Origin of the sequence: Pigmentiphaga sp. H8 (genome assembly GCF_003854895.1) — a bacterium.
Taxonomy (GTDB): Bacteria; Pseudomonadota; Gammaproteobacteria; order Burkholderiales; family Burkholderiaceae_B; genus Pigmentiphaga.
The window spans coordinates 5,012,562-5,233,598 of the sequence record NZ_CP033966.1 but is presented as its reverse complement, the minus strand read 5'-3'; the positions used below and the strand labels follow the sequence as shown (position 1 = coordinate 5,233,598).

Genomic DNA, 221,037 nt, shown 5'->3' with positions numbered 1-221,037 from the left:
ATGGACGTAAGGTGGCGTCGTACAAATCGCCCTATGTCCGCTTCGCGGTTGTCGAAACAGCGATCGAATAGGTCGCGCCAGTCGTTCCACCCGGCTTTTGATGTTCCCACCACGTGGCTGCTGCTTAGCGTCCTTACAAAAACGTCGCCTATCGCGATCAGCGTGCCGCCGCCGGAGTTTGACAACTGCTTCTTCGCAGCGACCGGGAATTGCACCCCACTCGAGACAGACAGGCCCGTGCAAAGAACCCCGTCGACTTCAACGAAATCTACAGTCACTTCGAACGGCGCTGAAGCGTATCTATTTACGAGTGCACTGACAGCGTCTGCGTTGAATTTAGCACGCACTGAGTCGGCATCCCAACCGGCTGGATAAGGCGCAGGGCGCTTTGTCATGTCATCGATTCCGATGATTAGAGTGCCTCCATTTTGGTTTCGAAGAGCCATGCAGGTTCTGACAATTTTGTCCTGGCCAGAGGGTTCGCTAGGATCGATCCAAGATTTGAATTCGGTGTTGAGCGTCTCGGAAGCGCTTTCAATTAGCACACGAAGTTCATCTGCGGTAGGCATCTCGCTTTCCATTTCTCTCGTAATGGGCGGTAACGTAGGGTGCTATTCGCGCGTAGTCAAGAAAGTCGTTGAATTTAATGATATTGGGAAGGACTGCGCGTGTTTGTGCGGGTGGATGTGGGCTACTCCGTAAGCGCAATCTGCGGTATGTCTGGCGGTAATACAACGCTGCACCTGCAAGAAGGCTCTCTCGCCAATGGCGTGGCGGCTACTGGGTGACGTGCTGCTGACGCCGGCAGGCGCGCGCGGTCGCTCAATCGCTGCTCGCCGCCGAGGACAATGCGGGCGGCCCTGCCATTCGCCTGTACAAGCCTAGGTCGCATCGGTACAAGCCTTCCTGACTAGCGTCTGTAACTGCTCTACGTACCCCGGGTTGTCCGACTACGCGCGCTCTGCTCGTTCGTAGCATCGTGGTGCGAGTGCATGTTAATAGTGAGCAACCGCGCCGCATGATGGTCGACACTGCGCACGGTATTGATGTGGTGGACGAGACAGACGTAGAGGGCAAACTGGCGCTGACCGCCAATCGGAGTACCATGCAGCGCAAGCAGCTCAGGCTCCTGGGCCTCAACGTGGTGTCCCATGCCGCGGCTTAATACTTGGCGCGTCGTTCGGCTCGACACTGCATTGCAGCGCCCCGCAACGTTAGGGCCGGATCTTGATGCACTAGCAACCAGCGTAGGGCGGTCCTCGGTTGACGGCGCATGCAAGAAAGCTTGCCAGCCAGCCGACAGCGGGCTTTTTCGTCACGTGGCCTTTGCGTTTCGAGCAGTCTTTTCGTACTTCTGGCGCAGCTCTTCATATTCATCTGGGCTGATTTGGACGCCATCTGGAGTTTGATTTCTGACGAAGTAGCCCCGAGCTTCCGTTTCACTGTAGCGCGGCACGTCGAATATTTGATATGGCGTTATCCTGACATCATGGACCCATCGCCCGTTACTAAGGCGATTGTCAGCTCGGGTGATTTCGATTTCCGTTGAAAAATACCAGCCGGTGGTTCGTTGCGCCTTTCCTCGTCCATGGATTTGGGCGTGGCAGCGCGGCTCGGACAACATTCGGTAGACTGTTTGCCGGGCTTCGTCGTGAAAGTACAAATAGTTCAAATTTTTCTCCCTTGGTGGCGTAAGTGCTGCTCAGACGCTAGTCAATAGAGGCGGGTCTTTCTATTCAAGTGGCGATTTTCCATGCGCATATCACCGTAGCGAAGAAGGCCATCATGTAGGGGAAAAGCACCTCTAAAGCGCCTTCGGAGTATAGGCATGCTTCGAGGTGGCTCGGCGCCCTTATTCGCACTGAGTCGATTGAGGTAGATGAAACTGGTGCTGCTTCACTTCACTGATTGGGATGCCTTCATCCTCCGCAGCGCGGGCGGCGTAGAGCTCGGCAAATGTTCCTTCTAGATATTCGATGTCGAAGTCGCTAGGTGCGAATTGCCACGTTTCGTCCGTGAATGAGTCATTTCTTTTGGATTTCGTCCGGGCAATGGCGGCTTGCCTGCATTGGTTACGACGACCTGCCCCAATCTCCTGAACGCCGCGCTTAACGCGGCGATCCATCCTTAGGCTGTGGTCCTCGAGTGCGCGCGCACCTGCTGTTCGCCGGGGCTCGCTGAAGTGGTCCCGAAGCGTGCTTTAGAGAAAAACAACGAGAGTAGCTATCTAGGCGCGCGGCAGCGAGGACGCTGGCACTTTTACAATGCCCCATAGAGCCGGATTTCCTACCTCGATATTCAGCCACCATACGGCGACTATCGCAGTGGAGAGTACGACGACGTTGCGGCACAGCTTTTCTGGTGTGTCATCTACCGAGGTGACCATTGCCGTCTCCAAATGAGATTTGCAGCAAGGTACATCAACTTTCCGTGTTGGGGGATAGCAAGGCCGTTAACTTCGAGCTTGTCTCACGGCTTCAACAGATCACATTCTTTCGTTGCGTCTCTTAATAGAGGTGCTCCGGGCAGGGCCAGCCCCATGGCGCAGCCCCGATGCTGTCCGGGGCCGGTGTGGCGCCGTCACTCTCTGGCTGGAAGGCATCATGAACTAACCAACGAATCCCGTGTTGCTGCGGAGCGTAGCGTACATCTGCGCGCGAATCGACGGCCATGCAGTACCATCCGCCATGCGCAATCCTCCGATGTGACGTTGCACTTGCACAGCGAGGAAGTCACGCCGTTAGCCGCTGGGGGTTATGGTGTGATGTCGGTGTCGCTAGGTATCGTCCCTCACGCCCGGCCAAGCGCGAGCGATGGCGCAGTCGTTGTTGGCCGCTGCCGATAGTGCGGGCGGTGCGCCGGTTGCGGAACCGCCCCTGCAACCTAGTTCCACGAAGTCGGAGCCTGGGCGCTCGAAGCGAGCTAGGAGCGCGGCGGCGTGAGGTGCCTATGACCTGCCAGGCTACGTTCCTTGCGCTTCCTGTATTAGTTTGCGTAAGCCATGCAGGGCGTAGCTGAGTTCGGATTGAACGTCGTCAATGCCGCGTTGCCATTCTGATGATTTTGGGTTGGCGTCTACGCGCAAGCGAAAGCTTGCCGACGCAGAACGGATTGCGGGGCCATAGAAGCAACGCTCAAGCTCCGTTGGCTCTTGCCTGCTCCCCGAGAGTGTTCCATGTTTCGCGGCTTGTTTGATAGCTCCCTTGGTAAGACGAAGCCGTTCTTGAAGCGAGGTGGCATCGTCCCGAGTTATGCCCGGTCTGGCTGAAGTATCCGCAATAGATTCAAGTTCATCATGGAATGCTTGCAATGCGCGTTCAATTGCAAGGGCTTCGATGATATCAACGGTGTGCACCGGCTCTCCATTCGATGTTGGGTGTGTTACGAACACGGCTTACACGGTGTAAGACTTATACCGTGTAAGCGCAAAAGCGCCGCACAAGTATGGCCGAAAAAAAGTTGATACGGCGAGGGCTTAAGCTGGGGGCCCCTGGAAGAAGCGGCCGGATAGGGGGAGTTCGAATCCCGCACTGTCTCTAGTCACGAGGCCCCCTATGGGGGGTGATAATAATTCCCCCGTTGAAACCCGCATGGTTGCTGGATTTCGTCTGTTTTGAGACTGCTCCGTGGCTACGTGGGAGGGGCAGCTGTGAACGGAAGAAGGGGGTTATAGGTTCGGTTCGCTTCAGAGGCGATGTTACAAATCAGCGACATCAGGCCCCTCGGCATTGGCTGATTGTCGGGTGAAGCCATGAGCGTGAAACGTGCGATGCACCGTATCCAGCGTCGCCGCGTCTCGACAAATTTCGGCAAGGCCGATTGCCGCGGTATAGGAAAGGGCCGTTGACCATCGGAGGATCTGCCGCGCCCGAACCGGGTGTGGATCTCTTCCAACGTGCTCGTACGCCAAGCGTAAATGTATCTGGCGCGAGCCTCCGTGCGTGAAGTCGTGGAGTGCGCCTATGATCGCTACAGCGTTCTGCAGCAATACGCTGATAGGGCTCTCAGGCATTGAGAGCACGAAGTTTTTCACTTTCCCAATCGCAGGCAGTTCTTCCTTGCCTTTCAGGACCTTCTGTAGCGCCGGGGTGTCCGGTGCATGGAGAAGCCAAACTGCGCGTAAGCATGCCTCCAACTGTGGGCGGAGCAAGGCCGTCGCTGAAGCGAGTTGCGCCGCCGAGATCAACACGTGGACCGACTGGCTATGTTCGAGAGATAGATCAAAGAGTGCTGCTGCCCTTCGGGTGCGTGCGTTGCTCTCACGCAATATCTGCCCGTCCAACAGCCTGGTGCAATCTTTCATCCAGGCAAGGGTCTGCTCTAAGGTCTCTGAGAGCCGTTCGTCAGCATCTCGTGTCACATGGCCTCCGCTCGTGAGTGCCGCAGATCGGAGCATGGTAGGGGCAAAGCTTGGCAGGGTGTTCACCAGCTCTGGGTGAGTGACGGCATTCTTGACGGTATGTGGTGCATCCTCCAATGGGAGGTGCCAATAGTGGCGCGGCCAAGCGGCGTTAGTTCGATTCCTTTCACCCACCAACCACCAGATTAGTCGTCTACACATATCCGGGCCCGCATCGCTTTCTGCGCTGCGAGCTTCTTGCCGGCCGTGGCGTTCCATTGCACGCTCCACCCAGCACGATTCGTGTTCCCCCTCTCGGATTTCGAACCAGCGGGGCTGCGCCGCGAAACAGCCTTCCTTGCTAGTGTTGACCCAGGGTCAGGTGCTTGATGCCGGGCGCGGTAACAAGCGGACCCAAGGGGTTTCCCGGTCATAGCAAAAAAGAGATAAAATTCATGGTGTGGAAGGTGGTGCTATTACCCCAAGCGGCCGTTGAATTGACGGCCTTACCTGTACGGAAAGAAGCCCCGCGATGAGCGACCTCGAAAAACTCAAGCGCCGCCTGCTTGCAGATCCGGACGTGAAAGCGGAATACGAAGCTCAGGCGCCGGAGTTCGCCTTGGCGCGAGAATTGATCGCGGCCCGGGTACGCGCCGGCTTGACCCAAGACGAGGTGGCAGAGCGCATGCATACCACGCAGTCCACGGTTGCTCGTCTGGAAAGTGGCCGGTCCATGCCATCCATGCGTACGTTGACCCGCTATGCCGCGGCCACGGGTACGCGCGTCGCCGTGCGTTTGGAGTCTCCAGACCCGAAGCGCGGCAGGAGGCCCACCGTTGTCTGAGTCAGATGGAAAGCTTCCTGATACAGCCGATTTGACATCTCGAGCTTTCCAGTCCATAGTCCGCCAGCCACGGCCTTCAAGAGTCGTAATCCAGGTCAGTCAAAGTCCACGATAGCGGTCTTCGTCGTTCCCATTTCTTCCTTGAGTGTCGTGTGTTGACGGGAAATCCGTTTTTTTTATCACCAAGGAAATGACATGGAACAAACAGGCATCGTCAAGTGGTTCAACTCCGAGAAGGGCTTCGGCTTCATCGTGCCGGACGCGGGCGGCAAGGATCTGTTCGCGCACTTTTCGGAAATCCAGGGCAGCGGCCACCGCTCCCTCGAAGAGAACCAGCGCGTGAGCTTCATTCCCGGCCAGGGCGCGAAAGGCCCGGCCGCGACCAAGATCAAGGTGCTCTAAGCTTGCGCAAGCAGGCTGACTGAAAGCCAACAGCTCCCTCGGGAGCTGTTTTCATTTGGACGACCGCTTTACCTTTTCCGGGGCTTGGGGCCGGGGGCGGCGGCGGGACGTCCCGCGATATGGCGGAACGTGATGCGGCCCTTGGTCATGTCGTAGGGGGACATCTCTAGCGTGACGTCGTCGCCCGCCAGGACGCGGATGTTGAATTTACGCATCTTTCCGCCGGAATACGCCGTGATTTCAAAGCCGTTTTCCAGCGTGACCCGGAACCGTGAGTCAGGCAAGACCTCGTTGACCACGCCACGCATTTCGATCAAATCTTCCTTGGGCAAACTGCTCGCTCCTAAATGGGTCTGGCGAAAGCCTGTGACCCGGTGGTGGGCCATGTTGCCCTGTTTGCCGCAATTGGGCAACCGCCGCGATCCACGCAGATCGTCAGGAACCTTAGCGGTATCATGAAAGGCAAACCCCCGGATCACCGGGCGGGACGCCGCTTTCCCCTGGCATCCCCGACAAGCGCGACGCAAGAGACTCGATGACAAGCACCGCACCGGCTTGGCTGATGCCTGTAGTGGCCATTTGCATTTTGCAGACAATTTCGTCGTTTTTGACCCGACTCATTCCCATTATCGCGCCGGCCATGTCCGCGGAGTTCGGCTGGAGCGGCAGTTCCATCGGTTACCTGACCGCCAGCAATTCGATGGGGGGACTGGCCATCCTGCTGGCGGGCTCCGCCCTGCTCAAGCAGGTTGGCGGGATGCGCACCCTGCAACTGACGCTGTCGCTGGGGGCCGTCTGCCTGGCGTTCCTGCTGTATCCCAGCCTGGGCGTCGCGCTGGCCGCGTGTTTTGCCATGGGATTGAGCAATGGCGCCGCCAACCCGGCCGGCAGCGAGGTCCTGCAAAGATTCTCCCCGCCGGGCAAGCGCAACCTGATGTTTTCGATCAAGCAGGCCGGGGTGCCGCTGGGCGGCGTGATGGCGGGGCTGCTGGTGCCCGCCGTGGTGGCGCTGGCGGGCTGGCGCATCGCGCTGCTGGCCTGCGCGGTGGTCGTATTGCTGCCCATCGCGCTGACCTGGCGGCTGAGCGCCGGCCTGGACGAGATCCCCGAGCGCACGGGCCGCTCCTTCCCCGTGCCGACGTGGCGGTCGCTGCGGACCCTGGGCGTGCCCCTGGCCTCGCTGATGCACAACCGCGGCCTGCTGAAGATTTCCGTCGTCGGCAGCCTGTTCGCCGTATCCCAGAGCTGCTGGTTCACGTTCACCGTGGTCTATCTGGTGGACGGGCTGGGTTATTCCCTGGGGCGGGCCGGCATGGTCTTCGCGGTCATGCAGGCGGGCGGGGTGATCGGCCGTATCGCGCTGGGCTGGCTGTCCGATTATCTGCGGTCGGCCACCGCGGTGCTGTCGATCGCGGCCGTGCTGTCGGCGGTGACGACGGCGCTGCTGGGTCTTACCAGTCCGGCGTGGCCGCTATGGGCGGCGCTTCTGCTGGCGTTCGTGGCGGGATGCTCGGCCGCGAGCTGGAACGGCGTGCAGATCGCCGAAGTGGCGCGCCGTTCGCCGCCGCACATGATTTCGGAAACCGCCGCGGGGTCCAGCATCCTGGTCAACCTGACCAACATGGTCGCGCCCACGCTGTTCGCGATATTCGTCTCGGCCGGTGGGGGCTATGGCGTTGCCTTCATCTGCGCCGGGGCGTGTTCGCTGCTGGTGCTGGCTTGCCTGCCGCGTGACCGGGGCGAGGCCGGCGCACAGGAAGGTCGGGCGCGCTAAGGGACGTCCCCGCCGCCGTAGCGGTCAACCCAAGGTACCCCGCCGTGTTCGCCGGGCACGTGGCTGGGGCGCAACGCCTAGGCGCGGGTCGCGCGCCCTGGCGAGTTCTGCCAGTCTGGCCGCGGTGGTTTCGAACTCCGCGTGGTCCTGGGGCAGGTACAGCCACTTGCCCAGCACCGCGTGGGGCCGCAGCGCCGGCTCGTCGTCGATCAACGCCGCGTGCCGGTCCTTGGACGTGCACACCAGCAGGCCGCTCCAGGGATCGCCCCGGTCCGCCACCACCAGGCACAGCAGGTCGTCCAGGTAGGCGGCGAGGCAGCCGAACATGCGCTTGCTGGAATAGCCGGCATCCCGTTCCAGCGGCTCGAATATCCATAGCAGCGAGTTGCGCGGCGCGGCGGCTTGCCGGCGGGGTGGCGCGAAAGGGACGGGGCGGTCCTTGGGCATGGGTGGGGCTAACTCGTCAGCAGTCCCGGCAGCCTTCCTGCCGCCGTCTGTCCAGGATACAGCGTTTGCAGCGTACGCCCCGGGTCCAGCGCGAAGCACTCGGCGGCCGTGGCGGCGATCAGCGTGGGCAGGCCGAGGGTGGGCCGCAGGTCGCGCGCTTCCAGAAGCTGGGACGGACCCAGCCCCGGCCAATCGGCGATGACGCGGCCGCCCCGGACCGCGCCGCCGACCAGCATGGCGGCGGAGCCCGTACCGTGGTCGGTGCCGCCGGTGCCGTTGACGGCGGCGGTGCGGCCGAACTCGGTGGCGACCAGGACGACGGTCCGGGTCCAGGCATCGCCCAGGTGTTCCTTCAACGCGGCCAGCAGCGCGTCGAGGTTCTTCAACTGCGCGGCCAGCCGGGCGTTCTGGCCGGCATGGGTATCCCAGCCCCCTGTCTCCACCATGGCGATGCGCGGACCGTCGGGGCGCTTCAGGAACGTGGCGGCCAGCTTGCCCAGTTCGGCGGGATTCTGCCGGGTCCGGCCGGGGCCCGCCATGTCGCGCGCTTCCAGGGCGGCGTCCCACAGCGTGTGCAACTGGGCATCGGGTTCATACAGTTGCTGGACGCGCAGCAGCAGGTCGTCCGGCGGCGCGGGCAGGGCGGACGGCGCGTACGACGCAACCCGCCCCTGGCCGCGCAGCGCCAGCGGAACGGTGGGGGCCAGGGCGATCGCCTCGGCATCTTTAAGGCCGGGCAGCATGCCCAGCAACCGGTTCAGCCATCCGTCCTTGCGCTGGTAGGGGCGGGTGCCGCCGGTCTCCAGCACGTTCTGGCCGTCGAAGTGCGAACGTTCCCGGTAAGGCGACGCGACGGCATGCAGGAACAGCGCCTGTCCGGCGCGGTAGAGTTCGCCGGTGGCCGCCAGCGCGGGATGCAGGGCGAAGCTGCCGTCCAGCCGTATCGCCTGCGCGGGATCGATGGCCAGTTCGCGCCGAAGCCCGGCATAGGCGGGGTCCGCGTAAGGAATCACGGTGTTCAGGCCGTCCGCCGCCCCGCGCTGGATGATGAAGACGAAGCGCCGGTCGGTCTCGGCCCGCGCGAACAGCACGCGCGGCGCGAATGCCGTGGCGGCCGCGGCAAGCGCGGTCTGCTGGAGCCAGCGGCGCCGGGGATGGGCGATGGTCATGGCTTCATCTCCTCAGGAACTCGGGCGACACCAACAGCAGCGCCATCGCGGTGCGTCCGGATTCGGCGCGCGACAGCGCCGTGGCGGTGGCCTCGCCCAGTTGTCCGGGCAACAGCCGGGGCGCCAGCTGGCGCGCATCCATGCCGGCGTCCGGCAGGCTGGCCAGGCGGCCCGCCAGTTCCACGCGCCGCATCAGGGCGTCGGGGGCGGCCCAACTGCCCGCCACGTCGTCGTAGCCGGCGGGCGAACCGGGGCGCCACAGCGGCTGGCCCAACTGCTGCATCAGGGCCGCCACCCGCACGCCTTGCAGGTCGGTGCGGCCCAGCCCGCGCAGCGCGGACACCAGCCATTCCCAGGGCGTCTTGAACTTGGCGGGCGCGGGGCGCCAGGCCTCCGGGGACGCGATCAGCGCCTGGTAGACCGGCTTCAGTTCACCGTCGTGATCGCGGTAGGCGCGGGCCAGCCGCTCGACCACCGCGGGCGGCGGGTTGTCGGCCACGAAGTGGCGGGCGAGCTTGGTCGCCACGTGGCGCGCGGTGGCATCGGCGCGCGCGAAATCGCGGATGATGGCGGCGGCCTGCTGCTGCCCGGCCTGGCCGTAGCGGCGGCCGAGCACCGTGCGCGGGCCGGGCTCGTGGCGTTCGGCCTGGAACGCGTAGCCCGTGCCTTGGTCCAGTTCGACGCCGCGCCGGGGCGTGTCGGGCGCGCCCAGGCCGGCCACCGACCAGCCCGTCAGGGCGCGCGCGAACTCCGTCACGTCTTCCTGGCCGTAGCCGCTGCGCACGCCCAGTGTGTGCAGTTCCATGATCTCGCGCGCCAGGTTTTCGTTCAGCCCGCGCTGCTGTGCCGGATTGCGCCGCGTGGCGCGGGTCGCGGCCACGCTGCCGGGGCCGATCGACGCATTCTGGTTCAGGAACAGCAGCATCGCCGGATGGCGCTCCACCGCCAGCACCATGTTCTCGAAACGGCCGAGCACGTGCGGGCGGATGGCGTCGGCCTCGAAGCTGCCCGCCAGCATCGCGACGGCGGGATTCTCGGCCGAGATGGCGAAGTGATTGGCCCAGAAATGCACCAGCCGTTCGACGAAGGGCGTGGGCGCATCCAATGCCGACAGCGTGCGCATGTCGATGGCATCCAGGTAATGCTGGCGCTGCGCCTTGCGCAGGGCCTCGCGGGCGGGAGCCTGCTGGTCCGAGGGCGTGTCGCGTATTTCGCGCTGGCGGGCGACGGTGTCCCGGACCAGGTCGCCGGAGGCCGGCAGGGGGTCCCAGGCGGCCGGGCGAGGCTCGTAGCGGCCAAGCTGTTCCAGCAGCCACCGCCTGCCGTCGGCGGGCGCCGTGTCGTCGGGTCGCGTGCCCAGTCCGAAGCGGTTGAGGGCGATGCCGGGCATCGCGGGTTCGTGTACGGCCATGCCTGCTCCCAGGGGTCCTGCCGTTGGACCCGCCGTTTCACGATTCTTTCGCGGCGCGGGGTGTGGGGGTGTAAGCGCGTGTAAGGCCGGCTGGCTTCTCGCGGCCAAGCGGGGTCACGCTGGTTCGTGCGTCTCCAGCCATTCTTTCAGCGCGGTATCGACGCGTGTCTGCCAACCCGTGCCAGATGCCTTGAAGCGTTCCACGACCTCGCGCGAAAGCCGGATGGTGACCGGAACCTTGGTCGGGGTTTTTTGAGGACCACGCCGCCGGGTGCCGATTCTCTCCCGCAGGGATTCGGGAAGAACTTCGTGTGGGGAACCGAAGTGCTTCAGATCTTCCGCGCCAAGCTCCCGGGCTTCTCCGGAGTCATCGGTCAACGGCCGTTTGTTTCTGCTCATAGGCTCGGACCTCGCGAGAGTTGGCCTTGCGCAGGCTGATGATGCGCACGCCCGTTGGGATTTCCATCAACACTGCAACGTGCAGCCGATGGCGACGTATCGGATTTCTTCATAGTCCCGGCGAATATCGCGGGCGATCAGAGCCGTAAAGTCTGGCTAAGTGCGGGTAAAGCTCGCCGTGGACAGAAATGTCTCGACGGGTCAGTCTTGCTGCTGGTCGCACACCGCCTGCGCATCGGCATAGGGAACGACGGTTTCCGGGGCGGCCATCATGGTCGAGCCGCCCGCTGCGTGCCACTGTCGCACGGATTGGCCTTCCTGGTAGGACACGGCATAGACCCGGCCCTGGCACAGTTCGTCCAGGCGCTGGTCGAGACGGGCGCGCAGCGCCGAGGGGGAATCGCCGGGCTGGCCTACCACCCGGACGGCGCGCGCGCCCGGGCCCAGTTCCGTTTCGATCGCCTGCGGTTCGGCGGCGGCCGCGCTGGCGGCCAGGCAGCCGCCCCAGGCCAGCATGCGCCATGTCGTTCGTATCGTCATCCCGCGTCTCCTTGCCTGCGATGCGGAGCAACGATACGTGGGCTTGCCGCGGGCAGCAAGCCTGCCTGGTGTCGGTCAGGCGGAGCCGAACGCTCCGAGGCGATCGTAGTTGCGGATATCCTCGTCGGACATGCGAAGCATGTTCGTCAGCACGCTGGCGTTGTGCTCTCCCAGCGCGGGATTCGGCGATAGCGGCAACTGGTGTTGCCGGACGAAGCGCAGCGGCGAATGCGGCAGCGCGATCCGTCCCAGCACCGGATGGTCCATGTAATGCAGTGCGCCTCGCTGGTGCAGGTGCGGATCTTCGCTCAGTTCACGCAGGTCTCGGACGGGCGCCGCCGGGAAACGGTTACGCTGGGAGAGCCGGAAAATTTCTTCCTTGCCGTGCTGGCGGGACCACGACGAGATGAGTTCGTCGACTTCGTCGATGGCCTCGGCGCGTGCGCGGTTGCTGGCATAGCGGGAATCGTCCGCCAGTTCCGGACGGTCCATGGTGCGGGCCAGATTCCGCCAGTGCGCGTCCTTGACGCAAATGATGGCGACGTGGCCGTCCCGGGCCGGATAGACGTTGTAGGGGACCACCGACAGTCCGCCGTGCCGGTTGCCCGTTCGAGGCGCGGGCCGCCCCTGTTTGTGCATCATGCTCAGATTGGAAGCCAGCGTGTGGTAGCACATGTCGAACATGGCGGTCTCGACCGCGCAGCCTTCGCCCGTGCGCTCGCGCTGCAACAGGGCAGTCACGACGGCGCCGTACAGGTGCGCTCCGCCCAGGAAGTCGCTGACGGCGGCGCCGGCCTTCACCGGCGGGCCATCGGCGAAACCGGTCACCGACATCATGCCTCCGATCGCCTGGATGGTGAGGTCCATGGCCAGGACGTCGCGATAGGGGCCGGTCGATCCGTAGCCGCTGCCCGAGGCGTAGATCAGCCGGCGGTTGCGCGCGCACAGAGCGTCCGCGCCCAGGCCCAGCCTGTCCATCACGCCAGGCGCGAAGTTTTCCAGCAGCACGTCCGCCCGATCCACCATGCGCAGCAGCAGGTCCCTGCCGGCCTGGGTCTTCAGGTCCAGGGTCATGCCTTCCTTGTTGGCGTTCAGCATGGCGAAGGCCAGCGAGTTGCCTCCGGGCGCGTCGGCGCGGCTGCGCACGGAATCACCGCCGGGCGGCTCGATCTTGATGACTCTCGCGCCGCCAGTGGCAAGCAGAAAGCCACAATAGGGCCCTTGGTACACCTGTCCGAGGTCGAGGACGGTGATGCCTTCGAGAGGAAGATTGGCCGTCGTCACGTTGCCGTGCTCCGGGTGGCGGCCCGTTGCACGAGCTCGTGGTGATCGGGGGTGAAATGCGCCAGCGCCTGGAATGCCGCGGACATTTCCAGTATCGATTCGAGCCGGGCATGCTGTGATTCGCGCAGCAGGCGCTTGGCCATGCGCAGCGCGTGCGGAGGGTTGGCGGCGATGCGGCGGGCCAGGTCCCAGGCTGCCTCCATCAGGCCGTCAGCCGGGAGTACCTGGGAAACCAGTCCGCAGGCCAGGGCCTGGGTGGGATCGATGGTGTCGCCGGTGAAGATCATCTCGGCCGCGCGCGAGGGGCCGACGATCCGCTGCAGCAGCCATGCTCCGCCATCGCCCGGAATGATGCCCAGCTTAACGAAGCTCTCGGCGAACCGGGCGCGATCGCTGGCCAGGCGGATGTCGCACATGCACGCCAGGTCCAGCCCGGCACCCATGGCCGGGCCGTTGATCGCCGCGATGGTGGGGACCTCGAGTCCGTACAGGGCCTGGACGATGCGGTGGATGCCCTCCTTGTACCGGTAGCGTTCGTCGGCGGCAACGGCGCCGGGCGCGCAGATGCGCTGCCACATGTTCTTGACGTTGCCGCCGGCGCAGAAGGCGCTGCCGGCGCCGGTCAGGATCACGGCGCGGATTTCGCGGTCGGCGCCGACGCGTGCGCATGCGGCTTCGACCGCGGCATAGTGTTCCGGCCCGCTCAGCGCGTTGCGGGTGGCTGGCGCGTTCAGCGTCAGGACCGCCACGCCGTCGCGCGTCGCGATATCGATGAAGTCCATCTGGATCAATCTCCGGTGAAGGCGGGAGGACGGCGGTCGCGCCGGGCCGCGCGGGCCTCGGCGTAGTCGGACGATTGCCTGGCGGCATCGAGTTCGCGGTTCGCGCGATGCAGCGACTCGATGAATGTCTGCTGGGCGGCGTCGCGCAGCTGGTTCTTGATGACGGCCATCGAGCGAGGCGAGCAGTTGCGCGCCAGGTCTTCGGCGTACTCGCGCACCAGTGCGTCGAAGGCGTCGGCATCGGCGACGTGGCTGGCCAGTCCCATGTCGAGTGCCTGGGTGCCGCTGAACAGGCGACCCGACAGCAGGAGTTCGCGCGCGATGCCGCTGCCCAGCAAGGCGGGAAGCAGGTGGGCGATGCCGTATTCCCCGACCAGCCCCAGCCGCGAATACGGGAAGCCCAGCTTGGCGTCGCAAGTCGCCAGCCTGATGTCGCAGCACGCGGCAAGGACGAGCCCCACGCCTATCGCCGCGCCATGGATGGCGGCGATCACGGGTTTGGGCGACTCGAGCAGGTAGCCGAAGCGGAACTCCGCGAGACGAGCCGGACACGGCTGCCAGGAAAGCGGTGATTGCGTGCCTCCAGCAGTGTCGCGATCGGCGCCCGAGCAGAATCCCCGGCCCGCGCCTCGTATGATGATGACCCGGCATTGGGGCGAGTCGCTCGCGATGTCGAAGGCGGCCCGCAATTGCCGGTCCATCTCGACGGTCATCGCGTTGAGCCGGTCGGGCCGGTTCAGGGTCAGTGTGGCGACGGGTCCGGACAGATCGGCCTGCACGCAGGAGGAAGTTTCCATGTCAGTCGAAGGCAATGCCGATTTCCTTGACGACCTTTGCATAGGCAGGCACTTCCTCGTCGATCTGTTCCCGCAGCGCGATGCCGGGTAGAAAGCCGGGCGAGACGCCGATGGCGGTCAGTTCCTGGCGGGTCTTCGGGTCTTGCAGCGCGGCCTGCAGCAAGGCCTGGAGCCGGTCGATGACGGCATCTGGCGTGCCGGCCGGCGCGGACAGCCCCAGCCAGGTCGAAAACTGGTATTGGCGGGGTGCTTGATAGTCTTTCAAGGCCTGCTGGATGGTCGGGGCGTCCACCAGGTCGGGGGATGGTTCAGGATTCGTCACCGCCAGGACCTTGACCAGCTTGCCCTTGATGGCACCCTCGATGGTCGAGAGGCCGCCTATCATGAGATCGATGTGGCCGCCCGAGATATTGGTCAGGGCCTGGGCGGAGCCCTTGAACGGGATGTGGGTGATGCGGATGCCGGCATAGCGGTTCAGCACTTCCCCCGACATGTGGGCGCCGGTCCCCGTGCCCGGCGAGCCGTACGTCAGCTTGCCCGGATTCTGTTTCGCCAGATCGACGACTTCCTGCAGGGTGTTCGCCGGCAGGTCCTTGCGCGCGACGATCACGGTGGGAAGGGTGCAGAAGCGGCCCACGTGGCGAAAATCCTTCGTCGGTTCGAACGGGAGGTTCTTGAACAAGGCGCCGGAGGACGAGAGGGAGGATGAGCTGAGCAGCAGGGTATAGCCATCGGCCGGCGCCTTGGCGACGATTTCCGCGGAGATGTTGGCGCTCGCGCCGGGGCGGTTCTCGACGACGAACGACTGGCCCGCCAGGCGCGACATGGTCTGGGTGACGATGCGCGCGGGACCGTCGAGCGTGCCGCCGGCGGGGTAGCCGACGATGACCTTGATGGGGCGGTTCGGGTAGGGCTGCTGGGCGTGGGCCGGCAGGGTGGGGCCCAGGGCAAGCAACACCAGGGCCGTCAGGTACGGGCGTTTCATCGTGGTCTCCGTCCGGTTGCGAGGTTCGACCTTGTTTGCTCGGTCGATGTTTTGGGCGGAGTATAGGCAGCGCTGGAAAGGCCTCTCAATGACCCGATTCCACTTGCCGGAACGGTGCGCGGGCTGGCCTCGTGCTGGGAAGCCGCGCTTGGGGCTCAATGGCACGGTGCAACGAAGGGGAGCTATCCATGGAGAGTCGGCGGGCCGCGATGCGGGCCACGCGTAGCCACACCGAAGCGGCCGCGCAGGAGAAAACGAGCGCGTCGATGAACCGCTCGCTCGAGCGGGGACTGTGCATTCTGCGTTGCTTCCGGCCTGGTCTGGGCGCCTTGGGGAATGCCGAGGTCGCCGAGCGAACGGGCCTGCCCAAGGCCACGGTAAGCCGCCTGATGCAGACGCTCGCGCACGGCGGCTTTCTGAAGAAGGATCCGGTCCTGCAGACCTACAGGCTGTCGTTCTCGGTGCTTAGCCTTGCGCATGCGGTCATGCTCGACTCGCAGGTCGTGCACGAAGCGGTGCCCCTCATGCAGGCGCTGAGTGCCAGGCAGCACATCAACGTCGGCCTGTCCGTGCCGGACGAACTGGACATGGTCTATCTTCACGTGGCGCACGGCGATCGTTCGCGCCTTTCCCGGCGCATCGAACCCGGGCACCGCCGGCCGATGGAAACGAATGCCGTCGGCCGGGCGTATCTGGCCAGCCTGTCTCGTCGCCAGCGAGCCGGGCAACTGCTGCGCCTGAAGGCGCGCCATGAGCGCAACTGGCCTGCCGTCGCGGCCGAGATCGAGGCGAGCCTGAGGCGCTTCGAGGCCGAAGGCCATTGCTCCGTGGTCTGGGGCCACGGCACGGAATCGACCGCGATGCCGCTGATCATGGACGAGGGCACCTTCGTGCTCAACGTCAGCTACAGCATCGAGGAGTTCTCGAACCGGCACATACGGAGCGTATTGCTGCCAGCCCTGCACGAACTGGCCGAGGCGCTGCGTGCAAGGCTGGCCGGCTGCGTCAGGACTGCCGCAGCGGCAAGTTCAATGCGGCCTACTCGTCGGCCTTGATCCCTTCCGCCCGGATCAGGTCGCCCCACTTCTTGGCATCCTTGCGGCTCAGGTCGTCGAACTCCTTGGGCGTGGTGGGCGAGAGCTCGACCCCGCTCGATTCGGCATAGGCCTTCAGCTCGGGCGAGGCCAGCACCTTGCGGACTGCGGCGTTCAATGCGGCGACCTTGTCGGCCGGGGTTTTCTTGGGCGCGTACAGGCCGTACCAGTTGTTGGCGTAGACGTTGGGCACGCCCAGTTCGTCGAAGGTCGGGACGTCGGGCAGGAGCGGCGAGCGCTTGGGTGCGGCGATGGCGAGCGCCTTGACCTTGTTCGCCTTGATGTTGGACATCAGGCCCGAGATGTCGCCAATGAAACCGTCGACCTGTCCGCCTATGGTGTCGGTGATGGCGGGCGCCGCGCCCTTGTAGGGCACGTGCAGGATGTTGGCCTTGGTCGAGAGCTTGAGCTGCACGATGGCCATGTGGGGCATGCTGCCCACGCCGGACGAGGCCATGGTGGCTCCCTTGGCCGACTTGGCGTGGGCGACGAAGTCCTTGGCGGTCTTGCTGGCGCTGTCCGGGCCGACAACCAGTACCTCGGGCGTGGAAACCAGCAGGGAGACCGGCGCGAAGTCCTTGGCGGGATCGTAGATCAGCTTGGGGTACAGGGCGGGGTTGATCGAGATCGCGCCCACCGAGCTCAGGAACAGCGTCTGGCCGTCGGGCCGTGCGCGGGCCACCTGGCTGGCGGCGATGGCGCCGTTGCCGCCCGGCTTGTTCTCGATGACGACGGTCTGCTTGAGCTCTTTCTCGAGCTGGGTGGCGACGACGCGCGCGAGCGAGTCGGCGGGGCCCCCGGGCGGGAAGGCGACGACGATGCTGGTGACGGACTGGGCCTGCGCGCCGAAGGCGGCCAGTCCCAGCAGGGCCGCGGCGAGCGGCGCGAGGGCGTGGAAACGGGTCGGATGGAACATGGTGTTCTCCTTTATCGTTTTGGAGATCAGGGCGCGGGCGTTCAGCCGCCGGGGGCGCCCTGGGTATTGACGAACAACGAGTAGATCGACGTGCTGGACGCCATGAACAGGCGGTTGCGATGCTTGCCGCCAAAACACAGATTCGCGCAGCGCTCGGGCAGGGCGATGCGGCCCAGGAGTTCCCCCCGGGGCGAATAGACGCGGACCCCGTCGAGCTCGGGCGTGCCCATGCCCCAGCCGCACCAGAGATTGCCTTCGACGTCGACGCGAAAGCCGTCGGGCGTGCCGTCGGCGGCGTCGAACAGCACGCGCTGCGGGCCCAGCCGGCGGCCGTCGTCCGACGCATCGAACACCAGGACGTTGCGGGGGCGGGCGCGCGATTCGATCACGTACAACTGCTTCTCGTCGGGCGAGAAGGCCAGCCCGTTGGGGCCGTTGACCGTATCGCAGACCAGGTCGACCGCGCCGCTGTACGGGTCGATGCGATAGATGGCGGCGGGGATTTCCTGTTCGGCCTTCTCGCCCTGGTAGTAGCCGATGATGCCGAAGGGCGGGTCGGTGAACCAGATCGAGCCGTCGGATTTCACGACGACGTCGTTGGGCGAGTTCAGGCGCTTGCCCTGGTAGCGGTCGGCCAGCACGGTGATGCGGCCGTCGTGTTCGGTTCGGGTGACGCGGCGCCCCTGGTGCTCGCAGGTGACCAGGCGCCCCTGGCGGTCGCGCGTGTTGCCGTTCGCATGGCCGGACACGGGCCGCCAGACATGTGCCTGCCCGGTGATTTCGTCCCAGCGCATGATGCGGTCGTTGGGCACGTCGCTCCACAGCAGGTAGCGGGCATCGCCGAACCAGACCGGCCCTTCGGCCCAGCGGCATCCCGTGGCCAGGCGCTCGACCGCCGCCAGCGGCAGCGTGAGTTTCTCGAAGCGCGGATCCAGCGCGATGACGGCCGGATCGGGATAGCGCACGGGGGCGTCAGTCGCAGCGCGCACTCATGCCTCCGTCGACCACGATCTCGGTGGCGGTGATGAAGCGGGCTTCGCTGGACGCCAGGAACAGCGCGGCGTTGGCGGTGTCCAGGCCGTCGCCCATGAAGGGCAGCGGGATGCGCGACTGCCGCTGCGCCAGCAACTGCTCCACGTCGCCGCCCGCGCGCTGCCCGGCCAGCCGGACTTCGACCATGGGGGTGTGCATCTGGCCCGGAATGACGGTGTTGCAGCGGATGTTCTTCTTGGCATATTCCAGCGCCACGACGCGCGACAGCTGGATGACGCCGGCCTTCGCGCTGGAATAGCCGACCTGGGCCGAGCCGGTCCAGCGCGTGCCCGAGGTCGAGGCGATGTTGACGATGGCGCCGCCGCCCTGCTCCTCCATCAGCGGCAGCACATGGCGGCAGCCCAGATAGACGCTTTTCAGGTTGAAGTCGATCTGCGCGTCCCACGCCGCTTCGTCCAGGTCCACCGGGCCGCCCTTGCGCGAGCCGCCCACGTTGTTGACCAGGATGTCCACGCCGCCCCAGGTGTCGACGCAGGCGCGCACCATGTCGCGGACCTCGTCCGACGAGGTGACGTCGCAGCGCCAGATGGCGATCTCGCCGCCGATTTCGCGCACGCGGGCCACGGTTTCTTCCATGGCCGCGGGATCGCGGTCGACGGCGAAGACGCGTGCGCCTTCCTGCGCGAAACGGTATGCGATGGCGCGGCCGTTGCCCCAGCCGGGGCCGACGCTGCCCGCGCCGGTGACGATCGCTATCTTGCCTTGCAGGCGGCCAGTCATGATGGGTATCTCGTTCGTGATGATGATGATCGGAAAGGCATCAGCGCCCGAATTCGACGGTGCTGCCGTCGGGCGTGGGGATGTCGAAGACGCTCAGCGTCATCGAGATCAGGGTGTAGTAGCCGGCCATGCCGACCAGGTCGACGACGCCGTCCTTGCCCAGGACCTCCAGGGCCTCCTGGTAGAGCGCGTCCGGGACTTGCCGCGTTTCCACCAGTTCGCGCACGAAGCGGTAGACGACCGACTCGTCGCGCTGGGCGAACACGGGCGTGGCGCCGGCGCGGATCTGCTCGGCCACGTCCGCGTCCAGCCCTGCCTTCAGGGCGATGGGATGGTGCGCCCACCATTCGAAGGGGGCGCGCCACAGCGCGGCCATGGTCAGGATGGCCAGTTCGGACAGGCGCGGCGGCAGGCTGGAGTCGTAGCGGCAATACTGGCCCAGGGCCTGCGCGTGTTCGGCCAGGCCGGGGCGGTGCAGCCAGATCGCCAGCGGCCCGCGCACCTTGCCGCGCGGGCCCGAGGCGATGGCGTCGTAGACGCGGCGCTGGTGTTCGGACATCTGTTCGACGTCGGGGGGATTCAGTCTAGGCATGGTCGGGTCTCCTGGAGTTCTGGGCGCAGTGGAACATGCGCCGCGTCATGGCGCGAACCGGAACAGCGCGTGCGGGTTGTCCGCCAGGATGCGCTGGCGCGTGGCCGCATCGGGGCACAGCCGCAGGAAGGTGTTCAGCAGTTCGCCGTCGTCGGGCATGTCGCCGTGCACGTTCGGATGCGGCCAGTCGGTGCCCCATAGCAGGCGCTCGGGCATGGCGTCCAGCAGCGCCGACACCAGCGGTTCGGCATCCTGGAACGGCCGCTTGCCGCTGCTGGACGTGCGGTCCAGCCCGGAGATCTTCACCCAGGCGCCGGGATGGTCGCGCAGCGCGAGCAAGGCCCGGAAGGCCGAACCCTGGGTGCCTTCGGCGGCGGCCACGCGTCCCATGTGATCGATCACGAATGGAACGGGCAGCGTCCTGAGCCTGGGCAGCAAGCCTTCGAGCGAGGCCTGGTCCGAATGGATGCAGACGTGCCAGCCGAAGGGCGCGATGCGGGGCACGATCCGCGCCAGTTCGTCCCAGCCGGCGTTGGCCAGGTGAGCCACGAAATTGAAGCGCACGCCGCGCACGCCGCGCCGGTCGAGTTCGGCGATGCGGGCCTCGTCGGTGGCCGGATCCAGCAGGGCGATCGCCCGGTACTGGCCCGCGCCGCGATCCAGTGCATCGAGCGTGACCGACAGGTCGTAGCCGTGGCAGCCCGGATGCACGATGATGCCGCGCTCGAAGCCCAGCCGCCGGTGCAGATCGCGCAGCCGTTCGAAGGGCGCGTCGGGCGGCGTATAGGGACGGTCGTCGGCGTAGGGGAAGACGCCGGCGGGGCCGAAGACGTGGAAATGGGTGTCGCAGGCGTGCTTGGGCAGGGGCTCGGCAGGAGGCGTGATCTCGGCCAGGGGAGGTGCGCAGTCGGGCATGGTGGGGGTGCGATAAACGTCAACCCCGCATCATGCGCAAGCCCCCGGGGCCGAGCAATGCGCCCAGCCTGACTTCTGATATAGGAAAAACGTATACCATTGCATCCATGGACCTCCGGCAACTCCGCTACTTCATCGTCGTCTGCGAAATGCGCAGCCTTTCCCGCGCGGGCGAGGTGCTGGGCGTCTCGCAGCCCTCGCTCAGCCGGCAGATCCAGTTGCTGGAAGCCGAGCTGCGCCACCATCTGCTGGTGCGCACCGGCCGGGGCGTCGAACCCACCGAGGCCGGGCTGCGGTTCCTGGAGCATGCCAAGACGCTCGATGCCATGGCCCAGCATGCCCGCCAGGACATGCGCGCCTTCCGCGCCGCCGCGCAGGACAAGGTCCGGCTGGGCATGCCGCACCGCGTGGCGCGCCGGATGGCGCCGGACATCGTGCAGTCGTTCCGGCGCCTGCATCCCGATGCCGCGCTGACGCTGGCCGAAGGCCTGAGTTCCGAGATGAATGAATGGCTGGTCAAGGGCAGGGTGGACCTGGCGCTGCTGTACGACCCGCCGTCCTCGTCCCTGCTGCGGTTCGAATCCATCTACCGGGAGGACCTGGTGCTGGCCTACGGCAAGGCCTGCCGGCCCGTGCCCCCGCCGCGCGTGCGCGCGAGGGACCTGGGCCGCTATCCGCTGGTGCTGCCCAGCGCGCCCAATACCATCCGCGCGCTGGTGGACCGCACCTGCCGCGAATTGAACGTGACGCTGGACGTCGTGGCCGAGGTGGACGTGGTGCATACCATCCTCGAGACCATGGCCAAGGAAGGCATGTTCACCATCATCCCGCGCTCGGCGCTGAGCGACATGGCGGGCCAGGATTTCCTGGCCTTCTCGTCCATTGCCGAGCCGGTCATCATGAACAACCTGACCCTGGCCACGCCGTCCAGCGGCCCGCTGCCTCCGTTGGCGGAGGCGACCGCGCAAATCATCCGCGGGCTGGAGATGAAACGGTTCTTCGAGTAGCGCGGGCTCTTACGCCATCGCTTCCGGCCCGAAGAACTCATACCGCGTCTGCGTCTCCGGCACGCCCAGTTCCTTCAGGTAGCGCTGGACGTTGCGCATGAACGGCTTGGGACCCAGGAAGTAGACGTCGACGTCGCGGTCCTGCGGCAGCCACTGCGCCAGTTGCTCCTTGGTCAGCAGGCCGACCGCATCGGGGCGCTGCGCCGTCTCGCCGGGTTCGTCGTAGCAGTAGAAACGCTTGAGCTGCGGGAACTTGCCCGCCGCGGCATCCACGTAGTCGCGGAAGGCGTGGACCGCCTGGTTGCGGGCGCAGTGGATGAAGTGGATCGCGCGCGAACCGCCCAGGGCCGCCTGCAGCATGGCCAGGGTGGGCGTGATGCCGACGCCGCCGCTGATCAGCACCAGCGGCTTGTCGCTGGCCTGCAGCGTGAAGTTGCCCGAGGGCGGGAAGAGTTCCAGCGTGTCGCCTTCGCCGATCCGGTCGTGCAGGTGGTTGGAGACGACGCCGTCGCCCTGGCGCTTGACGCTGATGCGGTACTCGCGGCCGTTGGGGGGCGCGGACAGCGAATAGTTGCGGCGCACTTCCTCGCCGTCGACGACCAGCTTCAGGCCGATGTACTGGCCGGGCTGGAAGTCCAGCAGCGAACCGCCGTCGGCGGGCACCAGGTAGAACGAGGTGATCTCCTCGCTTTCCTGTTCCTTGCGGGCGACGCGGAAGGCGCGCGAACCGCGCCAGCCGCCGGCCGCCTTCTCCTGGGTCGCGTAGCACTGTTCCTCGGCGCCGATCAGCAGCGTGGCCAGTTGCTGGTAGGCCGCGCCCCAGGCTTCGATGACTTCGTCGGTGGCGACGTCGGGGCCGAGCACTTCGCGGATGGCGCGCAGCAGGCACGTGCCGACGATGGGATAGTGTTCGGGCAGGATCTGCAGCCCGACGTGCTTGTTGACGATGCGGCCGACCATCCCGCCCAGGGGCGTGAGGTCGTCGATGTGGCGCGCATAGGCCAGCACGCCGTTGGCCAGCGCGCGCGGCTGGTCGCCGCTGGCCTGGTGGGCCTGGTTGAACAGGGGCCGGACCTCCGGGTACTCGGCCAGCATCAGGCGATAGAAATGGGTGGTCAGGGCTTCGCCGCCGGTTTCCAGCAGCGGGACGGTGGCCTTGACGATGGCTCGTTGTTGAGCGGACAGCATGGTATCTCCTGCAAGAGCGGCCGGCCGGGAAAGGGGACAGCCTTCGTTTTCCCTTATTCAAGATGCGTGCCAGGCCGATTCTCGCGGCGCTGCGCCATTTTCCATGCCTGGGAGTCATAATGACCTATAATCTTCATGTGTCTTTATGACCTCAAATTAGTCAAAATGACTGCAAATGCCCTGCTGCACGCTCTTGTTCCACTGGTGGACGATCTGGCGCGGGATCTCGCCGAAGGGGAACGCTACCGCCGCCTGCTGGAGGCTGTCCGTACCCTAGTTCCTTGCGATGCAACAGCCCTGCTGCGGCTGGATGGAGAATGGCTCGTGCCGCTGGCCGTGGACGGCCTGAGCAGCGATACGCTGGGCCGCCGTTTCAAGGTGGACGAGCATCCCCGCTTCCAGCTGCTGCTCCAGTCCGACGGCCCCACGCGCTTCCCGGCCGGGAGCCGCCTGCCCGATCCCTACGACGGCCTGGTCGAAGGAATGGAAGGCGAGCAACTGGAGGTCCACGATTGCCTGGGCTGCGTCCTGCGGGTGGGCGAGCGCCCCTGGGGCCTGCTGACGCTGGATGCGATGGAGGCCGAGCGTTTTTCCGCGCAGGACCTGGATGCCTTGCAGACCTTCGCCAGCCTGGCCGCGGCGACGGTCAGCGTGGCCGATCGGTTGCAGCTACTGGCCTCGCGCGCCAGCGACGAGCACCAGCGCGCGGAAATCTATCGCGCGGCGGCGGGCGAAACCGCACCGCGTCCGCTGCTGGGGCACAGCGCCGTCATCCGGCGGCTGCTGGACGAGGTTCGCACCGTGGGCGCCAGCGACCTGACCGTGCTGGTGACGGGCGAGACCGGGGTCGGCAAGGAACTGGTGGCCCAGGCGCTGCACGCGGCCTCGCCGCGCGCGACGCGGCCGCTGGTCAGCATCAACTGCGCGGCCTTGCCCGAGGCCCTGGTGGAAAGCGAGCTGTTCGGCCACGTCAAGGGCGCGTTCTCGGGAGCGGTGGGCGATCGGCGCGGCAAGTTCGAGCTCGCCGACGGCGGCACCCTGCTGCTGGACGAGGTCGGCGAGCTGCCGCTGGCGGTACAGGCCAAGCTGCTGCGTGTGCTGCAAAGCGGGCAATTGCAGCGCCTGGGCTCCGATCGCGAGCATCACGTGGACGTACGGCTGATCGCGGCCACCAACCGTGACCTGGCCGAGGAGGTCCGCAAGGGGCGTTTCCGCGCCGACCTCTACCACCGCCTGAGCGTGTACCCGCTGCGGGTGCCGCCCCTGCGCGAACGAGGCCGCGACGTGCTGCTGCTTAGCGGCGCCTTCCTGGACGAAAACCGCTCGCGCCTGGGGCTGCGCAACCTGCGCCTGGCCGCCGAGGCGCAGGCGGCCCTGCTGGCCTACGATTGGCCGGGCAACGTGCGCGAGCTCGAACACCTGATCAGCCGCAGCGCGCTGAAGGCGCTGTCCCGGCAAACCCCGCGTCCGGCCATCCTGACGCTGACGGTGGCGGACCTGGGGCTGGAGGAAGGGGAGGCCGGGTCGCCCGCTTCCGCGCGCGAGAACCCGGCGGCGGCCCGCGCGCGCGTTCCCGCGCAGCCGCTGAAGCAGGCGGTCGAGGGCTACCAGCGCGGCCTGATCGTCGCGGCGCTGCGCCGCCATGGAGACAACTGGTCGGCCGCCGCGCGCGAACTGGGCGTGGACCGGGCCAACCTGGCGCGGCTGGCCGCGAGGCTGGGGCTCAAGTCGGCGGCTGCCGAGCCCTGACGAAGCTTGCGGCGCAAGCGGAAAAGGAAAGGACATGGACCTGCAAAGCCTGAAGACCTTCGTCGCATGCGTCGAGGAAAAAAGCCTGAGCCGTTGCGCCGACCGGCTGAACGTCGTGGCCTCGGCGGTAAGCAAGCGGCTGGCGGAGCTCGAGCGCGAGCACGGCGTATCGCTGCTGCGGCGGACCGGCCGGGGCGTCGAGCCCACGGCCGCGGGCGAGGCGCTGTACCGCCATGCGACCTCGCTGCTGTCGGCGGCCCGCCAGTTGGAGCGGACCCTGGCGAGCTTCCGCGACGACGGCGAGTCCCACATCCGGATCGCCGCCTGCCGGTCGGTCGTGCTGCAGTACCTGCCGCGCGCCATCAGCCTGCTGCGCCGCGTGTGTCCAGGCCATCGCGTCGACATCGTCGAGGCGTCCAGCGTTGAGATCCCGGCGCTGGTCACCCAGGGGGAGGCGGAGATCGGAATCTATCACGCGCCGTTTCCGCCTCCGGGCCTGCACTTCGTGGAGTACCGCCGCGAACGGGTCGCCCTGGTCGTCCCGATGGGGCACGCGCTGGCACGGAGTGGTCCGGTGCGTTTCTTCGACACGCTGGATCATGACTACGTCGGCTATTTCCCGCGCCACGACCTGGCCAACTTCCAGCGATTGATCGGCGAAAACCTGCCCCGGCCCATCAACGTCAGCGCGCAGGTCTCCAATCCCGAGGCACGCTGCATGCTGGTGCGCGAGGGGCTGGGCCTGGCCCTGATGGCCGAGGGCCTGGCGCGGACCTATGCCGAGCGGACGGGAGTGGAGGTCGTCGCGCTGGCGGACGAATGGGCGGGCCGACAGATCTGGATGGCATGCGTCGATCCCGCGGCCCTGCCCGAAGGCGCGCGCGAACTGTTCGCCCGCCCCCAGGCCTGAGGTCTGCGCTCAGCCCCGCTTGAGCAGCAGGCCGCCATCGACCGGAAACAGTACGCCGGTCACGTAGCGCGCCTCGTCCGAGGCCAGGAAAAGCGCCGCGTTCGCGACGTCGGCGGCTTCGCCCATGTAGCCCATCGGCACCAGCGCATCGCGTTCGCGGCGGATCACTTCGCGGGGGACCCCGGTTTCCTCCGCGCGCCGCTCGATGGCCATGGGCGTGTCGATCAGGCCCGGCAGGATCGCATTGGCGCGCACGCCGTGCTTCGCGTTCTCGAACGCGATGTGCTGGGTGAGCGTGTTGACCGCGCCCTTGCTGGTCTTGTAGGTGACCGTGGGCCGGCCCGACAGCGAGGACGTGGACGATACATTGATGATGCAGCCGGACCGCTGGGCGACCATCTGCGGCAGGGCGTGCTTGCACATCAGGAACATGCCGGTCAGGTTGGCGTCGATGATGCGCTGCCAGGAGTTCAGCGACAGTTCGGCGGTGCGGGCATCGCCCTTGGAGAAGCCGACGTTGTTGTGCAGGATGTCCACGCGTCCCCATCGTTCGACGCAGGACGCCACCACCTGACGGCAGTCGTCCTCGCGGGTGATGTCGGCAATCGCCACCTCCGCCGGGGCGCCCAGCGCGCGCACCGCCGCCAGCGTGTCCTGCGCCCACTCGCCGTTGATGTCCACCAGCAGAAGCCTGGCGCCTTCCCGCGCGAAGCACTCCGCGGTCGCGCGCCCATTGCCCATCGTCGTGCCGGGGCGCTGGCCCGCGCCCACGATGATGGCCGTCTTGCCAGCCAGCCGTTGGCCGTTCGTCGTCATGTTCAGTCCTTCAAGTGGTGGTGATCTTGCCGTCGTGGATGACCTGGCGCCAGCGCGCCTGCTCGGACTGGCGGAAGGCGCGCATCTCCTGCGGCGTGCCGGCCGCCACCTTCATGCCGTCGGCCGAGACCCGCGACTTGTAGCCGGGATCGTTGGCGGCCTTGTTCAAGGCGCCGTTCAGCGCGGCGACGATGTCGGGCGGCGTGCCCGCCGGGGCCAGGATCGCGTACCAGACCTCGGCCGAATAGCCGGGCACCCGTTCGGCGATGGTGGGAATGCCGGGATAGGCCGGCGTGCGTTCGCGCGAGGTCAGCGCGACGGCTTGCAGCGTGCCTTCCTCGACGTATTTCGCCACGCCGCCCGCGGTGGCGAAAACGAAGTCCAGGCGGCCGCCGACCAGATCGGTGTAGGCCTGCGCCGCGCCCTTATAGGGGATGTGGGTCAGGTCGACGCCGGCCTTCATCTTGAACAGTTCGGCGGCCAGGTGGACGGCCGAGCCGTTGCCCGAGGAACCGTAGGTCAACTTGCCCGGATTGGCCTTGGCGTAGCGGATGACGGCGTCCAGCGTCTTGAAGCGGCTTTTCGGATGGGTGACCAGCACGTTCGGCCCGACGCAGATCAGGCCGATGTCGCTGAAGTCGCGGTCGGTGTCGTAGGGCAGGTCCTTGACCAGCGTGTCGTTGATGGCCAGGGCGGTGGTCGTCAGCAGCAGCGTGTAGCCGTCGGGCTTGGCCTTGGCCACGATGTTCGAGCCGATGACGGTGCCGCCCCCCGGCCGGTTGTCGACCACGATGGACTGCCCCAGCGCCTCGGACATGGCGGCGGCCAGGGAGCGTCCGACGACGTCCGTGCCGCCGCCCGGGGTGAAGGGAACGACCAGGCGCAGGGCGCGAGTGGGGAAGTCCTGGGTGCCGGCGTCGGATGCCAGGGCGGGGATGCCGGGCAGCGCGCCGGACGCGGCGGTGGCGCCCAGCAGGCCCAGCATGCGGCGCCGGCCGGTCGAGGTGTGGCTCATGACGTGTCTCCTATGTGCTGTTCTGATCAGGGCATCATAGGAAGCGGCGCTGCCGCCGGCGTGAAATTCAGGAACGGAAGCGGTTCCCGGATTTCACGTTGGGCCGGGTCAGTCCGTCCGGTACCGCTCGATGAACTCCGGATCGAAGTCCACGCCCCAGCCCGGCCCCTGCGGCAGGGCGTAATGGCCGTTCTCGATCGCACCGCGGCCGATCAGCATCTGGTGGAAGATCGGGTCGCGGTCGGGGTGGTGGGTTTCGACGTAGGTGCCGTTTTCCACCGCGGCCAGCAGGTGCGAGCCCACCATGGGTTCGCCGTGGTGGCCCATCTGCACGCCGAAGCAGGCCGCCATGCGGGCCACCCGCAGCCAGGCGGTGGGGCCGCCGCCCCAGCTCGCGTCCAGGTTGCAGACGTCGATGGCGGCGTCCAGCATCAGGTCGCGGCAGTCCTGGGTGGTGATCTCCGATTGGCCGGCGGCGATGGGCATGCCCGTCTGCGCGCGCAGCAGCGCGAGGTCGCGCCGGTCGTCGTCCCAATGGCAGGGTTCCTCGAACCAGCGCAGGTCCAGGTCCGCCGCCTGCCGGCAGAAGGCCAGGGCCTGGGTGCGGCTCCAGGCGCGGTTGGCATCGGCGAACAGCACGAAATCGTCGCCGCCCGCGCGCCGCGCGGCGCGGGTGCGCGCCAGGTCTTCCTCGACCCCGCGCCCGCCTACCTTGAACTTGCAGCCGGCCAGGCCCAGCGCGCGGTATTCCTCCATCTCGGCGCCGTAGTCCTGCGGCGCGTAGCCGTCCCGGTACTGGCCGCCGATGGCGACGATGGGCAGCGTGTGGCGCGCGCCGCCCCACAATTGGTACAGGGGCAGCCCGGCGCGCTTGCCCAGCAGGTCCCACAGCGCGCTGTCGGCGCACGCCACGGCGCGCACGGCCGCCCACTTGTCGCGGCCGCCGCGATGGGTGGCCGCCCACATGCGCGACCACAGGGTCTCGATGGCGGTGGGGTCCTGGCCGATCAGCAGCGGCGCCAGTTCCTGGTCGACGATGTCGCGCGCCTGCCGGTGGACCTCGAAGTTGCCTTCGCCGTTCACGCAGTGGCCAACCAGCCCCTCGTCGGTGTGGATGCGGGTGATGATGGCGTTCTTGCGCGGCACGCTGTAGACGCTGCCGCCATAGTCGCGATTGAGCGCGATGGTCAGCAGGATGGTTTCGACGCGGACGATTTTCATGCGGGGTTCCTGCGTGGAGCGGCCGGAGCCGCGATCATTGCCTGGGGATGCCGGCGCGCTCGACCAGCTCGATGTAGGTGCGGGCTTCGGTCGGAATCATCCGCGCGAGCTGCTCGCCGTCCAGGACCTGGGCTTCGCCGAAGGTCTCGGTCAGCTTGGCGACGTTGTCGGGCGTGGCCATGACGGATTTCGTCGTCTGGCGCAGCGCGCGCAGCACGTCGGCGGGCGTGCCGGCCGGCGCGAACAGGCTGATCCAGTTGACGACCTCCACGCCTTGCACGCCGGCCTCGGCGGCGGTGGGCACGTCGGGCAGCTTGCCGTCGCGCCGCGAGCGCAGGATGGCCAGCGGCCGGACCTTGCCCGACTCGATGTTGCGCAACTGGTTGGTGAGCGAATCGAACATGACCTGAACGTGGCCGCCGGCCAGGTCGGTGGCGGCCGGAGCCCCGCCCCGGTAGGGGACGTGGACCAGCTTGGTGCCGGTGCGGGCCTGGAACAGTTCGCCGCCGAAGTGCTGCACGGTGCCGATGCCCGACGAGGCGTACGACAGCTTGCCGGGGTTGGCCTTGGCGTAGGCCACGAGTTCGGCCAGCGTGCGAATGGGAAGCTGGCTGTTGACCACCACGACCTGGCCGGGGGTGACGATGCCCCAGACGGGCGCGAGGTCCTTGACCGGGTCGTAGGGCAGCTTCTCGTATAGCGCGGCGGCGAAGGAAATGGGCGAGGCCGTGGTGACCAGCAGCGTGTGGCCGTCGGGCGCCGCCTTGGCCACGTAGTTGGCGCCCACGGTGCCGCCGGCGCCGGAGCGGCTTTCGACGACGACGTACTTGCCCCAGGCCTGCTCCAGGTTCTGCGCGACGAGCCGGCCGACGTATTCGACGGGCGATCCGGGCGGGAAAGGGTTGATGACGTGCACGCCCTTGGACGGAAAGTCGGGGCGGGGCTGGGCGTGGGGCGCTCCCCAGGCCAGCAGTGCCGCCAGGGCCAGCGCGGGAGCCAGCAAGCGTTTCATGGAAGTCTCCTGTCATCGTGGGGCGCCGCGGGTGGCGCCCTGGAAGCCAGGCAGTATCATCGTCCGGGGTGGCCCGGGGCAACGGGCCGGTAGCCTATATGAGATATAGGTAATGACCTATCGGAGGATGCATGATCAGCCTGTCCCCGCGCGGACTCGAGGTGCTGGTGGCGGTGGCCGAGACCGGCAGCTTCGCCGGCGCCGCCCAGCAGCTGGACATTGCCCAGCCGTCGGTCAGCCAGCATATCCAGGCCCTGGAGCGCCGGGCGGGCACGGCCCTGTTCCTGCGCCAGCGCGGCCGGCGCGCCACGCTGACCGAGGCGGGCGAGCGCGTGCTGGCGCATGCCCGCGCGGTACTGGACGATGCGGCGCGATTGTCCGAGGACCTTGGCGGCGACCGCCGGGCCGGGGAACGGCGCATCGTCTTGGCCTGCCAGCGGCCGGTGGCCAACTCGGTGCTGCCGTCCGCGCTGGCTGGTTTCGCCCGCGAGCATCCCGAGTATGAGCTGGCCATGGTGGCCGGGACGCTGGACGAAGTCCTCGCGCAACTGCGCGACGGCAGCGCCGACCTGGGCTGCTTCCTGAGCCGGTGGCCGCCGGAGGGCGTGGCGGGCCGGGCCATAGGCGTCGAGCGTTTCGCGCTGGTGGCGGCGCCTTCCCATCCGCTGGCGGGGCGGGGCGCGGTGCCGCCGCGCGAACTGGCCCGGCACAAGTTCGTGCGGGCGGCGCATCGTTCGGGCTTCGCGATCCACATGGCCGACATGCTGCGCGCCGCCGGCATCGCCGGCACGCCGGTGGCCTCGCGGGCCACCGAGTCGGGCATGGTGCGGGAACTGACGGCGGCGGGCGTGGGCATCTGGTGCGTGCTGGCCAGGACGGTCCGGCAGGATATCGAGTCGGGCCTCCTGGCCGAGCTGTCGCCCGGCGGGCCGCCCATGACCATGGGGTTGTGGCTGGCCCATGACGACAGGCGGCCGCTGTCGGCGGCGGCGCGGCGGCTGGAGGACTACATCGCCGCCTGCGCCATGGTCGAGCGCGAGGCCCCCCGCGCGTCGTCGTGATTGGCAGGGTCGCCTTCCGTTGGTATCGTAGGTCCGACGGGAGCGCCGTGCGATCCGCGGTTTTCCCGTTCCGCCTCCGGATCCTCGCCCGCCCAGCGGGCCGCCCCACGCGCGCCGCCGCGTCCGCCACACCAGGGAGATCAGCATGGAAGGACCCTCCACCGAAAACCTGCGCTGCATCCTGCTTGCCACCGACCTGAGCGCACGCTGCGACCGTGCCCAGGACCGGGCCGTACAACTGGCGCGCGAGCATGGCACCAAGCTGGTCGCGGTGTGCGTGAACGAGACGTCGCTGGGCGACGTGCTGACCGCCCGGCGCGGCCAGGTGGTCGACCGCAATGCCGCCGAACGGCGCTTCCGGGCCGGGCTGGGCAGCGTCGACGTCCAGGCCGAGCTGGTGCTGGAAACGGGGCACGCGGTCGAGATCATCCGCAAGACGGCCGAGGCGCGCCATTGTGACCTCATCGTCACCGGCGTGGCCCGTGACGAGACCCTGGGCCGCCTGTTGCTGGGCACCACGGTCGAGAAGCTGGCGCGCGAGGCCGTCCAGCCCATCCTGGTCGTGCGCGAACGCCCGCATCACGACTATCGCGACTTCGTCGCCGCCGTCGACTTCTCGGAAGGATCGCGCCAGGCCCTGCAAGCGGCGCTGACTTTGTTCCCGGCTGCGCGCCCGCTGTTGTTCCATGCCTTCTCCACTCACCAGGCCCATGCCGAGGCGGCCGTGGTGGAACAGGCAAGGGCGCGGGCCGACAACGAGGTGGCCGAATTCATGAAGCGCAACGCGGCGCTGTTGAACCGGCCCGACATCGAATGGAAGATCGAGCACGGCCTGCCCGAGGACGTGGTGCCCGACTACGTGGCGCGCCATCCCACCGAGCTGCTGGTGGTGGGCACCCACGGCCGCACGGGGATATTGCGCACGGCCATAGGCAGCGTGGCGGAACAGCTGATCCAGCACACGCCCTGCGACGTGCTGATCGTGCGCCAGCGGCAGCCCTGACCTAGCCGGCGCGCCGCCCGTATTCGCCGGGCGGCACGCCCGCCCAGCGGCGGAAGGCGCGGGCGAATATCTTCTCCGAGCCGTAGCCGACCAGTTCGGCCACGTCGGCCAGGCGCACCGATCCCAGCCGCAGCCGTTCGGCGGCCCGCTCCATGCGGCGCGCCGTCAGGTAGGAGATCGGCGACACCCCCACCAGCTCTCGGAAGCGCGCGCTGAAACGCGAGCGCGACATGCAGACTTCGTCGGCCAGCGCGGGCAGGGTCCAGGGTTTCTCGGGCCAGCGGTGCATCAGCATGATGGCCTGGGCGATCTTGGGGTCGGCCAGGCCGCGCAGCCAGTTCGGCTCGGTGTCGCGGTGCCGCAGCAGGTAGGCGCGCAGCACGTGCACCATCAGCAGGTCGCCCATGCGCGCGGCCGACAGTTTCCAGCCCGGCTCGCGGTTCAGGCTTTCCTCGATGAACAGCCGCATCGTCGGCGCCAGGCACGAGGCCAGGTTCACGTCGTCCTCGCGCAGGTGGATCAGGCCGGGCAGGAAGCGCAGCACGGTGTTCTGGCCGACGGGGCCATAGTCGACGATGGTGGTGAAGAGTTCGGTGGGCGTGCCGCCTTCGCCGTGCGTGAACACCAGCGGCTTTTCCCCGCGTTCGCGCATGCCGTGCGCCGCCAGCACCTCGGCGAAGGGAACGGGCGCGAGCCCCGGCTCGGACGAAATGGTGTGCCGGCCGCCGCGCGGCAGCACGACGAGGTCGCCCGCGGGCACCCGCACGGGCGCCATGCCTTCGGGCTGTATCCAGTAGGGCGCGCCCCGGGCGATGCGGAACATCGCGCCCTGCAGGCCCGTCGATTCCAGCGACCACGGGGCATGCAGCGTGAAGCGGCCGGTCGTGGCGCTGTCGGCCCGGCAGCCGGACAGAACCTCGCTCAATACATCCACTTCTTCCTCCGTCGATCGCGCAGCGTCGATTTTATCGGCAGGCGGGACGAATTGCGCCCTAATGAGGCGTTATTGGGGTGGAGGCGGGCCGATTTTCAGGGAAGAATCTGCCCTTCTCCGCGTTCGGAGGCGCCGGCCGCGCCCCGCGCGGCGTCGTCCGCCCCGCATTCTCATAGGTGCCTCCATGTACGCATTGCTTCGCAAATTCGCCCTGGCCCTGGGCTGTCTGCCGTTTGCCGCGCTGACCGCGCATGCGCAAGGGAACGACTTCCCCGCCAAGCCCATCACCATCATCGTCGGCTACCCCGCCGGCGGCGGGCCGGACATCGGCGCGCGCATGCTGGGCGAGAAGCTGGCCGCGCGCCTGCACCAGTCCGTCATCGTCGAGAACCGCCCGGGCGTCAGCGGCATGATGGGCGCCTCCGCCGTCGCGCGGGCGCCGGCCGACGGCTATACGCTGCTGTTCGCGCCCAACACTTTCCTGATCGCTCCCCACGTACTGTCCAAGGGCACGAACGTCAATCTGGATGTGTTGAACGACTTCGTGCCGGTCGTGGCGCCGTCCAAGGGCGCGATGATGATGGTGGCCCACCCGTCGCTGGGCGTGAAGAACGCCAAGGAACTGGTCGCGCTGCTGAAGAAGCAGCCCGGACTGGCCTACGCCACCCCGGGCAGCGGCTCGCCCATGCACATCGCCGGCGAACTGTTCAAGAAATCGGCGGGCGTGGACATGCTGCACGTGCCCTACAAGGGCGTGGCGCCCGCGATCGCCGACGTGCTGGGCGGCCACGTGAAGATCACGTACGCCAGCATCGGCGTGGTGGCGCAGCACATCGCCGCCGGCCGCCTGGTGGCGTTGGGCATGGCCGAGAAGGAGCGTTCGCCCTTGATGCCCGAGCTGCCCACGCTGGCCGAACAGGGCTACCCCAACACCGCGACCGGCGCCTGGTACGGCGTGTTCGCGCCCAAGGGCACGCCGCCCGCTGTGGTCGAGAAGCTGAACCAGGAGTTCAACACCGTGCTGCGCCAACCGGACACCGCCGCCAAGCTCAAGCAGCAGTGGGAAGTGCCGCTGGGCGGCTCGTCCGAGGACCTTGCCCGCATGGCCAGGGCCGAGTACGAAAGCTACGGCAGGATCGTCAAGGAATTCAACATCTCGGCCGATTGATCGCATGGACCCGCGCGTTTCCAAGCGGCCCAACATCCTGCTGGTCATGACCGACCAGCAGCGGGCCGACCACCTGGGGTGCTACGGCAATCCCATCGTGCGCACGCCCCATCTCGACGCGCTGGCGCGCGACGGGGTGCGGGCCTCGCAGTTCTACGTGGCCAGCCCCACCTGCATGTCCAACCGGGCCACGCTGATGACCGGCCGCATGCCCTCGCTGCACGGGGTGCTGCATAACGGTATCCCGCTGTCGCGCGAGGACGTCACCTTCGTCGAGCTGCTGCGCGACGCCGGCTACGCGACGGCGCTGATCGGCAAGTCGCACCTGCAGAACTTCGGCTACAACAACCCGCCCATACGCGGCTGGGAAAACCTGAACGGCGGCACGCCGCCTTCGGACGCGATGAAAGACGCGCACCGGCATCACCGGCGCGGCCGCGACTACGACAACGAGTGGACGCCCTACTGGAAGGCCGATCCGTCCTTCCACGTGCAGACGCCGTTCTATGGCTTCGACGACGTGCGCCTGTGCACCATGCATGGCGACCGCGTGCAGGGCGACTACGCGCGCTGGCTGGCCGAGCGCCATCCCGACCCCGACAGCCTGCGCGGCCGCGAGAACGCCATTCCCGACGACCGCTACGATTCGCCGCAGGCCTGGCGCACGCGCATGCCGGTGGAACTGTATCCCTCGACCTACGTGGCCGAACAGACCTGCGAATGGCTGGCCCGGCATGCGCAGCGGGACGATGATGCGCCGTTCTTCATCCAGTGCTCGTTCCCCGACCCGCACCATCCGTTCACGCCTCCCGGCAAGTACTGGGACATGTACGACCCCGCGGATATTCCGCTGCCGCCCTCTTTCCACCAGGAGAACATGCCGGCGCTGCTGCGGGCCGTGCACGAGCGCACCCGCGCGGGCGCCTCGCGCGAGGCCTACGTGCCGTTCGCGCTGAACGAGCGCGAGTGCCGCGAGGTGACGGCGCTGACCTACGGCTCGATCAGCCTGGTCGACGATTCGGTCGGCCGGGTGCTGGCCAGGCTGGATGAACTGGGGCTGCGCGAGGACACCGTGGTCATCTTCACCTCCGACCATGGCGAGATGATGGGCGACCACGGCATCGCGCTCAAGGGCGTCATGCACTATCGCAGCGTGACCCAGGTCCCGTTCATCTGGCACGACCCGCAACTGCCCGGGCAGCGGCGCGGCGCGGTGGTGGACGGCGTGGCGGGCACGCTAGACATTGCGCAGACCATCCTGGCGCGCGCGGGCCTGGCGCCCTTCAACGGTATCCAGGGCGCGAACCTGCTGCCGGCCATCCGTGGCGACGCCGCGCCGGCGCCGGAACGCGCCGGCATCGTGGTCGAAAGCGAGCCCCTGCAATACGCGTTCGGACGGCCGCGCCGCTTCAAGGTGCGTACGCTGTTCGACGGCCGCTACCGGCTGACGCTGTCGGACGATCCGGCGGTGTGCGAGTTCTACGACCTGGAAACCGATCCGCACGAGGTCGAGGACCTGTGGAACGAGCCGTCGGCCCGCGGCCAGCGGGATCGCCTGGTGGCCGCGCTGGCGGTGGAGATGATCCGCCTGTCGGAAAGTTCGCCCCTGCCCAGCGCGCAGGCCTGAGGCCGGCGCTCAGGCCAGGTCGAACCTGAACAGCGCGGCATAGCGCCATTCCGATCCGGCCGGCGCCGAGGCATACAGTCCCAGCGTGCCGAAGCGCGCCGGCGGAATCGCCGGCATCGGCCGGGGCAGGTCCGGCATGGACTGGCCCGCCTTGAAGCGTGCCAGTGTCACATGCGGCCGGAAGGGGCGGCCCTCCACCGGCAGCCCCATGCCGCGCACGATGCCTTGCGTGTCCTCGACCAGCCGGCGCAGCGGCGCGGGCAGCGAGAAGCTGGCCACCGCCACGCGCGGCCGGGCCGGCTGTGGCCACAGTTCCAGCGATTCTCCGTCCAGCACGGGCAGGGCGCGCGCCAGAGGTGCCAGCGCCGCGCGCAGCCGGGTCTCGTGATCGGCCGTCAGGCTGCCCAGGAAAGCGATGGTCAGATGCAGGTCGGCGGGCAGCAGGCGTGCCGGCGGCAGGCTGGCGCCCAGCGCGGCCAGGCGGGCTCGCGTGTCGTCGTCGGGGCCAAGGGCGATGAAGCAGCGGGAACGGTCGGAGGCGGTGGCGGGCATGCCTTAGGATACCCCGGCCGGTTCAGTGTGCCCGGATCAGGCCGCCCATGGTTTCTATCCGGTTCGTCCAGACGTGGCCGGGAAAGCGGGCCGGCACGCGTGCCAGGTCCGCCGGCGTGTCGATGCCCGAGCTGAAGCCGCCGCCCGAATAGGGGCCCATCACGATGACCTCGCTGCCCGCTTCGCGCAAACGAGCGGAGAAACGATAGGGCCAGCCCCACAGGGCCCACCCGTAGTTGACCGGCACGATCACCAGCGTATTGCGGCAGGCATCGGGCACGATGCCGCTCCAGCCCTGGAGTTCATAGCGCAGCAGGCACGACAGCGTGGAGGCGCGGTCGTAGCCGCGCAGGCCGGGGACGCGGGCAATGCTGGCGCGGGTGGGCTCGGCGCCGCCGTAGACGCCCATGACCGCGTCGCGCCAGGCGGGACGGGCCGCGAGCATGTCCGCCAGGGCCCGGCCTTCCTCTTCCCGCCGGCTCTTGAAGTTGACCAGGAAACGGCCGCCGGGAAACGCGTCCAGCACCTCGTCCAGCGTGGGCATCTGGCCCACGCCGCGGCCCCGCAGCGGCCAGGTCCCGCCGCCGTCGGCGGTATAGCCATGGCCGATGTCCAGGGTTCGCAGCACCGTCATGGGGGTGTCCTGGGTGACGCCGTGGCCGTCGGTGCGGCAGTCCAGCGTCCAGTCGTGGAAGACCGCGAATTTCCCGTCCGGGGTCAGGTGCACGTCCAGTTCGACGGCCTGGGCACCGGCGTCGTAGGCGGCACGCATCGAGGCGAGCGTGTTTTCCATATAGCCGTGCACGGGCGGCCGGATCCTGGCGGCGGTGCAGGTGTCGGCGTCCAGGTCCTGCACGGCATAGGCCTGGTGCACGCCGCGGTGCGCCAGGGGAAACGGGTGGCCGTCCCGGGGAGCGTGGAACAGCGAGGTATTGCCGGCCCATAGCGCCACGGCGGCCAGGGCCACGAGCGCGGCGATCGTCTTCATGTCGTCGGTTTCGCAAAAGTGAACGCAGTTTACGCGGGCCTTCCGCCGGAGTGGCCCGGCCCGGGTAAACCCCCGTGGCCCTCATGGTCACTCGCTTGCTAGGATTTGATCAAAGATCGAATATCCAAGATCGAATTCTGGCGCGCACTTCAGAGGACCCATGCCGGCAGACATCGCCCACCTCATCGACGACAGGCCGGGGGACGGCGTATTCCGCGTCCACCGCGACGTATTTCGCCGCGACGACGTCTACGCCCGGGAAATGGACCGCTTCTTCCACGGCGGCTGGGTGTTCGTCGCCCATGTCTCCCAGGTGCCCGATCCGCAGGACTACCTCACGACCAGCATCGGCCGCCAGCCGCTGGTCGTCATGCGGGGGCAGGACGGCGCGCTGCGCTGCTTCCACAATTCCTGTCGCCACAAGGGCGCCCTGGTCTGCCACCAACGGCGCGGCAATCGCCGCACCCATGTCTGCCACTACCATGGCTGGGCCTACGGCAGCGACGGGCGCAACCTGGGCGTCAAGGGCAAGGCCCAGGGCGACTATCCCGCCGCCTTCGACGACGACAGCCACGACCTCCAGCCCGTGGCCCGTTTCGCGGAATACCGCGGCTTCCTGTTCGCCAGCCTGACGGCGGAGGTGCCACCGCTCGAAGAACACCTGGGCGACATCCGGCGCTTCATCGACATGGCGGTCGACCAGAGCGAAGCGGGCCTGGAGATCGTGCCCGGCGCGGTCACGTACACCTATCGCGCCAACTGGAAGCTGCAGCTGGAGAATTCCACCGACGCCTACCACTTCACGTCCACGCATCCGTCCTACCTGCGGCTGCTGGACCGACGTTCGGGCATGGCCGGGCGCACCGACGTCGAGGCGGCGATCTGGCAGGCCGGCGGCAAGAAGCGCGAGGAAATGATGGGGTCCTTCGGTTTTCCCAACGGACACGCGCTGGTGTGGACCACCTCGCCAGTGGAGAACCATCCCCTGTATGCGCGCCTGCCCGAGTTGCGCGCGCGCATGGGCGATACGCGCGCGGAGTGGATGCTGCGTACGCGCCAGTGCAATGTCTTCCCCAATCTGCAACTGGCTTCCAATGCGGCCCTGCAGATGCGCGTCATCCGCCCGCTGGCGGTGGACCTGACCGAGATCACCTCCTATTGCCTGGCGCCGGTGGGCGAGGGGGCCGAGCAACGGCGCCAGCGCCTGCGCCAGTACGAGGATTTCTTCAATCCCAGCGGCCTGGCCACGCCGGACGACACGGTCACCTTCGAGGACTGCCAGCGCGGTTTCGAAAGCGGCGAGATCGAATGGCAGCAAGGCTATGCGCGCGGCATGGGGCGGGTGGTGCGGGGGGCTGACGCCCATGCGGCGGAACTGGACATCGCGCCCGATACGTCGATCTCGGGGCCGTTCGAGATGAGCGACGAGACCGTGTTCCACGCGCTCTATCGCAACTGGTCGAGGAAGTTGAAATGAGCAGACTGGCGCTGGAAGTGCGGGCCGATGCGCAGGCCGTCGTGTTCCAGGAGGCCGCCCATCTGGACGCGCAGCGCTGGGACGACTGGCTGTCGCTGTATGCCGAGGACGCGAGTTTCTGGCTGCCCGCCTGGACCGACGAGCATCGCCTGTCGGTGTCGCCGGACAGCGAACTGTCGCTGATGTATTGCGCCGCGCGCGCCGGCCTGGAGGATCGCGTCTGGCGGGTGAGGTCGGGGCTGTCGGTGGCGTCCACGCCCTTGCCCCGGACGTGCCATGCCGTGACGGGATGCGTGGCGACGGCGGCCGGCGAAGGCCGGGTGCGGGTCGAGTCGGCCTGGACCTGCCATGTCTACAACGTCAAGCATCGCGACCAGCACACGTTCTTCGGCCGCTACGAGCACCTGCTCCGGCCCGAGGGCGACGGCTGGCGCATCGCCGCCAAGAAGATCGTATTGATGAACGACGTCATTCCCACCATGCTCGATTTCTATTGCGTCTAGGATGGCTGCCATGCTCCCTGCCCTGGGCGACATCAAGCCCGTCGTGCGGTCCTCGGTGTCCGACGCGGTCTATCAGACCCTGCGCAACAAGCTGATGCACGGGGAATATCCCGCCGGCCAGCTGCTGGGCATCCAGGACCTGGCCAATGCGCTGGAGACCAGCACCATGCCGGTGCGGGAAGCGCTGCGGCAGCTGGTGGCGCAGCAGGGGCTGGAACCCATGCGCAGCGGCACCGTGCGCGTGCCGCTGATCACGCGCGAGCGGCTGGACGACATCCGCCGCTCGCGCGTGCTGGTCGAGGGCACCGTTACCGAGTGGGCGGGGCCGCGGCTGACCGTCCGCCAGCTGGACGACTTGGAGCAGCTGGCCGCCGAGATCACCGTGGCGCGCCGTTCGCGCGAAGGGCTGATCGACAGCCTGGAGAAGAACCGCATCTTCCACTACACCATCTACCAGGCCGCGCAGTCGCCCGTCATGCTGGCCATGATAGACAGTCTCTGGCTGCAATCGGGCGCCTACCTGCGCGCCACGCGCGAGTTCCTGCACACCGACACCATCGCCGCCGACCGCCTGCACGAATCGGCCGTGATGGCCCTGCGCGCGGGGGACTACGCGCAGGCACGAAAATTCATCGAGACCGACGTGAGCTGGGTGTTCGACCGGCTCAGCGCCGTGCCCGATGCCATGAGCCGATAAGGCCGGCAACGAAGACCCAGAATCCGGAGTAGAAGAGAATGAAAACCAAGCGCCTGAGATCCGACATCACCCGCGAGGGCCTGGACCGGACGCCGCACCGCGCCTTCATGCGCGCCACGGGCCTGGACGACGAGGACATCGCCAAGCCCATGGTCGGCATCGTCAGCATGCGCGGCGACCTGAGCCCCTGCAACATGACCCACGCGCCGCAGGTCGAGGCCGCGCGCATGGGCGTCGCCTCGGCCGGCGGCACGCCGCGGGAGTTCTCGACCATCTCGGTGTCCGACGGCATAGGCATGAACCACGAGGGAATGAAGTTCTCGCTGGTCAGCCGCGAACTGATCGCCGATTCCATCGAGGCCGTGGTGCACGGTCATGCGCACGACGGCCTGGTGGCGTTCGGCGGCTGCGACAAGACCCTGCCCGGCGCGATGATGGGCCTGGTCCGCTGCAACGTGCCGGGGGTGTTCGTCTACGGCGGCAGCGCGCTGCCGGGGCGTTTCGAGGGGCGCGACATCACGGTGCTGGATGCGTACGAAGCGGTGGGCGCGGCGCAGACCGGCAAGATGACCGAAGAAAAGGTCATGATGCTCGAGCGCGCCTGCAAACCCACCATCGGCGCCTGCGCCGGCCAGTTCACGGCCAACACCATGGCCATGGTGGCCGAGGCGCTGGGCCTGACCGTGCCGAATTCGGCCATGGTGCCGGGCGTGTATTCCGAGCGCCTGGACATCGCTCGCCGCGCCGGCCAGATCGTGATGAAGCTGATCGAGAACGGCGGTCCGCTGCCGCGCGACATCGTCACGCGCAAGGCGCTGGAAAACGCCTGTGCGCTGGTGGCGGCCACCGGCGGCTCGACCAACGCGGCCCTGCACATCCCCGCGATCGCCAACGAGGCCGGCATCGCCTTCGACGTGGACGACGTGGCGGCGGTATTCGCGCGCACGCCGCTCATCGGCGACCTGCGGCCAGGCGGCAAGTACGTGGCCAAGGACGTCTACGACATCGGCGGCGTGTCGGTGCTGATACGCGAGCTGATACGCAGCGGGCACATCGACGGCAGCTGCATCACCGTGACCGGCCGCACGCTGGCCGAGGAGCATGGCGCGGCGCCGGCGCCCGACGAGAAGGTCGTGCGCCGGGCCGACCAGCCCATCCTGGTCGACGGCGGCCTGGCGGTACTCAAGGGCAACCTCGCGCCCAGCGGCGCGCTGCTGAAGGTCGCGGGCCTGGCCAAGCGCGTGCACGAGGGCCCCGCGCGCGTCTTCGACGGTGAGGACGCCTGCGCCGAGGCCGTCAGCCAGCGGCGCTACGCCGAGGGCGACGTGCTCATCATCCGCTACGAGGGCCCGGCCGGCGGCCCCGGCATGCGCGAGATGCTGGGCGTGACGGCGCTGATCTACGGCCAGCAGATGGGCGAGAAGGTGGCCCTGCTGACTGACGGCCGGTTCTCGGGCGCCACGCGCGGCATCTGCGTCGGGCACATCGCGCCCGAGGCGGCCGCGGGCGGCACCCTGGCGCTGGTGCGCGACGGCGACCGCATCCGCGTCGATGGCGACGCGCGCACCCTGGAACTGCTGGTGGACGACGCCGAGCTGGCGCGCCGCCGCGCCGCCTGGCAGCCGCCGGCGCCCAACCACAAGGCGGGACTGCTGTCCAAGTACGCCAAGACCGTGGGACAGGCCGACACCGGCGCCGTCACCCATGACGGCGGCGCGCAGTGGCCCGAACCGGCGGCCCCCTCCGCTTGAACCGACACGGCATTCGAAGAAAAGGAAGCATCATGAGTAGTACGGCACGATTGGGATATCTGGGCATGGGCCTGATGGGCCTGCCCATGTCGCTGCGGTTGCGGGCGGCGGGTTGCGAGCTGGCTGTCTGGAACCGGTCGGCGGCCAAGGCCGAGCCGGCCCGGGCGGCTGGCGCGCGCGTGGCGGCCAGCCCCGCCGACGTGGCGCGCGAGGCCGATATCGTCTTCATGTGCCTGACCGACGCCGCCGCGGTCGAGGACGTGGTGTTCGGCGCGAACGGGCTGGCATCCGTGCCCGGCCAGGGCAAGGTGGTGGTCGATTTCTCGTCCATCACGCCGGCCGCCACGCGCGACATCGGGGCCCGGCTGGCCGCCGCCAACGGCATGCGCTGGATGGACGCGCCGGTGTCGGGCGGAACCAAGGGCGCCGAGGAAGGTTCGCTGGCCATCATGGCGGGCGGCAGCCAGGAAGACTACGACCGCGTGCGGCCCTACGTGGCGCAAATGGCCCAGCGCTTCACGCTGATGGGGCCGCTGGGGGCGGGGCAGACCACCAAGCTGTGCAACCAGATCATCGTCGGCGGCACGATGGCCATCCTGGCCGAGGCCACCCGGCTGGCGGCGAACTCCGGCATCGACCCGATGCTGCTGCCGCAGGCCCTGGCCGGCGGCTTCGCCGACTCCAAGCCATTGCAGCTGTTCCTGCCGCGCATGGCGCAGGGCATTCATAATCCCCCCATCGGCCACACCTATACGATGCTCAAGGACCTGGACAGCGTGGTCGAACTGGCCCGCCAGACCGGCACGCCGGTGCCGATGACCGCGGTCGCCTCGCAGATGTTCCGGCTGGTCAACGCCACGCGTGGCCCCGAGTCCGAAGCGCTCGAAATCTACAAGCTCAGTGAAAGTCGATGACCCCCCGAGCATCGTGGAACTGAAATCCGATCGTCAATCTGCCAGGAGTCATTCATGAAGAAAATCGCAGCGCTTGCCCTGACCGGCCTCATCGCCGCATGGTCCGTTCCCGCTTCCGCGCAGCAGGTGATCCGCGTGGGTTGGCTGATTCCGGCCGAGGAAGCCAAGTACTGGATGATGAAGCGGCCCGCCGAGTTCCCGCAGCTGGGTTCGAAGTACAAGATCGAGTGGGTGCAGTTCCAGGGCACCTCGCCCGTCATGCAGGCCTTCGCCGCCAAGGCGGTGGACTGCGGCACGCAGACGCCGCTGTCCGTGGGGCAGGGCCTGATCGAGGCCAAGGTGCAGACCTCGATCATCGCCCAGCACGTGTTCGAGACGCCTACCAGCTTCTCGGTGTACTGGGCCGTCAAGGACGATTCGCCCATCAAGTCCGTCAAGGACCTGAAAGGCAAGCGCATCGGCGTGTCGGTGCTGGGGGCGGGCGTCTATGCGCCGCTGGTGCAGATGCTGGAGAAGAACGGCCTCGACCCCAAGACCGACGTGAAGCTGATCGAGACCGGCTTCGCGCCGTCCGAGGACGCCATTCGTTCGGGCCGCGTGGACGCCGGCGTGCTGAACCAGCCCTTCGCGGCGCGCGCCGAGGCCAAGGGCGGCCTGCGCAAGCTGTTCTCGGTGGCCGACCAGCAACCGAATTTCGTGCACATCCTGGAAGCGTGCCGCAAGGACTTCGTGGACCAGAACCCCGAGCTGGTGAAGGCCTACATCCGTGACCTGACCTCCGCCATGGGCAAGGTGCTGGCCAACCGTCCCGAGACGCTGAAGGTCGTGTCCGAAGTGACCCGGGCGCCCGTATCCGTGCTGGACACCTACCTCCTCAAGGGCAACGACTTCGCCCGCGATCCCGGCATGGCCCCCAACTTCCCGGCCATCCAGAGCCTGCTCGACAGCTTCACGCAGGCGGGCCTGATGTCGCAGAAAGTGGACGTGGCCTCGTTCAAGAACGGCGACATCCACGCCCCGATCAAGTAGCGCCCCCGGCGCCGATGCAAGGACAGGCCCCGCGCAGGCGGGGCCGCGCTCTGGAACCTTTCCATGATTGCCATCAAGCACGTTTCCCAGGTCTTCGCCGTCGGCAAGGGCGAGCGGCATGTCGCGCTGTCCGACATTTCCCTGGACCTTCGCGACGGCGAGTTCATTTCCATCCTCGGTCCTTCGGGCTGCGGCAAGTCCACGCTGCTGTACATCGTGGGCGGATTCGTCAAGCAGACCTCGGGCTCGGTCGAGATCGACGGCCGGCCGGTCACCGGTCCCGGCCCGGACCGCGGGCCGGTGTTCCAGGAGTTCGCGCTCTATCCATGGAAGACGGTGCTGGGCAACGTGGCCTACGGCCTGCGCCAGCAGGGTGTGGCCCGGGCGCCGGCCGAGGCCCGGGCGCGCGAGCTGCTGGCCATGGTGGGCCTGTCGGGCTACGAGAATTTCTACGCCAAGCAGTTGTCGGGCGGCATGAAGCAGCGGGTGGCCATCGCCCGCACGCTGGCCTACAACCCCGCCGTCCTCCTGATGGACGAGCCGTTCGGCGCGCTGGATGCGCATACCCGCAACCGCCTGCAGAACGACCTGCTCAAGATCTGGGAGCGCGACCGCAAAAGCGTCCTGTTCGTCACCCACAGCGTGGAAGAGGCGGTCTATCTGTCGGACCGCGTCGTGGTGCTGACCAAGTCGCCGGGCCGCATCAAGGAAATCGTCGACATCGACCTGCCCCGGCCGCGCGTGCGCGCCGAACTGCTGCTCAATCCGCGCTATCAGCAATACGTCATCGACATCGAGGCGATGATCGACAACCAGCCCGAGCAGGAGGAAGCGGCGTGAAGAAGGTGCTGCGAGCGCCGGGCGTTTCCGCGCTGCTGGTATGCCTGGGGCTGCTGGTGGCGTGGGAGCTTGCCGCGCGCCTGTACGACAACCCCGGCCTGCCGACGGCCGCGCAGGCGCTGGCCGAACTGCCGCGCATCTTCGCCGATCCGCAGGCGGCCTTCGACATCCTGGATTCGCTGCGGCGCATGCTGATCGGCTTCGTGCTTGCCTTGATGGTGGCGGGCCCCATCGGCCTCCTGATGGGCCGCTCGCCGCTGGTCGAGACGCTGATGAATCCGCTCTTGATGGTGGTCTATCCCATTCCCAAGGCGGCGCTGATGCCGCTCATCATGCTGTGGCTGGGTGTGGGCGATGCTTCCAAGATCCTGGTCGTGTTCCTGGGGGTCAGCCTGCCCCTGCTGTACCACAGCTACCAGGGCGCGCGCGCGGTCGAGGAAAAGATGCTGTGGTCCGCCGCCGCCATGGGGATGAACGGCGCGCAGCGCATGTTCCGGATCGTGTTGCCGGCCGCGCTGCCGGAAATCCTGACCGGCTGCCGCACCGGCATCGTGATGGGCCTGATCACCATGATCACCAGCGAAATGATCGCGCGCCAGACCGGCGCGGGCAACATCCTGTTCAACGCCATGGACATGGCCCAGTACGAGACCGTGTACGCCATGATCATCGTCATCGGCGTCCTGGGCATCGTGCTCGACATGTGCTTCGAGGCCGTGCGCGCGCGGCTGACCCGCTGGGCCGACCGGCAGTCCGATGCCACCGTGGAGGCGCTATGAAGCCGGCCCGCCGCATTTCCCCGCTCATCGGCATCCTGCCCCTCATCCTGATCCTGGCCGCGTGGCAAGGGCTGGCCATGTCGGGCCGGGTCACGGAAAACCAGCTGCCCAGCCTGTACGTCGTCGTCATGCGGCTGTTCGAGCAACTGGCCTCGCCGGCCTACCTGTCCGACGTCGGCATCACCTTGTTCCGGCTGTTCGTGGGCTTCTTCATCGCCCTGGTGCTGGGCGTGGGCCTGGGCATGGCGGCGGCCCGGTCGCGCGTCGGCGCCGCGGTCGTGGTGCCCGTCGTCCGGGTGCTGGGCCCGATTCCCAAGGTGGCGCTTTATCCGGCCTTCATCCTGTTGCTGGGCTTCGACCATTCGTCCAAGATCGCGCTGGTCGTGGCCGACGCCGCCTTTCCCATCCTGCTGGCGACGCTGCACGGAGCACGGTCGGTGGAACCCAAGCTGATCTGGTCGGCGCTGGCCGCCGGCACGCCGCGTTCGCGCATCGTGACCTCCATCGTCCTGCCGGCGGCCATGCCGTCCATCCTGACCGGCTGCCGCATCGGCCTCGTCATTTCCTGCGTGGTGGTGTTCCTGGCGGAGATGATCACGTCCACCGACGGTCTCGGCCACCAGCTCGTGATCGCCTCGCGCAGCTTCCTGACCGTCGACATGTTCGTCGCGCTGATCGCGATCTCGCTGCTGGGCCTGGTGCTGAACTTCCTGCTGGGGCGCGCCCGCCGGTTCTTCCTGCGCGGCTTTCCCGAAGAATCCTGAAACCGTGCCCGCCCTTGTATCGAACCTGACCTGATCCCGCCATGATCCGATTCTCGGCCAACCTGTCCATGCTGTTCCTCGAGGTGCCCGAACTCGAACGGCCGGCCGCCGCCCGCCGGGCCGGCTTCGATGCCGTCGAGGTCCAGTTTCCCTATGGCCACGAGGCCGGACAGTGGCGCGACGCGCTCCAGGCCGCGGGGGTCGACCTGGCGCTGTGCAACGTGCCCGCGGGCGACCTGATGTCGGGCGGACAGGGCCTGGCGGGGGTGCCGGGAAGGCAGGCCGCCTTCCGCGAGGCGGTGGCGCAGGCCGCACAGGTGGCGCAGGTGCTGCGGCCCCGCCACATCAACGTGCTGGCCGGCTGCCCCGGGCCCGAGCACGAACGCGAGCGCTGCCTGGACACGCTGGCCGGCAACCTGGCCCATGCCGCGCAGGTCCTGGGCGACCTGGGCATAGGCGTGGTGACCGAAGCGGTCAACACCGTGGACCGCCCCCGCTACCTGATCGACACCACGCGGGCCGCGCTCGAGGTCATCGACCGCGCGGGGCATCCCAACCTGCGCATCCAGTACGACCTCTATCACATGCAGATCATGGAGGGCGACCTGATCCGCAGCCTGCGCACCCACTGCGCGCGCATCGGCCACATCCAGTTCGCCGACACGCCGGGGCGCCATGAACCGGGCACGGGCGAGATCCATTTCGCGAACGTGTTCGCCGCGCTGGATGAACTGCCTTATGACGGCTTCGTCGGCGCCGAGTACGTGCCTTCGGGGCGGACCGAGGACACGCTGGGCTGGATGCAGGGGCGCCGCCGCTGAGGCGGTTATGAAAGTCGATGCCTTTTATCGGCTTATGGCGGGATGACGGTATGCTAGGATTCGAGCCCTGTGCCGCCTAGCGCCAGGGGGGAGCAGCGCGGCACGCTACCGGGGGGAACCGGGTGGTTTTCAAGCAGACTGCGCCGCGAGCCAGGAGCCGGCGATGACCGTTCCGGCAAGCGTGCGCGCATCGATCATCGTGCCGGTCAGGAACGGGCAACGCTTTCTGGCGCAGGCCCTGGCCAGCATCGTCGGCAATGCGTCGGCCGTCGACGAACTGATCGTCATCGACGACGGCTCGACGGATGGCACGGCCGGGATCCTGGATGCCTTCTTGCAGGACCACGCCTGCCTGTGCCTGAGGTCGGACGGCGTCGGGCCGGCCGCTGCCCGCAATCTGGGGCTGGAGGTGGCGGCGGGACGCTTCGTCGCGTTCCTCGATCATGACGACCAATGGCCCGCGGGCCGTCTCGATGCGCATTGCCAGGAACTGGAACGGCATGATGCCGCCGTGATCATGGGCAGGACGCAATACCTGATCGAGGATGCGGCGCAAGCGTCGCGCTTCCGGTTTCCCGACGGCCAGCAAGCCGGCCATTTGCATCACCTGGGCGCCAGTACCTTTCGGCGGGAGGTCTTCGCGCGGCACGGCCGGTTCGATCCGGCCCTGCGTTTCAGCGAGGACCAGGATTTCTTCCTGCGCCTGATGGACGCCGGCTGCGATATCCGCCGGGTGCCGGAAATTGGCCTGCTGTACCGGGTCCACGAAACGAATATGACCCGTGGCGTTCCGACGCGCAACCTGGGCCTGTTCCAGGTACTGCATGCCTCGATCCAGAGGCGGCGCGCGGCGGGATCCCGGGCAGTTTGATCCTTCACGTATTTGGAAAGCGCAGCATCATGGATTTCTCCAGCTCGTACACGCTACAGTCGCCGCCGTGCATCGCCGAGGTGGTCGGCAATGAAACCATCGTGATCAACCTGGACGTCGGCAATTACTACAACCTCCAGGGTACGGCGGTCGAGGTCTGGCAGGCCCTGATGAACGGCGTCACGCCGGAGCAGCTGGCCAGCGCCAACGGCTGGAGCGACGCCGCGCGCGACGCGTTGGGCAAGCTGGTGCGGCAGGCGCTGGACGAACAGATACTGGTCGCGGCGCCGAGTCCGGCCGATGTCGCCGTGCCCGCCATCCAGATCGCCGATCCCGCCGAACTGACCATGGCGGTCTACGCCGACATGCAGGAAATCCTGGGGCTGGACCCGATCCACGAGACCGACGTGGTGGCGGGCTGGCCGCAAAAACCCGCCTGAGGTCATGGCGTACCGGCAATGGTTCGATGAACTGGCTGACCGGCTGACGCCGTTCGGCCGGGCGCAGGGGGACTGGGTAGTCCATGCCGTGCGTGCCGGTCCGGTTCGTTTCGACGTGATCGCGGATGCCCGGTCGGGCTTTGCCGACATCGTCCGCGCGTTCTACGCGGCAACGAAGCTGGATCGCCCCGAGCCCGGTGTCTTCCAGGTCTGGTGCCTGGACGGACGCCATGAGCGCACCCTGCCCAGGCTGCGCCTGTCGGGCGCCGAGACCCGTGCCTGTTTCGAAGCGGCCAGGCAGGGGGCGACGCAGCAGTTGCTGTTGCCGGATCCCGAGCGGGGATTGATCACGGCTTTCGACGCCTCGCGCGGCCTGGGCGTGTTCCATGCCCCGGATTGCGCGCGGCTGCCGCCCTGGGAACGCTATTCGCCGCTCAAGTGTTTCGTCCATCTTCTGGCCTTGCAGGCGGGTGCGTGGCTGGCGCATGGCGGCAGCGTGGCGGATGCCCGGGGGCGGGGCGTGCTGCTGGCGGGGCCGGGCGGCTCGGGCAAGTCCACCACGACGCTGGACCTGCTGAGGCAGGGCATGCGTTCGGCGGGCGACGACTATGCCGTGCTCGCGCCTGGCGGGGACGCCTGCCAGGTCCATACGGTGTATCGCACGCTCAAGCTGCATCCGAGCGCGCCGCTGGCAAGCGGTTCCGGCCTGGGAGGCGAACCCTGGGAAGTGGACGCCATGACCGGCAAGCAGGTGCTGCTGGCCAACCGCGCGGGCGAGGGCGGCAGGCTGGTTCCGAACTTTCGCCTGGCCGCCATCGCCGGGCTGCGATTGGCGCCGGAAGCGGGCGCGGCACCGGCCCGCGCGGCGCCCGGGTTCATGCATTTCGCGCTGAGCAGCGTGCAGCAGGCGCCCTACTGGGCGGACCGCTCGCTGGCCATGGCCAAGCGGGTCTACGAGGTGGCGCCCTATGTCGACGTGCCCATCGCCCGCGGGGCGGCGGGCCTGTCGGGGGCCGGCCGTCGCATTTTGGAAATCTTGGAGAGGTGATGGTCGTTTCCGGTCTTTCGGTCGTGATCCCGGTGTTCAACGGTGCCTGTTTCGTGGAGGAAGCGGTCGACAGCGTGCTGGCGCAGTCGGCGCCGCCGCGCGCGTTGCAGGTCTGCCTGATCAACGATGCGTCCACCGACGGCAGCGATGCCGTGTGCCGCCAATTGGCGCAACGCCACCGCGCCGTCGAATATGTCGCGCTGCCACGCAACCTGGGCGTGGCCGGGGCGCGCAACGAAGGCATACGCCGCGCCCGCCATGAGTACCTGGCATTCCTGGACCAGGACGACCGCTGGATGGCCGACAAGCTGGCCTTGCAGGGAGCGGTGTTCGCCGAACGTCCGGACACGAGCCATGTGCTGGGCATGCAGAGGTTCTTCCTGGATGGCGTGAGCGACTATCCGTCCTGGTGCCGTGGCCATTGGAAGGAGGGCCCGCAGCCGGGCTATCTGCTCAGCGCCTTGCTGATCAGAACGGAGCGCTTCCGGCAGATCGGGATGCTGGACGAGGCCTACCTCTACAGCGACGACGTGGACTGGTTCGCCCGCGCGCGGCAGGCCGGCGGCACCGAGGTCATGCTGCCCGACATCGTGCTGGACCGGCGCCTGCATGCCCATAACGCTTCCGCCCTGGCCGCGCGCGCCAGCCACGAACTGCTGCACGTGATCAAGGCCAAATTGGAGCGCCACCGATGAAGACCAGCGTGATCATGCCCGCCTACAGGGCTTCCGCCTACATCGCCCAGGCGCTGCGCTCGGCGCTGGATGAACTGGCGCCCGGCGACGAAGTGATCGTGGTCGACGATGCCTCTCCCGACGACATTCGGGCCATCGTGGAACAGGTGGACGACCCGCGCATCCGCTACCGCCGCCTGCCGCGCAACGGTGGCGCGGCCGCCGCCCGCAACGCAGGACTGGCGATGGCCGGGGGCGACCTGATCCAGTTCCTGGACGATGACGACCTGTGGGTGCCGGGCCGGCAGGCCGTGGTGCTGGACTTGATGGCGGCGCCGTCGGTCGGGGTCGTGTCCGGTTGGGTCGAACACTTCCTGAGTCCCGACATGCCGCCGGAGGCGCGTCAGCGCTACGTGCTGCCGCCGCCCCAGGCCGCGGTCCTGGGCGGCTCCACCGCGATACGCCGCGAACTGCTCGAACGGGTGGGGGATTTCGACACCGGTCTGGTCAGCGGCGAATTCATCGACCTGGCTTCGCGCCTGATGGCGACGCAGGCCGGCTGGGCGCGCTCCGACGCGCTGTTCCTGCGCCGGCGCATACATGGCGGGAACCACACGCTTTCCAAGGCCGGGCACGGCGCCGCCTATCTGGCGGTGGTGCGCGCCCATCTGCAGCGGCAGCGGGGGCTGGCATGATCTCCCTGTTCGGGGTCGCCGATCCGACCGTCCAGCGAGCGCTTCTGGAGTTGTCATTCGCGGCCCGGCCAGCCGAACGCGACCTGGCCGTGCTGGAACAGGCCATCCAGGCGGATGCGCTGACCGATGGGCAGCGCCGCATGCTGCCTTTGGTGGCCAAGCGCCTGCCCGATGGCGGCTTGAGTCCGTTCGCCGAATCGCGCGTGCGGGGGACCTACAAGCACACCTTGTATCGCAATCACCTGCTGCTGGATCGTGCCCAGCGGCTGCGCCAGGCATTGTTGCAGGCCGGGTGGGGAGAGTGCGTGTTCTTGAAAGGCGTGGCGACGGCGCTGACGAACCCCCACGGGCTGGGGGCTCGGCCGATGGCGGATATCGATCTGCTGTTGACCGGTGTCCAGCGCCGGCCACAGGAGATCCTGGAGTTCTTTGGTGCGCAAGGCATGCTCAAGAAGGGAGCCTCGTTGCGCTCCATTACCTGGGTCAGTCCGGAGGGCTTCGAGTTCGATGTGCACTGGTATCTGCACAACTGGGCGCTTCGGCAATCCAGCGTCGATCGCATGTATGCCGAGGCGCATGTCATCGAGCATGGCAAGGGCCGTTTTACGATTCCTTGTCCCGAGCACAATCTGGCGCACATCCTGGCACACGGACTCTTGACTCCATCTGTGCACTATGACGCGCGTTGGTCGGTCGATGCGCTGTCCATGCTGGTCCAGCGTCCGGTGCTCGACCCAGCTCGCTTCCACTCCTTTGTCAATGAGTTCACGGTTCCTGATGCGGTCCGGGTTGCGATGCGGATGCTGGTGGAGCAGACACCCGAGTCCATAAATTTCGACCGCGACGCCGTGAAGGAACTGGCCTCGGGAGTCCGGCGCGGCCGGCCTGGTTCGTTCGGGCTGTACTACCGTCAGCCCGGCCCGGGGGATGTTCCGGGTCAGGTAGCGAGAACGTCCCTGCGATACTATCTGAAGGCGATGGTTCGCTTGCGGCTGCTAGAGCCGATGCAGTTGGCTCGCTACAACGGCGAATCATTCTGGACCGGTGTGCGGGCCATCGATTTTCCCCCTGTCAGTACACCGGAGTTCGGCCGCTGGGTATTGCGTGGCATCCGTCGAGTGTTGAAGTCACGTTGGTCCGAGCGTGCCAGTGTCAGGCTCAAGTCATGAGCCGAAATCGGTCACTTTCGGAGCCGGCAGCGCTGCAACTGGTGCAGCGCCTGTGGCATTGGATGCCTGGCCGGGATCGTCGTCAGTTGATAAATCTGTTGCCGCTTGCCCTTCTGGTCTCGGCAACTGAGATCCTGACCATCGGTTCGGTCGTCCCGGTACTGATCATGCTGGTCGACCCCGCCGGCCTGTCCATGTGGGACCGGCTGACCACGTGGGTGCCCGCGCTGGCTTCCATGGACCCGGCACAGGTGCTGGGCGCCGGCATGGCCACGCTGGCGCTGGCCGCCCTGGCCACGGGGGTGCTGCGGGTATGCCTGGTGGCGCGCCTGCAGCATGCGGCCCAGCGTATCGGGCAAGATCTGGCGCGGGCTTGCCTGGACCGCACGCTGCACCTGCCATTCCCGGCGCATACCGAGCGCCATTCCAGCGATACCCTCAGCATCCTGTCGTACAAGGTGACCGTCGTGGCATCGCAGGTCGTGGTGCCCTGCATCCTGATCTGCACGTCCTCGATCATCGCGCTGGCCATCGTCGCTTTCCTGCTGATGGTCAGCGCGCCCATCGCGGGCGGGCTGGCGCTTGCCTTCGGGCTGATCTACGGCGGCATCGCGGTCCTGTCCAGACGCCGCCTGCTGGACTCGGGCCGGCGCATCGCCGTCAACCATGGCCGCGCCCTGCAGGCGGCGCAGGAAAGCCTGGGGGCGATCCGCGACGTGCTGCTGTCGGGCCAGCAGCGCAGCTACGTGCAGGCCTACGGCCAGCACGAGGCCGAGTTCAGGAAGGCGCAGGCCGAGAACAATACGCTGGTGCAGTCCCGTCGCTACGTGGTCGAGACCATCGGGCTGCTGCTGGTGATCGCGTTGACGTATGGGCTGACGCGCACGGCGATGCCCTCGGGCATGATCATCCCGGTGCTGGGCGTGTTCGTGCTGGCCACCCAGCGGCTGTTGCCGGTGCTGCACCAGATCTATTCGGGCTGGGCCACCCTTAACGGCGCGGCGCCCGTGCTGCGGGACGTGCTGGATGCGCTGCCCGCCGTGCCAGGCGATCGTTTGCCGGATCACCGGCAACTGAGCCTGCACGACAGCTTCGGGCTGGTCGAGGCCAGCTATTGCCATCCGGGGCGCGTCGAACCCGTGATCGAGCGGCAGACGCTGCTGATCCGCCGGGGCGAGCGCGTGGGCGTGGTGGGAAGCAGCGGCGCCGGCAAGAGCACGCTGCTGGACCTGCTGTCGGGCTTGCGGGCGCCGCAGTCGGGTGCGCTGTGGGTCGACGGACGGGCATTGGCGCCCGCGGATATGCCGCTGTGGCAGCGCAAGATCGCCTATGTGCCGCAAAGCATCTTCTTGTCCAGTGCCAGCATCCGCCAGAACATCGCCTTCGGCGTCGATCCGGCCGCCATCGACGAGGACTTGGTGCGATGGGCGGCGCGACGGGCGTGCCTGGACGGCATGATCGACCAATTGCCGCGAGCTTATGAAACGCCCTGTGGCGAAGGCGGCGTCCGGCTGTCGGGCGGCCAGCGCCAGCGGCTGGGCATCGCGCGGGCGCTTTATCAGCGCAAGGAGGTGCTGATCCTGGACGAGCCGACCAGTGCCCTGGATGCCGCCGTCGAGGCAGAACTGCTGGGAGTCATCCGCGGGCTGCCTTCCGAGACCACGGTCATCGTGGTCTCACATCGCCCCAGCACGCTGGATTTCTGCGACCGCATCCTGCGAGTCGAAGCGGGACGGATCCGGACCGTCGATTGACCGGACGCCCGCCTCGCGCCGACGATCGCCGGTGCGAGCCAACCCGATCGCATCCCCGACGAGGATTATCGCCGGACTGCCCAAGCCTGCTTCGCGCGCATCGTCCGCGAGCCGGCCCAGCCGGGTAACCAGCCTGGTCTCGCGTGGCGTCGAGGCCCACTGCACCACCGCTGCCGGCGTGCTTGGCGGCAGGTGCGCCAGCAGGCTGGCCGTTACTTCCTCGATGCGCCGCATGCCCATGTAGATGACCAGCGTGGTCCGGCTGCGCGCCAATGCCTGCCAGTCCGGCGGCAAGCCGTCCTGCGTGTGGGCGGTGACGAAGCTCACGCCGTGGCAGTGGTCCCGGTGCGTGAGCGAGATGCCCAGCGCCGCGGCGGCCGCCATGCCGGAACTGATGCCGTTCACCAGTTCGACCTCGATGCCGGCGGCTTCCAGGAAGGCGATTTCCTCGCCCGCGCGCCCGAACATCAGGGCTTCGCCACCCTTGACGCGGACCACCGTCCGGCCTTGCAGCGCGTAGCGGCGCATCAGCCGCTGGATGAAGGGCTGGGGCGTGGAGCGGCAGCCGCCGCGCTTGCCCACGCGCAGCACGCGTGCCCGCGGCGCGAGTTCGGCGATGTCGGGCGGCACCAGTTCGTCCAGCAGCAGCACCTCGGCCGACAGCAGGGCGCGCACCGCCTTGCGGGTCAACAGGTCGGGGTCGCCGGGGCCGGCGCCCATCAGGATCACTCGTCCTGGCTTCATGTCATCGTCCTCGTCGATGCGGAGTCATGCCGACATCCGCGAGGTCCCGCACAGGCGGGACAGTTCCGGCACGCAGGATCCGCACACGGTCCCGCAGCCCAGCGTGGTTTTCAGCGCCGCGACGTCGGCGCCGCGCGCGATGGCGGCGGCAATGGCCGATTCCGGCACGCCCTTGCATTGGCAGATCGTGCGGTCACGCGCGGGGGCGCTGCCGTCCGGGGTGAACACCCGCAGGCGCGAGCCGCTCCACGGCGCGTCGGACAGCAGGCGCTCGATCAGCGGTTCCGCGTGACTGGCGTCGCCGGCCAACAGGAAGGCGCGCAGCCGGCCGGTTTCCCAGCGCGCGCATTTGCGCACGCCCTGGCCACGGTCGCGGTACTCCAGGACGTCGGGACTCGCGCCCATACCTAGCGCGCCGGCCAGCGCGTTCAGCCAGGCTTCGTCCGGAGCCGCCATCGCGGCGGTCAGCGCGAGTACGGAGCGCGCGGCGTCGCCGCGCAAACCCAGCGCCGCATAGCCGCACGGCGCCAGCAGGGGCTGCAGGGCGGCGCGCAGCCGCAGCGCGTCTTCCTGGTCCGTGGCCTCGATCGCGGCGCGTATCCTCCATCCCAGGTCCGCCTTCTCGACCCGGACCGCGCTGTGCTTGAGCTCGGGCTGGAAGGATTTGTCGTCCACGGCGGCATTGCAGACTTCGTTGATGCCGCCGCTGTTCAGGAACTGTGCGTTCCAATGCATGGCCGCGAACAGGCTGCCCGGCGGCAGGTCGTCCGTCAGCCGCAGCGGCAGCACCATCGCGCCGTCGCGGCTGGCCACGCGCACCAGGTCGCCGTCGGACAGCCCGCGCCGGACGGCGTCGGCCGGATGCATGTCCAGCGTGGGGTCGGGCGCGTGCGAGAACGCCTGGGCCAGGCGGCCGGTGCGGCTCATGCCGTGCCATTGGTCGCGCAGCCGGCCCGTCGTCAGGTGGAAAGGATGGCGCGCGCTGGTCGCCACCGCCACGGGCCGGTAGGAAACCGGTTGGAAGCGCGCGCGGCCGGATCCGGTCGCATAGCGGCCATCGGTGTAGCGGCGCGCGAGGCCCGCTTGCCGGCCGGGAAGGAAGGGCCATTGCTGGGGGCCGCACGCCTCGAGCAGATCGTAGTCCAGGCCGCCGATGTCCAGGTCGCGGCCGCGGGTCAGTGCCCGGTGTTCGTCGAAGATCTCGCGCGGCGCCTGGTAGGGGAACAGGTCCGGCGCGTCTGGGCGGAGCAGCGCCTGCATGCGCCGCCCGACCTCGGCCGCGATGCGCCAGTCGGCAAGGGCTTCGCCCGGAGGCGCCACGGCGGGCCGCACGCGCGAGATGCGACGTTCCGAATTGGTCACGGTGCCATCCTTCTCGCCCCAGCTGGAGGCCGGTAGCAGCACGTCGGCGTAGGCCACGGTGTCGGTGTCGGCATAAGCTTCCTGCACCACCACCAGCTCGGCCTGGCGCAGCGCGCGGCGCACGGCGGCGAGATCCGGCAGGGAATGGGCCGGGTTGGTGCAGGCTATCCATATCGCCTTGACCTTGCCGGTCTCCAGGGCCTGGAACATGTCCACGGCGGCCAGGCCCGGCCGGTCGGAAACGGCGTCCACGCCCCAGAAGGCGGCCACTTCGGCCCGGTCCGTCTTGCTGGCGATGTCCCGATGGGCGGCCAGCATGGTGGCCATGCCCCCGACCTCGCGGCCGCCCATGGCGTTGGGCTGGCCGGTCAGCGAAAAGGGGCCCGCGCCCGCGCGGCCGATCTGGCCGGTGGCCAGATGCAGGTTGATCAGGGCCAGGTTCTTGTCCGTGCCATGGCTGGACTGGTTCAGGCCCATGCAGTACAGCGACAGCGTGGCCGGACTGCGGGCGAACCACTCCGCCGCCTGGCACAGGTCGCGTTCGCGGATGCCGCACAAGGCCGCGGCCACCGACGGGGGCGTGTCGCGCACCAGGCGCTTGACGGCGTCGAAGCCTTCGGTGCTGTCCGCGATGTGCGCGGCGTCCAGCCAGCCTTCCCAGATCAGGTGGTGCAGCATGCCGTTGAACAGCGCGACGTCGGTGCCCGGCTGGATCGGCAGGTGCAGGTCGGCCATCGCCGCGGTGTCGGTGCGCCGCGGGTCCACGACGATCCAGCGCGTGCCGGGCCGCGCCTCGCGCGCGGCTTCCAGCCGGCGATACAGCACGGGATGCGCATAGGCCATGTTGCTGCCGGCGATCAGCACCGTGTGCGCGTGATCCAGGTCCTCGTAGCAGGTGGGCGGCCCGTCCGCGCCCAGCGACAGCTTGTACCCGGTCACGGCGCTGGACATGCACAGGCGCGAGTTGGTGTCGATGTTGTTGGTGCCGACCAATCCCTTGGCCAGCTTGTTGAAGACGTAGTAGTCCTCGGTCAGCAACTGCCCGGATACATAGAAGGCCACGGCATCGGGGCCGTACCGCCGCACGACGTCGGCCAGCCGGGTGGCCACGTGGTCCAGCGCGGTATCCCAATCGACCGGCGCGAGCGGCGCATCGCGCCGCGGCCGCCAGGCCGGACGCAGCGCGCGGCCGGCATCGCTGTGCGCGGTCTGCGCCAGCGACAAGCCCTTCGAGCACAGCCTGCCGGCATTGGCGGGGTGATCGGGGTCGCCGCGCACGCCCGTGATGCGGCCGCCCTCGCTGTCGATCAGGACGCCGCAGCCCACGCCGCAGTAGCAGCAGGTCGATGCGGTGGTTCGTGGCTCGTCCATGACGTCCTCCCGTCCTCAATCCAGGCCCAGGTACACCACGCCCTCGTCCACGCGCACGGGGAAGCGCCGCGCGCATCCCTCGTCGGGAGCCCGGGCGCGGCCGTCTTCCAGCCCGAGCTGCCAGCCGTGCAGCGGGCAGGTCACCGATTCGCCGTGCACGATGCCTTGCGACAGCGGCCCGGCCTTGTGGGGACAGCGGTCCAGCAGCGCGAAGACCTTGTCCTGGGCGGTGCGGAACACCGCCAGGTTGCCCTCCGCGCGCTCGACGACGCGGCTGCCCAGGCGCGGGATGTCGTCGACCCGGCACAGGCGTATCCAGGGGGGGGCGGCGTTGGCGTTCATCATGCGATTTCCTCGGAGACCAGTTTCAGGGGGATGTATTCGCGGGCGGCCTTGCCGTCCACCCGTTCGGCCCAGGGGTCGCGCAGGCCCTGCAAGGCATGCAGCAAGCGCTCGTGCAGCGCGCGCCGGCCCTCGGCGTCCTCGACGATCCGGCGCTTGATGTAGTCCAGGCCCACGCGCTCGATGTAGTGCACGGTCCGGTCCAGGTACCAGGCCTCCTCCCGGTAGAGCTGCAGGAAGGCGCCGGCATATTCCTTGACCTCCTCCGGCGTCCGGACCTTGGCCAGGAACTGCGCCACCTCGGTCTTGATGCCGCCGTTGCCGCCCACGTAGATCTCCCAGCCGCTGTCGACCGCGATCACGCCCACGTCCTTGATGCCCGATTCGGCGCAGTTGCGCGGGCAGCCCGAAACCGCCAGCTTGACCTTGTGGGGGCTCCACATGTTGGCCAGCATGGTCTCCAGTTCGATGCCCATCTGCGTGCTGTTCTGCGTGCCGAAGCGGCAGAACTCCATGCCCACGCAGGTCTTCACGGTACGGATGGACTTGCCGTAGGCATGGCCGGAGTTCATGCCCAGGTCGCGCCAGACGGACACCAGGTCTTCCTTCTTCACGCCCAGCAGGTCGATGCGCTGTCCGCCCGTGACCTTGACCATGGGAATGGCGTACTTGTCCGCCACGTCGGCGATGCGGCGCAGCTCGGCGGCGTTGGTCACGCCGCCTTTCATCTGCGGCACCACCGAGAACGTGCCGTCCTTCTGGATGTTGGCGTGCGCGCGTTCGTTGATGAAGCGGCTTTGCGGGTCGTCCACCGCCTCGTGCGGCCAGGTCGAAACCAGGTAGTAGTTGATCGCGGGCCGGCAGGTGCTGCAGCCGTTGGGCGTGCGCCAGTCCATGAAGTCGTGGACCTGGGCGTGGCTCAGCAGCCGGTGTTCGCGTATGGCCTGGCGCAGCGCCGCGTGGCTGTGGTCGGTACAGCCGCACACGGCCTTGGTCTTGGGCGCTTCCTGGAAATTGGAGCCCAGCGTGTTCATCAGGATCTGTTCCACCAGGCCGGTGCACGAGCCGCAGGAACTGGCGGCCTTGGTGTGTTTCTTGACGTCGTCCACGGTGAACAGGCCCTGGTCCTGGATGGCGCGCACGATGGTGCCCTTGCAGACGCCGTTGCAGCCGCACACCTCGTCGGCGTCCTGCATGGCGGCCGCGCGGCTCTGCCCCTGCACGCCGGCGTCGCCCACGCTCGATTCGCCGAACATCAGGCGATCGCGCAGTTCGCCGATGGCCCGGCCGTCCCGCAAGAGCTTGAAGTACCATGCGCCGTCCACCGTATCGCCGTACAGGCAGGCGCCCACCAGCTTGTCGTCCTTGATGACCAGCCGCTTGTAGACGCCGCCGGCCGGGTCGGACAGCACGATGTCCTCGGTGTCGGTGCCGCCGGTGAAGTCGCCGGCCGAGAACAGGTCTATGCCCGTGACCTTGAGCTTGGTCGACAGCACCGAGCCCTTGTACGCGCCGTAGCCCAGCTCGGCCAGGTGGTTGGCGGCCACCTTGGCCATCTCGAACAGCGGCGCCACCAGGCCATAGGCGGTGCCGCGATGATTGACGCATTCGCCCACGGCGTAGATGCGCGGATCGAAGGTCTGCAGCACGTCGTTGACGACGACGCCGTGGCGGCAGTGCAGGCCGGCGGCCTCGGCCAGCGCCGTGTTGGGCCGGATGCCCACGGCCATCACCACCAGGTCGGTGTCGATTTCCGAGCCGTCCTTGAAACGCACGCCGCGCACGCGGCCGGCCTCGTCGCCCAGGATCTCGCTGGTCGAGCGGCCCAGCAGGAAATCCAGTCCGCGATCGGCCAGCGAGGCCTCCAGCATCTTGCCCGCCGTGCGGTCGAGCTGGCGCTCCAGCAGCCACTCGCCCAGATGCACCACGCTTACGTCCATGCCGCGCAGCTTCAGGCCGTTGGCCGCCTCCAGGCCCAGCAGGCCGCCGCCGATGACGACCGCGCGTCGCTGGGTGCGGGCCGCCGCGATCATCTTCTGCGTGTCGTGGATGTCGCGATAGGTGATGACCCCGTCCAGGTCCTTGCCCGGGATCGGCAGGATGAAGGGGGTGGATCCGGTGGCCAGCAGCAGGCGGTCATAGGGTGCCTCGGTGCCGTCGGCCGCCACCACCACGCGGCGCCGCCTGTCGATGCGCGCGACCGGTGTGCCGGTGCGCAGGGCGATGCCGTGCTGCTCGTACCAGGACAAGGGGTTGAGCACGATGTCCTGGAAATCCTGCTCGCCGGCCAGGACCGGCGACAGCAGGATGCGGTTGTAGTTCGGGTGCGGCTCGGCGCCGAAGACCGTGATGTTGTAGCGGTCGGGCGCCAGCGCCAGCAGCTCTTCCAGCGTGCGTATGCCCGCCATGCCGTTGCCCACCACAACCAGTTTCGCTCTGTTCATCATGTTCGACTCGGTCAGACTGTTCCGGAAGCGACAACGGCGTCCCGCCGCAGCGGGGCTGCGAGGGGACGCCGTTGTCCGGGTTCGGGCCGCGCAAGCGGCCGTATCCGGTATTAAGCAAGGGGCGTGCCGGCCCGGCGCAAGAGCAGGGATGCCCGGTGTATGCGGGCGGGATGCAGGATGGATGGGGGAAGCGGGCCTGGCGCGGTGCACCGGCCTTGTGCATGCCGGGCATGGGCCGCACCCTGGCGGGGCGGCCCATGCCCGATCCCGCGCGCGGGGTCGGCGGCGTCAGGCCCGGATATCGAAGCCGCGCGCGTAGCCCGCGGCATGGCCCCCGTCCCAGGTCCGGCCGTCGATGAGCCGGCTCGAACGCATGGTGGAGACGGGTACCGCCACGCCCAGTTGCGCGGCCGCCTCGCGATACAGGTCCAGGCGGTTGATGGACTGCGCGACGCGCAGGTAGTCCGGGTCCTCGCGCAGCATGCCCCACCGCCGGTACTGGGTGGCCATCCACATGCCGTCCGACAGATACGGAAAATTCGCTTCGCCGTCGGCGAAGAAGCGTATGCCCGGCGCGCTGCTGTCCATGGCCTTCTCCGGCAGCAGGCGCGAAGCGATCACGTCGCGCGGCGCGTCGACGAAATCGGGCAGCGCCAGCCACGAGGCCGCTTCCTCCCGGTGGGCGGGCACGTCCAGGTAGCGGCACGCTTCGAGCAGCGCCATGATCAGGGCCCGCGCCGTGTTCGGATGGCGATCGGCGAAGTCCCGGGTGCAGGCCAGCACCTTCTCGGGATGGTTGGGCCACACTTCGGAAGTCAGCGCGACGGTGATGCCCTTGCCCTCGCTCTGCGCCAGTGCGTTCCAGGGCTCGCCCACGCAATAGCCGTCCACGTCGCCGCGCCGCAGCGCCTCGGCCATCTGGGGCGGCGGGATGACGGTGCTGCGCACGTCATGCAGCGGATGGATGCCGTGCGCGGCCAGCCAGTAGTACAGCAGCATGGCGTGGGAACCGGTCGGAAAGGTATGGGCGAAGGTCGGACGCTCGGGCGACCCATGGATGACGCGGGCCAGCGCCGCGCCGCTGCGCGCCTGGGAACCCAGCGCACGCGACAGCGTGATGGCCTGTCCGCCCTGGTTCAGCGACATCAGCATCGCCATGTCGCGCTGCGGACCGCCCAATCCCAGCTGGATGCCATATCCCAGTCCGTACAGCGCGTGCGAGGCGTCCAGGTCGCCCGACAGCAGCCTGTCGCGCACTGCCGCCCACGAAGGCTGCCGTTGCAGGACGATCTCCAGCCCGTACTTGCGGTCGTAGCCTCGCGCCACCGCGATGACCAGCGGCGCGCAATCGGTCAGCGCGATGAAGCCCACGCGTAGCTGGGGTTTCTCGGGCGCGTCGGACCCCGCGATCACGTGGCCCGCCTGCGGCGTTGGAGGAGAGGACATGGTGGTAGCTCCGTTCATGGGCCCGCCTGGCCCGGCATCGACAGCAGCTGCCGCGCGACGTCGCCCAGCCTGACGCCTTGTTTCATGGCCTGGCCGCGCAGCAGCTCGAACGCCTCGGCTTCGCTCAGCCCGTGCCTGTCCATCAGCCACCCCTTGGCGCGGTCGATGTCCTTGCGGTCGGCCAGTTGCTGCTCGACCTCGGCCAGGCGCCGCCGCAGCTTGTCTTCCTCGTCGAAGCGGGCACAGGCCACTTCCAGGATGGGCGCCAGCTTCGCGGGCGCCATCCCGTCGACCACGTAGGTCGTGACCCCGGCGCGCACCGCGGCCCGGATGACGGACTGGTCGGCGGTGTCCGAGAACATGACCACCGGCCGTGGCGCCGCGGCGTTCATGACCGCCAGTTGTTCCAGCGTGTCGCGGGTGGGCGACTCGGTATCGATCAGGATCACGTCCGGCCGCTGGGTCTCGACCGCGTGCAGCAGCGCGCGGGCATGCGCGACGTCGGCCAGGATCTCGTAGCCGGCCCGCTGCAAGGCCTCGCGCAGTTCGGCGATGGGCTTGTCGGTGTCGTTGACCAGCAGGACTCGGGGCATGGGAAGACGGTCAGGCCGCCTCGCGCGCGGGATGGCTCTGCTTGCGGTACAGGAAGTCGATGACGGCCGTGCGGCAGGCATGGTAATGCTCGTCGTCGGCCAGTTCGACCCGGCTGCGCGGCCGGGGCAGGCGCACGTCCAGGATCTCGCCCACGGTGGCGGCCGGACCGTTGGTCAGCATCACGATGCGGTCCGACAGCAGCACCGCCTCGTCCACGTCGTGGGTGACCATGATCACCGTGCTGCCCGTCTTGGCCACGATCTCCAGCAGCTCGTCCTGCAGGTGCGCGCGGGTCAGCGCATCCAGCGCGCCGAAGGGCTCGTCCATCAGCAGCACGTCGGGTTCGATCGCCAGCGCGCGGGCGATGCCCACGCGCTGTTTCATGCCGCCCGAGATCTCGTGCGGCAGTTTGTGCTCGGCGTGCGCCAGGCCGACCAGCTGCAGCGCGGCCAGCGTGCGTTCGCGCAGCCGGGCCTTGCTTTCGGTGGCGCCGAACACCCGTTCCACGCCCAGGTGGATGTTCTTGTAGCAGCTCAGCCAGGGCAGCAGCGAATGGTTCTGGAACACCACCGCGCGCTCGGGGCCGGGGCCGTCGATCTCTCGCCCCGCGCAGATCAGCGCGCCGGAGGTCGGCCGCGTCAGGCCCGCCACCAGATTGAGCAGCGTCGACTTGCCGCAGCCCGAATGGCCGATCAGGGAAATGAACTCGCCCTTGGCGACGGTCAGGTCGATGTCGCGCAGGGCCACGAAGCTGCCCTTGCGGGTCTTGAAGACCTGGCCCACGTTTTCGATGCTGAGGAACTTGTCCATGGCGATTTCCTTGGGATGTCAGTCGGCGTAGGTGAAGCGCTTGACCAGTTGCGTCAGCAGGGCTTCCAGCACCAGGCCGACGATGCCGATCACGAAGATGGCGATCACGATGTGCTCGACCTTGAGGTTGTTCCATTCGTCCCACAGCCAGAAGCCGATGCCCACGCCGCCGGTCAGCATTTCCGCGGCGACGATCACCAGCCAGGCGGTGCTGATGGACAGCCGCACGCCCGTCAGCATGTAGGGCAGCACGGCGGGAAGCAGCACGCGGGTCATCACCTTCCATTCCGACAGCTTCAGCACCCGCGCCACGTTCATGTAGTCCTGCGGCACGCGCGTCACGCCGACGGCGGTGTTGATGATCATCGGCCAGATGGAGCAGATGAAGATGGCCCAGATGGCGGCCAGGTTGGCCGCCTTGAACAGCAGCAGGCCCAGCGGCAGCCACGCCAGCGGCGATACCGGGCGCAGCAGGCTGACCAGGGGCGAGACCACGGCGCTGACCGCGGCGAAGCGGCCGATGATGAAGCCGGCGGGGATGCCGACCAGCGCCGCCAGGCCGAAGCCGATGGCCACGCGGCGCAGCGACGACAGCAGGTTCCAGCCTATGCCCTGGTCGTTCGGGCCGTTGTCGTAGAACGGATCGGAGAACAGCGCCAGCGCCGCCTTGCCCGTCACGGCGGGGGTGGGGATCTCGGGGATGGCGTTGGACACCAGTTGCCAGACCAGGATCAGCAGGGCGAAGCCCAGGCAGGGGCCGGCCACCGTCCTGACCAGGGTTTCCCAGACGCTGCGCCAGTCGACGCGGGCGAGCAGGGGCGGGCGGGGTGGCATCGCGGCGGCCGGCGGCACCGCCGCATGCAGGTCGATGACCTCGGCGACGGGCGGGGCGGCGGCGGGGTCGGGGGAAAGGGTACGTGCCGTGGCGGTCATGGCGGGGCTCCCGGGGCGGCGCTCAGGCCGCGTTGATCTTGAAGCCGTCGGCATAGGCGGCGGGATTCTTCCCGTCCCAGACGACCCCGTCGACCAGCTTGGACGAACGCATTTCGGACTTGGGCAGCGAGACGCCGGCCGCGCTCGCCGCCTGTTTGTAGACGTCGATGCGATTGACTTGCCGCGCCGTCGCGAGATAGTCGGGATGGCTCTTGAGCAGGCCCCAGCGCTTGTGCTGGGTCAGGAACCACATGCCGTCCGACAGGTAGGGGAAGTTGGCGGCGCCGTCGTTGAAGAATTTCATGGCGTCGGGGTCGTCCCAGGTCTTGCCCAGCCCGTCCGAGTAGCGTCCCAGCATGCGGTCCAGGATCACGTCCACGTCGGTGTTCACATAGGATTTGGCGGCGATGGTCTCGGCCGTCTTGCGGCGGTTGGAGGCCGAGGCGTCGATGAACTTGCCCGCCTCCAGCACCGCCGCCGTCACGGCGCGCGCGGTGTTCGGATAGCGCTGCACGAACTCCGCGGTCGTGCCCAGGACTTTCTCGGGATGGTCGGTCCAGATGCCCTGCGTGGTGGTGGCGGTGAAGCCGATCCTGTCGATGATGGCCCGCGCATTCCAGGGTTCGCCCACGCAGAAGCCGTCCATGTTGCCCACCCGCATGTTCGCCACCATTTGCGGCGGCGGCACGGTGATCACCTTGGCGTCGCGCATGGGGTTGATGCCGTAGGCGGCCAGCCAGTAGTAGATCCACATCGCATGCGTGCCGGTCGGAAAAGTCTGCGCGAAGGTGTATTCGGCCTTCTCGCTCTTCATCAGCTTCGCCAGCGAGGCGCCGTCGCGGGCGCCCTTGTCCCGAAGCTTGTTCGAGATGGTGATGGCCTGGCCGTTGTTGTTCAGGCTCATCAGCACGGCCATGTCCTTGCGCGGGCCGCCTATGCCCAGCTGCACGCCGTAGACCAGGCCGTACAGCACGTGGGCCAGGTCCAGTTCGCCGTTGATCAGCTTGTCCCGCACGCCGGGCCACGATGCTTCCTTCACCGGCGTGATCTTCACGCCGTACTTCTTGTCCAGGCCCAGCGTCGACGCCATCACCACCGAGGCGCAGTCGGTCAGCGGGATGAAGCCGATCCTGACCTCGGCCTTCTCCGGCGCGTCCGAGCCCGCCGCCCAGGCGCCGGCGCGTACCAGCGGATCGACCAGGCTCATGAGGCCCGTGGTGGCTCCGGCGGCCAGCAGCCTGCGCCGCCCGCCATCGGGCGTGGCGGCTACGGGGGAAGGGTCATGCGTAGGGGTGGGTTTCATCCGGCGCTCCAGGCAAAAAAGCGTTCCGCGCGAACAAGGCCGTGCCTGGTCGCTGCGGAACGCCGTTGTTCCTACCGCTGAGTTGTCTGCCGGCCCTCATTGGCCGGTACATCGATCAAGCAATAGGCGTGCCACCACTCGTACGCCAGGGAAATCCGCGAATGGCGCCCGGTGCGCACCCCAATCTTGTGCGATGCACCACAGAAGTGCCCAGAAACGAGGCGGGGCCTCGATTCGACAAATGATGATAAGAATGATTACTATTCGTGTGTTTCAGCTTGTTGTAAGTCAGCTTTTTGTCAGGTTCGTCCAAGGCGTTCTGCGGCGCCTGGGTCGGATCTCCCCCTTCACCTGGAGAATTTCAAGAATGGCTTTAGCCAACCGGGGCGTTCCTTTCCTGCTTTCCACGTCCCATCTTGCCGTCCTTGCCGCGCTCGCCTCCGGCAAGGTCCTGGCGCAGGAACCCACGACCGAACTCGCGCCCATCGTCGTGACCGCGACGGGATATGAACAGGAAATCAAGAACGCTCCCGCCAGCATCACCGTGATCGGGCAGGAAGCCCTGCAGGAGAAGCGCTACAACAACCTGGCGGAGGCCCTGAGCGAGGTCGAAGGGGTGGACGTGCGGGGCAACACCGGCAAGACCGGCGGCCTGAACATCAGTATCCGCGGCCTGCCCAGCGACTACACGCTGATCCTGATCGATGGCCGGCGCCAGAATGCCGCCGGCGACGTCACACCCAACGGCTTCGGCGAGACCAGCACCAGCTTCATGCCGCCGCTCTCGGCCATCGAGCGCATCGAGGTCATCCGCGGGCCCATGTCCACGCTTTACGGCTCGGACGCCATGGGCGGGGTGGTCAACATCATCACCAAGAAGGTCGCCACGGCCTGGGGCGGTTCGGTCACCTTCGACAAGGGCATCCCGCAGAACAGCGACTTCGGCGATACCTCCAACGCGAACTTCTACCTGAGCGGCCCGCTGGTGCCTGAAGTGCTGGGCCTGGCCGTGCGCGGCGGCATCTTCAACCGCGGCGCGACCGACATCGACCTGCCCGAGGGCACCGGCAGCATCAGCAAGCGCGGTCCGGCGCCGGTGGAGTCGCGGATCTACACGGCCGGCGCCAAGCTCACGCTAACGCCGAACAAGCAGCACGACTTCTGGCTGGACGTCGACCGTTCCCGCCAGTGGTACAACAACGACGAGAGCCAGCTCGGCACGCTGGACGACCCGTCCACCAACACCTACAACGGCTATAGCCGCGACCTGCGCTTCAACCGCGACCAGGTGGCCGTCGGCCACATCAGCCGGTTCGAGTTCGGCACCGTGCAATCGAGCCTCATGGTCAACAACACCGAGACGCTGGGCCGCACGGTGCCCAACATCGCGGCCAATTCGCCGCTGGCGGCGGTGCTGGTGCCGGGGGCGCCCCGCAAGCTGGAAACCACCAACATCGTGCTGGACACCAAGCTGGTCAAGGCCATCGGCGACTCGCACATGCTGACCGTGGGCGGCCAGTACTGGGACGCCGAGATGACGGACGGCCTGGCCACCAAGCGCTACAAGCAGGCCACCAAGTCGCTGTTCGCCGAAGACGAATGGCGCCTGCGCGAGGACCTGGCGCTGACCACCGGCGTGCGCTACGACCACCACGACGCCTTCGGCGGCCATTTCAGCCCGCGCGGCTACCTGGTGTGGAACACCACGCCCAACTGGACGGTCAAGGGCGGCGTCAGCCGCGGCTACCGCACGCCGCGCCTGAACCAGCTGCATGACGGCATCAACGGCATCAGCGGCCAGGGCCGCACGCTCACCATCGGCAACCCCAACCTCAAGCCCGAGGTCAGCACCAGCACGGAATTCGGCGTCAACTACGACAACCTGGCCGGCCTGACCGCCAACGCGACGCTGTTCCACAACCGCTTCAAGGACAAGATCTCCGCCGCGGCCAAGGGCATACCCAACTGCGACTACGCGGCCAACCCCAACCAGCCGGGCTGCATCTCGATCGGCGCGCTGCCGACCCAGGCCGAGTTCGGCCAGCAGGTCAACCTGGAGCAGGCCACCACGCGCGGCCTGGAACTGGGCACCCGCGTGCCGCTGGCCCCGCGCTGGACGCTGGCGCTGAACTACACCTTCACCGACAGCGAGGTGAAGAATGGCGGTGTCTACGGCGGCAAGCTGGCCGACACGCCCAAGCACATGGCCAACGCCAACCTGCGCTGGCAGGCCACCGACAAGTTCGCCATGTGGCTGCGCGCCGAGTTCCGCGGCAAGAGCCGCCGTTTCGACGGCGATCCGGGTTCGCTTACCGGCGACAACCTGCGGGCCCAGCAGGCGGTGGGTGACCTGAAGGCCTATTCGCTGCTGCACCTGGGCGGGTCCTACAAGGTCTCGAAAACGGTGACCCTGACCGGCACCGTCTACAACCTGCTGGACAAGGACTTCATGAAGTTCAAGTCCTACGTGAACGGCGCGGGCGACACGGTGTACCTGAACGAGTACATCCATTCCTCGCAATCGACCCGGGGCACCATCCAGCCGGGCCGCACGTTCTGGCTGGCCGCCAACATCACGTTCTGATGCGGGCCACGGTCCGGCTCCAGCCAGGGGCCGGGCCGGCCGGGGCAAAGGCGGTAAACTGCCGGCCATGCGCATACGTCCCGACTCCGCGGCATTCGTCCTGCTTCTGGCCTCATTGTCCGCGTTGCCGGCGCTCTCCACCGACATGGCACTGCCCGCCCTGGCGGCCATCGGCCTGGACCTGCACGTTCCTCCCTCCAGCGCCGCCCTGACCCTGAGCCTGTTCCTGGCCGGCTTCGCCATCGCGCCGCTGGCCTATGGTCCGTTGGCCGACCGCTACGGCCGGCGTCCCATCGTGCTGTTCGGCGGCGTGCTGTTCTCGCTGGCCAGCGCGGCGTGTGCGCTGGCGCCCAGCCTGGCTTCGCTGCTGGTGTTCCGCGTGCTGCAAGGGGTGGGGGCGGGCGCCGGCTCGGTCATGGCGCTGACCATCGTGCGCGACCTGTTCCAGGGCCACGTCGCGCGCGCCCGGCTGTCGTACGTCGCCAGCATGCGCATCGTTGCGCCCATGATCGCGCCTACCTTGGGCAGCTGGGTCATGTACTTCGCCGGCTGGCGTTCGATCTACTGGGTGATGGCCCTGGCGGGCGTGGCGACGACCCTGGCGGTGTACCTGGGCATGGCCGAGACCCGGCCCGCCGGCGCCGAGCCCGTGCGCATCTCGGTGGGCGCGCTGCTGCGCACCTATGCGCGGGTGCTGGGCAATCCCATCCTGCTGGGCAACACCCTGGTCAACGCGCTGACCTTCGGCTGCCAGTTCGCCTACATCACCGGGTCGCCGCTGTTGATGATGCAGTTGCTGGGCATGTCGCCGCAGGCCTTCGGCGTCGTGTTCGCGATGACGGCCTTCGGCATCATGGCGGCCTCGCTCATCAACGGCCGCCTGAACGCGCGCGGCATCGCGCCCCACAAGCTCTTGTGGACCGGACTGGTCCTGTCGAGTTCGACCAGCGTGGCGCTGGCGGTGCTGGGGTTCGCCGATGCCTTGTCGGCGTGGTCGCTGGTGCCGCTCCTGATGCTGAACACCTTCTCGTTCGGCATGATCGCGCCGAATGCCTCGCACGCGGCGGTGGAGCCCCTGCCCGAGGTGGCCGGCATGGCCTCGGCCGTGGTCAGTTGCGTGATGATGGCGGTGGGCGCGCTGTCGGGGTCGCTCGTGACCCTGCTCTATGACGGCCACAGCGCGCGGGCCATTACCGGCATCATGGCCGTGTGCACGCTGTCGGCCCTGTCCCTGTATGCGTTCTGGGTGCGGCGGCTGCCCGCGGCCGCGCCCAGGCGGGCCTGATCAGCGCAGCACGAAGCCGCCGACCTTGCCGCCCTGCAGGTTGAGCGTGCCGACCAGGTCGTCGCCGCCGTCCTTGAACGTGATCTTCCACAGCGAGAACTCGTAGGACTGCTGCCGGTAGTCGCCCAGGCGCTGCACCTGGTAGCCGGCGTGCAGGCGCGGTCCCAGCTGCGTGGCCACGGCGTCGAACTGGGCCCGGTCCAGCTTGGCGAAATCGGTGCTGCCCGAGGCGACGAACTGCTGGTAGTTGCCGCCCTCGATGGCGGTCAGCAGCGTCTTGAGCATCTGCGTCTCGGTCTCGATGGCGGCCGCGTCGGCGGCATGGCCCGGAGCATGGAGCGCGGCGGTCAGCGCCACGGCCGCGAGCGCGTTGCGCGTGAGATTCATGATGACTCCTGGTGGGAGGGAGAGGCCGCGTGCGCCGCGGCGATGGCTTGCAGGCAGTCGTCGGGGCCGCCCTGGACCAGGGTGACGCTGCAGGCCAGCATCAGGTTCAGGCCCAGTTCGAAATTCTCGACCAGATGGCCTTGGCCGTCCACCGGGTTGCCTGCGGCGTCCGTGCCGGTGGCGATGCGCCGCGCCATCGGCCGCGTATCGTCGGCGTAGCCCCAGACGGGCTTGCCCCGCGCGGCGGCATAGCCGATCTCGAACGCGGTGCCCGAGTCCGGCTCCTGCCCGCGGAAGGGCGCCAGGTTGGCCATGACCACGTCGGCCCGCTCCAGCAGCGCCAGGTTGGCCTGGTAGATGCTTCGCGCGATGTCCTGGGGCGCGGCGTGCGGCGCCGGCTCATCCAGGGGGAACAGGCCCTCGTAGCCGTGCCGGGCGCAGGAAGCCTTCAGCCGTTGGCCATGGGCGCGGGCGTCGGGCCGGAACACGTCCGGCCCGGCAAGATAGATCCGCATGGCCCGGCCGGTTCCTGCTCAGGCCACGACGCCGGCGTCCGCCAGCAACTGCTTGAGCTCGCCGCTTTCGTGCAGCTCGGCCAGGATGTCCGAGCCGCCGATGAACTCGCCCTTGATGTAGAGCTGCGGGATGGTGGGCCAGTTGGAATATTCCTTGATGCCCTGGCGCACCGCGTCGTCTTCCAGCACGTTCACGGTGGCCAGCTGGCGCACGCCGTTGGCCTTGAGCAGCTGGATGGCGCGCCCCGAGAAGCCGCATTGCGGGAACTGGGCGGTGCCCTTCATGAACAGCACGACAGGGTTGTCGGTAACGGTCTGCCGGATGAAATCTTGCACGTCGCTCATGGCGATCCTCGTACAGAGTGAAAGGTGATGATGTCGATTATAGGTATCCGCCGGAAATCCGCTCGATGCCGGCCAGGTCGCGGCGGCTTTCGACGCGGACGAATCCGGCGGCGTCCAGCAAGTCCCGCACCTGGCCGGCCTGGTCCCAGCCATGCTCCATCCACAGCGCGCCGCCCGGTTTGAGCCAGGCCGGGGCGCCGCGGACGATGGCGCGCAGCGCCTCCAGCCCATCGGCCCGGTCCGTCAGGGCCAGCGGCGGTTCATGGCGCAGGTCGCCTTGCGACAGGTGCGGATCGGCGGCGGCGATGTAGGGCGGATTGGAAACGATCGCGTCATAGGTGGGGGCGGGCGCGGCACCGTTCAAGGCCCCGTACCAGTCGCCCGGCAGAAACGCGACGGCCGCGCCCAGCCGCCGGGCGTTGGCGGCGGCCACCGCCAGCGCGTCGGCGCTCAGGTCCGTGGCCTCGACCACCGCGTCGGGGCGGGCCAGCGCGATCGAGACGGCGATGGCGCCGCTGCCGGTACCCAGGTCCAGCACACGCGGGGTGGCCCGGCCGCGCAGGTGCTCCAGCGCGGTTTCCACCAGCAGCTCGGTTTCGGGGCGGGGAATCAGCACCGCCGGCGACACCTGGAAATCGTGGCCCATGAACTCGCGCTCGCCCACGAGATAAGCCATGGGCTCGCCATTGCCGCGCCGCCGCGCCCAGTCCCGGAAACGCGTGACCGGATCCTCGGGCAGGGCCTCGTCGTCGTGGGCGATCAGCCAGGCGCGGCCGACGCCCAGGGCCCGCTCCAGCAGCATGCGGGCCTCCAGCAGCGGCAGGCCGCAGCCGGCGATCAGCTCGCGCGCGGTGGCCATGGCGCTCAGTCGTCGCCCAGCGCGGCCAGCAACTCGGCCTGGTGTTCCGAGGCCAGCGCGGAGATCAGCTCTTCCAGGTCGCCGTCCAGCACGTTCTGCAGCTTGTACAGCGTCAGGTTGATGCGGTGGTCGGTCACCCGGCCCTGCGGGAAGTTGTAGGTGCGGATGCGCTCGGAACGGTCGCCCGAGCCGACCAGGCTCTTGCGGTGCGCGGCTTCCTTGGCATGGCGCTCGCGTTGTTCCTTGTCCTTGATCCGGGCCGCCAGCACCTTCATCGCCTTGTCGCGGTTGCGGTGCTGCGAACGGTCGTCCTGGCATTCGACCACGATGCCCGTGGGCAGGTGGGTGATGCGCACCGCCGAATCGGTCTTGTTGATGTGCTGCCCGCCCGCGCCGCTGGCGCGGAAGGTATCGATGCGCAGGTCGGCGGGATTGATCTGCACCTCGGCCACTTCGTCCGCTTCCGGCATGATCGCCACCGTGCACGCCGACGTGTGGATGCGGCCCTGCGTTTCCGTGGCCGGGACCCGCTGCACGCGGTGCCCGCCCGATTCGAACTTCAGCTTGCCGTAGGCGCCGTCCCCCGCGATGCGCGCGATCACTTCCTTGTAGCCGCCCAGCTCCGACTCGCTCATCGACATGATTTCCACCTGCCAGCGATTGCGCTCGGCATAGCGGGTGTACATGCGCAGCAGGTCGCCCGCGAACAGCGCGCTCTCGTCGCCGCCGGTGCCGGCGCGCACTTCCAGGAACAGGCTGCGGCTGTCGTCGGGATCGCGCGGCAGCAGCAGGATGCGCAGCTCGCCCTCAAGCGCTTCCAGCCGTTCCCTGCCCGCGCGCAGCTCTTCCTCGGCCATGGCCTTCATGTCGGGATCGCCCAGCATCTCCTGGGCCGTCTCGATGTCCGCCTCGGTGCCTTCGTACTGCTTGAAGCCATTGGCGACCGGCTCGATCTCCGCGCGCTCGCGCGACAGCTTGCGAAAGGTGTCCATGTCGCTGGCGGTTTCAGGCGCCGCGAGCAACGCGTCCAGTTCGGCAAGGCGTCGAGACAACTGCTCGAGCCGGGCCCGCATCGATGCTTTCATGAAAGGCTAATGGTTGCGCTCGGAACGCGACGAGAACAGGCGCGGCAACCAGGCCAGCAGCTGCTGGCGGTCGGCGCCTTCGCTATGGTTGAGGGCGGACAGCGGGCCGTGCAGGTACTTCTGCGTCAGGCCGTGCGCCAATTGTTCCAGGACTTGCTCGGGCGCATCGCCTCGGGCCAGCGCCTTGCGGGCGCGATCCAGCTCGGCCTGCCGCATCGCGTCGGCCGCCTGGTGCAGGTCGCGGATGACCGGCACCACCGTGCGCGTATCCATCCAGTGCATGAAATTCTGCACCCGCGTCTCGATGATGGCTTCGGCCTGCACCACCGCCGCCTTGCGCGCGTCGGACGCGTTCTGCACCAGCCGGCCCAGATCGTCCACCGAATACAGATACACGTCGTCCAGCCGGCCGACCTCGGGTTCGATGTCGCGCGGCACCGCCAGGTCTATCATCACCATCGGCCGGTGGCGACGCGTCTTGGTGGCGCGTTCCACCATGCCCAGCCCCAGGATGGGCAGCGAACTGGCCGTACTCGACACCACCACGTCGAAATCCGCCAGCTTCTCGGGCAGTTCCGACAGCCGCATCGCGCCGGCCGAGAACTTCGAGGCCAGCGTCTCGGCACGTTCCACCGTGCGATTGGCCACCACCATCTTCTTCGGATGATGCGCGGCCAGGTGCGTCGCACAGAGCTCGATCATCTCGCCCGCGCCGATCAGCAGCACATTGACCTCGGCCAGATCGCCGAACACCCGCTCGGCCAGCCGCGCCGCGGCCGCGGCCATCGACACCGACTGCGCGCCGATCGCGGTTTGCGAACGGACTTCCTTGGCCACCGAGAACGTGCGCTGGAACAACTGGTGCAACAGCGTGCCCATCGCCCCGGCTTCCTCGGCGGCGCGCACGGCGTCCTTCATCTGCCCGAGAATTTGCGGCTCGCCCAGCACCATCGAATCCAGCCCGCTGGCCACGCGGAACGCGTGCCGGACGGCGTCGTGCTGGATGTGGCGATAAAGATGGGGTTGCAGCGACCGGTCGTCGAACTGCCGATAGCTCGCCAGCCAGGCCGGCAGGTGCTCGGCCACGCCCGGTTCGGCCGCACAGTAGATCTCGGTGCGATTACAGGTGGACAGGATGGCCGCCTCGCGCACCGCGCCGCCGAACGCCGACCGCAGCCCCGCCAGCGCCGGGCTGACCAGCTCCAGCGGCAGCGACACCCGTTCCCGCACCGAGACCGGGGCGGAGACGTGATTCAGGCCGAATGTAAGGACGTCGACGGACATGAGACAGGAGGGAAAAAGGCCACGGATGAGGAGGGCCACCCGCCATTATAAAGGGTAGGGAGGGGGGAGGGGTGCGACGTGGGGTCGCCAGGGGGTGCACCGGGGGATTGGGCGGGGTGTTTTGCCAACGGTCCAAAAAGTGTGTAATATCCTGCGTTCTTTACGGGACGCGCGTAATTCAAGCGCCGCCGGTGAAGCTTCGTTGCAGCGTTCGTTGCGACACGGCCTGGTAGCTCAGTTGGTAGAGCAGCGGATTGAAAATCCGCGTGTCGGTGGTTCGATTCCGCCCCAGGCCACCAAGAATATGCCAAGCAATGCCCAGCGTTGCCCCGAAACCCGCAAAGCCTAGCTCTGCGGGTTTTTTTGTGTCCACTGAGCAGCGCCAAGTGAATCAGTCGATTGAGCCAAGCAGCGAGGCGTTCTGCTTCAGCAGGCTTTGGATGCGCTGAAGCGAGAGGGCCAGTTCTTCGGCGGTGTTGACTGCGCCGGTGGCAATGCGTATCGCATTGGGGGCCTGTGCCGGATCTACTGCGAACATCTTTCCTGGCGCCACCAGGACGCCTTCCTGCCGTAATCGATCCGCGAATTCGGACGCGTCCCACTGGCCGGGAAGAGGCAGCCAGAGAAAGAGGCCTTCCTCTGGAATGGCCGCTGCTTGTCCGGCCAGCAGCCGCTGCGCCAGTGTCTGGCGCACCTGCGCTTCGGTGCGGACCTGGGCTATGAGTTCAACCAGCGTCCCTTGGTTAATCAAACGCGTGGCCAGTGCGGCTTCCAAGGGGGGCGCCGTTTGCATCGTGGCGCGCAACACGTCGGTCAGGCGTCCCGCCTTCTGTGGGTCGGGCGCCACGACGTAGGAGATCCGCAAGCTGGGCGAGATCAGCTTGGCCAAGCCGAACAGGCTGTAAGTGATATCGGGAGCCAGCGCCCCCAGCAGCGGTGGTGGCGCTGTTTGCAGGCCGCCATAAGCATCGTCTTCGATGATGGTCAGGCCGCGCCGCTTGGCGACCGCGAGGATTTCGCGCCGCCTCTCCAGGCCCATCACGGCGCCGGTCGGATTCTGTACGGTGGGAACGCAGTACAAGGCGGTCGCCTGGGATGCGTCTGCCGCCTTTTCCAGTGCCTGCGGCACCAATCCTTGCTCATCCAGTTGCACCGGTACGAGCTTGATGCCCAGGAGCGCCGCCACTGTACGGATGGTGGGCCAAATCATCGCTTCCACCAGCAGACTGCCGCCGGTGCCCACCAGGCTGGACAACAAGGCTATCAGCGCGTTGCGCGTGCCGGCAGCCATTGCCACGCGTCCAGCAAGCGGCGCGTCGAAACGGGGCTGGAGCCAGGCTTCGCCCGCGGCAAGATCCAGGGCGGGCACCGTGCCTCCTCGGCGCGCCAAAAAGTCAAAAGTCCGCTCTTGGGCAAGGAGCCGTACTTCCGTGGCCAAAGTCGCCGCGATTTCAAGGTTGGGTGGCCAGGTTGAAGTGAGATCGATGGCCTCTTGAGCCTTGCCGGGCGCTCGAGGTTCCACGCCGGTCTGCGCGATTTCCTTCTCGCCCGCCACGAACGTGCCCTGGCCATGACGGGACTGAATCAGGCCCAAGCGCTTGGCCTCGTCATAGGCGCGAGTGACCGTCGTGAAATTGATCCCCAGCTGTCTTGCCAACTCCCGCTGCGAGGGCAGCGGGTCGCCGGTCTTCAAGCGGCCTTCCCGCACATCCTGCAGCAGCAGTTCGACGATGCGCAGGTAGGTTGGGCCGCCCAGATCGTCGATGGATGCGCGCCAATGGGTTGTCCCTTTTTTGCTGTAGGGTTGTTGTTTGCGTACAGATGGCATACACTTTAATCGTAAATGTAGAACTGTATGGTATCTCATGCATACAGTTAAGTCAACCCACAAGCAAGAAAGAGAGAGGCATATGAAAGACGGATCCGCGGTTGTGGTTGGCGGCGGCATCATGGGGCGAGACATCGCCGCCATTTTTCTGAGGGCCGGTTGGGCTACTCAGGTAGTGTCGCCCGCCACACACGAATGGCCCTCGGTGTCTGCGCACGTCGCGCAGTCCGTTGCACAGTTGGACGGACAGCTTTCCGGCGAGTTGTTGCACCTGCGTCCCTCGCTCGCGCAAGTCGACTGGTCCAGCGTCGATGTCGTGATTGAAACCGTTACCGAAAACCTGCAAGTCAAGCAGGAGGTGTTTCGTCAGCTTGATGCATGCGTGCCCAGCCATGTGCCTATTGGGTCCAACAGCAGCGGCATGCGCATCACGGATATCGCCGCGTCATGCGGCAGCAAGGCCCGAATGGCCAATGCCCACTTCTTTCTGCCGGCCCATCTGGTGCCCCTGGTGGAGGTCGCCAAGGGGGAGTTCACGAGCGATGAAACGGTGCATCAACTGATCCGGATCTTTGCCGCCGTGGGCCGTATTCCCGTGCGTGTCAATCGCGACGTACCGGGTTTTCTGGCGAACCGCATCCAGCATGCGCTCATGCGAGAGGCTTTCGCAGTGATCGACGACGGACTGGCTTCGCCCGAAGACGTGGATGCGGCCGTACGTTTCGGGTTCGGGTTTCGCTATGTGGCGGCGGGGCCGATCCTGCAGAAGGAGTTCGCGGGACTGGACACGCAACTCGCGGCGGCTTCCTCGATCTACCCGAGCCTGTGCAACACCGCCGTGCCCAGCCGGACGCTACGCGAGAAAGTTGCGGCGGGCCGTTATGGCACCAAGAGCAACCATGGCTTCTGGGAGTGGACCGACGAACAGATCGTGGCCGAGCGCGCGCGCTATGAGCGAGCGCTGCAGCAGGCCGCGCAACTGCTCACGCCCACGCTGGTACCTCGCGCGGCCGTGACGACCCCGGTGGAAGGTGTGCAATGACATCGGCAATGTTCGTCGATACGCCGCTGAAGTCGGCGGCTGACGTGGATGCCGTGTTCCGCGCTGCTGAAAGGATTCGTGACCATGTCGTCACGACACCATTACTGCGCTCCGGAGAATTGGATGCGCATTCCGGTGGGCGAATCTTCCTCAAGGCCGAGAATCTTCAGCGAAGTGGTTCCTTCAAGTTCCGCGGGGCTTGCAACCGCATGCTGGCGATGTCCGCCGCAGAACGGGCTCGCGGTGTGGTGGCCTACTCATCGGGAAACCATGCCTTGGCAGTCTCGGAAGCCGGGCGTCTCTTGGGCGTGCCGGCCGTGGTCATCATGCCGGCGGATGCGCCAGCCATCAAGATCGAGGGCTGCCGCCAGCGCGGTGCGACCGTGTTGCTCTATGACCGCGAGCACGACGACCGCGAAGCCATAGGCCGCCAACTCGTCGAAACCCAAGGGCTGACGCTGGTGCCGCCATTCGACGATGCGCTCGTCATGGCCGGCGCGGGAACGGGTGCGCTGGAAGCCCTCGGGCAGATACCGGACGTGCCGATCGACACGGTGCTGGTCTGCTGCAGCGGAGGGGGCTTGGCCGCTGGCTGGAGCCTGGCGGTGCGCGCTTCCTGCCCGCGTGCGCGGATCGTGGTGGTCGAGCCGGAGGGCTTCGACGATACCGGGCGTTCGCTTCAGGCGCGCCAGCCATTGTCCAATCAACGTCGAACCGGCTCGGTTCTTGATGCGCTGCTCGCTCCCGCGCCCGGCCGGCTCACCTTGCCTGTTCTCCTGGCGCAGGATGCCTCCGGGGTGACCGTGTCGGACGCAGACGCGCTGGCGGCGATGTACTTCGCCTTCAGCACGCTCAAGCTTGTTCTCGAGCCAGGCGGCGCGGCGGCGCTTGCGGCCGTTCTGGCGCGCAAGACGCCACTTGAGGGCCGCAATGCGCTGGTGGTCTGTTCGGGCGGCAACGTCGATCCGCAGCTTTTCGCGCGGTGTCTGGAGTCTGGAATCTCCAAGGGGGAAGGGCCGCCATGAGTGCATCGACGGCAGAATCGCGCGCGCGCCAGCTTGGTTTGGACATTCCCGAGACTCTGGCGCCGGCGGCCAACTACGACTTGCTGACTTCACACGGAGGTTTGCTGTACGTGAGTGGGCAACTGCCCCGCGTGGGTGACCAGGTGGCTGTGACCGGTCGGGTCGGCAGCGACATTCCCCTGGCGCAGGCTCGCCATGCCGCGCAGCTTTGCGCTCTCCGGGCGCTGGGCGTCTTGCGGCAGGCCCTGGGTTCGCTGGACCTCGTGGAGCGCATACTCAAGCTCCAGGTCTTCGTGCAGTGCACGCCGGAGTTCGACCAGCACAGCGAAGTGGCCGACGCGGCCACCGACCTGCTGATCCAGGTGTTCGGGGCGCTCGGAAAGCCGGCCCGCACCGCCGTGGGCGTATATCAGCTTCCCAAGGGCGCGAGCGTCGAGTTGGATCTGATCGCCGTGGGGCCGGCTGGCCTTCGTTTCAGGGAGTTCCATCATGCAGCAAGCCGCTAGCGCCTTTTCACCCCCAGCGCCGGCCCTGACCCCGGCCCCCAGTGAACGCCGGGGTTGGCAGGCACGCTTCGACGCCTTCAAGGCACGCCGCGTCGTCATCGACATGACGCGCGGGAAACCGTGCACCGAGCAGGTCGCGCTGTCGGACGCCATGCTCGAATGGCCCGGACTCGGTGGCTATCGCACCCAGGAGGGAGGCGATGCCCGCAACTACTATGGCAGTCCTCAGGGCCTGCTCGAGGCACGCACCCTGTTCGCGGCGATGCTGGACGCGCCCCCCGAGCAGGTCGCGGTGGCCAACAACTCCAGCCTTTCGCTGATGCACGACATGATCGTGTATGCGCTGCTGCATGGGGTGCCCGGCGGCGATGCCCCGTGGCAGGCGAAGCGAACGAAGTTCCTCTGTCCTGTGCCGGGCTATGACCGGCACTTCGCCATCTGCGAGGCCTTCGGCATCGAGATGGTGCCGGTACCAATGACGGGGCGCGGGCCTGACATGGCCGCGGTCGAGACTCTGGTGCGCGACCCGCAAGTCAAGGGCATGTGGTGCGTACCGGTCTATAGCAACCCCACTGGCGAGACCTATGCGCCCGAGGTCGTTGAGCACCTGGCGCGCATGGCGACGGCAGCGCCCGACTTCCGGATCTTCTGGGACAACGCCTACGCCGCGCACCACATCACCGACCAGGAAGAATCGGTACCCGGCATCCTTGCGCTGGCCGCGCAGGCTGGCCATCCGGACCGGCCCCTGGTCTTCGGCTCGACCTCCAAGATCACCTTCGCGGGCGGCGGCCTGGGCCTCATGGCCGCCTCGCCGGCCAACATGGCCTGGTACGTTCGTCACGCAGGCATTCGCTCGATCGGGCCGGACAAGCTTAATCAACTGCGCCACGTGCGGCTGCTACGCGACCGCGACGGGCTGCGTGCGCACATGGCCCGGCACCGTGCCATCCTCGCGCCCAAGTTTGCGCTGGTCGAGGCCGTTCTGCAGCGCGAGCTGGCTGGCCGCGGCCTCGCGAACTGGACCACGCCGCGCGGCGGGTACTTCGTGAGCCTGCAGGTGCGCGAGGGCTGCGCGCGCCGCGTCGTGGCGCTGGCCCGCGACCTAGGCATCGCGCTGGTGCCGGCCGGCAAGGCCTTTCCTCTTGGGAACGACCCGCACGACAGCCATCTGCGCCTGGCGCCAAGCTTTCCCACGCTGCAGGAACTGGAGCGCGCGATGGAGGGTATTTGTCTGAGCATTCTGCTCGCCACGACCGAGGAGCCACTGCCATGAAGGGTCATTTCATCGCCTTTTCTCACTACTTGGAGCGTACTGCCCAGCCCGTGGGCCAGCCAGCGATCTGGCGCAAGCTCGATGTGGAGGCCGCGCTAACGGCCCAGCCTCTGAGCAGCCAGCGGCTCACACGGGCCATGGCGCTCACGCGCAGCGACGAGTCCGAGGCCTTCGCCCTGAATGGAAGCATCTCGCTGATCGTCCAGGCCCTGGGACCGGGCGAACGGGGGCGCATGCACAGCCACTCGTTCTGGCACCTGTATTTCGTGCTCAAGGGGCAGGGCGCTTCCCTGATCGGCGGCGAGCGTATCACCTGGTCGGACGGCGACAGCTTCTATGTGCCAGCCTGGGTGGAGCACGACCTGCAGAATCTTAGCGATACGCAGGATGCCATCGTCTATTCCGTGCAGAACCTGCCGGAGCAGGCCTCCAACGGATCGCTCATGCGCAAGGAGCCAGGTGGTGGCTACGTGCATATTGCATCGGATCTTGCGGAGGACGTCGCCGCTGATGTTCCCAAGGGCTGAACGGGCCTGCGCCTCTCGTTCACGCTTTTCCACGTCTTTCAACGTTCTTCAGGAGTTCCCATGCACCCCGCCAGATTCCTGCGCGCGGCCGCAGCCGCCCTCGGCTTGCTCGCGTCTCTTGCTGCACATGCCCAATCACTCGGTGACCGACCCGTTCGCATCATCGTTCCGTTCGCCGCCGGAGGCGCCACCGACATCGTGGCCCGCGCCGTTTCCGACGCGCTTGCCAGGGAACTAGGCCAGCCGGTCATCGTCGAGAACCGCCCAGGCGCGGGCGGTGCGGTCGGCGCCAACTTCGTCTCCAAGGCGCCACCGGACGGTAACGTGCTGGGCTTGGCCACCGTCTCCACGATGGCGACCAACCCGGCCATCAATCCCAAGAATCCCTATGACCCGGTCACCGGGTTCACGCCGATCATCACGCTGGCCACGGTGCCCGTGGTGCTCGCGGTCAATGCGACACGGCTGCCGGTGAACACCTTTGACGAGCTGGTCGCGCAAGTCAAGCGCTGTCCGGTGCCTTGTACCTTTGCCTCCGCAGGCATGGGTGGCGTGGGCCATCTGGACGGTGAGCTGTTCAAGGCGCTTACCCGCACCGAACTGGTCCATGTCCCCTACAAGGGCGCCGGACCTGCAATCGCGGACCTGCTTGCCGGCCAAGTCGACATGATGTTCGACAACCTGCCGTCCATGCTGCCGCACATCCAGTCGGGCGCCTTGCGCGGCATTGCCGTCATGAGCCCTCAGCGCAGCCCCAGCCTGCCGCAGGTGCCGACGTTCACCGAGGTTGGCATGCCGGAGATGGACAACACGGCGTGGATGGGGCTGGTGGCACCGCCGCGTCTGCCGCATGTGATCCGCGACAAGCTTCATGCCGCTGCGGCGCGCGCGCTGGAGGACCCCGCCGTGCGGCAGCGCTTCGAGAAGGCCGGTATCCAGCCCGTCGGTGGTGCCTCGTCCGCGTTCGCAACACTGATCGAACGTGAGCTCGCGGTGCGTCGCAAGATCGTCGCCGAACGCCAGCTCAAGCTCGAACCGTGAGGGCCGGTGTGATGCGCACGAAACCCGCGCCTCCCTATCCGTTGTCGCGCGACTTCCGGATCCAGGTGACTGAGCTGAGGCCGGCCTTTGACGGTCTCAAGAGTCCCGAGTGCATCCTGTCGAACCAGGAGGGTACGTTCCTGATGTCGGACCGGCGCGGGGGCTTCACGGTGATCGGGCCGGACGGCCGCGCCCAACTGGTTCGCGGTGTTACGTCGACCGGCGGCGCGCTGCATGCCAACGGGATTGCGCTGCGCGGCAACGGCAGGGTGCTGGTCGCCCACCTGGGCGACACGGATGGCGGTGTCTACGAACTGGGCGTCCGCGGGCCGGCCGTGCCCATCGTTACGCAGTTGGAAGGCCGGCCGCTGCCGCCGACCAATTTCGTGCTGGAGGATGCCTCCGGCACCGTGTGGTTCACGGTCAGCACCCGCCTGATTCCGCGCATGCAGGCCTGGTACCCGGACGTCGCGGACGGCTATATCGCGGTGCATGATGCCAGAGGCACCCGGATCGTGGCTGACCGCCTGGGCTACGCGAACGAGTTGGCGTTCTCGCCGGACGGGCAGTTCGTATACATCAACGAAACCCACGCACGGCGCCTGACGCGGTTTCGCCTGCTGCCCGGTCCGGAGCTTGCCGATCGCGAGACGGTATGCAGCTTTGCCCCTGGCGACCAGCCCGATGGCGTGTGCTTCGATGCGTTCGGCGGCGTTTGGGTCACATGCATCGTCAGCAACAAGGTCTATGTCGTGCGTCCCGATGGTGAATGCCAACTCGTACTTGCCGACACGGACGACGCTCACGTGCGGCGCTACGTGCGCGATTTGCAGGAGCGGCGCTTGCAGCGCGACAGCATCTGGACCTGTGGCGAGAGCGCGCTCGGAAATGTGTCCAGCCTGTGTTTCGCAGGACCCGATCGCAAGACTGTCTACCTCGGCTCTCTGCTGGGCGAGCGCGTCCTGCGCTTCGACAGTCCCGTGCCTGGAATGGTGCCGCTGCACTGGAGCCGGCGCTTCGCGTCGGGTCCCGCTCCCGACCTGCGGTAGGTCTGGTAAGCGAAGTAGGCCGTGCGCGCCCCGATCTTTTTTTGGAGAAATCCGATGCCACGTCTTTCTCAGTTTTTTCTTGCATTCCTTACGGCCGTCGGCGCGTTGATCCCAGGTGCCAGCCGAGCCGAGCAGGCCTGGCCCCAAGGCACCATCCGCGTTATCGTGCCCTTCGCGCCCGGCGGGTTGACCGATGTGATCGGGCGTACGCTGGCCAACGAGTTGGGGCAGTCGCTGAAGGTGCCAGTGATCGTCGAGAACAAGTCTGGCGCGTTCGGCCTGGTCGGCACCGAGTATGTGGCGCTTGCCAAACCGGACGGCAACACGCTGCTCGTCGGTGGCGGCATCGTCGCGCTGGCGGATGCCCTGTACCCGAAGCTGCGCTTTGATCCACGCAAAGACCTGACGCCGGTCTCCATGATCGAGCGCAACGGGCTGTTGCTGGTCGCGACGAACGCCGACGAACAAATGCGAAACGCCAAGCTGGCGGATCTGCTTACCGCAGCGCGAGAGCGTCCGGCGAGTCTCGCGGTGGCCAGCTTCGGTTCGGGCAGCATCAGCCACATGGCGCTCGAAGCACTCGAGTCCAGTCAGCGCGTGGACTTGCTGCACGTTCCCTATCGCGGTACGGCGCCGGCCATGCCGCACTTGATCGGCGGCCAGGTTCCGCTGATGTTCGACAACAGCGTGACGGCGCTCCCCCAGGTCCGGGCGGGTAAGATCCGCGCGCTCGCGTACACAGGCAGTCAGCGGCTGCCCCAGTTGCCGGACGTGCCGACGTTCCTGGAGCTTGGGATGCCCGAGATGAATGTCTACAACTTCTTTGGCTTGTATGTGCCGTCGGGCACTCCGGCGGCCATCGTCGAACGCCTGAATGCCGAGGCCAACCGGATCTTCAGCGCGCCGCAGGTGATCGCCAAGTTCGCCGAGATGGGCGCCGAACTGCATCCTGGTTCGGCGGCGGATTTCGCGCGGTTCCTGGAGGGAGAGCGTTCCCGCTGGGGAAGCCTGATCCGGACGCGGGGGATCCGGCCCGAATGATGACGAGGGTGCCGGCGTCGGTAGGGCGGTCTACACGCTGAAGCCTGGAGCAAGACATCACGCCCCAAGCCGCAGCAGCCGCCTGGCGTTCCCGCTTTCGATCGCCGTGCGGTCCTCCGGCGGCAATGCGAGCCTGTCCATCTGCTCTGCCGCATGCCGCAACGGGAACCGATCGTAGTCGCTGCCGAACAGGATCTGGCTGACGGGAACCCGACTCATGAGCAGCGCCATCTGTTCCGGCGAATAGGCCTGCGCGCACTCGAAATACAAGCGGCGGAACTCGGCGGTGATGCCTTCGGGAAACAGTTCGGCCATGCGCTCCGGTCCCACCTTGACCCAGCCCGAGAAGCCTTCCAGGCGCGCGATCAACGGAGTGAAGGCGCCTCCACCGTGGCAGAACACGAACTTGATGCGCGGGTGCTTGCGTAGTGTTCCGGTCACCATCAGGTGCAGGATCGTCCGGGCCGTGTCGAAGGGATATTCCAGCCAGGCATCGCTCAGGTGCGGCGCCTGGTAGTCGAGGATGCCGCAGTCGCAGGCGCCCGCCCATCCTTGCGGATGCACGAACACCACGGCCTCGCGGCGATCCAGCTCGTTCCAGACAGGTTCGAAGGCGGCGTCTCCCAACCACGAGCGCGCGTAATGGGTGATCAGGCCGATGCCGTTCGCTTTCAACACGTCGAGTGAGTATTCGATCTCGCGCAGCGCGCCGTCCACATCCGTCAGCGGGGGCGGCGATGCGAACAGGCCGAAACGCTTGTGCCGTCCCTGGACGATCTTCGCGCCGAACTCGTTGAGCATGCGGGCGCGATCGCGCGCCGCCTGCACCGTCTCGGCGGCGACCGGCCCGGGCCACCCCATCGCCATTGCCACGCCCGCCGCGTCCATCTCGCCGATCGCCTTCTCGGGTGTCCAGTCAGGCTGGCCGCGCCCGCCCGACGCGTTGAAATGATGGTGCACGTCGATCTTGCCGGACGCGGTCGTGTCCTTCTGCTCAAGTGCGCTCATGATTACTCCTTGGGAATGACCCCACTGGCCACGAGCGCCTTGTTGCTCTCGGATTCCGCACGGATCAATTTCGCCATCGCATCCGCGGTCCCGACGCGCACCTCCATGCCTTGCTCGGAGATACGTTCGCGAACGGCAGGCTTGTCCATCGCCTTCAGCAGATCGGACTCGACGCGGCGCGCCACCGCGGGCGGAATGGCGGCCGGCGCGACGATGCCGAACCAGTTTTTCAGGTCGAACCCCGGATAGCCGAGTTCGGCCGCGGTCGGGACGTCGGGCAGAATGCTGGCGCGCGTGCTGGTGCTGACAGCCAATGGAATCAGCTTGCCTTGCCGGATGAGCGGATAGGCTCCGGAAATGCCGGACCACATCGCGTTCACCTGGTTACCCGCCAGGTCCACCAGCGGCGACTTGTTGCCGTAAGGTACGTGCAGGAGTCGGATGCCCGCCATCTGCTGCAGCCGGAGCATCGACCGGTTGTGCACCGATGCAGGTCCTTGCGACGCATAAGTCAACCCATCCGGAGCCGCCTTGGCCTTCGCGACGAAATCCTTGAGGGTGCGCACACCCAGTTGAGGCGGCACGACAAGAACGACAGCTGCATCGACCGCCTGGGCGATCGGCTTGAGGTCGGCCATCGGCCGGAACGGCAGCTTGTCGTTGACGTAGGGCAGCATGGTCAGCAGGGAGTCGGACGCCAGCAGGAGCGTAGTCCCGTCGGCCGGCGCACGCACGACCTGGCTTGCCCCGACCACGCCATTGGCACCGGGCCGGGATTCGACGATCACCGCCGTGCCACCGCGGACTTCTTCCAGGCTCTGCGCGATGGTGCGCCCCAGGAGATCGGGCACCGATCCCGGAGGGCCGGTCACCACCAGCTTCACGGGCTGGGTCGCGTAGGCATCGTTCGGCGCGGGCTGTGCCACGGCCGCTAATGCGGCCAGCGCGGAACACGCGCCCATGGCCATCTTGAAGATCGGTGTCATCCATGTCTCCGGGGTTTTTTTAGAGGTGATCGGCGGGCCGGACAGGCCGGACGCGTCAAGCGCGCCAGCGCGGAAACAGCTGCGCTGCGTTTCCCGAGCGCAGTTGCTGTTTGCGGTCCTCGGACCAAGGCAGTGCGGCAATGCCGCGCGCCGCGGTGGTCATCTGGTCCTTGGGGCCGAATGGGTAGTCGCTGCCGAACAGCAGACGGTCCATCCCGACCTCGGCGACGAGCGCATCGAGCGTGGTCGGCGACAAGGACAAGGCGCAATCGAAATACAGTTTGCGCAGCTCCGCCGAGAACCCTTGCGGGATTCGCTCCCGCAAGGCGGGCTTGTTGGTGGTGAGCAGCTCGACCCGCCCCGCCAGGTAGGGAATGGCGCCCCCCGCGTGCGAGAAGATCCAGCGGATGCGGGGATAGCGGGTCAAGACGCCGGCAAGCACGATGTCGGCCACCGCGCGGGTGGTGTCGAACGGAAATTCGAGCGTCGACGGCGACAGGCCGGCGACCAGCTGCATGCTGGCCGGCGCCGTGGGATGGACGAACACCACCGCGCCGCGTCGATCCAGTTCCTCGTACAGGGGATCGTAGAGGGCGGATCCGAGGTAGTGCCCGCCGTGATGGGTCAGCACGCACACGCCATCCGCGCCCAGGCGGTCGAAGCCATGCTCCACCTCGCGCAGGCTGGCGTCGATATCCGGCAACGGCAGCGCGGCGAAGAAGCCGAACCGCCCCGGGTGGTCGGCGCCGATCTGCGCGGCCAGCTCGTTGCACCAGCGTGCCAGCGCGGCGGCCGGTGCTGCGGCCAGCGGAGCGAAGCCGGGCGCCGAGATGGAGTTGATGGCCGTGCGGATGCCCGCCGCATCCATGCCCTGGAGGGCGCCTTCCACGCTCCAGGGCGGCAAGCGCGTCGATGAACCTTGCGCGGTGATGTAGGCCTCTCCAACTTCCTGGACGTACCGGGCAGGGAGGATGTGCTGATGGACGTCGATCATGTTGAGGTCTATGCCTGGAGCCGAGTCGGTTCAACTAGGCATCTTTTGAGTTTCTAATTATGAGATTATTGCATCAATAATTTTGATTTTTCAAGAAAAAATATCTAAATTTGATATTTCATTGATTTGGTCGGGGCCGATGCGGTGAGCAGACGCATGGGCTACGGGGTCTCTGGACGAGAGCGCAGGACGAGCCGGGTCCCGCAGGACGGGACGGTCTGCGTGCAGGGCACCTGATCTGGAAAGATGTCGCGGCTCGGCCGGGGCCGGGCGAACCGCCGTTACGCCGGTGTCTCTACCGCGGCGGCCTCGTCCGCTGTCCTCGGCGACTGGGCGAGGCGGCCGGAGATCTCGCGCGCACGCTCCATCACCAGGTTGCCGAGCCGGTCCGTGTCCAGGAATTCGCCGTGCGGGAGTTGCAGGAGAAGAGTCAAGGCGCCCGCCACCCCGCCCTCGGCGTTGAAGAGGGGGGCCGCCACGCCGGCTACGTCGCTGTCGACCTCGCCTTTCGAGACATAGAAGCCGCGCTGGCGGATGGTTCGGAAGTATTTGCTGAATTCGGGCCAGTCCTGCCCCAGCGCCTGCACGTCCGGCTCGTTCCCGTGGTCGTCGAAGAGCCGCTTCAATCTGGCCGACCCCAGGTGCGCGAGAACGACCTTGGACGCGGCGCCGCGAAACGGCGGCAGCGCGCGGCCTCTGCCGAAGCTGGCGGAGACGTGCGCGCGATGTTCGTCCTGATGGATGTTCACCACCTTGTCGCCGAAGACGCCCGACAGCATGGCCGAGCATTGGGTTTCTTCGGTCAGCCGGGCCATGACATCACGTGCGGCAAGCAGCAGCGGGTCCGATCGCCGGCTGCGGTAGTCCAGTTCCATGATCCGGGCACCGATCGCGTAACGGCCCGACAACCGCGATACCAGGCCCGTTTCGGTAAGCCATCTCAGGTAACGAAAGGCGGTGGGTCGAGAAACCGCCAGCAGATCGCTGACCTCCTCGGCACTCAATGTGGTTCGCTCCTCGGTGAAGAGGTCGAGCACGTCGAAGACTTTCTGGAACTGGGACATGGCCGCAGTTTACTTGAGGCTCATGGGCTCAGTCGGACTAAGGGTTAAGTATTGAAATTTGATACTAAAAGTCTTTTTGTTTTAAATTTACAATGATAGTATCTATTTTTGATACTTAATGGCAGTAAGTCTACCCATGACGCAGCCTACCCATGCCGCCCCCGCCACAGGGGATAGCGACCTGCATCGGATCCCGCCGCTCGGAGCCGACCTGTTGGCAACCCATCCTTTCACCCCTCCGCCGGAACTCGGCGGCCGGGGGGCACCGCATCCACACCCCGTCGGGATCGTCGGTGCCGGGCCCGTCGGACTCACGCTGGCGCTGACGCTGGCGCGTGCGGGCGTGCGATCCGTGGTGCTCGAGAACGACGATCGCGTCTGCGGCGGCAGCCGCGCCCTGGGCCTGTCACGGCGGACGCTGGAAATCTGGGACGCCTTGGGGGCGGCTGAGCCGGTGGTGGCGTCCGGCAAGCAGTGGAACGGCGGGCGCAGCTTCTTCGCCGGGCGGACCATCCTGCAGTTCGAGATGCCCGACGACCCCGCGATACGGCATCGTCCGATGCTCAACCTGCAACAGTGCTACTCCGAGCACTTCCTGGTGTCCAGGGCAGCGATGTCGCCACTGATCGATCTGCGCTGGCAGAGCCGCTTCACGGGTCTGCACCAGGAAGGCGACACGGTTCGGCTCGAGGTCGAGACGCCGCAGGGTAGCTACGCGTTGCAGGCGAGCCATGTCGCCGCTTGCGATGGGGCACGCAGCGCCGTGCGAGCGGCCATGGGGCTCAAGCTGGAGGGGACCTCCTACGAAGCGGATTACGTCATCGCCGATATCGAGATGGATACCGATGCCCCGACCGAGCGGCGCTGCTGGTTCGACCCCCCTTCCAATCCGGGGCTGAGCGTGTTGATGCATGGCCAGCCGGGTGGAGTCTGGCGCCTGGACTATCAACTGGGCGCGGGAGAAGATCCGAAGGGTGCCGTCGAGCCCGCACGTGTGCGACGACGCATCCAGGAACACCTGGACTACATCGGAGAGAACGCCGCATGGCGTCTCGAGGATGTGAGTCACTATCGCGTTCACAGCCGTTCGCTGCGCAGCTTCCGTCACGGCCGCGTGCTGTTTGCCGGCGACGCGGCCCATCTCATGCCCATCTTCGGCATCCGCGGCCTGAATTCGGGCGTCGAGGACGCGTGGAATCTCGGTGTCAAACTGGCGCAGGTGGTGCAGGCCACGGCCCCGGAGGCGTTGCTGGACGTGTATTCGCAGGAGCGGCTTGCGGTCTTCGAAGAGAATGCGGCGGCGGCGAACCGCAACGCTGCCTTCATGACGCCGCCTTCGGCGGGCATGCGGCAGGCTCGGGACGCGGCCCTTGTACTGGCGCTTGGCGATACGCCCCTGCAGGACCTGCTCAATCCGCGGCAGGCCGCCTGCGTGCCGCTGCGGCAGTCTCCCCTGTCCACGCCGGATTGCGACGAATGGAAGGGCGGACCCGCTCCGGGCGAAGTGCTTCCCGATCTGCAGTTGCCCACGCTGCCGCAAGGCCATCTGCTGGCGGCGATCTCGACCCGTCCGTGCGCGATATGGTTTCGGGATGCGGCCGGCACTGGTCTGACCGAGGCAGCGCTGCAACGACTCGGCCTGGACGTCATCGTCGTCACGCAGCACGCGCCGCCTGCGGGCGGCGAAGGGGTTCACCCTGACGGAACATTGCGTGACCGGATGGCGGCCGATCCCGGCACCCTGTATCTGGTCCGGCCGGACCACAACATCGCGGCGCGTTGGAAACGGCCGGACCTTCGCAGCGTGCGAGAGGCGGTGAATCGCCTCGTCCTGGCCAAGATACCGAACCAGGAGTCGACATTGCCGCAGCCTGCGCTCAGCGCGGCCGAGCGGGTGTACAACAGCTTGGGCGAGCTGCTGGACCGTGCGTCGAACAAGCTGGAAACACTTGCGGCCCTGGCGCTGCGGCTAGGCGCGGACTTGGGCGACGCCGCGGTCTTCGAGCGGGCGGTGCAGGCGGTCGAGACCGCACAGGATGCGCGCCAGCGCGCGCGGCCTGCGCCGGGCGCGTCACACTGATTCACGCCGCCATCGTGGCCGGCTCACTCACGCCACCGGGCCCTTCCAATTCCAGGAAGCGCTGCGCGTCGAGCGCGGCCATGCAGCCGCTTCCCGCGCTGGTGATGGCTTGGCGGTAGATGTCATCCTGGACGTCGCCGGCCGCGAATACGCCGGCGATGCTCGTCATGGTGGCGAACCCATGCCGGGATGTGCCGGTCACGACATAGCCGTTGCGGGTTTCGAGCTGGCCGCGAACGATGTCGGTGTTGGGATGGTGGCCGATGGCGATGAAGCAGCCTTTCAAGGCCAGTTCCTGTATCTTGCCATTGACGGTGCTTTTGATGCGCACGCCCGTCACGCCGCTCTCGTCTCCCAGGATTTCGTCGACGGTCTGGAAGAGCTGAAGGCGGATCTTTCCGCTCGCCGCTTTCTCAAGCAGCTTGTCGACCAGGATGGGCTCGGCCCTGAATTTGTCCCGGCGATGGATGAGCGTTACCGTGCGGGCGATGCCGGACAGGTAGAGGGCCTCTTCCACGGCGGCATTGCCTCCGCCCACCACGCACACATCCTCGCCCTTGTAGAAGAATCCATCGCAGGTTGCGCAAGCCGATACGCCGCGGCCGGCAAACGCCTGCTCGGAGGGCAAGCCGAGGTATTTCGCCGATGCGCCGGTTGCAAGGATCAGCGCGTCGCAGGTGTAGGCGCCGTTGTCGCCGTGCAGGGTGAAGGGGCGGCTTCCCAGTTCGACGCCATGGATATGGTCGTAGGCCATGGTGGTTCCGAAGCGTTCGGCGTGCGTCAGGAAGCGCTGCATCAGTTCCGGCCCCTGCACGCCGGCGTGGTCGGCCGGCCAATTGTCCACGTCCGTGGTGGTCATTAACTGGCCGCCGGGGGACATGCCGGTAATGACCATCGGCCGAAGGTTCGCGCGGGCCGCGTAGACGGCTGCCGTGTAGCCGGCGGGGCCAGCCCCCAGGATGATGACGGGGGCATGTCTTTTTTCCATGGCGTGTCTCGGTTGGTGAGGGGGCTTCCCGGGTCACTTCAGGGCGTTGGCGGCGCCCGAGATCCGGACGAGTTCCGCGGATTTCCTGATTTCGGAATGGAGGAACTGGTCGAATTTCGTATCCGTCAGAGAGGAGGGCGCTGCGCCCTGGGCGGCAAGCTTCTCCTTCACGTCCTGCGACTGCAGGGCTTTCTGGATATCGGAGGCGAGGCGTTCGATGACCGGTTTCGGGGTTGCCGCGGGCGCGACCAGGCCATACCAGAAGTCGTACTGAAATCCGGGCAATCCCGATTCCGCGACGGTGGGCGTGTTGGGAAGCGCGGGCGAACGTGCCGCGGTGCTGACCGCCAGGGCCTTGACCTTGCCCGTGTTGACCAGCGGCAGGGTGGCGCCCAGCGGAGCGAAAAAGTACTGGACGTTGCCGCCCATGAGATCGGTCAAGGCTTCGGGCGTGCCCTTGTAGGGGACGTGGGTCGCTTCGACCTTGGCATCGAGATTGAAGAGTTCGGTGGCCATGTGGCCGGCACTGCCTACGCCGGGCGAGGCGTAGTTGTATTTGCCCGGATTGGCCTTGAGCAGCGCAATCAGTTCCGACACGTTCGTGGCCGGCACGCCTGGGGAGGTGACCAGCACGCTGGGCACGACCGCGACCAGGCTGACGCCCCGGAAATCCTTGGCGGTGTCGAAGCGCAGCTTGTCATACAGGGCCGGGTTGATGGCGTGCCCATTGGCCGTCATCAGCAGCGTATAGCCGTCGGGCGCGGCGGCGGCCACGAACGCTGCCGCCAGCGTGCCGCCGGCGCCCGGCCGATTTTCCACGATCACCGGCTGCCCCAGGCTCTGGCCCAGCTTCTCGCCGACCAGGCGGGCCAGAATGTCGACCTGGCTTCCGGCGGATAGCGTCACGACGATTCGTACGGGGCGCGACGGATAGGTGTCCTGCGCCGATGCGGTGCCTGCGGACAGGCCTGCAACGGCAAGAAGCGGAATGAAGCTGCGGCGGAACGGCGACATGGTGGCGACCTCTTCAAGGTTGGCTGGGGGATTCCGCTCCTGAAGCCAGTTCAGGGTGGTCCAGCAGGTCGTGCACTCGCTCGACGTGGCGGTGCACTTCTTCGACGGCATCGTCGATCCGTTCGGCCGTCAGCAGGTCGACGATGCGCCGATGTTGGGCAAGTGCGTCATGGACCCGCTGGCGGCGGGCGGGCAGGCGATGGCGCAGCACGCGCACCTGGTCGGAGATTTGCCGATAGGCCGCGACCAGCCGGGAGTTGCCGCACATCGCCACCATCGTTTCGTGGAACTGGGTGTCGAAGGTCTCGATCATGCGGAAGTCGCCCGCTTCGATGGCGAACGCCATGTGCGCGACAGCCTTGTTCAGTTCCATCACCAGGGACGTCAGGCCGGCAGCCGCCGCGACACGCAGGGCGCCGGCTTCGAGCAGCCCGCGCATCTGGCAGATCTCGGCGATGTCTTTCGGCGAGGGATCGAACACATAGGTGCCGCGTTGCGGATAGCTCACGACCAGGCCCGCGGACCGCAACTCCAGAAGCGCCTCGCGCACGGGCGTACGGCTTATCTGATATTCCAGTGCCAGTTCCTTGTCGGACAGCATCTGCCCCAGCCCGAGTTCGCCGCTGACGATGCGGGCGCGTATCAAATCCGCCAATTTTCCCTGTTGAGAGGCCGGCGGAGTGGCGGTGGAAGTCGTGTCGGATATGGTCATGGGGCGGTGCTTGTTGACGTCTGGTGGATGTGAATCTAGTATATCAGTTGGAAGCCGTCAATACGTGATTTTGCGAAACAACAGGTACTGAGCAGGTGCCATCCGAGGAGTCGCCATGTCTGACATATCAGAAGCCAAGCATTTTGCACACGAGGCCGTGGAGGACGGCTACGTTCTTTTCGTCAAGGAGGCCTGCGAGACCTGCGCCATGTTGCGCCCGGTATATCAGCAGCTCCTCTCCGCAGGGTTCAACCTGAAGGTCTTCGTACAGGACGATCCGGCGTTCTACGAAGGGCTTGCGCCCATCGACGACACCCGCCTGGAGTCCTCGTTCCGGTACGACGTGGAAACCGTGCCGACCCTGATCAAGGTCGAAGGCGGCAGGGAGGTCGGACGCGAATTCGGCTGGCAGCGCGATGCGTGGCAGGCGCTGACGGGCCAGCCGGACCTGGGGGGAAGCCTTCCCGCGTGGCAACCGGGGTGCGGCTCCAAGAGCCGCGAGCCGGGCGTGTACGAGCATCTGGTCGAAGCCTTCGGCGATCCCGGGCTGCAGGCGCGCCGCATCGAGGTGGACCACTGGGACGATCCGGTCGAGCGCTGCTACGACCGGGGCTGGAGCGATGGCTTGCCCGTGGTGCCGCCGACCGACGCACGCATCCTGCGCATGTTGTCCGGGACCTCGCGCCGGCCGGATGAAATCGTGGGGCTGGTGCCGCCCAACCTCGCGCCCTGCAGCGTTGAAAAAGTCGCCATCAACGCGGTCCTGGCCGGCTGCAAGCCCGAGTACATGCCCGTGCTCCTGGCCGCGCTGGAGACCGCGCTGGAGCCCGTCTTCACCATGCACGGCCTGCTGTGCACCACGTGCTTCTCCGGCCCCATCGTGGTGGTCAACGGCCCGATCGCCAAGCGCATCGGTATGAACTGGGGCATCAATGCCCTGGGCCAGGGCAATCGCGCCAACGCCACCATCGGCCGGGCCCTGCAACTGATCATCCGCAACGTCGGCGGCGGGATTCCCGGCGAGCTGGACCGCTCCACGCTGGGTGGCCCGGGCAAGTACACGTTCTGCTTCGCGGAAGACGAGACCGATCCCAGCTGGGAACCGCTGTCCGTCGCGCGCGGCATCGCGCCGGGCAAGAGCGCCGTGACCCTGTTCCAGGGCGACGGCATCCAGGGCTTCATCGACCAGCGTTCGCGCACGCCGGAGGAACTGACCCGTTCGTTCGCGTCCGCGCTGGTGGCCGTCGGCCATCCGAAACTGGCCCAGTTCACCAACGCCATGCTGGTGCTGTCGGCCGAGCACTACGAGATCTACAGGAAGGCCGGCTGGGACCGCCAGCGCATCACGGCCGAACTGCACGCCGCCTGCGTGCGTCCCGCCGAAGACCTGGTGCAGGGCGCCCACGGCATCGGCGAAGGCATCCATCCGAGCCGCAAGGACGAAGGCGGCGTACCGAAGTTCTGGGACGACGGCCTGCTCATTGTCCGGGCCGGGGGCCAGGCGGGCCTGTTCTCCGCCATTCTCTGCGGGTGGACCGGCGGCCGTTTCCGCGACGAGTCGCAACCCGTCACCCGTGAAATCAAGGAGTAAATGCCATGTACGAAAGCGTTCTGCGGGACCCTACCCCCGAATTGGCGTCCCTGCTGCGGCCTCGCAAGGCCCCGCCCGCGTCGCTGGAAGGCAAGACCGTCGCCTTGATGGATATCGGCAAGATGCGCGGCGACGAATTCATCGACCGGCTGGAGCAGCTTTTTGCCAGCGTGGGCGTGGCCACCCACCGCTACAAGAAGCCGACCAATACCCGCACCGCGCCGGTGCCGATGATTCAGGATATCGCCCAGAACTGCGACCTCGTGGTCATCGCGCTGTCCGATTGCGGCTCCTGCACCTCGTGCAGCACGCATGACCTGAACGACCTGGATCAGCGGGGGCTGCCGGGGGTAAGCGTGCTGACGACCGAGTTCCGCGATGCCTTTGCCAAGCAATGCGCGGCAATCGGCTTCGAAGGGGCGTCGCTTTATGTGCCGCATCCCATGCAGAACCGCACGACCGCGGAACTGCACGGCCTGGCGGAAGAATCGTTCGAAAGCATTCTTGCCAGCCTGACCGCTAGTGCCTAAAGCCGCATGCTGGCGGGCGCGGAAGCTGACTTTGCCCGCCTGCGCGATATCCGCTTGCGCCGCCAGACCAGGACGCCCGTCACGCTCAGCATGGCGACCACCAGCCCCGCCACCGAAACGAGCGCCTGAAGCGGCCAGCCCCATCTCGCGGCCATGTGCAGGCCGGCCAGCCAACTGGTGATCGTGTCGCCGCCGGCGGCGCCGGTGGGAAGCCAGGCCAGGCGCAGCTCGCCCGTGTTGCCATCGAAGGCGACGAGGGTGCGGCCCACGCGCTCGCGCACGTCCAGGCTGCTGCGCACGTAGTAGCTGAACAGCGCGCGCCGCGGGTCGTAGTACAGCAGATCTTCGCGCAGCACGGAGAATCCCCCTGACGAGGCCTGCTGTTCCATCAGCAGCCGGCCGGTCTCCAGTGCCTGGTGCCAGCTCAGGCCGGGCTGATCCTGCGGCACGGCCCGCATCGGCAATGAGCGCGTGGTGGCCTGGAACGACAGGCCGGCGCGTGCCATGACCGTGTCGTACGCCGGTGCCAGGTTGAACGCCACGCTGCTCCACGCGAGAACGAAGAGCATGGCCCAGATCCAGAGGCCGCCCGACCGATGCAGGTCGAACGTGAGCTTGTAGCTGCCGCCATGCCAGCGTACCCACCAGGAAGGCATCCATCGCCGCAGCCAGGACTTGCCGGCCGTGCCGCCGGTCCGCCGCTGCGAGGCCACGGCGGCGGGCAGGGTCAGCCACAGGCCGATGAAGCAGTCCACCGTCCAGAGCAGCGCCGCGGCGCCCAGCATCAGCGTGCCAGCCAGGTCCAGCGCCAGCGAATGATGCAGGCGATAGATGAAGGGCATGACGTACCGGGCCCCAAGTGCGGCTTGCCCGAGCACACGATCGCCCAGTACCTGCCCGGTATAGGGCTGGACCAGCACCTGCGCCACCGGCGAGGCCGGCTTGCCGGTGTCGCCGGGAGCGGGCGCGACAAAGAACACCGCCGATCGGCCTGGAGGCTGGCTTAGCGGTACATGGTTGACCTGCCGCTGCGGGTAGGCCTGCACCACCCGCGCACGCAAGGCCAGGGCATCCAGCGGCTGCGCGGCGCCAGGAGACGGGGGCGCCGTCAGCAAGCTCGGTGCGAGCAAGGCATCCAGTTCGTCGTACCAGGCCAACAGCGCACCGGTCAGGCCCGCGACCAGCAGGAAGCCCGCGGTCGCCAGTCCGATCCAGCGGTGCAGCCGCCCGATCACCGGCCGTAGACGCACGTCGGGCTCAGAAGTCGATCGTGGCCGAGAGGTAGACCGTGCGCGGCGCCGACAGTACGATGCCGCCGGAGCCCGCGCTGCCTTCCCAATAGCTGCTGTTGGTCAGGTTCAGCACGTTCGCGCGCAGGGTGACGGGGTACCCAAGCGCCCTTGTCCGGTAGCGCGCGCCGGCGTCCCAGCGGGTCCAGCCGGGCAGCCGCAAGGTGTTCGCGGCATTGACGTATTGCTTGCCAGTGGCCAGCACGCGCGTGGTCAGCGTCAGGCCGGGCAGGAAGGGGGCGTCCCACTCCAGGCCGACGTTGGCGATCCAGCGCGGCGCCACGATGGCGTCCTTGCCGTCGTTGGTGCCGCCCTGCGTGCGCATCTGCTTGGCCTGCAGGTATGTCATGCCTCCCAGCAGCCGCACGCCGCGCGCCAGTTCGCCGAAGGCGCTGAATTCCACGCCGCGGTTGCGCTGCTCGCCATCCATCACGTAGCGATAGGCCAGCGGCGTGCTGCCGGGCACGGTGATCGCGTTGGGCTGCCTGAGTTCGAACAGGGACACCGTACCGATCACGCGTCCGAAATCCATTTTGGCGCCCAGTTCCTTCTGCCGGGTCTTCACGGGGGGAAAGATCTCCCCGCTGTTCTCGGCATCGGCCGGTGCCGTGGTGCCGGGACTCAGTCCTTCTATGTAGTTGGCGTACAGCGAGACGTTGTTCCAGGGTTTGACGACCAGACCGACAGCGGGCGAATTGACCGTGCGTTCGTAACCCGACGTGCGCGGATTGACCGGTGCGGTGGCCGCATAGTTGTCCACGGTGATCTTCTGCCGGCGCACGCCCAGAACGAGACGCACCGTGTCGTCGTTCCAGGAAATGCTGTCGGAGATGCCCACCGACGACAATTGCGTCTCGGAGGCCTTGCGGGTGTCGAGAAAGCCTGCGAACGGCGCGCCCGTACGCAGCGGGTCCGGGATCGTGGCGGGCGCGTACAGGTTGGAAGCGACGCCCGCCCACTGCGCAAAGCCATAGCCGGCCGTGGTGTCCAGGGAGGATGCCGCCACATTGAGTTCATGTAGCGCGTTCAGCGCCTCGAACTTCATCCGGGCGCCCGCCAGGAACGATTTGGATTTTGACGTTTCCGGATAATTGACGGGCGACGTGGCGAGATCACCCGCCGGGTTGAGGATGCGCGACTCGGTGCGGTAGTTGCTGTGCCGGTGGTCGCGCGCGCCCACGGCGCCGTAGACCATCAGCGCGGACGACACGTCGAACTCCGCCTGCGCGACCTGGTAGTCGTCCACATACTTGCGGCGTTCCCAGTCCTGGGCGAAGCGCGCCCCGGTCTTCGGTGCGGCGGGCACGGCCGTGAGCGCGGGAGCCAGGCGATAGCCCACGGACGCGGCGCGCGCGTCGTCGGACTGGTACCCGAGATCCAGCGAGGCACGAAGCCGCTCGCCCCGGTAGTCCAGGCCCACCGATGCCGCTCCCAGCTTGACCGATTGTCCCGACGTCGCGGTGTCTCCGCTGCGATAGACCCCATTGGCTCGCACGCCGAACTGGTTCTGTTCGCCGAAGCGCCGGCCCAGGTCCACATGCGTTCCCCAGAGCGAATCGGAGGCATAGCTGGCCGTCAGCCGCGTGATGGGGGCATCGGTCGCCCGCTTGGGCACCACGTTGATGGCCCCGCCCACGCCGCCACTGGGGGCCATGCCCGTCAACAGTGCGCTCGGACCCTTGAGCACCTCCACCCGCTCTATCGTTTCCAGCGACAGCGTGCCATAGGGCAGTACGCCATACAGGCCGTTGAGCGAAATATCGCGGTTGCCCAGCCCAAAGCCGCGCAGGAAGAAGTTGTCGCCGCCGCCGACGCTGGTATTGCGTCCGCGTGAACTCATGCGCACGGCAGGGTCGTTGTCCAGTACATCGGCCAGCGTGGCCGATTGCTGGTTCTGCATCAGCTCGCTGGTATAGCTAGCCACGTTGAAGGGCGTATCCATCACGTCCTGGTTGCCCAACAGGCCCAGTCGGCTGCCGCGCGCGACCTGTCCACCGGCGTAGGGCGGGGGAAGCTCGGCCTCGGACTCGCTGCGGGCCGTCACGGTGATGGTCGGCAGCGTCGTATCGCTGGTCGACGGTTGGAGAGGGGCGGCGCGCAGGACATAGCCACCACCGGCCGTGGCCACCGCCTCCAGCCCCGAGCCGGCCAGCAGGTGCGCCAGGCCGTCACGCACGCCGAAATTGCCCGACAGGCCCCGGCTGGTCTTGCCGGCCGTAAGCGCGCCGTCGATCGACAGCGTGATGCCGGCCGTGGCGGCGAAGCGATTGAGTGTCTGGTCCAGCGTGCCCGCGGGAATCTCGTGCCGCAGTACCGTATCGCCTCGCGCCGCGGCCTGAGCCCGGGTGGCGAGGGGGTGCGCCAGGCTGCCCGCCGCCAGGCAGAGCATCAGCGCGGCGCGTGTCAGCGGCGTACGCGGGAATGGGGACGAAGTATTGGATCGGCTGCGGGTGCGCGAAGGCATGGTCTTCCTTTCCGTGGGTTGCGCGGCGCCTCGTATTTGCGCGAGGGCCTTTCCTGATATCCCGGACGAAAAGGAAAAAGTGCTACGGCAACTGAAAGAAAAATCCGGCCCGGCCCGGAAGGCGCGTGTGCCGGCACGGTCTCTAGCCCGCCCGCGCGCGTACGGTTACCCAGTATCGCGTCACGCTGTCGATACGCACCGGCAGCGCATGGGCCAGGGTTGACAGGGCCAGATCGGTATCGTCGAGCGGGTACACGCCGGAGACGACCAGGTCCTGCACGGCCGGATCACAGCGCAGCACGCCGTTGCGATAGCGGCCCAGCTCGGCCAGGAAGTCCCGCAGCCGCATGCGTTCGGCAACCAGCAGACCACGTGTCCAGGCGGGATCTCCGGGAATGGAGGCCGTCGGCGGTTCCACCGCCGCCTCGGAGAACCAGGTACGCTGCCCCGCTTCAAGCCGTACCGGACCAGCGGAGGCCAGACGCGGCTGGACCCGCACCGCGCCTTCGTCCACCGACACCATCGATTTCCCGTCGGACAGCCGCACCGCGAACCGCGTGCCGATCGCTTGTACGGCGCCATGCCGCGTATGCACGGAGAACGGACGAGGGGGCAGTCCCTGGGCGCCGCGCGGGTCCGGCGCGGTCGCGATGAAGACCTCGCCCGCGCGCAGGAGCACGTCGCGCGCTTGCGCGGTGAATCGCAGGTCGATCGCAGTGTCGGTGTCGAGCACCAGGCGCGTGCCGTCGGGCAGCAGCAAGTTCTGGCGCTCGCCGCGGCGCGTGCGATGTTCGGCCAGCATCGATTGGACCGGCGGTGCGTTTCGAGCCGTGTAAACGGCCACGCCGGCCGCCGTGAACAATCCCATGGCTCGCAGCAGGGTGCGGCGGGTGCCGGTTCGGCGAGCCGCATCCGCCGCGCGCAGCGCCTCGCCTTCCACTGGTCCGGTCAGCGACCGGACGCGCTGGCCGGTGCGTTGCACCTGGTTCCAGGCCCGCGCATGTCCAGGGTCCTGCGCCAGCCAACGGTCGAAGGCGGCGCGTTCGCGCGGCGTGATTTCGCCCGACCAGAATGTCACCTGCCATTCCAGCGCCCGCTGCACCGCGGATTCGGAGACGCCGGAAGACTCCGGGGCCGGTGAAGCATGCGCGGCACTCACCGCCCGTTCACCCCTTCCGAGGCCAGCATGGCCGCGTGCAGCGATTGGGCCGTCCGCAGCATGTATTTGCGCACCGTGGCGAATGAAATGCCCAGGGTTTGGGCGATCTGGGAATAGGTCAGTCCATCGAGTTGCGACAGCAGGAACGCTTGGCGCACCTTGGCCGGCAGGGCACCCAGCACGCGGTCCACCAGCAACAGGTCCTCGATGGTCAGCGCCCGCTGCTCAGCCGACGGCGTCTGCGCCTGGGGCAGGTGCGACAGGGCGTCCAGGTAGGCGGCCTCCACCAGGCGGCGGCGGTGAAGGTCGATCACCAGGCCTTTGGCGACCTGTGTCAGGTGGGCGCGCGACTGCTCGGCTTCCGGTGTCCTCCCCGTCAGCAGAATGCGCAGGAAGGTGTCATGCGCCAGATCGGCCGCATCCCCCGCGTGGCCCACGCGCCGGCGCAGCCAGCCCTGCAGCCAGCCGTGGTGGTCGCTGTACAGGGCGTGGAATTTGAGGGTGGTGTCGCCGGAGGACATGTGGGCCCGCGCGGTTGCGGAGGAAATTGATGAGAACGATTCTCATTATATACGTTGATCAGGTTGTGGCAATGGGGACGTCGAGGCCAGAGGTCCCAGCATGCCATCGGCGAGCCTCTGTGCGGTATTGACCGAGTCGGTCATGCCGAGATGGCCGTGTCCCACGGCCAGCCAGAGGCCGGGCTCGGCGGCTGGGCCGATGACGGGCAGGGAGTTGGGCATGCAGGGACGATGGCCCATCCAATGCGTAGTCGTTGCGGCAGCCAGCCCGTCGAAGGTTTCGCGCACGATGCGTTCGAGCAGGTGCGCGCGGCGCATGTCCGGGGCGCGGTCGAGGCCCGCGATCTCGACCGTGCCGCCTACCCGCAGTCCGTCCTCCATGGGGGCAAGGAATATCTTCCGGTCGGCCAGCACCACCGAGCGCGAGACCAGCCCGGCGCAGCCCGAGAACTGTGCGTGGTAGCCGCGCTGGCTTTCCAGGGGCAGTCGTATGCCGAGCGGACCCAGCAGGCGTGTCGACCACGCGCCGGCGGCCACGACGACCCGGGAAAAGCGTTCGCTGCCGCTCCCGGAAACCAACTCCCACCCTTCGCCGTCGCGCTTGAGCGCCCGCACCTCGTCGCGCCGGACCTCGCCGCCGCGCGCGGCGAATGCCCGTACGATGGCCTGGACATAGCGCAGCGGATTGAGGATGGTTCCGTCCTCGGGCAGGAACACGCCGACGGTGTAGCGCCCGCCTACATGGGGTTCCAGTTCGAGGATGCCTGGGCGGTCGAGAAGGGTGAAGGGCAGGCCGTGCGAGGCACGCAGCCGCCACGCGGCTTCATCCTTGGCTTGGGCGCGGCTGTCGGGGTAAAGGTGCAATTGGCCGCGCTGCAGGATGAGTTCCGGGACGCCGACTTCGCGGGCGAGGGCCTGGTGCGCCGTGATGGCGCCGGCGTGCAGGCGTGCCAGCGTGCGCGACGCTTCCGCGACCTTCGCGGCGCGGGCCGAGGCCAGGAACCTGAGCAGCCAGGGTAGCGCGCGAGGCAGGTAGGCCAGGGGCAGGAAGAGGGGACTTTCGGGATCGCGCAGCATGCCTGGCAGCGAGGCCAGGACGCCGGGCATGGCCAGCGGGGCGACGGAACTCATGCTGATCGCGCCCAGGTTGCCGAAGCTGCAGCCGCGGCCCGGTTCGTCACGGTCGATCAGCACGACGTCGGCGCCACGGCGGCGCAATGCGTGGGCGGTACAAGCGCCGACGATGCCGGCGCCTATCACCGCGATGCGTTGTCCCGGGCCGGGTGATGGGGCAGCAGCCGCTATCCGCATATCTCGCGGAATACCCGCAAGTAGTTCGCGCCGACGATCTTGGCGACGGTGGATTCGGCCATGCCCCGACGCAGCATGGCCGCGGTCAGGTTGGGCCACTTGTCCCAGGTTTCCATGTCCAGGGTCTGCGCGTTCGGGTCGAAGCGGTCCTGCGGGCGCCAGCCCACCCAGTTGAAACTGCCGCTTTCGGGCCGGATCATCGATGGTGTCCACGCCAGCGCGTTGTAGTAGGGCTTGCCCCAGTCGGTGCCGAGGCCGACGTGGTCTTCGCCCATCACGTTCACCAGGTGCTGGAGATGGTCGACGACGGTGTCGAGCGTGGCCCAGTTTCGCGGCTTGCCGTATTTTTCGGCACGGCCGTCGCCCTCGGCGGGCAGGATGAAGGCCGGCAGGATCACCACGCCGGCGTAGCCTCCGCCGTTGGCAATGCCCTTCAGGACATCGTCGGGCAGGCCGCGCGGATGGCCGCTGAGCGCGCGGGCGGCGGTATGGGTGGCCACGACCGGTGCCTTGGACGCGGCAACCGCATCGCGCGCGGTGTTCGCGCTGGCGTGCGAGAGGTCGACCATCATGCGCCGCGCATTCATCCTCTCGACCAGCGCGGCGCCGAAGCGGCTCAGGCCGCCGTCGTTCGTCTCCAGGCAGCCGTCGCCGAAGCGGGTACGCAGGTTGTACGTGAGCTGCATGCTGCGCACGCCGAGTTCGTGCAGGATCTCCACCCGGTCGAGGTCGGCCCCGACGGGCTCGGCGTTCTGCAGGTTGTACATGACCGCGTGCCGGCCATCGCGGTGCGCGGCTTCGATTTGCGCGGCATCGGTGGCCAGCGTCACCTGCCCGCCCAGCGACGCCATGAGTGTTTCGGCGCGCCGCGCGCTGGCGATCGTCGCGTCCAGCGCGGTGTCGGGCGGACCGGATGCGTACAGGGTGTGGTTGCACGCCGTGACACCCGAGCGCCGCCAGTACGACAGATAGGCTTCGCGCGTTTCAGGATCGTGCGCGCACTGGGCGATGAGATGTTCGGCCATGGCCTTCTTGATGGCGGGGCGCGAGCCGCCCTGGGCCTGCAAGGCCTTGCCGATCTCGATCATGGCGGGCGTCAGCGCCCATTCGTCGACGAAGCTGGGCGCGAGCGAATCGATGACGATGTGCTCGGCGTGGATGCGGCGGGCGGTCTCTTCGGCTTGCCCCGCCGTGGGAGTCGGCTTGTTCATGGTTGCCCCCGTGTCATTGCGGCTGGATGCCGGCCAGCGAGACCAGCTCTTTGAGCTTTGCGATGTCCTGCTTGATGATCGCCGCGTACTCTTCCGGCGTGCCTCCCAGCGGGCGGGCGCCCGCCGCCTGCATCTGCCGGATCGTCTCGGGCGACTTCAGGATCGCGTTGATCTCGCGATTGAGCCGGTCCACGATGTTGCGGGGGACGTTGGCCGTCGTGAGCACGCCCTGCCAGCTCCTGACCGCGTAGCCCGGCAGGCCCGTTTCGTCGCAGGTGGGGGCATCGGGCAGCAGCGTGCTGCGCCGGACGTCGCCCAGGCAGACCACCTTGAGGCTGCCGTTCCTCAGGTAGGGCAGGTAGGCGGTGACGGCGTCGACGCTAGCCTTGATCTCTCCGGAAACGATGTCGCGTATGGCTTCGCCCGTGCCTTTGTAGGGTACGTGATTGACCTTGATGCCGGCCATGCTGGTGAACAGGACCTGCGCCATGTGGCTGGACGAGCCGATGCCGGTCGAGGCCATGCTGACGCCGCCAGGGTTCGCCTTCGCGTAGGCGATGAACCCGGCGGCGCCGCGCACGGGCAGGGATGGGTGGGCGATCAGCGCATTGAGGGTGGTGGTCACCGTGGTGATGGGCTGGAAATCGGTTACGGGATCGAAAGGCAGCGACTTGTAGAGCGCGGCGTTGATGGCGTGAGCTGCCGAGGTGTACAGCAGGGTGTAGCCGTCGGCGGGTGCTTTCGCCACGGCGCTGGCCGCGATGCTGCCGCCCGCGCCGGGACGGTTCTCCACGACGACCGATTGTCCGAGCCGCTCGGACAACTGCAGCGCGATCATGCGCGCCGACAGGTCGGTGGCACCGCCCGCGGAGAATCCGACCAGCATGCGGATCGGCCGGTTGGGATAGTCGTCCGCAGCGCGCGCGCCGGGGGCGAAGGCCAGTCCGCCGACCAGGGCGGCAATCGACGCCTCCAGAGAGAACTTCAAGCCCCACGCTGTTGCATGTTTCATGATCTTTCCCCCGATTTTGAGCACTATCATTTCTATGGATGCGCTACGGTCCCCAGCATACCGATGCCGAAATCCTTGATCCAATCCTGTTTTTCTCTGAATCCATAAAAATCACCTATACCCTGTCCCGCCATGTTCAAAGTGCGTCAGCTCGAAGCTTTCCACGCAGTGATGGTCGCGGGAACCGTGACGGGGGCCGCCGTCCGGCTCGGCCTGTCGCAGCCCGCCATCAGCGCCCTGATCGCGGGGCTGGAGTCCGATCTCGGCTTTGGCCTGTTCGTACGCGAAAAGAGCCGTTTGCAGCCTACCGACGAGGCCAAGTATCTCCACGGCGCGGTGGTGGCCGCGCTTCAGGGGCTGGGCAGCATCGAGCAACTGGCTGCCGACATCCGCGACGCGAAGGCGGGCAGTCTGCGGATCGCGGCGCTGCCGATGCTCGCGCTCGAGTTCCTGCCGCGCGTCGCCGCCCACTTCCTGCGGGACTATCCGGGCGTCAACGTCACCTTGCAGGCACGCAGCTCACCCACGGTCGTGACCCTGGTCACCACCCAGCAGTTCGACATCGGGTTTTCGGAGACGGCGTATGACCCAGGCTGGGTCGACGCGGAAAAGCTGCGCCTGCGCTGCGTCTGTGTCCTGCCCGCGCAGCATCCGCTGGCGGGCAACGAGGTCATTCGCCCGGCCGACCTGAGCGGGTTGCCCATCGTGACCGCGCCGCGCGACCACATCCGCACGCAGCGCCTGCAGGAGCTGTTCGCCGAAAACGGCGCCACCTTGTCGATCAAGGTCGAGACGCCGCTGTTCGCGTCGATGTGTGCGTTCGTGGCCGAAGGCGTGGGCTACAGCATCGTCGATCCCGTCACCGCCCACGATTTCTCGGGCCGCGGCCTGGTCGCGCGCCGGTTCGAGCCGGCGTTCTTCAATGATTTCGCGATGCTGTTTCCGGCGGGAAAACCCCGGTCGCTGGTCACGCAGGCGTTCGTGCGCCGGGTTACCGAGTTCCTGGAGGACTACGACTAGGGTGTCGCGCCAACCGGTACACGGACTGGCCCGGTCAGGCAGAGACGCCCGAGGCAGCAAGCACGATCCTGCCCATCATCGACACCCCCAGCACCACGAAGATGCCCGCGACCGTCCGGTTCGCCACCGCCAGCAGCCCGCTCCCCGGCGCCAGCCTCCGCCCCGCCCGCGCCAGCATCGAATAACCCATCAGCGCCGCGAACGAGAAAATCGACAGGACCGAAGTCAGTGCGGCGAACTGAGGCAGCAGGGCCCGGTCGCCCTGGATGAACTGCGGCAGCAGCGCCAGGAAAAAGAGGATGGCCTTGGGATTGGACAGCGCGACGAGCAGGCCCTGGGTGAACAGGCTGGCCGGCGGCGGCATGTCGCCAAGCCTGGCTGCCTCGGGCCGCATGTCGGCCGCACGCCACTTTTTCACGCCCAGGTAGACGAGGTAGGCCGCGCCGGCCAATTGCAGGACCGCGTAGGCGACGCCGGAAGCGGCCAGCACCCCGCCTATGCCGATCAGGGCGGCCACGGCCAGCGTGACCAGGCCGGCAACGTTGCCCAGTGTGGAGAAGACCGAGGCGCGGCAGCCCCAGGCCGCGCCGTTGGACATGGCAAGCAGGACGGCGGGGCCCGGGCTCAGGGTGCTGGCCAGGACGATGGACAGGTACAGTCCCCAGTGCGCGGCGGTCATCGGCGGCCTGGGGATGCGGGGATGGGGGAACAAGGCATCCCCCGGAGTTTACTTGCCCCGGCTGGCCTTGCTCACATACAGCGCCAGGGCTTCGATGTCCGCATCGCTCATCGTGGCCTTGAACGACGGCATGCTGCCGATGCCGTCGCGCAGCGCGCGGGCGACGCGGGGGGCGTCGGGTTGCAGTTCGTCGAGCACGGGGCCGATGGCGCCTTCGGCGCCGGCGTCCTTGAGCGTGTGGCACACGGCGCAGGCCGGGGTGGCGGTGGTGAACAGCTTCTTGCCGCGCGCCATTTGGGCGGCGTCGTCGGCGGCATGCGCCGCGGTGGCGGCCAGGGCCGAGAAGGCCAGCGTACAGAAGGTGAGGACGTTCTTCATTTCGGGAGTGGTTGGCTTGAAGGGAGACGTGCCCGGGGGAAGCCCCCCGGGGCGTACCGTTGCCTAGGCGACGGTGATGGTGACGGCGTGGTCGGCCCAGCTGGTGTTGTTGTAGCCGCTCTGGTTTTCACCGCGCGTCTCGGGCTGGACGTTGCCCCGGTCGTCGGTGGCGCGGCTGGCCAGCACGTGCTTGCCCTTGGGCAGGGTGGCCTGCAGCACGAACTGGCGCCAGGCGTATTTGCCCATGTCGGGGCCCACCAGGCGCGCCGCGCGCCAGGTCTTGCCGCCGTCCAGCGAGACTTCCACGCCCTTGATGCCATTCAGGCCGCCGAAGGCCACGCCGTGGATCTGCACGGTGCCGGCCGCCTGGGTGCCGTCCTCGGGGACGGGGCTGTTGATCCAGGACTTGACGCTCATTTCCTGCACCGACGGCTGGCTGGGGTCGCCCTTGCCGCCGGGGGGCGTCATGCGGTAGCCGTGCGACATGATGCGCGCGTCGCTTTCCTTGGGGGTGAAGGCGAGCTGCTTGACGTACTTGATGTTGTTGACGCCGGTGTAGCCCGGCACGATCAGGCGCAGCGGGCCGCCGTGGGCCAGGGGGATGGGCTCGCCGTTCAGTTCCCAGGCCAGGATCGCATCCTGCATGGCGGCGACGGGCACCGAGCGTTCGACGATGACGGTCTTGGGGTCGATGCCGGCGGGCAGCACTTCGCCGCCGGTGCCGGTCATGTAGGGCACGCCGTCCATCAGGCCGCCCAGGGCCTGGACGACGTCGCGCACGGGCACGCCGCTCCAGGTCACGCAGCCGGCGGCGCCGACGGTCCACGGGGTGCCGCTGGGCTTGCTGGGGAAGAAGCCGCGGCCGTTGCCCGAGCATTGCAGCACCATGGTCACGGTTTCCAGTCCCATGGTCTTGAGTTCGCGCAAGCTGACCGTCCGGGGTTGCTTGACGCCCGAAACCTGCAATTGCCAGGCGTCGCGATCGGCCACGATGGTGTCGGCGGGCGTGGGCAGGTTGTTGCGTACGTAGAGCTGGTTGGTGGGCGTGACCACGCTGGTGCCGAAGGCGCTGCGCTTGGTCTCGATGGTGGTGCCGCTGTGCACGACGACGGCGTCGGCGTTCTTCCAGCCGGCGTAGCCGGGCAGGGGTTTGGCCGCGGCGGGCGCGGCGGCGGCCTGGGCCAGCGCCTGGCCGTGCAGGCCCGCCAGTCCGGCGGTCGCGGCCACGGTGGCGCCGCCCGCGAGCAGGCGGCGGCGGGGCAGGGAGGTGGGGGGGGTGTCGTGCATGGTCTCTCCTTGTTGTTGTGGACGAGAACGGGAAATCAGGAAGCGGGGGCGGCTTCGGGCTGCCCCAGCGCGCGCGAGGCCACGGACAGGGCCTGCTTCTTCTGGGCGATGAGTATCAGCGGACGGCCTTCGTGCGAGCGCACGACCTTCCAGTAGGTGTTGGCCCACCAGCCCTCGCCGTCGGGGATGCGCTGGAACTGCTCGAAGGACAGCACGGTGACGATGCCGCCCTTCTCGAAGAAGGTGGTCAGGTGGTAGGCGCGTTCGCGGTCGATGTCGCAGGGGCGCATCAGCTGGATGTAGCCGGGCAGCGCCTGCTGCGGCGGCAGGTCCAGGTGGCGCGCCATGTCGGTGGCGGAAATGAAGCTGCCGCGCAGCGTGCGCTCGTAGTATTCGTGCTCGATGGCCGAGCGCACCAGTTCGGGCGGGCGCATGGCGAAGACGGCACCCGCCGCCGAGCAGCCGACCAGCAGGGTGGCCAGCATGCCGCGCAGGCCGCGCCGCGCGTGCCAGGGGGTATGGCGCAGCAGGTGCGCCGGCGGATCGCCCGGTTCGAACGCCAGGGCCAGTTCGGCGCGGGCGCGCAGGTCGAATTCCGTATCTTGGGGACTGTCGTCGCGATTCATGGGGTCTGTTTCCGCAGCGGGATGACACTGGCCGCCGTTTCCGGCGCGGCACGGCGCGGGGGAGCTTGGAGGGCGGCCTTCAGGGCATCGCGGGCGCGCGCCAGGCGCGACAGCACGGTGCCGGGCGCGATGTCCAGCGCTTCGGCCATCAGGGCGGTGGGCATGTCGTCGAAGTAATAGAGCACCAGGACTTCGCGGTGGATGGGGGCGATGCGGGACAGGGCCTTGACCACGTCCAGTTGTTCGTCCAGCGCATGGGCGCGGGGATCGGCCTCTTCCTCGACCTGGCCGTCCCCCTGGGCGGCCGTCTGGGCCGGATCGAGATTGCGGTACGCATGGCGCCGCATGATCTGGAACAGCCAGGCGCGTGCCATGGCGGGATCGCGCAGCTGGTCGCGAAAGCGCCAGGCGCTGGTGAAGCAGTCCTGTACCACGTCCTCGGCGATCGCCCGGGAGCCGGTCAGGGCCCAGGCGCTGCGCAGCAGGAAGCGGTAGTGTTCGCGCACCCATTGGTTGTAGCGCGACTCGGCGGAAGAGATCATGTTGTAGAAGAGCGCGTTGGGCGGGGTTTCATTCCATCCGATGTGGAACCAAGGGTATTCCCTGTATTGGCCGTCACGACCCGGGCACCACCATGCGGGCCCCTTTCCAGGTGCCATTGGCCACCAGCGTCTCGCACTGCGTCCGCAGCATCCGCAGGAACTGCCACAGCCCGGGCGTCATCGACCGGTTGTTCGCATAGGCGATGACCAGCCGGCGGGACAGGTCGGGCTTGCGGATGGGCAGCGCCGCGAGCCGGCCGCTCTCGACCTCGTCGTGCACACCGGAGAACGGCAGCACGGTGCAGGCGAGGTCCGTCATCGGCATCTGCTTGGTCAGCGTCAGCGAGGTATCGAACTCGTGGCGCACGTCCAGGCGCACCCGGTGCACGGCCGCCTGGTCTTCCAGCAGTTCGCGCAGGCCGTGGGGGCGGCTGGGCAGGGACAGGGGAAAGTCCCCCAGCTGAGAGAAGCTGACGGATTTCTTGTTGCGGGCGCGCGCGGGCGTCATGACCAGGCACAGTTCCTCGTCCATCAACGGGTCGGCATGCAGGCCCGCGATCGGGATCATCGTGTAGAGCAGCGCGAAATCGAGATGCCCCCGGTGCAGGGAATCGACCAGGGCGCGATGGAAGCCCTCGACGACATGCATGCGCAGCGTCGGCAGCGTGGTCCGCACGGTATCCAGCAGCCGGGGGCCCAGGATGTTGGCGATCGACGGCGGCAGGCCCATGGTGACCTGGCGCAGGCCGGCGTCGTCGACTTCCGCCATGGCAAGCCGGCGGCCGTTCAGGAGCTGCTCGAAGCCCGGCAGCACGGCCTCGTAAAGGCGCCGCCCCGCCACCGTCAGCGTCACGCCCCGGCCCACCCGTTCGAACAGGCGGGCGTGCATCTCGCGTTCCAGCTTCAGGACGTGGCGGCTGAACGTCGGCTGGCTGACGCCGGCGCCCAGGGCGCCGCGCGACAGCGATCCCGCCTGCGCGGCCAGCACGAAGAAGTGCAGCGAGGTGAAGTCGGCATTCTGGAGTTCTCCGAATTTCACGGCCGGCGCTCCTTATTCGATTATGAATAATAAGTATACGAACTTGTATGCATGACTGGAGTGCAGCCCAGTAGAGTGGAGCCACAACACAAAGCACAGGAGACATGCCATGGCTTTCATCCGGGTACTCGTCATGCTTGGCGCATGGGCCGTGATCCACCATCCCGCGCAGGCCCAGGACTACCCGGACCGGGCCTTGCGCCTGATCGTTCCGTTCTCGGCCGGCGGCGTTACCGACCTGGTGGCGCGGATCTATGCCAGCGAGCTGGCCAAGGGGCTGGGGCAGACGGTGGTGGTGGAGAACAAGACGGGCGCGGCCGGCGCGGTGGCGATGGATGCGGTCAAGCAGGCGGCGCCGGACGGCTACACCCTGATGCTGGCGACGATAGGCACCCAGGCCATCAACCCCGCGCTGCTGCCGAACCTGCGCTATGCCCCGGGCGACGTGGACTACGTGACCATGCTGACCACCGTGCCGCAGTTGCTGGTCGTGAACGCGAAGTCGCCGATACGCACGGTGGCCGAACTCGTGGACCACGCGAAGAGGAATCCGGGCAAGCTGTCCTACGGCTCGTCGGGCATCGGTTCGGCGCCGCATCTGGCGGTCGAGATATTCGCCGCGCGGGCCGGGTTCCGGGCGGTGCACGTGCCCTATCGGGGCAGTTCGCAGTCGATCACCGACCTGATCGCCGGGCAGCTCGATTTCATGATCGATCCCGTGACGACCACCCTGCCGTACATCCAGTCCGGGAAGCTGCGCGCCCTGGCGGTGTCGACGCCCCAGCGCCTGCCCGCGCTGCCGGACCTGCCGACCATCGCGGAATCCGGATACGCCGACTACGACGTGGGCGTGTGGAACACGATCGCGGTGCTCAAGGGCACGCCGCGTCCCGTCGTCAAGCGCCTGGCCGCCGAGTCGGCCCGCATCCTGGCCTCCGAGCCGGTGCGCAAGCGGCTGCTGGACGTGGGCGCGGTGCCGGTCCCGGCGTCGCCGGACGAGACCCGCGCGTTCGTGGAGCGGGAGCAGGCCAAGTACCTGCAGATCGTCCGGGATGCCAACCTGAAGGTGGAATAGGCATGGATCTCGGTCTTCAAGGACGCCGCGCCGTCGTGTGCGCGGCCAGCAGCGGCCTCGGACTGGCCTGCGCCGAGGCGCTGGCCGGCGAGGGCGTGGAGGTCACCATCGTGGGGCGCGACCAGGCCCGGCTGGAGGCCGCGGCGCGGCACATCGCCGGCGTGGCCGGCGCGCGGGCGGTGGTGAAGACCGTCGTCGCCGACCTGTCGGATCCGCGGGCGTGCGGCGAGCTGCCGCGCCGCACCGGCGTTCCGGACATCCTCGTCGCCAATGGCGGCGGACCGCCCGTGCGGCACGACGCGACCGGCATCGAAGGCGAGTTGTGGGAAGCGGCCATGAACGGCCTGTTCCATGGTCCGGTGGCCCTGATCGGCGCCTGCGTGGGCGAGATGCGCGCGCGGGGCTTTGGCCGCATCGTCAACATCTCGTCCGCCGCGGTGCTGAGCCCGCGCTCCGGGTTCGCGTTGTCGGTGTCGCCGCGCGCGGCGCTGATCGCCTTCTGCGACCTGCTCGCGCGCGAGGTCGCGCCTCACGGCGTGACGGTGAACCATCTGCTGCCGCACAGCATCGAGACGCAGCGGCTGCGCGAGAACCTGGCGGCCGAGGCCGCCAACCTGGGCATCGGCGCCGACGAATTGCGCGCGCGCCGCGTGGCGTCGATTCCCGTGCGGCGGCCGGGCCGTCCGCAGGAGCTCGGCGCCTTCTGCGCGTTCCTGTGCGGCGCGCAGGCAGGCTATGTGACGGGGCGCAAGCACGTCATCGACGGTGGGACCCATATCTGATGGAGAAGGATGCGATGAACGAATCCGCGACGGCATCGCCGAGCGGCGGCGAGCTGCTGGTGCGCTGCCTGATCGAGCAGCAGGTGGACCTGGCTTTCTGCGTGCCGGGCGAAAGCTATCTGGATGCCCTGGATGCGCTGTTCGAGCAGCGCGAGCGGCTGCGCCTGATCGTGTGCCGCCACGAGGCGGGGGCCGCCAACATGGCCGAGGCCTACGGCAAGCTGACCGGCAAGCCGGGCGTGTGCTTCGTCACGCGCGGGCCCGGCGCGACGCATGCCAGCATCGCCGTGCATACGGCGCACGAGGACGAGACGCCGCTGGTGCTGTTCGTCGGACAGGTCGCGCGCGGGCACATGGGGCGCGGCGCCTTCCAGGAGGTCGATTACCGCGCCATGTTCGGCAGCATGGCGAAATGGGTGGCCCAGGTGGACGACCCGGCCCGGCTGCCCGAGATCGTCGCCCGCGCTTTCCAGGTCGCGGCCGGCGGCCGGCCCGGGCCGGTCGTGGTGGCGCTGCCGGAAGACGTGCTGGAAGCGCGTGTTTCCGGTCCCGTCGCCGCGACGCGGACGTGGTCGCGGTTCGACATCGAACCGACGGCGGCCGCCATCGCCGACGTGTACGGCGAACTGGCGCGCAGCCGCAAGCCCCTGCTGGTCGTCGGCGGCGGCGGGTGGAGCGCGCCGGCCTCGCGGGCGCTGGCCGATTTCGCGCGCGCCTTGCAACTGCCCGTGGTGGCCGAGTTCCGCTGCCAGGACTATCTGGACAACCGCCACGACAGCTATGCCGGGGACCTGGGGCTGTCCACCAACCCGTCGCTGGCGGCCCGCGTGCGCGACAGCGATCTGCTGCTGGTGCTGGGGGGCCGGCTGTCGGAAGCCCTGACCGGCGGCTATCGGCTGGTCGACGTGCCTCGGCCGAAGCAGCGGATGATCCACGTGCATGCCGACGTCGATGAGCTGGGCCGCGTCTACCAGGCCGACGTGCTCGTGCCCGCGACGCCGGAGTCCTTCTTGCGCGCGGCGCTGGCGGCTCGCGAAGCCTCGTTTCCGGATGCTCCGCCCTGGCAGGACTGGACCCGGGGGGCCCGTTCCGACTATCAGCGTTTCCTCGCGCCCACGCGCGAAGGCGGCACGGTGGACATGGCCCAGGTGGTGGCGGCGCTGGATCAGGAACTCGCGCCGGATGCCATCGTGACCAACGGTGCCGGCAACTATACGACGTGGCTGCATCGGCACTATCGGTACAAGCACTTCCGCGGCCAGCTCGCGCCGCTGAACGGCGCCATGGGCTACGGCCTGCCCGCGGCCATCGCCGCCAAGATCCACGAACCGGGGCGTCAGGTGGTGTGCCTGGCGGGCGATGGCTGCTTCCTGATGAACGTCCAGGAACTGGAGACGGCCGTCCGGTACAACGCCGCCATCGTCATCGTGGTCGTGGCGAACGGTTCGTACGGCACGATCCGCGCCCACCAGGAGCGCCGCTTTCCCGGGCGGGTCTACGCGACCGACATCGGCAATCCGGACTTCGTGGCGCTGGCCCGTTCGTTCGGCCTGGCCGCCGAGCGGGTCCCGCGCCACGAGGACTTCGCGCCGGCGCTGCGGCGCGCGCTGGAAGCCGGCGTGCCGAGCCTGATCGAGCTGCCCACGGACATCGAGCACCTCAGCGCCCAGAGCCGGCTGTCCGCCGTCCGCGACCGCGCGCTGGGCGCGGCGCGGCAGCATTCTTCCCAACCCTAGATTCCAAGAGCGTCACCATGATTCCCAATCCTCTCGTCAAGAAACTCGCCGCCTCGCAGACCGTGCTGGGTGTCGCGGTCCGCCAGGCCCGCACCGTGGACATCGCGCGCATCATGAAGACGGCGGGCTACGATTTCCTGTTCATCGATACGGAACACACCCCCGTGCCGGCGGACGTCGTGAGCCAGATCTGCCAGGCCGCCCTGGGCTCGGGCATCGCGCCCATCGTGCGCACGCCCAACCTGGAGCGCGTCCACGCCATCCATGCGCTGGACAGCGGCGCGCAGGGCCTGGTCTTTCCCCACGTGGAGAACGCCGACGAGGCGCGGCACATCGTCGACATCTGCCGCTATGCGCCGGCCGGCCACCGCTCCATGGCCTATGGCCTGCCCCATGTGGAATTCGCCAGCCACGATCCTCGCGAGCTGATGGATTTCGTGAACCGCGAGACGCTGATCGCCGTCATGCTGGAGACGCCCCAGGCCATCGAGCGATGCGAGGAAATCGCCGCCGTGCCCGGCATAGACATCCTGCACGTGGGTACCCAGGATCTGTCCGCCGAGATGGGCATTCCGGGCGAAGTGGGCGCGCCGGCCGTCGCCCAGGCCATCGCGCGCGTGTCGCGCGCCTGCGCCGCCCATGGCAAGGTGCTGGGCGTGGGCGGGTGCTACGAGCCGGAGTTCATCCGGCGCTACGTCACGCAGGAGCAGGCCCGCTTCTTCGTGGTGGGCAGCGACCTCGGCTATCTGCTGGGCGCCGCCCGCGCACAGGCCGCCAAGGTGCGCGCGTCGCTGGAACTTCAGGGCTGAACGACCATGGACGAGGAGAAGAACGCCATGCAGGACATCCATCAGCGCCTCCGGTCCGCCGGCGCCAGCACCGTGTGCGCGGTGCTGGACATGCTGGGCGTGGCCGGCACCATTACCGGGCTGCCCGCCATCCGTCGCGGCGCTTCGTTCGCGGGCCCGGCCTTCACCGTACAGGCTTCGACGGGGCCGCTCGGAACCTATGACCCGGGCGATTTCGACATCGCGCGGTATGCCGATCACGCCGGCGCGGGGCAGGTGATCGCGATCGACGCGGGCGGCGCGCGCGTCTCGGTGGCCGGCGGCATCGCCGCGCTGGCCAGCGCGCGGCGCGGCGTGGCCGCCTGGGTGGTCGACGGCGGCATGCGCGACGTGGACGAACTGGGGGAAGCCGGCATTCCCATCCACGTCCGCCACGGCGTGGCCGTGACCGGCCGCACCCGGGTCCGCATCGAACGGGTCAACGGCCCCATCGCCATCGACGGCGTTGCCGTGGCGCCCATGGACGTGCTCGTCGGCGACGCCAGCGGGATCGCCTGCGTGCCGGCGCACCGGCTCGACCGGGTCGCGGCCATGGCCGACTGGATCGCCGGCCGGGACCGGATCGCGGGCCGGCTGGTCCGGGAAGGACTATCGTTTTCCCGCGCTTTCAAGGAAGCGACCGCGGAGTACACGGCCTTGCACGGGCCGCTGGAAAACTGAGCCCGCTCAAACTTTTCACTCATCGAAAACTTCCAAAACTCGCCTTGATGGCGCGGGACGCCGGGGTGCATCCTCTTTCGCGGAGACGGCATGCATGCCTGCCGCGCCCGGCGACACCGGCAAAGCCTTTCCCGTCTCCAGCGCTGCGCGTCCGACAGGTCGGACACGCAGCGCCTGCATTCATCGAAAAAAGCGGAGCCCGCTTTCCGCGGGCTTCTCGACACGCTGAACACAGCACATGGAGACAACGATGAAGCCGTACCCATCCCCCCGCGCATGCGCCACCCTGGCCGCGCTGATACTTGCCCTGCAGGGGGCCGCCGCGCAGGCGGACGGACCCTGGCCCAGCAAACCCGTCCGCGTGATCATGCCCTTCGCCGCCGGCGGCAGTTCCGACCTGGTGGGGCGGCAGGTGGCACAAAGCCTGAGCGCGCACTACGGCCAGCAGTTCGTGGCCGAGAACCGCTCGGGCGCCGGTGGCAACATCGGCGTCGACGCGGTGGCGAAGTCCGCGCCGGACGGCTACACGCTGGGCATCGGCACGTCCGGCCCGCTGGCCAACAACAAGTCGCTCTACCACCCCATGCCGTTCGACGCCGAGAAGGACCTGACGCCGATCGCGCTGGTCGGGGAAATCCCGGTCGTGATCGCGGTCAACCCGTCGGTGAAAGCGAACACGCTGGCCGAGTTCGTGGCCTTGAGCAAGTCGTCCGCCAACGCGGTGACGGTCTCCAATCCCGGCAACGGCACCATCGGCCACCTCGCCACCGAGTACCTCAGCATCCAGACCGGGGCGAAGCTTCAGCCGGTTCCGTACAAGGGCGATTCGCCGGCGATGGTGGATGCGATGAGCGGCTCGGTTTCGGCGGTCGTGGCGCCGGTGACGTCGCTGATCCCCAATATCCAGGCCAACAAGCTCAGGGCGCTGGCGGTGATGTCCAAGACCCGGTTCCCGGGCCTGCCCGATGTGCCGACGGCCAACGAACAGGGCGTCAAGCTGGAAGCCACGGTATGGAGCGCCATGGTGGGGCCCGCCGGCCTGCCGAAGTCCATCGTGTCGTCGCTGAATGCCGAGATCAACAAGTACACGGCGTCGCCGGAAGGCAAGGCCAAGCTGAACTCGCTGGGCATGGTGCCGCTGTCGGGCACGCCCGAGCAATTGCGCGAACTGATGAGGAACGAGGCGACGAAGTGGCAGGAAGTCGTCAAGTCGGCACGGATCTCGATCGAATGACCATGGATGCGTTGAAGTTCTATATCGACGGCGCCTGGGTGGACCCGCTGGAGCCGAATAGCCTGGAGGTCATCAATCCGGCCACCGAGGAAAGCTTCGCGCGGGTCAGCCTGGGCGCGCCCGGGGATGTGGACCGGGCCGTGCGCGCCGCGCGGCGGGCGTTCCCGGCCTATGCCGCGACCAGCGTGCAGGCGCGCCTGGGCTGGCTGGAGAAGATCGTCGCCGGTTTCCGCGCGCGGCTGCCGGAACTGGCGCGCGCGATGACGCTGGAGATGGGCGCGCCCATCACGTTCTCCACCGAGCGCCAGGCCACCGTCGCGCTGTTCCACTTCGAGGAGGCGTTGCGCGTGCTGGCCGACTACCCGTTCGAGGAACGCATGGGCAGCGGCATCGTGCGGCGCGAGCCCATCGGCGTCTGCGGGCTGATCACGCCCTGGAACTGGCCGCTCAACCAGGTGGCGTCCAAGGTGGCGCCGGCGCTGGCGACCGGCTGCACCGTCGTCCTCAAGCCCAGCGAGATCGCGCCGCTCAGCTCGCTGCTGTTCGCCCGGATCGTGCACGAGGCCGGATTGCCGCCCGGAGTCTTCAACCTGGTCAACGGCGACGGGCCGACCGTGGGCGAGGCGATCGCCAGCCATCCCGAGGTCGACATGGTGTCGTTCACCGGCTCCACGGGCGCGGGCGTGAAGGTGGCCAAGCTGGCGGCCGATACCGTCAAGCGCGTGGCGCAGGAGCTGGGCGGCAAGTCCGCCAACATCATCCTGCCCGACGCCGACATCCGGGCCGCGGTGATCGCGGGCGTGCACGCGTGCAACACGAACGCCGGCCAGAATTGCCAGTCGCCCACACGCATGCTGATTCCGCGCGACCGACAGGGCGAGGCGTTCGCGGCCGCGCGCGAGGCGGTGGAGGCGATACGCCTGGGCGACCCGATGGACCCGGCTTGCACGATGGGCCCGCTGGTCAGCCAGGCGCAGTTCGACAAGGTCCAGCAATTGATCCGGTCGGGCATCGAGGAGGGCGCCACGCTGGTCGCCGGCGGCACCGGCCGCCCGCCGGGGCTCGAGCGCGGCTACTACGTGCTGCCGACGGTATTCGGCGACGTCACGCCCGACATGCGGATCGCGCGCGAGGAGATCTTCGGCCCGGTGCTGTCCATCATGGGCTACGACACCGAGGACGAGGCCATCGCCATCGCCAACGACACGCCGTTCGGGCTGGCGGGGTTCGTGCAATCGCCGGACCTGGAGCGGGCGCGGCGCGTGGCCAATGCGATACGCGCCGGTCGCGTCTATCTGAACGGCGCGCCGTTCGATCGCAGCCTGCCCTTCGGCGGCTACAAGCAGTCCGGCAACGGACGCGAATTCGGGGTCTTCGGATTCGAGGAATATCTCGAGGTGAAGGCCATACTCGGCTACGGAAACTGATACATGACGACTGTTGCAACGCCTGCTTCCCCGTCCGCCGCGAACGGCGGGGAGGCCCGCTGTTTCGAGGATTTCCAGGTGGGCGAGCGCTGGACCAGCGAGCCCACGGTGATCACCGAGGAGGAGATCATCGCGTTCGCCCGCGCCAACGATCCCCAGCCCATGCACCTGGACCCGGAGGCGGCGCGGGCCGGCCCTTTCGGCACGCTGATCGCCAGCGGCTGGCAGATCGCCGCGCTGTCGATGCGCGTCTTCCTGCAAGCCGGTGGCTATGGCAAGACGCCCATGGTGGGCATGGGCCTGGACGAGTTGCGCTGGACGAAGCCCGTGAAGGCCGGCGACACGCTGGTGGTCGAGCGCGAGGTGATCGAGACCGTGCGGTCGAAGTCGCGTCCTGGCATGGGCATGATCCGCACGCGCGTCACGGTGCGCAACCAGGACGGCGATGCGGTGATGTCGCTGGTGTCGCTCGGCAGGGTGCCGGCGCGCGCGCCGGCCTGACGGTTTTTTCACAAGGGAGTCGTCATGGTGGTTCTCGACCGTCCCGCCGATTTGAAGGCGTGGATAGGCAAGGAAATAGGGGTCAGCGAATGGCTGGCCATCGATCAGTCGCGCATCGACGATTTCGCCCGGATCTCGGGCGACGATCATTGGCTGCACGTGGACGTGGAACGCGCGCGGCGCGAGATGCCGGATGGCAAGACCATCGCGCACGGCTTCATGACCTTGTCCCTCATTCCCTATCTGGTCCGCTCGGTCTATGCGATCACGCACCGGGGCCGCGGGCTGAACTACGGCACCAACAAGATCCGCTTCGTCAATCCGGTCCAGGTCGGCGACCGCATACGCCTGCGCCAGCGCATCAAGGCGGTCGAGCGCGGCCAGGGCGGGGGCCAGGAGGGCGCCACGCGGGTGGTGTCGGACTGCACGATAGAGATCGAAGGCAAGGAACGCCCGGCGCTGGTCGCCGAGTTCCTGATGCTGGTCTATGACGAGTGACGCCGCGATGACCCAGAACGTGCGCGACATCCTGGCGCGGCAGGCGCAGCAGCCCTTCGTCGACTTTCCTTCCCTGATCGCCCGGCATGCGGGCGAGCGGCCCGGCGCGCCCGCCTTCGCGTGCGGCCACGAGACGCTCGACTGGGCGGGACTGGCCCGGCAGGCGGACCGCGTCGCCGCCGCATGCGCCGCCATGGGCGTCGGCCCCGATGGCAAGGTCGCCCTGCTGGCGTCGCCCGGCCTGCGCGCGATCCAGGCTTTCTTCGGCGTGGTGCGGGCCGGCGCCTGCGTGGTGCCGCTGGCCATCTCGGCGACCGCGGCGACCCTGATGGGCATGCTGGGCGATTCGGACGCCACGGTGCTGGTGGCCGATGCCGACGCCCGCGAGACCTTGAAGGACGTCGAGACCGAGTTGATGGCCGCCTTTCCCCGGCGCCTCGTCGCCCTGGATTTCCAGGCGCCCGGCTGGCTGGACTGGGCAGACTGGCTGGCCGGGGGCGGCCAGCCGCCTGCTGTCGATTTCCGGGCCGACCAGGCCTTCAACCTGATCTACAGCTCGGGCACCACCGGCAAGCCCAAGGGCATCCTGCATCACCACGGCATGCGGTCGCGGCAGGCCAACCGCCGCAGCTTCGGGCTGGGGCCGGACAGTGTCATGCTGCTGTCCACCCCGCTGTATTCGAACACCACGCTGCAGCCCATGCTGGCTACCGTGGCCAACGGCGGGCTGACGGTGTTGATGCGCAAGTTCGATGCCGCCGCATACCTGCGGCTGTGCGCCGCGCATCGGGTCAGCCACACCATGCTGGTGCCCGTGCAGTACCAGCGCCTGCTCGCGCACGACGATTTCGCGCATACCGACCTGTCGTCCTTCGTGCTCAAGCAATGCACCGGAGCGCCGCTCGACGCCCGGCTCAAGTCGCAGATCCTGGCGCAGTGGCCGGGCGGACTGCGCGAGATCTACGGCATGACCGAGGGCGGATGCAGCTGCGTGCTCGACGCCCACGAATTCCCGGACAAGCTCGGCACGGTCGGCCGCCCGGCGCCGGACCACGACATGCGCATCGTCGACGACGACGGGCGGGTGCTCGCGCAGGGCGAGGTCGGCGAGATCGTCGGCTGGTCGCCGTACATGATGGCCGGCTACTACAAGCAGCCGCAAGCCACCGAGGCCTTCTACTGGCGCGACGAATCGGGTATCGCCTTTCATCGCAGCGGCGACATCGGCCGCTTCGACGAGGAAGGTTTCCTGATTCTGCTGGACCGCAAGAAGGACCTGATCATCTCCGGCGGATTCAACATCTACGCGACCGACCTGGAGTCGGTGACCGCGGCCCATCCCGAGGTGGCCGACGTGGCGGTCATCGGCATCCCCAGCGAGCAATGGGGCGAGACGCCGTTGGCGCTGGTCGTGCTCAAGCCGGGCAGCGCGCTGGATCCGGAGGCGCTACGGTCATGGGTGAACGGGCAGGTCGGACGCACGCAGCGGCTGGCGGCCGTGGAATATCGAAGCGAGTTGCCGCGTTCCGCGCTGGGCAAGCTGCTCAAGCGCGAACTGCGCCAGCCTTACTGGACATGAAAGGGGAAAGCATGGAGCAAGTCTGCCTGGTGACCGGCGCGACCGGCCGCAACGGCGCGGGGTCGGCCACGATCAAGTTCTTCGCCAGGCAGGGCTGGCGTGTCGTCGTCAATTACTCGCGCGACGAGGGAGCGGCGGAGGCGGTCGCGGCCGAGTGCCGGGCGCTGGGCGCGGCCGACGTGCTGGTGGCGCGGGCCGACGTGACCAGCGACGAGGCCTGCCGCGCGATGGCGCGCGACATCGAGCAGCGCTGGGGGCGCCTGGACGCGCTGGTCAACAACGCGGCCGTCACCACCTTCAACGACCACAAGAACCTGGACGGCCTGTCGTTCGACGACTTCCAGCGCGTGTTCGCCATCAACGTCTCGGGGGTCTATGTCGTCACGCGGGCAATGGCCGATCTGCTGCGGCGGACCGGCAATGCCTCGGTGGTCAACATGTCATCGGTGGGTGGACTGCGCGGCACGGGGTCCAGCATGGCCTACGCCGCGTCCAAGAGCGCGCTCAACGCCATGACCTTCTCGTTCGCGCGCGTGCTGGCGCCCGAGGTCCGCGTCAATGCATTGCTGCCGGGCTTCATCGAGGGCGACTGGCTGATCAACGGGATGGGGCGCGAACGCTACGAAACCGTGCGCGCCGCGCTGATCGCCAAGAACCCGCTCAAGTCGGTGCAGACGCCGGACGAAATCGCCGAGGCGGTCTGGTGGCTGGTGCACGGGCCGGCCGCGCTGACCGGCGAGCTGGTGCAGCTGGACGCGGGAGGGCGCCTGGCGGTGTAGCCGTGCGCGATCAGTCCAGCTTCCTGGCAAAGCCGCGCTGCACGGCGGGCCGTCCCATCAGTGCCGCATACCAGCGCGCCACGTTGGGATAGGCCGCCAGGTCGACCTGATGGCGCTCGTGCCGCCAGGCCCAGCCCAGTATGGCGAAGTCGGCGATGGACAATTCGCCCGCCACGTAGTCGGTCGCGGCCAGGCGGGTGTCCAGCACGCCATACAGGCGGTGCGTCTCGACGCTGAACCGCTGCAGGCCGTAGCGGCGGTCGGTCTCGTCGGCCACCGCGCGGAAATGATGGACTTGCCCCGGGATGGGGCCGAAGCCGCCCATCTGCCACATCAGCCATTCCATCACCGCGGTCTGCGCGCGCAGGTCGGCCGGCAGGAACTTGCCGGTCTTGCGCGCGAGGTAGAACAGGATGGCTCCGGATTCGAACACGCTGATCGGCTGGCCGCCGGGTCCGTCGGTGTCGACGATGGCGGGAATCTTGTTGTTGGGACTGATGCGCAGGAAGGACGCCTCGAACTGCTGCCCGTTGCGGATGTCGACGGGCACCACCTCGTAGGGCAGTTCCATTTCTTCCAGGGCCACACTGATCTTGCGGCCGTTGGGCGTGTTCCAGGCATGGAGCTCGATGGTCATGGGCGCGGTAGCGGTTGGTGGAGGTCGGGGCCATTATCCTCCACTGGCGGCCGGCGCTCCATCGTGTCCCGGACCTAGGACGAGAACGCCGCGCCGGCATCGGCCAGCGTCTCGCTCAGCTTCACCGCCTCCGCGTTCATCATGCCCACCACTTCCTCGCGCCTGTCCCCCCGCAGCCGATGGTTCAGCGCCACGATGCTGATCGCGGCGTAGTGGCTGCCCAGCAGCGTCGGCACGACCACGCCCAGGCCCGTTACCTCGGGCAGGATGTCGCCGTCGTTCAGCGCGTAGCCCAACTGGCAGGCGCGCTCGACCATGTGGTCAAGCACGGTCTCGGACAGTTTTCCGTAGCGGTTCAGCCGGTGCCGGTTCCTGCGCATCACGTCGTCGCGCTCGGCCGCGGGCATGGCGGCCAGCAGGGCCAGGCCGCCGGCCGTGCTGCCCAGCGGGCGCCGCTCGCCCACCATCTGCGTCAGGGCCTTGACCGGATAGCTGCCTTCCGCGCGTTCGATCACCACGCTGTCGGTGCCGCTGCGCGTGGTCAGGAAGACGGTATCGCCGGTGTCGCGCGCCAGCCGGTTCAGCACCGGGCCGCACAGTTCGCGCAGGTTGAAGTGGCAGTTGGCCGCCAGTCCCAGCTCATAGGCCAGCATCCCCAGGAAGTATTCGCGCCTGGTTCCCCGCTGCATCAGCAATCCCTGTTCGACCAGGCAAGCCAGGATGCGATGGGCGGTGGGGGACTTGAGCCCGGTCTCGCGCGCCACCTCGGCCAGCGTGATGCCGGCCGTATTGCGCGCGGCCACCTTCTTCAGGACCAGGATGGTCCGCTCTATGCTTTGCGTGCCCGATGAGTTGGCCTGATTTTCCATATTATGGACTCGTATTGACAGTGATTTGCTGGATAAAACACACTGGATTCACTCTAAACGAGTAAATAAGTGGAAATATATTCCATATTGTGGAGTATGGGGTTTATTTCACCCGGACACACCAGCCTGCTATCCAGGGAGACAGGAAGATGGCGCAGCAACTCAATCAGGCGCACTACGACGTCGTCGTGCTGGGCGGAGGCGCCGCGGGCGTCGCGGCCGCCGCGGCAGCGGCCAGGAACGGCCGCAAGACGCTCATCATCGAGGCCAACCCCATTCTGGGCGGGGAGCTGCTTAGCGGCATGTCGCTGGACGGCGTGCTGAACGCGCGCGGCGAGTACGTGGTGGGCGGCATCTCCGACGAACTGTTCGACGAGTGCAAGCGCATGAACGGTTTCATCGGTCCGGTGCACGACCATCGCCTGATCTGCTATGTGTGCGTCGATCCCGAGATCATGAAGATCGCCGTGATGCGCGTGCTCGACCGCCATGGCGTAACGGCCTGGGTCAATTCGTTCGCCGAGGACGTCGTGGTCCGGGACGGCGTGGTCACCGGCCTGGTGGTGGTCAACAAGAGCGGCCGCACGCTGGTGACGGCGGACCATTTCCTGGACTGCTCGGGCGACGGCGACCTGGCTGCCCGCGCCGGCGCGCCGTTCGAAATGAGCGACGACAGCGGCGACCTGCAGCCGGTGTCGCTGATGTTCCGCGTGGGCAACGTGGACAGCGCGACGCTGCTGCGCTTCGCGCGCGAGAATCCCGCGTCGATGGCGGTGGGCGAAAGCGATTACATCCGCGGCGACAAGACCGACGAGCAGTTGCTGGACCTGCTGGTCGAGCAGGGCCAGCCCTCGGTGTTCTTCAAGAGCGAAGGCCCGTTCCTGGGCGATGCGATCCGCCGCGGCGACCTGGCGCCCACCGCGCTGATCATGATCCAGCCGACCTCCGCTGCCCGCAAGGAGGTCTGCGTCAACGCCACCCGGGTAGGGGGCAACATCGACGGGACCGACACGGCGGCGGTCAGCGCCACCGTGGGCACGTTGATGGAGCAGGTCTGGCAGACGTACGAATTCGTCAAGGGCCACCTGCCGGGTTTCGAGAACTCGGTGTTCGCCGGGCTGGCCCCGCGCGTGGGCGTGCGCGAGACGCGCCGCATCATGGGCGACTACCTGCTGACCAGGGACGACGTGGTGTCGGGCCGCAAGCAGCCGGACTCCGCCGTCGCCAAGGGGGCGCAGCACGTCGACATCCACCAGTCCGGCACGACCCAGATACGCATTCCCATCGCCAACGGCGGTTCCTATGACATCCCGTTCGGCTGCCTGCTGCCCAAGGGACTGAAGAACGTCATGGTCGCGGGCCGCTGCCTGTCGGCCACGCGCGAGGGCATGGGCACGGCGCGTACCATGGGCCCCTGCATGGCCATGGGCCAGGCCGTGGGCACCGCGGCGGCGATGTGCGCCGAACGCGGCGATGCCGACGTGCGCGCCCTGCCGGTGAAGGAATTGCAGGCCAGGCTGCGGGCGCAAGGAGGCGTGATCGACGGCGTGTATTGAACGCCACGCCGCCCGGCGCCACCTTCCGGAGACAAGCGAGGGGGCGCCGGGCGTTTTGCCGACAACGAGGAAGGAGACCAACCATGCATCGTTATCTTGCCAAGTTTTCCCTGGCCCTGGCGCTGGGCTGCACGGCTTTCGCGGCCTGGGCGGGAGCCTATCCGGACCGGCCGCTGAAGATGATCGTGCCTTTCGCCGCCGGGGCGTCGAGCGACATGCTGGGGCGTACCGTGGCCGACGGCCTGGCCACGCGCCTGGGGCAGCCCGTGGTGGTCGAGAACCGGGCCGGCGCGGGCGGCAACATCGGCGCCGATCTCGTCGCCAAGGCCGCCCCGGACGGCTACTCGCTGGGCATCGGATCCATCGGCACCCATGCGACCAACAGCCTGATCTACGGCTCCATGCCGTACGACACCGTGAAGGACTTCACGCCGATCACTCTGGTCGCCGCGGTGTCGCTGGTGCTGGTCGTGCATCCCTCGGTGCCCGCGCGCGACGTCAAGGAACTCATCGCCTACCTGAAGGAACGGCCGGGCAAGGTCAGCTATGCGTCCGGCGGGGTCGGCGCGTCCCAGCACCTGGCCGGCGAACTATTCAAGTATCTTGCCAAGGTGGACATGGTCCACGTGCCCTACAAGGGCAGCGCGGGGTCGGTCCCAGACCTGATCAGCGGCCGCGTTCCGGTCATGTTCGCCGACCTGCCGCTGGTGCTGTCCTACATCCAGAACGGCTCGCTGCGCGCCCTGGCGGTGGGCGACCGCGAGCGCAGTCCGGTGCTGCCGTCGGTGCCCACGCTGGCCGAATCGGGCGTACCCGACTACCAGGCCAACGCCTGGTACGGCTTGTTCGCGCCCGCCGGTACGCCGCCGGACATCGCCAACCGCCTGCAGCGCGAGGTCGCCGCCATTCTCCAGCAGTCCGACGTGCGCAAGCGCCTGATCGCGCAGGGCGCCAATCCCAGCGGCATGGCGCCGGATGATTTCAAGGCGTTCCAGCGCAAGGAGATCGATCGCTGGAAGACGGTGGTGCACGCGGCGAACATCAAGATGGATTGATTCCTAGGGTAAACCCTAGGTTTGAGGTAGAATAATTCCTGATCGCGCCTGTGCTTCGCCGCAGGCGCCGACGCGCTGAACGCTCCGCCACGCAGGCGGAGCCGTCCCTTTCGCGGTCCCCCTCTCCTCCGCCGGTCCGGTATCCGCCGTTCCGGCGCGCCCGCGTTGCTCCGGCAGGTCCGGCGTAACGCGCGTTTTTTCAGGATGCCCATGATTGACGAAGACGATCGCCGTCCGACCGCGCCTGCCCGGCCGCGTCGAACGACGCGCGCCACCGCGGCGCGCTACCTGCTGACTCCCGCCCAGTTGGAAGAAAGCCTGGCCATGGCCGCGCCGCCGTCCGTGCGCAACGCCGTGGTGGCCGGGATGCAGGCGACCCTGGCCGTGGTCGCGGCCCTGGCGTGCTTCCACTATTCGCCGTGGCCGCAACTGGTGGGCTTCGGCGCCCTGGGAGCGCTGGCCTCGCTGTTCGGCCGCTACGCTTCGCGTGCCCGCCGCCGCCGCATGGTCTTCCTGAGTGCCTTCCTGCTGGTCGCGGCCACCTTCGTGACGTCGGTGGCGGCCCATGCCGGGGCCTCGCCCACGACGATGGTGCTGGTCCTGGCGCTGGTGGCGGGGGTGTCCACGGTCGCGGTGTCGAGCTGGAGCCTGGGCGGCCCGGGCGCCGTCATCATCGTGTTCGCGGCGGGCGCAGCGCTGGGCGCGGCCGGGTCCTGGGAGGCGGTTTTCGCGCGCGCCGCGGCCACGGCGGCGGGCGGCGCGCTGGCGTGGGTCATCTGCGTGCCGACCGACCGCCTCAGGCACGAAGAGCCCGCGACGGGCGCCTTTCCCAGCGAGCCTCCCCGCCCCATGCGGCACCGGCTGATCGCCGCCGGCCGCATCGCCACGGGCGCCGCCGTGGCCGCGCTGCTGGCGCACGCGGCCGGCTGGCAGCACCCTTCGTGGGCGGCCATAGGCGCGACCGCCGTCATGCAGGGCGGGCACCTGCACATCACGATGAGCCGCGCGCTGCAACGGATGGCCGGCACCGTCGCCGGCGCCTGCGTGGCGGGCGCGATCCTGGCGCAGTCGCCCTCGTTCTGGATCGTGGTGGCCCTGATCGCGCTCTTCCAGTTCGTGACCGAGATCATCATCGGCTACAACTATGCGCTGGGACAGATCACCGTGACACCCATGGCCCTCCTGATGACGCACCTGGCCGCGCCCGCCGTGGCCGGCAACATGGCGCTCGAGCGCGTCTTCGACACCATGGTCGGCGCGGCGGCGGGCATCGTGCTGGCGGTGCTGTTCTCCAGCCTGGACGACCGGGCCTATCTGGCGCGCCACCGCCGCGCGGCCGCGCTGGGCTGACGCGATGCCCGATCCCCTGGACCCGCTGTTCGATCGCCTGTCCCGCTCGGCTTTTCGCCGACGCTTCCGGCTGGGCCGGCAGGACCGGGACTATCTGGAGGACCGGGGCCTGGAGTCGGTGCTGGCGCACGCGGCGGCGTTCATCGCGACGCGGCTGGCCCCGGCCTTGACGGCGGATGAGCAGGCCTATGTCGTACGCGTCATCGGACGATGGCTGCAAGGCCAGGAGCAGGGGCCGGAAGGGGGGGCGCCGCCGCGCCAGGGGCGGTTGTTCTAAGGCCCGGCGGTGCAGGGCGCGCCTGGGGAACGGGCTGGAAATGCTTTATCATCGGGCGGCTCTTACGCGCAGGCGCCCATCGCCGCGCGGATTCCTGCAGCGTGCCATGCTAGACCCCATCAGCGTCATCTTCGTCACGATTTTCTCCGCCATCATGAGCACGGCGGTGCTGGGGTCGCTGCTGCCCACCGCCATCCCCGGCGTCAGGCGCTGGTTCAACGCCAGCGTGATGGCCATCGTGGCGCTGGCCCTGTTCCTGCTCCAGAACATCGGCCCGCGCTGGCTGACCATCCTCGTCTCCAACCTGTTGCTGGCCATGGCCATGCTGGTCATCCTGCAAGGGTGCAGGCAGTTCGTCGGGATGCAGCCCGTGCGCCGCGCGGAATACGCGGGCTGGGCGGCGCTGCTGGCGGCCATGGCCTACTGGACCTATGTGGTGCCCGACATCGGCACCCGCATCGCGCTGGTGTCGGCGTTCTACACCTACGCTTATGTCGTGGTCGCCGTGATCGTGTTCATGGCGCGTCCGCTGTCCCGTCCGCATTACGCCTATTGGTTCGTCAGCATAGGCGCGTGCCTGGGAGCGGTCGGCCATGTGGGCCGGGGGCTCGCCTACGGCGTGGGATGGGTCCGGCAGACCGAGCTGCTGCAATCGACGCCGGCCAACATCGCTTTCCTGGCCCTGGGCGTGCTGGCGCTGCCCTGGCTGTCGATCGGCATGGTGCTGTTGACCCATGACCGCCTGGCCCACCGGCTCGAACGCCTGGCCAACCTGGACGAACTGACCGGCATCCTGGCGCGGCGCGCGTTCCTCGCGCAGGCCGACGCCGCCGCGCGCACCGCGTCGCGCTCCGGACGGCCGCTGGTGTTCGCCATCGTCGACATCGACCATTTCAAGAACATCAACGACACCTATGGGCATGCCGCGGGAGACCGGGTGCTGGCCCATTTCACCGGCGTGGTGGCCAGCAACCTGCGCGCCGGCGATGCGTTCGGCCGGCTGGGCGGCGAGGAGTTCGCCATCCTTTGTCCGGACACGTCCATGCGGGATGCGGTCAAGCTGCTGAACCGGCTGCGCGCCAGGATCGCGCAGGCTGAAAGCGCGCTGCCGGGGCGCAAGCTCAAGGTCACGTTCAGCGCGGGAGTCGACCAGTACCGCCCCGGCGAGGAACTGAGCAGCCTGATGGCGCGGGCGGATGCCGCGCTGTACACGGCCAAGGCCATGGGGCGGGACCGTGTCGTCACGGTGGCCGCCGACGAGGACCCGGTTCCCGCCGAAGGATCGCCCCGCCTGGCGGAGTAACGGGCCGGCCGCGCTCAGTCCGCGGGCGCGCCCGTCTGCTGCATCAGCCAGCCGCGAAACGCCTGCAAGGCCGGCAGCGTGACGTTCGCCGGCGGATAGACCAGGTAGTACGAAGTCGGCGAGCGCACCACCGGCCCGAAGGGCGACACCAGCCGGCCGTTTTCCAGTTCTTCCTCCACCAGCAGGCGCGGCACCACGGCGGCGCCCAGGCCCGCCACGGCCGCCCGCAGCACCAGCGAGAACGATTCGAACCTCATTCCCCCGGCCGTGCCTTCGGCGGGCAGGCCGCTGGCGGTCAGCCAGTCGTGCCAGGCGTGCGGCCGGAACGTCATCTGCAGCATGGGCACGCGCGGCAGGTCGTCCGGCGAGCGCAGGGTGGTGGCCCCCATCTCCGGCGTACAGACCACGATCATGTGCTCGTCCATCAGCCAGTCCGACCGGGCGCCGGGCCAGCGCGTGTTGCCCAGATTGATGGCGGCGTCCAGGCTGTTGTTGTGGAAGTTGAACGGCAGCCGCGTGACCAGGGTGAGCGTGATGCGGGGATGTTCGCGCTGGAAGCGGGGCAGGCGCGGGATCAGCCATTGCGTGGCGATCGCGGGCACCACGCCCAGGCGCAGCACGCTGGAGGCCGGTTCGGTCGACACCGTTTCGATGATGGCCGACTCCAGCGCGTCGAGCGCCGGCGTCAGCCGCAGCAGCAAGATCTCGCCCGCGGACGTCAGTTGCAGGCGCTTGCGCACGCGCTCGAACAGCCGCACGCCCAGAAAGTCCTCCAGCGCCTGGATCTGGTGGCTTATGGCGCTCTGCGTCAGGTTCAGCGAGTCGGCCGCCTGCGTGAAACTCAGCGTGCGCGCCGACAGCTCGAACGCCTGGAGCATGACGGGCGAGGGGATCTTGCGGCGCATGTCATTAATCCTGCTAATGAATTCATGATGAGACGTCGCTTGTGGGCAGGCGGGCGTCTCCGATAACTTAGTCCCGCGTTTTCGTGGTTGCGGCACCGGCATTGTGCAGGAAGTCTGCTTGCATGGGAGTGAGTCGATGAATCGTCGCGATGTACTGCGTCTGGGAATGGCCGCGAGCCTTGGGGTCGCGGGCAAGGCATGGGCGCAAGAAGCGTTTCCGAACCGCCTGATGAAGGTGGTCGTACCGTATCCCCCCGGGGGCATTACCGACCTGCTGGGGCGCGTGCTGGCGGATATCCTGGCCAAGGAGTTTCCCGCCAAGCCCGTGATCGTCGAGAACAAGGGCGGCGGCACCGGCACCGTGGCCCAGCAGTACATCCTGCAGCAGCCGCACGACGGGCACCTGCTGCTGTCCGGCGGCCTGGGCGGCCTGATCCTGCCGACCATCCTGAACCCCAGCCTGCCCATCAACCCGCAGGAGAACTTCGTTCCCGTGGCGCAACTGGCCGAGCTGATGAACGTACTGGTGGTGGGGCGCGACGTCGAGGCCCGCACGCTGCCGGAACTCGTCGCTTACGGCAAGACGCGCGTGGGCAAGCTCAACTACGGCTCCAACGGCGTCGGGACGCTGGCCCATTTCACCTCGGTGTTGTTCAACCAGCGCGCGGGCACGCATTTCGTCCATATCCCGTACCGCTCCAGCGGCGAGATCATCACCGGCCTGAAGAACGGGGACATCCAGGTGTCCTTTGCCAACCTGCCGTCGGTGGCGGCATTGGTGCGCTCCGGTTCGCTGCGCGCGATCGCGGTGACGGGGGCCAGGCGCGCGCAGGCGCTGCCCGACGTGCCGACCCTGGTGGAACTGGGCATGGAGGACTTCGTCGCGACGGGATGGCTGGGCGGCTACGCGCCGGTGGGCACGCCGCAGGCCAACATCGACAAGTTGTCCGATGCCATCGTCAAGGGCGGCAGGCAGCCCGAGAACATCCAGCGGCTGCAAACGGCGGGCTTCGAAGTGACGGTGCGCGGCCATGCGGACTTCGCCGCCTGGAACCGCAGCGAATTCGTCAAATGGAACGAACTGGCCCGCCGGGAAAACATCCGGCCCGAGGCCTGACCGGGAATTGTCAACGAGGACTGCACATGCTGCCCACCGCAAGAAAACTGGTTTTTTCGGAAGTGCCCATCGTCGATCTGGGGCCGGCCTGGCGTGATGACGCCGGCCGCGCCGAGGTGGCGGACGCCATTGCCGCCGCCGCGGGAACCGTGGGCTTTTTCTACGTCAGGAATCACGGCCTGGCCGAGCAGGATGTCCGCGACATCTTCCAGACCGCCGTGGATTTCCACAGCCTGCCGCTGGAAGCCAAGATGGAGGTTTCGCTCAAGCTCAACGACCATGCGCAGGGCTACCTGCACGGCATGACCAAGGGCAACGACGCGAACATCAAGGAGAACCTCCAGGAGGCATTCCAGATCCGCCGCCCGCTGGCCGACGACGATCCCGACCTGCTGGCCGGCAAGCCGCTGCACGGGCGCATTCCCTGGCCGTCGGCCATGCCGGACCTCAAGCCGCGGATGATGGCGTACTACGACAAGATCAACGGCCTGGGCTATCGGCTGCTGGAGCTGTTCGAGCTCAGCCTGGGGCTGGCGGCCGGCACGCTGAAAGCCAGCTTCGCCAAGGACATGAACTCGCTGCGCCTGCTGCACTACCCGCCGCAGCGCCCCGACGAGTCGGGCGAGCACCTGGGTGCCCGCGGACACACCGATACCAACGCCTTCACCATCCTGGCGCAGGATGCGAACGGCGGGCTGGAGGTGCGCAACCGCGACGGCGAATGGGTGGCCGTGCCGCCGGTCGAGGGGACACTGGTAGTCAACGTGGGCGAGGTGCTGAAGGTCTGGACCGACGGCGTGTTCACCTCGGCGGTGCACCGGGTGATCAACCGCTCCGGCAACGAGCGCTATTCCATTCCGTTCTTCATGTATCCCAGCTTCGATGCGTGGATCCAGCCGCTGATCCGCAATCCCGACCCCGCCAACGTCGCGCCCGAGGACCTGCCGACGTCCTTTCCGCGCGACCGGCCCTTCGTCTACGGCGAACTGAAGGCGCGCAACGTCGCGCGCATCATGCCGCAGAAGAGCGTGGCCTGAGAACGGCGATCGATCATCGAAGGACCCGGAGGGAAGGACATGGCCGCCTACGTCATCGGAGAAGTGAAGATTCTCAAGCCTGCGGAAATGGGCGAGTACGGCCGCATGGTGGCCGAGGCGGTGGCCGCGCATGGCGGGCGCTATCTGGCGCGCGGCGCCGAGCCCGTCGTCCTGGAAGGCGGGCCGGCCCACAACGTGCTGTTGATCGAATTCCCGGACAAGGATGCGGCCCTGGCCTGGTATGCCTCGCCCGCCTACCAGGCGGCCAGGAAGCTGCGCGAGGGCAAGAGCAACCTGAGGCTGATCGTGATCTGAGGCGTCAGCGCGTGGACGCGAGCGCCGCGGGATAGAGCTTGCGCAGGATCTGCTGGCAGGCGTCTTCCAGCACCTTCGTCAATTCCTCGATCGCGGGCTGCGGCTCGGCTTCCTGGCGGGCGCGGGCCCAGATGCGCTGCAGCGCGGCGTCCCGGGCCTGGACCACGTCCATGACTTCGTTGCGCCAGAACGCCGGCGCCTCGCCTTCGACGTAGTCGCCCCGGCCCCGGCCGAAGTGGATGATGGCGAGATAGCGCAGCAGGTCGGCCACCACCAGCGCGTGCAGGAATTCATCGGTCAGGCGGGCCGTGGCGTGGTCGGCGCCCTTGGCCTTGTTGATCCCCCATGCCGCGCCGGCGAAAGTAGCCGCGCCGACGACGGCGCCCACCAGCATGCCGCCGCCCAGGGTCAGGCCGCCGGCCAGCAGGTCGGCCGACGCGCCGGTGGCGGCGCCCGACGCGATGGCGCCCAGCAGCCCAGCCTGTTTCACGTCGACCGGCGCGCTGAAGGCGAAGTTCTCGCGCAACCGCTGGTTCAGCGGGGCCGCCGCGCTGCCCTGGAGTCCGTGCAGCGCCAGCAGCCGGGCCGTGGTTTGGGCGCCGGCGCGCGACAGGCGCGTGGTGATGGCGGCCATGGCCGCTTCTCGCGAGCTTTCCGACGCGGACCGGGCCAGGCCCAGGGTGCCCAGCGCCGACCGGATCGCCGAGGCATCGCCCACGGCTTCGGCATCGCGGGCCGCCTCGACGATCTGGCGGGCGATCAGATCCATGGACTGCTGGAAGCGGTCGAGATTGCGCTTGTCCCAGGCCGCCGCCAGCCGGGCGCTGCCGGGCTGCGCGGCCGCCGGCAGGCAGGCGCGGATGGCGTCGAACAGCACGCGTTCGTGCACCCAACTGCGGGCGAAGGCGTCCAGCGGCACGACGTTGCGCACCACGCCATAGGGCCGCAGGTGGTCCGTCCAGCGCGAGACGTCCTGCTGTTCGCGGGCCGCGGGGCGAGGCGGGCCCATCTGGTTGAGCAGCACCACGACGGGCTTGCCCAGCCACTGGAGGATCTGCATCTCGGGTGCGACGTAGCCCGCGTCCTGCGGATCTTCCGAGGCGTTGACCAGATACAGCACCACGTCCGCGTTGTCGCGCGCGGCCTGCAGCGCGCGCTGGCTGAGCCAGAAGGCGCGGTCGCTGACCCGGTCCCACACCTCGGTCAGGAACCAGCCGACCGGGTTGCCCGCCATCTCCAGCCGCTTGGCCAGCCGCGCGGAATCGCCGAAGCCCGGTGTATCCCACAGGTACAGTTCGTCGCCGTCGGCGGTCGCGAGCAGGCGGTAGGCGTCGGCGGTCTGGGTGACGTGGGCCGCGTCGCGGACCTCGCCCACGTCCGCGCCCAGCAGGGTGCGGGCCAGCGTCGTCTTGCCGGCGTTGGTGTGGGAGACCAGGCAGAGCTGTATGCGGACGGGTTTGTCAGGCATCGGGGGGATGGAGCAGATCGACGAAGGTGACCGGCACCTTGTGCAGCGTGCCGAAATCCTGCCACAGGCGCCGGCGTTCTTCCAGACGGAGGCCGGCGCCGGCCTGGCCGTCGAGGCGCGCCGCATAGGCCGACTGGTCGACGGCCAGCACGATCTTGCCGGGCAGGGCGCGCGCCAGGTGATCCAGGAAGGCGCCGTGGTTCTCGGCTTCGGGCGTGGCCGACAGGTTCACCAGCGCGGCGGTGACGGTCGCGCCTTCGTCCGTCGCGTCCGGCGCGGGCATGCCCTGAGGATCGGCACCGTAGTCCCAGCCGGGCATCACCGCCGCCTGGGCGGTGTCGCCCAGCATGGAGCGCGCCACCGCCTGCAATGCCTGGCCGCGCGTTGCGTCGACGGCGAAGCTGTAGGGAATCACGCGCAGGCGCAGCGGCACGGGGCTGAGCGAACCCAGCAGCTTGCGGTAGTAGGGCAGGCCCATGTCCAGGGGAAAGGCCGCGCGCAGGCGGGTTTCCTTCCAGCGGGCCATCGCCGCCAGCACCAGGCGGGGGATCACGACCACGATGGCCAGCAGCGCAGCGTACAGATGGACCCAGCGGGCGCCGCCCGGGACGAAGCCGGCGGCGTCGAAGCGCAGCGCGGCGATCTCCGCGGGCGTGAAGCCCGGCAGGCGGAACAGCCACGTCGCCGGGGCGAACAGCACGCTCAGGATCGCGTGCACCTGGCCGGCATCGAGGAAGGTGCTTTCCCAGCCAACGCGGTATTCGACGGTCAGGCCGCGCGCGTACAGCGACAGGGCCACGCCGGCGCCGAACAGCGCGGCGCACAGATGAAGAACGCGCTTGCCCCGCGCCTGGTGCAGCGGCGCCGCCAGCCGCTGCCAGTCGAGCGCGAAGCGCGCGCCGGCGGCGGCCAACGCGGGCGAGCCCCGGCGCCGGAGCCAGCCTTCCGGCAGCCAGGGCCGCGCGAACAGCGCCGCGCCCCGTCGCCGCAGCGGCGGTACCGCGAGGGAGACGGCCAGGATCGCGTACATCAGCAGATTCCAGCCCAGCACGCCCAGCAGCGGCGGCGACAACAGGTCCATGCGGTGGGGATTGGCGATGCGTTCGGTCAGCGCGCCGGCCAGGAAGGCCGCCAAGGGAAGCAGCCAGCCGGCCAGGGCGGCCAGGCGAGGAGGATGGCGCATGGCCTTGAGCGCCGGCGTGCGCCGTTCCAGCCCATCCAGCAGCAGGGCCGCGCGGGTTTGCAGGAAACTGCCGGCCGGGTCCCGTCCGGCGTCGCGGCCGCCTTGCAATCCGCACAGATTGCGGGCGCTCAGGCTGGCCTCGCGGCGATCCTCGGCGCGCAGCAACTGGTGTTCGTCGTCGGTGGTTTCCAGGGCGTGGGCTAGCACCACGTCCCTGGCCGCTCGTTCGTCCATCGGCGTCCTGATCGGTTCTCCAAGCCGACAGACTATATAGGAATCGGCATCCGGGGGCAGGGCCCTAGTGCGACGTGTCGGCGGCGGACATCGCCTGGGCCTTGCGCCGTGGCGGCCGGTCCAGCGTCGCGCGCAGGGAGGCGTACTCGTGTTCGATGCGCGTCAGCCGCGTCTGCCGCGCGGCTTCGTCGGTCCAACTGCCCTGCAACGCGCTTTGCCGATCGAAGCGGTACACGAGGCTGGCGTTGTCCAGCAGCGCGGCGTCGCCCGCGGGCTCGAATCCGGCAAGATCGTGCCGGGCCAATTGTTCCTGGCCCGGACGCGTCTGTTCCAATGAAGTCAGGTGGGCGGCCAGGCGCGCCCGCACGGATTCCGGCAGCGCGCGCCGGGCCACGACCAGCGGCGCGGGCAGCGGGTCCGATCGCCACAGCACCGCCAGCCGGCCGTATTCCATCGGAAAACGTTCCTTGAAGCGCGCCAGGTCGGAGCCGGTGGTCAGGCCCACGTCGGCTTCGCCGTTGGCGACCGCCAGCGCATTGGTCTGGTGGCTGCCCTGGACCTCGGTCGCGAAGAAGGCCTCCATGCGCAGCCCGCGCGGCAGGAACAACTGGAGCTGCGGCACCAGATAGCCCGAGAAGGACCGCACCTCGCCCCGCGCCAGGCGCCACTTGGTCGACAGGGCCAGCATCTGGTCCAGCGTGGCGGGCGCGGCGCCGCGCCGGGCGATGAGGACGGTGCGATGGCGGTCGGAGTCGGCGGGCAGCCCGCGGGCGATCACCGTCATGCCATAGCGGGTGACGGCGTCGATGGCCAGTTGGCCCGACAGCACCGCGAGGTCGATGTCGCCCCGCCGCAGGGCCGAGGCCATGGCGTCATAGGACGTCGGCGCGAGCAGCCGCGCCGGCTGGCCGAGCGCCCGCGACAGGTCCGTGACCAGGGGCACCCAGTCGTTGCGCGTTTCCAGCGGACCTTCGACCGGCAGCACGCCCAGCCTGAGCGACTGGCCGTGGACGGCGGAGGCGGCGGCCACCAGCCCCAGCGCCGCCAGGCGCAGCAGGGCGGGCGCCACGAACCGGGAAAGGCGCCGCGGCGGACGGCGAAAAACAGGCATGGGCGCGTCCTGATGAATCGGATCTGTGCTTATGGATTTATTTTTGGTATCTTGTTTTGCTGTAATTGGATTCTTTTTTTGTGTCCATTGCAAGGCGCGTCACAATATTCCCCTTCGAGCCCCTCCTGCCCATGCCCCTGCAAGCGCCCGCCCCGGCCGACCCGGTATTGGAGTTGCTGCTTTCGCGGCTGCGCCTGCACGACACCGTCACCACGCCGTACTACATCCAGTTGCAGCGCCAGATCCAGGCGTTGATAGACGGCGGCGACCTGCGCCCCGGCCACGGGCTGCCGTCCGAGCGCGTGCTGGCCCAGGCGCTGAACCTCAGCCGCACGACCATCAAGCGCTGCTATGACGCGCTGCGCGACGCCCAGGCGGTGGCCAGTTCGCAGGGGCGCGGCGGCACCGTGGTCAAGGCGGCTCCGCGCGTGTCGCCGGCCATGCAGCGGCTCAAGGGCTTCACCGAGGAAATGCGGGAACTGGGGTTGGAGCCCTCGGCCCGGGTGCTGGAGCGTGCCGTGGTCCAGGACCGCATGGTGGCGTCGATCTTCGGGCGGCCCTCGAATGCCGAGTTCCTGAAGCTGGTGCGCGTGCGTCTGGCCGACGACGCGCCCATGTCGCGCGAGGTCGCGTGGTACGACCTTGCCGTCGCGCCCGCGCTGGCGGCATGGGACGGCAAGGGCTCGGCGTACGCCTACCTGCGCGAACATTGCGGCATCGAACTGGCCTGGGCCGACCAGTCGGTCGAGGCCGTGCTCAGCTCGCCGCAGGAAGGCGAGGTCTTCGGTTTTTCCCAGCCCGGCCCCTGCCTGCTGCTGAAGCGGCGATCCCATTCGGTCCACAACACGCTGGTCGAATACGTGGAAGGCACGTTTCGCGGCGACGCCTACGTCTACCGGCTCAAGCTCCGGTCCTGAGCATGGCCTGGAGCCCGGCGTGATCGGGCAGCGAGGCCAGGATGCCGGCGTGGGCGACCGACCACGCACCACAGGCGCCGGCTGTTTTCAGCGCGTCCGCCATGTCCCTTCCACCGGCCAGCGCCCAGCAAAGGCCGGCGCTGAAGGCGTCGCCCGCGCCTATGGTCTTGACCGCGCGGGCGGGAATGGGCGCGGCCACGTGGTGCGTGCCGTCGCGATGCCACGCCGCGCTGCCCTGGTCTCCCAGCGTGACGACCAGCCAGCTCCCGGGCCAGCGCCGCCACAGCATGGGCAAGGCCGCCGCGATTCGGCGCAGCCGCTCGTTCCGGCCGGCTGGCAAGGGGCATTCCAGCAAGGACTGCGCTTCGCCGGCGTTCACGACCAGCACGTCGGTGCAGGCCAGGAGGTCGTCTGGCAGGGCCTGCCAGGGAGACGGATTCAGCACGGACAGGATCCCGTGCGCGCGGGCTCGCGCCAGCGCCGCGCACACCGTGTCGAGGGGGACTTCGAGCTGGGCATAGAGCAGCGCGGCCGAAGCGATGTCGCCTTCCGCCGCGGCGACCTGGTCCGTTCCCAGCGCCTCGTTGGCGCCGGGATGCACGACGATCTGGTTGTCGCCGTTGGCGTCGATGAACCCCGCGCCGTGGCCCGAGGGCTGGCCGCAGCGCAGGACCCGCCGGGTGTCCAGTCCTTCGCCGTGCAGCCATGACAGCAGGCGGTCGGCCGGGGCATCGTTGCCGATCGCCATCAGCAGGTCGACCCGGGCGCCCAGCCGATGGCATCCCACCGCCACGGCCAGGCCCTTGCCCGCCGCCTCGGCGACGAAGCCGCGGGCCCGCAGGGTCTCGCCCAACCGGGGCAGCCGGTCCATTTCCCAGCAGCAGGCCTGCATGAAACTGCCCAGGACGACGATGCGCGGCGGCGTGTCCGACAGGCTCGGGACCTGGTGTCGCGGGTGGCCTTTCATGGTCGAGCAAACCCCTCCTGCGCCGGCGAGCGTCTTGCATTACGACTTCGTAATGGTCTTTGGCGCCCGAATCGCGCGCATGGCGGGCGTGAGCGCCAAATGGCCCCTTTCCGGATAGTAACCGTCGCGACGGTTACGGCGGGGGTGCCGCCACTAGACTGGAAGTTCTCAATAGGAGGACTCGCCATGGCAACATTTCTGGTCTTTATCGGCATCATCGCGGCAACGGTGGCCGTCATATACATCCTGGTCAAGCTCCTGATGATGTTCAACGGCTCGGACAAGGATGAAGAGACCCGGCAGGATGCCACCCCCTCCAACCACCATCACGGCAAGGTGGAAACGGCCCGGAAATAGCGCGGGCCGCGCGCGGCCTTACTTGTCCGAGAACTCGTCGAAGATGAGGCCGCGCAGCCACTGGTTGGACGGTTCGCGGTGGAACTTCGCGTGCCAGAATAGATTGATGCCGATCCGGGGCAGCGCCACCGGATGGTTTACCGCGGTCAGGTTGAACGGTTCCAGGCACTCGTCCGCGTAGCGCTCGGGCACGGTGGCGATCATGTCGGTCGACCGCAGGATGTGGCCGACCGCCACGAAGTGCGGCACGGTCAGGCGCACCTTGCGCTGCACGCCTTTCTTCTTCATGAATTCATCGACGATGCCGTGCCCGGTGCCGGCCGATACCGCCACCACGTGGTCGGCCTTGCGGAACGCGTCCAGCGTCAGCTTGCGGCCGTCCAGTTCGTGGCCGCGCCGGAACATGCAGACGTAGTTCTGCGTGAACAGGCGGCGCTGGAAGAACCCGGCATTGAGCTGCGGCAGCAGCCCGATGGCCAGGTCCACGTGGCCGGCTTCCATTTCATCCCTGAGGTTGACCGTGGTGTTGCGCACCGTGTTGATCGACACGCCGGGCGCGATCCGGGCGGTAGCCTCCATCAGCCTGGGCAGGAAATAGATCTCGCCGATGTCCGTCATGCCTACCGTGAAGGTGCGGCTGCTGCTGGCCGGATCGAAGCTGCTGCGGAAGTTCAGCGTGTCCTGGATGGTGCCGAGCGCATAGGCGATCGGCTCGGCCAGTTGCCGCGCATAGGGCGTGGGTTCCATGCCGCGGGTGGTGCGCAGGAACAGGTCGTCGCCCAGCAGCTTGCGCAGCCGGTTGAGCGCGTTGCTGACGGCAGGCTGCGTCAGCCCGAGCTTCTGGGCCGCGCCGGACACCTTGCGTTCCATCAGCATCTGGTTGAAAACGACCAGCAGATTCAGGTCGATGTCTTTCAGTTCCATGAGGCTACCATTCACGCTGGTGATTGAGTCTATTCACGATATTCTATATATAAATAATTGACCCGTTCCTATACTTTCGTCGACGAAACCAACTACTCCAAGACGCGAGACACACATGGAATTGGTCGTTCAGCCCATGGGCCGCTCGCTGGCGGTGGAGCCGGGCGCGAATCTGCTGCAGACCCTGCGCAGCAACGACGTGCCGGTGTCCTACAGCTGCATGGCCGGCCGTTGCGGCACCTGTCGATGCAAGGTGCTGGACGGCGGCGTGCTGGAGTCGGGCCGCGAGGCCAAACTCACCAATCCGCACGATGGCCGCTACGTGCTGGCCTGCATGAGCGTGCTGACGGACAACTGCACCATCGAAATCCCCGAGGTCGACGAACTGGTGGTGCATCCGGCCAAGGTGCTCAAGGCTTCCGTGGCCAGCGTCGAGGCCGTCACCCACGATATCCGCCGCGTGGTCCTGCGATCAGCCAAGACGCTGGAATTCTCGCCCGGCCAGTACGCGACGCTGCAATTCACGCCCGAGCACATCCGGCCGTATTCCATGGCCTGCCTGAGCGGCAACGAACTGGAGTTCCACGTGCGGGTGGTGCCCGGCGGCCGCGTCTCGGGCTACATCGACACCCAATTGAAAGCAGGCGACCAGGTGCGCGTCAGCGGCCCGCTAGGCACGGCCTACCTGCGCCGCAAGCACGCCGGCCCGATGCTGTGCGTGGCCGGCGGGACCGGGCTGGCGCCCGTGCTGTCCATCGTGCGCGGCGCGCTCGAGGCGGGTATGCGCAACGCCATCCACCTGTACTTCGGCGTGCGTTCCGAGCAGGACGTCTATGGCAAATCCTGGCTCGACGAGCTGGCGGCCCGGCATGACAATCTGCACGTGCACGTCGTCGTGGCGGCCGGGGCCGAACTGCCGGGACACCGCAGCGGCCTGGTGACGGACGCGGTCGACGCCGACTGGGCCGGCCTGTCGGGCTGGCGCGCCTACCTGTGCGGGGCGCCGCCCATGGTCGACGCCGCCACGCTGGTGCTGGCGCGCAAGGGGCTGTCCGCCGACCACGTCTACGCCGACGCATTCTACGCAAGCAGCGATTGACCGCGCCCGCGCGCGATCCCAACCATCACGACAAGGAGGCAAGCATGGGCGAAACCACCGTTTTCCCGCGCGAACTCGAATGGAAGGACAGCGGTTCCAGCCGCATCCCGTTCTGGGCCTATACCGACGAGTCGCTCTACAAGAAGGAGCTGGAACGCTTCTTTTATTCGGGCCATTGGAACTACATCGGCCTGGAGGCCGAGATTCCCAATCCGGGCGACTTCAAGCGCACCGTGGTGGGCGAGCGCTCGGTCATCATGACCCGCGCCGAGGACGAGACCATCCATGTGATCGAGAACGTCTGCGCGCACCGGGGCATGCAGTTCTGCCGCGAACGCAGCGGCAACCGCAAGGAACTCGTCTGTCCCTATCACCAGTGGAACTACACGCTGAAAGGCGACCTGCAGGGCGTGCCGTTCCGGCGCGGGGTCAAGCAGGGCGGCAAGGTCAACGGCGGCATGCCGGCCGACTTCAAGACCGCCGACAACAACCTGAACAAGCTCAAGGTCGCCACCCGGGGCGGCGTCGTGTTCGCCTCGTTCGACCATGACGTGCCGTCGCTGGAGGAATTCCTGGGGCCGGTCATCCTGGGCTACTTCGACCGCCTGTTCAACGGCCGCAAGCTCAAGCTGCTGGGCTACAACCGCCAGCGCATCCCGGGCAACTGGAAGCTGATGCAGGAGAACATCAAGGACCCGTACCATCCGGGGCTGCTGCATACCTGGTTCATCACCTACGGTCTCTGGCGCGCCGACAACAAGTCCGAGCTGAAGATGGACGACCGGTTCCGCCACGCCGCCATGATCTCCACGCGCGGCTCGGCGGGCGTGAAGTCCGAGGTCACCGCCGGCGTGACCAGCTTCAAGGAAACGATGGAGATCAATGACAAGCGCCTGCTCGACATCGTCCACGAGCCGTGGTGGGGCGAGCCCACCGCCGTGATGATGACGATCTTCCCCAGCGTGATCTTCCAGCAGCAGGTCAACAGCGTTTCCACGCGGCACATCCAGCCGAACGGGCATGGTTCGTTCGACTTCGTCTGGACGCACTTCGCCTTCGACGACGACACGCCGGAGATGATCCAGCGCCGCCTGGTCCAGGCCAACCTGTTCGGCCCGGCGGGCTTCGTGTCGGCCGACGACGGCGAGGTCATCGAGTTCTCGCAAAGCGGTTTCGAGCAGAAGCCCTACCACCGCGCGCTGGCGGAGCTGGGCGGGACCGGCGTCGAGAACACGGACCACATGGTGACCGAGACGCTGATCCGCGGCATGTACGAATACTGGCGCAAAGTGATGGATGTCTGAGGGGCCTGGAGAAACGAACATGAACGATTTGCAGACCTACCTGGAAGTGGTCCGCCTGCATGCCGACTACGCGGCGGTCGTGGACAGCCGGCAATGGGCGGAGTGGCCCGACTTCTTCCTGGACGAGTGCGAGTACAAGATCCAGCCGCGCGAGAACTTCGACCGCGGGCTGCCGCTGGCCACGCTCTACCTGATCAGCAAGGGCATGCTGAAGGACCGCGTCTACGGCATCAGCGAGACCCTGTTCCACGATCCCTATTACCAGCGGCACGTGTGCGGCCTGCCCCGCATCCTGAAGGACGAGGGCGGCGAGCTGCACGTGGAGGCGAACTACGCCGTGTTCCGCACCAAGCTGACCGGCGAGTCCACGGTGTTCAACGTGGGCCGCTACATCGACCGCATCCGGCGCACCCCCGAGGGACTGAAGTTCGCGTCGCGCGTGTGCGTGTTCGATACCGAGATGATTCCCAATTCCCTGATCTATCCGATTTGAGGTGACCATGGCAGACTGGACCGATGTGGCGGCGACGGATGACGTGCCGGAAGACGACGTGATCGGCGTGCAGGCGGCGGGCAAGGACCTGGCGCTGTACAGCGTGGAAGGAGCGTTCTACGCTACCGACAACATCTGTACGCACGGCCACGCACGTTTGTGCGATGGCTTCCTGGAGGGCGCCGAGATCGAATGCCCGCTGCACCAGGGCCGCTTCGACGTGCGCAACGGCAAGGCGATGTGCGCGCCGTTGACCGAAGACATCAAGACCTACCCTCTCAAGGTCGAGGGCGGACGCATCTGGCTGCAGCTGAGCTAGCCCGATGCGGTACTTGCGACAAGGAGACATGCATGCAGGAGCCTGACCAGGCCGGCCGCCCGCTACGGGCCTATACCGATCCGGCCTATCGCCCGCTGTGCGCGACGCTGGCCGAGGTCCGCGCCAACATCGACCGGCTCGACGACGAGATCGTGGCGCTGCTGGCGCAGCGCGCCATGTACGTGAAGGATGCCGCGCGCTTCAAGAAGGACGCCTTCCAGGTCAGCGCCCCGGCGCGCCAGGCCGAGGTGTTCGCCAAGGTACGCGCGCTGGCCACCCGCCACAACCGGGGGTTCGAGGGCCTGGAGGACGTGGTGGATGCCGGCTACCGGGCGTTGGTGGCCGCGTTCATCGCCGTCGAGCAGAAGTATCATGACAGAATGACCAGTACGGAGGACGGACATGCATAAGGAATGGAAGCGCGCCGCGGCGCGAGGAATGATGGCCGCGCTGGTGGCCTGCGCGCTGCCGCTCGCGGCCCAGGCGCAGGCCTGGCCGGCCCGTCCGCTGAAACTGATCGTGCCGTTCGGACCCGGCTCCAGCCCCGACCAGGTCGCGCGCGTGGTGGGCGATCGCCTGGGCGGCCTCCTGGGCCAGACCGTGGTGGTCGAGAACCGCCCCGGCGCCAGCGGCAACATCGGCACCAACGCCATCGCCAAGGCGCCGCCCGACGGCTACACCTTCGGCGTGTCGATTACCGGCCCGCTGGTCAACAACACGGTGCTGTTCGACTCGCTGCCCTACGATCCCGCCAAGGACATCGCGCCGCTGACGCTGGCGGTGCACCAGCCCAACGTGCTGGTGGTGCCGGCCTCGTCGGGCATCGCCAACGTGGCGCAACTGCTGGATACGCTGAAGAAGAACCCCGACAAGTACAACTTCCCGTCCACCGGCGCCGGCACGGTCTCGCACCTGTCGGTGGAGCTGATGCTGCAGCAGATCGGCGCCAAGGCGGTGCACGCGCCTTATCCTTCGTCTCCGGCCGCGCTGACCTCGCTGCTGTCCGGCGACACCCAGTTCGCCGCGCTGCCGCCCATCGCCGTCATGCCCATGGTGAAGGACGGCCGGCTCAAGGCCCTGGCGGTGACCTCGTCCAAGCGTTCGGCCCTGCTGCCCGACATCCCGACCCTGAGCGAAGCCGGCGTGCCCGGCATCGAGGGGTCGGCCTGGATAGGCTTCGTGATTTCGTCCAAGGTGCCGGCCGACATCCAGAAGAAGCTGTCGGATGCGCTGATCACCGCGCTGAAGGACCCCGAGGTCGGCAAGAAGCTCGAGACGCAGTACATGGAGCCCGCCGCCACGACGCCGCAGGAGTTCCGCCGCTACATGGACGACGAGCTCAAGCGCTGGGCGCCGTTGATCAGGAAGCTGGGGTTGAAGGGGCAATAGCGGTCATGCCGTCGGGCTGGACAAGGTCAGGGGAACATCTGCGCCGTATGCTTGAGCCTCAGGATTTCCGCGATGCGAGCCTTGGCCTGTATACGGTAAAAAACGATGTAGTGCCGATGCACTACCAGTTCCCTCACGAAGCCAGGCAGGCCCGGCCTGCCGGTACGGCCGCTCTTGGGATGCTGCGCGAGCAGCAAGGTCTTATCGCGTAGTTCCCGGCCGAACGCCAACGCTTCGGCCGGACTGTCCTGGGCAATGTAGTCGATGATGCTTTCGAGGTCCGCCTCGGCCAGGGGGCGCCAGAGGATTTGGTAAAGCGGTGTCGTCTTCGACATTGGTTCAGGAGCGTTTTGCTGCTGCCGTCTTGTGGCGGGCGACGCGGGTTTCCATCCTGGTCATGATGTCATCGTGCGGGGTGCTCGGCCGCGGATCGTCGATGGCCGCCTGGATCTCGTCGGCTATCCATGAGTTATAGGCGGCCGCTTCGTGGGCCTTGCGCAGCGCTTGAGCGCGGCCGTCGCTGGAGCGGGCGACCGGTTCGCGAGCTGCTGGATCCCATTCGCTGGCATCGAAGCGGCCCATAGTAATGCCCGCGATGCGCAGGACGTTCAATGCTGCGGCCGGGTTGCTGAAACGCCGGGGTTCGCTGCTGCGCGCCTTGGTCAATACGGCGTCAGATCCGTTGCGTGTCGATATCTGGACAAGGAAGGCGCCGCCTTGTCCTTTCAGTGTCACGTCGGTAACGCCGCCGACCTCGCTGACAGTGCGAAGCTGCTCAAGGGTCATGCTTAGCATGGCGTTCTCCTGAAGTGAAGGAAATCAATAACTATTGTGCAGAGTTTATTGATTTCATGCAATTTCAGGACAAGAAGTATCACCCGTGAACTGGCGGGCATGTTGCAAAATAGGAGCCGGCATCACACAAGCCGGCCCGCCGCGCATGCCGGGGATCATCAGGATGGCTCATCGCATATGAAGAACGAGACTGGAACGAAGCGCAAGCCTCAGGCCGAGCCGGAGAAGGCGGCAAACCCGAAGCCGGGCCGGCGCACGGCGTCGGCGCGAGGCGTCAAGACCGACCTGCAGCGGGCCGATTGGGTGCGCGCAGGCCTGCGCGTGCTGGCTCAATCCGGGGTGGACGCCGTGTTGATCCCACGCCTGGCCACGGATCTGGGAGTGACCAAGGGCAGCTTTTATTGGCATTTCGAATCGCGCGACGACCTGCTGCTCGCGCTGATCGAGGAGTGGAAGCAGCACGCGACCCTGCGCGTGATCGAGATCGTCGAAAGCGCGTCTACGTCCGCTCAGGAAAAAATCCGCCTGATCGCCTTCATCGGCACCAACTCGCCCATCGACGAATTCGGCGGCGCCATCGAACTGGCCGTGCGCAACTGGGCCCGGACGAATCCCGCCGTGCGCAGCGCCGTGGCCGACGTCGACCAGCAGCGGCTGACCTACCTGACCAGCTTGTATGCCGAGATGGGCGCCAAGGTCGATCCGGAACTGCTGGCCTGCCTGCACTATAGTTTTTCGACGGGCCTGCGCCTGATCTTCGCCTACCCCGAGCAGCAGAAACTGGCGATGCGGCAGGCCGCGCTCGACACCATTTTCTTCCCTTCGCCCGTCAAGTAGCCCGCCCGGCCAAGCGTTCGAGATCCGCCAGGGCCTGGGCATATTCGGCCGCCAGTCCATCGACGATGGCGGCGGTGGATGCGATCTCAGCGACCGCGCCCACGCCCTGGCCGGCGCTCCAGACGTCGCGCCATGCCTTGGCCTCGCCGCTGTCCGCCCGCTTGCCGAATGAAAAACTGCGGCGTTCGCGTGACGCCAGCGTGCCGATGTCGACTCCCGCCGCCTCGAAACTGCGGACGAGGTAGTTGGCGGGCAGCCCCGTGACCGCATCGCTGCAGACGATGTCGGCCGCCGTCGCATCCACCACCATGTTCTTGTAAGACGACTGGGCGTTGGCCTCGTGCGAGGCGATGAAGCGCGTGCCGATGTAGGCCAGGTCGGCCCCCATTGCCTGTGCGGCCAGCACCTGGCGGCCTTCGGCGATGCACCCCGACAGCACGATGAGCCCATCGAAGAAACGCCTCGCCTCCGCGGTGAACGCCATCGGATTGATGCTGCCGGTATGTCCGCCGGCCCCCGCGCAAACGAGGATCAGGCCATCGACGCCGGCATCGACGGCCTTGCGCGCATGGCGCAGCGTCGAGACGTCGTGCAGCACGATGCCACCGTAGGCGTGTACGCGCTCGACCACGTTGCCGGGCGGATTCAGGCTCGTGATGACGATGGGGACCGCGTGCCTGCATACGACGTCCAGATCGTGCGCGAGGCGCGGATTGCTGGGGTGGACGATGAGATTGACCGCGTAGGGGGCAGCGGGCCATGGCGGCGAGCCGCGGTTCCATTCATCTATCTGCGCCTGCACATGGGAGAGCCAGAGCGACAGCTCGCTTTCCGGGCGCGCGTTCAAGGATGGGAAGGCTCCGATGATGCCCGCCTTGCATTGCTCCGCCACCAGTTCCTTCGACGAGACGATGAACATGGGTGAGCCCATCGCGGGGATGCGCAGGCGCCATGGATGAGTAACGCGGTGCGATCGCGGAGGAGGCGTGTTCAAGGGTTTCTCCCAGGGTTGACGGTCATGGGGGCGTTCAATAGAGTAGCTTCCATACCGACCAGTATGGAACGGAATCCAGTTCAAGGCAAGAAGCAATGACGAGCTCCGACCACTCCTTTGGCCCAGCATCCGGTCACGCGTCGATCGGCGAACGCAGCGTTGCGCTGCGCTCGCTCTGGTCTCGCGGCGCGCGTCTGGCGCAGGGCCTGCGCGAGGGAGGCGTCAGGGAAGGCGACGCGCTCGCGATACTGATGCGCAACGACCTCTGCTTCCTTGAGTCCATGATCGCCGCCAGCCTGCTCGGGGCCTATGCGGTGCCCATCAACTGGCACCAGAAAGCGGACGAATCGGCATTCATCCTTGCCGATGCGGCGGCGCCGGTACTGCTGGCCCATGCGGATCTGCTGGCGGGGATGGGCGGGGCGATATCACGCGGCGTGCGGGTCATCGCCAGTCCCACGCCGCCCGAGATCCAGCGGGCCTACGGGTTGGACGCCGGATGCTGTGCCGTGCCTTCCGGGGTGGAGAGCCTGGAGCAAGTGATCGCGGCCCATGGCGAGCTGGAGGATCGCTCCGCGGCGGGTACTCGCGGCAGCATCATCTATACCAGCGGAACCACGGGGCGGCCCAAGGGGGTGCGGCGCGCGGCGCTCGAGCCGGACGCGGCCCGCCGCTTCGCGGCGCTGTCGCAGCAATGGTTCGACCTGCGCCCCGGCGTGCGTACCGTCATGGCCGGCCCCATGTATCACAGCGCGCCCAACACCTATACCCGGTCGGTCCTGAACTCGGGAGGCAGCATCGCATTGATGCCGAGATTCGATGCCGAGGAATTGCTGGCGTTGATCGAGCGCGAGCGCATCACCCACCTGCACCTGGTTCCCACCATGTTCGTGCGGCTGCTTCGCCTGCCCGAGGCGGTCAGGGCGCGCCATGACCTGAGTTCGCTGGAGTTCGTCATCCACGGCGCGGCGCCCTGTGCCCGCGAGATCAAGCAGGCCATGATCGATTGGTGGGGGCCGGTCATCCACGAGTACTACGGGGCGACGGAAACCGGCATGGCCAGCCGCAGTTCGTCCGAGGAGTGGCTGGCCCGGCCAGGAACCCTCGGCCGGGCCTGGCCGGGACGGGAACTGCGTGTCTATGGCGAGAATGGCGAGCGCCTTGGCGCCGGGCAGATCGGCGAGATCTACGTGGGACTGCAAGGGGTGCCCAACTTCACCTACCTGAACGCCGACGCGCAGCGGGTCCAGGTCGACCGCGACGGGCTGGTTACCAACGGCGACATCGGCTATCTGGACGAAGACGGCTACCTGTTCCTGGTCGATCGGAAGAAGGACATGGTCATTTCCGGTGGCGTGAACATTTATCCCGCCGAGATCGAATGCGCGCTGGCCGAGCACGAGGGCGTGGCCGACAGCGCGGTGATCGGCGTGCCCGATGCCGAGTACGGGGAAAGGCTGGTGGCCTTCGTGCTGCCGTCCGATGGCCTTGCCCTGTCGGAAGACGCGCTGCGCGGCTTCCTGAAGAGCAAGCTGGCGAATTTCAAGGTTCCCCGGGAGTTCGTCTTCGTCGATGAGCTTCCCCGGGACGACTCCGGCAAGCTGATGAAGCGCAAGTTGCGCGATCCCTATTGGGCCGGGCGGGCGGCGGCCATCTGAACGAGCACGCACCGAGGAGACGACGATGCGAACTATTGCGGTCGCGGCGGCCCTGTCGGCCGCCTTGGCGGGATTCCCCTGCTGGGCGAAGTATCCGGAACGCCCCATACGGCTGATCGTGCCGTATCCGGCGGGCGGCACCACCGACGTGCTGGCGCGCCTGGTGGCCAAGGTCATGGCCGAGGCATTGGGGCAGGAGGTATTCGTCGACAACCGGGCGGGCGCGGCCACCATCGTGGGCGTGGACGCGGCAGCCAGGGCTCCCAACGATGGCTACACCATCCTGCTCGCGACGGCCACGTCGTTCGCGGTCAATCCCCACATCTACAAGAAGCTCCCTTATCGCCTGGACGAGTTCATTCCGATCGGGTTCATCGGCGAAGCGCCCATCCTGCTGGTTTCTCCCGTGTCGTATCCCGCACGCAACCTGCCCGAACTGGTCTCCAGACTGAAGGCCGATACCGCCGGCACGGCCATCGCGACTACCGGCAAGGGCGGCTTCTCGCATTTGACGGCCGCCATGTTCTTCAACGCCATCGGCGCCAAGTACCGCGACGTGCCCTACCGTGGGGAAGCTCCGGCCATCCAGGACGTGGTGGGGGGCCAGGTGAACCTGTACTTCGGCAGCATGCCGGGCACGCTTTCCCATGTCAGCGCCGGACGACTGCGCGCCTATGGCGTGACGTCGGAACAGCGGTCGCCGTCGGCGCCCGCCATCCCCTCATTCGCCGAGCAGGGACTGCCCCAGGTGGTCGCCACGTCCTGGTTCGGGCTGTCGGCGCCCAAGGGAACGTCGTCCGACATCATCGCCACGTTGGGGGCGGCGCTGGCGAAGGCGATGAAGGAACAGAGCATGCGCGACAGGCTGGCGCAGGAAGGCGCGGTCACGCGCGAGATGTCGCCGGCCGGGTTCGCCGATTACATTCGCCGCGACAACGAGCGCTGGGGCGTCATCGTGCGGGCGGCCGGCGTGGAAGCGGAGTAGGCCATGAGCGGATACATGCTGGAGCAGGTGCTGTACGACCTGGGAACGCGCCGCGATGCGCGTGAGGCTTTCGCGGCTGATGCCGCGGGGTTTCTTGCACGCTACCGCCTGGAACCCGCCCAGGCCAGGATGGTCGTGGAATTCGACGTGGCGCAATTGCAGCGCGAGGGCGTCAGCCCATTGCTGACCTATGGCTATTGGATGATGAACGCGCCGTCGCGGACGAGGGCCTCCTATCTGGCGAGGCTGCGCGAAGCGCGGGAGGAGGGGGCATGGCAAGCATCGTAGGCGGCTTCGTCATGCCGCATGAACCCGGCATCTTCTACATGCCCAGGGAGCGCTGGACGGAAGGCCAGCACCGGGTCATGGCGGCCTATGGCGAGATCGCGCGCCGCATAGGCGAACTGGAAGCCACCGCGGTGGTCGTGGTCGGCGCCGACCACTACGTGTTGTTCGGGCCGGGATGCCTGCCGAGCTATCTGATCGGGATAGGCGAGGTCAGCGGACCTTATGAGAGGTTCGCCGGCATCGACCAGGGCGCGATTCCCAACCATGCGCCGCTTGCCGGGCACATCGCGCGCCATGGCCGGGACCATGGATACGACTGGGCCGTGGCCAAGGTGCTGCGCGTGGACCATTCGATCGGCCTGCCCGCGCGCGTGTGCGCGCTCGTCAATCCCTCGGTGCGCGGCGTGATACCGGTCTACCTGGCCAGCGGCGTGGAGCCGGTGATATCGCTGCGGCGGGCCCACCAACTGGGCGGCGCCCTGCGCGCGGCGGTCGAGGCCTGGGACACCGACGACCGCGTCGTGGTGATCGGTTCCGGTGGCATCAGCCATTGGGTCGGCATGCCGCAGATGGGACGGGTGAACGAGGCCTTCGACCATCGCGTGCTCGATTGCGTGGCGCGAGGCGATTCCCATGGCCTGCTGGAGATGAGCGATGCCGAGATCCTGGAGCAGGGTGGCAACGGCGCTTTCGAGATAAGGAATTTTCTTTGCATGATGGGCGCGCTGCCGGGCCGGACCGGACGAGTGCTGTGCTATGAGCACGGCGAAGAATGGGTGACCGGCCTGGGGTTCGCCGAAGTCCTGGAGCCAGCATGACGACTGACGTTATTCAACCCGGTCCGGACGAACTCCGCGCGCTGGTGGATCTGGAACGTGGCGCGATCGACCGCCGCGTGTATTGGGACGAGGCCGTCTACCGGCTGGAGCTCGAACGCATCTTTGCCCGTTGCTGGCTGTTCGTGGCGCACGAGAGCCAGGTCGCGGAACCCGGCGACTTCCTGACCACCTACATGGGCGAGGACGGGGTGATCGTGGCCCGGGACGGCAATGGCGCGATCAACGTCTTCCTGAACTCCTGCACGCACCGCGGCAACCGCATCAGCCTGGCCGAGGTCGGCAATCGCCGGCGCTTCACCTGCAACTATCACGGCTGGACTTTCGGGCTGGACGGCGCGCTGGTGGCGCTGCCCCAGGAGGACGTCTATCGGCAGACCTGCCCTGGCTTCGATCCGGGCGATCTCGGCCTGCACCGGGCCCGGGTCGTGTCCTACAAGGGACTGGTGTTCGCGACCTTCGACGAGGAAGCGCCCGGCCTGGAGGATTACCTGGGCGACTATCGCTGGTACCTGGACGTGCTGCTGGACAACGATGAGGACGGTACGGAATTTCTGGAAGGCAGCATCAAGTCGCGCATGGCATGCAACTGGAAGTTCCCGGCGGAGAACTTCGCCGGCGATTCGTACCACGCCGCCTGGACGCACAACTCGGGCGCGATGGCGATGCTGGGGATGGGCGTGGGCAAGTCGAACCAGGAGAACAGCTACCAGATCAACGTCAACGGACATGGCTGGCAATTCGGCCTCGACATGGTCGGCAACGCGATGGTGCTGGGCGAACAGGACATCGTCGACTACCTGCGCGAGCGCGAGGAGAAAGTAGCCGCCCGCCTGGGCAAGCTGCGATCGCGCATGGTGGGGTCCATCAGTTCGGCCAACCTGTTTCCCCATATGTCCTTCCTGCCCGGCCAGAGCACTTTCCGCACCTGGCATCCCAAGGGGCCGAAGGGAATAGAACTGCATACCTGGGTGCTGGTCAACAAGTCCGCGCCTGAAAGCCTCAAGAGCCTGTACATGAAGGGGGTCATGAGGACTTTCTCGCCGTCGGGCACCTTGGAGATGGACGATGGCGACAACTGGGAGAACTCGACGCAGACCAACGATGGCGTGGTGACCCGGCGCCAGAAGCTGCACTACGCGCTGGGCCTGGACAGCGGCATCCAGCATCCCGAGCTGAAGGGGGCGGTGCATCTGCGCAAGTACAACGATTCGAACCAGCGCGCCTTCTACCGCCAGTGGCTGAAGCTGATGTGCGACGAGCGCGCGCACGCATCCAGGAGCTGAGCATATGCCCGTGAACCTAGGCGAGACCCCCATCCTGCGCAAGCCGGTCGCGCCGCCGCCGCCGATGCTGCCGCCGCGGGACCTGGTGTTCGAAGTGGAGCAGTTCCTGTATCGCGAGGCCCGCCTGCTGGACGACGAACGCTACCAGGAGTGGCTGGGACTGATGACCGAGGATGTCCATTATTGGATGCCTGGTATCCAGTCGCGCCACCGGCGGGACAAGAAGCCCAGGCTCGATCCCCGGCGCATGGCATTCTTCGATGACGACCTGCTGAACATGCGGCGGCGGGTGACCCGTTTTCTCGATCCGACGGCATGGGCCGAGGATCCGCCGACCCGCTCCTGCCACATCATCTCGAATATCGAGGTCGAACTGACCGATGCGCCCGGCCAATGCCGGGTGTACTCCGCCTTCGTCAATTGCCGGGGCAGGGGCGAGGCGGAAGAGTACTGGTTGTCCGGCCGCCGCAACGACGTGCTGCGGCGCGTGGAGGACGGCGGCCTGCGCCTGGCGTCGCGCGAGATCGTCATCACGCAGACCGTCCTGCTGGCCAAGAACCTGAACGTATTCCTATGAATACACGGGCTCTCGAACGCGGCGCTTCTTCCTCGTCCGGCTGGCTGGCGGGGCAGGTCGCGGTCATTACCGGAGCGGCCAGCGGCATCGGCCGCGCGGTGGCCGAACGCTACCTGGAAGAAGGCGCGCTGGGCGTGGTATGCGTGGATGCCGACCGGGCTGGCCTGGACGAGTTGGCCCGGGAGCACGGGAGTCGCGTCGAACCGGTGGTCGGCGACGTACGCGACCATGCGGTCCACGAACGGGCGGTCGAACGCGCGCGGGCAAGCTACGGCGGCCTGGACGTGCTGGTGGGCAACGCGGGGCTGTTCGATTTTCGCCGGCCCTTGAGAGGCTATACCGCCTCGGCCCTGGCGGCGACGATGGACGAGTTGTTCGCGGTCAACCTGCGCGGCTATCTGTACGCGGCCATGGCCGCGCGCGAGGCGCTGGAGGCAGCCGGTGGCTGCATGATCTTTACCGCCTCGGTGGCCAGCTTCCATGCGGGGGGCGGAGGCGTGCTCTACACCATGGGCAAGCACGCCGTGGTCGGCCTGGTGCGTCAGTTGGCCCTGGAGCTGGCACCCAGGGTGAGGGTGAACGGCGTCGGGCCGGGCGGCACGCTGACGGGACTGCGGGGCACGCAGACGCTGGGACATGGTGGCCGCCAGATCGATGCCGATCCGCGCGCCTTTGACGAACGCGTATCGGCGGCGGTGCCGCTGGCGTTCGCGCAGCGGCCGCGCGACCACGCCGGCCTTTATGTGCTGCTGGCCAGCCGCGACAACGCGCGCGCGGTCACCGGCGAAATATTCATGAGCGACGGCGGCGTGGCCGCCCGCTCGATCTGAGGAAACGGGCATGGACATTTCCGCGAGACATCCGGCCGTGGGCAAGACCGTCGAGGCCAACGGATTGCGCACGAACTATCACGAGGCGGGCGACGGGCCGCCGGTCATTTTCCTGCACGGTTCGGGGGCAGGGGTCAGCGGCTGGGAAAACTGGCATGGCGTCATGCCCGCGTTCGCGCGCCGGCACCGGGTGCTGGTCCCGGACATCGTCGGCTTCGGCTTCACCGAGCGGCAGCCGGGTGCGCGGTACAACATCAAGGTATGGGTCCAGCATCTGCTGGGATTCATGGATGCCATGGGCGTGCAGCAGGCCGATCTGGTGGGCAATTCGTTCGGCGGCGCGCTGGCGCTGGCCGTGGCGCTGCGCAATGGGCATCGCGTCCGCCGGATGGTGCTCATGGGCACGCCGGCCGGAGAGTTCGAGCAGCGCGCCTCGTCGGCGCGGTCCTGGTACTACCAGCCGTCGCTGGAGAACATGGCGGAGCTGCTGCGCACGTTCCCCCACGATCCGGCCGTGATCACCGACGAGATGGTAAGGCTGCGCCATGAGGTCAGCCTGCTGGCGGGGGGAATGGACGCCTACCGCAAGCTGTTTCCCGAGCCTGGGCAGCCGGGAGAAATCAGGATGGTCAAGGGCATTCCGGAGCCGGACCTGGCGTCGATCGAGGCCCCCGTCCTGGTGCTGCACGGCCGCGACGACCAGCGGGTGCCCGTGGAATGCGGCCTTCGCATCGCCAGGCGGTGTCCGCGCGCCGATCTGCACATGTTCGGCCAATGCGGCCATTGGGTGCAGATCGAGAGGCAGGAAGCCTTCGTCCAACTGGCCACGTCATTCCTGGCATGAGTGTCATGCCGTTCGCGTGAAACGCATTCACTCTCCGACAAGGAAATCCCGTGCTGGATCCCGATACATCATTGCGGCTCGCGGTGGAGCTGGAGGCGGCTCAGCTCAGCCGCGTGCCGGTGCGGCAGTTTTCGCTGCGCCACCCCGACATGACGGTGGACGACGGCTATGGCATCCAGCGGGCCTGGATGCGCCTGAAGCAGCAGAGTGGCCGGACGCTGCGCGGGCACAAGATCGGACTCACCTCGCGCGCCATGCAGCAGTCCAGCCAGATCGACGAGCCCGACTATGGCGCCCTGCTGGACGACATGTTCCACGAGTCGGGCCATGACATTGCGCATGACCGCTTTCTCGCGCCGCGTGTGGAGGTGGAGCTGGCCTTCGTGCTCGGCCGGCCGCTGCGCGGACCGGGGGTGACTGTCTTCGACGTGCTGCGCGCCGCGGACTACGTGGTGCCCGCGCTCGAGATCATCGATGCGCGCATCGAACAGATGGACAGGGAGTCGGGCCGGCCGCGTAAGGTTTTCGACACCATTTCGGACAATGCCGCCAGCGCCGGCGTGGTGTTGGGAGGCCGGCCGGTACGGCCGGATGCCGTGGACCTGAGGTGGTGCGGCGCCTTGCTGCACAAGAACGGAATCATCGAGGAGTCGGGGCTCGCCGCCGCCGTGCTGGGCCATCCGGCCACCGGCATCGCGTGGCTGGCCAACAAATTGGCGCGGCATGACGAAGCGCTGGCCGAGGGCGAGATCGTCCTGGCGGGATCCTTCACCCGGCCCGTGGCGGGCGCGCGTGGAGACACCTTCCATGCGGACTACGGGCGGCTGGGGTCGATCAGCTTCCGTTTCGCTTGACGAGGGCCACCGCATGAATCTGCCCGAGAATGCCTTCAAGCGCGCGTTGACCGAACGCCGGCGGCTGATCGGCCTGTGGGCCGCGATGGCCGATCCCTACAGCCTCGAGATTTGCGCCCAGGCCGGATTCGACTGGCTGTTGCTGGACGGAGAACACGGCCCCAACGATCTGCGCACCGTCCTGGCTCAGTTGCAGGTATTGGCGGCCTACGCGCCGGCACCGGTCGTCCGCGTGCCGGAAGGCGATGCCGTGCTGTTGAAGCAATACCTGGAGATCGGCGTCCAGAATTTCCTGGTTCCCATGGTCGAGTCCGCCGCGCAGGCGAGCGCGATCGTGGCGGCGACGCGATATCCGCTGCACGGCACGCGTGGCGTGGGCAGTTCCATCGCGCGGTCCTCGCGCTGGGCCCGCTATGCGGACTACCTGCACGCGGCGAATGGGCAGATATGCGTACTGGCCCAGGTCGAGACCGCGGCGGGCGTGGAGCGTGTCGCCGAGATCGCCGGGGTGGAGGGCGTGGACGGCATCTTCATCGGTCCGGCCGATCTGGCCGCCTCCATGGGACGGCTGGGGGATCCGGGCCATCCCGAGGTGCGGGCAGCCATCGACCTGGCGCGGCGACAGGCGCTGTCGCAGGGCAAGGCCGTGGGCACGCTGGCCACCGATCCCGCCGTGATCCGGCAGCATCTGGAGCAGGGCGCCAGCTTCGTCGCGGTGGGCGTGGATGCCGCGTTGCTGGCGCGGGCCACCCGCGATCTGGCCGCCGCCTGGGTCAATCCAGCTTGACCTTGGCCTTGCGCACGACCTCGCCCCACTTGGCGCGGTCGGCCGCGATGAACGCCGCGAATTCCGCCGGCGTGTTCCCTTTCAGTTCTCCGCCATACGAGCGCCATTTCTCGGCCAGCTCCGGCGACTGCGCGGCCTTGCGCATGGCCTCGCTCAGCTTGTCGACGATGGCCTTGGGGGTGCCGGCCGGCGCCAGCAGCCCCTGCCAGGCAATGGGCTCGAAATCGGCGATGCCCGATTCGGCGAAGGTCGGCACGTCGGGGAAGGTGGGATGCCGCTGCTTGCCGGTGATCGCCAGCAGCTTGAGCTTGCCCGCGCGGATGTTGCCCGCCGCGGCCGGGAGTCCGTCGAACATCAATTGCACCTGGCCCGCCAGCAGATCGGCATAGGGGCTGTTGCTGTTGTACGGCACGAAATTCAGCCGGGTGTTCGCGCTGAATCCGAACCATTCGCCCGACAGGTGGGAGTAGCTGCCCGGCCCCTGCGTAGCCACGTTGACCGCGTCGGGCTTGGCCTTCATCAGGGCCAGCAGGGCGCGGACGTCGTTGGCGGGCAGCTTGGGCGTGGCGATCAGGCCGGTGTTCAGGATGCCGAGCAGGCTGACCGGCGTGAGGTCCTTGGCCGCGTCGAAGGGCAGCTTGGAGTACAGGTGCGGCACGACCGACAGCGTGCTGGTGGTGCCGATATACAGGGTGTAGCCGTCGGGCGTGGCGCGCGCGGCCGCCTCGGTGCCGATGATGCCCGAGGCCCCCGGCCGGTTGTCCACGAACACGTTCTGCCCCAGGACCTTGGTCAGCTCGGCCGCGATTTCGCGGGCATTGGCATCGGGCCCGGTGCCGGCGGCGAAAGGGGCGATGATGCGGACCGCCCGGGCGGGGTAGTCCTCGGCCTGGGCGCCGGCCGAAACGAGGGCCGCCAAGGCGATGGCGGGCAGGTCGATGCGGCGTAACAGCGAATTCATGGGTCGTCTCCTGGGATCATCACGTTCCGTGATTTTTGTAAGTCTATTATCAAATTAAGAGAATTCGTATATATTAAAAACACACGACAACCAAAAAATCAACTTTTATTCTCTTTTAAAGAGAACGAAAGGAGGAAAAATGGCAGTGCAACCCTCCCATGCTCCCCAGGCCGGCCTGCCGCTCGCCTTCAGCCATCTGGGGCTGTATGCGCGCGACATCGATGCGATGGCGCAGTTCTACCGGACCGTGCTGCGGTTCACCGAGACGGACCGCGGCAACCTGGGCCATACCCGCCTCATCTTCCTGAGCCGCGACCCGGCCGAGCATCACCAGATCGTCCTGGCCTCGGGGCGTCCCGAGGATCTGCGGTTCAGCGTCGTGAACCAGATCTCGTTCCGGGTCCCCGACCTGTCCACGTTACGGCGTTTCCACGAACGCCTGGTGGCGGCCGGCGTGGACGACATCCAGCCCGTCACCCACGGCAACGCGGTGTCCATCTATTGCCGGGATCCGGAGGGCAACCGGCTGGAACTGTTCATGGACACCGACTGGTACTGCGAGCAGCCGCTGCGCGAACCGGTGGACTTTCACGACAGCGACGAGGAGATCCTGCGCAAGGCAGAGGCCATCGCCCGCCGCTACCCCCGCTTCCAGCCGCGTGCCCAATGGCAGGCCGAGGTCGCCCGTCGCATGGAAGCCGACCAGCATGCGTGAACGTCCATCGATGACGGCCGACGTGGCGATCGTCGGCTACGGGCCGGTGGGGGCCATGCTGGCCAACCTGCTGGGGCAGGCGGGATTGTCGGTGCTGGTGCTGGACAAGGAGCGCCAGGTCTATCCCTTGCCGCGTGCCATTCATTTCGACGGCGAGGTCATGCGCATCTTCCAGAGCGCCGGCCTGCGGGAGGCGGTGCTGGAGGCGGCGCGGCCGGGCAGCCAGGGCATGCATTTCGTCAACGCCGAAGGCCGGACCCTGCTGATCCGGGGGGGCACGGCCGACGACGGGCCGCACGGATGCGCCAACAACTACTACTTCCACCAGCCCGAACTGGAGCGCGTGCTGCGTGAAGGCGTTGCCCGCCACGCCGGCGTGGCGGTCCGGCTGGGCTGCGAAGTGACGGCCTTGTGCGAACGCGGCGACTGGGTCGAACTGGACTTGTCGGACGGCGGCACCGCGCGCGCGCGCTATGCGGTCGGCTGCGACGGCGCCCGGTCGCTGGTCCGCAAGACCATGGACAGCAGGATGGAGGACCTGGGCCTGCACCAGCCGTGGCTGGTCTTCGACGCGATCCTGAAGGACGACGGCTCGTCCTTGCCGGCGCACACCGTGCAGTATTGCGACCCCGCGCGGCCCATGACCTATTGCAACGTGGTCGGACGCCGCCGGCGCTGGGAGATCATGGTCATGCCGGGGGACGACACCGCGGCCCTGGTCCGGCCCGATACGCTGTGGAAGCTCGTGCGCCGCTGGGTCACCCCCGAGCAGGCCGACCTCGAACGCGCCGTGGTCTATACCTTCCACTCCGTGCTGGCGCATGGCTGGCGCAAGGGCCGCATGCTGCTGGCTGGCGATTCCGCGCATCAGACGCCCCCTTTCCTGGGGCAGGGCATGTGCGCCGGCATGCGCGACGCCGCCAATCTGGCCTGGAAGCTCGAGGCGGTGCTGCGCGGGCGTGCCGGCGATGCACTGCTGGATTCCTACGAGTCCGAGCGCGCACCCCATGTGCGGGCCTTCGTGGAACTGGCCGTGCGCCTGGGCGCCATCATCCAGGCCACCGATCCCGATGCGGCTCGGGAACGCGACCGGCGCTTCTCGGCCGGCCAACCGGAGATCTTCGAGTTCCCCTCGCCCGCCCTGGGGCCGGGACTCCAGGGCGATGCGCCCGCGCCCGCGGGGCTGCCATTTCCGCAGCCGCGCCTGGATGACGGCAGGCTGCTGGACGAGGCGCTGGGCAACCGCATGGCGATCATCGGCGAGCCCGGCGTGGTGGGCGGGGTGGGGGAATCCACGCGCGAGCGGTGGCGCGCGATGGACGCGGTGGTGCTCGACCGTCCGGGCCGTACACTAGCGGCCTGGCTCGACGCGCACGGCGCGCGCGCCATCGTGCTGCGTCCCGACCGCTACGTGATGGGCGTGGCGCACACTTCCGACGAACTCGAGCGCATCACGGCCCGCCTGCCGGCGGCCGAGGTGGCTCTGTCCCGATGACCGCATGGAAGAAAAATCCGCCACCAGCCTGGAACGCATGCTGCGGGTGCTGGACCTGTTCGACGACGAGCACCTGGTCCGCACCGCCGAAGAGATCGCGTCGCTGCTGGACGTGTCCCTGCCCACCGGCTATCGCTACGTGAAGACGCTGGGCGACGCGGGGCTGCTGCAGCGCGCCGGCGATTCGCGCTATGCGCTGGGCCCGCGCATCGTGGTGCTGGACTACTACATCCGGCGGGCCGATCCGCTGCTGCAGGTCGCGATTCCCCACATGGCCGAACTGGTGGAGAAAACCAGCTTCGATTGCGTGACCTCGGCCTGGTTCGGTTCGCAGATCCTGGATACGCACCGCGAGATGGGCAAGGCACCCGCGACGCTGTCCTACGGACGCGGGCGGCCCCGCCCCCTGTTCAGCGGCGGCGCGCCCAAGGTCATCCTGGCTTCGTTTCCGCCCGCGCAGCTGCGCAAGCTGTTCGATGCGCATGCGGCCGACATCGCCCGGGCCGGACTGCCCACGGAATGGCCGGCGTTCCGGAAGTACTACGCCGCGATCCGCCGGGCCGGCTACTACGTGTCCCGGGGTGAACTCGAGCCGCAGCTGGCCGCCATCGCCGCGCCCATACCCAAGGCCGAAGGCGTGGTTTGGGGCGCCTTGTCGGTAGTGATAGACATGCCGCGCATCGACGTGGTGGACGTGCCGCGCGTGGTGCAGCTGGTCAGGCAGGCAGCGGGCAGGATCGCCGACGAACTGGCGGCCTGAGGGCCGGCCTCAGGATCGGTCCGCTTGCGTGGCGCGCGCGGTCTTGCTGGCGTGGGCCTCGATTTCCGCGACGAAGGCGAGCAGGTGCGCCTCGGCCAGCCGCCCCGCGGTCGCCCCGTCCCGTTGCGTCAGGGCCTCGATGATCTCGTCGTGCTCGTCCAGCGCGGCTTCCACGCGTTCGCCGAAGCGGACCGTGCCGACGCCGGCGCTGATCAGGAACTCGCCCCGGTCCCACAACGAAAAAGCCAGTTCGTTCAGGTTGGTCGCGCGCGCGATGGTGTGCAGCATCAGGTGGAATTTTCGATTGCCGAGCCGATAGGCCTCGTCCCTTCCCGATGCGGACGAGGCCCGGTTGAAGGCCTTTCTCATCCGGTCGTTGATCGACTGCAGTTCGTCGATTTCCTCGGGCAGCGCCCGCTGCGCGGCCAGCCGGGCGAAATAGCCCTCGATCACCGCGAACAGGCCCAGGAAGTCGGTGACGTCGGACAGCGACGGCGTGGATACGCGGCAGCCCACCTGGGGCGTGATCTCGACGAACTTCTCGATTTCCAGGCGCTTGAGCGCTTCCATGACGGGGAAGCGGCTGCTGCCTATGGCGGCCAGGACGGCGTCGATGTCGACCAGCGCACCCGCCGGCAGCTCGCCGTTGAGCATCTGGGCTTTCAGGTAGTCGTAGGCCTGGTTCGCGAGCGGTTGCTTGCCCCTTGATTCCATGCGTATCTCGTATTCGTGATAGGCCCGGCACTGCAAGCTCCGGAGCAGTGCTGCGCCTTCCTGTGACGCGGCTGGCGGGCATTATAGCCGCGGGGTCATGACGAACGACGCCGCTTGCTCAGGCGTGCGAGGCGGGCGCGTCGCCGGAGAAACGGCCGAAGCGGCCACGATAGTAGACAAGCGGATCGGCATCGCCGCCGGACTCCACCGCCACGACGCGCCCGACCAGGATGACGTGGTCGCCGGCGTCGTACTCGCATGCGGTGTCGCACAGCATGGACGCATGCGTGTCCGGCAGATGCGGCGGTTCCAGGCCGGCTTGCGGCGCCGCCGGCTGGGCGAACTTGGCCACGCCGCGCTTGGCGAAACGCACCGCCATGCCGGCCTGCTCCCGCGCCAGCACATGGACACGGAATTGCCTGCTGCCCGAGAAGGCCTGGCGGGACAGCGCGTGCTTGTCCAGGCAGAACAGGATCAGGGGGGGAGTCAGGGAGACGGAGGTCAGGGAACTGACCGTCACGCCCACGGGCGTGCCGTCCGCCGCGGTGGCGGTGACCACCGCGACCCCCGTGGGAAAGCTGCCGATGCAGCGCTTGAATTCTTCGGACGAGAGCATGTCGCTGGCCTTTCAGAACGTATTGACATGTTAACATGTTAGTCCTACGATGCGGACAAATCAACAAGGCTCAAGGAGAGCGTCGATGGGTGTGCGCAGCGGATCGGAATACCTGGACCATTTGCGGTCCCATCCTCGGGAAGTGTGGGTCGAGGGGCAGCGGGTCGAGGATGTGACGCGGCATCCGGCCTTCGGCCGCACCGCCAGGCAGGTCGCCCGGCTGTACGACCTGCAATCGGATCCGGAGCACGCCAAGGTCCTGGCCGCGGCCGTCGATGCCGGGGGCCGGTCCTGCGCCACGGCCTTTCTCGTGCCCAAGAGCCAGCAAGACCTGCGGGTCAGGCGGGCGGCCTTCGAAACCGTGGCCGAACAGACTTTCGGGCTGCTGGGCCGCTCGCCCGATTTCATGAACACCATGCTGGCCGCCTTCCTTGACGGCCGGGACTATTTCCGCAAGGCGGGCGCTCGGTTCGAGGACAACCTCGTGCGCTACGTCGAGCACGTGCGCGACAACGACCTGTTCCTGACGCACGCCCTCATCACGCCGCAGAACGACCGGTCCAAGGCCTCGCACGAGCAGGCCCAGTCCGACCTGCACCTGGGCGTGGTCCGCGAAACCGACGAAGGCCTGATCGTGCGCGGCGCCCGCATGCTGGCGACCATGGGGCCGGTCGCCGACGAGGTGCTGATCTACAGCCTGCCCATGCTCAAGCCGGGCGACGAGCGCTACGCGGTCGCGTTCGCGCTGCCCCTGTCGACGCCGGGCCTGCGCCAGATCGCCCGGCCGCCGTTCGAGAAGGGGCTGGTCAAGGACCATTACGAGCATCCGCTGGCCAGCCGCTTCGAGGAGCCCGATTCCCTGCTGGTGTTCGACGACGTGCTGGTGCCCTGGGACCGGGTGTTCATCAACCAGGACGTGGAACTGTCCAACGGGATGTACGGCGGGACGGCGGTGCGGCAGTTCACGGCGCAGCAGACTTCGGTGCGAGGCCTGGTCAAGCTGAAGCTGATCACCGGCGCGATGATCGCCGTCGCGCGCGCGATCAAGGCCGACATCCACCTGCACGTGCAGAACATGATCGGCGAATGCCTGGACGCGATCGAGATGGTCGAGTCCTGCATCGTGCGCGCCGAGCTGGAAGCGCAGGCCGCGCCCAACGGCACCTTGCGTCCGAACTTGCGGCCCTATCACGCGATCCGCACCTTCCTGCCCACCATTTATCCGCGCGCCGTCGAGTACCTGCAAAAGGTAGGAGCGGGCGGCCTGCTGATGATGCCGGCCGAGTCCGACTTCGGCAGCCCCGTCGCGCGCGACGTGATCAAGTACTACCAGGGCGCGGCCACCGGGTCGGTCGACCGCATCCGCATCTTCAAGCTGGCGTGGGATCTGTGCGGCGACGCTTTCGCCAGCCGGCAGATGCAGTACGAGCGCTATTACGTGGGGGATCCCGTGCGCCTGCTGGCCAGCTCCTATCACGAGGGCAACCGCTCGGCCTGCACGGCGCTGGTCGATCGCGCCATGGAACTGGCCGGCGAGCCGGCGGGGATGAGCGGCAACTAGCACGAGGCCACAGGCCAACATCCAACCAGAACAAGAGGGGGAGACATGCATTGCAAGAAATCTTTCATGGCCCTGGCCGCGGGGCTCGCCGGCGCGGCCGTCGTCGCGCATGCCGCGCCGGGCGGTGCCAGGCCCGAACTGCCGGCCGCGTATCCCCAGGGGTGGGACGTGACATTCACGCAGCGCGCGCCGCTGAAGGTTGGCGAAGGCTTCTGCCAGCCGGCCGCGTCCGGTGCGTCGGGGCTCTGCTATGGGAAGTACCACGGGTTCGATCCGAAGAAGATCATCTACGCCAAGGGGACGCGTCTCTTCGCTTCCACGCTGCCGCTGGCCTGTGACATCGAGATGGACCAGGACGTCGCCATCACCCTGCGCGACGGGGTGAGGATCTACGCCGACGTGTTCCGCCCCGCCGGCCAGGGCAGGCTGCCCACGATCATGGCCTGGGGGCCGTACACGAAATCCGTGCCCCAGGATCCGGCCTGGGTCTATCCCAAGGGGATGCTGGATCCGGCCTGGATTTCCGGCCTGGCGGCATTCGAGACGCCGGATCCCGGCTACTGGTCCTGCCATGGCTATACCGTGGTCAACGTCGATCCGCGCGGGGTCGACATGTCGGAAGGGAACATGCAGTCCTTCGGCCGGGTGAACGCGGCCGATGGCTACGAGGCCATCGAGTGGGCGGCCGGGCAGCCCTGGAGCAACGGCAAGGTCGCGATGCATGGCAGCTCGTGGCTGGGGATGGTCCAGTACCAGATCGCCGCGCTGAGGCCCCCGCATCTGGCGGCCATCGCCCCGATCGGGGTCCACATCTCGGACCTGTACCGCGACCGTCTCATGAAGGGCGGGATCCCGAACACGCGGCTCAACACGTTCCTGCTCAGGAGCATGCGTGGATCGAACCTGTACGAAGAGCCGTCCGTCACGGCGCAGCGGCATCCGCTCATGAACGCCTACTGGGAGGACAAGATCGCCGACATGTCCCGGATCGAGATCCCGATGTACCTGGTCGGCAGCTATGGCCTGGAGATCGCGGCCGCCGAACTGGACGGATTCCACCGGGTGGCATCGCGCGACAAGTGGCTGCGCATCACCGAGAAGGGGCTGTGGAACGACCAGTACACGCCCGAGAACGTGGAGGACTACCGGCGTTTCCTGGATCGCTACCTGAAAGGGGCGGACAACGGTTGGGAGCAAACCCCCCGGGTCCGCATGACGGTGCTCGATCCCGGCGGCAGGAATCAACGGCATGTGCCCGCGGGCGATTGGCCGCTGCCGAACACGCAATACCGGAAGGTCTACCTGGACGCGGCCAGGGGCTCGCTGTCGCCCGCGCCGGTCGGCACGGCATCGGCGGCGAGCTACGACGCCAGGGCCGGGACGGCCGTGTTCGTTCACCGGTTCGACAAGGATACGCGCCTGATCGGATACCTGAAGCTGCGCCTGTGGGTGGAGGTGGCGGGTGCCGATGACGGGGACTTCTTCGTCACGGTGCAGAAAACCGGTGCCGACGGGAAAGTCCTGGAGACCACCGAGGGATACAAGGAAACGGGTGGCCGTTTGCGGGCCTCGATGCGCGCGCTGGACGCAGGCCGGTCCAAGGACTTCATGCCGGTCCATGCGTTCCGCAAGCCTGAGCGCCTGCGGGCCGGGCAGGTCGTGCCGCTGGACATCGCGATCGCGCCGACGGGCATGGTGTGGCGCGCGGGCCAGGAGCTGCGGCTGACCGTGGCTGGCGACGCGTTGAAAGGTGTCACGGCGCCCAGCAACGCGGGCCGCCATGTGCTTCACACCGGCGGCAAGTACCAGGCCTACCTGCAGCTTCCCGTCATCGACTGAAACGTAGTCTCTTCGTGCCGTGCCTCGCATCCGCGACGCGTGGCCAGCAACGTGTATCCCAGGAGAATTGGATGAACCAGGCTTTCGTGGCAGCACCCGTTTCCTCGTCCCCGCTGCGTCGCCGCCTGTCTGTCGTGGCCGGCGTCCTGCTGCTTGCCGCATCCGGCGCACAGGCCCAGACATGGCCGGCGCAGACGGCGTCCATCGTCGTGCCCTATCCGCCGGGCAGCGCCCCGGACGTGCTGGCCCGCGGCCTGGCCGAGCGGCTGGGCGCCGCGGCGGACAAGACCGTCGTGGTCGAGAACAAGCCCGGCGCCAATGCCATCGTCGGCAGCGACGCCGTTGCCAAGGCCGCGGCCAACGGCAATACCTTGCTGCTGGTCGACCGTCTGACGCTGTCGGTCAACCCGGTGCTCTACGCCAAGCTGCCGTATGCCGCGCGGGACCTGACCGGCGTGTCCGACGTCGCCAGCGTCGACCTGGCGGTCGTCTGCCGTGCCGATGCACCGTTCAAGACCTGGGGCGAGATGATCGAGCACGCGCGCAAGCATCCGGGGGCGCTGATGGTCGCCACGGGCGGCCAGGGCAGCGTGCACCACCTCAGCCTGGAACTGATCGAACGTCACTACGGCGTGCAGATCACCGACGTGCCGTACAAGGGCATGGTGCCGGCGGCGGCCGCCGTGGTGGGCGGCGACGTGCCCTGCGTGGTCACGGGGCCCGAGACCGTGCTCGAACACATCCGCTCGGGCCGGCTGCGCGGGCTGGTCGTGGGCAACGCCAGGCGCTCCCCGCTGATGCCCGACGTGCCGACGCTGGCCGAGGTCGGCGCGCCCGGCGATCTGCTGATCCCTACCCATTTCACCCTGTTCGCTCCCGCGAAGACGCCGCCGCAGGTGATACGCGGCATCAACGCCGCGGTCGCGCGGGCCCAGGCCGATCCAGGCTTCATCTCGACTTTCGCGGCACGCGGGCTGGTGATCGCGCCCAGCACGCCCGAGCAGGTGAACGCGGGCGTCGAGGCCGAGACGGCGCGGCTGGGCAAGCTGATCCGCGACGCGAACATCCGGCTGGAATGAGATGCGGCCCGAAGCGCCTCAGGCCTGCGCGCCCTGCGAGATCCGCCGCGTGATTTCCTCGGCGGCCTCGCGCAGCCGTTTGGCCAGGTATTCCTCGTTGAATGCCTGGAAGCGGTCCACCGATCCCACGGCGGTGATGCTGCCCAGTATCCGCTTGCGTTCGTCGAAGATCGGGGCGGCGATCCCCGCCTTGTCCGGGTCGAGGTCGCCCACGGACAGGCAGTATCCCGCGCGCCGTATCTCCAGCATGGCGCGCGAGAAATCCTTCCAGCTCGCGCCCAGCCGCTGCATGTCCGCTTCCTGCGCGTGCTCGTCGTACAGGCGGCGCAACTGGCGGGGCGGCAGGCTGGCCAGCACCACGCGCGCCGTGGCGCTGCGCAGCAGGGCCATGGGGCGGCCGCGGCCGAAGCGCAGCGGCTCGGCGTCGCGGCCCGGGTGGTGGTGCACGGTGATGACCGTGCTGCCGTACAGCTCGCTCAGCAGCACGTTCAGGCCCGTTTCTTCCCCCAAGGCCTCGATCAGGTCCCGGCTCTCGGTAAGCATCGGGTCGTATTCGCGCATCTGCAGGTCGAGCTGGATCACGCGCGGCCCCAGCGCATATCCCCCCGGAAGCCGCACCAGGAGGCCCACCGCGCAAAGCTCGCGGATGTAGCGATAGGCCGTGGCGGGGGCGTAGCCGAGCTGGTTGCAGATCACGTCGACGTCGACGGCAGGCTGGTCGGGCCTGAAGAGGTCGAGGACGTCGAGCATGCGGCGAAGGCTGTTCATGAGAGGCGGAAGGCAGGGGAAAACGAAGCCCGCCAGGGTGCCGCAATGGCGCCGCTTTGGCAAGCCGGGCCCTTTCGTTGCCTCCTCTGGTTATGCAAATTTATCAAATAAGCAAATTTCTATCGAAATAATGGGGGCAATATTTTTATTGAATTTACGTTTTTATCGAATAGCGATAATACTGAAAAAAAGGAGTTCGACATGACGACTGGAGCGCAAGCCTTGCTGGCGGCCTTGCAGGTGGAAGGCGTGGAGGTATGTTTCGCCAATCCCGGCACGACGGAACTGGATGTCGTGCGAGCGTTCGATGCCGTGCCGGGCATGCGCTGCGTGCTGGGCCTGCAGGAGAACGTCTGCACCGGCGCCGCCGACGGCTACGGCCGCATGCGCGGCATGCCGGCGGCCACGCTGCTGCACCTGGGGCCCGGCTTCGCCAACGGCATCGCCAACCTGCACAACGCCCGGCGCGCGCATACGCCCATCGTCAACCTGATCGGCGACCACATGAGCTGGCACCTGCCTTTCGATGCGCCACTGACCTCCGACATCGAGTCGCTGGCGCGGCCGGTGTCGGGCTGGGTGCATCGGGTGACCAGCGCCGGGGACGCGGCGCGGGCCGGGCGGGACGCCGTGCGCGCCAGCCTGGCGCGAGGCGGGCAGGGCGCGACCGTCATCTTCCCCGCTGATTTCCAGGTGGGCGAGGCTGGCGGCGATGAGGCCGCAAGTGCCGACACCCGCGAGGAACCGGCGCCCGCCCCCGACCTGGCGGCGTGCGCCGCGCGGCTGAAGTCCGCGCGCAAGGTCCTGTTTCTGCTGGGAGGCGGGGGGCCGGCCAGCGGCCTGGGCGCCCGCGGGCAGCGCGCCGCCGCCCGGCTGTGCGCCGCGCTGGGCGCGTCGGCCTATGCCGAGACCTTCCCGTCGCGCGCCGAACGCGGGGGCGGCCTGCCCGATTTCGATCGCCTGCCCTATTTTCCCGAACCCGCCCGCGCGGTGCTGGACGAAGCGGAAGTGGTGGTACTGGCCGGCGCGCTGCCGCCCGTGACCTACTTCGGCTACGAGGGCCATCCCAGCCAGATGGTGGAGCCCGGCCGGCTGCTGCCGTTGGGAGAGCCGGGCGCACCGGTGGCCGACTATCTGGAGGCGCTGGCCGGGATGCTGGATGCCCCCGCCTGGGAAGCCGCCGCGCCGGCGCTCCTGCCGCCGCAGCAGGGCCGGCTGACCCCCGCCGCGATCTCGGCCACGGTCGCGCGCCTGCTGCCCGAGGACGCCATCGTCTCGGTCGAGGGCGGCACTTGCGGCTATCCGTTCTATGCCGCCTCGGCGGCCTCGGCCCGCCACACCGCGCTGACCAACACCGGCGGCGCGATCGGGCAGGGCCTGCCGGTGGCGCTGGGCGCGGCCATCGCCAGCCCCGGACGCCGGGTGGTGGCGCTGTTGTCGGACGGCAGCACGCAATACACGGTGCAGACGCTCTGGTCGCTGGCGCACGAGAACCTGCCGGTGGTGGTGCTGATCGCCGCCAATCACCAGTACGGAATCTTGCGCAAGGAGCTGGCGCGCGGCGAGCAGCCCGGCCCGCAGGCCGAGGCGCTGACCAGCCTGGACCGGCCGCGCATCGACTGGACGCGGCTGGCCGACGGCTACGGCGTGCCGTCCAGCCGGGTCGAGACGGCCGAGGAACTGGCCGAGGCCTTCGCCGCCGCCTGCGCGCGCCCCGGGCCGACCCTGATCGAAATGCAGCTGTAGTGCCGCCGGCCCTGGGGGCCGCGCCGACAACGATTCATTGGAGAAATGATGGACCTAGAACTGAAAGGCCGCGCGGCGGTCGTGACGGGCGGCAGCCTGGGCATAGGACGGGCGACCGCCGAGGCCCTGGCGGCCGAAGGCGTGAACGTGGCGATCGTCTCGCGCAACCAGGCCCAGCTCGATGCGGCCGCGCGCGAGATCCGCGCCGCGCACGGCGTGGACGTGCTGCCGGTGGCGGCCGACGTGTCCGACACCGCGCAGGTGGCGGCGATGATGGACCGCGTGGCCGCGCACTTCGGCCGCCTGGACATCCTGGTCAACGGCGCGGCCCATCCGGGCGGGCTGGTGCGCAGCGAGATCGAACTGGCCGATCCCGAGGGGCTGCTGCAGGACATCAACATCAAGGTCGTGGGCTACATGCGCTGCGCCAAGGAAGCGGCACGGCACATGAAGGCCGGCGGCTATGGCCGCATCGTCAACATCGGCGGCCTGACCGGGCGCGGCAGCAAGCAGCTCTCGGGCATGCGCAACGTGGCGGTCTGCCACATGACCAAGACCCTGTCGGACCAGCTCGGGCCCCATGGCATCACGGTCAACGTGATCCATCCCGGCGTGGTCGACACGCCCCACATCCGCGAGCTGTACGAGAAGGAAGCCGCCAAGCAGGGGTTGAGCGTGGACGAGGTCGAGGCCAACTACATCCGCGCCACGCCCATCCGGCGCACGCTGACGCCGGCCGAGATCGCCGACACCATCCTGTTCCTGGCTTCCCCCCGGGCGGCCGCCATCACCGGCGAGTCGATAGGCGTGGACGGCGGCATCACGCGCGGCATTTTCCTTTGAGCGGGAGAAACACCATGCAAGGCACGCTACTGGTGGGAACGGCCGGACAAGGCATATTGCGCAGCGTCGACGACGGCGCGAGCTGGCACCGGCTGGGTCTGAAGGAAGCCATCGAGTTCGACGGCGTGGTCCGCTGCCTGGCGGTGGATCCGGCCGATCCGAGCCGCGTGTTCGCCGGCGCCGATTGCGGCATCTGCCTGAGCACCGACGGCGGCGCGCATTTCTCGCGCATCGATTCGCCCGCGGACGGCATGACGGTCTGGGCCTTCGCCATCGATCCGCGCGATCCCGCCGTGATGTACGCCGGCACCGGCGCGCCCTCGCGCGCGGCCATGTTCCGGTCGCTGGACGGCGGCGCGAACTGGACCCGGCTGCCGCCGGAGATACCGGAGTTCTGCCGGGGCGTGAACCGGCCCCGCATCCTGGCCATCTGCGTGGATCCGGACGCGGCGGGCGAGGTCTGGTTCGGGGTGGAAGAGGGCGGCGCCTGGCGCAGCGGCGACCGGGGCGACAGCTGGACGCGCGTCGACCAGGAAGGCGCGCGCGAGGGCGCGATCGCCAATCCCGACATCCACGGCGTCACCATTCTTGCGTCCGCCGGCGGACAGCCCAAGAAGACGCTGGTGCTGTCGGTCAACACGGTCTATGCCAGCACCGACGAAGGGCGGACCTGGGCGGGCGAACCCTCGCGCCTGCGCTTCGACGGCATGTACTACACCCGCACCGCCCAGCCTTTGGCCGACGGCAGCGCATTGCTGCTGGCCATCGGCGACGGCACGCCGGGCACGCGCAGCCACATCTACCGCTCGGCCGACCGGGGCGCGACCTGGGAACGGGCACAGCTGCATACCGCGCCCAACTCGACCTTCTGGGCCTTCGGCACGCACGCGGCCGATCCGGGCTTCGTGCTGGCCGGCACCAAGTACGGCCACCTGTTCCGCTCCATGGACGGCGGGCGCAGCTGGTTCAAGGACTGGCGCGATTTCAGCGAGATCACCTCGGTCGCGTGGACGCCCCACGTGGCGCCGGTGCACGCGCATCCGCAATCCATCGCCTGAGGAGACCCGCCATGTCGCACACCGCACAGGACATCAAGCCCCGGATCACGCGCACGCATCTTTCCCTGTTCGTGGCCGACCCGTTCAAGTCGGGCCCCTGGTACGAGGACGTGCTGGGCATGACCGAGACCGCGCGCGGCGAGAAATGGGTGTTTCTCTCGTTCGGCGTCAAGCACCACGACATCGCGCTGATTCGCGCCGAGTCCGCGGACGGCACGCCACTGTCGCGCGGCCAGATCAACATGCAGCACTACGGCCTGGAGATAGACGGCGACGTCGACGAGCTGCGCCGCCTGTACGGGATGCTGCTGCGCAAGGGCGTCGAGGTGGTCAAGACCACCGACCACAAGGTCGGCTACGGTGTCTATTTCCACGATCCCGACGGCCACCGCCTGGAGTTCTTCTGCCACACGGTGCACGACGACGAAGAGGGCAAGCGCATCCTGCACCAGTATCACGCGCCCAGCGATCCCATCGACCTGCAGCCGCTCTGAACCATCATCGAATCATGGAACCCATCATGAAATCCCCCAACTTCGGCCCCTACCATATCCGCAAGTGGTACCTCCAGATCGAGGACACGCTGGCCACCGAGTCGGGCATGCCCGCCGACGGCGCCCCGCTGCGCAAGATCGTCGTGGGCGCGGTGCTGCACAATCCCTACGCCGGCCGCCACGAGGACAACCTGGGCGCCTACATCGAGCCCTCGAACCTGCTGGGCGCGGAGTTCGGCCGCCGCATCCAGGAGGCCGCCGCCGGCACGCCCATCGAGAGCTACGGCAAGGCCTGCCTGGTGGGCGCGGACGGCGAATACGAACACGGCAACGCGCTCCTGACCACGGTGTTCGCCAATCCCGTGCGCGACGCGCTGGGCGGCGGCCAGTCGTGGGTGCCGTCCACCGGCAAGCGCGGCGGCCCCGGCACGGTCATCGACATTCCGCTGGCGCACAAGGACGCGCTGTACGTGCGCTCGCACTACGACACGGTGTCGGCCCTGTTCAACGACGCGCCCAACCGCGACGAGGTATTGATCGCCTTTGCCTTCGCCACGCGCGGCCGGCTGCATGCCCGCCTGGGCGGACTGAAGGCCTCGGAAATCATCGGCGACGGGCTGAACTGACATGGACCGCCGCGACCATACCGTCCGCTGCGGGGACCTCAAGCTGCACGTCGCGGACTGGGGCGATGCAGGTGGTTGGCCGGTGCTGATGCTGCACGGCATACGCAGCTTCGCCGACACCTTCGAGCGACTGGCCGGCGCGTTGCAGCCGGGCTACCGGGTGCTGGCGCTGGACCATCGCGGCCGCGGGCAGAGCGACTGGGACCCGGGGCGCAACTACTACACCGATGCCTATGTCCAGGACGTGCGGGCGGTGGCCGAGCAACTGGGGTTGTCCCGATTCGACCTGCTCGGGCACTCCATGGGCGGCATCAACGCCATCGTCTATGCCGCCGCCCACCCGGACCGGGTGCGCAGGCTGGTGGTCGAGGACGCCGGACCCGGCGCCTTCGACGACAGCGACGGCGCGCGGCGCATACGCGCCGAGCTGTCCCGCACGCCCGAATCCTTCGCCGATTGGAGCGCGGCCGAGGCCTTCATGCGCGAGATCCGGCCGACCGTGACCCCCGAGGCCATCGCGGCCCGGCTGCGCCACATGCTGGAGCCGGACGGCGGCCGCCTGCGCTGGCGCTACGACCATGCGGGCATCAAAGCCGCCCGTCTGGATCCGGACCCGGCACGGGTGGTCGACCTGTGGCCGCCGGTCCAGGCGCTGCGCTGTCCCACGCTGGTCCTGCGCGGCGGCCGGTCGGACTACCTGAGCGTGGCGACCGCCCAGGCCATGGCGGCGCGCAATCCGGCGATCGCCTGGCGGGAGATTCCCGACGCGGGCCACTACGTCCACGATGACCAGCCCGAGCGGGTCGCGCGGGCCGTCACGGAATTCCTGGGTACGGCGCCCACGCCCTGAGGAGATGCACATCATGATGGTGGAAATGCGGACCTATACGCTGGTGCCGGGCGGCGGCGCGGAATACCTGCGCCTCTATAACCCGTCCGCCCGGGCGCTGCAGACGCGCATCCTCGGCAACCTGGCCGGCCTCTACCAGTCCGAGACCGGCGAACTCAACCAGCTCGTCTTCCTGTGGGCCTACGAATCGCTGGACGAACGTGCCAGCCGCCGCGCGGTATTGGCCGCGGACGCCGAGTTCGCCGCCTTTCGCAAATCGGTCCGGCACCTGCTGGTGCGGCAGGAAAGCCGCATCCTCGCGCAGGCCTGAGGCGCATCGGAGAACAGCGATGAACAAGTCTTGCGACGTGCCCGTGCTGGTCGTCGGCGCCGGGCCGGTGGGCGCGACGCTGGCCAATCTGCTGGGGACCTACGGAGTCGGCACGCTGCTGGTCGACCGCAGCCCGGCGATCCTGGAGTATCCGCGCGCGGTGGGCCTGGACGACGAGGCCATGCGCACCTTCCAGGCCGCCGGCCTGGCCGAGGCGATGCTGCGCGACATGATCCAGAACGTGCCCATGCGCATGTATGGCGCGCGCAAGCAATGCTTCGCCGAGATCCTGCCCGCCACCCGCGAGTTCGGCTGGTACCGCCGCAACCTGTTCTCGCAGCCGCTGGGCGAGCAGACCCTGCGCGACGGCCTGTCGCGTTTCCCGCACGTCGCGCTGGAGCTGGGGGTCGAACTGGTGGCGCTGGAGCAGGACGACGGCGGCGTCACCGCGACGCTGCGCCGTGCGGACGGCACCGAACGCCAGGTACGCGCCGCTTACCTGCTGGCCGCCGACGGCGGCCGCAGCACCGTGCGCGAAGGGCTGCTCAAGCTGCCCTTCGGCGGCCAGACCCATGCCCACAAATGGGTGGTGATCGAATGCGACCGGGATCCCCTGGACGCGCCCTATACCGCGCTGCATTGCGAGCCCGCGCGCCCCTATGTCTGCCTGAAGCTTCCGTATGGCCTGCGCCGCTGGGAGTTCATGCTGTTCGACGGCGAGGACGAAAGCCAGATCCTCGATCCGGCCAAGGTACGCGAACTGCTGGCGCCGCACGTGCCGGATCCGGACGCGTTGAACGTGATCCGCGCGCGCGTCTATACCCATCACTCGCGCATTGCCGGATCCTTCGTGGCCGGACGCGTCTGTCTGGCGGGCGACGCGGCGCACCTCACGCCGCCCTGGATCGGGCAGGGGCTCAACGCCGGCCTGCGCGATGCCTGCAATCTTGCCTGGAAGGTCGCCTGGATCGTCGGCGGCCGCCTGCGTCCGGAGGCCTTGCAGTCCTACCATGACGAGCGGCACGCGCACGCCAAGGCGATGACGGACCTGGCCGACCGATTCGGCGCGGTGCTGTCGCTGCGCAACCGCTGGCTGGCCGCGCTCCGCGACGCGTTCTTCGGCGCCATCCGCGGCATACCGGCGGTGCGCGACTACGTCCTGCAGATGAAGTTCAAGCCCATGCCCCGGTATCGCGCCGGGGTCGTGCAGGACAGCGGCCAGGCGGCGCGCGACGAGCGCGTCGGCCGCATGTTCATCCAGCCGCTGGTGGAGAAGGACGGCGGCGGTTTCCAGAAGCTGGACGATGCGCTCGGCCCGGGCTTCGCGCTGCTGGTGCGCGCGCCGGCAGCGCCGCTGCCGGCGGGGCTGGACGAGGGGCTGCGGCGCATGGACTGCCGGCTGGCCGCCGTCGCGCTGCCCCGCAGCGGTCCCGCGCCGGGTGCGCGTCCGCCGTCGCCAGCCGGCATGAGCCTGCTCGAGGACACCGAGAACGCGCTGCACCGCTGGTTCGCGGCGGCGGGCGCCGATTGGGTGTTGCTGCGTCCCGACCGCTACGTGGCGGCGGCCGGCAGGCACGCCGACATGCATGGCGCGCTGGAGCGTTTCGTTGCCCGGTTCGTGCCGGCCCCGGCCGCGCCGGCAGCCGCCACGCCCGTCCTGGAGGCCGCCGCATGAGCGCGCTGAACGACACCCCGACCTCCGCGGCGCGCAACGTGCTGTTCATCATGTGCGACCAGCTGCGGGCGGATGCCTTGTCCTGCTACGGCGGAGGCGGCGCGCTGCGCACGCCCAACATCGACCGGCTGGCGGCGATGGGCGCGCGCTTCGAACGCGCCTACGTCAGCTCGGCGGTGTGCGGGCCGTCGCGCACGTCGTACTACACCGGCCGCTATCCCGGCTCGCACCGCGTGACCTGGAACCGGGTGCCCATGCCGGCGGACGAGTGGAGCCTGGGCGACTACCTGGCCGAGGCGGGCCGCGACTGCTGGCTGCTGGGCAAGACCCATTTCGTGCCCGACCGGCGGGGGCTGGCCGCGCGCGGCCTGTCCGCGGCGGGCGCGGCCGGCGAGCGTCTGATGGAAGGCGGCTTCAAGGTACTGGAACGCTATGACGGCCACTTCGAGATGGATGCGGACAGCGGCTATCGCCGCTACCTGATCGAACATGGCTACGACCGCGACCGGCCCTGGGAGCGCGACGTGATCGGCAGCACGGGCCCGGACGGCGGCTTCGCCACGGGCTGGCTGCTGCGCAACGCGGGCCTGCCGGCGCGGGTGGCCGAGCGCGACTCCGAGACCGCGTATCTGACCGACCGGGCGATCGATTTCATCGCCGGGCAGGGCGAGCAGCCGTGGGTGCTGCACCTGTCCTACATCAAGCCGCACTGGCCCTACAAGGCGCCCGCGCCCTACCACGACATGTACTCGGCGCAGGACGCGGCCGCCCCGGTGCGCGGCCAGGCCGAGCGCGAACGGCCCCATCCGGTGCACGGCGCCTACCAGCGCCACGAGGAATCCCTGTCGTTCGCGCAGGACGAGGTCTGGCGCGCCGTGCGGCCGGTCTACATGGGGCTGGTCAAGCAGATCGACGACCACGTCGGCCGCCTGCTCGATCACCTGGAGCGCGCGGGCCGCCTGCGCGACACGCTGATCGTCTTCTGTTCCGACCATGGCGACCTGCAAGGCGACCACTGGCTGGGAGAGAAGGAGTACTTCTTCGAAGGGGCGGTGCGAGTGCCGCTGATCGTCTACGACCCCTCGTCCGCCGCGGATGCGAGGCGCGGCCGCGCCGTGGCCGAGACGGCCGAGTGCGTGGACGTGGTCCCGACCATCCTGGATGCGCTGGGCCTGGACGTGCCCGCGCACCGCGTCGAGGGACGGTCGCTGCTGCCCTGGGTGCGCGGCCAGTCGGACGAGCCTGTGCGCGAGTTTGCCGTCGGCTTCCTGGATTACGCCTATCGCGAGGCGCGGCTGTTCCTGGATCGCGGCGTGACCGAGTGCAACGGGATGATGCTGGCGGACGGCCGCTACAAGTTCCTGTACTGGCAGGGCTTGCGCCCGCAACTGTTCGACCTGCGGGAGGACCCCGGCGAATTGCGCGACCTGGCCGAAGAGGCCTGGGCCGCCCCGGTCCTGCGCCGCATGGGCGATGCGCTGTGCGACTGGAGCTGGCGCCGCCAGCGCCGCTGCACCGAGACCTTCGAGCAGGTCGCCGCCCGCACGCATGCGCACGAACGCATGATGAACATCGTCATCGGGCGCTGGTAGGCCCGCTTCCTCGTGAGGCCGGGGAGTCCCGGCCCCGTCGTCATCGGAGAGCATCATGGCAAGTCTGAAGTCCCTTTGCGTCTTTCTTGCGCTGGCCTGCACGCTGTGCCTGCCGGTCCGGGCCGAAACACCCTGGGGGCCCGAGCAGGTCCGCATCGTCGTTCCCTATCCCCCCGGCACCGAACCCGACGTGCTGGCCCGCGACCTGGGCAACCAGCTGGCCAAGCGCACCGGCAAGGTTTTCGTGGTGGAGAACAAGCCCGGCGCCAACGCCATCATCGGCGCGGGCAACGTGGCGAAGTCGGCGGGCGACGGCTCGGCGCTCCTGATGGTCGACCGGCTGGCACTGGTCGCCAACCCCTTCCTGTACGCCAACCTGCCCTACGACTGGCGCAAGGAGCTCAAGCCCGTGGCGGACGTCGGCCACATCGACCTGTACGTGGCCGTGCGCAGCAGCCTGGGCGTGAACGACTACAAGGGCTTCATGGAGAAGGCGCGCGCCGGGCGCGGCGGCATCAACGTCGGCACCGGCGGCAACGGCCACGTGACCCACCTGGGCATGGCCATGCTGGCCGCCTCCGAGGGCGTGGACTTCACCTACGTGCCCTTCAAGGGCGTGGCGCCCGCGCTGACGGCACTGCTGGGCGGCGAGGTCGACGCCTTGATGGCCGGCGGCCTGGTGATGAGCCAGCAGGTACAGAGCGGCAAGATCAAGGTGCTGGTGAGCGGGGCGGACAAGCGCAGCGGCTTCATGCCCGAGGTACCGACGCTGGCCGAGGCCGGCGGCAAGCCCGGATCCATTCCGTCGACGGTGTTCTCGGTGTTCGCGCCGGGCACGATGTCCGATGCCCTGGCCGCGCACATCAACAAGGAAATCCGCATGGCGATGGACGATGCGGCGCTGCGCGGCAACTACGGCAAGCGCGGCGTGGAGATCCGCATACCGGCCCCCGAGCAGACCCGCGCCGAGATGGAGCGGGATGCCGCCGTGTACGGACCGCTGATCAAGAAACTGGGCGTGACGGCGCAATGATGGAACTTCGGACCGGGAGCACGGACATGTACCGCAAGCTGGCTTTCTACATCGACGGCGAATTCTTCGAGGACACCGGCGGTCCCGGCGGCGAGGTCGTCAACCCGGCCTCCGGCCAGGTCATCGGCCGCCTGCCGCACGTGGGCGCCGCCGAGCTGGACCGTGCCATCGCCGCCGCCGAGCGCGCGTTTCCAGGCTGGCGCCGCACCTCGCCCCTGGCACGGTCCGACCTGCTGCGGCAGGTGGCGGCCCTGGTCCGCGCGCGCGCCGCGCGGATCGCGCGCGACATCACGATGGACGAAGGCAAGCCTCTGGCCGAGGCCCTGGTCGAGGTAGAGTCCTGCGCCGAGCACGTGGAGTGGCACGCCGAGGAATGCCGGCGCATCTACGGCCGCGTGATCCCGCCGCGCCAGCCCGACGTGCGGCAGTTCGTGGTGCGCGAGCCGATAGGCGTGTGCGCGGCTTTCTCGCCGTGGAATTTCCCGTTCGCGCAGGCCATCCGCAAAGTGGCCGCCGCGTTGGCGGCCGGCTGCACGCTGATACTGAAGGGACCCGAGGAATCGCCCAGCGCGGTGGTCGCGATCGCCGAGTTGTTCCACGATGCCGGCTTCCCACCGGGCGTGCTCAACATCGTCTGGGGCGATCCGGCGGCGATTTCCCGCCATCTGATCACCGCGCCGGCCGTGCGCAAGATTTCCTTCACCGGGTCGGTGCCGGTGGGCAAGCAGCTGGCCGCGCTGGCGGGCGCGCACATGAAGCGGATGACGATGGAGCTGGGCGGCCATTCCCCGGTCCTGGTGTTCGCCGATGCCGACATCGACCGGGCGGCCGCGATGCTGGCGCGCTTCAAGCTGCGCAATGCCGGCCAGGTGTGCGTGTCGCCGACCCGCTTCTACGTCCAGCGGGCCGCCTATCCGCGCTTTCTGGACGCCTTCGCGCAGGTCATGGCCGAGACCCGGCTGGGCGACGGCCTGGATGAGGGCACGCAGATGGGGCCGCTGGCCAACCCCCGCCGCGTGGCCGCCATGGCGGGGCTGGTCGAGGATGCGGTGGGCCGGGGCGGCCGCATCGTGACCGGTGGCGCGCGGCGTGAGGGGCAGGGTTTTTTCTTCGCCCCAACCGTGCTGGCGGACCTGGCCGACGATGCGCGCATCATGCAGGAGGAGCCCTTCGGCCCGGTGGCGCCGGTGGTGCCCTTCGACACCGAGGGCGAGGCCCTGCGGCGCGCCAACGCGCTGCCGTTCGGCCTGGCCTCGTACGTCTTCACCGAGTCGCTGAAAACGGCCGCGCGCGTGGCCGACGGGCTGGAGGCGGGCATGGTGAACATCAACCATTTCGGCATGGGCCCGGCGGAAATCCCCTTCGGCGGGATCAAGGACAGCGGGGTGGGAACCGAGGGCGGCACCGAGACTTTCGACGGCTACCTGGTGACCAAGTTCATCACCCAGGTCTAGGGTTCCCGGTCGCCGGGGCCGGCGCGCAGCATCTGGATGGCGAGTTCGCAGGCCGGGTGCCGCTCGCCCGCGCGCAGCAGGATGGCGCCTATTTGTTGCGGCGGCAGCGCCAGTCCTTCCACGCAGGACACCGTGCCCGCCTCCACCAGCCGCCGCGCCTCGCTGCGCGGCGCCAGCGCCAGCACCGGCTGGGTTTCCACCAGCCGGACATCGCCCGGCCCCAGCGTCGAGACGATGCCGGGCGCGGGCGGGGTCAGGTTCTCGGCCAGGAAAGCCTGTTCCACCAGATGGTGGGCGAAGGTGCCTGGCGGCGGCAGCACCCAGGCCTGGCCCGACAGTTCTTCCAGGCTGGCCGCCTTGCCCGCCAGGGGATGATGGCGGCCGCACACGACCGCATAGCTCTCGGTGTACAGCGGGTGGTATTCGAAGTCGGGCAGGCGGAATCCCGCGTCGCAGCGCCCGAACGCCACGTGGATGGACTTGGCCGCCAGTTCGCTGTGCATCTGTTCGCGCGTGCCGTGGCGCAGGCTGACGCACACGCCGCGCTCGGCCAGGGCATAGGGCAGGGCCGTGGCCACTACCGCTTCGGCGATCCGGGTCAGGCCCAAGCCCAGCGGCGCGTCGCCGGCGCGGCCGCGCCGGGCGGTGTCGCGCTCCAGGTCTTCGACGTTGCGCAGGATCGCGCGCGCCCGTTGCAGGGCGGCCTTGCCGGCCGGCGTCCAGGCCAGTCCGTCGGGCGTGGGCTCGAACAGCGCATCCTGCAGGATGTCGCGCAGGTCGCGGATGGCCTTGGAGACGGCGGGCTGGGTGATGTGCAGCAGTTGGGCCGTGCGGGTGACGCTGCCGAGTTCGCCCAGCATGACGAGCAGGCGCAGGTGACGCAGGGTGAGTCGGCGGATGAGGTCGCTCATGGGCATAAACCGCGGGTTATGGGCGGCACTGCGCTTTTCATTATCCGGGCGGCGGAGGGGTCCCTAGAATGAGTGCTCCATCCCGCTTTGGAGACGACGATGCTCACCCGGCGCCACTTCCTCAGTGCTGCAGCGGCATCCATGATGACTTGCCGCGCGGCACGCAGTCAACCGGCCACGCGGCTCAGGCTGCTGGTGGCGGGACCTGCCGGCGGCGCGGTCGACGTGGCCGCGCGCATGGCCGGCGAACAGTTGCGCGGCGCCGGCTATCTGGCCATCGTCGAGAACCACGCCGGCGCCGCCGGGCAGATCGGCGTCGAGGCCCTGCTGCGATCGCCCGCCGACGGCGGCGCCGTGCTGATCACTCCGCCCGGCGTGTTCACGATCGCGCCGCACGTCAACGCGGGCCTGGGCTACAGGATGGGCGACGTCGCCGGCCTGACCACGCTGTGCGGCTACCAGTTCGGCTTCGCGGTCGGCGCCGCCGCGCCGGCGCGCACCATGGCCGATTTCCTGGCCTGGGCCAAGGCCCACCCGGGCGAGGCGTCCTACGGCACGCCCGGCGCGGGCACCGAACCGCATTTCATCGGCACCGAGATCGAACGCCTGTCGGGCGTGCCGCTGATCCACGTGCCCTACCGCGGCGGGGCGCAGGCCTTGAACGACATCTCCGGCGGCCACCTGCCGGCCGTGATCTCCGCGTTGCCCAACCTGGTCACGCCCTACAGGTCGGGCAAGGCCCGGGTGCTGATGATGACCGGCACGCGGCGCAGCGCCTTCATGCCGGACGTCCCCACGGTGGCGGAATCCGGATTCCCCGATCTGGCCAGCGACCTGTTCTACGGCGCGTACACGCAGGCCGGGGTGCCGGCCCCGGTCCGGCAGGCCCTGGCCCAGGCCCTCGTCAAGGCTTGCCAGGCGCCGGCCTACCGGGAAGGGCTCGAGCGCATGTCGCTCGATCCGCTGTCCTTGTCCAGCCAGGAGCTCGATGCCTCCATGCGCGCGATGGACGCCAAGTGGGCGGCGGTGGTCAAGCGCACCGGCTTCTCGCTGGAGAAATGACGCCATGGCCGAACCCACCAATGTCCTGGTGCTGCTGTCCGACGAGCACAACCCGTGGATAGCGGGCTTCGCCGGCCATCCCTGCGTGCGCACCCCCAACCTGGACCGGCTGGCGCGCCGCGGGACGGTGTTCGAGCGTGCATGGACGCCCAGCCCGCTGTGCGTACCCGCGCGGGCCAGCCTGGCGACGGGAAGATACGTGCACGATCACCGCTATTGGGACAACGCCATCGCCTATGACGGCCGCGCGCGCTCGTGGATGCAGGAGGTGTCCGAGGCCGGCCTGCTGGCCGAGTCCATCGGCAAGCTGCATTTCCGCCGCGCCGAGGATCCCACCGGTTTCCAGCGCCAGTGGCTGCCCATGCACATTCCCGGCGGCATCGGCCAGGTCTGGGGATCGGTGCGCAACCCGCTGCCGGCAAGCTCCATGCCGTCGGGCATGTTCAAGTCCCTGGGCGCGGGCGAGTCCACCTACAACGAATACGATCGCACGGTGGGCGCCACGGCCTGCGAGTGGTTGCGCACGCATGCGGCCGACCCCGCGCCGTGGGCCTTGTTCGTGGGCATGGTCGCGCCGCATTTTCCGCTGGTCGTGCCGGAACGCTACCTGCGCCGGGTGCTGGAGGATCCGCTGTTCGACGGCTGCCTGCCGGAGCCGGCCGCCGCGCGCCACCCCTGGGTCAGGCGGTCGCTGGCCTACATCGACCACGCGGCGGCGCTGGAAGGGCCCGAGCGCGCCCGGCTGGCGGTGGCGGCCTACTTCGCGCTGGTCGAGTTCATGGACGAGCAGATGGGCGCGGTGCTCGACACGCTGGACGACACCGGACTGTCGGCGCGGACCACGGTGATCTACACATCCGACCATGGCGACAACCTGGGCGCCCGCGGCCTGTGGAACAAGGGCACGCTGTATCGCGAGGCCTCGGGCATTCCCCTCGTGCTGGCCGGTCCCGGCGTGCCGGCCGCGCACCGGTGCCGCACCGATGCCAGCCTGGTGGACGTGTATCCCACCGTGCTCCAGGCGATGGGCCTGCCGCCGGCCGCGGCCGAGCTGCCGGGCCGTTCGCTGCGGGACCTGGCCGCGGGCGCGGACGAATCCGATCGCGTCGTCCTGGGCGAATACCACGGCGTCGGATCGCCCAGCGCCGCCTACTACCTCGTGCGCGGCCGCTACAAATACCACCACTACGTGGACTATGGCCCCGAGCTGTTCGACATCGTGGCCGATCCGCACGAACGCACGGATCTCGCCGCCCGTCCCGAAATGGCCGCCACCGTGCATGCCATGCGCACCGCGCTGTGCGCGCGGCTCTATCCCGAAGAGATCGACCGGCTCGCCAAGCGCGACCAGGACGAACTGGTCCGCCGGGCCGGCGGCCGCGAAGCCGCGCTCGGCACCGGGCATCGCGGCGCCACGCCTGTTCCTCAATCCGCCACCGAAGGCCTGCATTCATGAGCGCATCGATTTCCAACCGGCACACCGTGGGCGATGCCCTGGTCCAGTACCTGCACGAACTGGGCGTGCGGCAAGCCTACGGGGTCCTGTCCATCCACAACATGCCGCTGCTCGATGCGCTGGGGCGCGACGGGCGCATCCGCTACATAGGCGCGCGCGGCGAAGCCGGCGCCGTCGGTATGGCCGATGCCTGCGCCCGCGCCACGGGCGCGCTGGGCGTGGCCTTCACCAGCACGGGCACGGGCGCCGGCAATGCGGCCGGCGCGCTGGTCGAGGCCTGGACCGCGGGCACGCCGCTGCTGCACATCACCGGGCAGGTCGCGTTGCCCTACCTGGACCGGGGCCGTTCCTACGTTCACGAGGCCAAGGACCAGCTTGGCATGCTGCAAGCCGTCTCCAAGGCGGCGCTGCGGGTATGGTCGGCCGAGACCGCCCTGGCCACGATCCAGGAGGCGGTGCGGCTGGCGCTGACCGTGCCCATGGGGCCGGTCAGCGTGGAGATTCCCATCGACCTGCAGGGTGCCCTGGTGGACGTGCAGCCGCCGCCGGCACCGCCTGTGCCGGCGCCGGTCGAGCCCGACGAAGCGACCGTGGACCGGATGGCCGACATGCTGGCGGATGCACGGCGGCCGGTCCTGTGGATAGGTGGCGGCGCCCGCCACGCGCGCGCCGAGATCACCCGTCTGCTGGACCTGGGCTTCGTGGCCGTGACCACCTTGCAGGGCAAGGGCGCGGTGCCCGAAGACGATCCGCGCACGCTGGGCGCCTTCAACGGCCAGCCCGCGATCGAGGCCTTCTACCAGGGCTGCGATGCGATGCTGGTCGTGGGCTCGCGGCTGCGCGTGCCGGAAACGCTGACCCATACGCTGCAGCTGCCGCGCAGGCTGATCCAGATCGACGCGGATCCGCTGGCCGAGCAGCGTGCCTATCCGACCTCCTTGTTCGTGCGGGGCGATGCGCACCTGACGCTGGCCAGGCTGGCCGACCGGCTCGCGGGGCGCATGCGGGCCGATGCCGGCCTGGCGGACGAAGCCGCCCGCGCCAGGCAGCGCGCCCAGGCCACGATGCGCGGCGCCATCGCGCCCTACGACCGTATCGCCGACGCGCTGCAGGCCGTGTGCGGCCGCGACTTCGGCTGGGTGCGCGACGTCACCATTTCCAACAGCACCTGGGGCAATCGCCTGATGCAGGTCTTCACGCCGGGGCAGGGCATCCACGCCGTGGGCGGCGGGATCGGTCAGGGGCTGGCCATGGCCATCGGCGCGGCCACCGGCCGGCCGGACCGCAAGACCTGGCTGCTGGCCGGCGACGGCGGGTTCATGCTGAACCTGGGCGAACTGGCCACCGCGGTGCAGGAGCGGACCGGCATCGTCATGCTGGTGATGAACGACGGCGGCTACGGCATCCTGCGCAATCTCCAGGACGCGGACTACGGCGGACGCCGCTATTACTGCGACCTGCACGGCTTCGAGCTGGGCGCCCTGGCGCAATCGGTCGGCATGGACTACATCGCGGTGCGCGACCTGGACGGCCTGGAGCGCGTGCTGCGCGATGCGGCCGGCCGCGATGCGCCGGCCGTGCTGGTGGAGTTCGACATGCGCGCCATCGGGCCCTTCGCCAAGCCGTTCGCGGGGCCGCCGCTGGCGCGTGGCTGACGCCCCGCGGCGGGTTCAGTCCGGCGTCAGCCGCGTGCTGCTCGGCTGGCGCCGCTCGATGCTCCACTTCAGCAGCGCGGCGCATCGATAGATGCCGTGCGCGAACTTGCCGTAGGGCAGGGTCAGGAACAAGGCCATCACCACGCCCAGGTGCACGGCCAGCAGCAGGCCCATGGCGCTGGTCTCGCGCACGGCCAGCAGCGCGAGCCCGGTCAGGCTGGTCAGGAACAGCAGGCAGATGAAGCCGCGGTCCATGGGACGCTGGTCGGGATCGCCGTGCTCCGGGTGGCGGCGCAGGTTCAGCCACAGCAGGCCGGCCGGTCCGATCAAGAGGCCGATGCCGCCCGCGGTGCCCAGCAGCACGGGCAGGCTGGTCAGCGCATACGGCGCGTGCAACCCCAACGCGTAGTGATAGAGCGTGGCCACGCAGGTGGCGGCGAAGCACAGCATGAAGCCGTAGAAAGTGAAGTGGTGGAACCGCCGCCGCGCCAGCGTGAACGCGTCGTTTTCCTCGTTGCAGCCCTTGCCGTGTCCGCCGTCCAGGTACTTCAGGCGCAGCGCGTCGTGCGCGGCCTCGGCTACGGCCGGACCGGTGGCCGAGCCGGGGGACACGTTGCGCCAGAAGCGCGTCACGCCCACCCCCAGCGCGACGATGGCAAGCACGAACACCGTGCCGAACAGCGCCACCAGCAGGTTGTGCGGGAAGATGGCGTAGAAGTTGCCGGCCAGCGGTTCGTGCCAGATGCCGCCGTTCATGCCGGCGGCCAGCACCAGGAACAGCGCCAGCGCGAACGCCGTCGCCAGGGCCAGCGCGACGCCGTTGTGCCGGTACAGGCGTCCCAGGACACCGGGCCAGGCGTAGTCGCCATAGGTCTGCACGCGCACCTTGGCCATCGCCCGGGGCACGTTGACGCCGAATTCGTTCGGCGGCGCGTACTGGCAGGCGTGCAGGCAGGCGCCGCAGTTGTGGCACAGGTTGGCCAGGTAGTGCACGTCGGCCTTGCCGAATTCCAGCCTGCGCATCATGGCCGGGAACGTCGCGCAGAACCCCTCGCAATAGCGGCAGGCATTGCATATCTGCAGGACGCGGGCCGCTTCGCTTTCGTCGGCGGTCAGCGTGGTCGAACAGGCGCCGCCTTGCGCGGCGGCCTGGGTCCGCCATTGGACCGGCACGGCCTGCACGCCGGCCGCCAGGGTTTGCGCGTCGTGCGCGAGGTCCTCAAGCTGCTTCAAGATTGGATGCTCCGTGAGTACGGGGGTGCCGCGCGGCCTCGGCGGCGCGGGTGCCGGCGATGCGGCCGAAGGCCGTGCCGATGGACATGCCGACGCCGGCCGTATAGCCCTTGCCCAGCACGTTGCCGGACATCATCTCGCCGGCGCAGAACAGGTTCGGACTGGGTTGCCCGCCGAAGTGCACGGCGGCGTTCTCGTCGACCCGGGTGCCCAGGTAGGTGAAGGTGATGCCCGGCCGCAGCGGATAGGCGAAGTAGGGCGGCGTATCCAGCGGCCGGGCCCAGTGCGTCTTGACGGGCGAGATGCCCTCGGTGCGGCAGTCGTCCATGATGGTGTGGTCGAAGTGTTCGCCCCGGCAGGCCGCGTTGAAGTCCCGCACGGTCTGCATCAAACGGGTTTCGTCCAGCCCCGTCAGCCGCGCGAGCTCGGGCAGGCTGTCGGCCCGGATGCCGGTGAACACTGGCGGCATGAAACGCCCGACCGCCTTGGCGTCGATGATGGAATAGGCGATCTGGTCCGGCTGGAAGGCGACCAGGCGGCCCCAGATCGCATAGCGCTTGGGCCAGAAGTCCTCGCCCTCGTCGTAGAAGCGCTGGGCGTCGCGATTGACGACGATGCCCAGCGACACGCAGTCCAGGCGGGTGCAGATGCCGCCGTCGTACAGCGGCGAGCGCGCGTCGATGGCGACGCAGTGCGATTGCGTGGGATCGCCGATCATGTCGGCACCGGCGTCGATCATGAACTTCAACAGGGCGCCCTGGTTGTAGCGGGTGCCCCGCACCAGGAAGTTGTCCGCCGGCCATTCGCCCCGCTCGTTCTGGCCCCAGGCCTCGCGTACCCATTGCAGGTTGGACTCGAAGCCTCCGGCCGCCATGACGCAGGCCCGGGCCGGAATGCGTTCGTTGCCGGCCAGCGCCGCCACGAAGCGGTCGCCGTCCAGTTCCAGGGCATGCACCGGCGTGCCGTAGCGGATCTGCACGCCCAGCTTCTCGGCGCTGCGGTAGTAGGCGTTGACCAGTGCCCGGCCGCCGCCCATGAAGAAGGCGTTGGTGCGGGCGATGTGCAGGGTTCCGGACAGCGCGGGCTGGAAGTTCACACCATGCTTGCGCATCCAGTCCCGGCAGTTGGACGAGGCCCGGATGACCAGGCGCGCCAGCTTTTCATCGGTGATGCCGCCGGTGACCTTGAGCAGGTCCTGCCAGAATTCCTCTTCCGGGTAGCTGTCGACCAGCACGTCTTCCGGACCGTCGTGCATGCAGCGCAGGTTGCGCGTGTGCTGCGAGTTGCCGCCGCGCCATTCCTTGGGCGCGGCTTCCAGCAGCATGACGCTGGCGCCCGCCTCGCGGGCCATCAGGGCCGCGCACAAGGCGGCGTTGCCGCCGCCGATGACCAGGACATCTATCATTCCGCTTTCCTATCAGTGAGGAATCACTGTAGGCGGAGCGGTCCGACCAGGCTAGACGGCGCGCGGGCAATGGGTATTCACGATTCGTGAATGGTGGCTCCCGGCCAATGGCCGTCGCGCACCAGCGTGCGCATCAGGTCCGCCAGGACCACCCGCGCGGCCAGCGCCGCCGGGGACAGCTCGTCGTCCGAGACGCTGGTCACGACGTTGCGCCGGAACAGATAGGGATCGTCCAGCGGATACAGGCACAGGCGCCCCTCGTGCATCCCGCCGGCGGCGACGCCCGGCTGGATGGTGGCGATGGGGGTGTCGATCACGGTGTTCATCAGCGTGGTCAGGCCGTCGATCTCCAGCGCGATGTCCGGTTCCACGCCCGCGCGGTCGAACGCGGCATCGACCAGGATGCGCAGGCCATGCGTCTTGCTGGGCATCGCCAGCGGCAGCCGCGCGGCCTCGGCCACGGTCATCGGCTGGCGGGGCTGGCGGTCGGACACGAGATCGGGCCGGGCCACCACGAACAGCTTTTCGTCCAGCAGCGGCAGGACGCTCCAGTGCCGGCCGCTGTCGGTCTGGAACAGCACGGCCAGGTCCAGCAGGCGGGCGTTCAGCATGCCGGCCAGGTGGCCGGACAGGCTTTCCACCAGATGCAGCCGCACGTCGGGGTAGCGGTCATGCATGGCGGCGATGAAAGGGCGGGCCAGCAGCGAAGCCGTCGACGGCGCGAAGCCTATGCTGACCGCGCCCGACAGCCGGGCCTCGCGCGCCGCGACCACGGCCTGATCGGCGTGCCGCAGCGCCATCTGCGCCTGCCGCCAGAACGCCAGCCCGGCGTCGGTGGGAATGACGCCGGTGGCGGTGCGCTGCAGGAGGCGCGTGGCCAGCTCGCCTTCCAGGCGGCTGATCTGCTGGCTCAGGGCGGAGGGCACCAGCCCCAGCTCGCGCGCGGCGCGGCCCATGCTGCCCAGTTCGACGACGCGGACGAAATAGCGGAGTTGGCGCAGTTCCAAGATGGGGGATCAGTCCTCTGTCAGCAGGCGGTACAGCGACGACCCCGATCGCATCTGCGGCTGGCCGTCCACGGTCGAGAACTCGAGCTCGACCAGGTCCCGCCCGTGATTGACGGGCACCTGTATCGTCATTCTGGCACGGTCGTCGCCATCGGGCCGCAGCAACTGGCCATCGCTCCACATCACATACCCTGGCAACTCGGCCAGCTCGTCCAGCGTGGCGATGCCGCCGCCCAGGGCCAGCGCCACGGACTCGGGCGATTCATTGGTGGGTTCCCAGCGCGTGCCCAGGCGGGCTTGCCAGGCGGCGGACAGCGGGGGCAGGGGCGCCAGGCGCTGGCCCACGGACATCGTCAGCCGGTAGTGCCCCCAGCCGGCCGGTACGCGCTGGATCATGTAATGCTTGCCGTCCAGCGTCAGCCAGCGGTAGCTGTTCCCCGACGGCGCGTCGTTCCACCACCAGCCGTCGGCGCGCAGGGTCAGGCCCGGAGCGACCGGATCCCAGGCGTCGCCCTTCCTGTGCAGCACGTCGATCGTGCCGGCATTGACGGCCTGGACCTTGTACGGTCCTTCGAAATTCGCATAGATGCCCGCCAGCCCGGCGGCATCGACGGAGGGCGCCGCCGCCGCGGGGATGCCTTCCAGCGCCGCCGGCACGGCGGGAATCGCGCGCGTGGTGGCCAGGGCCCGCAGCAGCACGCCCTCGGCGATGCGCAGCGGCCCGTAGGTGGTGCCGGCCCCCGTCAGCAGCAGGGCCATGCGCTGGTCGGGCAGTACGAAGAACTCGGTCGAGAAGAAGCTCGTGCCGCCGTTCTTCTGCCAGGCCTTGATGCCGACGCTGTCCAGGCCGGGGTGCAGCGCCGAGTCCCAGCCCAGGCCCCAGCGCCATTCGGGGCAGGGGTTGATGCGCAGGCCCTTGGTCTGGTCGGTGCCCATCTCCTGCACGGCCGCCTGCGACACCAGGCGCTTGCCCTGGTACATGCCCAGGTCCAGGAACATCTTCGCCAGCCGCATCATGTCGCCGGGCGTGGAGGCCAGGCCGCCGGTGGCGTAGGCCGACACGAATTCCTGTCCCATGCGCCGCCCTTCGTAGACCGGGTGCACGAAACTGCCTTCGGGAAAGGCCTGCACGGGATAGGCGGAATGGCTCATGCCCAGGGGTTCGAGGATCTCGCGCCGGACGAATTCGGCGTACGACTGGCCCGTGACCGCGGCCACCAGGTTCTCGACCATCGTGAAGCCGTCGTTGCAATAGACGGCCAGTTCCCCCGGCTGGTGCTTCAGGTGGAAGTAGGCCAGCCCGTCCTGGGTGTCCTGCGCGTATCCGGCAATGGGTTCGAACGCGAAGATGTTGCGCCAATTGGTGCCGGGCAGCCCGGACGAATGGCTGAGCAGGTGGCGCAGCGTGATCCGACCGTACTCGCTGGACAGCATCGAGAAGCCGGGCAGATAGCGGGTAATCGGCGCGTCCAGCGCCAGCTTGCCCCGGTCGCACAGCACCATGGCGGCCAGCGCGGCCAATACCTTGCTGACCGAGCCGATATTGAAGCGGGAGTCGACGGTGGCGGCGACGTTGCCCTGTGGATCCGCGACGCCGAAGGCTTCCTGCCAGATCACGCCTTCGCTGGTCATCAGCGCGACCGAGACCGCGGTGGCCTGGTTCTTCTGCACGGCCTGGCGGATGGCGTCGCGCCCCCACTGGATGGCCTCGGACAGCCGGCCAGCGTCGGGCGCGGGATCGTCGCCGCCGCCGCAGCCGGGCAGCGCGTGGAGCAGGGCGCCGGCGCCGGCGAACTGCATCCAGTGGCGGCGCGACGGGGAAAGCAGGGTGGCCGCTTCGGCCGGTCGGGCCCCGGTGGGGCAATCCAGATTCAATTTCGTTGAATGCATCTCGATTACCCCTTCGTGGCCGAATATCGGGAAAATGATTCTATCCCGGCTCGACCATACGCAGGGGATGCGCATGTCTTATATAAGATATAAGACAGTTGCAGCTCGCCGCCGCTAGTCCTACAATCCCGGCGATCGCCCTCAATCCCTTCATACCGGGACACTTCCAATGCTTGAATCCTACCGTCAACACGTTGCCGAGCGGGCCGCGCTTGGCATCCCCCCGCTGCCGCTGTCGGCGCAGCAGACCGCCGACCTGATCGAGCTGATCAAGAACCCGCCCAAGGGCGAAGAGCAGACCCTGGTCGATCTGCTGACCCACCGCGTGCCGGCCGGCGTGGACGACGCCGCCAAGGTCAAGGCGTCCTACCTGGCCGCCGTCGCCCTGGGCAAGGAAGCCTGCCCGCTGATCGACCGCGCCAAGGCCACCGAGCTGCTGGGCACGATGCTGGGCGGCTACAACATCAGCGCGCTGATCGAGCTGCTGGACGACGCGCAGGTCGGCACCATCGCCGCGGAAGGCCTGAAGAAGACCCTGCTGATGTTCGACGCCTTCCACGACGTGAAGGAAAAGGCCGACAAGGGCAATGCCAACGCCAAGGCCGTGCTGCAAAGCTGGGCCGACGCCGAGTGGTTCACCAGCCGCCCCGAACTGCCGCAAAGCCTGACGCTGACCGTGTTCAAGGTCACCGGCGAAACCAACACCGACGACCTGTCGCCCGCGCCCGACGCCTGGAGCCGCCCCGACATCCCGCTGCACGCGCTGGCCATGCTCAAGAACCCGCGTCCGGGCATCGAGCCGCAAGAGCCCGGCAAGGTCGGTCCGCTCAAGCTCATCAATGACCTGAAGGAAAAGGGCCATCCGGTCGCCTACGTCGGCGACGTGGTCGGTACCGGCTCCTCGCGCAAGTCCGCCACCAACTCCGTGCTGTGGTGGACCGGCGAAGACATCCCCTTCGTGCCGAACAAGCGCTTCGGCGGCGTCTGTCTGGGCAGCAAGATCGCTCCCATCTTCTACAACACCATGGAAGACGCCGGCGCGCTGCCGGTCGAGCTGGACGTCTCCAAGATGGAAATGGGCGACGTCATCGAGCTGCGCCCCTATGAAGGCAAGGCGCTGAAGAACGGCGAAGTCATCGCCGAGTTCGAGATCAAGTCCGACGTGCTGTTCGACGAAGTGCGCGCCGGCGGCCGCATTCCGCTGATCGTGGGCCGCGGCCTGACTGCCAAGGCGCGCGAGACCCTGGGCCTGCCGCCCTCGACCCTGTTCCGCCTGCCCAACAACCCGGCCGACACCGGCAAGGGCTATACGCTGGCCCAGAAGATGGTCGGCCGCGCCTGCGGCATGCCGGAAGGCAAGGGCATCCGCCCGGGAACCTACTGCGAGCCGCGCATGACCTCGGTCGGCAGCCAGGACACCACCGGCCCCATGACCCGCGACGAGCTGAAGGACCTGGCCTGCCTGGGCTTCTCGGCCGACCTGGTGATGCAGTCGTTCTGCCACACCGCCGCCTATCCCAAGCCCGTGGACGTCAAGACGCACCACACGCTGCCCGAGTTCATGAGCAATCGCGGCGGCATCTCGCTGCGCCCGGGCGACGGCGTCATCCACTCGTGGCTGAACCGCATGGTGCTGCCCGACACCGTCGGCACCGGCGGCGACTCGCACACCCGCTTCCCCATCGGCATCAGCTTCCCGGCCGGCTCGGGCCTGGTCGCCTTCGCGGCGGCCACCGGCGTCATGCCGCTGGACATGCCCGAATCGGTGCTGGTCCGCTTCAAGGGCAAGCTGCAGCCCGGCGTCACGCTGCGCGACCTGGTCAACGCCATTCCCTACTACGCGATCCAGCAGGGCCTGCTGACCGTCGAGAAGCAGGGCAAGAAGAACATCTTCTCGGGCCGCATCCTGGAAATCGAAGGCCTGCCGGACCTGAAGGTGGAACAGGCCTTCGAACTGTCCGACGCCTCCGCCGAGCGTTCGGCCGCCGGTTGCACGGTGCGCCTGAACAAGGAACCGATCATCGAGTACATCAACAGCAACATCACGCTGCTGAAGTGGATGATCGCCAACGGCTATGAAGACGAGCGTTCGATCGGCCGCCGCGTCAAGGCCATGGAAGCCTGGCTGGCCAACCCGGAACTGCTGCAACCCGATGCCGACGCCGAGTACGCCGCCGTCATCGAGATCGACCTGGCCGACGTGCACGAGCCCCTGGTGGCCTGCCCGAACGACCCGGACGACGTCAAGACCCTGTCCGCCGTCGCCGGCGCCAAGATCGACGAAGTGTTCATCGGCAGCTGCATGACCAACATCGGCCACTTCCGCGCGGCGTCCAAGCTGCTCGAAGGCAAGCGCGACATCCCGGTCAAGCTGTGGGTTGCTCCGCCCACCAAGATGGACCAGCAGCAGCTGACCGAGGAAGGCCACTACGGCGTCCTGGGTTCGGCCGGCGCCCGCATGGAAATGCCGGGCTGCTCGCTGTGCATGGGCAACCAGGCGCAGGTCCGCGAAGGCGCGACGGTCATGTCGACCAGCACCCGCAACTTCCCGAACCGCCTCGGCAAGAACTCGTTCGTGTACCTGGGTTCCGCCGAACTGGCCGCCATCTGCTCGCGCCTGGGCCGCATCCCGACCAAGGAAGAGTACATGGCCGAGACCGGCGTCCTGGCCGAGCACGAGAAGACCATCTATCGCTACATGAACTTCGACCAGATCCCTGACTTCAAGGATGTGGCCGATTCGGTCGGCGTGTGATCGACAGGTGACGAAGGACGGCCCGTCCGGGCCGTCCGGCAGTGTTGAAAGGCGCTCCGAATGGGGCGCCTTTTTTGTTCGTGCCGATCGGCTGCCCGCCGTATGGCGAAAGCGCGTGAGCTATCATTGCCTGGGCCCAATGATGTTCACGATTATGCGCACTCAAGACTATCCCATCGATCGCAGCATAGGCTTCCTGCTCGGCAGGACCTTCCGCCGCCTGCGCCCGATCATGGAACAGCAGATCAACAGCGCCGGGATTTCGTATGGCATGTGGTTCTTCCTGCGCGCCCTGTGGGAAAAGGACGGCGTGAGCCAGCGCGAGATCGCCGAGATGGTGGGGTTGACCCAGCCCACCGCGTGGGCGGCGCTGCGCAAGCTCGAGGCGCAGAAGATGGTTACCCTGCAGCCCGACTCCGTGGACAAGCGCAAGGTGCTGGTGTCCCTGACCGAAAAGGGCAGGAGCCTGGAAGAAGTGCTGCTGCCCCGGGTCGAGAACATCAACGAGGTCGCCTTGCAAGGCATCACCAAGGCCGACCTCGCGACCTTCATGCGCGTGCTGGGCCGGATCGAGTCCAATATCGGACCCGGGGAGTAAGGTCCGGCCCGACGGCCTCGCGGGTCAGATGGCGTTGATGACGCCGCCGTCCACCTGCAGCGCCGTGCCGTTGATGTACGAGGCGCGTTCGGAGCAAAGAAAGGCGACGGCGCTGGCGATGTCCTCGGGCTGCCCGAAGCGGCCCACGGGGATGCCGGCCAGCTTGCCGGCCGTGTAGGCCTGGCTGTCCGCCGCCAGGTCCTGGCCGCCCTTGAAGCGATCGGTCATGATGCGCCCGGGTACGATGGTGTTGAGCAGGACGCCGTCGGCGGCCACTTCCTTGGACAGGTACTTGAACAGTCCGTTGACGCCCGGCCGGGTGGACACCGAGGTCACCAGGTCGGGAATGGGTTCGCGCACGGCCCGGGACTGCACGGTGACCACGCGGCCCCAGCCGCGGGCCCGCATGCCGGGCAGCGTGCGGTTCAACAATCGGAAGGCGGCGATGACCGACATTTCGAAGGCGTCGCGCAGGTCCTGTTCGGTAATGGCATCGAAGCCGCCGCGCTTGGGCGAGCCGCCGATGGAAACGAGGATGTCGATGCCGCCGTGCCGCCGTTCGGCGGCCTCGACCAGCGCGTCGATGTCCTGCGCCGAGGTCAGGTCCGCCGGGATGGCGGTGACTTCGCCGCGTGCCACGGCCCGGACTTCCTCGGCGGCCAGTTCCAGTTGCTGACGTCCGCGCGCGCACATGACGATGTTGGCGCCCTGGCTGGCCAGTTCCATCGCGCAGGCCTTGCCTATGCCCTTGCTCGAAGCCGTGATCAATGCCGTGCGTCCCGCGATTCCCAGATCCATGGTGTCATCCTTGCGATGGGGTGGTTGGCCGCGTGCCCGTCATGCCGACAGGCTGCGGTCCAGAAACGTGCGATCCCAGACGTCTTCCAGCCGGAGCGCCGGGCGCGAGCCGTCGGCATACAGGTCGATGACCCGCTGCAGGCCGGCTGCGGACGGATGGGGCTGGCGCTGGAAGCGCCGGGAATAGACATCGTGGACGGCCAGCGCCTGCGCGTGATCCAGGAAACCCAGGTGGCGCCGCATGCTGGCCAGGACGCGCTGCGGCTGGTCGATGAACAGTTCGATGGTGCGCACGTAGGCGGTCACGGCGCGCTGCACGCGGTCGGGATGCGCCCGCGCGTAGCGCCGGGTGGTGGCGACGATGGGGCCCTGGAACCGCAGTTCCTGGCCCAGGTCGGCCAGGCGGTGCAGGCCGAAGGCGACCGAACCGGCAACGCCGTAGTCGGCGGTCAGCACGCCGGCGGCGATGCCGCCGTCCTGCAAGGCGCGATAAATGGCGGGATAGGTGCCCAGTTCCACCAGTTCCACGTCCTGGCGGGGAAGCGCCCACTTGTCCAGCATGGCGGCGGCGCTGACGCCGGTCTGGCCGGCAATGCTGAGCACGCCGATCTTCTGTCCGAGCAGTTCGCCCGGCGCGCCGATGCGGGCGGCGCCGAGCAGGTACATGGCATTGGTCTGTTCGGCCGCCAGCAGGATGACCGGGTCGTGTCCTTCATAGACCGCCTGCACCAGCGGCACGGCGCCGAATTCCGCCAGGTCGTATTCCCCGGCGACGAGGCCGCGCACGCCCTCGGGCCCGGCGGTTTCCTCGCGCGCGATGACCAGGTCCAGTCCCTGTTCGCGGAAGACGCCGGCATCGCGGCCGATGACGCCCAGGCTTTGCGCCGTCGAGCGCAGGCCGAGCGCCAGCCGCACGGTGGGCAGCGGCGTCATCGTCCGGCTCCGTCGAAGATCGCGACCGCACAGCCGGTGTCCCAGGCTTCGATCGGCTCGTAGGCCAGCGTGCGGGGACGGCGGTCGTGGGCCGCGCCCATGGCGGCCACCCACAGCCGCACCTCCCAGGCGCCGAAGCCCGCCTCGTCCAGCCGGGCGGCGGGAATGGACAGGATCGCGTCCAGGTCGCCCCGGTCCAGCATGGACAGAAACTCGCGGTCGAACGCCTCGTCCAGCCGATCGGCCTCGGCGGCGCCGGGCGCGTGGGACAGCCCGCCCGAGCCCAGCACGCCCACGCGCAGGCCGCTGGCATCGATGGCGGCGCGGATGGCGCGGCCCAGTTCGTGGCAGCGGGGCAGGGACATCAGCGGCGGGACCTGGCAGTTCATCATGACCCAGACCACGGGGATGTCGAACGCGGGTGTGACCAGCGAGAGCGGAACGATGACGCTGTGTTCCAGCTCGGTCTGCGCGGCGCCGGCGGGTTCGATGCCCCGGCCGTAGGCGTGCCGCATGACCAGGTCCGCCAGGCCCGGCGCGCCGGGAACGTCCATCCTGGGCATGCCCAGCCAGTCTTCCACCGGGCCGCTGTAGCGCTCGTTCAGCGAGACACAGCAGGCGGGCATGTTGGCCATGAAGAAATTGGAGAAATGGTCGGGCGCGATCACCACCATCGCGTCCAGCCTGGCCGCGGAGGCAGCCGCTTTCAGGGTGCCCGCGGCGTCGACGAAGGCCTGCCGCTGCGCGGCGGGGGCGGCCTGGGTGAAGGCGGCGATGCCCGGAGCATGGCTCATTGCCGCGGCGAATTCTAGGGATCCCATTCAAGCCTCGCTGTGGCCGTCGAGCCGGTAGTCGCTGGAGAAATGGCGGGCGCCCTTGAGCGGGGCCAGCGCGCGTTGATAGTCGGTGCGGGACAGGCCGGCCATGCGCGAGTACGGCGCGAGCAGCAGGGGGTGGACGCCCATCAGATAAAGCCCGGCCAGATCCCCGCCGGCCAGGGCGTCGCGCTCCGCCTCGGTCAGGCCGGCATCCCGCAGCGCGGCGTGCGGATCCGTCCGCAGCAGCGCGGCCCGGGGCTTGTCGTGCTTGAGTTCGAAGATCACTCTCTGGACCGCGTAAAGACTCATGGCGCCATCCTGAAATTAATTAGATAGCAATCTAAATTGTTTGGTGTATAGTGTCAATCAACATCGGAGCCGGGAGGTACCGTGAGCGCGATTCATCCAGAGGGCCATCCATGGCCGCCAGGCGCCAGCGAAAGCGCCGCCTTGTTGCGGGCCGGCCGGCTGGCCAGCGTGGATCTGATCGAGTCCGCCCTGGAGCGGATGCGGTCGTGCAATGCGGCGCTCAATGCCATCGTCGCGCAGGTCGATGCGGAATCCCTGCTGGCGCAGGCCCGCGCCGCCGATCGGCGATACGCGGCGGGCAATCCCGACGGCGCGCTCGACGGCATCCCGCTGACGGTCAAGGACAACCTCTGGGTGCGGGGGCTGCCGGCGACCTGGGGTGTGGACGCACTGGCCACCTTCGTGCCCGATCATGACGAACCGGTGGTGGGCCGCGTGCGCGAGGTGGGCGCGATCATATTGGGCAAGACCAACGTCCCGCCCATGGCCCTGGCGGCCACGACCGGCAACGGCGTGTACGGCCCGACGCGCAATCCCCTGGACCCGGCCATGACGCCGGGCGGCTCCAGCGGCGGTGCCGCCGCCGCGCTGGCAGCGGGCATGGGCGGGCTGGCGCTGGCGACCGACGCGGGCGGATCGATACGGCGGCCGGCGGCCTATACCGGCACCGTCGGCTTCAAGCCCTCGGCCTGCGCGGTGCTGTCTTCCTCCGGCTTCCCTCGCACGTCTCTGGATTTTCAGGTCGTCGGTCCCATGGCGCGATCGGTGGAGGACTGCGCCCTGCTGGCCACGACGATCGCCGCCGGCGCGTCGTACTTTCCCGGGCAGGGGCAGGCGGTCCGGCCGCAGGCCTGGCTGCGCGAGCGGGCCCAGGCGCGGCGCGCGCGCATCGTGGTAGTCGTGCCGCCCGACCAGGGGCAGGAACCCGTGGTCACGGCGGCGTTGAACGAATGCGTGGAACGCCTGGCGCGCGCGGGCCATCGGGTCGACTGGCAGCCGATGCCGTACTCGGTCGCGCAGGTCGACGCCTTCTGGCTGGAGCTCATTCCGCATGGCGTGCGCGCCGCCGTCGAGGAATTAGGCCTGGACGAGTCCGCGCTGCCGGCCGCCTTGCGCGATCTGGCGCGGCGCTCGTCGGAGCCGTCGGCCGTGGACGTGTACCGCACGATCGCGCGCCTGCTCGACTGGCGGCAGCGCACGCGGGCGCTCTGGGCCGAGGCGGACGTGGTGCTGTCTCCGGCTTCCCCCTGCCTGGCCTGGCCGCTCGATGCACCGTATCCGGCCAGCATCGATGGTTGCCAGGCATCGCCGCGGGCGGGCGCCCTGTACGCGACCTTCGCCAACGCGGCGGGGGCGCCGTCGATCTCGGTGCCGGTGCCGTGGCATCCCGGCATCGGCATGCAATTGACCGGAGCGCCCGGCGACGATGCGCAGTTGCTGGCCTGGGCGTGGGAATGCGAGCAGGCGATGCAGGCATGAATGGCTTGGAGTTTTCTTTTAATAAAACGTTAGCTATCTAATTGATTGAGATGGCCGGCGTCTTGCCCGACAAGGAGGAGAAGGTGAGCGACAAGCAGGATGGTCCCGAACTCGTCCGCGGCGTACCGCGAGGGTTGGAACGGGGATTGAGGAACTACTGGTATCCCGTGATGCAAAGCGAGGAGCTGCCCGCCGGCAAGCCGGTCGGCGTGCGGTGCCTGGACGAGGACCTGGTGGTGTTTCGCGACGGCGCCGGCGTGCCCGGCGTATTGTTCGACCGGTGCCCGCACCGGTACGTGCAGCTCTCCAGCGGCCGGGTGCTCGATGGCCAGTTGCAATGCGCCTACCACGGCCTGCGCTTCGACGGCACGGGGGCGTGCACGCTGATCCCGTGGGATACGGAGGCCAGCGCCGGCCAGTTGGAGAAGGCGCGCGCGCGGTCCTATCCCTGTGCCGAACTGGGTGGCTATGTCTGGGCCTACATCGGGGACACCGACCGCTTCCCCGCGCCGCCCATCGAAACGTGCGTGCCGGAAGAACTCCTGCACCCCGATCGCTTCGTGCATTTCCGGCTGCCCACCGAAGAGTGGGACGCGAACTGGCTGCTGGTGATCGACGGCAGCGATGCCTATCACGCCGTCACGCTGCACATGGAGTCGCAGTATCACGAAGCCGTGGCCCGCTATCTGGGGGACGAAGAAGGCGGCGCGGCGCAGAAGCTGACGCCGCTGGAGGACCGGCGGGTGAAGATCGTCGAGACCGACGGCCACGGCCTGCGCGGCATCTCGGTGGACCTGGAAGGGAACATGCTGGACCACGGCCATGGCCTGGACAGGATCCAGGGCGAGCGCTTCAACCTGCCGGGGCTGGTGTCCAACGTGCTGCGGCCCAAGGCCGACGCCGCGCCCTATGTGTCGCGGCTGTTCCAGGTGCCGATCGACTATCGCCGCACGCGGCTGTTCCGCTATGCGGCCTGGCGCGCCGACACGCCGGAGGCACGCGAGCAACTGGCGCGGCATTTCGAAAGCGTGGTCAAGCCCAGGCAGCTCAAGACCGCGGCCGAGGACCGGGAAATGGCGCGCGTGGCGGGCGATCTGGTGGAGTCCCGCGCGAACGAGATCCTGTTCGGCCCGGACCGCGACATGATCCGGATCAGGCGGCGTATTGCCGCGGCGTTCGAGGCACAGCAGACTGACGGTCTTCGCGCGCCCGCCGACGAGCCGACACCCGCGCCGGCCTCATTGGTGTTTCCGGTCTGAGCAAGGCCGTGGCGGTACCGTCTGGCGGCGGCGGTCCGGGCGGACCGCCGGCCGTGTCTTCCGAAGTTCACCCGGCTGCCCGCAGGGGAGCCGCATGGCGTCTAGCAGAGGTGGAGCATGAAGAAGCTTGTGACAGTCCTGGGGATGGGAATCGCGGCCGTGCTGGCCTGTCCGGCGCAGGCGCAGGGGCCTGCCGACTATCCCGCAAGAGCGGTGACCCTGGTCATGCCCTACAGCGCGGGGACGGGCATCGACACCGCCACGCGGGCGCTGGCCGAGAAGCTGCGCGTGGGCATGAAGGCGCCGTTCATCGTGCAGAACAAGGTGGGTGCGGGCGGCAACATCGGCAGCGAGTTCGTCGCGCGCTCGGCGCCTGACGGGTACACGCTGCTGGTGGTGGCCAACACGCTGGCCATGAACCCCAGCCTGTACAAGAACCTGCCCTACGACCCGGTCAAGGATTTCGCGTCCGTGGGGCTGCTGTTCAAGGGGGCGATGGTGCTGGTGGCCTCCAGCAAGGTGCCGGCCCGCAATCTCGCGGAGTTCATCGCGGCCGCGGCGAAGGCGCCGGGCCAGTACAACTACGCGTCGTCCGGCGTCGGCACGCCGCAGCACCTGGCCATGGAGCTGCTCAAGGAGGCGACGGGCATGAACATCGTGCACATTCCCCACAAGGGGGCGGGCGAGGCCGTGACGGCCATCGCCGGCGGGCAGGTGGAGGTGGGCTTCGTGCCCATCCAGTCGGCGCTGGCGCAGATCGAGGCCGGCAAGATGCACGCGCTGGCGGTGTCGAGCCCCGTGCGCCAGGAGGCCCTGCCCAGCGTGGCGACGGTGGCCGAGTCGGTGGGCAAGCCCTTCGACGTGGATCTCTGGTACGGGCTGTTCGCCCCGGCGGGCACGCCCCCGGCGGTCATCGACAAACTGCACCGCCAGATGCAGGCTGCGCTGGCCGAGCCGGACATGCGGCAGAGCCTGAAGGCCCAGGGCATGACGGGCGCGGTCAGCACGCCAACGGAGTTGAATGCGCTGGTGCGCGCGGACCTCGCGCGCTGGGCCCGCGTGATCGAGGCCCGCGGCATCGCTGCAAACTGAGGATCCGCTTGCGCGCCCATCGTCTCAATACGTGAGAAATTCCGTTGACGCCGGATATCCGGCGCGGGATAGTTCGCCCAACAGGAACGAAACGCCATGGGTGGAACGAAACAATGGAATTGGGCGCATCGCTGCATCATCTGCATTTGACCTCGCCGGACCCGCGGCGGCTGGCGGACTTCTATGCCCGCACCCACGGACTGGCCGCCAGCGAGCAGGCCGGCCGCTGGGTGTGCGCGGCGCCGGGGCGCACGCTGGTGTTGTCGGAAGGGCCGGCCAACCGGCTGGAACACGCGCTGTTCGGCTTCGCCGACGCCGGGCGCTGGCAGGCGTTCAAGGATCGCGTCGGCGCGCGGATGACGGCCGAGGTGCCGCCGCTGCCGGTGGCGTGCGACGACGCGCTGGCCGTGCGCGACCCCGACGGCAACCTGGTCGTCTTCGCGCTGCGCCCCGGCACGCCCGTGGGCGTACCGTCCCGCGACACGCTGCCCGAGGCCCATTTGCAGCACTTCGCGCTGCGCACCCTGGACCCGGCGCCCATGCTGGCCTTCTACGAAGGCGTGCTCGGCTTCACGCTGTCGGACCGCGTGCAGGACGACGAGGGCGTGCTGCGCGCCTGCTTCCTGCGCACGGAAAACCTGCACCACGCGCTGGCGCTGTTCCGCGCCCCGGTGCGCTGTTTCGACCACCAGTCCTTCGAGACCACGTCGTGGGACGACATGAAGGCCTGGGGCGACCGCATGGCCGCCATCCGCGAGACCATCGTCTGGGGCATCGGCCGCCATGGTCCCGGCAACGACGTTTTCTTCATGGTGCGCGATCCGGACGGCAACCTGGCCGAGATCTCGGCCGAGATCGAGGTCTGCCCGCCGGACCGCCCCGCGGGGGTGTGGGTGCACGAAGAGCGCACCCTCAACCTCTGGGGCAAGGCCATCATGCGCGATTGAGGCCATCGTGTCCGAACGCCTGCTGCGCATACTCGAATCCTTCGACCTCAGCCGCCCGGTACGCAAGCCGGCCCAGCTCATGGACGAACTGGGCGTGTCGCGAGCCAGCATCTACCGGGACCTGAAGGCGCTGGAAGAGGCCGGCCTGCTCGAACGGGTGGCCGACCGGGGGTATGCGCTGGGCCCGCTGATCGTCGAGCTGGATCGCCAGATCCGGCTGGCCGATCCGCTGCTGCAGGCGTCCGGCAAGCTGCTGCGCAAGCTGGCGGCCGAGACGGGCGGTACCGTGCTGCTGTGCCGCGTGCATGGCGACAAGGTCCTGTGCATCCACCAGGAAATGCCTTCGGACCCGGTCACGCCGGTCAGCTATGAGCGCGGCCGCGCGATGCCCCTGTACCGGGGCGCGACCTCCAAGGTCATCCTGGCGCACCTGCCGCGCGCCGAGCTGGAGCGGCTGTGGCACCGCGACCGCGCCGCCATCGTCGCGGCCGGTTTCCCGTCCGGCCTGCAAGGCTTCCTGGCCGAGCTGGAGCCGCTGCGCGAGGCCAAGGCCTGCGTGACGCACAGCGAGGTCGACGCGGGCCTGGCCGGACTGGCCGTCGCCCTGCTGGACGGGCCGCGCGTGCTGGGCAGCCTGAGCGTCGTGATCCCGCTGGCCCGGCTGCCCGCGGCGCGCAGCAAGACCGTGTTGTCCAAGGTCTTCTCGGTCGCATCCTCCATCGAATCGACTCTCGAAAACGAACGTCTGCGGGCTCGCAGCAAAAGATAGCAATCATGCACGCAACTTCCCACTATCCGGTCATCGTCCTCGGTGCCGGCCCGACCGGCTTGACCCTTGCGAACCTGCTCGGGGGCTACGGCGTCCGCACGCTGCTGCTGGAACGCAATGCCTCGACGGTGGACGAGCCCCGCGCCGTGTCGATCGACGACGAGAGCCTGCGGACCGCCCAGTCGGCGGGCCTGATCGACGAGATCCTGCCGTCCATCGTCCAGGGCTACGGGGTCCATTACTTCTCGTGGTCGGGGCGCGAGTTCGCGCGCATCGAGCCGCAATCGACCGAATACGGCTACCCCAAGCGCAATGCCTTCCGACAGGCCGTGCTGGCGGCGCAGCTGCGCGACGGCCTGCGGCGCTTCCCGCACGTCGAGACGCGGTTCGGACACGAGCTGCGGCGCTTCGAGCAGGCCGGCGACAGGGTGGTCCTGGACGTCGACCATGCCGGCACGCCGGTCACGCTGAGCTGCGACTGGCTGGTTGCATGCGACGGCGGCCGCAGCGGCGTGCGCGAGCAATTGGGCATTCCGTTGTCGGGCAACACCTTCGCCGAAAAATGGCTGATCGTGGACCTGCTCGATCGCAAGACGCCTTTCCGCCATACCCGGACCTATTGCGACCCGGTCCGTCCGGCCATCCGCCTGCCGGGTCCGCAGGGCACGGTGCGCTACGAATTCATGCTGAAGGAAGGGGAGACCGCCGAGTACGTGCTGGACGAGGCCCGGCTGCGCGGCTGGATCCGCGAGCGCGAGCCGCTGGACGAGGACCTGCCCATCGCCCGCAAGGTGGTCTACACCTTCCATGCCCGCCTGGCCGAACGCTGGCGCGAGGGGCGGGTGCTGCTGGCGGGCGACGCCGCCCACCTGACGCCGCCGTTCGCGGGCCAAGGCATGAACAGCGGCGTGCGCGATGCCACGAACCTGGCCTGGAAGCTGCATGCCGTGGTGCAGGGGCGATGCGATCCTGCGCTGCTCGATACCTACGAGATGGAACGCAAGCCGCACGCCTGGGCGCTGATCGAGATGGCGATACGCATCGGCCGCTACATGCAGCCGAAGTCGCGGCTGGAGGCCATGGCCGCGCAATGGGCGCTCAAGCTATGCAGCCTGTATCCGCCGGCGCGGGACTATGTGCTGCAACTCAAGTTCAAGCCCAAGCCGCGTTTCGGGGAAGGTTTCTTCGTGTCCTGCCAGGCGCCCGATACGGCGATCAAGGCGGGACAACTGTTGCCGCAGCCCCGCGTGGAATGGCCCGGGGGGCGCAGGCGCTTGCTGGACGAAGCGCTCGGCCCCGGCTTCGCCTGCCTGTGCCGGGCGGGCCAGCCGCTGGATCCGGAGGTCGAAAGCTGGATGGCCGCGATGGACGTCCGCCGGGTCGAGCTGGTGGCCGCCCAGGACGATTTTCCCTGGCCCGAGACGCCGGAGCGCCTGGTCGTGCGCGACTGCGAGGGCGTCCTGACGCGGGTGATGGCCGAGGCCGGCGCGCAGGCCATGCTGGTCCGGCCCGATCGCTACGTGCTGGCCTTCCTGCCGGGCGGCCAGGACGACGCCGCGCCGCTGCGGGCGCTGCTGGCCCGCTACCGGGCGTAGCGGCGGGCCCCGCCGCCACGGGGCGGTCTACCAGGCGATCTGGCTCATCGGATCGCCGTCTTCCTCGCGTCCGGCCATCAGTTCTTCCGCGATCTGGTCCCGCACCCAGCGGTGCAGCGGGCTCAGGTGCGTGCGGACGTGCCAGGCCATCGCGAACTCGAACTTGGGCAGCGTGTAGGGCAGCGGATAGCTCTTGAGCGTGGACATCATGCCGCGCGCCAGCGAGGTCGGAAACACCGAGACGAAGTCCGTGTTGCGCAGCACGCGCTCGGCCACGAGAAAGCTCGGCACCGACACCACGGTCTGCCGCGACAGGCCCATTTCCTTCAGGATTTCGTCGGTGACGTCGTCGAACTCCCCGCCCAGGGGCAGCACGATCACATGCCGCATGGCGATGAAGTCCTTGAGCGTCATCTGCTTCTTCCGATAGGGATGGTCCCAGCGCATGGCGCAGACGAAGGTCTCGTCATGCAGCGGGCGCACGTGCAGCCGGTCGGGAAAGGCCGAGCGGCGCGAGATGACCAGATCCACCTGGCCCGAGGCCATGTGCTGCTCGACGTCGGGCACCGTCGAGCGATTCGCCGTGACGAAGCCTATCTGCACGCCCGGCGCCGTATTGGCGAGATTGCCGAACCACTTGGCCAGCCGGCACTGGGTCGCGTCGTTGGTGCCGATCAGGATGCCGCCCTGCGCGGTCCTGGGGTCGAAGTGGTCCGGCTGGACCAGCGTCCGGAAGCCGTCCAGCAGTTCGGATAGCCGCGGGGCAAGCTCCAGCGCCCGCGGCGTGGGCGTCATTCCCCGGGCGCCGGGGATCAGCAAGGGGTCGTCGAACATGCGCCGCAGCCGCACCAGTTGCGCGGACACGGCCGGCTGGCTGCTGTTGAGCTTGACCGCCGCCTTGGTGACGTTCAACTCGTTGAGCAGGGTCTCCAGGGTCAGGAGCAGGTTCAGGTCCACGCGGCCAACCATAATCCAATCCTTATGCCAATAATTCGACTTATTGATTTCAATTATGCCTTCAAAAGGCGCAATATTCCTACACGGTCAATCAAGCAATTAGCACATACCCTTGATTCAGGCTGAAAGATCAACGAGAAAAACGGAGTTCATCATGAAGACCTTTGCATATACCGCCCTGATTGCCGCTTCCCTCATCGGCGCCGCTGCCCATGCCGACCAGGGCAACAACTACGGCAACGATTTTCCCCCTCCCGGGATCTCGGCCACGCATGAATTGACCCGCGCGCAGGTGCTGGCCGAGCTGGCCGAGGCCAAGGCCAATGGCGGCATCGTCTACGGCCAGGAAGGCTTCCCCGACGAAACGGCCCAGAAGGCCGCGCCGGTCAGCCGGGCCCAGGTGGTCGAAGAGCTCAAGCGCGCCGAGCTGGCCCGCCGCGCGGGCGGCCCGGGCGAATACCCGAACAACCTGTAAGCCGCGCCGCGAGCCGGCCGGGGCCGCATCCCCGGCCCGGCCGCGCGCCTGACCAGATCCTGGAGTACCCGTCATGAAAGTCCAAGTCTTTTCCTTCGTCGCCGCGGCGCTGATCGGCCTGGCAAGCGTCTCGGCCCATGCCGCGTCGGTCCGCCCGGATCTGCTGGGTTCGCCGGTCACCGTCGAGAGCGCCGAACGCGCCATCGCGTTGAACGACGGCACGCGCTACATCAACGTGCAGTACGGCGAAACCGTGCGCTTCGACGTCAACGGCAGGAGTTTCGCCGTGAAGTTCAACGGCATCCGTGGCGCGTTCGACCTGAACGACCTGGCCCCCGCCGGTGTGCTGAACCACACCATCAGGGCCTACGTCAGTCCCTCCCCCCTGGACGAGCGCGGCCTCTGATTCCCTCCCGCACCGCGCCATCCCACCCGGACGGCGCGTAGCCCGCAGGCCATCCGCCTGCGGGCTTTTTTACGTCATGTGGCTATTCAAAGCGGTAGCCGATGTTGGTCAGCAGCAGCGTGTCCGACTTCTTCACCCCCGGCTGCGGATTGCTCATGTAGCGGTTCGACAGCGTGACCTTGAGCTCGATCTTCTTCGTGATGGACGTGGTGATGCCGGCGTCGAACTGGATGCGGTACTCGCCGCCGTCGCTGATGTTGGGGTAGAGCGCCAGGCGCTGGTTGAGCGAGGTCGTGTCCGAGATCATGTGGGTGGACTCTTCCCCCAGCAGCAGTTCGGTCGAATTGCGGGTCTCGGTGGTGAAGCGTTCGTGGTTGTAGGCCAGGCCGGTGAACAGGTCGAAGATCGTCTTCTCGGTCTTGATGATGTGCCGCCCGACGCCTGCCGCCGCGACGCCGCGCATGTCCAGTTCCTGCAGCTTGTCGTGTTCGATGTCCAGCGAGCCGAAGCCGAAGGTCCGGTCGGTGATGTCGCGGTCGTACTTGCCGCCCATGCGCAGCAGGTTGGCGGTTTCGCTGCTGCTGCCGTTTTCCTTCTTGGTGCCGTAGAGCGCGGTCAGCGTGAAGTTCAGGCGGTCCAGGTCCGTGGCGCGGCCCGCGTTGGCGCCCAGGTTGAACGACGTGGAGTCGGTGTTGCCGGAAGCCAGGCTGGCGCCGGCATTGATGGAGCCGCGCCACTTGCCGTCGGTTTTCAGCGGCGCCTGCGCCCAGGCGGGAGCGGCTGCGAGGGCGAAGGCGAGGGGAGCGATATGACGGGTCTTGAACATCGATGCGTTCTCCTTATTGCACCAGGCCGCATGGCGCGCATGCGGCGGGACATCCTCAATGACGGGTTGCCATTCGGAGTGGGGTTGGACGAGTCCGCCGCCGTTTGCTGCGTGGCCGCGAACGGCCGGGGCGGGGCTCGAAGGGAGTGCGTCGCGAGACGCGGTCGGGCACGGGAGAGCGGCGCGGCCGCTTCCCGGGTGGGGCACGCCGCTTGCAGGGCGCGCCGCCTGGGCGACGATGCGCCCAGGCGTCACCATACACCGCGCATGTGGCCGGTGCCAACGTAGAATGGCGTGATCGCTCATTCAGGCGCATGCCTTTTCGCTTCATGGATGTCATCGTTTCGCTCTGGGACCGGCTGGTGGCGTGGTTCACCGCCTCCGACACTCCCGCCCAGCTCGTGGTGTCGCTGGTGGTGCTGCTCGCTGCCATGTTCGCCACGCGCGCCACCACGCGCTATTACCGGGGCAAGGGCTCGGGCTCGACCGAAGAGCGCCGCACCAGCTACCTGACCGTGCGCAACTCCATCGTCATCGTGACGATGCTGCTGATGCTGTTCATCTGGGGCGGCCAACTGCGCCATTTCGCGCTGTCGGTGGCGGCGCTGGCGGCGGCGGTGGCCATTGCCAGCAAGGAATACGTGATGAGCGCCCTGGGCTCGCTGATGCGTGCGACCCAGCGGACCTACTCGGTGGGCGACGTGATCGAGATCGGTGGCATGAAGGGCGAGGTGCTGACCATCGATCTGTTCACGACCGCGCTGCTGGAGCAGACGTCGTCGGGCCTGGTCACGGGCCGCGTCTGCCGCTTCCCCAACATGATGCTGCTGCTCAATCCCGTGCGCACGATCTCGGCCATGGGCACCTTCGTGCTCGAGTCGGTGCGGGTGCCGCTGGAGCCGGGGGACGACATTCCGGCGGCCCAGGAGCGGCTGCTGCGGGCGGGCAGGGAAGTGTGCGAGCCCTGGCTGGAACAGGCCGACGTGCATTTCCGGCACATCGAGGGCGCCTACCTGATCGCGCTGCCCGCCAGCGAGCCGCTGGCCGTGATCGAGCCCGTGGATCCCAAGCGGCTCGACGTGGTGCTGCGCTTTCCCTGCCCCAGCAACCGGCGCGTGCGTACGGGCCAGGAAGTGCTGACCCACTACTACCGGCAATTGCAGGACCAGGCGGCGGAAGGCTGAGTCCGGCGCTGTACACTGGCGCCTGTAACGTCGTTCCAGCCATGATCCAAGCCACTTCTTCCCAAGCGGACATCCTCGTCGTCGGCACCGGCATCGCCGGGCTGGCCGCCGCGCTCGCGCTGGTCCGCCAGGGGCTGCGCGTGGGCCTGCTCGGGCCGCGTGCGCCCTTGCCGGCACCCGAGGCGGGCAGCTTCGATCCGCGCGTCTACGCGCTGTCGCCGGCCAGCCGCGACCTGCTGGCGGATCTCGGGATCTGGGATGCCCTGCCGGCCGAGCGCATCACCGGCGTGCGGCGCATGGAAATCCTGGGCGACCGGCCCGCCTGGGGCGATCGCCCCGGCCGGCTGGATCTGTCTGCGTGGCAGGCCGGTTGCGACTACCTGGCCTGGATCGCCGAATCGCGTGAACTGGAGCGGGTCCTGCGGCAGGCGGTGCAGTGGTCCGGCATACGCTGGACCACGGAAGATTTCGTCGGGCTCGAAGCCGGGCGCGACGGAGAAGGCGTGACCCTGCGGACCTCCGGCGGCCAGGCCCTGCGGGCGCGGCTGGCGGTGGCGGCCGACGGGGCCGACTCGACATTGCGCGAGGCCGCGGGGCTGTCCGCCCAGCGATCGGCCTATGGGGCGACCGGCGTCGTCACGCACCTGAGCGCGGAGCTGCCGCACCAGGAATGCGCCTGCCAATGGTTCACGCCCGATGGCATCCTGGCCCTGCTGCCCATGCCCGACACCCAGGATGGGCCGCAGGTCTCGATGGTATGGTCGATGCCAGCCGCACAGGCCGCCGCCTTGCTGGCGCTGCCCGAGCCGGACCGCGCGCATGCGCTGCAGGCCCGGCTGGCCGCGGCCACCGGGGGCCGGCTGGGCGCGTTGCGCGTGCGCGGTCCGCTGTTCGGCTTTCCGCTGGTCCTGCAACACTGCTCCCAGCTCGCCCACCGGGGCGTCGTCCTGCTGGGCGATGCCGCCCACGTGGTGCATCCGCTGGCCGGGCAGGGCCTGAACCTGGGCCTGGGAGACGTGAAGGCGCTGGCGCAGGCGCTGGGCGGCCGCGAGCCGTTCCGGCCCGTCGACGATCCGCGCCTGCTGCGCCGCTACCAGCGGTCGCGCGCGGAACCGCTGCTGGCCATGCGCGCAGTCACCGACGGGCTGTTCCATCTGTTCGGTACCCAGGCGGCGCCGGTCGCGTGGCTGCGCAACGCCGGGCTGGATCTGGTGGACCGTATGCCCCTGCTCAAGCGTATGCTGGTGAATGGCGCTTCGGGTACAGGAACTCGCGCCTGACGGGCGCGGTCCGATTGTTTAGGAGATTCGATGAAACGCATGCTGACTTCCCTGTTGCTGACCGCGGCCATGGCCGCGCCCGTGTCCATGGCGTGGGCGCAAGCGGCGAACAAGAACGCCCCCACCACCGAGGAAGCGGTCAAGCAGCGCTTCGTGCAGCGTTTCGGCGAAGTGGGCGTCGAAGGCGTGTCCCGCACGCCCTACGGGTTGTACGAGGTGCGCATCGGCGGCGAGCTGGTCTACACCGACGAGAAAGTCAGCTTCGTGCTGGACGGCAACCTGATCGACGCTTCGACCCGCAAGAACGTGACGCGAGAACGCAAGGAACAACTGCTGGCCGTGAAGTTCGACGAGCTGCCGCTGAACCTGGCCATCAAGCAGGTGCGCGGCAACGGTTCGCGGCGCATCGCGTTGTTCGAGGACCCCAACTGCGGCTATTGCAAGCAGTTGCGCCGGTCGATGGAAGGCATCGACAACGTCACCATCTATACCTTCCTCTATCCCATCCTGTCGCCCGATTCCACCGTCAAGTCGCAGGCGGTCTGGTGCGCGCCCGACAAGGGCAAGGCGTGGGACGAATGGATGCTGAACGGCAAGGCGCCCAAGGCCGGCACCTGCGACGCGCCGCTCAAGGAATTGCTGGCGCTGGGCAAGAAGCTGCAGGTAACCGGCACTCCCACCATCATCTTCGGCGACGACACCCGGGTGGGCGGCGCGATTCCCGCCGAACGGCTGCGCCAGAAACTCGATTCCCTGGGCAAGGCCAGCTAGCATCCGCAGGCCCGGCCGGCACCGGCGTTCAATTGGGGCGCAGGCCGGCCTTGGCGATGAACCGGGTCCAGGTGTCCAGCTCGGACCGGATCAGCGTCCCGAATTCCGCCGACGTGTGAGGGTCGGCGGGCGTCATGCCCAGTTCGCGAACCTGCTTGAGCACCTCGGGCTGCGCCATGATGCGGGCCAGTTCGTCATGCCACTTGGCGATCACCGCGGCCGGCGTGCCGGCCGGTGCGACCAGGCCTTCCCATTCCTTCATCCTGAAGCCGCGCACGCCGCTTTCCTCCAGCGTGGGGACGTCGGGCAGCGTGGCCAGGCGCGTGGGGCTGGTCACCGCCAGCGCGCGCAGCTTGCCCGCCTTGACCAGCGGCACGGCCACCGACGAGGTCGCGAACATGGCCGAGACGTCGCCCGACAGCAAGCCTTGTACCGCCTCGGCCGGCCCCTTGTAGGGCACGTGCAGCATCTGCGCGCCGACGAATTGCGCGAAGCCTTCGCCGATCAGGTGCGCCGGAGAGCCGTTGCCACCCGATGCGTAGGTGACGGTGCCACGGGCATTCCTGGCCCGCGCGATCAGCTGGTCCAGCGTGGCGATGTCCGGTCCCTGCGGCACGGTCAGCACGTTGTAGATCCAGACCAGGTTGGAGATGGGCGCGAAGGCGTTGGCGGTGTCATAGGGCACCTTGCCGAACAGCGCGGGCAGCACCGTATGGGTCAGGAACATCATGCCCATGGTGTAGCCGTCGGGCTGGGCCTGCGCCACGGCCGCCAGCCCGATCATGCCGGTGGCCCCCGGCCGGTTCTCGACCACCACGGGCTGGTGCCAGGCCGCCTGCAGGCGTTCGCCCACCAGGCGCGCCAGCACGTCGGGCGGACTGCCGGGGGGCAGGGGCACGATGATGCGCATCGGCCGGGACGGGTAGTCCTGGGCACAGGCCGGACCTGCGGCCAGGGCGGCCGTCAGCAGGGCCGCGAATACGCTACGTAACAGGGGCATGGCTGGGCACTCCGTGGAAGAGGCAACCGGGGTGGTTTCAGGCGGCGGCCGAGACCGGCGGCAGGAAGACGACGTCGTATTCGCGGGCCGTCTGCACGACCTCGGCCGGGTTCGACATATTGTGGATGCGCTGGTAGAGCTCGACCAGCTTGCCCGAGGGGGCCGCCCAGAACAACGCCGTCGCGGGGGCGCCGGAGTTGTTGTAGAAGGCGTGCGGGATGCCGCGCGGCATGCGCACCAGGTCGCCCGCGCCGGCGGTCTGCTTCCTGCCGTCCAGGATGAGGTCGATGCGGCCGGCCAGCACGAAGATGTACTCGTCCTGGTGGGGATGCATGTGCGGCGGCACGAAGGTCTCGACCGGGAAGGTGGCGTGCCACGAGAAGCTGTCCTCGGACATCTGCTTGGGCACGTACACCTGGCCGAGGATGTTCCACGACACGCCGTCGATGCCGGTGTGGGCGCGGGTGATGTCGGGCGTTTCGTTTCTCATTGCGGGGCTCCCTGCTTGCCCGTCAGGCGGTCGAGGGTCGACCGGACGAGCGGGTTGGTGGACGAGAACCGGGGCTTGAACGACTGCCGGGCGCGGGCCAGATCGTCCTCGTCCCAGTAGCCGATCAGGATGCCGCCCTCGGAAATGCGGGGCTGGACTTCCACCGATTCGATCGCGGCGTCCGGCACGGTCACGCGCTGGCGGGGCCGCAGCGCCCATCGGAACAGCGCCTCGTGCAGGCGCCGCCGCGCTTCTTCGTGTTCGGGCGCCGGCGACGCGCCCAGGTCCATGAACTCGTCGGGATCGGATGTGAGGTCGAACAGCATGGGCCGGTAGCCCTCGAACAGCACGTATTTCCAGCGCCCGTCGAAGATCATGCGCATCCACGCGTCGCGCGGGGCGGTGCCCAGTTCGATGCGGGCGTCCTGGAACGCGTAGTCGTACTCGCACACCACTTCCCGCCGCCAGTCCGCCGGGCGCTGGCCGAACAGCAGCGGGCGCAGCGAACGGCCGTCCATGACGTGCGGCACCGGCGCGCCGCCACAGACGTCAAGGAAAGTGGGGGCCAGGTCCACCGCCTCGACCAGGTCGGCGCAGCGGGTGCCGCGCGTGGCGTCGGCCCGGGCGTCGGGGTCGTACACGATCAGCGGCACGCGGATGACGGGCTCGTGGAACAGGTCCTTTTCCCCCATCCAGTGATCGCCCAGGTAGTCGCCGTGATCGGACGTGAACACGATCATGGTCGAGTCCATCAGGCCCGCTTCCTCCATGAACGAGAACAGCACGCCCATCTGATCGTCGATCTGCTTGATCAGTCCCATGTAGGCGGGAATCACCGCCTCGCGCACGCCGTCCTGCGAGAAGGTGCGCGACACGCGGTGCTTCATCATGGCGGCGTACACCGGATGCGGATCCTGGCGCTCGGCCTCGCTGCGCGCTACCGGCGGCACGTCCTGCGGACCGTACATCGAGGCGTAGGGCTCGGGCACGATGTAGGGCCAGTGCGGCTTGATGTACGACAGGTGCAGGCACCAGGGCTGTTCGCCGGCCTCGCGCATGAAGTCCATGGCCCGCCGGGTCATGTAGGGCGTTTCGGAGTGCTGCTCGGGAACGCGGGCGGGCAGCCGCGAGTACTTCAGGAACCAGCCCGAGCGCGCCTGGCCATCGCTGTCGGTGCCGGTGTTGGCCCAGGCTTCCCAGGGGTTGTCGCCGTCGCAGCCGTTGCGCCGCAGGTAGTCGTTGTAGGCGGGGTCGGGGTCGTGGCCCGAGTAGGGGTGGATGCCGTCGTCGCGTTCGTAGGGATCGAAGCCGCATTCGCCTATCCGCACGCCCACCGTCGAGTCCGGGTCTATGCCCAGCCGGGACATGCCGGCCAGGTCGGCCCGCATGTGCGTCTTGCCCACCAGCACCGAGCGCACGCCCAGCGGCCGCAGGTGATCGCCCAGGGTCATCTCGCCGGCCTTGAGCGGCACGAAGTTCCAGCTCGCGCCATGGGACTGGACGTAGCGCCCGGTGTAGTAGCTCATGCGCGAGGGGCCGCAGACCGGCGATTGCACGTAGGCCCGCTCGAACAATACGCCGCGCGCGGCGAGGCGGTCCAGGTTGGGGGTCATCAGGCGCTCGTGCCCGTAGCACGACAGGTAGTCGGCCCTGAGCTGGTCGCACATGATGAAGAGAATGTTCTTCACGCGCTTGGACAATTGCGACTCCCGGAGTAAGGTTTGGCCGTTCTCGTTACGGACAATCCTAGGCTTCGCGGCGCGGACAGGCTCTTCGCTTTTTTTGATATCGATTACTTGGGGTTATCACCCTCCGGACGATGCGCCTCCAACAATTGCAGCTCCTGCTCGTGCTGGCCCAGACCGGCAGCCTGCGCGCGTCGGCCGAGACGCTTCACGTCTCGCAGCCGGCCTTGACCAAATCGCTGCGACAGTTGGAAGACGAGTTCGGGACCACGCTGGTGCTGCGCACGGCCAAGGGCGTGCGGCTGGCGCCCGCGGGCGAGATGCTGGCCGCCCGCGCGGCCACCGTGATGCGCGAACTGGGGCGCGCGCGCGAGGAGATCGCCTGGCACACCGAGCATGCCCAGGCCAGCGTCACCGTGGGCTTGTCGCCCGGCGGCGCCATCCTGCTGGGGCCCGGCGCCCTGGCGCGCTTCCGGGCGCGCTGGCCGCAGGTGCGGATCCGGCTGGTCGATACGCTGTATCCGCGCATGTTCGCGCAATTGCGCGCCGGGGAACTGGACCTGGCGATCGGGCCGCTGCCGGTGGAAGGCGCGCGCCGCGACCTGGCCATCCACCCCATCTTCACGAGCCGGAACCTGATCGCCGCCCGCCGCGGCCATCCGCTGGCGGACCGTACCCGGCTGGCCGACCTGGCCCAGGCGGCCTGGGTACTGACGGGACCGGCGGGCGGGCCGGGCGACCCACGGCGGATGGACTTCGAGTCGCGCGGGTTGCCCGCGCCCGACGTGCACCTGGAGTGCGAGTCGTTCTCCACGCTGCTGGCCATCCTGCCGGACCTGGACATCCTGGGCGTCGTGCCCGAGGGATTCTTCCAGCGGCATGGTCCGGCGACGAATCTCGTGGCCCTGCCCATCGCGGACGATCTGCCCGCGACCACGATCCACCTGGTGGCGCGGGCCGACGCGCCGCTGACCGTCCCGGCCCAGCGGCTGTACGAAGCGTTCGAGCAGGAGGCGCGCGGCCTGCGCGCCGACGTGCAGCCGGCGCGCGCCCGGCGGCGCAAGAGTTAGCGCGCGGGCGCCGGCACCCCTTCGTTCTTCGGCCACAGCACCCACAGCCGGGTCGGCTGCTTCATGCGGCCGGCCATTTCCCCGGCCTCGTCGCCGAATCCCCAGAACAGATCCACCCGGGCCGGGCCCTTGATGGCCGTGCCGGTGTCCTGGGCCAGGGCCACGACGTTCATGGGTTGGCGCGAGGCCGGTTGGGTCGTCGACAGGAACACCGGGCTGCCCAGCGGCACGATGGACGGATCCACGGCCAGCGAGCGATGGGGCGTCAGGGGCAGCCCCATGGCGCCGCGCGGGCCCTCGGACGGATCGGCCACGGCTTCCTCGCGGAAGAACACCACCGCCGGGTTGGCGTTGAGCATTTCCTTGACGCGCGCCGGGTTGCGCTGGGCCCAGGCCCGTATGCCCTGCATCGAGGCCTGCGCCAGCGTCAGTTCCCCCTTGTCGATCAGCCACTTGCCGATCGACACGTAGGGATGGCCGTTGTGGTCGGCATAGGCCACGCGTATGGTGCTGCCCTGGCCGGGGCCGGTGTCCAGCACCGCGCGGCCCGTGCCCTGCACCTGCAGGAAGAAGGCGTCGACCGGGTCGTTGACCCAGACGATGGCCGGCGGCTGGCGTTCGGGCCGCTCGATCTCGCCGCGGGTGTCGTAGGGAACGACGCGCTTGCCGTCAAGCTTGCCCCGCACGCGCTTGCCCACCAGCTCCGGATACAGGCCGCCCAGGTCTATGGTCAGCAGATCGGCCGGGACCGCGTACAGCGGCCACTGATAGGCGCCGCCGCGCTCGCGCGAGGCGTGGACCAGGGGCTCGTAGTAGCTCGTGGCCAGGCCGGAGGCGACTTCGCTGCCAGGGCCGCGCACCGACCAGGGCTGCAGCCAGTGTTCCATGAACGCGCGCACCTGGTCGGCCGAGGGCGTGGGCGGCAGGTCGCGCGCGGCGGCGCACGCCTGCTGCCAGGCATACGGATCGGCCATGGGCGGGGCGGTATTCGAGACCGGCCGGCCGGTGCGCAGGATGATGGACCGGCAGTTGGCCAGGAACGGCCGCCATATGGCCTCGACCGTATCGGTCCGCCAGCCGGGCAACTGCTGCCAGGATCCTCGCACGAAGTGCTTGCTGCTCTGCAAGGCCGGCTTGCTGGACGGGCGGGGGACCGGCGGGGGCAGCGGCCGGGCGCTGTCGGGTACCGGCGCGGGCGCGGCCGTGGCCGGCGGGGCGGTCACGGCGGGCTGGGACGGCGCCGCGCCCGCGTCCTGCTGGGGCTGCACCGTGCCGGCCGGCTGCGCGCAGCCGGCCACGGCCGCGGCCAGGGCAAGCGCGGGCAGGGGGAAGCGGTTAAATTGGCGGCAATGCCAGTTTCTGGCAATGAACTCGCGAAGGGACATTATGTGGTTGCTCCTGCTGGAAGCGCTCCTGGCGCTTTCCATACTCGTCTTCATCGTGGTGTGGACCATGCGAGGTAGGGTCAATCCCCCCCCTACGCGCTCCGCGCGCCCCCCAGGGGGCGATGCGAGCGGACCGGCAAAGCCGGATCCGCTGCATCCTGTGTCCCCACCGTTGCGTTCTGGGACAGATGCCGGCGAGGAGTAGGGGCGCTCATCAGTGCAGCGTACGGGGCATGGCCAGGACGAATTCGGGGATGTCGACCTCGAAGGGCATGCCGTTCTCGCCGACGCAGTGGTAGGTGCCGCGCATGGTGCCGACCGGCGTCGAGAGCGGGCACCCGCTGGTGTATTCGAAGCTTTCTCCGGGCTGCAGCAAGGGCTGCTGGCCCACGACACCCAGGCCCCGGACTTCCTGTTCCTGCTGGTTGCCGTCGGTGATGATCCAGTGACGGCTGATCAACTGGGCGGGTTCGGATCCGCTGTTGGTGATGCGGATGGTGTACGCAAAGACGTACTGCCGCTTGCCCGGATCGGATTGGTCGGCCAGGTAGCGGGGCTGTACGGTAACCGTCAGTTCATGAGATTTCATGCGTGCGCCATAGGGGTCTGACAAGCTTCTACAATGGGAGGCATCCGGCCGGGCCGGCATCCGCGGGCTCGGCGTCCGCTGGGATGTCCCGCGGCTTGCTCCTGTAAACGGAATATCTTATGCCAGCCTTCACCATTTCCGGGCCCGCTTCCACGCGTATCGCCCCCAGCATTCTATCCGCCGATTTCGCCCGCTTGGGGGAAGAGGTGCGCAATGTCGTGGCCGCCGGTGCGGATTGGATACATTTCGACGTGATGGACAACCATTACGTGCCCAACCTGACCATCGGCCCCATGGTCTGCGAGGCCATCCGCCCCCACGTGCAGGTGCCCATCGACGTGCACCTGATGGTGGAGCCCGTGGATGCGCTGATCCCCATGTTCGCCAAGGCCGGCGCCGACGTCATCACCTTCCATCCCGAGGCTTCGCGCCACGTCGACCGCACCCTGGCGCTGATCCGCGACCACGGCTGTCAGGCCGGGCTGGTGTTCAATCCCGCCACGCCCCTGGACTGGATGGATTACGTGATGGACAAGCTGGACATCGTGCTGCTGATGTCGGTCAACCCCGGCTTCGGCGGCCAGAGCTTCCTGCCGTCCACGCTGGACAAGCTGCGCCAGGCGCGCGCCCGGCTGGACCGCTGGCAGGCGGAAACCGGCCGCGCCATCGCGCTGGAGGTCGACGGCGGGGTGAAAGTCGACAACATCGCCGCCATCCGCGCGGCGGGCGCCGATACCTTCGTTGCCGGGTCGGCGATCTTCGGCAAGCCCGACTACGCGGCCGTCATCAAGGAAATGCGTGCGCAGATCGCCAAGGGCGACGCGTCCTACGCCTGAGCCCGAACCCGGGAAGCAAGGAGCCAGCATGAGTTTTCGCGCCGTACTGATCGACCTCGACGGGACCCTGGTGGATTCCGTGCCCGACCTGGCGCGCGCCGCGAACATCATGCGGGTCGAGTTCGGCCTGGTGCCGCTGCGCGAGGACGTCATTGCCACCTTCGTCGGCAAGGGCATGGAGAACCTGGTGCACCGCGCGCTGTCGGGCAGCCTGGACGGCCGCGCCGAGCAGGAACGCTTCCCCGAGGCGCTGGACGTCTTCCGCGATGCCTACCAGGAGGTCAACGGCGAGACCGCCCGCATCTTCGACGGCGTGCTCGAGGGCTTGCAGGCCATGAAGGCGCAGGGCCTGCGCATCGCGGTCGTGACCAACAAGCCGGCCGAATTCACCGGCCCGCTGCTGGAACGGATCGGGCTGCGCGCCTATTTCGACGCCGTGGTCAGCGGCGACAGCGTCGCCCGCAAGAAACCGGATCCCGATCCCGTGCTGCACGCCTGCGAACTGCTGGGCGTCACGCCGGCCGAGGCCGTGGTGGTGGGCGACTCCATGAACGACGCGTCGGCGGCCAAGGCGGCCGGCTGCCGCGTGCTGCTCGTGCCCTACGGCTACAACGAGGGGCGGGATGTGCATGCCATCGAGTCCGATGGTATAGTTTCCACGCTTGTCGACGCGGCGCTGTGGATTTCCCAGTCGCAGGTCCTGTCCCGGACCACGGTGGTTCCGCCGGCGTCGTTCTAGTTCGTTGCTCCAGATACTCCCAGGGTCTTTCCCCGTACATATGGTTGCCATGATCCGGTCGTCCGCCCAACCCCGCGCCTGGTGGCGCTGGTGGCGTTCGTCTGCCGGGTGGTGGTGATTCTCTCCGGCCGTCAGCCAGCGCGCTGACCGGCCCCTAGCAAAAAACCCGATACGAATCTCCCCGCCCGAGTCCTGCCGGACCGTCGGGGCATGTCTGCTCGTGCGTTCCGGACAAGGTCTCCGGCGGAACCGCAACATTCCACGCGATACGAGGCAAGCATGACCGAAGTCGAATTCCAGGCCCTGGCCTCCCAGGGATACAACCGCATCCCGCTGGTGTCCGAGACCTATGCCGATCTGGATACCCCCCTTGGGCTCTACCTGAAACTGGCCCAGAGCGGGCCCCGGCGCGGCGCCATGAGCTGCCTGCTGGAGTCCGTGGTGGGCGGCGAGCGTTTCGGGCGCTATTCCTTCATCGGCCTGCCCGCGCGCACCTTCATCCGGGCGCGCGGCCGCAACGTCGAGGTGGTGACCGACGACCAGGTGGTCGAGCGCCACGAGGGCGACCCGCTGGCCTTCATCGCCGAGTACCAGAAACGCTTCAAGGTGGCGCTGCGCCCCGGCATGCCGCGTTTCGTGGGCGGCCTGGCCGGCTACTTCGGCCACGACATGGTCCGGCACATCGAGCCCCGGCTGGGCCCCTGCACCAAGCCCGATCCCGCCGGCATGGGCGATCCGGTACCCGATCTGCTGCTGCTGTTGATCGACGAACTGGCCATCATCGACAACCTGAGCGGGCGGCTCTACCTGATGGTCTACGCCGACCCTGGCCAGCGCGAGGCCTATGCCCGCGCCCGCACCCGCCTGCTGGACTTGCGCACGCAGCTGCGCCGCCCGGCCGAGATCCCGTACAGCCAGGCCAGCATGGTCACCGAGACGCGCCGCGACTTCCAGAAGCCGGACTACCTGGCGGCCGTGCTCAAGGCCAAGGAATACATCGCCGCCGGCGACCTGATGCAGGTCCAGGTGGGCCAGGTCATCGCCAAACCCTTCCGCGATTCGCCGCTGTCGCTGTACCGGGCGCTGCGTTCGCTCAACCCCTCGCCCTACATGTACTTCTGGAACTTCGGCGACTTCCACGTCGTGGGTTCCTCGCCCGAGATCCTGGTGCGGCAGGAGGCGGTGCAGGAACAGGGCGAGACCCGCAGCCGCGTCACGATCCGGCCCCTGGCCGGCACCCGCCCCCGCGGCGGCACGCCCGAGGAAGACCTGGCGCTGGCCGAGGAACTGCGCGCCGATCCCAAGGAAATCGCCGAGCACGTCATGCTGATCGACCTGGCCCGCAACGATGTCGGCCGCATCGCCGAGATCGGCTCGGTGCAGGTGACCGACCAGTTGGCGATCGAACGCTATTCGCACGTCATGCACCTGGTGTCGAACGTCACCGGGCTGTTGCGCCGGGGCATGAGCTCCATGGACGTGCTGCGCGCGACCTTCCCGGCGGGCACGCTGTCCGGCGCGCCCAAGGTGCGGGCGCTGGAACTGATCGACGAACTGGAGCCGGTGCGGCGCTGCGTGTACGGTGGGGCGGCGGGCTACCTGAGCTACGGCGGCGAGATGGACTTGGCCATCGCCATCCGCACCGGCGTGATCAAGAACGGCATGCTGTATGCGCAGGCGGCCGCCGGCGTGGTGGCCGATTCCGAGCCCGAGAAGGAATGGGCGGAAACGGAGGCCAAGGCCCGGGCGGTGCTGCGGGCGGCGGAGCAGGTGCAGCTGGGGTTGGATGATCCGGTCTAGGGCGAAGCCTGTCCGTCAATCCGCCGGCGCCACCGATACGCCCTCGATCCGGTGGCGTTCCAGGGCCTGGGCCACGAAGCCGGAGGCCTTGGCTTCTTCCACGTAGGTCCGCAGCACCCGGGCGGCCGCATCGCCGCGGCCCTTGGGCAGGCCCATGGCCTGGCGTATTTCCATGAAGCGTCCGGGCAGGAGGCGCAGTCCTTCGCGGTTCGCCATGTCGGCCTCCAACTGCTGGCGCACGCCGGCGGCGACGTCGGCGCCTTCCTTCACGAAGACCTCGACCACCGATGGCGAGGTGGGCGCACGCAGCAGCGTCGCATGCTGGAGCGCGCGGGTCAGGAACAGGTCGTAGGCGCTGCCTCGGCCGACCACGACGGTGGTGCCGGCGGCGTCGACTTCGTCGTTGTCGCGCAGCGGCGAATCGTGAGGCACCAGGTAGCATCCCTCGATGATCACGTAGGGCGCGGTGAAGCCTATGCCCTGGCCGCGTTCGGGGTCGATGGCGAAGAAGCCGACGTCGGCCTGTTCGTCGGTGACCGCGCGCACGGATTCGCCGGCGCTCTTGAAGACTTTCAGTTCGATGGGGAGGTCCAGCCGGCGCGCCAGTTCCCGCGCCAGGTCTACCGAGACGCCGCGCGGGGTGTCGCTGCCCGCATCCAGCGAGGCAAGAATGGGATTGCCGATGTTGATGGAAGCGCGCAGCACGCCGGTGGGGGCGAAGGCGGCGCGTACGTCGGGAGTGATGGGCATGGTCAGTCGTTCGCGAGTTCAGAGAAATCGAGCCGGGGTGCGCAGCAGAGGTCGATCCTGGCCTGTTGCAGCGTTTCGCTGAACCAGACGCCGATTTCCGCGGCGCGTTCGCCCACATAGACAGGGCGGCCTTCGGCGTCCAGGCGCATGCTCAGGTCATGGCCGGGGACCAGCAAGGTGCCGGGCCGCTGTTTCCAGAGCTGCCAGATTTTTTCCAGGCTGCGGGCGCTGGCCCGCGCGTCGTCGGTGTCCGCCACGCTCATGCTGAGCAGTTCGGCGCGGTTCTTGGCCGCATCGCCGGTGAACAGCACCGGTTCTTCCGTATCGGTCAGGTAGAACAGGAGATGGCCGGGCGTGTGGCCGGGGGCCGCGATGGCCTGCAGTCCGGGCAGGAAGGTTTCGCCGTCGCGCACGCGCCGCACGCGCGGCGAGGCGCACAGCTCGCGCACGTAAAGCTCGGGAATGGGGTTGAAACCCGGCGGCTGCGCGGCGGCCCAGCTCAGTTCCTCGTCGCCGATCCAGACGGTGGCCCACGGAAACAGCGTGAAGTTGACCGCATGATCGTAGTGGGCATGGGTCAGGACCACGTCGGTGACGTCGGCCGGCTGCACGCCGCGTTCGGTAAGCGCCTTCAGGATGGGCTTGCGGGCGCCGAAGGCGCCGACGTCGACGAGGATGTTGCGGCCGCCCGTGCGCACCAGCGTCACCGTGCTCCAGCCCAGGCCGCCGTGATGGGTAGCGCGTCCAGGGTAGCCCTGGACCAGGACATCGATCATGGTGGTCATGTTCATTGCATCCTGATGTTCGCGTCGTGGATCAGACGCCGGTACATGTCGAGTTCGGCCGTGATCAGCCGGGCGAAATCCGCCGGGGAGCCGGCAACGATCTCGTAGCCGCCTTCGTCGGCCAGGCGCTTGACCACGTCGGGTTCCCGCATGGCGGCGCCCACCGCGTCGTTGAGGATCTTCACGATGGCCGGATCGGTGCCGGCGGGAGCAAGCATGCCCTGGAACTGCGTGATGTGAAAGCCCTTGTAGCCGAGCTCTTCCATGGTGGGCACGTCGGGCAGCGCGGGCGAGCGGGTCGGGCCGGACACCGCGAACGCGCGCAGCTTGCCGGCGTGGACGTGTGGCACGGCGGTCACTATGGTGTCGAAGGTGAAGGACAACTGTCCGCCCAGGATGTCGGCCAGCGCCTGGGCGTTGCCCTTGTAGGGGACGTGGGTGAGTTCGGTCTTGCTCATCAGCGCCAGCAGTTCGCCGGCCAGGTGGCCGCCGGCACCAATGCCGGCGGAGCCGTAGCTGAGCTTGCCCGGCTGCGCCCGCGCCGTCCGGATCAGATCGTCCAGGCTGCGCAGCGGCGAGGCCGCGGGCACGACCAGCGCATACTGGTAGCTGGTCAACTGGCTCACGGGCACGAGGTCCTTCGTCGGGTCGTACGGCACCTTCTCGTACAAGGACGGGTTGACGACCAGCGGCCCGCTGGCGTCGGCCAGCAGGGTGTAGCCGTCCGGCTTCGCCTTGGCGACGAAGTCCGTGCCTATCATGCCGTTGGCGCCGGGCTTGTTCTCGACGACGAAGGTCGCGCCCAGGCGGTCCGAGAGCTTCTGGGCGACCACCCGCGTGGTGATGTCGGCGGCGCCGCCTGCGACGTAGGGCACGATGACCCGCACGGGCCTGGATGGATATTTGTCCGCGGCGGGCGCGTGCCCGGGCAGTGCCAGGGCGAGCATCGCCAGCGTTGCCAGTGTCTTCATGTCTTCCTCCTTGGTCTGGCCGTGGCCTTAACGAGGCGCGGCGTAGGCGGCCAGCAGGGCGGCCGTGTCGGCATCCAGTTCGATGCCCTCCGCGCGGCTGCGCGCCAGCCGGCCCAGTTCGATTTCCCCCGGGACGATGACGGGGTGGGCAGGATCGATGGGCGAGCTGCCGTGCAGGATGGCGGCGAAGTCCTTCATCCTCTCGGCCAGCCAGGCGGTGGAGCCGAGCCGGCGCGTATCGATCAGGATGAAGAAGTGCCCCAGGTTCTGCGGCTCGTCCGGCGCCTCGACCCACGACTTCACGTGGGTCAGGTAGGCGGCGTTGGACAGCAGGCCGGCGAACAGGTCCACCATCAGGGCCAGGCCATAGCCCTTGTGCCCGCCGATGGGAAGCAGGAAGCCGTCCAGCGCGGCGGCCGGGTCGGTGGTGGGGCGGCCGGCCTGGTCGGTGGCCCAGCTATCGGGGATGGGCTGGCCCTGCTTGAGGGCCCGGCGGATCTTGGCGCGGGCGACGACGCTCATCGCCATGTCGAGCAGGAAGGGATCGCCGCCGGGGTTGGGGACGCCGAATCCGATCGGGCTGTTGCCCAGCCTGGCGTCGCTGCCGCCCCAGGGGGCGATGGTGGTGGTGGCGTTGCTGCCGATGATGCTGGCGAAGCCGCTCTGGGCGGCGATCAGCGAGTACGGCGACACCGGGCCGAAATGATTGCTGGCGCGGGCGAACACGACGCCCACGCCGCATTCGCCCGCGGCCTCCATGGCGGCGCGCAGGGCATGCATGCCGACCAGCGGGCCGACGCCGTTGCCGCCGTCGACCAGGCGCAGCGCGGGGGCCGCCGTGCTCACCGTTACCTGGGCGCGCGCGGCGATACCGCCGACCTTCAGGCGATCGCCATACGATTCGAGGCGGCTCAGGCCGTGCGTCGACAGGCCGAACATGTCGGCCAGCACCAGCACGCGGACGACGTCCTGGGCGTCCTGCTCGGGCAGGCCGAGCGCGCGGAATGCCAGGATGCCCAGGCGGGTCAGTTCTGCTTCGGAATATTTCGTGGGCGGGACAACGGTGGCGGGCATGAGGCGTTCCTGCGTAGGGAAAGAAGGCTATGGAACGCATCTTGGGCGACGGATAAATGGGAGTAAAGTGCAAAAATTGGATGGATTCTTGACGAAAACGCATGAAATTCGACCTGGCCGATCTGCGCGCCTTTCTTGCCGTGGCGGACCTGGGAAGCTTCCGGGCCGCTTCCGAGTCCCTGCACGTGTCGCAGTCCGCGCTGTCCCGGCGGGTGGACAAGCTGGAGGATGCCCTGGGCGTCAAGCTGTTCGAGCGGACCACGCGCAAGGTCCAGCTGACGACCATAGGACGCGGCTTCGTGCCGCGCGCAAGAAACGTTCTGAACGAGCTCGAGAGCGCCCTGATAGGGATCCAGGACGTGGCCGAGAAGCTGTCGGGCGAGGTCACCATCGCCTGCGTGCCGTCGGCGGTGGCCTATTTCCTGCCCGAGGTCATCCACCAGTACCACCAGCAATATCCGCGCATCCGTATCCGCATCATCGACGAGTCATCGTCCGAAGTCTTGACGGCGGTGGCGCGCGGCGATGCCGATTTCGGCCTGACCTACATCGGCACGCAGGACGCGGAGATCACCTACCAGCCCCTGCTGAACGAACCCTTCGTGGTGGCGCTTCGGCGCGACCACCCCCTGGCGGCGCGGCGCACGCTGACCTGGGCGCAACTGGCCGATCATCACTTCATCCGGCTGGCCCAGGGCAGCGGCAACCGCTTCCTGATGGACCAGGCGCTGGCGCATAGCGCGCAGCAGCCGCGATGGTTCTGCGAGGTCCAGCACGTCCCTGCGCTGGTCAGCCTGGTGGAAGCCGGGGTGGGCATAGGCGTCGTGCCGAAATTGGCCATGCCCAAGGGCCGGCATGCGGCCCTGGTCAGCAAGCCCCTGCGCGAGCCGGCCGTCAGCCGGGACATCGGGCTGATCCACCGGCGCGGCAGGCAGCTCAGTCCGGTGGCGCAGTTGCTATACGACATGTTGATGAAGACGCGGCGCACGGTTTGAGCCGAATCTGCTCGCGCAGGAAATCCGCCAGGGCGCCCACCGTACGGTGGACGGGAAGCGAGGCCGGCGACACGATGCCGATCTCGATGTGCCCGGCCGGCGCGAGCGTCAGCACGCGCAGCGGATCCGCGCCGAAAGGCGGGACGCTGATGCGGCTCACGATGGCGGCACCCGCGCCGCCGCGCACGAGTTCGATGGCGGTCCAGGCATCGCGCACCTCGATGTCGAAGCGTGGCGTGACGTTCGCCGCCGAGAACCAGCGGTCGACGATGGGGCGGATCACGCCGCTGGGCTTGAGCCCGATCAACGGGACGCCCGCCAGGTCGCCCGGGGTGATGGTGTTCGGCCGGGGCGGTTCGTGGTGCGCCGGAAGAACGCAGACCAGATCGCTGGTGAAGACGCTGGTCGCCACGATCCGATCCGTTTCCACCGGCAGCGACAGCACCGCCAGGTCGGCGTGGCCCGACAGCAGGCGGCGCAGGATCGTCGCCCGGTGCGCGGTATCGATGTCCAGGCGGATGCCCGGGTGCCGCGCCGCGTAGCGGCCGATGGCCTGGACGCAGGCGCCCGTGGACAGGGCGGGGGTCAGCAGGATGCGCAGCACCGCGCGCTGGTGATTGGCGATCAGCCGCGCCACCGCCTCGACCTCGTCCACGCTTTCGTATAGGCGGTCGACCTCGTCGATGAGCTGGTGCGCCTCGGGCGTGGGAATGAGCTTGCCCTTCTCGCGCCGGAACAGCGCGAAACCCACGGCGCTTTCCAGCGATCCGATCAGGTAGCTGACGGCCGGTTGGGTGATGGCCAGCGCCGAGCTGGCCCGCACCATGCTGCCTTCCCGCATGACCGCCCGGAAGGCTTCGATCTGCCTGAGTTTCAATGCCAAGGTCTATCGTCCGCCTGGAAGAAAGCCGGAGACGATGATCGGGCAGAAACGCCGGCTAGTCCACCGAAATCTGGGCAGTCCTGCGGATGGCCGCGATGCTGTCCATGTCGCGCCGGATGGTCGCCGCGAACTGCTCCGGCGTGCCCAGGGCGGGAAACACGCCTTGTCCGCGGTACTTTTCCCGCAGGCCGGGGTCGTCCAGCGCGGCCCGCATGGCGGCCCGCAGCGCGCCGCGCGCGTCCCCGGCAAGGCCGGCCGGTCCCACCAGGCCGTACCACGTCGGCTGGTTGTTGTCCGGCCATCCCGCCTCGGCATAGGTCGGCACCGCGGGCAGCATGTCCAGGCGCCCGGGCCAGCTTACCGCCAGCGCGCGTACCCGGCCGTTCCGCAGATAGGGCATGGCCGAGGCGACCGAGGTGAAGGTCGAATCGACCTGGCCCGCCACCAGGTCGGCCAGGGCCTGCGAGGCGCCCTTGTACGGCACGTGCAGCATGGCCGTGCCGGTCGAGTGCTTGAACTGTTCGCCCCAGACGTGGCCGATGGTGCCGTTGCCGGGGGACGAATAGGTCAACTGGTCGGGATGGCTGCGCAGATGCTGCACGAATTGCGCCAGCGTCGTGGCCGGCACCTTGCTGTTGACCAGCAGGATGCCGGGCGCCTGCGCGATCTCCCCAAGCAGCGTGAAGTCGGTCAGGGGATCGTATCCCACCTTGCGGTAGACGACGGGGTTGACCGCGTGGGTCGATTGCGTGGCGAGTCCCAGCGTGTAGCCGTCGGGGGCGGCGCGCGCGACTTCCGAGGTGCCGATCGACCCGCCCGCGCCGCCGCGGTTCTCCACCACCACGGTGGCGCCCAGGTGTTTTCCCATCAGCACCGCGATCTCGCGCGCGATGACGTCGGTCGCGCCGCCGGGGGCGAAGGGGACCAGCAAACGGATCGGCCGGCTCTGGGACCGGGCCGTGGGCATCGCGGCGGCCGCCGCCAGGCCAAACAGGAATCGTCGTCGTTCCATGAGGGTTTCCTTGCAGGGTAGGTGCGAACGGCGCCGCGTCAGGTCGCGGCCAGCTCGGCCGCCGCCGCGGCCAGGGCCAGGGCCCCGGCCTCGATGGCGCGTTCGTCGCAGAAATAATCGCTTTGGTGCAGTTGTGTCGAGGAGCCCGCGCAACGGGATCCGATGCGCAGGTGCGCGACGGGGACATGCTGTCCGTACCAGGCGAAATCCTCGCCGCCCATCGACAGCGCATCGAGTGCGACCAGGGCGTCGGCGCCCAGGCCGCGTTCGATCGCGCGGATGGCCCGCTCCAGGGTGTCGCGGTCGTTGACCAGCGCGGGGGCCAGGGTGCGCCATTGCACGTCCACCGCCGTCCGCGTGGCCGTGGCCGTGCCTTGCGCCAGCCGGCGCAGCGCGGCCTCGACCTCGCCGCGCACGGCGTCGTCGAGCGTCCGGCAGGTGCCTTCCAGCGTGACCGCGTCGCAGATGACGTTGCGCGCGCGGCCGCCCTGGATCCGGCCCACGGAAAGGATCAGGGGCTGGTCGGCGGCGACTTCCTTGGCGCGTATCGCGTTGAGCCCGG

221 protein-coding genes and 1 tRNA gene (2 of these 222 running past the window's edge) are annotated in these 221,037 nt (G+C 68.1%); 120 read left to right on the top strand and 102 right to left on the bottom strand.

Features of this window, described 5'->3' with window-relative positions; translation table 11 throughout:
* Window positions 1-581, bottom strand: partial view of a helix-turn-helix domain-containing protein gene (locus EGT29_RS24655; protein WP_124691471.1) — the 5' end (the start) only. Its footprint begins 820 nt before the window's first position; only the first 581 of its 1,401 coding nucleotides appear in the window; the start codon lies at window positions 579-581; its stop codon lies off the left edge, out of view.
* A 437-nt stretch (window positions 582-1,018) separates the two neighbouring features.
* Between EGT29_RS24655 and EGT29_RS28545 the strand changes: the two genes are divergently transcribed.
* A complete protein-coding gene (locus EGT29_RS28545) occupies window positions 1,019-1,165 on the top strand; it encodes a hypothetical protein (RefSeq protein ID WP_161567958.1) in 147 nt (48 codons plus the stop codon).
* 150 nt (window positions 1,166-1,315) lie between these two features.
* Here EGT29_RS28545 and EGT29_RS24650 read toward each other — a convergent pair whose 3' ends face one another.
* The 4 genes from EGT29_RS24650 to EGT29_RS24640 form a co-directional block, all read right to left on the bottom strand.
* The gene (locus EGT29_RS24650; RefSeq protein ID WP_124691470.1) at window positions 1,316-1,672 is read right to left on the bottom strand and encodes a hypothetical protein; all 357 of its coding nucleotides are present in this window, start codon (window positions 1,670-1,672) and stop codon (window positions 1,316-1,318) included.
* Window positions 1,673-1,852: 180 nt separating this feature from the next.
* Window positions 1,853-2,125: a hypothetical protein gene (locus tag EGT29_RS28540; protein WP_161567957.1), complete on the bottom strand. Its 273-nt coding sequence runs from the start codon at window positions 2,123-2,125 to the stop codon at window positions 1,853-1,855.
* Window positions 2,126-2,962: 837 nt separating this feature from the next.
* Window positions 2,963-3,355 carry a hypothetical protein gene (locus tag EGT29_RS24645; RefSeq protein WP_124691469.1) on the bottom strand — a complete coding sequence of 131 codons (393 nt, stop codon included), beginning with the start codon at window positions 3,353-3,355 and terminating at the stop codon, window positions 2,963-2,965.
* A gap of 342 nt (window positions 3,356-3,697) precedes the next feature.
* Window positions 3,698-4,618 carry a hypothetical protein gene (locus tag EGT29_RS24640; protein ID WP_124691468.1) on the bottom strand — a complete coding sequence of 307 codons (921 nt, stop codon included), beginning with the start codon at window positions 4,616-4,618 and terminating at the stop codon, window positions 3,698-3,700.
* Between the two features lie 253 nt (window positions 4,619-4,871).
* On the opposite strand from EGT29_RS24640, the gene EGT29_RS24635 reads away from it, so the two are divergent.
* Both EGT29_RS24635 and EGT29_RS24630 read left to right on the top strand, forming a co-directional pair.
* Window positions 4,872-5,183 carry a helix-turn-helix domain-containing protein gene (locus EGT29_RS24635; protein WP_124691467.1) on the top strand — a complete coding sequence of 104 codons (312 nt, stop codon included), beginning with the start codon at window positions 4,872-4,874 and terminating at the stop codon, window positions 5,181-5,183.
* A gap of 195 nt (window positions 5,184-5,378) precedes the next feature.
* Window positions 5,379-5,585 (top strand): cold-shock protein, encoded by a 207-nt coding sequence (locus EGT29_RS24630; protein ID WP_124691466.1) that lies wholly within the window; start codon window positions 5,379-5,381, stop codon window positions 5,583-5,585.
* A gap of 68 nt (window positions 5,586-5,653) precedes the next feature.
* On the opposite strand, the gene infA is transcribed toward EGT29_RS24630, so the two are convergent.
* Complete coding sequence (infA, locus tag EGT29_RS24625; protein WP_124691465.1) at window positions 5,654-5,917, bottom strand: translation initiation factor IF-1; 264 nt, start codon at window positions 5,915-5,917, stop codon at window positions 5,654-5,656.
* Window positions 5,918-6,120: 203 nt separating this feature from the next.
* Here infA and EGT29_RS24620 point away from each other — a divergent pair, with 203 nt between their 5' ends.
* Window positions 6,121-7,359, top strand: coding sequence for an MFS transporter (locus EGT29_RS24620; protein WP_124691464.1), 1,239 nt, complete (start codon window positions 6,121-6,123; stop codon window positions 7,357-7,359).
* 24 nt (window positions 7,360-7,383) lie between these two features.
* Here the strand turns inward: EGT29_RS24620 and EGT29_RS24615 are convergent, their stop codons facing one another.
* From EGT29_RS24615 to EGT29_RS24575, 9 genes are all read right to left on the bottom strand, one after another.
* Window positions 7,384-7,806 (bottom strand): hypothetical protein, encoded by a 423-nt coding sequence (locus EGT29_RS24615; protein WP_124691463.1) that lies wholly within the window; start codon window positions 7,804-7,806, stop codon window positions 7,384-7,386.
* Between the two features lie 8 nt (window positions 7,807-7,814).
* Window positions 7,815-8,975: a DUF1501 domain-containing protein gene (locus EGT29_RS24610; protein ID WP_124691462.1), complete on the bottom strand. Its 1,161-nt coding sequence runs from the start codon at window positions 8,973-8,975 to the stop codon at window positions 7,815-7,817.
* A gap of 4 nt (window positions 8,976-8,979) precedes the next feature.
* On the bottom strand, window positions 8,980-10,386 hold the full coding sequence (locus EGT29_RS24605; RefSeq protein ID WP_124691461.1) for a DUF1800 family protein: 1,407 nt from the start codon (window positions 10,384-10,386) through the stop codon (window positions 8,980-8,982).
* A 114-nt stretch (window positions 10,387-10,500) separates the two neighbouring features.
* Window positions 10,501-10,785, bottom strand: a complete 285-nt coding sequence (locus EGT29_RS24600) for a BrnA antitoxin family protein (RefSeq protein WP_124691460.1) — start codon at window positions 10,783-10,785, stop codon at window positions 10,501-10,503.
* Window positions 10,786-10,986: 201 nt separating this feature from the next.
* Window positions 10,987-11,325 (bottom strand): hypothetical protein, encoded by a 339-nt coding sequence (locus tag EGT29_RS24595; protein WP_124691459.1) that lies wholly within the window; start codon window positions 11,323-11,325, stop codon window positions 10,987-10,989.
* Window positions 11,326-11,400: 75 nt separating this feature from the next.
* Window positions 11,401-12,609, bottom strand: a complete 1,209-nt coding sequence (locus EGT29_RS24590; RefSeq protein ID WP_124691458.1) for a CaiB/BaiF CoA-transferase family protein — start codon at window positions 12,607-12,609, stop codon at window positions 11,401-11,403.
* On the bottom strand, window positions 12,606-13,391 hold the full coding sequence (locus EGT29_RS24585; RefSeq protein ID WP_124691457.1) for a crotonase/enoyl-CoA hydratase family protein: 786 nt from the start codon (window positions 13,389-13,391) through the stop codon (window positions 12,606-12,608). Before EGT29_RS24585 ends, EGT29_RS24590 begins: the two co-directional genes overlap by 4 nt.
* Window positions 13,392-13,396: 5 nt before the next feature.
* A complete protein-coding gene (locus EGT29_RS24580) occupies window positions 13,397-14,188 on the bottom strand; it encodes an enoyl-CoA hydratase-related protein (protein ID WP_161567956.1) in 792 nt (263 codons plus the stop codon).
* Between the two features lies 1 nt (window position 14,189).
* Window positions 14,190-15,173 (bottom strand): tripartite tricarboxylate transporter substrate binding protein, encoded by a 984-nt coding sequence (locus EGT29_RS24575; protein ID WP_124691455.1) that lies wholly within the window; start codon window positions 15,171-15,173, stop codon window positions 14,190-14,192.
* A gap of 188 nt (window positions 15,174-15,361) precedes the next feature.
* Here EGT29_RS24575 and EGT29_RS24570 point away from each other — a divergent pair, with 188 nt between their 5' ends.
* On the top strand, window positions 15,362-16,228 hold the full coding sequence (locus tag EGT29_RS24570) for an IclR family transcriptional regulator (RefSeq protein ID WP_161567955.1): 867 nt from the start codon (window positions 15,362-15,364) through the stop codon (window positions 16,226-16,228).
* On the opposite strand, the gene EGT29_RS24565 is transcribed toward EGT29_RS24570, so the two are convergent.
* From EGT29_RS24565 to EGT29_RS24545, 5 genes are read right to left on the bottom strand one after another with little or no spacing between them, the layout of a single operon-like run.
* A complete protein-coding gene (locus EGT29_RS24565) occupies window positions 16,212-17,183 on the bottom strand; it encodes a tripartite tricarboxylate transporter substrate binding protein (protein ID WP_124691453.1) in 972 nt (323 codons plus the stop codon). The genes EGT29_RS24570 and EGT29_RS24565 overlap by 17 nt on opposite strands.
* A gap of 41 nt (window positions 17,184-17,224) precedes the next feature.
* Entirely contained in the window at window positions 17,225-18,172 is a 948-nt protein-coding gene (locus tag EGT29_RS24560; RefSeq protein ID WP_124691452.1) for an SMP-30/gluconolactonase/LRE family protein, read from the bottom strand.
* On the bottom strand, window positions 18,156-18,956 hold the full coding sequence (locus tag EGT29_RS24555; RefSeq protein WP_124691451.1) for an SDR family NAD(P)-dependent oxidoreductase: 801 nt from the start codon (window positions 18,954-18,956) through the stop codon (window positions 18,156-18,158). The genes EGT29_RS24560 and EGT29_RS24555 overlap by 17 nt, the downstream gene beginning before the upstream one ends.
* 40 nt (window positions 18,957-18,996) lie before the next feature.
* Window positions 18,997-19,548 (bottom strand): carboxymuconolactone decarboxylase family protein, encoded by a 552-nt coding sequence (locus EGT29_RS24550; protein WP_124691450.1) that lies wholly within the window; start codon window positions 19,546-19,548, stop codon window positions 18,997-18,999.
* A 45-nt stretch (window positions 19,549-19,593) separates the two neighbouring features.
* Complete coding sequence (locus EGT29_RS24545; RefSeq protein WP_124691449.1) at window positions 19,594-20,463, bottom strand: amidohydrolase; 870 nt, start codon at window positions 20,461-20,463, stop codon at window positions 19,594-19,596.
* Between the two features lie 107 nt (window positions 20,464-20,570).
* Here EGT29_RS24545 and EGT29_RS24540 point away from each other — a divergent pair, with 107 nt between their 5' ends.
* Entirely contained in the window at window positions 20,571-21,470 is a 900-nt protein-coding gene (locus EGT29_RS24540) for a LysR family transcriptional regulator (protein WP_124691448.1), read from the top strand.
* 9 nt (window positions 21,471-21,479) lie between these two features.
* Here EGT29_RS24540 and hmpA read toward each other — a convergent pair whose 3' ends face one another.
* A complete protein-coding gene (gene hmpA / locus EGT29_RS24535) occupies window positions 21,480-22,658 on the bottom strand; it encodes an NO-inducible flavohemoprotein (RefSeq protein ID WP_124691447.1) in 1,179 nt (392 codons plus the stop codon).
* Window positions 22,659-22,823: 165 nt separating this feature from the next.
* Here hmpA and norR point away from each other — a divergent pair, with 165 nt between their 5' ends.
* Window positions 22,824-24,407, top strand: a complete 1,584-nt coding sequence (gene norR, locus EGT29_RS24530) for a nitric oxide reductase transcriptional regulator NorR (RefSeq protein WP_124691446.1) — start codon at window positions 22,824-22,826, stop codon at window positions 24,405-24,407.
* Window positions 24,408-24,441: 34 nt separating this feature from the next.
* Window positions 24,442-25,317 carry a LysR family transcriptional regulator gene (locus EGT29_RS24525; protein ID WP_161567954.1) on the top strand — a complete coding sequence of 292 codons (876 nt, stop codon included), beginning with the start codon at window positions 24,442-24,444 and terminating at the stop codon, window positions 25,315-25,317.
* 9 nt (window positions 25,318-25,326) lie between these two features.
* On the opposite strand, the gene EGT29_RS24520 is transcribed toward EGT29_RS24525, so the two are convergent.
* From EGT29_RS24520 to EGT29_RS24505, 4 genes are all read right to left on the bottom strand, one after another.
* Window positions 25,327-26,133 carry an SDR family NAD(P)-dependent oxidoreductase gene (locus EGT29_RS24520; protein WP_124691444.1) on the bottom strand — a complete coding sequence of 269 codons (807 nt, stop codon included), beginning with the start codon at window positions 26,131-26,133 and terminating at the stop codon, window positions 25,327-25,329.
* 10 nt (window positions 26,134-26,143) lie between these two features.
* Window positions 26,144-27,148 (bottom strand): tripartite tricarboxylate transporter substrate binding protein, encoded by a 1,005-nt coding sequence (locus tag EGT29_RS24515; RefSeq protein WP_124691443.1) that lies wholly within the window; start codon window positions 27,146-27,148, stop codon window positions 26,144-26,146.
* A gap of 108 nt (window positions 27,149-27,256) precedes the next feature.
* On the bottom strand, window positions 27,257-28,369 hold the full coding sequence (locus tag EGT29_RS24510) for a mandelate racemase/muconate lactonizing enzyme family protein (RefSeq protein WP_124691442.1): 1,113 nt from the start codon (window positions 28,367-28,369) through the stop codon (window positions 27,257-27,259).
* Window positions 28,370-28,403: 34 nt separating this feature from the next.
* Window positions 28,404-29,381 carry a tripartite tricarboxylate transporter substrate binding protein gene (locus EGT29_RS24505; protein WP_124691441.1) on the bottom strand — a complete coding sequence of 326 codons (978 nt, stop codon included), beginning with the start codon at window positions 29,379-29,381 and terminating at the stop codon, window positions 28,404-28,406.
* Between the two features lie 131 nt (window positions 29,382-29,512).
* Between EGT29_RS24505 and EGT29_RS24500 the strand changes: the two genes are divergently transcribed.
* Window positions 29,513-30,442, top strand: coding sequence for a LysR family transcriptional regulator (locus EGT29_RS24500; RefSeq protein WP_124691440.1), 930 nt, complete (start codon window positions 29,513-29,515; stop codon window positions 30,440-30,442).
* Between the two features lie 145 nt (window positions 30,443-30,587).
* Entirely contained in the window at window positions 30,588-31,445 is an 858-nt protein-coding gene (locus EGT29_RS24495) for a universal stress protein (RefSeq protein ID WP_124691439.1), read from the top strand.
* A gap of 1 nt (window position 31,446) precedes the next feature.
* Here the strand turns inward: EGT29_RS24495 and EGT29_RS24490 are convergent, their stop codons facing one another.
* Window positions 31,447-32,379 carry an AraC family transcriptional regulator gene (locus tag EGT29_RS24490; RefSeq protein WP_124691438.1) on the bottom strand — a complete coding sequence of 311 codons (933 nt, stop codon included), beginning with the start codon at window positions 32,377-32,379 and terminating at the stop codon, window positions 31,447-31,449.
* A 184-nt stretch (window positions 32,380-32,563) separates the two neighbouring features.
* On the opposite strand from EGT29_RS24490, the gene EGT29_RS24485 reads away from it, so the two are divergent.
* Together EGT29_RS24485 and EGT29_RS24480 are read left to right on the top strand one after the other, a co-directional pair.
* Entirely contained in the window at window positions 32,564-33,547 is a 984-nt protein-coding gene (locus EGT29_RS24485) for a tripartite tricarboxylate transporter substrate binding protein (protein WP_124691437.1), read from the top strand.
* 4 nt (window positions 33,548-33,551) lie between these two features.
* Window positions 33,552-35,174 (top strand): sulfatase, encoded by a 1,623-nt coding sequence (locus EGT29_RS24480; RefSeq protein ID WP_124691436.1) that lies wholly within the window; start codon window positions 33,552-33,554, stop codon window positions 35,172-35,174.
* Window positions 35,175-35,183: 9 nt separating this feature from the next.
* On the opposite strand, the gene thpR is transcribed toward EGT29_RS24480, so the two are convergent.
* Window positions 35,184-35,726: an RNA 2',3'-cyclic phosphodiesterase gene (gene thpR / locus EGT29_RS24475; RefSeq protein ID WP_124691435.1), complete on the bottom strand. Its 543-nt coding sequence runs from the start codon at window positions 35,724-35,726 to the stop codon at window positions 35,184-35,186.
* 22 nt (window positions 35,727-35,748) lie between these two features.
* Entirely contained in the window at window positions 35,749-36,714 is a 966-nt protein-coding gene (locus EGT29_RS24470) for a glycerophosphodiester phosphodiesterase family protein (protein ID WP_124691434.1), read from the bottom strand.
* Window positions 36,715-36,874: 160 nt separating this feature from the next.
* On the opposite strand from EGT29_RS24470, the gene EGT29_RS24465 reads away from it, so the two are divergent.
* From EGT29_RS24465 to EGT29_RS24385, 17 genes are all read left to right on the top strand, one after another.
* Complete coding sequence (locus tag EGT29_RS24465) at window positions 36,875-38,191, top strand: aromatic ring-hydroxylating dioxygenase subunit alpha (RefSeq protein WP_124691433.1); 1,317 nt, start codon at window positions 36,875-36,877, stop codon at window positions 38,189-38,191.
* Window positions 38,188-38,694: an aromatic-ring-hydroxylating dioxygenase subunit beta gene (locus EGT29_RS24460; protein ID WP_124691432.1), complete on the top strand. Its 507-nt coding sequence runs from the start codon at window positions 38,188-38,190 to the stop codon at window positions 38,692-38,694. Before EGT29_RS24465 ends, EGT29_RS24460 begins: the two co-directional genes overlap by 4 nt.
* Window positions 38,695-38,704: 10 nt before the next feature.
* Window positions 38,705-39,391, top strand: coding sequence for a GntR family transcriptional regulator (locus EGT29_RS24455; RefSeq protein WP_192901775.1), 687 nt, complete (start codon window positions 38,705-38,707; stop codon window positions 39,389-39,391).
* Window positions 39,392-39,429: 38 nt separating this feature from the next.
* Window positions 39,430-41,142, top strand: a complete 1,713-nt coding sequence (gene ilvD / locus EGT29_RS24450) for a dihydroxy-acid dehydratase (RefSeq protein ID WP_124691430.1) — start codon at window positions 39,430-39,432, stop codon at window positions 41,140-41,142.
* 32 nt (window positions 41,143-41,174) lie between these two features.
* Window positions 41,175-42,056 carry an NAD(P)-dependent oxidoreductase gene (locus EGT29_RS24445; protein WP_124691429.1) on the top strand — a complete coding sequence of 294 codons (882 nt, stop codon included), beginning with the start codon at window positions 41,175-41,177 and terminating at the stop codon, window positions 42,054-42,056.
* A 54-nt stretch (window positions 42,057-42,110) separates the two neighbouring features.
* Complete coding sequence (locus EGT29_RS24440; protein WP_124691428.1) at window positions 42,111-43,085, top strand: ABC transporter substrate-binding protein; 975 nt, start codon at window positions 42,111-42,113, stop codon at window positions 43,083-43,085.
* Window positions 43,086-43,148: 63 nt separating this feature from the next.
* On the top strand, window positions 43,149-43,925 hold the full coding sequence (locus EGT29_RS24435) for an ABC transporter ATP-binding protein (RefSeq protein WP_124691427.1): 777 nt from the start codon (window positions 43,149-43,151) through the stop codon (window positions 43,923-43,925).
* A complete protein-coding gene (locus tag EGT29_RS24430) occupies window positions 43,922-44,704 on the top strand; it encodes an ABC transporter permease (RefSeq protein ID WP_124691426.1) in 783 nt (260 codons plus the stop codon). Before EGT29_RS24435 ends, EGT29_RS24430 begins: the two co-directional genes overlap by 4 nt.
* On the top strand, window positions 44,701-45,468 hold the full coding sequence (locus EGT29_RS24425; RefSeq protein WP_124691425.1) for an ABC transporter permease: 768 nt from the start codon (window positions 44,701-44,703) through the stop codon (window positions 45,466-45,468). The genes EGT29_RS24430 and EGT29_RS24425 overlap by 4 nt, the downstream gene beginning before the upstream one ends.
* Before the next feature lie 41 nt (window positions 45,469-45,509).
* Entirely contained in the window at window positions 45,510-46,289 is a 780-nt protein-coding gene (locus EGT29_RS24420; RefSeq protein WP_124691424.1) for a hydroxypyruvate isomerase family protein, read from the top strand.
* Window positions 46,290-46,452: 163 nt separating this feature from the next.
* Window positions 46,453-47,160, top strand: coding sequence for a glycosyltransferase (locus EGT29_RS24415; protein ID WP_124691423.1), 708 nt, complete (start codon window positions 46,453-46,455; stop codon window positions 47,158-47,160).
* Between the two features lie 29 nt (window positions 47,161-47,189).
* Complete coding sequence (locus EGT29_RS24410) at window positions 47,190-47,600, top strand: PqqD family protein (protein ID WP_124691422.1); 411 nt, start codon at window positions 47,190-47,192, stop codon at window positions 47,598-47,600.
* Window positions 47,601-47,604: 4 nt separating this feature from the next.
* Entirely contained in the window at window positions 47,605-48,648 is a 1,044-nt protein-coding gene (locus EGT29_RS24405; RefSeq protein ID WP_124691421.1) for a hypothetical protein, read from the top strand.
* Complete coding sequence (locus EGT29_RS24400; protein ID WP_124691420.1) at window positions 48,648-49,343, top strand: glycosyltransferase family A protein; 696 nt, start codon at window positions 48,648-48,650, stop codon at window positions 49,341-49,343. Before EGT29_RS24405 ends, EGT29_RS24400 begins: the two co-directional genes overlap by 1 nt.
* Window positions 49,340-50,017 (top strand): glycosyltransferase family 2 protein, encoded by a 678-nt coding sequence (locus EGT29_RS24395; RefSeq protein ID WP_124691419.1) that lies wholly within the window; start codon window positions 49,340-49,342, stop codon window positions 50,015-50,017. The genes EGT29_RS24400 and EGT29_RS24395 overlap by 4 nt, the downstream gene beginning before the upstream one ends.
* Window positions 50,014-51,186 carry a nucleotidyltransferase family protein gene (locus tag EGT29_RS24390; RefSeq protein ID WP_124691418.1) on the top strand — a complete coding sequence of 391 codons (1,173 nt, stop codon included), beginning with the start codon at window positions 50,014-50,016 and terminating at the stop codon, window positions 51,184-51,186. The genes EGT29_RS24395 and EGT29_RS24390 overlap by 4 nt, the downstream gene beginning before the upstream one ends.
* A gap of 98 nt (window positions 51,187-51,284) precedes the next feature.
* Window positions 51,285-52,940, top strand: a complete 1,656-nt coding sequence (locus EGT29_RS24385) for an ABC transporter ATP-binding protein (RefSeq protein WP_161567953.1) — start codon at window positions 51,285-51,287, stop codon at window positions 52,938-52,940.
* Here EGT29_RS24385 and cobA read toward each other — a convergent pair.
* The 9 genes from cobA to EGT29_RS24340 form a co-directional block, all read right to left on the bottom strand.
* Window positions 52,863-53,684, bottom strand: coding sequence for a uroporphyrinogen-III C-methyltransferase (gene cobA / locus EGT29_RS24380; protein WP_124691416.1), 822 nt, complete (start codon window positions 53,682-53,684; stop codon window positions 52,863-52,865). The genes EGT29_RS24385 and cobA overlap by 78 nt on opposite strands.
* 24 nt (window positions 53,685-53,708) lie before the next feature.
* Window positions 53,709-56,417, bottom strand: coding sequence for a nitrate reductase (locus EGT29_RS24375; RefSeq protein WP_124691415.1), 2,709 nt, complete (start codon window positions 56,415-56,417; stop codon window positions 53,709-53,711).
* Between the two features lie 15 nt (window positions 56,418-56,432).
* Window positions 56,433-56,762 carry a nitrite reductase small subunit NirD gene (nirD, locus tag EGT29_RS24370; RefSeq protein WP_124691414.1) on the bottom strand — a complete coding sequence of 110 codons (330 nt, stop codon included), beginning with the start codon at window positions 56,760-56,762 and terminating at the stop codon, window positions 56,433-56,435.
* On the bottom strand, window positions 56,759-59,203 hold the full coding sequence (nirB, locus tag EGT29_RS24365; protein WP_124692498.1) for a nitrite reductase large subunit NirB: 2,445 nt from the start codon (window positions 59,201-59,203) through the stop codon (window positions 56,759-56,761). The genes nirD and nirB overlap by 4 nt, the downstream gene beginning before the upstream one ends.
* A 291-nt stretch (window positions 59,204-59,494) precedes the next feature.
* A complete protein-coding gene (locus tag EGT29_RS24360; RefSeq protein ID WP_124691413.1) occupies window positions 59,495-60,652 on the bottom strand; it encodes a CmpA/NrtA family ABC transporter substrate-binding protein in 1,158 nt (385 codons plus the stop codon).
* Window positions 60,653-60,666: 14 nt separating this feature from the next.
* Window positions 60,667-61,245 carry an ANTAR domain-containing response regulator gene (locus tag EGT29_RS24355; RefSeq protein ID WP_124691412.1) on the bottom strand — a complete coding sequence of 193 codons (579 nt, stop codon included), beginning with the start codon at window positions 61,243-61,245 and terminating at the stop codon, window positions 60,667-60,669.
* Between the two features lie 10 nt (window positions 61,246-61,255).
* The gene (locus EGT29_RS24350) at window positions 61,256-62,056 is read right to left on the bottom strand and encodes an ABC transporter ATP-binding protein (RefSeq protein WP_124691411.1); all 801 of its coding nucleotides are present in this window, start codon (window positions 62,054-62,056) and stop codon (window positions 61,256-61,258) included.
* A gap of 18 nt (window positions 62,057-62,074) precedes the next feature.
* Entirely contained in the window at window positions 62,075-62,890 is an 816-nt protein-coding gene (gene ntrB, locus EGT29_RS24345; RefSeq protein WP_370283067.1) for a nitrate ABC transporter permease, read from the bottom strand.
* A gap of 121 nt (window positions 62,891-63,011) precedes the next feature.
* Window positions 63,012-64,292: a CmpA/NrtA family ABC transporter substrate-binding protein gene (locus EGT29_RS24340; RefSeq protein ID WP_124691409.1), complete on the bottom strand. Its 1,281-nt coding sequence runs from the start codon at window positions 64,290-64,292 to the stop codon at window positions 63,012-63,014.
* A 367-nt stretch (window positions 64,293-64,659) separates the two neighbouring features.
* Between EGT29_RS24340 and EGT29_RS24335 the strand changes: the two genes are divergently transcribed.
* Both EGT29_RS24335 and EGT29_RS24330 read left to right on the top strand, forming a co-directional pair.
* Window positions 64,660-66,876 (top strand): TonB-dependent receptor domain-containing protein, encoded by a 2,217-nt coding sequence (locus EGT29_RS24335; protein WP_124691408.1) that lies wholly within the window; start codon window positions 64,660-64,662, stop codon window positions 66,874-66,876.
* Window positions 66,877-66,943: 67 nt separating this feature from the next.
* Entirely contained in the window at window positions 66,944-68,161 is a 1,218-nt protein-coding gene (locus EGT29_RS24330) for a multidrug effflux MFS transporter (RefSeq protein WP_124691407.1), read from the top strand.
* Here the strand turns inward: EGT29_RS24330 and EGT29_RS24325 are convergent, their stop codons facing one another.
* From EGT29_RS24325 to hemA, 6 genes are read right to left on the bottom strand one after another with little or no spacing between them, the layout of a single operon-like run.
* On the bottom strand, window positions 68,162-68,548 hold the full coding sequence (locus tag EGT29_RS24325; RefSeq protein WP_124691406.1) for a hypothetical protein: 387 nt from the start codon (window positions 68,546-68,548) through the stop codon (window positions 68,162-68,164).
* Window positions 68,545-69,063, bottom strand: coding sequence for a nucleoside 2-deoxyribosyltransferase (locus tag EGT29_RS24320; protein ID WP_124691405.1), 519 nt, complete (start codon window positions 69,061-69,063; stop codon window positions 68,545-68,547). The genes EGT29_RS24325 and EGT29_RS24320 overlap by 4 nt, the downstream gene beginning before the upstream one ends.
* A gap of 18 nt (window positions 69,064-69,081) precedes the next feature.
* Window positions 69,082-69,408, bottom strand: a complete 327-nt coding sequence (grxD, locus tag EGT29_RS24315) for a Grx4 family monothiol glutaredoxin (protein ID WP_124691404.1) — start codon at window positions 69,406-69,408, stop codon at window positions 69,082-69,084.
* 37 nt (window positions 69,409-69,445) lie between these two features.
* Window positions 69,446-70,267, bottom strand: coding sequence for a peptide chain release factor N(5)-glutamine methyltransferase (prmC, locus tag EGT29_RS24310; protein ID WP_124691403.1), 822 nt, complete (start codon window positions 70,265-70,267; stop codon window positions 69,446-69,448).
* A 5-nt stretch (window positions 70,268-70,272) separates the two neighbouring features.
* The gene (prfA, locus tag EGT29_RS24305; protein ID WP_124691402.1) at window positions 70,273-71,352 is read right to left on the bottom strand and encodes a peptide chain release factor 1; all 1,080 of its coding nucleotides are present in this window, start codon (window positions 71,350-71,352) and stop codon (window positions 70,273-70,275) included.
* A 6-nt stretch (window positions 71,353-71,358) separates the two neighbouring features.
* Entirely contained in the window at window positions 71,359-72,636 is a 1,278-nt protein-coding gene (gene hemA / locus EGT29_RS24300) for a glutamyl-tRNA reductase (protein ID WP_124691401.1), read from the bottom strand.
* A gap of 223 nt (window positions 72,637-72,859) precedes the next feature.
* On the opposite strand from hemA, the gene EGT29_RS24295 reads away from it, so the two are divergent.
* Window positions 72,860-72,935 (top strand) — tRNA-Phe (locus EGT29_RS24295).
* Window positions 72,936-73,027: 92 nt separating this feature from the next.
* On the opposite strand, the gene EGT29_RS24290 is transcribed toward EGT29_RS24295, so the two are convergent.
* Complete coding sequence (locus tag EGT29_RS24290) at window positions 73,028-74,464, bottom strand: PLP-dependent aminotransferase family protein (RefSeq protein ID WP_161567952.1); 1,437 nt, start codon at window positions 74,462-74,464, stop codon at window positions 73,028-73,030.
* Window positions 74,465-74,546: 82 nt separating this feature from the next.
* Between EGT29_RS24290 and EGT29_RS24285 the strand changes: the two genes are divergently transcribed.
* From EGT29_RS24285 to EGT29_RS24250, 8 genes are read left to right on the top strand one after another with little or no spacing between them, the layout of a single operon-like run.
* Entirely contained in the window at window positions 74,547-75,506 is a 960-nt protein-coding gene (locus EGT29_RS24285; protein ID WP_124691399.1) for a 3-hydroxyacyl-CoA dehydrogenase family protein, read from the top strand.
* Between the two features lie 8 nt (window positions 75,507-75,514).
* Complete coding sequence (locus EGT29_RS24280) at window positions 75,515-76,531, top strand: threonine/serine dehydratase (protein ID WP_124691398.1); 1,017 nt, start codon at window positions 75,515-75,517, stop codon at window positions 76,529-76,531.
* Complete coding sequence (locus tag EGT29_RS24275) at window positions 76,528-77,037, top strand: RidA family protein (RefSeq protein WP_124691397.1); 510 nt, start codon at window positions 76,528-76,530, stop codon at window positions 77,035-77,037. The genes EGT29_RS24280 and EGT29_RS24275 overlap by 4 nt, the downstream gene beginning before the upstream one ends.
* Window positions 77,021-78,313, top strand: a complete 1,293-nt coding sequence (locus EGT29_RS24270) for an aminotransferase class I/II-fold pyridoxal phosphate-dependent enzyme (protein ID WP_124691396.1) — start codon at window positions 77,021-77,023, stop codon at window positions 78,311-78,313. The genes EGT29_RS24275 and EGT29_RS24270 overlap by 17 nt, the downstream gene beginning before the upstream one ends.
* On the top strand, window positions 78,310-78,840 hold the full coding sequence (locus EGT29_RS24265) for a cupin domain-containing protein (protein ID WP_124691395.1): 531 nt from the start codon (window positions 78,310-78,312) through the stop codon (window positions 78,838-78,840). The genes EGT29_RS24270 and EGT29_RS24265 overlap by 4 nt, the downstream gene beginning before the upstream one ends.
* A gap of 60 nt (window positions 78,841-78,900) precedes the next feature.
* Complete coding sequence (locus EGT29_RS24260) at window positions 78,901-79,881, top strand: tripartite tricarboxylate transporter substrate binding protein (RefSeq protein WP_124691394.1); 981 nt, start codon at window positions 78,901-78,903, stop codon at window positions 79,879-79,881.
* 11 nt (window positions 79,882-79,892) lie between these two features.
* Window positions 79,893-80,930 carry an SMP-30/gluconolactonase/LRE family protein gene (locus EGT29_RS24255; protein ID WP_124691393.1) on the top strand — a complete coding sequence of 346 codons (1,038 nt, stop codon included), beginning with the start codon at window positions 79,893-79,895 and terminating at the stop codon, window positions 80,928-80,930.
* Window positions 80,931-80,984: 54 nt separating this feature from the next.
* Window positions 80,985-81,971 carry a tripartite tricarboxylate transporter substrate binding protein gene (locus EGT29_RS24250; RefSeq protein WP_124691392.1) on the top strand — a complete coding sequence of 329 codons (987 nt, stop codon included), beginning with the start codon at window positions 80,985-80,987 and terminating at the stop codon, window positions 81,969-81,971.
* A gap of 57 nt (window positions 81,972-82,028) precedes the next feature.
* Here the strand turns inward: EGT29_RS24250 and EGT29_RS24245 are convergent, their stop codons facing one another.
* From EGT29_RS24245 to EGT29_RS24230, 4 genes are all read right to left on the bottom strand, one after another.
* Window positions 82,029-82,979: an amidohydrolase family protein gene (locus EGT29_RS24245; RefSeq protein ID WP_124691391.1), complete on the bottom strand. Its 951-nt coding sequence runs from the start codon at window positions 82,977-82,979 to the stop codon at window positions 82,029-82,031.
* 2 nt (window positions 82,980-82,981) lie between these two features.
* A complete protein-coding gene (locus EGT29_RS24240) occupies window positions 82,982-83,965 on the bottom strand; it encodes a tripartite tricarboxylate transporter substrate binding protein (protein WP_124691390.1) in 984 nt (327 codons plus the stop codon).
* A gap of 55 nt (window positions 83,966-84,020) precedes the next feature.
* Window positions 84,021-84,959: an amidohydrolase family protein gene (locus EGT29_RS24235; protein ID WP_124691389.1), complete on the bottom strand. Its 939-nt coding sequence runs from the start codon at window positions 84,957-84,959 to the stop codon at window positions 84,021-84,023.
* 281 nt (window positions 84,960-85,240) lie between these two features.
* Window positions 85,241-86,023 carry an IclR family transcriptional regulator gene (locus EGT29_RS24230; protein WP_124691388.1) on the bottom strand — a complete coding sequence of 261 codons (783 nt, stop codon included), beginning with the start codon at window positions 86,021-86,023 and terminating at the stop codon, window positions 85,241-85,243.
* Between the two features lie 136 nt (window positions 86,024-86,159).
* On the opposite strand from EGT29_RS24230, the gene EGT29_RS24225 reads away from it, so the two are divergent.
* The gene (locus tag EGT29_RS24225) at window positions 86,160-88,103 is read left to right on the top strand and encodes an FAD-dependent monooxygenase (protein ID WP_161567951.1); all 1,944 of its coding nucleotides are present in this window, start codon (window positions 86,160-86,162) and stop codon (window positions 88,101-88,103) included.
* Between the two features lies 1 nt (window position 88,104).
* Here the strand turns inward: EGT29_RS24225 and trxB are convergent, their stop codons facing one another.
* The 3 genes from trxB to EGT29_RS24210 are packed head-to-tail and all read right to left on the bottom strand — an operon-like array spanning window position 88,105 to window position 90,817.
* The gene (gene trxB / locus EGT29_RS24220) at window positions 88,105-89,091 is read right to left on the bottom strand and encodes a thioredoxin-disulfide reductase (RefSeq protein ID WP_124691386.1); all 987 of its coding nucleotides are present in this window, start codon (window positions 89,089-89,091) and stop codon (window positions 88,105-88,107) included.
* Between the two features lie 33 nt (window positions 89,092-89,124).
* The gene (locus tag EGT29_RS24215; RefSeq protein ID WP_124691385.1) at window positions 89,125-90,105 is read right to left on the bottom strand and encodes a tripartite tricarboxylate transporter substrate binding protein; all 981 of its coding nucleotides are present in this window, start codon (window positions 90,103-90,105) and stop codon (window positions 89,125-89,127) included.
* A gap of 13 nt (window positions 90,106-90,118) precedes the next feature.
* The gene (locus tag EGT29_RS24210; protein ID WP_124691384.1) at window positions 90,119-90,817 is read right to left on the bottom strand and encodes a GntR family transcriptional regulator; all 699 of its coding nucleotides are present in this window, start codon (window positions 90,815-90,817) and stop codon (window positions 90,119-90,121) included.
* 115 nt (window positions 90,818-90,932) lie between these two features.
* Between EGT29_RS24210 and EGT29_RS24205 the strand changes: the two genes are divergently transcribed.
* Window positions 90,933-92,408, top strand: coding sequence for a thioredoxin family protein (locus tag EGT29_RS24205; RefSeq protein ID WP_124691383.1), 1,476 nt, complete (start codon window positions 90,933-90,935; stop codon window positions 92,406-92,408).
* A gap of 5 nt (window positions 92,409-92,413) precedes the next feature.
* On the top strand, window positions 92,414-92,938 hold the full coding sequence (locus tag EGT29_RS24200) for a hypothetical protein (RefSeq protein WP_124691382.1): 525 nt from the start codon (window positions 92,414-92,416) through the stop codon (window positions 92,936-92,938).
* On the opposite strand, the gene EGT29_RS24195 is transcribed toward EGT29_RS24200, so the two are convergent.
* The 7 genes from EGT29_RS24195 to EGT29_RS24165 form a co-directional block, all read right to left on the bottom strand.
* On the bottom strand, window positions 92,935-94,188 hold the full coding sequence (locus EGT29_RS24195) for a PepSY domain-containing protein (RefSeq protein WP_161567950.1): 1,254 nt from the start codon (window positions 94,186-94,188) through the stop codon (window positions 92,935-92,937). The two genes, EGT29_RS24200 and EGT29_RS24195, sit on opposite strands and share 4 nt — an antisense overlap.
* Before the next feature lie 7 nt (window positions 94,189-94,195).
* Window positions 94,196-96,691 carry a TonB-dependent receptor gene (locus EGT29_RS24190; RefSeq protein WP_124691380.1) on the bottom strand — a complete coding sequence of 832 codons (2,496 nt, stop codon included), beginning with the start codon at window positions 96,689-96,691 and terminating at the stop codon, window positions 94,196-94,198.
* Between the two features lie 142 nt (window positions 96,692-96,833).
* A complete protein-coding gene (locus tag EGT29_RS24185; RefSeq protein WP_255465736.1) occupies window positions 96,834-97,793 on the bottom strand; it encodes a FecR domain-containing protein in 960 nt (319 codons plus the stop codon).
* Between the two features lie 53 nt (window positions 97,794-97,846).
* A complete protein-coding gene (locus EGT29_RS24180) occupies window positions 97,847-98,371 on the bottom strand; it encodes a sigma-70 family RNA polymerase sigma factor (RefSeq protein WP_124691378.1) in 525 nt (174 codons plus the stop codon).
* 45 nt (window positions 98,372-98,416) lie between these two features.
* A complete protein-coding gene (locus EGT29_RS24175) occupies window positions 98,417-99,682 on the bottom strand; it encodes an FAD-binding oxidoreductase (RefSeq protein WP_124691377.1) in 1,266 nt (421 codons plus the stop codon).
* On the bottom strand, window positions 99,673-100,893 hold the full coding sequence (locus EGT29_RS24170; RefSeq protein WP_124691376.1) for a dipeptidase: 1,221 nt from the start codon (window positions 100,891-100,893) through the stop codon (window positions 99,673-99,675). The genes EGT29_RS24175 and EGT29_RS24170 overlap by 10 nt, the downstream gene beginning before the upstream one ends.
* 13 nt (window positions 100,894-100,906) lie before the next feature.
* Complete coding sequence (locus tag EGT29_RS24165) at window positions 100,907-101,905, bottom strand: tripartite tricarboxylate transporter substrate binding protein (protein ID WP_161567949.1); 999 nt, start codon at window positions 101,903-101,905, stop codon at window positions 100,907-100,909.
* A gap of 132 nt (window positions 101,906-102,037) precedes the next feature.
* Between EGT29_RS24165 and EGT29_RS24160 the strand changes: the two genes are divergently transcribed.
* The gene (locus EGT29_RS24160; RefSeq protein WP_124691374.1) at window positions 102,038-102,925 is read left to right on the top strand and encodes a LysR substrate-binding domain-containing protein; all 888 of its coding nucleotides are present in this window, start codon (window positions 102,038-102,040) and stop codon (window positions 102,923-102,925) included.
* A gap of 34 nt (window positions 102,926-102,959) precedes the next feature.
* On the opposite strand, the gene EGT29_RS24155 is transcribed toward EGT29_RS24160, so the two are convergent.
* From EGT29_RS24155 to EGT29_RS24130, 6 genes are all read right to left on the bottom strand, one after another.
* The gene (locus EGT29_RS24155) at window positions 102,960-103,637 is read right to left on the bottom strand and encodes a LysE family translocator (RefSeq protein WP_124691373.1); all 678 of its coding nucleotides are present in this window, start codon (window positions 103,635-103,637) and stop codon (window positions 102,960-102,962) included.
* 15 nt (window positions 103,638-103,652) lie between these two features.
* Window positions 103,653-103,982, bottom strand: coding sequence for a cytochrome c (locus tag EGT29_RS24150; RefSeq protein ID WP_124691372.1), 330 nt, complete (start codon window positions 103,980-103,982; stop codon window positions 103,653-103,655).
* 63 nt (window positions 103,983-104,045) lie between these two features.
* On the bottom strand, window positions 104,046-105,269 hold the full coding sequence (locus EGT29_RS24145; RefSeq protein WP_124691371.1) for a sulfite oxidase: 1,224 nt from the start codon (window positions 105,267-105,269) through the stop codon (window positions 104,046-104,048).
* Between the two features lie 35 nt (window positions 105,270-105,304).
* Window positions 105,305-105,895 (bottom strand): hypothetical protein, encoded by a 591-nt coding sequence (locus EGT29_RS24140; protein ID WP_124691370.1) that lies wholly within the window; start codon window positions 105,893-105,895, stop codon window positions 105,305-105,307.
* Window positions 105,892-106,437 (bottom strand): RNA polymerase sigma factor, encoded by a 546-nt coding sequence (locus tag EGT29_RS24135; protein ID WP_124691369.1) that lies wholly within the window; start codon window positions 106,435-106,437, stop codon window positions 105,892-105,894. The genes EGT29_RS24140 and EGT29_RS24135 overlap by 4 nt, the downstream gene beginning before the upstream one ends.
* 73 nt (window positions 106,438-106,510) lie before the next feature.
* Window positions 106,511-107,476: a LysR family transcriptional regulator gene (locus tag EGT29_RS24130; RefSeq protein WP_124691368.1), complete on the bottom strand. Its 966-nt coding sequence runs from the start codon at window positions 107,474-107,476 to the stop codon at window positions 106,511-106,513.
* A 109-nt stretch (window positions 107,477-107,585) separates the two neighbouring features.
* Between EGT29_RS24130 and EGT29_RS24125 the strand changes: the two genes are divergently transcribed.
* The 11 genes from EGT29_RS24125 to EGT29_RS24075 all read left to right on the top strand — a co-directional run bounded on the left by EGT29_RS24125 (window position 107,586) and on the right by EGT29_RS24075 (window position 118,595).
* A complete protein-coding gene (locus EGT29_RS24125; RefSeq protein ID WP_124691367.1) occupies window positions 107,586-108,551 on the top strand; it encodes a tripartite tricarboxylate transporter substrate binding protein in 966 nt (321 codons plus the stop codon).
* A 2-nt stretch (window positions 108,552-108,553) separates the two neighbouring features.
* Window positions 108,554-109,333: an SDR family oxidoreductase gene (locus EGT29_RS24120; protein ID WP_124691366.1), complete on the top strand. Its 780-nt coding sequence runs from the start codon at window positions 108,554-108,556 to the stop codon at window positions 109,331-109,333.
* 14 nt (window positions 109,334-109,347) lie between these two features.
* Entirely contained in the window at window positions 109,348-111,069 is a 1,722-nt protein-coding gene (locus EGT29_RS24115; RefSeq protein ID WP_124691365.1) for a thiamine pyrophosphate-binding protein, read from the top strand.
* Window positions 111,070-111,086: 17 nt separating this feature from the next.
* Entirely contained in the window at window positions 111,087-111,878 is a 792-nt protein-coding gene (locus EGT29_RS24110; RefSeq protein WP_124691364.1) for an HpcH/HpaI aldolase/citrate lyase family protein, read from the top strand.
* 27 nt (window positions 111,879-111,905) lie between these two features.
* Entirely contained in the window at window positions 111,906-112,577 is a 672-nt protein-coding gene (locus tag EGT29_RS24105; RefSeq protein WP_161567948.1) for an RraA family protein, read from the top strand.
* Between the two features lie 250 nt (window positions 112,578-112,827).
* Window positions 112,828-113,811, top strand: a complete 984-nt coding sequence (locus EGT29_RS24100) for a tripartite tricarboxylate transporter substrate binding protein (RefSeq protein ID WP_161567947.1) — start codon at window positions 112,828-112,830, stop codon at window positions 113,809-113,811.
* Window positions 113,808-115,238 (top strand): aldehyde dehydrogenase family protein, encoded by a 1,431-nt coding sequence (locus EGT29_RS24095; protein WP_202865564.1) that lies wholly within the window; start codon window positions 113,808-113,810, stop codon window positions 115,236-115,238. Before EGT29_RS24100 ends, EGT29_RS24095 begins: the two co-directional genes overlap by 4 nt.
* Before the next feature lie 3 nt (window positions 115,239-115,241).
* Window positions 115,242-115,739 carry a MaoC family dehydratase gene (locus EGT29_RS24090; RefSeq protein WP_124691360.1) on the top strand — a complete coding sequence of 166 codons (498 nt, stop codon included), beginning with the start codon at window positions 115,242-115,244 and terminating at the stop codon, window positions 115,737-115,739.
* A 24-nt stretch (window positions 115,740-115,763) separates the two neighbouring features.
* On the top strand, window positions 115,764-116,237 hold the full coding sequence (locus EGT29_RS24085; RefSeq protein ID WP_124691359.1) for a MaoC family dehydratase: 474 nt from the start codon (window positions 115,764-115,766) through the stop codon (window positions 116,235-116,237).
* A 7-nt stretch (window positions 116,238-116,244) separates the two neighbouring features.
* A complete protein-coding gene (locus EGT29_RS24080; protein WP_161567946.1) occupies window positions 116,245-117,816 on the top strand; it encodes a class I adenylate-forming enzyme family protein in 1,572 nt (523 codons plus the stop codon).
* An 11-nt stretch (window positions 117,817-117,827) separates the two neighbouring features.
* Window positions 117,828-118,595: an SDR family NAD(P)-dependent oxidoreductase gene (locus EGT29_RS24075; RefSeq protein ID WP_161567945.1), complete on the top strand. Its 768-nt coding sequence runs from the start codon at window positions 117,828-117,830 to the stop codon at window positions 118,593-118,595.
* A gap of 10 nt (window positions 118,596-118,605) precedes the next feature.
* Here the strand turns inward: EGT29_RS24075 and EGT29_RS24070 are convergent, their stop codons facing one another.
* On the bottom strand, window positions 118,606-119,232 hold the full coding sequence (locus tag EGT29_RS24070) for a glutathione S-transferase family protein (RefSeq protein WP_124691356.1): 627 nt from the start codon (window positions 119,230-119,232) through the stop codon (window positions 118,606-118,608).
* A gap of 74 nt (window positions 119,233-119,306) precedes the next feature.
* Window positions 119,307-120,101 (bottom strand): IclR family transcriptional regulator, encoded by a 795-nt coding sequence (locus EGT29_RS24065; RefSeq protein WP_124691355.1) that lies wholly within the window; start codon window positions 120,099-120,101, stop codon window positions 119,307-119,309.
* 149 nt (window positions 120,102-120,250) lie between these two features.
* On the opposite strand from EGT29_RS24065, the gene EGT29_RS24060 reads away from it, so the two are divergent.
* From EGT29_RS24060 to EGT29_RS24040, 5 genes are all read left to right on the top strand, one after another.
* Window positions 120,251-121,657, top strand: coding sequence for an FAD-dependent oxidoreductase (locus EGT29_RS24060; RefSeq protein ID WP_124691354.1), 1,407 nt, complete (start codon window positions 120,251-120,253; stop codon window positions 121,655-121,657).
* An 83-nt stretch (window positions 121,658-121,740) separates the two neighbouring features.
* Window positions 121,741-122,712: a tripartite tricarboxylate transporter substrate binding protein gene (locus EGT29_RS24055; RefSeq protein ID WP_124691353.1), complete on the top strand. Its 972-nt coding sequence runs from the start codon at window positions 121,741-121,743 to the stop codon at window positions 122,710-122,712.
* Window positions 122,713-122,922: 210 nt separating this feature from the next.
* Complete coding sequence (locus tag EGT29_RS24050; protein ID WP_124691352.1) at window positions 122,923-124,062, top strand: FUSC family protein; 1,140 nt, start codon at window positions 122,923-122,925, stop codon at window positions 124,060-124,062.
* Window positions 124,063-124,066: 4 nt separating this feature from the next.
* Entirely contained in the window at window positions 124,067-124,339 is a 273-nt protein-coding gene (locus EGT29_RS24045) for a DUF4186 family protein (RefSeq protein ID WP_124691351.1), read from the top strand.
* Between the two features lie 106 nt (window positions 124,340-124,445).
* Entirely contained in the window at window positions 124,446-125,642 is a 1,197-nt protein-coding gene (locus EGT29_RS24040) for a GGDEF domain-containing protein (RefSeq protein ID WP_124691350.1), read from the top strand.
* Between the two features lie 14 nt (window positions 125,643-125,656).
* Here the strand turns inward: EGT29_RS24040 and EGT29_RS24035 are convergent, their stop codons facing one another.
* Window positions 125,657-126,547, bottom strand: a complete 891-nt coding sequence (locus EGT29_RS24035; protein ID WP_161567944.1) for a LysR substrate-binding domain-containing protein — start codon at window positions 126,545-126,547, stop codon at window positions 125,657-125,659.
* A gap of 136 nt (window positions 126,548-126,683) precedes the next feature.
* Between EGT29_RS24035 and EGT29_RS24030 the strand changes: the two genes are divergently transcribed.
* The 3 genes from EGT29_RS24030 to EGT29_RS24020 are packed head-to-tail and all read left to right on the top strand — an operon-like array spanning window position 126,684 to window position 129,016.
* The gene (locus EGT29_RS24030; protein WP_124691348.1) at window positions 126,684-127,664 is read left to right on the top strand and encodes a tripartite tricarboxylate transporter substrate binding protein; all 981 of its coding nucleotides are present in this window, start codon (window positions 126,684-126,686) and stop codon (window positions 127,662-127,664) included.
* Window positions 127,665-127,690: 26 nt separating this feature from the next.
* Window positions 127,691-128,701 carry an isopenicillin N synthase family oxygenase gene (locus EGT29_RS24025; RefSeq protein ID WP_161567943.1) on the top strand — a complete coding sequence of 337 codons (1,011 nt, stop codon included), beginning with the start codon at window positions 127,691-127,693 and terminating at the stop codon, window positions 128,699-128,701.
* Between the two features lie 39 nt (window positions 128,702-128,740).
* Window positions 128,741-129,016: a DUF1330 domain-containing protein gene (locus tag EGT29_RS24020; RefSeq protein ID WP_124691346.1), complete on the top strand. Its 276-nt coding sequence runs from the start codon at window positions 128,741-128,743 to the stop codon at window positions 129,014-129,016.
* Between the two features lie 4 nt (window positions 129,017-129,020).
* Here EGT29_RS24020 and EGT29_RS24015 read toward each other — a convergent pair whose 3' ends face one another.
* The 3 genes from EGT29_RS24015 to EGT29_RS24005 all read right to left on the bottom strand — a co-directional run bounded on the left by EGT29_RS24015 (window position 129,021) and on the right by EGT29_RS24005 (window position 133,012).
* Window positions 129,021-130,484 carry a DUF3482 domain-containing protein gene (locus EGT29_RS24015; RefSeq protein ID WP_124691345.1) on the bottom strand — a complete coding sequence of 488 codons (1,464 nt, stop codon included), beginning with the start codon at window positions 130,482-130,484 and terminating at the stop codon, window positions 129,021-129,023.
* Window positions 130,477-131,901: a DUF2868 domain-containing protein gene (locus tag EGT29_RS24010; protein WP_124691344.1), complete on the bottom strand. Its 1,425-nt coding sequence runs from the start codon at window positions 131,899-131,901 to the stop codon at window positions 130,477-130,479. The genes EGT29_RS24015 and EGT29_RS24010 overlap by 8 nt, the downstream gene beginning before the upstream one ends.
* A 64-nt stretch (window positions 131,902-131,965) precedes the next feature.
* Window positions 131,966-133,012, bottom strand: a complete 1,047-nt coding sequence (locus EGT29_RS24005; protein WP_124691343.1) for a phosphate/phosphite/phosphonate ABC transporter substrate-binding protein — start codon at window positions 133,010-133,012, stop codon at window positions 131,966-131,968.
* Between the two features lie 131 nt (window positions 133,013-133,143).
* Here EGT29_RS24005 and EGT29_RS24000 point away from each other — a divergent pair, with 131 nt between their 5' ends.
* Window positions 133,144-133,929 (top strand): GntR family transcriptional regulator, encoded by a 786-nt coding sequence (locus EGT29_RS24000; RefSeq protein ID WP_124691342.1) that lies wholly within the window; start codon window positions 133,144-133,146, stop codon window positions 133,927-133,929.
* Here the strand turns inward: EGT29_RS24000 and EGT29_RS23995 are convergent.
* Window positions 133,913-134,896: a ribokinase gene (locus tag EGT29_RS23995; protein ID WP_124691341.1), complete on the bottom strand. Its 984-nt coding sequence runs from the start codon at window positions 134,894-134,896 to the stop codon at window positions 133,913-133,915. The two genes, EGT29_RS24000 and EGT29_RS23995, sit on opposite strands and share 17 nt — an antisense overlap.
* A gap of 186 nt (window positions 134,897-135,082) precedes the next feature.
* Here EGT29_RS23995 and EGT29_RS28535 point away from each other — a divergent pair, with 186 nt between their 5' ends.
* A complete protein-coding gene (locus EGT29_RS28535) occupies window positions 135,083-135,253 on the top strand; it encodes a hypothetical protein (RefSeq protein WP_161567942.1) in 171 nt (56 codons plus the stop codon).
* A gap of 18 nt (window positions 135,254-135,271) precedes the next feature.
* Here EGT29_RS28535 and EGT29_RS23990 read toward each other — a convergent pair whose 3' ends face one another.
* Window positions 135,272-136,177, bottom strand: coding sequence for a LysR family transcriptional regulator (locus EGT29_RS23990; protein WP_124691340.1), 906 nt, complete (start codon window positions 136,175-136,177; stop codon window positions 135,272-135,274).
* Window positions 136,178-136,292: 115 nt separating this feature from the next.
* Here EGT29_RS23990 and EGT29_RS23985 point away from each other — a divergent pair, with 115 nt between their 5' ends.
* Genes EGT29_RS23985 through EGT29_RS23960 form a run of 6 tightly spaced genes read left to right on the top strand, consistent with a single transcriptional unit; the run spans window position 136,293 to window position 140,781 of the window.
* Window positions 136,293-137,276 carry a 2Fe-2S iron-sulfur cluster-binding protein gene (locus tag EGT29_RS23985; RefSeq protein ID WP_124691339.1) on the top strand — a complete coding sequence of 328 codons (984 nt, stop codon included), beginning with the start codon at window positions 136,293-136,295 and terminating at the stop codon, window positions 137,274-137,276.
* A gap of 44 nt (window positions 137,277-137,320) precedes the next feature.
* Entirely contained in the window at window positions 137,321-138,580 is a 1,260-nt protein-coding gene (locus EGT29_RS23980; RefSeq protein ID WP_124691338.1) for an aromatic ring-hydroxylating dioxygenase subunit alpha, read from the top strand.
* A 19-nt stretch (window positions 138,581-138,599) separates the two neighbouring features.
* Entirely contained in the window at window positions 138,600-139,073 is a 474-nt protein-coding gene (locus EGT29_RS23975) for an aromatic-ring-hydroxylating dioxygenase subunit beta (protein ID WP_124691337.1), read from the top strand.
* A gap of 7 nt (window positions 139,074-139,080) precedes the next feature.
* Window positions 139,081-139,392, top strand: coding sequence for a non-heme iron oxygenase ferredoxin subunit (locus EGT29_RS23970; protein ID WP_124691336.1), 312 nt, complete (start codon window positions 139,081-139,083; stop codon window positions 139,390-139,392).
* A gap of 32 nt (window positions 139,393-139,424) precedes the next feature.
* Window positions 139,425-139,802 (top strand): chorismate mutase, encoded by a 378-nt coding sequence (locus EGT29_RS23965; RefSeq protein ID WP_124691335.1) that lies wholly within the window; start codon window positions 139,425-139,427, stop codon window positions 139,800-139,802.
* The gene (locus tag EGT29_RS23960) at window positions 139,795-140,781 is read left to right on the top strand and encodes a tripartite tricarboxylate transporter substrate binding protein (RefSeq protein ID WP_124691334.1); all 987 of its coding nucleotides are present in this window, start codon (window positions 139,795-139,797) and stop codon (window positions 140,779-140,781) included. The genes EGT29_RS23965 and EGT29_RS23960 overlap by 8 nt, the downstream gene beginning before the upstream one ends.
* 26 nt (window positions 140,782-140,807) lie before the next feature.
* Here EGT29_RS23960 and EGT29_RS23955 read toward each other — a convergent pair whose 3' ends face one another.
* Both EGT29_RS23955 and EGT29_RS23950 read right to left on the bottom strand, forming a co-directional pair.
* On the bottom strand, window positions 140,808-141,116 hold the full coding sequence (locus EGT29_RS23955) for a type II toxin-antitoxin system RelE/ParE family toxin (protein ID WP_124691333.1): 309 nt from the start codon (window positions 141,114-141,116) through the stop codon (window positions 140,808-140,810).
* Between the two features lie 4 nt (window positions 141,117-141,120).
* A complete protein-coding gene (locus EGT29_RS23950; protein ID WP_124691332.1) occupies window positions 141,121-141,576 on the bottom strand; it encodes a hypothetical protein in 456 nt (151 codons plus the stop codon).
* 177 nt (window positions 141,577-141,753) lie between these two features.
* Here EGT29_RS23950 and EGT29_RS23945 point away from each other — a divergent pair, with 177 nt between their 5' ends.
* Window positions 141,754-142,413 (top strand): TetR/AcrR family transcriptional regulator, encoded by a 660-nt coding sequence (locus EGT29_RS23945; RefSeq protein WP_161567941.1) that lies wholly within the window; start codon window positions 141,754-141,756, stop codon window positions 142,411-142,413.
* Here the strand turns inward: EGT29_RS23945 and EGT29_RS23940 are convergent.
* Window positions 142,406-143,332 (bottom strand): nitronate monooxygenase family protein, encoded by a 927-nt coding sequence (locus EGT29_RS23940; RefSeq protein WP_238160187.1) that lies wholly within the window; start codon window positions 143,330-143,332, stop codon window positions 142,406-142,408. The two genes, EGT29_RS23945 and EGT29_RS23940, sit on opposite strands and share 8 nt — an antisense overlap.
* Window positions 143,333-143,502: 170 nt before the next feature.
* Here EGT29_RS23940 and EGT29_RS23935 point away from each other — a divergent pair, with 170 nt between their 5' ends.
* Genes EGT29_RS23935 through EGT29_RS23890 form a run of 10 tightly spaced genes read left to right on the top strand, consistent with a single transcriptional unit; the run spans window position 143,503 to window position 152,352 of the window.
* Window positions 143,503-145,065 carry an AMP-binding protein gene (locus EGT29_RS23935; protein ID WP_124691329.1) on the top strand — a complete coding sequence of 521 codons (1,563 nt, stop codon included), beginning with the start codon at window positions 143,503-143,505 and terminating at the stop codon, window positions 145,063-145,065.
* 25 nt (window positions 145,066-145,090) lie between these two features.
* Window positions 145,091-146,050, top strand: a complete 960-nt coding sequence (locus EGT29_RS23930) for a tripartite tricarboxylate transporter substrate binding protein (RefSeq protein WP_124691328.1) — start codon at window positions 145,091-145,093, stop codon at window positions 146,048-146,050.
* 3 nt (window positions 146,051-146,053) lie between these two features.
* Window positions 146,054-146,338, top strand: a complete 285-nt coding sequence (locus tag EGT29_RS23925) for an extradiol ring-cleavage dioxygenase (RefSeq protein WP_124691327.1) — start codon at window positions 146,054-146,056, stop codon at window positions 146,336-146,338.
* Entirely contained in the window at window positions 146,323-147,156 is an 834-nt protein-coding gene (locus EGT29_RS23920) for a protocatechuate 3,4-dioxygenase (protein ID WP_124691326.1), read from the top strand. The genes EGT29_RS23925 and EGT29_RS23920 overlap by 16 nt, the downstream gene beginning before the upstream one ends.
* Window positions 147,153-148,460 carry an SRPBCC family protein gene (locus EGT29_RS23915; protein WP_124691325.1) on the top strand — a complete coding sequence of 436 codons (1,308 nt, stop codon included), beginning with the start codon at window positions 147,153-147,155 and terminating at the stop codon, window positions 148,458-148,460. The genes EGT29_RS23920 and EGT29_RS23915 overlap by 4 nt, the downstream gene beginning before the upstream one ends.
* A 4-nt stretch (window positions 148,461-148,464) precedes the next feature.
* On the top strand, window positions 148,465-149,037 hold the full coding sequence (locus EGT29_RS23910) for a 3-phenylpropionate/cinnamic acid dioxygenase subunit beta (RefSeq protein ID WP_202865563.1): 573 nt from the start codon (window positions 148,465-148,467) through the stop codon (window positions 149,035-149,037).
* Entirely contained in the window at window positions 149,034-149,867 is an 834-nt protein-coding gene (locus EGT29_RS23905) for an SDR family NAD(P)-dependent oxidoreductase (RefSeq protein ID WP_124691324.1), read from the top strand. The genes EGT29_RS23910 and EGT29_RS23905 overlap by 4 nt, the downstream gene beginning before the upstream one ends.
* Window positions 149,868-149,877: 10 nt before the next feature.
* Window positions 149,878-150,711 carry an alpha/beta fold hydrolase gene (locus EGT29_RS23900; RefSeq protein WP_124691323.1) on the top strand — a complete coding sequence of 278 codons (834 nt, stop codon included), beginning with the start codon at window positions 149,878-149,880 and terminating at the stop codon, window positions 150,709-150,711.
* Between the two features lie 50 nt (window positions 150,712-150,761).
* Complete coding sequence (gene hpaH, locus EGT29_RS23895) at window positions 150,762-151,565, top strand: 2-oxo-hept-4-ene-1,7-dioate hydratase (protein WP_124691322.1); 804 nt, start codon at window positions 150,762-150,764, stop codon at window positions 151,563-151,565.
* Window positions 151,566-151,578: 13 nt separating this feature from the next.
* Window positions 151,579-152,352 carry an aldolase/citrate lyase family protein gene (locus EGT29_RS23890; RefSeq protein WP_124691321.1) on the top strand — a complete coding sequence of 258 codons (774 nt, stop codon included), beginning with the start codon at window positions 151,579-151,581 and terminating at the stop codon, window positions 152,350-152,352.
* On the opposite strand, the gene EGT29_RS23885 is transcribed toward EGT29_RS23890, so the two are convergent.
* Window positions 152,339-153,313, bottom strand: coding sequence for a tripartite tricarboxylate transporter substrate binding protein (locus EGT29_RS23885; protein WP_124691320.1), 975 nt, complete (start codon window positions 153,311-153,313; stop codon window positions 152,339-152,341). The genes EGT29_RS23890 and EGT29_RS23885 overlap by 14 nt on opposite strands.
* Window positions 153,314-153,452: 139 nt before the next feature.
* On the opposite strand from EGT29_RS23885, the gene EGT29_RS23880 reads away from it, so the two are divergent.
* From EGT29_RS23880 to EGT29_RS23870, 3 genes are read left to right on the top strand one after another with little or no spacing between them, the layout of a single operon-like run.
* Entirely contained in the window at window positions 153,453-154,028 is a 576-nt protein-coding gene (locus tag EGT29_RS23880; protein ID WP_124691319.1) for a VOC family protein, read from the top strand.
* Window positions 154,021-155,523 (top strand): bifunctional 3-(3-hydroxy-phenyl)propionate/3-hydroxycinnamic acid hydroxylase, encoded by a 1,503-nt coding sequence (locus EGT29_RS23875; RefSeq protein ID WP_124691318.1) that lies wholly within the window; start codon window positions 154,021-154,023, stop codon window positions 155,521-155,523. The genes EGT29_RS23880 and EGT29_RS23875 overlap by 8 nt, the downstream gene beginning before the upstream one ends.
* 4 nt (window positions 155,524-155,527) lie before the next feature.
* Window positions 155,528-156,283: an IclR family transcriptional regulator gene (locus EGT29_RS23870; RefSeq protein ID WP_124691317.1), complete on the top strand. Its 756-nt coding sequence runs from the start codon at window positions 155,528-155,530 to the stop codon at window positions 156,281-156,283.
* Between the two features lie 9 nt (window positions 156,284-156,292).
* On the opposite strand, the gene EGT29_RS23865 is transcribed toward EGT29_RS23870, so the two are convergent.
* Window positions 156,293-156,997 (bottom strand): GntR family transcriptional regulator, encoded by a 705-nt coding sequence (locus EGT29_RS23865; RefSeq protein ID WP_124691316.1) that lies wholly within the window; start codon window positions 156,995-156,997, stop codon window positions 156,293-156,295.
* 118 nt (window positions 156,998-157,115) lie between these two features.
* Window positions 157,116-157,613 carry a flavin reductase family protein gene (locus EGT29_RS23860; RefSeq protein ID WP_124691315.1) on the bottom strand — a complete coding sequence of 166 codons (498 nt, stop codon included), beginning with the start codon at window positions 157,611-157,613 and terminating at the stop codon, window positions 157,116-157,118.
* 85 nt (window positions 157,614-157,698) lie between these two features.
* On the opposite strand from EGT29_RS23860, the gene EGT29_RS23855 reads away from it, so the two are divergent.
* The 3 genes from EGT29_RS23855 to EGT29_RS23845 all read left to right on the top strand — a co-directional run bounded on the left by EGT29_RS23855 (window position 157,699) and on the right by EGT29_RS23845 (window position 162,092).
* Window positions 157,699-159,174 carry a 4-hydroxyphenylacetate 3-hydroxylase family protein gene (locus EGT29_RS23855; protein WP_124691314.1) on the top strand — a complete coding sequence of 492 codons (1,476 nt, stop codon included), beginning with the start codon at window positions 157,699-157,701 and terminating at the stop codon, window positions 159,172-159,174.
* 66 nt (window positions 159,175-159,240) lie between these two features.
* Window positions 159,241-161,013, top strand: coding sequence for a CocE/NonD family hydrolase (locus EGT29_RS23850; protein WP_161567940.1), 1,773 nt, complete (start codon window positions 159,241-159,243; stop codon window positions 161,011-161,013).
* A 71-nt stretch (window positions 161,014-161,084) separates the two neighbouring features.
* On the top strand, window positions 161,085-162,092 hold the full coding sequence (locus EGT29_RS23845; RefSeq protein WP_124691312.1) for a tripartite tricarboxylate transporter substrate binding protein: 1,008 nt from the start codon (window positions 161,085-161,087) through the stop codon (window positions 162,090-162,092).
* Between the two features lie 18 nt (window positions 162,093-162,110).
* Here EGT29_RS23845 and EGT29_RS23840 read toward each other — a convergent pair whose 3' ends face one another.
* A complete protein-coding gene (locus tag EGT29_RS23840; protein ID WP_192901774.1) occupies window positions 162,111-162,860 on the bottom strand; it encodes an IclR family transcriptional regulator in 750 nt (249 codons plus the stop codon).
* 201 nt (window positions 162,861-163,061) lie between these two features.
* Here EGT29_RS23840 and EGT29_RS23835 point away from each other — a divergent pair, with 201 nt between their 5' ends.
* From EGT29_RS23835 to EGT29_RS23785, 11 genes are read left to right on the top strand one after another with little or no spacing between them, the layout of a single operon-like run.
* Complete coding sequence (locus EGT29_RS23835; protein ID WP_124691311.1) at window positions 163,062-164,606, top strand: acetolactate synthase large subunit; 1,545 nt, start codon at window positions 163,062-163,064, stop codon at window positions 164,604-164,606.
* 48 nt (window positions 164,607-164,654) lie between these two features.
* Window positions 164,655-165,449 carry an SDR family NAD(P)-dependent oxidoreductase gene (locus EGT29_RS23830; protein WP_124692495.1) on the top strand — a complete coding sequence of 265 codons (795 nt, stop codon included), beginning with the start codon at window positions 164,655-164,657 and terminating at the stop codon, window positions 165,447-165,449.
* Between the two features lie 14 nt (window positions 165,450-165,463).
* A complete protein-coding gene (locus EGT29_RS23825) occupies window positions 165,464-166,507 on the top strand; it encodes a glycosyl hydrolase (protein WP_124691310.1) in 1,044 nt (347 codons plus the stop codon).
* Between the two features lie 11 nt (window positions 166,508-166,518).
* The gene (locus tag EGT29_RS23820; RefSeq protein WP_124691309.1) at window positions 166,519-167,001 is read left to right on the top strand and encodes a VOC family protein; all 483 of its coding nucleotides are present in this window, start codon (window positions 166,519-166,521) and stop codon (window positions 166,999-167,001) included.
* Window positions 167,002-167,027: 26 nt separating this feature from the next.
* A complete protein-coding gene (locus tag EGT29_RS23815) occupies window positions 167,028-167,627 on the top strand; it encodes an amino acid synthesis family protein (RefSeq protein ID WP_124691308.1) in 600 nt (199 codons plus the stop codon).
* Between the two features lies 1 nt (window position 167,628).
* On the top strand, window positions 167,629-168,477 hold the full coding sequence (locus EGT29_RS23810) for an alpha/beta fold hydrolase (protein ID WP_124691307.1): 849 nt from the start codon (window positions 167,629-167,631) through the stop codon (window positions 168,475-168,477).
* A 13-nt stretch (window positions 168,478-168,490) separates the two neighbouring features.
* Window positions 168,491-168,787, top strand: coding sequence for an NIPSNAP family protein (locus EGT29_RS23805; RefSeq protein ID WP_124691306.1), 297 nt, complete (start codon window positions 168,491-168,493; stop codon window positions 168,785-168,787).
* Window positions 168,788-168,806: 19 nt separating this feature from the next.
* Window positions 168,807-170,462, top strand: a complete 1,656-nt coding sequence (locus EGT29_RS23800; RefSeq protein WP_124691305.1) for a bifunctional 3-(3-hydroxy-phenyl)propionate/3-hydroxycinnamic acid hydroxylase — start codon at window positions 168,807-168,809, stop codon at window positions 170,460-170,462.
* On the top strand, window positions 170,459-172,054 hold the full coding sequence (locus EGT29_RS23795; RefSeq protein ID WP_124691304.1) for a sulfatase-like hydrolase/transferase: 1,596 nt from the start codon (window positions 170,459-170,461) through the stop codon (window positions 172,052-172,054). The genes EGT29_RS23800 and EGT29_RS23795 overlap by 4 nt, the downstream gene beginning before the upstream one ends.
* Window positions 172,055-172,109: 55 nt before the next feature.
* Window positions 172,110-173,087 (top strand): tripartite tricarboxylate transporter substrate binding protein, encoded by a 978-nt coding sequence (locus EGT29_RS23790; protein WP_124691303.1) that lies wholly within the window; start codon window positions 172,110-172,112, stop codon window positions 173,085-173,087.
* A gap of 26 nt (window positions 173,088-173,113) precedes the next feature.
* Window positions 173,114-174,541, top strand: coding sequence for an NAD-dependent succinate-semialdehyde dehydrogenase (locus EGT29_RS23785; protein ID WP_124691302.1), 1,428 nt, complete (start codon window positions 173,114-173,116; stop codon window positions 174,539-174,541).
* Here the strand turns inward: EGT29_RS23785 and EGT29_RS23780 are convergent.
* Window positions 174,538-175,452, bottom strand: coding sequence for a LysR family transcriptional regulator (locus EGT29_RS23780; RefSeq protein ID WP_161567939.1), 915 nt, complete (start codon window positions 175,450-175,452; stop codon window positions 174,538-174,540). The two genes, EGT29_RS23785 and EGT29_RS23780, sit on opposite strands and share 4 nt — an antisense overlap.
* Before the next feature lie 141 nt (window positions 175,453-175,593).
* Here EGT29_RS23780 and EGT29_RS23775 point away from each other — a divergent pair, with 141 nt between their 5' ends.
* From EGT29_RS23775 to EGT29_RS23765, 3 genes are read left to right on the top strand one after another with little or no spacing between them, the layout of a single operon-like run.
* Window positions 175,594-176,514: a tripartite tricarboxylate transporter substrate-binding protein gene (locus tag EGT29_RS23775; protein ID WP_161567938.1), complete on the top strand. Its 921-nt coding sequence runs from the start codon at window positions 175,594-175,596 to the stop codon at window positions 176,512-176,514.
* A 4-nt stretch (window positions 176,515-176,518) separates the two neighbouring features.
* On the top strand, window positions 176,519-177,970 hold the full coding sequence (locus EGT29_RS23770; RefSeq protein ID WP_124691299.1) for a sulfatase-like hydrolase/transferase: 1,452 nt from the start codon (window positions 176,519-176,521) through the stop codon (window positions 177,968-177,970).
* Window positions 177,967-179,625 (top strand): thiamine pyrophosphate-binding protein, encoded by a 1,659-nt coding sequence (locus EGT29_RS23765; RefSeq protein ID WP_124691298.1) that lies wholly within the window; start codon window positions 177,967-177,969, stop codon window positions 179,623-179,625. The genes EGT29_RS23770 and EGT29_RS23765 overlap by 4 nt, the downstream gene beginning before the upstream one ends.
* Before the next feature lie 15 nt (window positions 179,626-179,640).
* Here EGT29_RS23765 and tcuB read toward each other — a convergent pair whose 3' ends face one another.
* The 4 genes from tcuB to EGT29_RS23745 all read right to left on the bottom strand — a co-directional run bounded on the left by tcuB (window position 179,641) and on the right by EGT29_RS23745 (window position 185,160).
* Window positions 179,641-180,858 (bottom strand): tricarballylate utilization 4Fe-4S protein TcuB, encoded by a 1,218-nt coding sequence (tcuB, locus tag EGT29_RS23760; protein ID WP_124691297.1) that lies wholly within the window; start codon window positions 180,856-180,858, stop codon window positions 179,641-179,643.
* Window positions 180,845-182,263, bottom strand: a complete 1,419-nt coding sequence (gene tcuA, locus EGT29_RS23755; RefSeq protein WP_124691296.1) for an FAD-dependent tricarballylate dehydrogenase TcuA — start codon at window positions 182,261-182,263, stop codon at window positions 180,845-180,847. Before tcuA ends, tcuB begins: the two co-directional genes overlap by 14 nt.
* Window positions 182,264-182,340: 77 nt before the next feature.
* Entirely contained in the window at window positions 182,341-183,270 is a 930-nt protein-coding gene (locus tag EGT29_RS23750; RefSeq protein ID WP_124691295.1) for a LysR family transcriptional regulator, read from the bottom strand.
* Window positions 183,271-183,279: 9 nt separating this feature from the next.
* The gene (locus EGT29_RS23745; RefSeq protein ID WP_124691294.1) at window positions 183,280-185,160 is read right to left on the bottom strand and encodes a serine hydrolase; all 1,881 of its coding nucleotides are present in this window, start codon (window positions 185,158-185,160) and stop codon (window positions 183,280-183,282) included.
* A gap of 169 nt (window positions 185,161-185,329) precedes the next feature.
* Here EGT29_RS23745 and acnB point away from each other — a divergent pair, with 169 nt between their 5' ends.
* Together acnB and EGT29_RS23735 are read left to right on the top strand one after the other, a co-directional pair.
* Window positions 185,330-187,915, top strand: coding sequence for a bifunctional aconitate hydratase 2/2-methylisocitrate dehydratase (gene acnB, locus EGT29_RS23740; RefSeq protein WP_124691293.1), 2,586 nt, complete (start codon window positions 185,330-185,332; stop codon window positions 187,913-187,915).
* Between the two features lie 154 nt (window positions 187,916-188,069).
* Window positions 188,070-188,513 carry a MarR family winged helix-turn-helix transcriptional regulator gene (locus EGT29_RS23735; protein ID WP_161567937.1) on the top strand — a complete coding sequence of 148 codons (444 nt, stop codon included), beginning with the start codon at window positions 188,070-188,072 and terminating at the stop codon, window positions 188,511-188,513.
* 24 nt (window positions 188,514-188,537) lie between these two features.
* On the opposite strand, the gene EGT29_RS23730 is transcribed toward EGT29_RS23735, so the two are convergent.
* From EGT29_RS23730 to EGT29_RS23715, 4 genes are read right to left on the bottom strand one after another with little or no spacing between them, the layout of a single operon-like run.
* Window positions 188,538-189,311 (bottom strand): SDR family oxidoreductase, encoded by a 774-nt coding sequence (locus EGT29_RS23730; RefSeq protein WP_124691291.1) that lies wholly within the window; start codon window positions 189,309-189,311, stop codon window positions 188,538-188,540.
* Between the two features lie 39 nt (window positions 189,312-189,350).
* Window positions 189,351-190,244, bottom strand: a complete 894-nt coding sequence (locus EGT29_RS23725; RefSeq protein ID WP_124691290.1) for an ABC transporter substrate-binding protein — start codon at window positions 190,242-190,244, stop codon at window positions 189,351-189,353.
* The gene (locus EGT29_RS23720) at window positions 190,241-191,038 is read right to left on the bottom strand and encodes a hypothetical protein (protein WP_161567936.1); all 798 of its coding nucleotides are present in this window, start codon (window positions 191,036-191,038) and stop codon (window positions 190,241-190,243) included. The genes EGT29_RS23725 and EGT29_RS23720 overlap by 4 nt, the downstream gene beginning before the upstream one ends.
* 27 nt (window positions 191,039-191,065) lie before the next feature.
* A complete protein-coding gene (locus EGT29_RS23715) occupies window positions 191,066-191,371 on the bottom strand; it encodes a hypothetical protein (RefSeq protein WP_087840703.1) in 306 nt (101 codons plus the stop codon).
* An 81-nt stretch (window positions 191,372-191,452) separates the two neighbouring features.
* Here EGT29_RS23715 and EGT29_RS23710 point away from each other — a divergent pair, with 81 nt between their 5' ends.
* The 6 genes from EGT29_RS23710 (at window position 191,453) to EGT29_RS23685 (ending at window position 198,512) form a co-directional block, all read left to right on the top strand.
* Entirely contained in the window at window positions 191,453-192,850 is a 1,398-nt protein-coding gene (locus EGT29_RS23710) for an amidase (RefSeq protein ID WP_124691288.1), read from the top strand.
* A gap of 83 nt (window positions 192,851-192,933) precedes the next feature.
* Window positions 192,934-194,109 carry a Rieske 2Fe-2S domain-containing protein gene (locus EGT29_RS23705; RefSeq protein WP_161567935.1) on the top strand — a complete coding sequence of 392 codons (1,176 nt, stop codon included), beginning with the start codon at window positions 192,934-192,936 and terminating at the stop codon, window positions 194,107-194,109.
* Window positions 194,110-194,226: 117 nt separating this feature from the next.
* Window positions 194,227-195,201, top strand: a complete 975-nt coding sequence (locus EGT29_RS23700; protein ID WP_124691286.1) for a tripartite tricarboxylate transporter substrate binding protein — start codon at window positions 194,227-194,229, stop codon at window positions 195,199-195,201.
* A gap of 113 nt (window positions 195,202-195,314) precedes the next feature.
* Window positions 195,315-196,148, top strand: coding sequence for a VOC family protein (locus EGT29_RS23695; protein WP_124691285.1), 834 nt, complete (start codon window positions 195,315-195,317; stop codon window positions 196,146-196,148).
* 7 nt (window positions 196,149-196,155) lie between these two features.
* On the top strand, window positions 196,156-196,917 hold the full coding sequence (locus EGT29_RS23690) for an IclR family transcriptional regulator (protein ID WP_238160186.1): 762 nt from the start codon (window positions 196,156-196,158) through the stop codon (window positions 196,915-196,917).
* Window positions 196,918-196,922: 5 nt separating this feature from the next.
* Window positions 196,923-198,512, top strand: coding sequence for a bifunctional 3-(3-hydroxy-phenyl)propionate/3-hydroxycinnamic acid hydroxylase (locus EGT29_RS23685; protein WP_124691284.1), 1,590 nt, complete (start codon window positions 196,923-196,925; stop codon window positions 198,510-198,512).
* A 27-nt stretch (window positions 198,513-198,539) separates the two neighbouring features.
* On the opposite strand, the gene EGT29_RS23680 is transcribed toward EGT29_RS23685, so the two are convergent.
* Window positions 198,540-199,481 carry a LysR family transcriptional regulator gene (locus tag EGT29_RS23680; RefSeq protein ID WP_124691283.1) on the bottom strand — a complete coding sequence of 314 codons (942 nt, stop codon included), beginning with the start codon at window positions 199,479-199,481 and terminating at the stop codon, window positions 198,540-198,542.
* 142 nt (window positions 199,482-199,623) lie between these two features.
* On the opposite strand from EGT29_RS23680, the gene EGT29_RS23675 reads away from it, so the two are divergent.
* Both EGT29_RS23675 and EGT29_RS23670 read left to right on the top strand, forming a co-directional pair.
* The gene (locus tag EGT29_RS23675; protein WP_124691282.1) at window positions 199,624-199,944 is read left to right on the top strand and encodes a DUF4148 domain-containing protein; all 321 of its coding nucleotides are present in this window, start codon (window positions 199,624-199,626) and stop codon (window positions 199,942-199,944) included.
* Between the two features lie 73 nt (window positions 199,945-200,017).
* Window positions 200,018-200,350 (top strand): CzcE family metal-binding protein, encoded by a 333-nt coding sequence (locus EGT29_RS23670; RefSeq protein ID WP_124691281.1) that lies wholly within the window; start codon window positions 200,018-200,020, stop codon window positions 200,348-200,350.
* A gap of 82 nt (window positions 200,351-200,432) precedes the next feature.
* Here EGT29_RS23670 and EGT29_RS23665 read toward each other — a convergent pair whose 3' ends face one another.
* Complete coding sequence (locus EGT29_RS23665) at window positions 200,433-201,176, bottom strand: YdiY family protein (protein ID WP_161567934.1); 744 nt, start codon at window positions 201,174-201,176, stop codon at window positions 200,433-200,435.
* 329 nt (window positions 201,177-201,505) lie between these two features.
* On the opposite strand from EGT29_RS23665, the gene EGT29_RS23660 reads away from it, so the two are divergent.
* The 3 genes from EGT29_RS23660 to EGT29_RS23650 are packed head-to-tail and all read left to right on the top strand — an operon-like array spanning window position 201,506 to window position 204,411.
* On the top strand, window positions 201,506-202,360 hold the full coding sequence (locus EGT29_RS23660) for a mechanosensitive ion channel family protein (RefSeq protein ID WP_161567933.1): 855 nt from the start codon (window positions 201,506-201,508) through the stop codon (window positions 202,358-202,360).
* Between the two features lie 41 nt (window positions 202,361-202,401).
* Entirely contained in the window at window positions 202,402-203,640 is a 1,239-nt protein-coding gene (locus EGT29_RS23655; RefSeq protein WP_124691278.1) for an FAD-dependent monooxygenase, read from the top strand.
* Window positions 203,641-203,670: 30 nt separating this feature from the next.
* Window positions 203,671-204,411, top strand: a complete 741-nt coding sequence (locus EGT29_RS23650; protein ID WP_124691277.1) for a DsbC family protein — start codon at window positions 203,671-203,673, stop codon at window positions 204,409-204,411.
* 28 nt (window positions 204,412-204,439) lie between these two features.
* On the opposite strand, the gene EGT29_RS23645 is transcribed toward EGT29_RS23650, so the two are convergent.
* Genes EGT29_RS23645 through EGT29_RS23635 form a run of 3 tightly spaced genes read right to left on the bottom strand, consistent with a single transcriptional unit; the run spans window position 204,440 to window position 207,601 of the window.
* On the bottom strand, window positions 204,440-205,411 hold the full coding sequence (locus EGT29_RS23645) for a tripartite tricarboxylate transporter substrate binding protein (RefSeq protein ID WP_124691276.1): 972 nt from the start codon (window positions 205,409-205,411) through the stop codon (window positions 204,440-204,442).
* A 37-nt stretch (window positions 205,412-205,448) separates the two neighbouring features.
* Window positions 205,449-205,901 carry a cupin domain-containing protein gene (locus EGT29_RS23640; RefSeq protein WP_124691275.1) on the bottom strand — a complete coding sequence of 151 codons (453 nt, stop codon included), beginning with the start codon at window positions 205,899-205,901 and terminating at the stop codon, window positions 205,449-205,451.
* On the bottom strand, window positions 205,898-207,601 hold the full coding sequence (locus EGT29_RS23635; protein ID WP_124691274.1) for an alkaline phosphatase family protein: 1,704 nt from the start codon (window positions 207,599-207,601) through the stop codon (window positions 205,898-205,900). Before EGT29_RS23635 ends, EGT29_RS23640 begins: the two co-directional genes overlap by 4 nt.
* A gap of 119 nt (window positions 207,602-207,720) precedes the next feature.
* Here EGT29_RS23635 and EGT29_RS23630 point away from each other — a divergent pair, with 119 nt between their 5' ends.
* Window positions 207,721-208,656 (top strand): LysR family transcriptional regulator, encoded by a 936-nt coding sequence (locus EGT29_RS23630; RefSeq protein WP_124691273.1) that lies wholly within the window; start codon window positions 207,721-207,723, stop codon window positions 208,654-208,656.
* On the opposite strand, the gene EGT29_RS23625 is transcribed toward EGT29_RS23630, so the two are convergent.
* On the bottom strand, window positions 208,653-210,041 hold the full coding sequence (locus tag EGT29_RS23625) for a murein transglycosylase A (protein WP_124691272.1): 1,389 nt from the start codon (window positions 210,039-210,041) through the stop codon (window positions 208,653-208,655). The genes EGT29_RS23630 and EGT29_RS23625 overlap by 4 nt on opposite strands.
* 214 nt (window positions 210,042-210,255) lie before the next feature.
* Window positions 210,256-210,630, bottom strand: coding sequence for a Co2+/Mg2+ efflux protein ApaG (gene apaG, locus EGT29_RS23620; protein WP_124691271.1), 375 nt, complete (start codon window positions 210,628-210,630; stop codon window positions 210,256-210,258).
* 119 nt (window positions 210,631-210,749) lie between these two features.
* On the opposite strand from apaG, the gene rpe reads away from it, so the two are divergent.
* The 3 genes from rpe (at window position 210,750) to EGT29_RS23605 (ending at window position 214,005) form a co-directional block, all read left to right on the top strand.
* Window positions 210,750-211,466, top strand: coding sequence for a ribulose-phosphate 3-epimerase (gene rpe / locus EGT29_RS23615; protein ID WP_124691270.1), 717 nt, complete (start codon window positions 210,750-210,752; stop codon window positions 211,464-211,466).
* Window positions 211,467-211,494: 28 nt separating this feature from the next.
* Window positions 211,495-212,205: a phosphoglycolate phosphatase gene (locus tag EGT29_RS23610; protein WP_124691269.1), complete on the top strand. Its 711-nt coding sequence runs from the start codon at window positions 211,495-211,497 to the stop codon at window positions 212,203-212,205.
* Between the two features lie 279 nt (window positions 212,206-212,484).
* On the top strand, window positions 212,485-214,005 hold the full coding sequence (locus EGT29_RS23605; protein WP_124691268.1) for an anthranilate synthase component I family protein: 1,521 nt from the start codon (window positions 212,485-212,487) through the stop codon (window positions 214,003-214,005).
* Window positions 214,006-214,020: 15 nt separating this feature from the next.
* Here the strand turns inward: EGT29_RS23605 and EGT29_RS23600 are convergent, their stop codons facing one another.
* The 4 genes from EGT29_RS23600 to EGT29_RS23585 are packed head-to-tail and all read right to left on the bottom strand — an operon-like array spanning window position 214,021 to window position 217,585.
* On the bottom strand, window positions 214,021-214,755 hold the full coding sequence (locus tag EGT29_RS23600) for an ABC transporter substrate-binding protein (RefSeq protein ID WP_124691267.1): 735 nt from the start codon (window positions 214,753-214,755) through the stop codon (window positions 214,021-214,023).
* Between the two features lie 2 nt (window positions 214,756-214,757).
* Window positions 214,758-215,540, bottom strand: a complete 783-nt coding sequence (locus EGT29_RS23595; protein WP_238160184.1) for an MBL fold metallo-hydrolase — start codon at window positions 215,538-215,540, stop codon at window positions 214,758-214,760.
* Window positions 215,541-215,542: 2 nt separating this feature from the next.
* Window positions 215,543-216,511, bottom strand: coding sequence for a tripartite tricarboxylate transporter substrate binding protein (locus EGT29_RS23590; RefSeq protein WP_124691266.1), 969 nt, complete (start codon window positions 216,509-216,511; stop codon window positions 215,543-215,545).
* A gap of 27 nt (window positions 216,512-216,538) precedes the next feature.
* Window positions 216,539-217,585 (bottom strand): Ldh family oxidoreductase, encoded by a 1,047-nt coding sequence (locus tag EGT29_RS23585; RefSeq protein WP_124691265.1) that lies wholly within the window; start codon window positions 217,583-217,585, stop codon window positions 216,539-216,541.
* 101 nt (window positions 217,586-217,686) lie between these two features.
* On the opposite strand from EGT29_RS23585, the gene EGT29_RS23580 reads away from it, so the two are divergent.
* Window positions 217,687-218,580, top strand: a complete 894-nt coding sequence (locus EGT29_RS23580) for a LysR family transcriptional regulator (protein ID WP_124691264.1) — start codon at window positions 217,687-217,689, stop codon at window positions 218,578-218,580.
* On the opposite strand, the gene EGT29_RS23575 is transcribed toward EGT29_RS23580, so the two are convergent.
* The 3 genes in view from EGT29_RS23575 to EGT29_RS23565 are tightly spaced (at most 55 nt apart) and all read right to left on the bottom strand, a layout consistent with a single transcriptional unit that may run on beyond the window.
* The gene (locus EGT29_RS23575; protein WP_124691263.1) at window positions 218,522-219,463 is read right to left on the bottom strand and encodes a LysR family transcriptional regulator; all 942 of its coding nucleotides are present in this window, start codon (window positions 219,461-219,463) and stop codon (window positions 218,522-218,524) included. The two genes, EGT29_RS23580 and EGT29_RS23575, sit on opposite strands and share 59 nt — an antisense overlap.
* Before the next feature lie 55 nt (window positions 219,464-219,518).
* The gene (locus EGT29_RS23570; protein ID WP_124691262.1) at window positions 219,519-220,475 is read right to left on the bottom strand and encodes a tripartite tricarboxylate transporter substrate binding protein; all 957 of its coding nucleotides are present in this window, start codon (window positions 220,473-220,475) and stop codon (window positions 219,519-219,521) included.
* Between the two features lie 38 nt (window positions 220,476-220,513).
* A protein-coding gene (locus tag EGT29_RS23565) for a M20 family metallopeptidase (protein WP_161567932.1) crosses the window boundary here: on the bottom strand, window positions 220,514-221,037 show its 3' end. Its footprint extends 646 nt past the window's final position; only the last 524 of its 1,170 coding nucleotides appear in the window; its start codon lies beyond the right edge, outside the window; the stop codon is at window positions 220,514-220,516.

Excerpts from the sequence above, each read along its gene's own strand:
- EGT29_RS28545 (WP_161567958.1), top strand. The coding sequence starts at position 1,019 with ATGATGGTCGACACTGCGCACGGTATTGATGTGGTGGACGAGACAGAC.
- EGT29_RS28540 (WP_161567957.1), bottom strand. The coding sequence starts at position 2,125 with ATGGATCGCCGCGTTAAGCGCGGCGTTCAGGAGATTGGGGCAGGTCGT.
- EGT29_RS24640 (WP_124691468.1), bottom strand. The coding sequence starts at position 4,618 with ATGGAACGCCACGGCCGGCAAGAAGCTCGCAGCGCAGAAAGCGATGCG.
- EGT29_RS24635 (WP_124691467.1), top strand. The coding sequence starts at position 4,872 with ATGAGCGACCTCGAAAAACTCAAGCGCCGCCTGCTTGCAGATCCGGAC.
- EGT29_RS24630 (WP_124691466.1), top strand. The coding sequence starts at position 5,379 with ATGGAACAAACAGGCATCGTCAAGTGGTTCAACTCCGAGAAGGGCTTC.
- EGT29_RS24620 (WP_124691464.1), top strand. The coding sequence starts at position 6,121 with ATGACAAGCACCGCACCGGCTTGGCTGATGCCTGTAGTGGCCATTTGC.
- EGT29_RS24615 (WP_124691463.1), bottom strand. The coding sequence starts at position 7,806 with ATGCCCAAGGACCGCCCCGTCCCTTTCGCGCCACCCCGCCGGCAAGCC.
- EGT29_RS24610 (WP_124691462.1), bottom strand. The coding sequence starts at position 8,975 with ATGACCATCGCCCATCCCCGGCGCCGCTGGCTCCAGCAGACCGCGCTT.
- EGT29_RS24605 (WP_124691461.1), bottom strand. The coding sequence starts at position 10,386 with ATGGCCGTACACGAACCCGCGATGCCCGGCATCGCCCTCAACCGCTTC.
- EGT29_RS24600 (WP_124691460.1), bottom strand. The coding sequence starts at position 10,785 with ATGAGCAGAAACAAACGGCCGTTGACCGATGACTCCGGAGAAGCCCGG.
- EGT29_RS24595 (WP_124691459.1), bottom strand. The coding sequence starts at position 11,325 with ATGACGATACGAACGACATGGCGCATGCTGGCCTGGGGCGGCTGCCTG.
- EGT29_RS24585 (WP_124691457.1), bottom strand. The coding sequence starts at position 13,391 with ATGGACTTCATCGATATCGCGACGCGCGACGGCGTGGCGGTCCTGACG.
- EGT29_RS24580 (WP_161567956.1), bottom strand. The coding sequence starts at position 14,188 with ATGGAAACTTCCTCCTGCGTGCAGGCCGATCTGTCCGGACCCGTCGCC.
- EGT29_RS24575 (WP_124691455.1), bottom strand. The coding sequence starts at position 15,173 with ATGAAACGCCCGTACCTGACGGCCCTGGTGTTGCTTGCCCTGGGCCCC.
- EGT29_RS24570 (WP_161567955.1), top strand. The coding sequence starts at position 15,362 with ATGGAGAGTCGGCGGGCCGCGATGCGGGCCACGCGTAGCCACACCGAA.
- EGT29_RS24565 (WP_124691453.1), bottom strand. The coding sequence starts at position 17,183 with ATGTTCCATCCGACCCGTTTCCACGCCCTCGCGCCGCTCGCCGCGGCC.
- EGT29_RS24555 (WP_124691451.1), bottom strand. The coding sequence starts at position 18,956 with ATGACTGGCCGCCTGCAAGGCAAGATAGCGATCGTCACCGGCGCGGGC.
- EGT29_RS24550 (WP_124691450.1), bottom strand. The coding sequence starts at position 19,548 with ATGCCTAGACTGAATCCCCCCGACGTCGAACAGATGTCCGAACACCAG.
- EGT29_RS24545 (WP_124691449.1), bottom strand. The coding sequence starts at position 20,463 with ATGCCCGACTGCGCACCTCCCCTGGCCGAGATCACGCCTCCTGCCGAG.
- EGT29_RS24540 (WP_124691448.1), top strand. The coding sequence starts at position 20,571 with ATGGACCTCCGGCAACTCCGCTACTTCATCGTCGTCTGCGAAATGCGC.
- hmpA (WP_124691447.1), bottom strand. The coding sequence starts at position 22,658 with ATGCTGTCCGCTCAACAACGAGCCATCGTCAAGGCCACCGTCCCGCTG.
- norR (WP_124691446.1), top strand. The coding sequence starts at position 22,824 with ATGACTGCAAATGCCCTGCTGCACGCTCTTGTTCCACTGGTGGACGAT.
- EGT29_RS24525 (WP_161567954.1), top strand. The coding sequence starts at position 24,442 with ATGGACCTGCAAAGCCTGAAGACCTTCGTCGCATGCGTCGAGGAAAAA.
- EGT29_RS24520 (WP_124691444.1), bottom strand. The coding sequence starts at position 26,133 with ATGACGACGAACGGCCAACGGCTGGCTGGCAAGACGGCCATCATCGTG.
- EGT29_RS24515 (WP_124691443.1), bottom strand. The coding sequence starts at position 27,148 with ATGAGCCACACCTCGACCGGCCGGCGCCGCATGCTGGGCCTGCTGGGC.
- EGT29_RS24510 (WP_124691442.1), bottom strand. The coding sequence starts at position 28,369 with ATGAAAATCGTCCGCGTCGAAACCATCCTGCTGACCATCGCGCTCAAT.
- EGT29_RS24505 (WP_124691441.1), bottom strand. The coding sequence starts at position 29,381 with ATGAAACGCTTGCTGGCTCCCGCGCTGGCCCTGGCGGCACTGCTGGCC.
- EGT29_RS24500 (WP_124691440.1), top strand. The coding sequence starts at position 29,513 with ATGATCAGCCTGTCCCCGCGCGGACTCGAGGTGCTGGTGGCGGTGGCC.
- EGT29_RS24495 (WP_124691439.1), top strand. The coding sequence starts at position 30,588 with ATGGAAGGACCCTCCACCGAAAACCTGCGCTGCATCCTGCTTGCCACC.
- EGT29_RS24485 (WP_124691437.1), top strand. The coding sequence starts at position 32,564 with ATGTACGCATTGCTTCGCAAATTCGCCCTGGCCCTGGGCTGTCTGCCG.
- EGT29_RS24480 (WP_124691436.1), top strand. The coding sequence starts at position 33,552 with ATGGACCCGCGCGTTTCCAAGCGGCCCAACATCCTGCTGGTCATGACC.
- thpR (WP_124691435.1), bottom strand. The coding sequence starts at position 35,726 with ATGCCCGCCACCGCCTCCGACCGTTCCCGCTGCTTCATCGCCCTTGGC.
- EGT29_RS24470 (WP_124691434.1), bottom strand. The coding sequence starts at position 36,714 with ATGAAGACGATCGCCGCGCTCGTGGCCCTGGCCGCCGTGGCGCTATGG.
- EGT29_RS24465 (WP_124691433.1), top strand. The coding sequence starts at position 36,875 with ATGCCGGCAGACATCGCCCACCTCATCGACGACAGGCCGGGGGACGGC.
- EGT29_RS24460 (WP_124691432.1), top strand. The coding sequence starts at position 38,188 with ATGAGCAGACTGGCGCTGGAAGTGCGGGCCGATGCGCAGGCCGTCGTG.
- EGT29_RS24455 (WP_192901775.1), top strand. The coding sequence starts at position 38,705 with ATGCTCCCTGCCCTGGGCGACATCAAGCCCGTCGTGCGGTCCTCGGTG.
- ilvD (WP_124691430.1), top strand. The coding sequence starts at position 39,430 with ATGAAAACCAAGCGCCTGAGATCCGACATCACCCGCGAGGGCCTGGAC.
- EGT29_RS24445 (WP_124691429.1), top strand. The coding sequence starts at position 41,175 with ATGAGTAGTACGGCACGATTGGGATATCTGGGCATGGGCCTGATGGGC.
- EGT29_RS24440 (WP_124691428.1), top strand. The coding sequence starts at position 42,111 with ATGAAGAAAATCGCAGCGCTTGCCCTGACCGGCCTCATCGCCGCATGG.
- EGT29_RS24435 (WP_124691427.1), top strand. The coding sequence starts at position 43,149 with ATGATTGCCATCAAGCACGTTTCCCAGGTCTTCGCCGTCGGCAAGGGC.
- EGT29_RS24425 (WP_124691425.1), top strand. The coding sequence starts at position 44,701 with ATGAAGCCGGCCCGCCGCATTTCCCCGCTCATCGGCATCCTGCCCCTC.
- EGT29_RS24420 (WP_124691424.1), top strand. The coding sequence starts at position 45,510 with ATGATCCGATTCTCGGCCAACCTGTCCATGCTGTTCCTCGAGGTGCCC.
- EGT29_RS24415 (WP_124691423.1), top strand. The coding sequence starts at position 46,453 with ATGACCGTTCCGGCAAGCGTGCGCGCATCGATCATCGTGCCGGTCAGG.
- EGT29_RS24410 (WP_124691422.1), top strand. The coding sequence starts at position 47,190 with ATGGATTTCTCCAGCTCGTACACGCTACAGTCGCCGCCGTGCATCGCC.
- EGT29_RS24405 (WP_124691421.1), top strand. The coding sequence starts at position 47,605 with ATGGCGTACCGGCAATGGTTCGATGAACTGGCTGACCGGCTGACGCCG.
- EGT29_RS24400 (WP_124691420.1), top strand. The coding sequence starts at position 48,648 with ATGGTCGTTTCCGGTCTTTCGGTCGTGATCCCGGTGTTCAACGGTGCC.
- EGT29_RS24395 (WP_124691419.1), top strand. The coding sequence starts at position 49,340 with ATGAAGACCAGCGTGATCATGCCCGCCTACAGGGCTTCCGCCTACATC.
- EGT29_RS24390 (WP_124691418.1), top strand. The coding sequence starts at position 50,014 with ATGATCTCCCTGTTCGGGGTCGCCGATCCGACCGTCCAGCGAGCGCTT.
- cobA (WP_124691416.1), bottom strand. The coding sequence starts at position 53,684 with ATGAAGCCAGGACGAGTGATCCTGATGGGCGCCGGCCCCGGCGACCCC.
- EGT29_RS24375 (WP_124691415.1), bottom strand. The coding sequence starts at position 56,417 with ATGGACGAGCCACGAACCACCGCATCGACCTGCTGCTACTGCGGCGTG.
- nirD (WP_124691414.1), bottom strand. The coding sequence starts at position 56,762 with ATGATGAACGCCAACGCCGCCCCCCCCTGGATACGCCTGTGCCGGGTC.
- nirB (WP_124692498.1), bottom strand. The coding sequence starts at position 59,203 with ATGAACAGAGCGAAACTGGTTGTGGTGGGCAACGGCATGGCGGGCATA.
- EGT29_RS24360 (WP_124691413.1), bottom strand. The coding sequence starts at position 60,652 with ATGTCCTCTCCTCCAACGCCGCAGGCGGGCCACGTGATCGCGGGGTCC.
- EGT29_RS24355 (WP_124691412.1), bottom strand. The coding sequence starts at position 61,245 with ATGCCCCGAGTCCTGCTGGTCAACGACACCGACAAGCCCATCGCCGAA.
- EGT29_RS24350 (WP_124691411.1), bottom strand. The coding sequence starts at position 62,056 with ATGGACAAGTTCCTCAGCATCGAAAACGTGGGCCAGGTCTTCAAGACC.
- ntrB (WP_370283067.1), bottom strand. The coding sequence starts at position 62,890 with ATGCCACCCCGCCCGCCCCTGCTCGCCCGCGTCGACTGGCGCAGCGTC.
- EGT29_RS24340 (WP_124691409.1), bottom strand. The coding sequence starts at position 64,292 with ATGAAACCCACCCCTACGCATGACCCTTCCCCCGTAGCCGCCACGCCC.
- EGT29_RS24335 (WP_124691408.1), top strand. The coding sequence starts at position 64,660 with ATGGCTTTAGCCAACCGGGGCGTTCCTTTCCTGCTTTCCACGTCCCAT.
- EGT29_RS24330 (WP_124691407.1), top strand. The coding sequence starts at position 66,944 with ATGCGCATACGTCCCGACTCCGCGGCATTCGTCCTGCTTCTGGCCTCA.
- EGT29_RS24325 (WP_124691406.1), bottom strand. The coding sequence starts at position 68,548 with ATGAATCTCACGCGCAACGCGCTCGCGGCCGTGGCGCTGACCGCCGCG.
- EGT29_RS24320 (WP_124691405.1), bottom strand. The coding sequence starts at position 69,063 with ATGCGGATCTATCTTGCCGGGCCGGACGTGTTCCGGCCCGACGCCCGC.
- grxD (WP_124691404.1), bottom strand. The coding sequence starts at position 69,408 with ATGAGCGACGTGCAAGATTTCATCCGGCAGACCGTTACCGACAACCCT.
- prmC (WP_124691403.1), bottom strand. The coding sequence starts at position 70,267 with ATGGCCACCGCGCGCGAGCTGATCGCCGGCTGCGGCCTGCCGCTGCTG.
- prfA (WP_124691402.1), bottom strand. The coding sequence starts at position 71,352 with ATGAAAGCATCGATGCGGGCCCGGCTCGAGCAGTTGTCTCGACGCCTT.
- hemA (WP_124691401.1), bottom strand. The coding sequence starts at position 72,636 with ATGTCCGTCGACGTCCTTACATTCGGCCTGAATCACGTCTCCGCCCCG.
- EGT29_RS24290 (WP_161567952.1), bottom strand. The coding sequence starts at position 74,464 with ATGCCATCTGTACGCAAACAACAACCCTACAGCAAAAAAGGGACAACC.
- EGT29_RS24285 (WP_124691399.1), top strand. The coding sequence starts at position 74,547 with ATGAAAGACGGATCCGCGGTTGTGGTTGGCGGCGGCATCATGGGGCGA.
- EGT29_RS24280 (WP_124691398.1), top strand. The coding sequence starts at position 75,515 with ATGTTCGTCGATACGCCGCTGAAGTCGGCGGCTGACGTGGATGCCGTG.
- EGT29_RS24275 (WP_124691397.1), top strand. The coding sequence starts at position 76,528 with ATGAGTGCATCGACGGCAGAATCGCGCGCGCGCCAGCTTGGTTTGGAC.
- EGT29_RS24270 (WP_124691396.1), top strand. The coding sequence starts at position 77,021 with ATGCAGCAAGCCGCTAGCGCCTTTTCACCCCCAGCGCCGGCCCTGACC.
- EGT29_RS24265 (WP_124691395.1), top strand. The coding sequence starts at position 78,310 with ATGAAGGGTCATTTCATCGCCTTTTCTCACTACTTGGAGCGTACTGCC.
- EGT29_RS24260 (WP_124691394.1), top strand. The coding sequence starts at position 78,901 with ATGCACCCCGCCAGATTCCTGCGCGCGGCCGCAGCCGCCCTCGGCTTG.
- EGT29_RS24255 (WP_124691393.1), top strand. The coding sequence starts at position 79,893 with ATGCGCACGAAACCCGCGCCTCCCTATCCGTTGTCGCGCGACTTCCGG.
- EGT29_RS24250 (WP_124691392.1), top strand. The coding sequence starts at position 80,985 with ATGCCACGTCTTTCTCAGTTTTTTCTTGCATTCCTTACGGCCGTCGGC.
- EGT29_RS24245 (WP_124691391.1), bottom strand. The coding sequence starts at position 82,979 with ATGAGCGCACTTGAGCAGAAGGACACGACCGCGTCCGGCAAGATCGAC.
- EGT29_RS24240 (WP_124691390.1), bottom strand. The coding sequence starts at position 83,965 with ATGACACCGATCTTCAAGATGGCCATGGGCGCGTGTTCCGCGCTGGCC.
- EGT29_RS24235 (WP_124691389.1), bottom strand. The coding sequence starts at position 84,959 with ATGATCGACGTCCATCAGCACATCCTCCCTGCCCGGTACGTCCAGGAA.
- EGT29_RS24230 (WP_124691388.1), bottom strand. The coding sequence starts at position 86,023 with ATGTCCCAGTTCCAGAAAGTCTTCGACGTGCTCGACCTCTTCACCGAG.
- EGT29_RS24225 (WP_161567951.1), top strand. The coding sequence starts at position 86,160 with ATGACGCAGCCTACCCATGCCGCCCCCGCCACAGGGGATAGCGACCTG.
- trxB (WP_124691386.1), bottom strand. The coding sequence starts at position 89,091 with ATGGAAAAAAGACATGCCCCCGTCATCATCCTGGGGGCTGGCCCCGCC.
- EGT29_RS24215 (WP_124691385.1), bottom strand. The coding sequence starts at position 90,105 with ATGTCGCCGTTCCGCCGCAGCTTCATTCCGCTTCTTGCCGTTGCAGGC.
- EGT29_RS24210 (WP_124691384.1), bottom strand. The coding sequence starts at position 90,817 with ATGACCATATCCGACACGACTTCCACCGCCACTCCGCCGGCCTCTCAA.
- EGT29_RS24205 (WP_124691383.1), top strand. The coding sequence starts at position 90,933 with ATGTCTGACATATCAGAAGCCAAGCATTTTGCACACGAGGCCGTGGAG.
- EGT29_RS24200 (WP_124691382.1), top strand. The coding sequence starts at position 92,414 with ATGTACGAAAGCGTTCTGCGGGACCCTACCCCCGAATTGGCGTCCCTG.
- EGT29_RS24190 (WP_124691380.1), bottom strand. The coding sequence starts at position 96,691 with ATGCCTTCGCGCACCCGCAGCCGATCCAATACTTCGTCCCCATTCCCG.
- EGT29_RS24180 (WP_124691378.1), bottom strand. The coding sequence starts at position 98,371 with ATGTCCTCCGGCGACACCACCCTCAAATTCCACGCCCTGTACAGCGAC.
- EGT29_RS24175 (WP_124691377.1), bottom strand. The coding sequence starts at position 99,682 with ATGCGGATAGCGGCTGCTGCCCCATCACCCGGCCCGGGACAACGCATC.
- EGT29_RS24170 (WP_124691376.1), bottom strand. The coding sequence starts at position 100,893 with ATGAACAAGCCGACTCCCACGGCGGGGCAAGCCGAAGAGACCGCCCGC.
- EGT29_RS24165 (WP_161567949.1), bottom strand. The coding sequence starts at position 101,905 with ATGAAACATGCAACAGCGTGGGGCTTGAAGTTCTCTCTGGAGGCGTCG.
- EGT29_RS24160 (WP_124691374.1), top strand. The coding sequence starts at position 102,038 with ATGTTCAAAGTGCGTCAGCTCGAAGCTTTCCACGCAGTGATGGTCGCG.
- EGT29_RS24150 (WP_124691372.1), bottom strand. The coding sequence starts at position 103,982 with ATGAAGAACGTCCTCACCTTCTGTACGCTGGCCTTCTCGGCCCTGGCC.
- EGT29_RS24145 (WP_124691371.1), bottom strand. The coding sequence starts at position 105,269 with ATGCACGACACCCCCCCCACCTCCCTGCCCCGCCGCCGCCTGCTCGCG.
- EGT29_RS24140 (WP_124691370.1), bottom strand. The coding sequence starts at position 105,895 with ATGAATCGCGACGACAGTCCCCAAGATACGGAATTCGACCTGCGCGCC.
- EGT29_RS24135 (WP_124691369.1), bottom strand. The coding sequence starts at position 106,437 with ATGATCTCTTCCGCCGAGTCGCGCTACAACCAATGGGTGCGCGAACAC.
- EGT29_RS24125 (WP_124691367.1), top strand. The coding sequence starts at position 107,586 with ATGGCTTTCATCCGGGTACTCGTCATGCTTGGCGCATGGGCCGTGATC.
- EGT29_RS24120 (WP_124691366.1), top strand. The coding sequence starts at position 108,554 with ATGGATCTCGGTCTTCAAGGACGCCGCGCCGTCGTGTGCGCGGCCAGC.
- EGT29_RS24115 (WP_124691365.1), top strand. The coding sequence starts at position 109,348 with ATGAACGAATCCGCGACGGCATCGCCGAGCGGCGGCGAGCTGCTGGTG.
- EGT29_RS24110 (WP_124691364.1), top strand. The coding sequence starts at position 111,087 with ATGATTCCCAATCCTCTCGTCAAGAAACTCGCCGCCTCGCAGACCGTG.
- EGT29_RS24105 (WP_161567948.1), top strand. The coding sequence starts at position 111,906 with ATGCAGGACATCCATCAGCGCCTCCGGTCCGCCGGCGCCAGCACCGTG.
- EGT29_RS24100 (WP_161567947.1), top strand. The coding sequence starts at position 112,828 with ATGAAGCCGTACCCATCCCCCCGCGCATGCGCCACCCTGGCCGCGCTG.
- EGT29_RS24095 (WP_202865564.1), top strand. The coding sequence starts at position 113,808 with ATGACCATGGATGCGTTGAAGTTCTATATCGACGGCGCCTGGGTGGAC.
- EGT29_RS24090 (WP_124691360.1), top strand. The coding sequence starts at position 115,242 with ATGACGACTGTTGCAACGCCTGCTTCCCCGTCCGCCGCGAACGGCGGG.
- EGT29_RS24085 (WP_124691359.1), top strand. The coding sequence starts at position 115,764 with ATGGTGGTTCTCGACCGTCCCGCCGATTTGAAGGCGTGGATAGGCAAG.
- EGT29_RS24080 (WP_161567946.1), top strand. The coding sequence starts at position 116,245 with ATGACCCAGAACGTGCGCGACATCCTGGCGCGGCAGGCGCAGCAGCCC.
- EGT29_RS24075 (WP_161567945.1), top strand. The coding sequence starts at position 117,828 with ATGGAGCAAGTCTGCCTGGTGACCGGCGCGACCGGCCGCAACGGCGCG.
- EGT29_RS24070 (WP_124691356.1), bottom strand. The coding sequence starts at position 119,232 with ATGACCATCGAGCTCCATGCCTGGAACACGCCCAACGGCCGCAAGATC.
- EGT29_RS24065 (WP_124691355.1), bottom strand. The coding sequence starts at position 120,101 with ATGGAAAATCAGGCCAACTCATCGGGCACGCAAAGCATAGAGCGGACC.
- EGT29_RS24060 (WP_124691354.1), top strand. The coding sequence starts at position 120,251 with ATGGCGCAGCAACTCAATCAGGCGCACTACGACGTCGTCGTGCTGGGC.
- EGT29_RS24055 (WP_124691353.1), top strand. The coding sequence starts at position 121,741 with ATGCATCGTTATCTTGCCAAGTTTTCCCTGGCCCTGGCGCTGGGCTGC.
- EGT29_RS24050 (WP_124691352.1), top strand. The coding sequence starts at position 122,923 with ATGATTGACGAAGACGATCGCCGTCCGACCGCGCCTGCCCGGCCGCGT.
- EGT29_RS24045 (WP_124691351.1), top strand. The coding sequence starts at position 124,067 with ATGCCCGATCCCCTGGACCCGCTGTTCGATCGCCTGTCCCGCTCGGCT.
- EGT29_RS24040 (WP_124691350.1), top strand. The coding sequence starts at position 124,446 with ATGCTAGACCCCATCAGCGTCATCTTCGTCACGATTTTCTCCGCCATC.
- EGT29_RS24035 (WP_161567944.1), bottom strand. The coding sequence starts at position 126,547 with ATGCGCCGCAAGATCCCCTCGCCCGTCATGCTCCAGGCGTTCGAGCTG.
- EGT29_RS24030 (WP_124691348.1), top strand. The coding sequence starts at position 126,684 with ATGAATCGTCGCGATGTACTGCGTCTGGGAATGGCCGCGAGCCTTGGG.
- EGT29_RS24025 (WP_161567943.1), top strand. The coding sequence starts at position 127,691 with ATGCTGCCCACCGCAAGAAAACTGGTTTTTTCGGAAGTGCCCATCGTC.
- EGT29_RS24020 (WP_124691346.1), top strand. The coding sequence starts at position 128,741 with ATGGCCGCCTACGTCATCGGAGAAGTGAAGATTCTCAAGCCTGCGGAA.
- EGT29_RS24015 (WP_124691345.1), bottom strand. The coding sequence starts at position 130,484 with ATGCCTGACAAACCCGTCCGCATACAGCTCTGCCTGGTCTCCCACACC.
- EGT29_RS24010 (WP_124691344.1), bottom strand. The coding sequence starts at position 131,901 with ATGGACGAACGAGCGGCCAGGGACGTGGTGCTAGCCCACGCCCTGGAA.
- EGT29_RS24005 (WP_124691343.1), bottom strand. The coding sequence starts at position 133,012 with ATGCCTGTTTTTCGCCGTCCGCCGCGGCGCCTTTCCCGGTTCGTGGCG.
- EGT29_RS24000 (WP_124691342.1), top strand. The coding sequence starts at position 133,144 with ATGCCCCTGCAAGCGCCCGCCCCGGCCGACCCGGTATTGGAGTTGCTG.
- EGT29_RS23995 (WP_124691341.1), bottom strand. The coding sequence starts at position 134,896 with ATGAAAGGCCACCCGCGACACCAGGTCCCGAGCCTGTCGGACACGCCG.
- EGT29_RS28535 (WP_161567942.1), top strand. The coding sequence starts at position 135,083 with ATGGCAACATTTCTGGTCTTTATCGGCATCATCGCGGCAACGGTGGCC.
- EGT29_RS23990 (WP_124691340.1), bottom strand. The coding sequence starts at position 136,177 with ATGGAACTGAAAGACATCGACCTGAATCTGCTGGTCGTTTTCAACCAG.
- EGT29_RS23985 (WP_124691339.1), top strand. The coding sequence starts at position 136,293 with ATGGAATTGGTCGTTCAGCCCATGGGCCGCTCGCTGGCGGTGGAGCCG.
- EGT29_RS23980 (WP_124691338.1), top strand. The coding sequence starts at position 137,321 with ATGGGCGAAACCACCGTTTTCCCGCGCGAACTCGAATGGAAGGACAGC.
- EGT29_RS23975 (WP_124691337.1), top strand. The coding sequence starts at position 138,600 with ATGAACGATTTGCAGACCTACCTGGAAGTGGTCCGCCTGCATGCCGAC.
- EGT29_RS23970 (WP_124691336.1), top strand. The coding sequence starts at position 139,081 with ATGGCAGACTGGACCGATGTGGCGGCGACGGATGACGTGCCGGAAGAC.
- EGT29_RS23965 (WP_124691335.1), top strand. The coding sequence starts at position 139,425 with ATGCAGGAGCCTGACCAGGCCGGCCGCCCGCTACGGGCCTATACCGAT.
- EGT29_RS23960 (WP_124691334.1), top strand. The coding sequence starts at position 139,795 with ATGCATAAGGAATGGAAGCGCGCCGCGGCGCGAGGAATGATGGCCGCG.
- EGT29_RS23955 (WP_124691333.1), bottom strand. The coding sequence starts at position 141,116 with ATGTCGAAGACGACACCGCTTTACCAAATCCTCTGGCGCCCCCTGGCC.
- EGT29_RS23950 (WP_124691332.1), bottom strand. The coding sequence starts at position 141,576 with ATGCTAAGCATGACCCTTGAGCAGCTTCGCACTGTCAGCGAGGTCGGC.
- EGT29_RS23945 (WP_161567941.1), top strand. The coding sequence starts at position 141,754 with ATGAAGAACGAGACTGGAACGAAGCGCAAGCCTCAGGCCGAGCCGGAG.
- EGT29_RS23940 (WP_238160187.1), bottom strand. The coding sequence starts at position 143,332 with ATGTTCATCGTCTCGTCGAAGGAACTGGTGGCGGAGCAATGCAAGGCG.
- EGT29_RS23935 (WP_124691329.1), top strand. The coding sequence starts at position 143,503 with ATGACGAGCTCCGACCACTCCTTTGGCCCAGCATCCGGTCACGCGTCG.
- EGT29_RS23930 (WP_124691328.1), top strand. The coding sequence starts at position 145,091 with ATGCGAACTATTGCGGTCGCGGCGGCCCTGTCGGCCGCCTTGGCGGGA.
- EGT29_RS23925 (WP_124691327.1), top strand. The coding sequence starts at position 146,054 with ATGAGCGGATACATGCTGGAGCAGGTGCTGTACGACCTGGGAACGCGC.
- EGT29_RS23920 (WP_124691326.1), top strand. The coding sequence starts at position 146,323 with ATGGCAAGCATCGTAGGCGGCTTCGTCATGCCGCATGAACCCGGCATC.
- EGT29_RS23915 (WP_124691325.1), top strand. The coding sequence starts at position 147,153 with ATGACGACTGACGTTATTCAACCCGGTCCGGACGAACTCCGCGCGCTG.
- EGT29_RS23910 (WP_202865563.1), top strand. The coding sequence starts at position 148,465 with ATGCCCGTGAACCTAGGCGAGACCCCCATCCTGCGCAAGCCGGTCGCG.
- EGT29_RS23905 (WP_124691324.1), top strand. The coding sequence starts at position 149,034 with ATGAATACACGGGCTCTCGAACGCGGCGCTTCTTCCTCGTCCGGCTGG.
- EGT29_RS23900 (WP_124691323.1), top strand. The coding sequence starts at position 149,878 with ATGGACATTTCCGCGAGACATCCGGCCGTGGGCAAGACCGTCGAGGCC.
- EGT29_RS23890 (WP_124691321.1), top strand. The coding sequence starts at position 151,579 with ATGAATCTGCCCGAGAATGCCTTCAAGCGCGCGTTGACCGAACGCCGG.
- EGT29_RS23885 (WP_124691320.1), bottom strand. The coding sequence starts at position 153,313 with ATGAATTCGCTGTTACGCCGCATCGACCTGCCCGCCATCGCCTTGGCG.
- EGT29_RS23880 (WP_124691319.1), top strand. The coding sequence starts at position 153,453 with ATGGCAGTGCAACCCTCCCATGCTCCCCAGGCCGGCCTGCCGCTCGCC.
- EGT29_RS23875 (WP_124691318.1), top strand. The coding sequence starts at position 154,021 with ATGCGTGAACGTCCATCGATGACGGCCGACGTGGCGATCGTCGGCTAC.
- EGT29_RS23870 (WP_124691317.1), top strand. The coding sequence starts at position 155,528 with ATGGAAGAAAAATCCGCCACCAGCCTGGAACGCATGCTGCGGGTGCTG.
- EGT29_RS23865 (WP_124691316.1), bottom strand. The coding sequence starts at position 156,997 with ATGGAATCAAGGGGCAAGCAACCGCTCGCGAACCAGGCCTACGACTAC.
- EGT29_RS23860 (WP_124691315.1), bottom strand. The coding sequence starts at position 157,613 with ATGCTCTCGTCCGAAGAATTCAAGCGCTGCATCGGCAGCTTTCCCACG.
- EGT29_RS23855 (WP_124691314.1), top strand. The coding sequence starts at position 157,699 with ATGGGTGTGCGCAGCGGATCGGAATACCTGGACCATTTGCGGTCCCAT.
- EGT29_RS23850 (WP_161567940.1), top strand. The coding sequence starts at position 159,241 with ATGGCCCTGGCCGCGGGGCTCGCCGGCGCGGCCGTCGTCGCGCATGCC.
- EGT29_RS23845 (WP_124691312.1), top strand. The coding sequence starts at position 161,085 with ATGAACCAGGCTTTCGTGGCAGCACCCGTTTCCTCGTCCCCGCTGCGT.
- EGT29_RS23840 (WP_192901774.1), bottom strand. The coding sequence starts at position 162,860 with ATGAACAGCCTTCGCCGCATGCTCGACGTCCTCGACCTCTTCAGGCCC.
- EGT29_RS23835 (WP_124691311.1), top strand. The coding sequence starts at position 163,062 with ATGACGACTGGAGCGCAAGCCTTGCTGGCGGCCTTGCAGGTGGAAGGC.
- EGT29_RS23830 (WP_124692495.1), top strand. The coding sequence starts at position 164,655 with ATGGACCTAGAACTGAAAGGCCGCGCGGCGGTCGTGACGGGCGGCAGC.
- EGT29_RS23825 (WP_124691310.1), top strand. The coding sequence starts at position 165,464 with ATGCAAGGCACGCTACTGGTGGGAACGGCCGGACAAGGCATATTGCGC.
- EGT29_RS23820 (WP_124691309.1), top strand. The coding sequence starts at position 166,519 with ATGTCGCACACCGCACAGGACATCAAGCCCCGGATCACGCGCACGCAT.
- EGT29_RS23815 (WP_124691308.1), top strand. The coding sequence starts at position 167,028 with ATGAAATCCCCCAACTTCGGCCCCTACCATATCCGCAAGTGGTACCTC.
- EGT29_RS23810 (WP_124691307.1), top strand. The coding sequence starts at position 167,629 with ATGGACCGCCGCGACCATACCGTCCGCTGCGGGGACCTCAAGCTGCAC.
- EGT29_RS23805 (WP_124691306.1), top strand. The coding sequence starts at position 168,491 with ATGATGGTGGAAATGCGGACCTATACGCTGGTGCCGGGCGGCGGCGCG.
- EGT29_RS23800 (WP_124691305.1), top strand. The coding sequence starts at position 168,807 with ATGAACAAGTCTTGCGACGTGCCCGTGCTGGTCGTCGGCGCCGGGCCG.
- EGT29_RS23795 (WP_124691304.1), top strand. The coding sequence starts at position 170,459 with ATGAGCGCGCTGAACGACACCCCGACCTCCGCGGCGCGCAACGTGCTG.
- EGT29_RS23790 (WP_124691303.1), top strand. The coding sequence starts at position 172,110 with ATGGCAAGTCTGAAGTCCCTTTGCGTCTTTCTTGCGCTGGCCTGCACG.
- EGT29_RS23785 (WP_124691302.1), top strand. The coding sequence starts at position 173,114 with ATGTACCGCAAGCTGGCTTTCTACATCGACGGCGAATTCTTCGAGGAC.
- EGT29_RS23780 (WP_161567939.1), bottom strand. The coding sequence starts at position 175,452 with ATGAGCGACCTCATCCGCCGACTCACCCTGCGTCACCTGCGCCTGCTC.
- EGT29_RS23775 (WP_161567938.1), top strand. The coding sequence starts at position 175,594 with ATGATGACTTGCCGCGCGGCACGCAGTCAACCGGCCACGCGGCTCAGG.
- EGT29_RS23770 (WP_124691299.1), top strand. The coding sequence starts at position 176,519 with ATGGCCGAACCCACCAATGTCCTGGTGCTGCTGTCCGACGAGCACAAC.
- EGT29_RS23765 (WP_124691298.1), top strand. The coding sequence starts at position 177,967 with ATGAGCGCATCGATTTCCAACCGGCACACCGTGGGCGATGCCCTGGTC.
- tcuA (WP_124691296.1), bottom strand. The coding sequence starts at position 182,263 with ATGATAGATGTCCTGGTCATCGGCGGCGGCAACGCCGCCTTGTGCGCG.
- EGT29_RS23745 (WP_124691294.1), bottom strand. The coding sequence starts at position 185,160 with ATGCATTCAACGAAATTGAATCTGGATTGCCCCACCGGGGCCCGACCG.
- acnB (WP_124691293.1), top strand. The coding sequence starts at position 185,330 with ATGCTTGAATCCTACCGTCAACACGTTGCCGAGCGGGCCGCGCTTGGC.
- EGT29_RS23735 (WP_161567937.1), top strand. The coding sequence starts at position 188,070 with ATGCGCACTCAAGACTATCCCATCGATCGCAGCATAGGCTTCCTGCTC.
- EGT29_RS23730 (WP_124691291.1), bottom strand. The coding sequence starts at position 189,311 with ATGGATCTGGGAATCGCGGGACGCACGGCATTGATCACGGCTTCGAGC.
- EGT29_RS23725 (WP_124691290.1), bottom strand. The coding sequence starts at position 190,244 with ATGACGCCGCTGCCCACCGTGCGGCTGGCGCTCGGCCTGCGCTCGACG.
- EGT29_RS23720 (WP_161567936.1), bottom strand. The coding sequence starts at position 191,038 with ATGAGCCATGCTCCGGGCATCGCCGCCTTCACCCAGGCCGCCCCCGCC.
- EGT29_RS23715 (WP_087840703.1), bottom strand. The coding sequence starts at position 191,371 with ATGAGTCTTTACGCGGTCCAGAGAGTGATCTTCGAACTCAAGCACGAC.
- EGT29_RS23700 (WP_124691286.1), top strand. The coding sequence starts at position 194,227 with ATGAAGAAGCTTGTGACAGTCCTGGGGATGGGAATCGCGGCCGTGCTG.
- EGT29_RS23695 (WP_124691285.1), top strand. The coding sequence starts at position 195,315 with ATGGAATTGGGCGCATCGCTGCATCATCTGCATTTGACCTCGCCGGAC.
- EGT29_RS23685 (WP_124691284.1), top strand. The coding sequence starts at position 196,923 with ATGCACGCAACTTCCCACTATCCGGTCATCGTCCTCGGTGCCGGCCCG.
- EGT29_RS23680 (WP_124691283.1), bottom strand. The coding sequence starts at position 199,481 with ATGGTTGGCCGCGTGGACCTGAACCTGCTCCTGACCCTGGAGACCCTG.
- EGT29_RS23675 (WP_124691282.1), top strand. The coding sequence starts at position 199,624 with ATGAAGACCTTTGCATATACCGCCCTGATTGCCGCTTCCCTCATCGGC.
- EGT29_RS23670 (WP_124691281.1), top strand. The coding sequence starts at position 200,018 with ATGAAAGTCCAAGTCTTTTCCTTCGTCGCCGCGGCGCTGATCGGCCTG.
- EGT29_RS23665 (WP_161567934.1), bottom strand. The coding sequence starts at position 201,176 with ATGTTCAAGACCCGTCATATCGCTCCCCTCGCCTTCGCCCTCGCAGCC.
- EGT29_RS23660 (WP_161567933.1), top strand. The coding sequence starts at position 201,506 with ATGGATGTCATCGTTTCGCTCTGGGACCGGCTGGTGGCGTGGTTCACC.
- EGT29_RS23655 (WP_124691278.1), top strand. The coding sequence starts at position 202,402 with ATGATCCAAGCCACTTCTTCCCAAGCGGACATCCTCGTCGTCGGCACC.
- EGT29_RS23650 (WP_124691277.1), top strand. The coding sequence starts at position 203,671 with ATGAAACGCATGCTGACTTCCCTGTTGCTGACCGCGGCCATGGCCGCG.
- EGT29_RS23645 (WP_124691276.1), bottom strand. The coding sequence starts at position 205,411 with ATGCCCCTGTTACGTAGCGTATTCGCGGCCCTGCTGACGGCCGCCCTG.
- EGT29_RS23640 (WP_124691275.1), bottom strand. The coding sequence starts at position 205,901 with ATGAGAAACGAAACGCCCGACATCACCCGCGCCCACACCGGCATCGAC.
- EGT29_RS23630 (WP_124691273.1), top strand. The coding sequence starts at position 207,721 with ATGCGCCTCCAACAATTGCAGCTCCTGCTCGTGCTGGCCCAGACCGGC.
- EGT29_RS23625 (WP_124691272.1), bottom strand. The coding sequence starts at position 210,041 with ATGTCCCTTCGCGAGTTCATTGCCAGAAACTGGCATTGCCGCCAATTT.
- apaG (WP_124691271.1), bottom strand. The coding sequence starts at position 210,630 with ATGAAATCTCATGAACTGACGGTTACCGTACAGCCCCGCTACCTGGCC.
- rpe (WP_124691270.1), top strand. The coding sequence starts at position 210,750 with ATGCCAGCCTTCACCATTTCCGGGCCCGCTTCCACGCGTATCGCCCCC.
- EGT29_RS23610 (WP_124691269.1), top strand. The coding sequence starts at position 211,495 with ATGAGTTTTCGCGCCGTACTGATCGACCTCGACGGGACCCTGGTGGAT.
- EGT29_RS23605 (WP_124691268.1), top strand. The coding sequence starts at position 212,485 with ATGACCGAAGTCGAATTCCAGGCCCTGGCCTCCCAGGGATACAACCGC.
- EGT29_RS23600 (WP_124691267.1), bottom strand. The coding sequence starts at position 214,755 with ATGCCCATCACTCCCGACGTACGCGCCGCCTTCGCCCCCACCGGCGTG.
- EGT29_RS23595 (WP_238160184.1), bottom strand. The coding sequence starts at position 215,540 with ATGACCACCATGATCGATGTCCTGGTCCAGGGCTACCCTGGACGCGCT.
- EGT29_RS23590 (WP_124691266.1), bottom strand. The coding sequence starts at position 216,511 with ATGAAGACACTGGCAACGCTGGCGATGCTCGCCCTGGCACTGCCCGGG.
- EGT29_RS23585 (WP_124691265.1), bottom strand. The coding sequence starts at position 217,585 with ATGCCCGCCACCGTTGTCCCGCCCACGAAATATTCCGAAGCAGAACTG.
- EGT29_RS23580 (WP_124691264.1), top strand. The coding sequence starts at position 217,687 with ATGAAATTCGACCTGGCCGATCTGCGCGCCTTTCTTGCCGTGGCGGAC.
- EGT29_RS23570 (WP_124691262.1), bottom strand. The coding sequence starts at position 220,475 with ATGGAACGACGACGATTCCTGTTTGGCCTGGCGGCGGCCGCCGCGATG.